The 229,806-nt window shown below is 68.4% G+C and carries 189 protein-coding genes, 4 tRNA genes and 3 pseudogenes (2 of these 196 running past the window's edge); 86 read left to right on the top strand and 110 right to left on the bottom strand.

All coding sequences use genetic code 11. From position 1 onward, the window contains the following. The 5 genes from AC1ROD_RS16460 to AC1ROD_RS16440 all read right to left on the bottom strand — a co-directional run. Positions 1–476: the 5' end (the start) of an acetyl/propionyl/methylcrotonyl-CoA carboxylase subunit alpha gene (locus AC1ROD_RS16460; protein WP_492949348.1), read on the bottom strand. 1,528 nt of this gene lie to the left of the window's left edge; the window shows 476 of its 2,004 coding nt (coding positions 1–476); it begins with the start codon at positions 474–476; its stop codon lies beyond the left edge, outside the window. A 6-nt stretch (positions 477–482) separates the two neighbouring features. Next, positions 483–869, bottom strand: a complete 387-nt coding sequence (locus AC1ROD_RS16455) for a hypothetical protein (RefSeq protein ID WP_492949347.1) — start codon at positions 867–869, stop codon at positions 483–485. Positions 870–949: 80 nt separating this feature from the next. Then, positions 950–2,557 (bottom strand): carboxyl transferase domain-containing protein, encoded by a 1,608-nt coding sequence (locus AC1ROD_RS16450; protein ID WP_492949346.1) that lies wholly within the window; start codon positions 2,555–2,557, stop codon positions 950–952. Further along, the gene (locus AC1ROD_RS16445) at positions 2,558–2,935 is read right to left on the bottom strand and encodes a hypothetical protein (protein ID WP_492949345.1); all 378 of its coding nucleotides are present in this window, start codon (positions 2,933–2,935) and stop codon (positions 2,558–2,560) included. It abuts the gene before it with no gap. Then, the gene (locus AC1ROD_RS16440) at positions 2,935–4,098 is read right to left on the bottom strand and encodes an isovaleryl-CoA dehydrogenase (RefSeq protein ID WP_492949344.1); all 1,164 of its coding nucleotides are present in this window, start codon (positions 4,096–4,098) and stop codon (positions 2,935–2,937) included. The genes AC1ROD_RS16445 and AC1ROD_RS16440 overlap by 1 nt, the downstream gene beginning before the upstream one ends. A gap of 119 nt (positions 4,099–4,217) precedes the next feature. Between AC1ROD_RS16440 and AC1ROD_RS16435 the strand changes: the two genes are divergently transcribed. Further along, positions 4,218–5,069, top strand: coding sequence for a LysR family transcriptional regulator (locus tag AC1ROD_RS16435; RefSeq protein WP_492949343.1), 852 nt, complete (start codon positions 4,218–4,220; stop codon positions 5,067–5,069). Positions 5,070–5,132: 63 nt separating this feature from the next. Further along, positions 5,133–5,453, top strand: a complete 321-nt coding sequence (locus AC1ROD_RS16430) for an energy transducer TonB (protein WP_492949342.1) — start codon at positions 5,133–5,135, stop codon at positions 5,451–5,453. A gap of 3 nt (positions 5,454–5,456) precedes the next feature. Here AC1ROD_RS16430 and AC1ROD_RS16425 read toward each other — a convergent pair whose 3' ends face one another. Further along, a complete protein-coding gene (locus AC1ROD_RS16425; protein ID WP_492949341.1) occupies positions 5,457–5,657 on the bottom strand; it encodes a hypothetical protein in 201 nt (66 codons plus the stop codon). Between the two features lie 60 nt (positions 5,658–5,717). Continuing rightward, a complete protein-coding gene (lspA, locus tag AC1ROD_RS16420; RefSeq protein WP_492949340.1) occupies positions 5,718–6,206 on the bottom strand; it encodes a signal peptidase II in 489 nt (162 codons plus the stop codon). 139 nt (positions 6,207–6,345) lie between these two features. On the opposite strand from lspA, the gene AC1ROD_RS16415 reads away from it, so the two are divergent. From AC1ROD_RS16415 to AC1ROD_RS16405, 3 genes are all read left to right on the top strand, one after another. Continuing rightward, entirely contained in the window at positions 6,346–7,743 is a 1,398-nt protein-coding gene (locus tag AC1ROD_RS16415) for a DUF1254 domain-containing protein (protein ID WP_492949339.1), read from the top strand. Between the two features lie 140 nt (positions 7,744–7,883). After that, on the top strand, positions 7,884–8,351 hold the full coding sequence (locus tag AC1ROD_RS16410) for a hypothetical protein (RefSeq protein ID WP_492949338.1): 468 nt from the start codon (positions 7,884–7,886) through the stop codon (positions 8,349–8,351). A gap of 60 nt (positions 8,352–8,411) precedes the next feature. Next, positions 8,412–8,717, top strand: a complete 306-nt coding sequence (locus AC1ROD_RS16405) for a hypothetical protein (RefSeq protein ID WP_492949337.1) — start codon at positions 8,412–8,414, stop codon at positions 8,715–8,717. 92 nt (positions 8,718–8,809) lie between these two features. Here AC1ROD_RS16405 and AC1ROD_RS16400 read toward each other — a convergent pair whose 3' ends face one another. Next, positions 8,810–11,650: a TonB-dependent receptor gene (locus AC1ROD_RS16400; protein ID WP_492949336.1), complete on the bottom strand. Its 2,841-nt coding sequence runs from the start codon at positions 11,648–11,650 to the stop codon at positions 8,810–8,812. 455 nt (positions 11,651–12,105) lie between these two features. On the opposite strand from AC1ROD_RS16400, the gene AC1ROD_RS16395 reads away from it, so the two are divergent. The 3 genes from AC1ROD_RS16395 to AC1ROD_RS16385 all read left to right on the top strand — a co-directional run bounded on the left by AC1ROD_RS16395 (position 12,106) and on the right by AC1ROD_RS16385 (position 16,663). Further along, positions 12,106–13,449, top strand: a complete 1,344-nt coding sequence (locus tag AC1ROD_RS16395) for an MFS transporter (RefSeq protein WP_492949335.1) — start codon at positions 12,106–12,108, stop codon at positions 13,447–13,449. Then, complete coding sequence (locus AC1ROD_RS16390) at positions 13,449–15,302, top strand: DUF8034 domain-containing protein (protein WP_492949334.1); 1,854 nt, start codon at positions 13,449–13,451, stop codon at positions 15,300–15,302. Before AC1ROD_RS16395 ends, AC1ROD_RS16390 begins: the two co-directional genes overlap by 1 nt. Before the next feature lie 161 nt (positions 15,303–15,463). After that, the gene (locus tag AC1ROD_RS16385) at positions 15,464–16,663 is read left to right on the top strand and encodes an SGNH/GDSL hydrolase family protein (protein ID WP_492949333.1); all 1,200 of its coding nucleotides are present in this window, start codon (positions 15,464–15,466) and stop codon (positions 16,661–16,663) included. Between the two features lie 437 nt (positions 16,664–17,100). On the opposite strand, the gene AC1ROD_RS16380 is transcribed toward AC1ROD_RS16385, so the two are convergent. The 3 genes from AC1ROD_RS16380 to kdgD all read right to left on the bottom strand — a co-directional run bounded on the left by AC1ROD_RS16380 (position 17,101) and on the right by kdgD (position 20,599). Continuing rightward, positions 17,101–18,681 (bottom strand): carboxylesterase/lipase family protein, encoded by a 1,581-nt coding sequence (locus tag AC1ROD_RS16380; protein WP_492949332.1) that lies wholly within the window; start codon positions 18,679–18,681, stop codon positions 17,101–17,103. A 10-nt stretch (positions 18,682–18,691) separates the two neighbouring features. Beyond that, complete coding sequence (locus AC1ROD_RS16375; protein WP_492949331.1) at positions 18,692–19,585, bottom strand: LysR substrate-binding domain-containing protein; 894 nt, start codon at positions 19,583–19,585, stop codon at positions 18,692–18,694. 69 nt (positions 19,586–19,654) lie between these two features. Next, the gene (gene kdgD / locus AC1ROD_RS16370; protein WP_492949330.1) at positions 19,655–20,599 is read right to left on the bottom strand and encodes a 5-dehydro-4-deoxyglucarate dehydratase; all 945 of its coding nucleotides are present in this window, start codon (positions 20,597–20,599) and stop codon (positions 19,655–19,657) included. A 260-nt stretch (positions 20,600–20,859) separates the two neighbouring features. Here kdgD and AC1ROD_RS16365 point away from each other — a divergent pair, with 260 nt between their 5' ends. After that, entirely contained in the window at positions 20,860–22,302 is a 1,443-nt protein-coding gene (locus AC1ROD_RS16365) for an aldehyde dehydrogenase family protein (RefSeq protein ID WP_492949329.1), read from the top strand. On the opposite strand, the gene AC1ROD_RS16360 is transcribed toward AC1ROD_RS16365, so the two are convergent. The 3 genes from AC1ROD_RS16360 to AC1ROD_RS16350 all read right to left on the bottom strand — a co-directional run bounded on the left by AC1ROD_RS16360 (position 22,299) and on the right by AC1ROD_RS16350 (position 28,308). Further along, positions 22,299–23,663 (bottom strand): hypothetical protein, encoded by a 1,365-nt coding sequence (locus tag AC1ROD_RS16360; protein WP_492949328.1) that lies wholly within the window; start codon positions 23,661–23,663, stop codon positions 22,299–22,301. The two genes, AC1ROD_RS16365 and AC1ROD_RS16360, sit on opposite strands and share 4 nt — an antisense overlap. 96 nt (positions 23,664–23,759) lie before the next feature. Next, entirely contained in the window at positions 23,760–26,906 is a 3,147-nt protein-coding gene (locus AC1ROD_RS16355; protein WP_492949327.1) for a TonB-dependent receptor plug domain-containing protein, read from the bottom strand. Between the two features lie 43 nt (positions 26,907–26,949). Beyond that, positions 26,950–28,308: a dicarboxylate/amino acid:cation symporter gene (locus AC1ROD_RS16350; RefSeq protein ID WP_492949326.1), complete on the bottom strand. Its 1,359-nt coding sequence runs from the start codon at positions 28,306–28,308 to the stop codon at positions 26,950–26,952. A 234-nt stretch (positions 28,309–28,542) separates the two neighbouring features. On the opposite strand from AC1ROD_RS16350, the gene AC1ROD_RS16345 reads away from it, so the two are divergent. The 3 genes from AC1ROD_RS16345 (at position 28,543) to leuA (ending at position 33,663) form a co-directional block, all read left to right on the top strand. Further along, positions 28,543–30,384, top strand: a complete 1,842-nt coding sequence (locus AC1ROD_RS16345; protein ID WP_492949325.1) for a sensor histidine kinase — start codon at positions 28,543–28,545, stop codon at positions 30,382–30,384. After that, positions 30,384–31,736 (top strand): sigma-54-dependent transcriptional regulator, encoded by a 1,353-nt coding sequence (locus AC1ROD_RS16340; RefSeq protein ID WP_492949324.1) that lies wholly within the window; start codon positions 30,384–30,386, stop codon positions 31,734–31,736. The genes AC1ROD_RS16345 and AC1ROD_RS16340 overlap by 1 nt, the downstream gene beginning before the upstream one ends. A gap of 217 nt (positions 31,737–31,953) precedes the next feature. Next, a complete protein-coding gene (gene leuA / locus AC1ROD_RS16335; RefSeq protein ID WP_492949323.1) occupies positions 31,954–33,663 on the top strand; it encodes a 2-isopropylmalate synthase in 1,710 nt (569 codons plus the stop codon). Here leuA and AC1ROD_RS16330 read toward each other — a convergent pair. The 10 genes from AC1ROD_RS16330 to AC1ROD_RS16285 form a co-directional block, all read right to left on the bottom strand. Beyond that, on the bottom strand, positions 33,654–34,919 hold the full coding sequence (locus tag AC1ROD_RS16330; RefSeq protein WP_492949322.1) for a D-amino acid dehydrogenase: 1,266 nt from the start codon (positions 34,917–34,919) through the stop codon (positions 33,654–33,656). The two genes, leuA and AC1ROD_RS16330, sit on opposite strands and share 10 nt — an antisense overlap. A gap of 95 nt (positions 34,920–35,014) precedes the next feature. Then, positions 35,015–35,416 carry a hypothetical protein gene (locus AC1ROD_RS16325; protein ID WP_492949321.1) on the bottom strand — a complete coding sequence of 134 codons (402 nt, stop codon included), beginning with the start codon at positions 35,414–35,416 and terminating at the stop codon, positions 35,015–35,017. Next, on the bottom strand, positions 35,416–38,142 hold the full coding sequence (locus AC1ROD_RS16320; protein WP_492949320.1) for a hypothetical protein: 2,727 nt from the start codon (positions 38,140–38,142) through the stop codon (positions 35,416–35,418). The genes AC1ROD_RS16325 and AC1ROD_RS16320 overlap by 1 nt, the downstream gene beginning before the upstream one ends. After that, entirely contained in the window at positions 38,142–40,874 is a 2,733-nt protein-coding gene (locus AC1ROD_RS16315; protein ID WP_492949319.1) for a hypothetical protein, read from the bottom strand. The genes AC1ROD_RS16320 and AC1ROD_RS16315 overlap by 1 nt, the downstream gene beginning before the upstream one ends. Beyond that, positions 40,871–41,515: a hypothetical protein gene (locus AC1ROD_RS16310; RefSeq protein WP_492949318.1), complete on the bottom strand. Its 645-nt coding sequence runs from the start codon at positions 41,513–41,515 to the stop codon at positions 40,871–40,873. The genes AC1ROD_RS16315 and AC1ROD_RS16310 overlap by 4 nt, the downstream gene beginning before the upstream one ends. Next, positions 41,512–43,056, bottom strand: coding sequence for a hypothetical protein (locus AC1ROD_RS16305; RefSeq protein ID WP_492949317.1), 1,545 nt, complete (start codon positions 43,054–43,056; stop codon positions 41,512–41,514). The genes AC1ROD_RS16310 and AC1ROD_RS16305 overlap by 4 nt, the downstream gene beginning before the upstream one ends. Then, on the bottom strand, positions 43,056–44,615 hold the full coding sequence (locus tag AC1ROD_RS16300) for a hypothetical protein (protein ID WP_492949316.1): 1,560 nt from the start codon (positions 44,613–44,615) through the stop codon (positions 43,056–43,058). Before AC1ROD_RS16300 ends, AC1ROD_RS16305 begins: the two co-directional genes overlap by 1 nt. Beyond that, positions 44,612–45,142, bottom strand: a complete 531-nt coding sequence (locus AC1ROD_RS16295; protein ID WP_492949315.1) for a hypothetical protein — start codon at positions 45,140–45,142, stop codon at positions 44,612–44,614. The genes AC1ROD_RS16300 and AC1ROD_RS16295 overlap by 4 nt, the downstream gene beginning before the upstream one ends. A 90-nt stretch (positions 45,143–45,232) precedes the next feature. Next, positions 45,233–46,570 (bottom strand): tetratricopeptide repeat protein, encoded by a 1,338-nt coding sequence (locus tag AC1ROD_RS16290; protein WP_492949314.1) that lies wholly within the window; start codon positions 46,568–46,570, stop codon positions 45,233–45,235. Then, the gene (locus AC1ROD_RS16285) at positions 46,555–48,492 is read right to left on the bottom strand and encodes a serine/threonine-protein kinase (protein ID WP_492949313.1); all 1,938 of its coding nucleotides are present in this window, start codon (positions 48,490–48,492) and stop codon (positions 46,555–46,557) included. Before AC1ROD_RS16285 ends, AC1ROD_RS16290 begins: the two co-directional genes overlap by 16 nt. Positions 48,493–48,814: 322 nt before the next feature. On the opposite strand from AC1ROD_RS16285, the gene acs reads away from it, so the two are divergent. From acs to AC1ROD_RS16270, 3 genes are all read left to right on the top strand, one after another. Next, a complete protein-coding gene (gene acs, locus AC1ROD_RS16280; RefSeq protein ID WP_492949312.1) occupies positions 48,815–50,764 on the top strand; it encodes an acetate--CoA ligase in 1,950 nt (649 codons plus the stop codon). A gap of 59 nt (positions 50,765–50,823) precedes the next feature. Further along, on the top strand, positions 50,824–51,030 hold the full coding sequence (locus AC1ROD_RS16275; RefSeq protein WP_492949311.1) for a hypothetical protein: 207 nt from the start codon (positions 50,824–50,826) through the stop codon (positions 51,028–51,030). Between the two features lie 1,206 nt (positions 51,031–52,236). Next, positions 52,237–52,776, top strand: a complete 540-nt coding sequence (locus tag AC1ROD_RS16270; protein ID WP_492949310.1) for a hemerythrin domain-containing protein — start codon at positions 52,237–52,239, stop codon at positions 52,774–52,776. A gap of 68 nt (positions 52,777–52,844) precedes the next feature. On the opposite strand, the gene AC1ROD_RS16265 is transcribed toward AC1ROD_RS16270, so the two are convergent. Beyond that, positions 52,845–52,934 (bottom strand) — tRNA-Ser (locus AC1ROD_RS16265). A gap of 194 nt (positions 52,935–53,128) precedes the next feature. Between AC1ROD_RS16265 and msrA the strand changes: the two genes are divergently transcribed. Then, on the top strand, positions 53,129–53,647 hold the full coding sequence (gene msrA / locus AC1ROD_RS16260; protein WP_492949309.1) for a peptide-methionine (S)-S-oxide reductase MsrA: 519 nt from the start codon (positions 53,129–53,131) through the stop codon (positions 53,645–53,647). Positions 53,648–54,003: 356 nt separating this feature from the next. Here the strand turns inward: msrA and hmgA are convergent, their stop codons facing one another. The 12 genes from hmgA to AC1ROD_RS16200 all read right to left on the bottom strand — a co-directional run bounded on the left by hmgA (position 54,004) and on the right by AC1ROD_RS16200 (position 76,336). After that, positions 54,004–55,299, bottom strand: coding sequence for a homogentisate 1,2-dioxygenase (gene hmgA / locus AC1ROD_RS16255; protein ID WP_492949308.1), 1,296 nt, complete (start codon positions 55,297–55,299; stop codon positions 54,004–54,006). A gap of 43 nt (positions 55,300–55,342) precedes the next feature. Then, positions 55,343–56,383: a LacI family DNA-binding transcriptional regulator gene (locus AC1ROD_RS16250; RefSeq protein ID WP_492949307.1), complete on the bottom strand. Its 1,041-nt coding sequence runs from the start codon at positions 56,381–56,383 to the stop codon at positions 55,343–55,345. 91 nt (positions 56,384–56,474) lie between these two features. Next, on the bottom strand, positions 56,475–58,004 hold the full coding sequence (locus AC1ROD_RS16245; RefSeq protein ID WP_492949306.1) for a tryptophan halogenase family protein: 1,530 nt from the start codon (positions 58,002–58,004) through the stop codon (positions 56,475–56,477). A gap of 11 nt (positions 58,005–58,015) precedes the next feature. Further along, the gene (locus tag AC1ROD_RS16240) at positions 58,016–59,554 is read right to left on the bottom strand and encodes a tryptophan halogenase family protein (RefSeq protein ID WP_492949305.1); all 1,539 of its coding nucleotides are present in this window, start codon (positions 59,552–59,554) and stop codon (positions 58,016–58,018) included. 107 nt (positions 59,555–59,661) lie between these two features. Then, entirely contained in the window at positions 59,662–62,757 is a 3,096-nt protein-coding gene (locus AC1ROD_RS16235) for a TonB-dependent receptor (protein WP_492949304.1), read from the bottom strand. A 62-nt stretch (positions 62,758–62,819) separates the two neighbouring features. Continuing rightward, positions 62,820–65,132, bottom strand: coding sequence for a beta-glucosidase family protein (locus tag AC1ROD_RS16230; protein ID WP_492949303.1), 2,313 nt, complete (start codon positions 65,130–65,132; stop codon positions 62,820–62,822). A gap of 416 nt (positions 65,133–65,548) precedes the next feature. After that, positions 65,549–66,790: an MFS transporter gene (locus AC1ROD_RS16225; RefSeq protein ID WP_492949302.1), complete on the bottom strand. Its 1,242-nt coding sequence runs from the start codon at positions 66,788–66,790 to the stop codon at positions 65,549–65,551. Positions 66,791–66,882: 92 nt separating this feature from the next. Next, positions 66,883–68,160 carry a cation:proton antiporter gene (locus AC1ROD_RS16220; RefSeq protein WP_492949301.1) on the bottom strand — a complete coding sequence of 426 codons (1,278 nt, stop codon included), beginning with the start codon at positions 68,158–68,160 and terminating at the stop codon, positions 66,883–66,885. 70 nt (positions 68,161–68,230) lie between these two features. Then, positions 68,231–70,777, bottom strand: a complete 2,547-nt coding sequence (locus AC1ROD_RS16215; protein ID WP_492949300.1) for a glycoside hydrolase family 3 protein — start codon at positions 70,775–70,777, stop codon at positions 68,231–68,233. Between the two features lie 126 nt (positions 70,778–70,903). Further along, positions 70,904–71,908 carry a cupin-like domain-containing protein gene (locus tag AC1ROD_RS16210; RefSeq protein WP_492949299.1) on the bottom strand — a complete coding sequence of 335 codons (1,005 nt, stop codon included), beginning with the start codon at positions 71,906–71,908 and terminating at the stop codon, positions 70,904–70,906. Continuing rightward, positions 71,905–73,419: a tryptophan halogenase family protein gene (locus AC1ROD_RS16205; RefSeq protein WP_492949298.1), complete on the bottom strand. Its 1,515-nt coding sequence runs from the start codon at positions 73,417–73,419 to the stop codon at positions 71,905–71,907. The genes AC1ROD_RS16210 and AC1ROD_RS16205 overlap by 4 nt, the downstream gene beginning before the upstream one ends. Before the next feature lie 130 nt (positions 73,420–73,549). Then, positions 73,550–76,336, bottom strand: coding sequence for a TonB-dependent receptor (locus tag AC1ROD_RS16200; protein WP_492949297.1), 2,787 nt, complete (start codon positions 76,334–76,336; stop codon positions 73,550–73,552). A 351-nt stretch (positions 76,337–76,687) separates the two neighbouring features. Between AC1ROD_RS16200 and AC1ROD_RS16195 the strand changes: the two genes are divergently transcribed. Together AC1ROD_RS16195 and AC1ROD_RS16190 are read left to right on the top strand one after the other, a co-directional pair. Continuing rightward, complete coding sequence (locus AC1ROD_RS16195) at positions 76,688–78,475, top strand: alpha-amylase family glycosyl hydrolase (RefSeq protein WP_492949296.1); 1,788 nt, start codon at positions 76,688–76,690, stop codon at positions 78,473–78,475. Beyond that, positions 78,472–80,103, top strand: coding sequence for an alpha-glucosidase (locus AC1ROD_RS16190; protein ID WP_492949295.1), 1,632 nt, complete (start codon positions 78,472–78,474; stop codon positions 80,101–80,103). Before AC1ROD_RS16195 ends, AC1ROD_RS16190 begins: the two co-directional genes overlap by 4 nt. A gap of 5 nt (positions 80,104–80,108) precedes the next feature. On the opposite strand, the gene AC1ROD_RS16185 is transcribed toward AC1ROD_RS16190, so the two are convergent. Beyond that, on the bottom strand, positions 80,109–81,122 hold the full coding sequence (locus AC1ROD_RS16185) for a LacI family DNA-binding transcriptional regulator (protein WP_492949294.1): 1,014 nt from the start codon (positions 81,120–81,122) through the stop codon (positions 80,109–80,111). 107 nt (positions 81,123–81,229) lie between these two features. On the opposite strand from AC1ROD_RS16185, the gene AC1ROD_RS16180 reads away from it, so the two are divergent. The 5 genes from AC1ROD_RS16180 to AC1ROD_RS16160 all read left to right on the top strand — a co-directional run bounded on the left by AC1ROD_RS16180 (position 81,230) and on the right by AC1ROD_RS16160 (position 89,987). After that, the gene (locus tag AC1ROD_RS16180) at positions 81,230–83,305 is read left to right on the top strand and encodes a glycoside hydrolase family 97 protein (protein WP_492949293.1); all 2,076 of its coding nucleotides are present in this window, start codon (positions 81,230–81,232) and stop codon (positions 83,303–83,305) included. Next, positions 83,302–84,819 carry an MFS transporter gene (locus tag AC1ROD_RS16175; protein WP_492949292.1) on the top strand — a complete coding sequence of 506 codons (1,518 nt, stop codon included), beginning with the start codon at positions 83,302–83,304 and terminating at the stop codon, positions 84,817–84,819. Before AC1ROD_RS16180 ends, AC1ROD_RS16175 begins: the two co-directional genes overlap by 4 nt. Beyond that, positions 84,819–85,775 carry an alpha/beta hydrolase gene (locus AC1ROD_RS16170; RefSeq protein ID WP_492949291.1) on the top strand — a complete coding sequence of 319 codons (957 nt, stop codon included), beginning with the start codon at positions 84,819–84,821 and terminating at the stop codon, positions 85,773–85,775. The genes AC1ROD_RS16175 and AC1ROD_RS16170 overlap by 1 nt, the downstream gene beginning before the upstream one ends. Before the next feature lie 11 nt (positions 85,776–85,786). Next, the gene (locus tag AC1ROD_RS16165) at positions 85,787–88,201 is read left to right on the top strand and encodes a glucan 1,4-alpha-glucosidase (protein ID WP_492949456.1); all 2,415 of its coding nucleotides are present in this window, start codon (positions 85,787–85,789) and stop codon (positions 88,199–88,201) included. A 115-nt stretch (positions 88,202–88,316) separates the two neighbouring features. Beyond that, a complete protein-coding gene (locus AC1ROD_RS16160; RefSeq protein WP_492949290.1) occupies positions 88,317–89,987 on the top strand; it encodes an MFS transporter in 1,671 nt (556 codons plus the stop codon). 6 nt (positions 89,988–89,993) lie between these two features. Here the strand turns inward: AC1ROD_RS16160 and AC1ROD_RS16155 are convergent, their stop codons facing one another. The 3 genes from AC1ROD_RS16155 to AC1ROD_RS16145 form a co-directional block, all read right to left on the bottom strand. Beyond that, positions 89,994–90,581: a class I SAM-dependent methyltransferase gene (locus AC1ROD_RS16155; RefSeq protein WP_492949289.1), complete on the bottom strand. Its 588-nt coding sequence runs from the start codon at positions 90,579–90,581 to the stop codon at positions 89,994–89,996. Positions 90,582–90,688: 107 nt separating this feature from the next. Next, positions 90,689–91,861, bottom strand: a complete 1,173-nt coding sequence (locus AC1ROD_RS16150) for a glycosyltransferase family 4 protein (RefSeq protein WP_492949288.1) — start codon at positions 91,859–91,861, stop codon at positions 90,689–90,691. Positions 91,862–91,863: 2 nt separating this feature from the next. After that, positions 91,864–92,850, bottom strand: coding sequence for a glucosamine inositolphosphorylceramide transferase family protein (locus tag AC1ROD_RS16145; RefSeq protein WP_492949287.1), 987 nt, complete (start codon positions 92,848–92,850; stop codon positions 91,864–91,866). Positions 92,851–93,104: 254 nt separating this feature from the next. On the opposite strand from AC1ROD_RS16145, the gene AC1ROD_RS16140 reads away from it, so the two are divergent. The 6 genes from AC1ROD_RS16140 (at position 93,105) to AC1ROD_RS16115 (ending at position 100,990) form a co-directional block, all read left to right on the top strand. Continuing rightward, positions 93,105–93,629: an RNA polymerase sigma factor gene (locus AC1ROD_RS16140; RefSeq protein WP_492949286.1), complete on the top strand. Its 525-nt coding sequence runs from the start codon at positions 93,105–93,107 to the stop codon at positions 93,627–93,629. A gap of 100 nt (positions 93,630–93,729) precedes the next feature. Then, positions 93,730–94,746, top strand: coding sequence for a FecR family protein (locus AC1ROD_RS16135; RefSeq protein WP_492949285.1), 1,017 nt, complete (start codon positions 93,730–93,732; stop codon positions 94,744–94,746). 46 nt (positions 94,747–94,792) lie between these two features. After that, the gene (locus AC1ROD_RS16130; protein ID WP_492949284.1) at positions 94,793–97,198 is read left to right on the top strand and encodes a TonB-dependent receptor; all 2,406 of its coding nucleotides are present in this window, start codon (positions 94,793–94,795) and stop codon (positions 97,196–97,198) included. 153 nt (positions 97,199–97,351) lie between these two features. Next, a complete protein-coding gene (locus AC1ROD_RS16125; RefSeq protein ID WP_492949283.1) occupies positions 97,352–100,345 on the top strand; it encodes an intermembrane phospholipid transport protein YdbH family protein in 2,994 nt (997 codons plus the stop codon). Positions 100,346–100,415: 70 nt separating this feature from the next. Beyond that, entirely contained in the window at positions 100,416–100,607 is a 192-nt protein-coding gene (locus AC1ROD_RS16120; RefSeq protein ID WP_492949282.1) for a YnbE family lipoprotein, read from the top strand. 17 nt (positions 100,608–100,624) lie between these two features. Next, entirely contained in the window at positions 100,625–100,990 is a 366-nt protein-coding gene (locus tag AC1ROD_RS16115) for a YdbL family probable chaperone protein (RefSeq protein WP_492949281.1), read from the top strand. 45 nt (positions 100,991–101,035) lie between these two features. On the opposite strand, the gene AC1ROD_RS16110 is transcribed toward AC1ROD_RS16115, so the two are convergent. Then, positions 101,036–104,311, bottom strand: coding sequence for a S41 family peptidase (locus AC1ROD_RS16110; RefSeq protein ID WP_492949280.1), 3,276 nt, complete (start codon positions 104,309–104,311; stop codon positions 101,036–101,038). Positions 104,312–104,447: 136 nt separating this feature from the next. Here AC1ROD_RS16110 and AC1ROD_RS16105 point away from each other — a divergent pair, with 136 nt between their 5' ends. The 3 genes from AC1ROD_RS16105 to AC1ROD_RS16095 are packed head-to-tail and all read left to right on the top strand — an operon-like array spanning position 104,448 to position 105,403. Further along, the gene (locus tag AC1ROD_RS16105; protein ID WP_492949279.1) at positions 104,448–104,774 is read left to right on the top strand and encodes an ArsR/SmtB family transcription factor; all 327 of its coding nucleotides are present in this window, start codon (positions 104,448–104,450) and stop codon (positions 104,772–104,774) included. After that, positions 104,771–105,193 (top strand): SRPBCC family protein, encoded by a 423-nt coding sequence (locus AC1ROD_RS16100; RefSeq protein ID WP_492949278.1) that lies wholly within the window; start codon positions 104,771–104,773, stop codon positions 105,191–105,193. Before AC1ROD_RS16105 ends, AC1ROD_RS16100 begins: the two co-directional genes overlap by 4 nt. 3 nt (positions 105,194–105,196) lie before the next feature. Beyond that, positions 105,197–105,403 (top strand): hypothetical protein, encoded by a 207-nt coding sequence (locus AC1ROD_RS16095; protein ID WP_492949277.1) that lies wholly within the window; start codon positions 105,197–105,199, stop codon positions 105,401–105,403. 292 nt (positions 105,404–105,695) lie between these two features. On the opposite strand, the gene AC1ROD_RS16090 is transcribed toward AC1ROD_RS16095, so the two are convergent. Together AC1ROD_RS16090 and AC1ROD_RS16085 are read right to left on the bottom strand one after the other, a co-directional pair. Continuing rightward, the gene (locus AC1ROD_RS16090) at positions 105,696–106,643 is read right to left on the bottom strand and encodes a formylglycine-generating enzyme family protein (protein WP_492949276.1); all 948 of its coding nucleotides are present in this window, start codon (positions 106,641–106,643) and stop codon (positions 105,696–105,698) included. A gap of 168 nt (positions 106,644–106,811) precedes the next feature. Beyond that, positions 106,812–107,447 (bottom strand): response regulator, encoded by a 636-nt coding sequence (locus AC1ROD_RS16085; RefSeq protein WP_492949275.1) that lies wholly within the window; start codon positions 107,445–107,447, stop codon positions 106,812–106,814. Positions 107,448–107,569: 122 nt separating this feature from the next. On the opposite strand from AC1ROD_RS16085, the gene AC1ROD_RS16080 reads away from it, so the two are divergent. Further along, positions 107,570–108,670 (top strand): sensor histidine kinase, encoded by a 1,101-nt coding sequence (locus AC1ROD_RS16080; RefSeq protein ID WP_492949274.1) that lies wholly within the window; start codon positions 107,570–107,572, stop codon positions 108,668–108,670. Between the two features lie 110 nt (positions 108,671–108,780). Next, entirely contained in the window at positions 108,781–109,698 is a 918-nt protein-coding gene (locus tag AC1ROD_RS16075; RefSeq protein ID WP_492949273.1) for an HAD family hydrolase, read from the top strand. A gap of 18 nt (positions 109,699–109,716) precedes the next feature. Here the strand turns inward: AC1ROD_RS16075 and AC1ROD_RS16070 are convergent, their stop codons facing one another. Continuing rightward, positions 109,717–110,592, bottom strand: coding sequence for a bestrophin-like domain (locus AC1ROD_RS16070; RefSeq protein WP_492949272.1), 876 nt, complete (start codon positions 110,590–110,592; stop codon positions 109,717–109,719). A 212-nt stretch (positions 110,593–110,804) separates the two neighbouring features. On the opposite strand from AC1ROD_RS16070, the gene AC1ROD_RS16065 reads away from it, so the two are divergent. Beyond that, entirely contained in the window at positions 110,805–111,047 is a 243-nt protein-coding gene (locus tag AC1ROD_RS16065; protein WP_492949271.1) for an SHOCT domain-containing protein, read from the top strand. A gap of 154 nt (positions 111,048–111,201) precedes the next feature. Here AC1ROD_RS16065 and AC1ROD_RS16060 read toward each other — a convergent pair whose 3' ends face one another. Beyond that, on the bottom strand, positions 111,202–111,675 hold the full coding sequence (locus AC1ROD_RS16060) for a DUF202 domain-containing protein (RefSeq protein WP_492949270.1): 474 nt from the start codon (positions 111,673–111,675) through the stop codon (positions 111,202–111,204). Positions 111,676–111,848: 173 nt separating this feature from the next. Between AC1ROD_RS16060 and AC1ROD_RS16055 the strand changes: the two genes are divergently transcribed. From AC1ROD_RS16055 to AC1ROD_RS16000, 12 genes are all read left to right on the top strand, one after another. Next, a complete protein-coding gene (locus AC1ROD_RS16055; protein ID WP_492949269.1) occupies positions 111,849–112,220 on the top strand; it encodes a DUF1622 domain-containing protein in 372 nt (123 codons plus the stop codon). Between the two features lie 421 nt (positions 112,221–112,641). Further along, a complete protein-coding gene (locus AC1ROD_RS16050) occupies positions 112,642–113,115 on the top strand; it encodes a Csu type fimbrial protein (protein ID WP_492949268.1) in 474 nt (157 codons plus the stop codon). 8 nt (positions 113,116–113,123) lie between these two features. Then, positions 113,124–113,840: a fimbrial biogenesis chaperone gene (locus AC1ROD_RS16045; RefSeq protein ID WP_492949267.1), complete on the top strand. Its 717-nt coding sequence runs from the start codon at positions 113,124–113,126 to the stop codon at positions 113,838–113,840. Next, positions 113,821–116,187: a fimbria/pilus outer membrane usher protein gene (locus tag AC1ROD_RS16040; RefSeq protein WP_492949266.1), complete on the top strand. Its 2,367-nt coding sequence runs from the start codon at positions 113,821–113,823 to the stop codon at positions 116,185–116,187. Before AC1ROD_RS16045 ends, AC1ROD_RS16040 begins: the two co-directional genes overlap by 20 nt. Then, on the top strand, positions 116,175–116,636 hold the full coding sequence (locus AC1ROD_RS16035; RefSeq protein WP_492949265.1) for a spore coat protein U domain-containing protein: 462 nt from the start codon (positions 116,175–116,177) through the stop codon (positions 116,634–116,636). The genes AC1ROD_RS16040 and AC1ROD_RS16035 overlap by 13 nt, the downstream gene beginning before the upstream one ends. Positions 116,637–116,651: 15 nt before the next feature. Continuing rightward, positions 116,652–116,846 (top strand): hypothetical protein, encoded by a 195-nt coding sequence (locus AC1ROD_RS16030; RefSeq protein WP_492949264.1) that lies wholly within the window; start codon positions 116,652–116,654, stop codon positions 116,844–116,846. A gap of 112 nt (positions 116,847–116,958) precedes the next feature. Further along, entirely contained in the window at positions 116,959–118,209 is a 1,251-nt protein-coding gene (locus tag AC1ROD_RS16025) for a hypothetical protein (protein ID WP_492949263.1), read from the top strand. Positions 118,210–118,546: 337 nt separating this feature from the next. Further along, positions 118,547–120,268, top strand: coding sequence for a circadian clock protein KaiC (gene kaiC / locus AC1ROD_RS16020; protein WP_492949262.1), 1,722 nt, complete (start codon positions 118,547–118,549; stop codon positions 120,266–120,268). Then, complete coding sequence (locus tag AC1ROD_RS16015; RefSeq protein WP_492949261.1) at positions 120,265–120,591, top strand: circadian clock KaiB family protein; 327 nt, start codon at positions 120,265–120,267, stop codon at positions 120,589–120,591. Before kaiC ends, AC1ROD_RS16015 begins: the two co-directional genes overlap by 4 nt. A 3-nt stretch (positions 120,592–120,594) precedes the next feature. Beyond that, positions 120,595–120,918, top strand: a complete 324-nt coding sequence (locus tag AC1ROD_RS16010) for a circadian clock KaiB family protein (RefSeq protein WP_492949260.1) — start codon at positions 120,595–120,597, stop codon at positions 120,916–120,918. Then, positions 120,915–122,570: an ATP-binding protein gene (locus tag AC1ROD_RS16005; protein WP_492949259.1), complete on the top strand. Its 1,656-nt coding sequence runs from the start codon at positions 120,915–120,917 to the stop codon at positions 122,568–122,570. Before AC1ROD_RS16010 ends, AC1ROD_RS16005 begins: the two co-directional genes overlap by 4 nt. Before the next feature lie 247 nt (positions 122,571–122,817). Next, entirely contained in the window at positions 122,818–123,081 is a 264-nt protein-coding gene (locus tag AC1ROD_RS16000; protein ID WP_492949258.1) for a hypothetical protein, read from the top strand. Between the two features lie 56 nt (positions 123,082–123,137). On the opposite strand, the pseudogene AC1ROD_RS15995 reads toward AC1ROD_RS16000, so the two are convergent. Continuing rightward, positions 123,138–123,407, bottom strand: a pseudogene (locus AC1ROD_RS15995) (tyrosine-type recombinase/integrase); the annotation flags it as partial. Positions 123,408–123,638: 231 nt separating this feature from the next. Here AC1ROD_RS15995 and AC1ROD_RS15990 point away from each other — a divergent pair. Beyond that, entirely contained in the window at positions 123,639–131,324 is a 7,686-nt protein-coding gene (locus AC1ROD_RS15990) for a hypothetical protein (RefSeq protein WP_492949257.1), read from the top strand. Between the two features lie 95 nt (positions 131,325–131,419). On the opposite strand, the gene guaA is transcribed toward AC1ROD_RS15990, so the two are convergent. From guaA to guaB, 5 genes are read right to left on the bottom strand one after another with little or no spacing between them, the layout of a single operon-like run. Next, positions 131,420–132,982 carry a glutamine-hydrolyzing GMP synthase gene (guaA, locus tag AC1ROD_RS15985; protein ID WP_492949256.1) on the bottom strand — a complete coding sequence of 521 codons (1,563 nt, stop codon included), beginning with the start codon at positions 132,980–132,982 and terminating at the stop codon, positions 131,420–131,422. Further along, on the bottom strand, positions 132,979–133,683 hold the full coding sequence (locus AC1ROD_RS15980; protein WP_492949255.1) for a 5'-methylthioadenosine/S-adenosylhomocysteine nucleosidase: 705 nt from the start codon (positions 133,681–133,683) through the stop codon (positions 132,979–132,981). The genes guaA and AC1ROD_RS15980 overlap by 4 nt, the downstream gene beginning before the upstream one ends. Further along, positions 133,680–135,089: an RsmB/NOP family class I SAM-dependent RNA methyltransferase gene (locus AC1ROD_RS15975; protein ID WP_492949254.1), complete on the bottom strand. Its 1,410-nt coding sequence runs from the start codon at positions 135,087–135,089 to the stop codon at positions 133,680–133,682. Before AC1ROD_RS15975 ends, AC1ROD_RS15980 begins: the two co-directional genes overlap by 4 nt. Positions 135,090–135,098: 9 nt before the next feature. Further along, complete coding sequence (locus AC1ROD_RS15970) at positions 135,099–135,500, bottom strand: MAPEG family protein (protein ID WP_492949253.1); 402 nt, start codon at positions 135,498–135,500, stop codon at positions 135,099–135,101. A 17-nt stretch (positions 135,501–135,517) separates the two neighbouring features. Next, positions 135,518–136,978 carry an IMP dehydrogenase gene (guaB, locus tag AC1ROD_RS15965; protein WP_492949252.1) on the bottom strand — a complete coding sequence of 487 codons (1,461 nt, stop codon included), beginning with the start codon at positions 136,976–136,978 and terminating at the stop codon, positions 135,518–135,520. A gap of 148 nt (positions 136,979–137,126) precedes the next feature. Between guaB and AC1ROD_RS15960 the strand changes: the two genes are divergently transcribed. Both AC1ROD_RS15960 and AC1ROD_RS15955 read left to right on the top strand, forming a co-directional pair. Next, the gene (locus AC1ROD_RS15960; RefSeq protein ID WP_492949251.1) at positions 137,127–137,672 is read left to right on the top strand and encodes a DUF2061 domain-containing protein; all 546 of its coding nucleotides are present in this window, start codon (positions 137,127–137,129) and stop codon (positions 137,670–137,672) included. A gap of 47 nt (positions 137,673–137,719) precedes the next feature. Beyond that, positions 137,720–139,267, top strand: a complete 1,548-nt coding sequence (locus AC1ROD_RS15955; RefSeq protein WP_492949250.1) for a cation:proton antiporter — start codon at positions 137,720–137,722, stop codon at positions 139,265–139,267. 9 nt (positions 139,268–139,276) lie between these two features. On the opposite strand, the gene AC1ROD_RS15950 is transcribed toward AC1ROD_RS15955, so the two are convergent. The 3 genes from AC1ROD_RS15950 to AC1ROD_RS15940 are packed head-to-tail and all read right to left on the bottom strand — an operon-like array spanning position 139,277 to position 142,100. Then, entirely contained in the window at positions 139,277–140,284 is a 1,008-nt protein-coding gene (locus AC1ROD_RS15950) for a hypothetical protein (protein WP_492949249.1), read from the bottom strand. Beyond that, positions 140,284–141,366, bottom strand: a complete 1,083-nt coding sequence (locus AC1ROD_RS15945; protein ID WP_492949248.1) for a DUF2332 domain-containing protein — start codon at positions 141,364–141,366, stop codon at positions 140,284–140,286. The genes AC1ROD_RS15950 and AC1ROD_RS15945 overlap by 1 nt, the downstream gene beginning before the upstream one ends. Then, positions 141,363–142,100: an RlmE family RNA methyltransferase gene (locus tag AC1ROD_RS15940; RefSeq protein ID WP_492949247.1), complete on the bottom strand. Its 738-nt coding sequence runs from the start codon at positions 142,098–142,100 to the stop codon at positions 141,363–141,365. Before AC1ROD_RS15940 ends, AC1ROD_RS15945 begins: the two co-directional genes overlap by 4 nt. Positions 142,101–142,185: 85 nt before the next feature. On the opposite strand from AC1ROD_RS15940, the gene AC1ROD_RS15935 reads away from it, so the two are divergent. After that, positions 142,186–142,635: a peptidylprolyl isomerase gene (locus AC1ROD_RS15935; protein WP_492949246.1), complete on the top strand. Its 450-nt coding sequence runs from the start codon at positions 142,186–142,188 to the stop codon at positions 142,633–142,635. Positions 142,636–142,674: 39 nt separating this feature from the next. Here AC1ROD_RS15935 and AC1ROD_RS15930 read toward each other — a convergent pair whose 3' ends face one another. The 3 genes from AC1ROD_RS15930 to AC1ROD_RS15920 all read right to left on the bottom strand — a co-directional run bounded on the left by AC1ROD_RS15930 (position 142,675) and on the right by AC1ROD_RS15920 (position 144,870). After that, positions 142,675–143,202, bottom strand: coding sequence for a hypothetical protein (locus tag AC1ROD_RS15930; protein ID WP_492949245.1), 528 nt, complete (start codon positions 143,200–143,202; stop codon positions 142,675–142,677). A gap of 5 nt (positions 143,203–143,207) precedes the next feature. Beyond that, on the bottom strand, positions 143,208–143,831 hold the full coding sequence (locus tag AC1ROD_RS15925; protein WP_492949244.1) for a methyltransferase family protein: 624 nt from the start codon (positions 143,829–143,831) through the stop codon (positions 143,208–143,210). Between the two features lie 82 nt (positions 143,832–143,913). Beyond that, positions 143,914–144,870 carry a M28 family peptidase gene (locus AC1ROD_RS15920; protein WP_492949243.1) on the bottom strand — a complete coding sequence of 319 codons (957 nt, stop codon included), beginning with the start codon at positions 144,868–144,870 and terminating at the stop codon, positions 143,914–143,916. 132 nt (positions 144,871–145,002) lie between these two features. Between AC1ROD_RS15920 and ligA the strand changes: the two genes are divergently transcribed. Both ligA and AC1ROD_RS15910 read left to right on the top strand, forming a co-directional pair. After that, on the top strand, positions 145,003–147,336 hold the full coding sequence (gene ligA / locus AC1ROD_RS15915; protein WP_492949242.1) for an NAD-dependent DNA ligase LigA: 2,334 nt from the start codon (positions 145,003–145,005) through the stop codon (positions 147,334–147,336). 132 nt (positions 147,337–147,468) lie between these two features. Continuing rightward, positions 147,469–147,903, top strand: coding sequence for a DUF2147 domain-containing protein (locus AC1ROD_RS15910; protein WP_492949241.1), 435 nt, complete (start codon positions 147,469–147,471; stop codon positions 147,901–147,903). A 135-nt stretch (positions 147,904–148,038) separates the two neighbouring features. Here AC1ROD_RS15910 and AC1ROD_RS15905 read toward each other — a convergent pair whose 3' ends face one another. The 5 genes from AC1ROD_RS15905 to AC1ROD_RS15885 form a co-directional block, all read right to left on the bottom strand. After that, positions 148,039–149,028: an aldo/keto reductase gene (locus tag AC1ROD_RS15905; protein ID WP_492949240.1), complete on the bottom strand. Its 990-nt coding sequence runs from the start codon at positions 149,026–149,028 to the stop codon at positions 148,039–148,041. Between the two features lie 62 nt (positions 149,029–149,090). Next, positions 149,091–150,902 carry an aminopeptidase P family protein gene (locus AC1ROD_RS15900; RefSeq protein ID WP_492949239.1) on the bottom strand — a complete coding sequence of 604 codons (1,812 nt, stop codon included), beginning with the start codon at positions 150,900–150,902 and terminating at the stop codon, positions 149,091–149,093. Positions 150,903–150,942: 40 nt separating this feature from the next. Beyond that, entirely contained in the window at positions 150,943–151,350 is a 408-nt protein-coding gene (locus tag AC1ROD_RS15895) for a hypothetical protein (protein WP_492949238.1), read from the bottom strand. A gap of 26 nt (positions 151,351–151,376) precedes the next feature. Beyond that, a complete protein-coding gene (locus AC1ROD_RS15890; protein WP_492949237.1) occupies positions 151,377–152,588 on the bottom strand; it encodes a DUF3667 domain-containing protein in 1,212 nt (403 codons plus the stop codon). A 22-nt stretch (positions 152,589–152,610) separates the two neighbouring features. Further along, positions 152,611–153,513 (bottom strand): enoyl-CoA hydratase-related protein, encoded by a 903-nt coding sequence (locus AC1ROD_RS15885; protein WP_492949236.1) that lies wholly within the window; start codon positions 153,511–153,513, stop codon positions 152,611–152,613. A gap of 144 nt (positions 153,514–153,657) precedes the next feature. Here AC1ROD_RS15885 and AC1ROD_RS15880 point away from each other — a divergent pair, with 144 nt between their 5' ends. Continuing rightward, positions 153,658–154,095: an HIT family protein gene (locus tag AC1ROD_RS15880; protein WP_492949235.1), complete on the top strand. Its 438-nt coding sequence runs from the start codon at positions 153,658–153,660 to the stop codon at positions 154,093–154,095. A gap of 6 nt (positions 154,096–154,101) precedes the next feature. Here the strand turns inward: AC1ROD_RS15880 and AC1ROD_RS15875 are convergent, their stop codons facing one another. From AC1ROD_RS15875 to AC1ROD_RS15860, 4 genes are all read right to left on the bottom strand, one after another. Beyond that, a complete protein-coding gene (locus AC1ROD_RS15875; protein WP_492949234.1) occupies positions 154,102–154,818 on the bottom strand; it encodes a CPBP family intramembrane glutamic endopeptidase, BDIM_20840 family in 717 nt (238 codons plus the stop codon). 107 nt (positions 154,819–154,925) lie between these two features. Then, positions 154,926–155,993 (bottom strand): AraC family transcriptional regulator, encoded by a 1,068-nt coding sequence (locus tag AC1ROD_RS15870; protein ID WP_492949233.1) that lies wholly within the window; start codon positions 155,991–155,993, stop codon positions 154,926–154,928. 27 nt (positions 155,994–156,020) lie between these two features. Continuing rightward, positions 156,021–156,320: a hypothetical protein gene (locus tag AC1ROD_RS15865; RefSeq protein WP_492949232.1), complete on the bottom strand. Its 300-nt coding sequence runs from the start codon at positions 156,318–156,320 to the stop codon at positions 156,021–156,023. A gap of 103 nt (positions 156,321–156,423) precedes the next feature. Continuing rightward, positions 156,424–156,816 (bottom strand): DMT family protein, encoded by a 393-nt coding sequence (locus AC1ROD_RS15860; protein WP_492949231.1) that lies wholly within the window; start codon positions 156,814–156,816, stop codon positions 156,424–156,426. A 45-nt stretch (positions 156,817–156,861) separates the two neighbouring features. Here AC1ROD_RS15860 and AC1ROD_RS15855 point away from each other — a divergent pair. Then, positions 156,862–156,937: transfer RNA gene (locus tag AC1ROD_RS15855), tRNA-Thr, on the top strand. Between the two features lie 510 nt (positions 156,938–157,447). Continuing rightward, complete coding sequence (locus tag AC1ROD_RS15850; RefSeq protein WP_492949230.1) at positions 157,448–157,972, top strand: hypothetical protein; 525 nt, start codon at positions 157,448–157,450, stop codon at positions 157,970–157,972. Positions 157,973–158,070: 98 nt separating this feature from the next. On the opposite strand, the gene AC1ROD_RS15845 is transcribed toward AC1ROD_RS15850, so the two are convergent. Further along, positions 158,071–160,605 (bottom strand): TonB-dependent receptor, encoded by a 2,535-nt coding sequence (locus AC1ROD_RS15845; protein WP_492949229.1) that lies wholly within the window; start codon positions 160,603–160,605, stop codon positions 158,071–158,073. Between the two features lie 327 nt (positions 160,606–160,932). Between AC1ROD_RS15845 and AC1ROD_RS15840 the strand changes: the two genes are divergently transcribed. Together AC1ROD_RS15840 and AC1ROD_RS15835 are read left to right on the top strand one after the other, a co-directional pair. Beyond that, positions 160,933–161,313 carry a BlaI/MecI/CopY family transcriptional regulator gene (locus AC1ROD_RS15840; RefSeq protein WP_492949228.1) on the top strand — a complete coding sequence of 127 codons (381 nt, stop codon included), beginning with the start codon at positions 160,933–160,935 and terminating at the stop codon, positions 161,311–161,313. Next, the gene (locus tag AC1ROD_RS15835; protein ID WP_492949227.1) at positions 161,313–163,148 is read left to right on the top strand and encodes a M56 family metallopeptidase; all 1,836 of its coding nucleotides are present in this window, start codon (positions 161,313–161,315) and stop codon (positions 163,146–163,148) included. Before AC1ROD_RS15840 ends, AC1ROD_RS15835 begins: the two co-directional genes overlap by 1 nt. Here the strand turns inward: AC1ROD_RS15835 and AC1ROD_RS15830 are convergent. Beyond that, entirely contained in the window at positions 163,145–163,339 is a 195-nt protein-coding gene (locus AC1ROD_RS15830; RefSeq protein ID WP_492949226.1) for a hypothetical protein, read from the bottom strand. The genes AC1ROD_RS15835 and AC1ROD_RS15830 overlap by 4 nt on opposite strands. A gap of 253 nt (positions 163,340–163,592) precedes the next feature. Between AC1ROD_RS15830 and AC1ROD_RS15825 the strand changes: the two genes are divergently transcribed. Next, positions 163,593–164,225 (top strand): TetR/AcrR family transcriptional regulator, encoded by a 633-nt coding sequence (locus AC1ROD_RS15825; RefSeq protein ID WP_492949225.1) that lies wholly within the window; start codon positions 163,593–163,595, stop codon positions 164,223–164,225. On the opposite strand, the gene AC1ROD_RS15820 is transcribed toward AC1ROD_RS15825, so the two are convergent. From AC1ROD_RS15820 to AC1ROD_RS15810, 3 genes are read right to left on the bottom strand one after another with little or no spacing between them, the layout of a single operon-like run. Beyond that, entirely contained in the window at positions 164,222–164,908 is a 687-nt protein-coding gene (locus AC1ROD_RS15820) for a prepilin peptidase (protein WP_492949224.1), read from the bottom strand. The two genes, AC1ROD_RS15825 and AC1ROD_RS15820, sit on opposite strands and share 4 nt — an antisense overlap. Positions 164,909–164,947: 39 nt before the next feature. Continuing rightward, complete coding sequence (gene feoB / locus AC1ROD_RS15815; protein ID WP_492949223.1) at positions 164,948–166,849, bottom strand: ferrous iron transporter B; 1,902 nt, start codon at positions 166,847–166,849, stop codon at positions 164,948–164,950. Next, a complete protein-coding gene (locus AC1ROD_RS15810; RefSeq protein WP_492949222.1) occupies positions 166,849–167,133 on the bottom strand; it encodes a FeoA family protein in 285 nt (94 codons plus the stop codon). The genes feoB and AC1ROD_RS15810 overlap by 1 nt, the downstream gene beginning before the upstream one ends. Before the next feature lie 156 nt (positions 167,134–167,289). On the opposite strand from AC1ROD_RS15810, the gene AC1ROD_RS15805 reads away from it, so the two are divergent. Beyond that, complete coding sequence (locus AC1ROD_RS15805) at positions 167,290–167,772, top strand: c-type cytochrome (protein WP_492949221.1); 483 nt, start codon at positions 167,290–167,292, stop codon at positions 167,770–167,772. Positions 167,773–167,785: 13 nt separating this feature from the next. On the opposite strand, the gene AC1ROD_RS15800 is transcribed toward AC1ROD_RS15805, so the two are convergent. The 4 genes from AC1ROD_RS15800 to AC1ROD_RS15785 form a co-directional block, all read right to left on the bottom strand. Then, positions 167,786–171,019, bottom strand: a complete 3,234-nt coding sequence (locus tag AC1ROD_RS15800) for an efflux RND transporter permease subunit (RefSeq protein ID WP_492949455.1) — start codon at positions 171,017–171,019, stop codon at positions 167,786–167,788. Continuing rightward, complete coding sequence (locus AC1ROD_RS15795) at positions 171,019–172,173, bottom strand: efflux RND transporter periplasmic adaptor subunit (protein WP_492949220.1); 1,155 nt, start codon at positions 172,171–172,173, stop codon at positions 171,019–171,021. Before AC1ROD_RS15795 ends, AC1ROD_RS15800 begins: the two co-directional genes overlap by 1 nt. Before the next feature lie 163 nt (positions 172,174–172,336). Next, positions 172,337–173,137 carry a hypothetical protein gene (locus AC1ROD_RS15790; protein WP_492949219.1) on the bottom strand — a complete coding sequence of 267 codons (801 nt, stop codon included), beginning with the start codon at positions 173,135–173,137 and terminating at the stop codon, positions 172,337–172,339. Then, entirely contained in the window at positions 173,134–173,901 is a 768-nt protein-coding gene (locus tag AC1ROD_RS15785; protein WP_492949218.1) for a class II aldolase/adducin family protein, read from the bottom strand. The genes AC1ROD_RS15790 and AC1ROD_RS15785 overlap by 4 nt, the downstream gene beginning before the upstream one ends. Positions 173,902–174,069: 168 nt before the next feature. On the opposite strand from AC1ROD_RS15785, the gene AC1ROD_RS15780 reads away from it, so the two are divergent. The 3 genes from AC1ROD_RS15780 (at position 174,070) to AC1ROD_RS15770 (ending at position 176,577) form a co-directional block, all read left to right on the top strand. Then, positions 174,070–175,197 carry a DUF2336 domain-containing protein gene (locus AC1ROD_RS15780; protein WP_492949217.1) on the top strand — a complete coding sequence of 376 codons (1,128 nt, stop codon included), beginning with the start codon at positions 174,070–174,072 and terminating at the stop codon, positions 175,195–175,197. Between the two features lie 78 nt (positions 175,198–175,275). Further along, a complete protein-coding gene (locus tag AC1ROD_RS15775) occupies positions 175,276–176,034 on the top strand; it encodes an NAD kinase (RefSeq protein WP_492949454.1) in 759 nt (252 codons plus the stop codon). Between the two features lie 66 nt (positions 176,035–176,100). Continuing rightward, the gene (locus AC1ROD_RS15770) at positions 176,101–176,577 is read left to right on the top strand and encodes an Hpt domain-containing protein (protein ID WP_492949216.1); all 477 of its coding nucleotides are present in this window, start codon (positions 176,101–176,103) and stop codon (positions 176,575–176,577) included. A gap of 98 nt (positions 176,578–176,675) precedes the next feature. Here AC1ROD_RS15770 and spbR read toward each other — a convergent pair whose 3' ends face one another. After that, positions 176,676–177,818: a SpbR family protein gene (gene spbR / locus AC1ROD_RS15765; protein ID WP_492949215.1), complete on the bottom strand. Its 1,143-nt coding sequence runs from the start codon at positions 177,816–177,818 to the stop codon at positions 176,676–176,678. 392 nt (positions 177,819–178,210) lie between these two features. Then, positions 178,211–179,005, bottom strand: a complete 795-nt coding sequence (locus AC1ROD_RS15760; protein ID WP_492949214.1) for a transglycosylase SLT domain-containing protein — start codon at positions 179,003–179,005, stop codon at positions 178,211–178,213. A 169-nt stretch (positions 179,006–179,174) separates the two neighbouring features. On the opposite strand from AC1ROD_RS15760, the gene AC1ROD_RS15755 reads away from it, so the two are divergent. Then, positions 179,175–179,897 carry a TonB family protein gene (locus AC1ROD_RS15755; protein ID WP_492949213.1) on the top strand — a complete coding sequence of 241 codons (723 nt, stop codon included), beginning with the start codon at positions 179,175–179,177 and terminating at the stop codon, positions 179,895–179,897. Here AC1ROD_RS15755 and AC1ROD_RS15750 read toward each other — a convergent pair. Together AC1ROD_RS15750 and AC1ROD_RS15745 are read right to left on the bottom strand one after the other, a co-directional pair. Then, positions 179,869–180,909 (bottom strand): NAD(P)/FAD-dependent oxidoreductase, encoded by a 1,041-nt coding sequence (locus AC1ROD_RS15750; RefSeq protein ID WP_492949212.1) that lies wholly within the window; start codon positions 180,907–180,909, stop codon positions 179,869–179,871. The genes AC1ROD_RS15755 and AC1ROD_RS15750 overlap by 29 nt on opposite strands. A 52-nt stretch (positions 180,910–180,961) precedes the next feature. Beyond that, the gene (locus AC1ROD_RS15745) at positions 180,962–182,824 is read right to left on the bottom strand and encodes a phosphoenolpyruvate carboxykinase (GTP) (RefSeq protein WP_492949211.1); all 1,863 of its coding nucleotides are present in this window, start codon (positions 182,822–182,824) and stop codon (positions 180,962–180,964) included. Positions 182,825–183,027: 203 nt separating this feature from the next. Here AC1ROD_RS15745 and AC1ROD_RS15740 point away from each other — a divergent pair, with 203 nt between their 5' ends. Genes AC1ROD_RS15740 through AC1ROD_RS15730 form a run of 3 tightly spaced genes read left to right on the top strand, consistent with a single transcriptional unit; the run spans position 183,028 to position 184,991 of the window. Beyond that, complete coding sequence (locus tag AC1ROD_RS15740) at positions 183,028–183,663, top strand: DUF938 domain-containing protein (RefSeq protein WP_492949210.1); 636 nt, start codon at positions 183,028–183,030, stop codon at positions 183,661–183,663. Positions 183,664–183,690: 27 nt separating this feature from the next. Next, positions 183,691–184,182 (top strand): GlcG/HbpS family heme-binding protein, encoded by a 492-nt coding sequence (locus AC1ROD_RS15735; RefSeq protein WP_492949209.1) that lies wholly within the window; start codon positions 183,691–183,693, stop codon positions 184,180–184,182. Between the two features lie 38 nt (positions 184,183–184,220). After that, the gene (locus AC1ROD_RS15730) at positions 184,221–184,991 is read left to right on the top strand and encodes a pseudouridine synthase (RefSeq protein WP_492949208.1); all 771 of its coding nucleotides are present in this window, start codon (positions 184,221–184,223) and stop codon (positions 184,989–184,991) included. Here AC1ROD_RS15730 and AC1ROD_RS15725 read toward each other — a convergent pair. Then, positions 184,981–186,225, bottom strand: coding sequence for a class I SAM-dependent RNA methyltransferase (locus tag AC1ROD_RS15725; RefSeq protein ID WP_492949207.1), 1,245 nt, complete (start codon positions 186,223–186,225; stop codon positions 184,981–184,983). The two genes, AC1ROD_RS15730 and AC1ROD_RS15725, sit on opposite strands and share 11 nt — an antisense overlap. Before the next feature lie 178 nt (positions 186,226–186,403). Between AC1ROD_RS15725 and AC1ROD_RS15720 the strand changes: the two genes are divergently transcribed. Then, entirely contained in the window at positions 186,404–187,087 is a 684-nt protein-coding gene (locus tag AC1ROD_RS15720) for a glycine zipper 2TM domain-containing protein (protein ID WP_492949206.1), read from the top strand. Positions 187,088–187,349: 262 nt separating this feature from the next. Here AC1ROD_RS15720 and AC1ROD_RS15715 read toward each other — a convergent pair whose 3' ends face one another. Then, positions 187,350–188,084: a TlyA family RNA methyltransferase gene (locus AC1ROD_RS15715; protein WP_492949205.1), complete on the bottom strand. Its 735-nt coding sequence runs from the start codon at positions 188,082–188,084 to the stop codon at positions 187,350–187,352. Between the two features lie 350 nt (positions 188,085–188,434). Between AC1ROD_RS15715 and AC1ROD_RS15710 the strand changes: the two genes are divergently transcribed. Further along, entirely contained in the window at positions 188,435–190,384 is a 1,950-nt protein-coding gene (locus AC1ROD_RS15710) for a CocE/NonD family hydrolase (RefSeq protein WP_492949204.1), read from the top strand. Positions 190,385–190,437: 53 nt separating this feature from the next. Here the strand turns inward: AC1ROD_RS15710 and AC1ROD_RS15705 are convergent, their stop codons facing one another. The 4 genes from AC1ROD_RS15705 to AC1ROD_RS15690 form a co-directional block, all read right to left on the bottom strand. Next, a complete protein-coding gene (locus AC1ROD_RS15705; protein ID WP_492949203.1) occupies positions 190,438–193,152 on the bottom strand; it encodes a valine--tRNA ligase in 2,715 nt (904 codons plus the stop codon). 126 nt (positions 193,153–193,278) lie between these two features. Then, positions 193,279–193,860, bottom strand: a complete 582-nt coding sequence (locus tag AC1ROD_RS15700; RefSeq protein ID WP_492949202.1) for a DUF2497 domain-containing protein — start codon at positions 193,858–193,860, stop codon at positions 193,279–193,281. A 174-nt stretch (positions 193,861–194,034) separates the two neighbouring features. Then, complete coding sequence (locus AC1ROD_RS15695) at positions 194,035–195,513, bottom strand: TolC family outer membrane protein (RefSeq protein ID WP_492949201.1); 1,479 nt, start codon at positions 195,511–195,513, stop codon at positions 194,035–194,037. Between the two features lie 135 nt (positions 195,514–195,648). Further along, positions 195,649–196,278 carry a protein-L-isoaspartate O-methyltransferase family protein gene (locus AC1ROD_RS15690; RefSeq protein ID WP_492949200.1) on the bottom strand — a complete coding sequence of 210 codons (630 nt, stop codon included), beginning with the start codon at positions 196,276–196,278 and terminating at the stop codon, positions 195,649–195,651. A 132-nt stretch (positions 196,279–196,410) separates the two neighbouring features. Here AC1ROD_RS15690 and AC1ROD_RS15685 point away from each other — a divergent pair. Further along, positions 196,411–196,484, top strand: a tRNA-Cys gene (locus AC1ROD_RS15685). A 48-nt stretch (positions 196,485–196,532) separates the two neighbouring features. On the opposite strand, the gene AC1ROD_RS15680 is transcribed toward AC1ROD_RS15685, so the two are convergent. The 3 genes from AC1ROD_RS15680 to AC1ROD_RS15670 form a co-directional block, all read right to left on the bottom strand. Beyond that, positions 196,533–199,385: a M16 family metallopeptidase gene (locus AC1ROD_RS15680; protein WP_492949199.1), complete on the bottom strand. Its 2,853-nt coding sequence runs from the start codon at positions 199,383–199,385 to the stop codon at positions 196,533–196,535. Between the two features lie 89 nt (positions 199,386–199,474). Then, positions 199,475–199,864, bottom strand: coding sequence for a hypothetical protein (locus AC1ROD_RS15675; RefSeq protein WP_492949198.1), 390 nt, complete (start codon positions 199,862–199,864; stop codon positions 199,475–199,477). A gap of 43 nt (positions 199,865–199,907) precedes the next feature. Beyond that, positions 199,908–200,840, bottom strand: a complete 933-nt coding sequence (locus tag AC1ROD_RS15670) for a LysR family transcriptional regulator (protein WP_492949197.1) — start codon at positions 200,838–200,840, stop codon at positions 199,908–199,910. A gap of 144 nt (positions 200,841–200,984) precedes the next feature. Between AC1ROD_RS15670 and AC1ROD_RS15665 the strand changes: the two genes are divergently transcribed. Together AC1ROD_RS15665 and AC1ROD_RS15660 are read left to right on the top strand one after the other, a co-directional pair. Next, positions 200,985–201,683, top strand: a complete 699-nt coding sequence (locus tag AC1ROD_RS15665; protein WP_492949196.1) for a pirin family protein — start codon at positions 200,985–200,987, stop codon at positions 201,681–201,683. A 77-nt stretch (positions 201,684–201,760) separates the two neighbouring features. Further along, a complete protein-coding gene (locus AC1ROD_RS15660; RefSeq protein ID WP_492949195.1) occupies positions 201,761–202,153 on the top strand; it encodes a DoxX family protein in 393 nt (130 codons plus the stop codon). A gap of 63 nt (positions 202,154–202,216) precedes the next feature. Here the strand turns inward: AC1ROD_RS15660 and AC1ROD_RS15655 are convergent, their stop codons facing one another. Together AC1ROD_RS15655 and AC1ROD_RS15650 are read right to left on the bottom strand one after the other, a co-directional pair. Next, complete coding sequence (locus tag AC1ROD_RS15655) at positions 202,217–203,866, bottom strand: M28 family metallopeptidase (RefSeq protein ID WP_492949194.1); 1,650 nt, start codon at positions 203,864–203,866, stop codon at positions 202,217–202,219. 353 nt (positions 203,867–204,219) lie between these two features. Next, positions 204,220–205,020, bottom strand: a complete 801-nt coding sequence (locus AC1ROD_RS15650) for a TrmH family RNA methyltransferase (protein ID WP_492949193.1) — start codon at positions 205,018–205,020, stop codon at positions 204,220–204,222. 66 nt (positions 205,021–205,086) lie between these two features. Here AC1ROD_RS15650 and AC1ROD_RS15645 point away from each other — a divergent pair. Beyond that, positions 205,087–205,161: transfer RNA gene (locus AC1ROD_RS15645), tRNA-Asn, on the top strand. Positions 205,162–205,211: 50 nt separating this feature from the next. Here AC1ROD_RS15645 and AC1ROD_RS15640 read toward each other — a convergent pair. The 9 genes and pseudogenes from AC1ROD_RS15640 to AC1ROD_RS15600 form a co-directional block, all read right to left on the bottom strand. Beyond that, the gene (locus tag AC1ROD_RS15640) at positions 205,212–206,099 is read right to left on the bottom strand and encodes an SDR family oxidoreductase (protein WP_492949192.1); all 888 of its coding nucleotides are present in this window, start codon (positions 206,097–206,099) and stop codon (positions 205,212–205,214) included. Between the two features lie 107 nt (positions 206,100–206,206). Continuing rightward, positions 206,207–206,824: pseudogene (gst, locus tag AC1ROD_RS15635) on the bottom strand (glutathione transferase, Atu5508 family); the annotation flags it as partial. A 132-nt stretch (positions 206,825–206,956) separates the two neighbouring features. Then, positions 206,957–207,364 carry a hypothetical protein gene (locus AC1ROD_RS15630; RefSeq protein ID WP_492949191.1) on the bottom strand — a complete coding sequence of 136 codons (408 nt, stop codon included), beginning with the start codon at positions 207,362–207,364 and terminating at the stop codon, positions 206,957–206,959. Between the two features lie 30 nt (positions 207,365–207,394). Further along, positions 207,395–207,763, bottom strand: coding sequence for a hypothetical protein (locus tag AC1ROD_RS15625; protein ID WP_492949190.1), 369 nt, complete (start codon positions 207,761–207,763; stop codon positions 207,395–207,397). 116 nt (positions 207,764–207,879) lie between these two features. Beyond that, positions 207,880–208,140, bottom strand: a complete 261-nt coding sequence (locus AC1ROD_RS15620; protein WP_492949461.1) for a hypothetical protein — start codon at positions 208,138–208,140, stop codon at positions 207,880–207,882. A 118-nt stretch (positions 208,141–208,258) separates the two neighbouring features. Continuing rightward, a pseudogene (locus tag AC1ROD_RS15615) lies at positions 208,259–208,426 on the bottom strand (response regulator transcription factor); the annotation flags it as partial. Between the two features lie 108 nt (positions 208,427–208,534). Then, on the bottom strand, positions 208,535–209,659 hold the full coding sequence (locus AC1ROD_RS15610; RefSeq protein ID WP_492949189.1) for a pectinesterase family protein: 1,125 nt from the start codon (positions 209,657–209,659) through the stop codon (positions 208,535–208,537). Positions 209,660–209,678: 19 nt separating this feature from the next. Continuing rightward, a complete protein-coding gene (locus AC1ROD_RS15605) occupies positions 209,679–210,791 on the bottom strand; it encodes an HlyD family secretion protein (protein ID WP_492949188.1) in 1,113 nt (370 codons plus the stop codon). Next, positions 210,788–211,438, bottom strand: coding sequence for a TetR/AcrR family transcriptional regulator (locus tag AC1ROD_RS15600; protein WP_492949187.1), 651 nt, complete (start codon positions 211,436–211,438; stop codon positions 210,788–210,790). Before AC1ROD_RS15600 ends, AC1ROD_RS15605 begins: the two co-directional genes overlap by 4 nt. Before the next feature lie 53 nt (positions 211,439–211,491). Between AC1ROD_RS15600 and AC1ROD_RS15595 the strand changes: the two genes are divergently transcribed. The 3 genes from AC1ROD_RS15595 (at position 211,492) to AC1ROD_RS15585 (ending at position 215,885) form a co-directional block, all read left to right on the top strand. After that, complete coding sequence (locus AC1ROD_RS15595; RefSeq protein WP_492949186.1) at positions 211,492–213,105, top strand: DHA2 family efflux MFS transporter permease subunit; 1,614 nt, start codon at positions 211,492–211,494, stop codon at positions 213,103–213,105. Between the two features lie 36 nt (positions 213,106–213,141). Further along, entirely contained in the window at positions 213,142–214,407 is a 1,266-nt protein-coding gene (locus AC1ROD_RS15590; RefSeq protein ID WP_492949185.1) for an acetyl-CoA C-acyltransferase, read from the top strand. A gap of 257 nt (positions 214,408–214,664) precedes the next feature. Then, complete coding sequence (locus tag AC1ROD_RS15585) at positions 214,665–215,885, top strand: NAD(P)/FAD-dependent oxidoreductase (RefSeq protein WP_492949184.1); 1,221 nt, start codon at positions 214,665–214,667, stop codon at positions 215,883–215,885. A 130-nt stretch (positions 215,886–216,015) separates the two neighbouring features. On the opposite strand, the gene AC1ROD_RS15580 is transcribed toward AC1ROD_RS15585, so the two are convergent. Next, positions 216,016–216,771, bottom strand: a complete 756-nt coding sequence (locus tag AC1ROD_RS15580) for a hypothetical protein (RefSeq protein WP_492949183.1) — start codon at positions 216,769–216,771, stop codon at positions 216,016–216,018. A 90-nt stretch (positions 216,772–216,861) separates the two neighbouring features. On the opposite strand from AC1ROD_RS15580, the gene AC1ROD_RS15575 reads away from it, so the two are divergent. Then, entirely contained in the window at positions 216,862–217,464 is a 603-nt protein-coding gene (locus tag AC1ROD_RS15575) for an LOG family protein (RefSeq protein ID WP_492949182.1), read from the top strand. Positions 217,465–217,590: 126 nt separating this feature from the next. Beyond that, positions 217,591–217,884 carry a DUF8200 family protein gene (locus AC1ROD_RS15570; protein ID WP_492949181.1) on the top strand — a complete coding sequence of 98 codons (294 nt, stop codon included), beginning with the start codon at positions 217,591–217,593 and terminating at the stop codon, positions 217,882–217,884. A 63-nt stretch (positions 217,885–217,947) separates the two neighbouring features. On the opposite strand, the gene gltX is transcribed toward AC1ROD_RS15570, so the two are convergent. Beyond that, positions 217,948–219,282 carry a glutamate--tRNA ligase gene (gene gltX / locus AC1ROD_RS15565; protein ID WP_492949180.1) on the bottom strand — a complete coding sequence of 445 codons (1,335 nt, stop codon included), beginning with the start codon at positions 219,280–219,282 and terminating at the stop codon, positions 217,948–217,950. 105 nt (positions 219,283–219,387) lie between these two features. On the opposite strand from gltX, the gene AC1ROD_RS15560 reads away from it, so the two are divergent. Further along, positions 219,388–219,651 (top strand): type II toxin-antitoxin system VapB family antitoxin, encoded by a 264-nt coding sequence (locus AC1ROD_RS15560; protein ID WP_492949179.1) that lies wholly within the window; start codon positions 219,388–219,390, stop codon positions 219,649–219,651. Continuing rightward, entirely contained in the window at positions 219,648–220,043 is a 396-nt protein-coding gene (locus tag AC1ROD_RS15555) for a type II toxin-antitoxin system VapC family toxin (protein ID WP_492949178.1), read from the top strand. Before AC1ROD_RS15560 ends, AC1ROD_RS15555 begins: the two co-directional genes overlap by 4 nt. A 12-nt stretch (positions 220,044–220,055) precedes the next feature. On the opposite strand, the gene dksA is transcribed toward AC1ROD_RS15555, so the two are convergent. Together dksA and AC1ROD_RS15545 are read right to left on the bottom strand one after the other, a co-directional pair. Continuing rightward, the gene (gene dksA / locus AC1ROD_RS15550; RefSeq protein ID WP_492949177.1) at positions 220,056–220,472 is read right to left on the bottom strand and encodes an RNA polymerase-binding protein DksA; all 417 of its coding nucleotides are present in this window, start codon (positions 220,470–220,472) and stop codon (positions 220,056–220,058) included. 201 nt (positions 220,473–220,673) lie between these two features. After that, positions 220,674–221,111, bottom strand: a complete 438-nt coding sequence (locus tag AC1ROD_RS15545) for a flagellar assembly protein FliX (RefSeq protein WP_492949176.1) — start codon at positions 221,109–221,111, stop codon at positions 220,674–220,676. Between the two features lie 180 nt (positions 221,112–221,291). Here AC1ROD_RS15545 and AC1ROD_RS15540 point away from each other — a divergent pair, with 180 nt between their 5' ends. The 4 genes from AC1ROD_RS15540 (at position 221,292) to AC1ROD_RS15525 (ending at position 224,862) form a co-directional block, all read left to right on the top strand. Beyond that, positions 221,292–222,407, top strand: coding sequence for a flagellar basal body P-ring protein FlgI (locus tag AC1ROD_RS15540; RefSeq protein ID WP_492949175.1), 1,116 nt, complete (start codon positions 221,292–221,294; stop codon positions 222,405–222,407). Positions 222,408–222,409: 2 nt separating this feature from the next. Next, the gene (locus AC1ROD_RS15535; protein WP_492949174.1) at positions 222,410–222,757 is read left to right on the top strand and encodes a rod-binding protein; all 348 of its coding nucleotides are present in this window, start codon (positions 222,410–222,412) and stop codon (positions 222,755–222,757) included. Next, entirely contained in the window at positions 222,754–223,191 is a 438-nt protein-coding gene (locus tag AC1ROD_RS15530) for a flagellar basal-body protein FlbY (RefSeq protein ID WP_492949173.1), read from the top strand. Before AC1ROD_RS15535 ends, AC1ROD_RS15530 begins: the two co-directional genes overlap by 4 nt. An 87-nt stretch (positions 223,192–223,278) precedes the next feature. Further along, entirely contained in the window at positions 223,279–224,862 is a 1,584-nt protein-coding gene (locus AC1ROD_RS15525) for an EAL domain-containing protein (RefSeq protein WP_492949172.1), read from the top strand. 281 nt (positions 224,863–225,143) lie between these two features. Here AC1ROD_RS15525 and AC1ROD_RS15520 read toward each other — a convergent pair whose 3' ends face one another. Both AC1ROD_RS15520 and AC1ROD_RS15515 read right to left on the bottom strand, forming a co-directional pair. Next, positions 225,144–226,664: an ABC-F family ATP-binding cassette domain-containing protein gene (locus tag AC1ROD_RS15520; protein WP_492949453.1), complete on the bottom strand. Its 1,521-nt coding sequence runs from the start codon at positions 226,662–226,664 to the stop codon at positions 225,144–225,146. 31 nt (positions 226,665–226,695) lie between these two features. Further along, on the bottom strand, positions 226,696–226,824 hold the full coding sequence (locus AC1ROD_RS15515; protein WP_492949460.1) for a hypothetical protein: 129 nt from the start codon (positions 226,822–226,824) through the stop codon (positions 226,696–226,698). A gap of 127 nt (positions 226,825–226,951) precedes the next feature. Here AC1ROD_RS15515 and AC1ROD_RS15510 point away from each other — a divergent pair, with 127 nt between their 5' ends. Continuing rightward, a complete protein-coding gene (locus AC1ROD_RS15510; RefSeq protein ID WP_492949171.1) occupies positions 226,952–227,401 on the top strand; it encodes a hypothetical protein in 450 nt (149 codons plus the stop codon). Here the strand turns inward: AC1ROD_RS15510 and AC1ROD_RS15505 are convergent, their stop codons facing one another. The 4 genes from AC1ROD_RS15505 to AC1ROD_RS15490 all read right to left on the bottom strand — a co-directional run bounded on the left by AC1ROD_RS15505 (position 227,402) and on the right by AC1ROD_RS15490 (position 229,202). Then, a complete protein-coding gene (locus tag AC1ROD_RS15505; protein ID WP_492949170.1) occupies positions 227,402–227,932 on the bottom strand; it encodes a hypothetical protein in 531 nt (176 codons plus the stop codon). A 68-nt stretch (positions 227,933–228,000) separates the two neighbouring features. Further along, positions 228,001–228,591 (bottom strand): hypothetical protein, encoded by a 591-nt coding sequence (locus AC1ROD_RS15500; RefSeq protein ID WP_492949169.1) that lies wholly within the window; start codon positions 228,589–228,591, stop codon positions 228,001–228,003. Positions 228,592–228,681: 90 nt separating this feature from the next. Continuing rightward, positions 228,682–228,963: a type II toxin-antitoxin system RelE/ParE family toxin gene (locus AC1ROD_RS15495; protein ID WP_492949168.1), complete on the bottom strand. Its 282-nt coding sequence runs from the start codon at positions 228,961–228,963 to the stop codon at positions 228,682–228,684. Then, positions 228,960–229,202, bottom strand: coding sequence for a hypothetical protein (locus tag AC1ROD_RS15490; protein WP_492949167.1), 243 nt, complete (start codon positions 229,200–229,202; stop codon positions 228,960–228,962). The genes AC1ROD_RS15495 and AC1ROD_RS15490 overlap by 4 nt, the downstream gene beginning before the upstream one ends. Positions 229,203–229,332: 130 nt before the next feature. Here AC1ROD_RS15490 and uvrA point away from each other — a divergent pair, with 130 nt between their 5' ends. After that, on the top strand, positions 229,333–229,806 hold the beginning of the coding sequence (uvrA, locus tag AC1ROD_RS15485; RefSeq protein ID WP_492949166.1) for an excinuclease ABC subunit UvrA. The gene runs 2,463 nt beyond the window's last position; the window shows 474 of its 2,937 coding nt (coding positions 1–474); it begins with the start codon at positions 229,333–229,335; the stop codon falls past the right edge of the window.

The raw sequence follows: 229,806 nt of genomic DNA, 5'->3' as shown, positions 1-229,806 counted from the left end.
GCCTTGATCAGGACCGGGTATCCAATGGCGTCCGCTTCCGATTTCAGCCGCTCGGGCGCCTGGTCCTCGCCCATATAGCCGGGCGTGACCGGCACCCCGGCCTCGACCATCAGCTTCTTGGCCGCATCCTTCAGCCCCATGGCCCGGATCGAGGCCGGCGGGGCGCCGATCCAGATCATCCCCGCCGCGACCACGGCCTCGGCGAACTCGGCGTTCTCCGACAGGAAGCCGTAGCCGGGGTGGATGGCCTCCGCCCCCATGGCCTTCGCCGCCGCCAGCACCCTGGCCTGATCCAGATAGCTCTCGCGCGCCGCCGCCGGCCCGATCAGCATCGCCTCATCGGCCTCGCGCACGTGCAGGGCCTTCGCGTCCGCCTCGGAATAGACGGCCAGGGCCTTGATTCCCATGCGTTTGGCGGTGCGGAACACCCGACAGGCGATCTCGCCGCGATTGGCGACCAGGACGGATTTGAACATGAGTACCTAGGCTCGATTTCCTGTGCAGCGCACATAGTTCTGGCGGTGGCCCTGAAGCGTCAGGATCAGACCCGCTCCGTGATCGGTCAGGACCAGTTCGCCGGACTGGCGCGTGTCCCGGGGGCGAACGCCCTCATAGTTGAAGTCGGCGCCGGTCATGTCGAAGGTCCCGCTGGCCCGCTCGCCCAAAGTCGTCACGGGGCCCGACAAAGCGCCCTGCCCCTCGTAGAAGCCCAGTCCGTTCGCCGAGACTGTCAGCCGCGACACCCCGTCGGCGTCATTGCACAGGGCCGCCGTCTGGTCCCACTGCCCCTGAAACTGCGCAGGCAGGCTCTCGACCTTCGCCCCGCAACCCGAAAGCGCCCCCGAAAGCGCCAGGCTGATTCCAGCCAAGGCGACTCCGCCCATCGTCATCCGCATCCTGATGTTTCCCAATTTTTTGGTTCTTGTCCGTCGGCCGGTTCGCCGCGGACCTACATCCTGAACACTCCGAACGTCGTGTCCAGCACCGGCGCGTTCAGAGACGCGGAAATGGCGAGGCCCAGCACGTCGCGGGTCTGGACCGGATCGATGATCCCGTCGTCCCAGAGGCGGGCGGTGGCGTAGTAGGGATTGCCCTCGTCCTCGTATTTCTGGCGCACCGGCGCCTTGAAGGCCTCGGCCTGATCGGGGGTCCAGCTGTCGGCGTCGCGGTGCACGGTGGCCAGAACGGACGCCGCCTGCTCCCCGCCCATGACGCTGATCCGGCTGTTGGGCCAGGTGAACAGGAAGCGCGGCGAATAGGCCCGGCCGCACATGCCGTAGTTGCCGGCGCCGAAGCTGCCGCCGATCAGGATGGTGAACTTCGGAACCTCGGCGCTGGCGACCGCCGTGACCATCTTCGCGCCGTGCTTGGCGATGCCCTCGGCCTCGTATTTGCCGCCGACCATGAAGCCCGAGATGTTCTGCAGAAACACCAGCGGAATCTTGCGCTTGCAGGCCAGTTCGATGAAGTGCGCCCCCTTCTGCGCGCTTTCGCTGAACAGCACTCCGTTGTTGCCCAGGATGGCGACCGGATAGCCCCAGATGCGGGCGAAGCCGCAGACCAGGCTCGATCCGTACAGCGGCTTGAACTCCTCGAACTCCGACCCGTCCACCATCCGGGCGATGACCTCGCGCACGTCATAGGGGGCGCGGACGTCCTCGGGGATGATGCCGTAAAGTTCCTCCGGATCGAGCGTCGGGGCCCTGGGCTCGCGCACGTCGATCTCGACCTTTTTGACGCTGTTAAGATGGCCGACGATGTCGCGCACGATCTCCAGCGCGTGCTCATCGTTCTCGGCGACATAGTCGACGACGCCCGACTTGCGCCCATGGGTCTCGGCCCCGCCCAGTTCCTCGGCGGAGATGACCTCCCCCGTCGCGGCCTTCACCAGCGGCGGGCCGGCCAGGAAGATGGTGCCCTGATTGCGCACGATCACCGTCTCGTCCGACATGGCGGGCACATAGGCGCCGCCGGCGGTGCAGCTGCCCATGACGCAGGCGATCTGCGGGATGTTCCGCGCTGACATCCGGGCCTGGTTGAAGAAGATGCGTCCGAAATGCTCGCGGTCGGGAAACACCTCGGCCTGGTGCGGCAGGTTGGCCCCGCCGCTGTCGACCAGATAGACGCACGGCAGGTTGTTCTGCTCGGCGATCTCCTGCGCCCGCAGATGCTTCTTCACCGTCAGGGGGAAGTAGGCGCCGCCCTTCACCGTCGGGTCGTTGGCGACGATCATCACCTCCCGGCCCGACACCCGGCCCACGCCGCAGATCATCCCCGCGCCCGGCGCGCCGTCCGGATCCTTGGCGTCGCCATACATGCCGTTGGCGGCCAGCTGCCCCACCTCAAGGAATGGCGAGCCGGGATCCAGCAGCCGCTCGACCCGGTCCCTCGGCAACAGCTTGCCCCGCGCCACATGCCGCTCACGCGACGCTTCCGAGCCGCCCAGCGCCGCCTTGGCGACCTTCGCCCGCAGCGCGTCGGCCAGGGCCCGGTTATGGGCATCCAGCGCCTTGAACGCCGCCCCGTGGGTGTCGATGGAGGAAGTCAGACGGGGCATTCAGTGATCCTGTACAGACAGGGTGACGGGCGGAGGCGTGCCGGGCCGATGTAGGGGAGCGGTTGACCCACCGCCCATTGATCCGATCGTGACCGCGGATGCGAACACCAGCAGAAGAGCGATGATCTGGGCGGCGCGATAGGCCAGCACCAGACGCCTCAACTGCGGCCGATCCGCCGGAATGGCGGTGAGCCAGAACAGGCCGAAGCCCCGCGAGCTGTTGGACCCGGCCCCCATCATCTGGACGGGCACCGGCTTGCGAAGGTCGCCGCGCCGCTCCAGCGCCTTGAACTTCGGCCAGGCGGCGCGCGCGATCAGCATCGACACGGCCACCATGGCCATGGCCATCAGCGCAAGGATCATGGCGACGAGCGGCATCAGCTCCCCAGCAGTTCGCGGCCGATCAGGAAGCGCCGGATCTCGTTCGTCCCCGCGCCGATGTCATAGAGTTTGGCGTCGCGGACCAGCCGCTCGACCGGCCACTCCTTCGTATAGCCCGCGCCGCCCAGGGCCTGCACCGCCTCCAGCGACACCTTCACCGCGTTCTCCGAGGCCAGCAGGATCGCGCCCGCCGCGTCATAGCGGGTGGTCTTGCCCGCGTCGCAGGCTCGCGCCACGGCATAGACATAGGCCCGGGCCGAGTTCAGGGCGACGTACATGTCCGCCACCTTGGCCTGCATCAGCTGGAACGAACCGATCGGCTTGCCGAACTGCTTGCGGTCGCGGACGTAGGGCAGGACCACGTCCAGCGCGGCCTGCATGATGCCCAGCGGCCCGCCCGACAGGACGGTGCGCTCATAATCGAGACCCGACATCAGCACCGCCGCGCCGCGCCCCTCGCCGCCCATGACGTTCTCGGCCGGAACCTCGCAGTCCTCGAACACCAGCTCCGCCGTGTCCGAGCCGCGCATGCCCATCTTGTCCAGCTTCTTGGAGACGCTGAACCCCTTCATCCCCTTCTCGATCAGGAAGGCGGTGACCCCGCCGTTGCCGTCGCCGGTGCGGGCATAGACCACCAGGGTGTCGGCGGTCGGGGAGTTGGTGATCCAGAATTTGGTGCCGTTCAGGACGTAGCGGTCGCCCTTGCCTTCCGCCCGGGTGCGCATCGACATGACGTCCGAGCCCGAGCCCGCCTCCGACATGGCCAGCGAACCCAGATGCTCGCCCGAGATCAGCTTCGGCAGATATTTCGCCTTCTGCTCGGCCGTACCCCAGCGCCTGATCTGGTTGACGCACAGGTTGGAGTGGGCCCCGTAGCTCAGGCCGATCGAGGCCGAGGCGCGTGACACCTCTTCCATCGCCACCACATGCTCGAGGTAGCCCATGCCGAGGCCGCCGTACTCTTCCTCGACCGTGATGCCGTGCAGGCCCAGCTCGCCCATCTCGGGCCACAGGTCGCGGGCGAATTTGTTGGTCTCGTCGATCTCGGCGGCGCGCGGCGCCAGCTTGTCGGCGGCCCAGCGGGCGGTCGTCTCGCGGATCGCGTCGGCGTTCTCGCCGAGGCCGAACTCCATGGACTGGGGGGCGAAGGGAATGCTCATGCGAAGTTTCCTCGGTCCTCTGACGGGAGTCTGACCGCCACCCTAGCGCGTCCATGACGTCGGGGAAATTTCAATTGGGCGAGGCTTCAGTATAGTCTGTCGCTATGCTCGACCGGACCTTGCTGCGATATTTTCTTGCCGTTGTGGACCGTGGGAACTTCTCCCGGGCCGCCGCCCACTGCCGCGTCTCCCAGCCCACGCTTTCCATCGGTGTGGCCCGGCTGGAGCGGACCCTGGGCGAGACCCTGTTCATCCGCAACAGCCGCCGGGTCGAACTGACCGCCGCCGGCGTCCGCCTCTCGGCCCAGGCCCGGCGCATCGAGGCCGCCTTCCTCGAGGCCGAAACCGCCGCCCCCGCCGAGGCGCCGCGCAAACTCATCCGGCTCGGCCTTCTGTCCACCCTTCCCTCCTCCTGGGTCGAACGAGCGTTGGCCGCCGTCCGCGACCACGCCCCCTCCGAACGGCTGGAGATCGTCGAGGGGCGTCAGTCCGACCTCCCCGCCCTGCTCGGTCGGGGCCGCGTCGATGCGGCCATCGGCGTGGTCGACGCCGCCGCCAGGGACCCGCTGTTCACCGAGGACTACGGCCTGGCCATGCCGCTGAACCACCCCCTCGCCCACCGCGCCAAGGTCTCGCCCGAGGAGGTCGCGGCCGAGACCATGATCGTGCGCCGCCACTGCGAGGCCCTGGCCGAGACCAGCCGCTACTTCACCGCCCGGGGCGTGCGCCCCTTCATGGCCGCCCGAACCACCCACGACGACCGGGCCCTGGCCTATGTCCGCGCGGGCCTCGGCGTCACCGTCCTGCCGCGCGGCTTTGCTGGCGAAGGGGTCGCCGTCGCCGGCCTGACCGGCTGGGGCCTCACCCGCCGCATCGGCCTGATGATCGAACCCGACAGCCGCGCCCGTCTGGCCGGGGCCGAGACCCTGCGTCTCTTCGGCGACAGTCTGAAGGCCTCCGCCGCCCGTTAAGACCTCGAACGGAACGGAAACGCGCCCCGGTCATTGATTTGGCAGAACCGGGATTTCCTTCCAATGCTCGCCCTCATCTTCGCCGCCGCCCTGCTGTCCGACACCGCCCCCAAGGTCGAGGTCGCCCTCAAGCCCGTGCAGCCGGCCGTCCAGATGCGCGAGACCGAAGCCCATGCCGCCAACGGCCCCGTCCTGACCGCCGTCGCCGTCACCCTGGAATGCACCGCCCGCGCCAATGGCAATGTCGAAGGCTGTCATGTGCTCGGTGAGACCCACCCGGGCCTCGGCTTCGGCGAGGCCGCCGTCGCCCTGATGCGCGGCGAACACGTCGCCCCGGGTCCCCGCGACATCCAGTTCGCCAAGACCATCCAGTTCGTGCCCTGAGGGCTAGGCCGCCCGGCCCAACGCCTCGCCGGCTTCCTCGACCGCCCCCTCGATCACCTCGGCCAGCTGGTCGTCGTCGAGGTCTTCGAGCGTATCGGCGCCCAGCTCCCAGCGCCTCCGTTCCATGGCGGCGCGGACGGTGTCCAGAAACAGGTCGGCGTGGTCGTCGGCCAGCGCGGGTATCGCGCGGACCTCTTTCGGCAAGTCACTCATCCTCAGGTTATGCGCCCGATCCGCGCCAGCCGCTGTTCCAGAGATGGAACGTCAGGCCTTCCCGGCCTCGCCCCTGGTCTCCGGCGTCGTGATGAAATGCCACGCCAGCAGCACGACCCCGATCCCGATGGCCCAGTCGGCCGGATTTCCGACCCAGGGGAAGCCCAGCCGCGAAAAGTCGAGGAAGTCGACCACCCAGCCGAAGCGGAACCGGTCGATCGCATTGCCCACCGCCCCGCCGATGACGAAGCCGATGGCCACCGACAGCAGGGTCGAGGTCGAATTGCGCGCCCAGCCCGCGAGGATCGCGACCACCACCACCGGAAAGACCAGCAGGAAACCCCTCGCCACCGCCCCGGCCCCGATCAGGCCGAAGCTCATGCTGTAGTTTCTGACCAGGGTCACGGCGAAGATCGAGGACAGCCGGTGCGACTGGCCCTCCTGCAGCCTCAACCCCTCCAGCACCCAGGCCTTGGCGCCCTGATCGACCGCCAGCACGGCCAGGGCCACGCCCAGGCAAATCCACATGTTCCGGGTCATCGGCGTCCTACGGGTTCGGCGCGCCATCATGCCGATTTCGCCCGCCACGGCCAGCGCTTCTCCCGAGCCCCGTCTACGGAGTTCGCCCGATGGGGTCGCCCCGGTCGCCGAGGCATGGTCGGGGCCTGAGGAGACGCAGATGGCTTCCACCGACACCGCTTCCACCCCGACTGCCGCGATCACCCAGCCCGCGCACAGCGTGGTCATGCACCCCGAATATGCCCGGACCCTGGCCTCCTTCGCCTATGTCTGGGGCTGGCCCCTGGCCAATATGGACAACCGCCGTGCATCCCTCGCCCTGGTCCCGGAGCCCGGCCGGCTGAACGGCGCCGTGCCCTGCGCCCCGCTCGGCCGGCTGTCGATGCTCAACGACTATGTGACCCCGAACCAGACGGTCATCGCCTGCCCCAACCAGGACGTCGTCTACGGCGCCGGCTTCTTCTCGGTGGACGAGACCCCGGTGGTGCTCCAGGTGCCGGACTTCGGCGACCGCTTCTGGGTCTACGCCCTCTATGACGGCCGCACCGAACAGTTCGGCCGGCTGGGCAAGGCCTATGGGTCGAAGCCGGGCTTCTACGCCCTGATCGGTCCCAACTGGGAAGGCGAGATTCCCGCCGGGATCACCGGTGTCTTCCGCTCGCCGACCGAGATGGCCAATGCGGTGCCCCGCGCCTTCATGGACGACACCGCCGAGGACCGCGCCGCGATCCAGCCGCTCATCAACCAGATCTCCGCCTATCCGCTCAGCGAGTTCGACGGCACGATGAAGATCGTCGACTGGAGCCGGTCGCCGGCCTTTCCCGCCCCCGTTCCGGACGGCGGCGGCGAGACGCAGTGGGTCGCCCCGGACACCTTTTTCGACCGGCTGCCGGACCTGCTGGACCGCATTCCGCCCCTGCCCGGCGAGGAGTCGCTCTACGCCCAGTTCCGCCTGATCCTCGCCGTCGCCGAACGCGACGAGAAGCTGAAGACGGCCATGGTCGAGTCCGCGCGCGAGGCCGAGGCGACCACCATCAAGCGGTTCCTCGAATGGCGGCATAACGGCCATCCCGCCGGCAACGGCTGGAACCGCTCGACCAACAACGCCCAGTGGGGGATCGACTATTTCAACCGCACCGGCACGGCGCGCTCGAACATGTTCGACAACCGGCCCGAGGAGACCCAGTATTTCTATACCGACTTCGACAGCGGCGGCGGGTCGCTGACCGGCGCGCGCAGCTATGCGGTGACCTTCGCCGCCGGGCAGGAGCCGCCGGTCAAGGGCTTCTGGTCGCTGACGCTCTACAACCAGCATCACTTCTTCCACCCCAACCCGCTGGCCCGCTATTCCCTGGGCACGAAGAACAAGACGCTGAAACGCAACGCCGACGGCTCCCTGACGCTCTACGTCGGCGCAGCCTCGCCGGGGCCGGAGCGCGAGAGCAACTGGCTCCCCGCCCCCGACGGCGCCTTCTCCCTCTATATCCGGGCCTATTGGGGCGACACGGCCATCCTCGACGAGAGCTGGCGGCCGCCCGCGGTGGAGCGGATCGGCTGAGGCCCCCGGTCGATCGCCCTGAATTTCTTTCACTCACGACGGAACCCATGGGGCGATGAGGCGTTGGAGATCGCCGGCGGTAATTCACCCCACCCTCGACGGTGTGCGGTCTGGCGCGATCCAGCCGCGACAGGACCCCAATGATCCGTCACGCTATGGCCGCCGCGACCGGCCTGCTCTGCCTCATGGCCGCCACCCGGGCCGCCGCCGAGGGCCTGCCCGCCAATATGGACCGCTACGACTGCCAGGGAACCTATGTCCAGGCGCCCCACCCCGGCGGCCCGAGGGTTCAGCCGTTTCACTTCGGCCTGATCTGGAACACCGAAACCCTGTCGATGGCCTTCATCGGCAGCGTGCCCATCCTCGACAGCACATATCTGATCCTGCCGGGACAATTCCCCTCGACCGTCGCCGCGGACGGAACCGTTCATGTCGCGACCAACGGCCTCGGCCCGCAGAAGACACAGGGCGACATGGTCCTGGATACCGAGGGCAAGACCCTGAGCCTGACCATGACCTGGCCCCGCGCCGGTCGGGTCGACGGCGGTCTGACCCTCGAAGGCGTCTGCGTCCAGAACCGGACCTACAGCAACCTCCAGCCGCTCTAGATCGGCCGGGCGACCGGCGGCGCCTTCCGCCGGCCCTCCCAGCGAACAGGACCGAACCTTATGATCGAAGAGAGCTATGTGCGGCTCTACGCGGGCGATTTCGCCCGTTTCGCCGCCCGTGCCGAACTCACCTCGCTGGACCCGACCATCGTCACGCGGCGGATGAAGGAGGCCCGGGTTCACGCCGGAGTCATGGACGCCCGCAAGGGCGACGGCCATCTCGAGGCCCTGGTGGCGCGGCTGCGGGACGAGGCGCGCCGCCCCCGTTCGCGCGGGATGATGGGATCCATCGACACGGCCACCGCCAACGCCCGTCACCACGCGTTTCTGACCACCGTCGCCGACGCACTCAGTCTCGCCGACTGAGCAAAAAAAGCGCCGGATCCAGGGGGGAATGGATCCGGCGCAGGGCCTAACGGTCGGGAGGAGAACCCGCGTCAGAAGGGTCGGCCAAAGGCCTAGAAGGTGTAGCGCAGCCCCGCGAAGAACTGCCGGCCCGTGTGGGAGTAGACGTTCAGGCGGTTGTCGGCGTCGACGTACTGGTCGTTGAACTCGTCGGTCAGGTTGATGCCTTCGATGCTGACCTTGAGCTGCGGCGTGATGTTGTACGAGGCCTGGGCGTCGAAGTTCAGGGTCTCGTTGGTGCCGGCGACCGAGTTGCCGTCCGAGGACGGAACCGCGGTCAGATAGCCCGAGCGATAGGCCACCGATCCCCGGATCGAGAACTTGTCGGTCTCGTAGTACAGGGTGAAGTTGGCCGCGTTCTTGGACAGGCCCGTCAGGGTGTTGTTCACCGACGACGCGATCGCGCCGGTCGCCGGGTCAAGCGCCGTGATGTAGGTGATGTCCGAGTCGACGAAGGTGTAGTTGGCCTGGACCCCGAAATTCTCGAGCCAGCCCGGCAGGAAGTCGAGACGCTTCTGGGCGTTGATTTCGATGCCCTTCAGGTCGCCGCCCTCGGTGTTGATCGGGCGGGACGTGCGGAACGGGGTGGTGTTGGGCAGGTTGCCGCCGCCCGGCTGGGCGCCGATCAGCAGGGAGTCCGGCAGGCCGAGCTGGTTGAACGGCACATCCTGGGCCAGGGTCTGAACGAAGGTGTTCAGCTTCTTGTAGAAGACGCCCACCGCAAACAGGCTGTCGCGGTCCGGGTAGTATTCCAGCGACAGGTCGATGTTGTCCGACTCGGTCGGCCTCACGTCCGGGTTGCCCGTCGAATAGGTGTAGTTCGAGCCCTGGATGCCGACGTCGCCGCCGGGGGTCAGGCTGGCGATCGAGGGCCGGGCCACAGTGCGGGCGGCCGAGAAGCGCGCCACCATCGTGTCGGTCAGATCGACCGCCAGGTTCATCGACGGCAGCCACATGTCATAGGTGCGTTCGGCGTCGACCAGGCTGGAGCCCGCCGAGGTCGTCTCATAGCCCTGCGACCATTGATCGGTGGAGACGTAACGCAGGCCCGCATCCCCGCGCCACGGCAGGCCGAAGGCGGTGAAGCGGTAGTCGGCCTGGACATAGGCGCCGGTGTCGGCTTCCTCGACATTGATGAACTGGCCGCGCGCCGAGGAGTTGTTGACCCCCGTCAGGGCGTAGATGCCGGTGTTGGAATAGATGTTGTAGGTGGCGATGAACTTCTCGAGGTCCGGCGCCAGCCAGCTGGTCGGGGCGCCCGCCGGCAGGTCGGCGTTGCGGCCGAAGCCCGAGAAGACGCGCGACACCGCGGCCAGCTCGGCGGGGGTCAGGGTCTGAACCACGGTCTCCGTCGTCCGGTACAGGCCCTCGGAGTGGAAGCCGAACTTGCGGTAGTCGATCCCGGCCTTAAGCGTGATGTTGTCGTTCAGGTCGTACTCGCCAAAGACCTTGGCGGTCGTGAAGGTGTTCTCGACCGAGTTCGGCCGGATCCGCACTTCCGAGGTGCCGTTGGTCATGGACCAGTTGGCCGGATTGGTGGTGTCGAAGCCGAAATTGATCTCCGGCATCCGGTTACGGAAGTCGTAGGAGAAGCCGTTGGTGTTGGCCCGGTCGAAGGTGACGATGGTCGAAACCGGATTGTCGAAGAACGACTTCGAATAGCCGCCGATGAAACCGGTGCGGAAACGGTCGCTCCAGTCGCGGTTGGCGGTCAGGGTGTATTGCTGGAACTTGGTCTCCAGCTCGTCATGAGCCGACTGGGTCCGCACATCGACCGCGTCCAGATTGGCCTGGACGATGTTGCGGCCCTCGACGATGCCCGAGCGGATGATGGTCTGCGGCTTGCCGGTGCCCGAACGGCTCAGGCCAATGGCCTGCAGCTGGGCCTCGTCACGCGTCGACTTCACGTCCGAATAGAGGATGTCCAGGGTGACCGTCGACTGGTCGTCCGGCCGCCATTGCAGCGAACCGGTCAGACCCAGGCGTTCGGTGTTGTGGTCATAGGAGACGTAGGACGGCAGGCGCGGGTGGAACAGGGCGGTCGAGGGGTTGCTGTCCCGGAGCTGGCCCGGGTCGGTGGTGAAGCTGTAGCCCGCCAGGGTCGAGGCGCTGTTGAAGCCGCCGTTGGCGCCCGCGGCGCTCCAGCGGGTGATGTTGGCGCCCTCTTCGAGGATGTGGCGCTCTTCATAGGCGGCCGAGAACAGGGCCCCGAACTTGCCGTCCATCCAGGTGTTGGAGGCCAGCAGGGTGAAGCGCGGCTTCACGTCGCGCGCCAGGTCGTTGTAGCTGCCCTGGACGCCCATCACGAGGGTCGGCTTGGTGTAGTCGAACGGGCGGGCGGTCTGCAGGTCGACGGTGGCGCCCAGCGACCCTTCCTCGACGTCGGCCGAGGCGGACTTGCGCACCGTCAGACTGTTGAACAGCTCGGACGCGAACATGTTGAAGTCGAAGCCGCGGCCACGGTTGGTGCCGCCCGAGTTGACCGTGCCGCCCGTGGTGGCGATGGCTTCCATGCCGTTGACGCGGACGCGGGTATAGTCCGAGCCCAGGCCGCGCACCGAAATCTGACGGCCTTCGCCGTTGGCGCGGCTGATGGTCACGCCCGGCACGCGCTGCAGCGATTCCGCCAGGTTCAGGTCGGGAAAGTCGGCGATGTCCTCGGCCTTGATGACGTCGACGATGCCGGTCTCGCGACGCTTGGCGCTGACGGCGCTCTGAAGGCTGGCGCGGAAGCCGGTGACCACGATCTCGTCGACCGTGGTGGCGCCGTCGTCAGTTTGCGGCTCGGCGGCGGGCGCCGTCTGTGCGGAGGCCGCGCCGGCGACCGCCAGCGTCAGGACCAGCGCCGAGACGCCGCTGCGAAGTGCGAATTGGAATCCATGCGAGGAACGCATCGTCGTCTTCCTTCCCCATTTGTCCGGGTGTCCCGGATCTTCTTGGCTGACGCTGTGGCGCCGGTTGTCTGCCAGGGTGCGAACACCGGTTGGCTTCGAGGGGACCATAGGATCGCCCCGTTATTCGAGGCCAATCCCAATCGGGCATGGACCGATGCAGGACTTGAACCGATGCCCGGCCTGAGCGCGACATCCTGTCATCGATCTTTCGTCGGTAGTGTTTCGGCGGGTTTCGCGGATCGATAGCGACCCTGCGACCGATCGCCCTGATCGATACCGGTTCTGTATCGGTCAATAGTCGGTTTGGCTTGGACCCCCGCCCCCGCCCCTCCTATCGTCCGGTCAGGCCAGACGCCCGTCAGAGGCGCCGGTTGGGAAGCGAAACACCTCAAGGCGTCGGGCTCCTCCGGCATCACGGTCTCTCGTTCCCCCGCATGTCGAGGAGCGTAACGACCATGACCGACGCAACAGCCGCCGTCCCTCCCGCCGGAGGCAAACGGACCCAGGTCCGCTTCCTGATCCTGCTGCTGATCTTCCTGATCACCACCATCAACTACGCCGACCGCTCGACCTTCTCGATCGCCGGCGACGCGGCATCCGAAGACCTCGGCCTCAGCCCGGTCCAGATGGGCTACATCCTCTCCGCCTTCGCCTGGGCCTACTGCCTCGGCCAGATCCCCGGCGGCGCCCTGCTCGACAAGTTCGGCACCAAGCTGATCTACGCCCTCGCCATCGCCACATGGTCGGCCTTCACCTTCTTCCAGGGCCTGTCCGGCTTCGTCACGGGCGGGGCGGTGTTCGCCACCCTGTTCGCCCTGCGCTTCGCCGTCGGCTTGGCCGAAAGCCCCTCCTTCCCCGGCAACGCCCGCCTCGTCGCCGCCTGGTTCCCGAGCTCGGAGCGCGGCTTCGCCTCGGCCGTCTTCAACTCGGCCCAGTATTTCTCCCTCGTCGCCTTCGCCCCCCTGATGGGCTGGCTGGTCCACACCTATGACTGGCACTCGGTCTTCTTCGTCATGGGCGCGCTCGGCGTCCTCGCCGCCGGGGTCTTCTGGTGGATGATCAAGGCGCCCGTCGACCACAAGGGCGTCAACCAGGCCGAGCTCGACTATATCGAGGCCGGCGGCGGCATGGTCCGCATGGAGACCAAACAGGCCGCCAAGTCCGCCGCCTTCAGCTGGGCCAATGTCTCCCAGGTGCTCAAGAACCGCATGCTGCTGGGCGTCTTCATCGGCCAGTACGGCATCAACGTCCTGACCTATTTCTTCGTCACCTGGTTCCCGATCTATCTGGTCAAGGAGCGCGGGCTGGACATCAAACAGGCCGGCTTCGCCGCCGCCGCCCCGGCCCTGATGGGCTTCTTCGGCGGCCTTCTGGGCGGCATCGTCTCCGACTGGCTGCTGAAGCGCACCGGCTCCCTGACCATCGCACGCAAGACGCCCCTGGCCATCGGCATGGTCCTGTCCATGGTCATCATCGCCTGCGCTTATACGGACTCGACCAGCCTCGTCATCGGCCTGATGGCCATCGCCTTCTTCGGCAAGGGCATCGCCTCCCTGGGCTGGGCGGTCATCTCCGACACCTCGCCGCGCGAGTTCGTCGGCGTCACCGGCGGCATCTTCAACACCTTCGGCAATGCGGCCGGCATCGTGACCCCCATCGTCATCGGCTATATCGTCCAGGCGACCGGGTCCTTCGACCTGGGCCTGTGGTTCGTGGGGCTGCACTGCCTGCTGGTCATCGCCGCCTACTTCCTGATCACCGGCAAGATCGAGCGCATCACCCTGAAGGCTGCCGCCTGATGCGGGCCTCGCGCAGGAGCTTCCTCGGCGGCACGGCCGTCGCCGCCCTCGCCGCTGCGGTCGCCCCGAAAGCCCGCGCCGCGACCACCGCTCTCACGGTCACGACGCCGATGCCCGCCCCCGGCTGGGCCCTGCTGCAGCGCCAGCTCCTGGCCGACAACGCCGAGGCCTGCGCCGCCTTCTACGCCCGCTATTTCGATGAGCGCGGCTACTTCCTCTGCTTCGAGCGCTGGGGCGCCAACGACGGCCCTGACGACGCCATCGAGAACGTCAACAACTGGCCCCTGCTCCACGCCCTCGGCGGCGCCGACCGGGTCAAGGCCATGTACACCCAGGCCTGGGAAGGCCACCTCAAACAATACACCGCCGCGAAGACGACCGAGGTCGCCATCGCCCGCGAGGGCATGTTCTTCAAGGAGTTCAACGTCCAGCTCGATTGGCAGCACCACGCCGAAGAGCTGACCATGTTCAACGTCCAGGGGCTGTCGGACCCGAACAATCCCCGCTTCGCCGACCGCGCCCGTCGCTTCAGCGCCCTGTATATGGGCGAGGACGCCGATGCCCCGAACTACGATCCCGAGCACAAGATCATCAAGAGCCTGATGAACGGCTCACGTGGCCCGATGCTGAGGAAGGCCACCGCGCTCGACTGGGCCGGCGACCCGTTCGAGGCCGGCTCCCGCTTCTTCATGGAGCATGGCGAAACCACCTACGAACAGACACTCCACCACTACGACGAATACACCGACGTGGTCGGCGACCACCCGCTGAACCTCTTCTCCACGACCCTCGCCCTCAACGCCTATATGCTGGCGCAGGAGCCCAAATATCGCGACTGGCTGCTCGGCTATGTCGACGCCTGGGTCGAGCGGGCCAGGGCCAACGACGACCTGCTGCCCTCCAACGTCGGCCTCGACGGCGTCATCGGCTCGGCGGCCGAAGGCAAGTGGTGGGGCGGGACCTATGGCTGGGGCTTCTCCCCGGTCAATCCGGTCACCGGCAAGCGCGAGGACCGCAGCCGCGTCCTGCGCACCATCCTCGGCTTCTTCAACGCCTATCTCCTGACCGGCGACGACAAATACCTCGACACCTGGCGCAAGCAGGCCGACCGGCTGAACCGCGAGAAGCGCACCGTCGACGGCAAGGTCCAGACCCCGACCATGTACGGCGCCGACGGCTGGTACGGCTGGAAAGACGGGCTGCACCAGCTGAACAGCCTCGACATCTGGTGGTTCTCGATGAAGCCCTCGGACCGCGCCCGCGCGCCGGACCATCCCTGGGTCGCCTTCCTCGAGGGCCGCAACCCCGACTTCCCCGAGACCGCCCTGCGCAAGGACCTCGCCCGCGTCGCCGAGATGGCCAAAGCCGAGCGCGACGACACCACCACGCCCGACACCCGCCTCGCCGACGCCCGGCTCGAGTTCAATCCGGCCAGCGTCAGCTCCCTGATGCAGACCATGATGGGCGCCCTGCACATCGGCCGCCCGCCCTGGGGCCCGACCACCGCCAACGCCGGCGGCTCGCCCCTCTACGCCCGCCTGCGCTACTTCGACGCCGAGGCCCGCCGCGCGGGCGTACCCGAGGACGTCGCGGCCCTGATCGACGCCATGACCGCCGACGAGACCGCCGTCACCCTCGTCAACCTGTCGCCGACGCAGTCGCGCGAGATCGTCATCCAGGGCGGCGGCTACGGCGAGCACCGGATCAGGTCCGCGACCTTTGACGGCAAGACGCAGACGGTCGACGCCGCGACCTTCACGTTGAAGCTGGCCCCCGGCGCCGGGACGCGAGTGGTCCTGGCCATGGACCGCTACGTCAATCAACCGACGCTGAAATTCCCGTGGGATCGGTGAGGTAACCTGCTCATCCACCAATCACCGCTCATCCCGGCGAAGGCCGGGATCCAGATGCAAATCGAGCGGCCTGATGGTCTTGCGCAGCCTGGCCAAACCCAAGCATTGAGTCTGGATCTGGATCCCGGCCTTCGCCGGGATGAGCGATAAGGGGGCATCTCATGCGCACCATCCTCACGGCCCTCGCCGCCGCCCTCCTCGTCTCGGCCGCCCAGGCCCAGGACCCGCACTGGATCGCCGCCTGGACCTTCCCCCCGACCTCCAACGTCGGGCCGGTCGTCCCGCCCTCCCCGCCCAATCCGAACGACGTCCGCGGCCCCCTCGGCCCCTCCACGGTCACCAACCAGACGGTCAGCCAGACCACCACCGTCTCCGCGACCGGCGACCGCCTTCGCATCCGCCTGTCCAATATCTACGGCTCAGCGCCCGTCCGCATCAGCGCGGTCAGCGTGGCAATCAGCGACGGCGCTCCCATCCCCGTCACCTTCGACGGCGCGAACGCCCTGACCCTGCCCGCCGGCGTCCCACGCCTCTCCGACCCGGTCGCCCTGCCGGTCAAGGCGCTGGACCGCGTCACCATCAGCGTCTTCTATCCGGCCCAGACCGCCCTCCCGAACCACCGCCTGCGTCAGGTCCTCACCGACGGCGACACGACCGCACAGGCCGTCCCCGCCGACGCCCCGCGTCAACGTATGGGCGCCCTCGCCACCGGCATCGCGGTCGAGACCACCGCTCCCACCCGCGTCATCGTGGCCTTCGGCGACTCGATCACAGAGGGCACGGGCTCCCTGCCCTCAGGTCCCGGCGGCTGGCCCGAACGCCTCGCCGAGCGGATGGTCGCGGCCGGTTCACAATGGGCCGTCGTCAACGCGGGCATCGGCGGCAACCGGCTGCTGCATCAGGGCTCCGGCCCCTCGGCCCTCGAACGCCTCGACGCCGACGCCTTCGCCGTCCCCGGCGCCAAATGCCTGATCCTGCTGGAAGGCATCAACGACATCGGCCGCCCCGCCCGCGCCGAATACGCCCACGAGGCCGTCACGGCCGCCGACATCATCGCCGGCTACCGTCAGGTCATCGCCCGCGCCCATGCGGCCGGGCTCAAGGTGGTCGTCTCGACCATCCCGCCCTTCGAGGACGCCAACTATTTCACCGAGACCGGCGAGGCTATCCGCCAGTCGGTCAATGCGTGGATCCGCAGTGCGCCCGACCTCGACGCCCGCCTCGACTATGACGCGGTGCTGCGTGACCCCGCCCACCCAACGAAGCTGCGCGCCGAATACCAGAGCGGCGACTGGCTGCATCCGTCAGACGCCGGCTATGCGGCCATGGCGGCGTCCATCCCGCTGGATGTGTGCGACTGACATTTCTGAACCCTCTCCCATAGGGAGAGGGCTTGAGGCTCGGAGAGCCGCAGGCGATCCTCCAGCCGAAAGGGTGAGGGGTTATGCCCTCACCGGTCCACCACAGAAACCCTCACCCTCCCACTTCGCTACGCTCGCGGCCCCCTCCCTCTCCCTCCGGGAGAGGGGTCGAGTGCGCATACCCTCCCGCCCAAGCCCGTTGATCCGTCATAGCTTCTCCGGCGCTCGCCCCATTCGGCCCAGCACACCCCAAACCCGGCGTACAATCCCTGCCTCCGGTCTTTGACATCCGCGCCACGCCTGCACGCCCTTGCACTCCGAGTGCAAAGCCGCCGCCCGCCATCAGCGCTTCAATTTCAAACCCTTGAAATCCATACCTTCCACCCGACCTTCAGAATTGCACCTTTTGCACCCACCTTTTTTCGAGTGCAAAACCCTCAGGTGCCCTGCTTCAGGAAGGGCGCCACCTGGAACAGTTTCCGCTCCTCGGCCCGGGGGTCATCGACCGACCGTGTGTCGACGTCGAACACCATCGTCGGCCGCCGCGTCAGGTCATAAGGCGCCCATTCGGGGATGGCCGCATTGTTCGGATTTCCGGTCCGGGCGAAGGCGATGAAGGTCTCGCTCATCTTCGCGGCCACGGCCCGCGCCTCCGGCCCCGTCCCGGTCTTGGAGGTCGGCTGGTGGCAGTTGTCGAAGGCCAGGGCGATGTCGAAGCTATGGTACGCCCCCAGCCTCGGATCGACCGGCGAGCCGAAGTCCAGCTGGTACATCCAGGTCCTGTCCCCCAGCCGCGCCCGCTCCTGCGCCTGGATCAGATGCCCGGGCCGCGACCGGCCGCAGGTGGCGGCGGCGAAGAAGACGTCGACGGGCGACATCTCCGGGAACTGTCTGCGATACCAGTCGACGACATATTGCGCGTTCAGATCGACCACGAACTCGGGCGCCAGCTTGGCCGCCACCGTGTCCCAGGTCAGGGCGTAGTTGCGCTCGTCCCCGCTGGTGAAGGCCCGCGCCTCGTCATGGGTGTTGCCGATGATCATCGGGATGTGGGCGCTCTCGGCGGGCGCATCGGGCACGAAGGGATGCCGCGGCAGGGTGTCGTGGTCCATCACCGACCAGAAGTAGATACCGCCCTTCTCGATCGGGTCGTCCATCGACAGGGCCTCGACCAGTTTCGCAGTCGGGACCTGGGCCAGCTCGGCGGCGCGGTCCGGCGTCAGGCCCAGATGGTCGAGGAAGACGCGCATCCTGAGCGCCGCATGCTGGGGTCCCATGGCGGTCACATGCTGGCCGCTCATGGTGATGACCTTGTGATAGAGGCCCGCCGCCGAGGGCATGGCCATCAGGGTCACCAGCTTGGCCCCGCCGCCCGACTGGCCGAAGACCATGACATTGCCCGGGTCGCCGCCGAACTCGGCGATATTGTCCCGCACCCAGCGCAGGGCCAGCAGCAGGTCGAGGTTGCCGACGCTGCCCGACGCCCCATAGGTCCCGCCGCCATGGGGCGACAGAAGTTGACCTAACCCATTGTATCCAAACACGTTCAGGCGATGGTTCAACGTCACCACCACCACGTCCCCGCGCCGGCACAGGGCCACCCCGTCATACAGCGGGCTCGACCCCGAGCCGTTGGCGTGGGCCCCGCCGTGGACATAGACCATGACCGGTCGCTTGCCCTGATCCCTCAGCTCCGGCGTCCAGACGTTCAGGAACAGGCAGTCCTCCGACTGGTTGGGCTCGTCCGACTTCTGCGGGCTGGCCGCGCCATACTCCAGCGCGTCCCGGATGCCCGTCCAGGCCTGCGGTTCCACCGCCGCCTGGAAGCGCCGCGTCGAGGTGTCGGCGCCGTAGCGGACGCCCTTGAACACCTTGATCCCCTGATCGAGATAACCCCGGACCCGCCCGTGCCTCGTCGTCGCGACCGGCGCCGCCCCTTCCGCCCACCCTGCCCTCGGCAGCCCGGCGACCAGAGCGGCGGTTCCGGCGGTCGCGATCACGCTGCGGCGGGTCGGCATGGAGTCTCTCCTAAGGGTGCTCCGCCTGCGCCTCGATGAGGGCCAGCAGGGGCTTCAGACTGGGGTTGTCGTTGTCGCGTCGCCAGGCCACGAACAGCTCCACCGGCCGCGCGGGCGAGGTCTCCAGAGGCCGGAACTCGACCCCCTCGAAGTGCAGCTTGGTCGCCGCCTCCGGCACCACCGCCGCCCCGATGCGGGCATGGACGAGGGCCAAGATCGAGTGGATCTGGGCCATGTGCTGGACGTACTGGGGCGACACCCCGGCCTCGTCGAACATGGCGCTGAGCATGCCGTGGAAGTAGCCCGCCCCCTCCGGCGCATACATGACCATGGGCTGGTCGCCGAAGTCCGACAGGCTGATGACGGCCTTCTCCAGCCGCGGGTCGCCGCTCGGCAGGGCCGCGACCAGGGGCTCGGTCAGGACGCGGACCTTGTCGAACTCGGGCCGGGTCAGAGGCGGCCGGACGAGGCCGAGGTCGATGCGTCCGGTCAGCAGCGCCTCGACCTGCTCGCCCGAGACCAGCTCCCTCAGGGTCAGATCGACGTTCGGCAGCTTGGTCCGCGCCAGGTCCACGAGGTTGGGCAGGAAGCTGTAGCCCGAGGCGGCGGTGAAGCCGACCGCCACCCGCCCGGCGTCTCCGCTGGCGATGCGGCGCGTGGCCAGGGCCGCGCTGTCGGCCAGCCTCAGGATCCGCTTGGCCTCGATCAGGAAGGCGCGTCCGGCCGGCGTCAGCCGCACCGACCGGCTGGTCCGGTCCAGCAGGACCACGCCGAGGATGCGCTCCAGCAGCTGGACCTGCCGGCTCAGGGGCGGCTGGGTCATGTTGAGACGCTGCGCCGCCCGCCCGAAGTGGAGTTCCTCGGCGACGGCGACGAAGCACCGCAACTGACTGAGTTCGAACATGTTCATGGCGCCCTACTGCGTAGGAGACCGGTCATAGGACTTCCGGCTCGCACCGGACAGACCCTGCGACTATCCGTTCGCCGCCAGCTTTGGCGCGGCCGGTTGAACGCGGGCGATCAGGGCCTTGAGCTGGTCCAGTTGCGCCGGAGTCAGGTCCACCAGCGGCGGCCGGACCGGACCGGCGGTGCGGCCGATGGCGGTCATGCCCGCTTTCACGATCGAGACCGCATAGCCCTTACCTTGGTCGCGCAGGGCGATGTAGGGCAGGACGAAGTCGCGCAGGCCGGCCATGATGGCGGCGTGGTCGCGGGCCCGGACGGCCTTGTAGAAGTCGAGGGCGAACTCCGGCACGAAGTTGAAGATGGCCGAGGAGTAGGTGGTGACGCCCATCTCCAGATAGGCCGGGGCGAAGGTCTCGGCGGTGGGCAGCCCCCCGACATAGGTCAGGCGATCGCCCATCCGGGCATAGACCTTCATCATCAGCTCGATGTCGCCCACGCCGTCCTTGAAGCCGACGAGGTTGGGGTTGCGGTCGCACAGCTTCTCCAGCGTCTCGGGCTGGAGCACGGCGTTGTCGCGGTTGTAGACGATGACGCCCAGCTTGGTCGCCTTGCAGACCGCCTCGACGTGGGCGGCGAGGCCCTCCTGGCCGGGAACCATGAGGTAGTTGGGCAGCAGCAGGAGGCCGTCGGCGCCGTTGGCCTCGGCCGACTTCGCCAGCTCCACGGCGATGGCCGTGCCATAGCCGCAGCCCGCGATGACCGGGGTCTTGCCGGCGGTCTCCTCGACCGCGGCCTTGACCACCGTGCCGACCTCTTCCGGGGTCAGGGAGAAGAACTCGCCCGTACCGCCGGCGGCGAACAGGCCGGCCAGCTCGTACTGGAGCATCCAGGCGCAGTGCTCGCGGTAGTCCTTCTCGACGAACTGGTGGGCGGCGTCGAAGTGGGTGACGGGGAAAGACAGCAGGCCGCCGCCGATCGTCGCGGCCATCTCCGCGGGGGTCATCCTGGACATAGAGTTCCTCACTGAAGCGGCCCTTGCCGCCCGGCGCTGTGATCGCGCCCTGATGAGAACGGTACTGGCCCCGTCGATGCGGGTCTAAGCCAAAGCGGCTATCGACCGATGCGGGTTTTGGCTTGATCGAGCCCGAACGCGGCTCCGCGAGCACGGATCGATGCGCCGCCGCTCTGGATCAATGCCCCATTCGGTGTCGGCGCGAGGGCGTCCGGGGACTACACCGCCGTCAGAACAGACAGCCTTGGGACGATAGCGCCATGACCGACACCCTCCAGCTCTCCCACCTGATCGACGGCGAACGCGTGGAGACGGCCCGGCCGGGCGAGAGCCACAACCCGTCCAACACCAACGACATCGTCGCCCGCACGCCCGACGGCGGTCAGGCCGAGGTCGACGCCGCCGTCGCTGCCGCCAAGGCCGCCTTCCCCGCCTGGTCCGAAGCCTCCCCCGAAGTCCGCGCCGATGTGCTGGACCGCGCGGGAACCCTGGTCATGGAGCGCCGCGAACAGCTTGGCCGCCTGCTCTCCCGCGAAGAGGGCAAGACCCTGCCCGAAGGCATCGGCGAGACCGTCCGCGCCGGCCGCATCCTGAAGTACTTCGCCGGCGAGGCCCTGCGCCGCCACGGCCAGAACCTCGACAGCGTCCGCCCGGGCGTGGAGATCCAGACCTATCGTCAGGCCGTCGGCGTATATGGCCTCATCACCCCCTGGAACTTCCCCATCGCCATCCCGGCGTGGAAGGCCGCCCCAGCGCTGGCCTTCGGCAACACCGTGGTGATGAAGCCCGCCGGCCCGACGCCCGCGACGGCTTCGGCCCTCGCTGACATCCTGGTCGAGGCCGGCCTGCCGAAGGGCGTGTTCAACCTGGTCATCGGCCGCGGCGGCGTGGGTCAGGCCATCGTCGATCACCCCGATGTCGACGGCGTCTCCTTCACCGGCTCGCAAGGCGTGGGCGCCGGCGTCGCGGCGGGCGCCGTCGCGCGTCAGGCCCGCGTCCAGCTGGAGATGGGCGGCAAGAACCCCCTGATCGTCCTCGACGACGCCGATCTGGAGCGTGCGGTCATGATCGCCCTGGACGGCTCCTACTACGCCACCGGCCAGCGCTGCACGGCCTCCAGCCGCCTGATCGTCACCGACGCCATCCACGACCGGTTCGTCGCCCTGCTGGCCGAGAAGGTCGCGGCCCTGCGCGTCGGCGATGCCCTGGACCCCAACACCCAGATGGGCCCGGCGGTCTCCGAGGCCCAGATGGAGACCTCCTACAAGTACATCGACATCGCCCGTCAGAACGGCGGCCGCATCGTCACCGGCGGCGAACGCCTGAGCCTCGAGACCCCGGGCTGGTACGTCCAGCCGACCCTGATCGCCGACACCGACCCGTCGATGCGCATCAACACCGAAGAGGTCTTCGGACCCGTCGCCTCGACCCTCCGCGTCAAGGACTATGAGGAAGCGCTGAACGTCGCCAACACGACCGAGTTCGGCCTCGCGGCGGGCATCGTGACCACCTCGCTGAAGCACGCCCGCGACTTCCAGCGCCGGGCGAAGGCGGGCATGACCATGGTCAATCTGCCGACCGCGGGCGTCGACTATCACGTCCCCTTCGGCGGCACGAAGTCGTCCAGCTACGGCGCCCGCGAACAGGGCTTCGCGGCGGTCGAGTTCTACACCCAGACCAAGACCAGCTACTGCTGGTCCTAGCGCGAGCTCACCGTCGGCGTGAACCCGACGTCGAACTTGCACGGCTCGCCATAGGCCGCCGCATGGGTCTCGCAGGCGGCGGCCACCGTCTGCGGCGTCGGCTTCTCGCCCTTGTCGATCCAGGCCATCAGGGCGTCCAGCATCCCGGCGTATTCGGGGGTGCTCAGCTTGGAGTGCTGGTCCTCGTCGGTGAAGGTCTGGACCAGCAGGTCCGACCGTCCGGCCGCGGCGACGATGTCGCGATAGACGGCGTCCACGCCCACGAAGACGGTCGGGTCGTTCTTGGCGTGGATGCTCAGGGTCGGCAGCATGATCTGGCCCGTCAGGTCGGCGTCATAGGCCAGACGCGCCACGCCCTCCGGATCGGCCGAGAACCGCTCGACCCCGGCGTTCAGGGCCGCGTCGTCGTCCGAGCCTGAATAGACCCGGCCCAGATTGGAGAAGGGGTTGTGGCCGTCCAGCCGCCGCCAGACCATGTCCTGGAACAGCCCCGTCGCCCAGTTCAGGTGGGACACCAGCTCGTCCTCGCGGATGCCGATGACCCTCAGGATGTTCCGCAGGTTGCGAGCCTGCTGCGGCGTGCGCTGGTTGGCGGGCTTCGAGATCCCTGTGCACTCATCGACCCGCTCGGTCAGCTGGGCGCGGGTCATGCGGCCGTCGCGCGGCAGGCCCTGCCAGACCGGATACTGGACCTCGTCCGGGCGCGGGTGGTTGCGGCAGTAGAACTGATAGACGGCCCTCAGGTCCGAGCGGAACACATAGCCGCGCGTGCCCCCGGCCACGAGCCCGGCCGACAGCAGGACGCCGTCGTAGTTGCGCTGGCCATTGCCGTCGACGGCGTAGAGCTCACTGACCTTGGCGGCGACATTGCCGCCCCAGGACTGACCGTGGACGATGGTCCGGCGCGGCTTGCCGAAGCGGTCCCAGAAGATGCGGCGCAGGATGTCGGTGTCCTCGGCCGCCATCCGCACGCCATAGCCGCCGCGGCGATAGGTCGAGCCGGCCCAGGCATAGCCCTCGCGGACCATGACCGAGAACCGCTGCAGGTCGTCGATCTCGTCGTCGATGTTAGGGGTCGTGGTGCGCGGCCCGCCGTGGCTGTGAACCACCAGGACGCCGTTCCAGTGGGCCGGGATGGCGATCCAGTAGAAGGCCCCCTCCTCCGACCGCCCGGTGTAGCATTTGGCGTCCGCCGGGATGCCCTGCGGACAGGTCGCATCGGCGGGGATGGGCGAGACCTCCGCCACAGGCGCCGACGCCGGCGGCGTCTGGGCCGCACCCGGCGTCGCACAGGCCGTCAGCGCGCCTCCCAGCGCCAGTGCGGCGAGGACGGAACGACCGGCGACGACCCAGGAACGCATGAGGGGCTCACTTCAGAAGACAAGGTCCGGGACGGCGCCTGAGCACCGTCCCGGCAGGAGAAGAACCCTCAACGAGGGCGCTTCGGGGGAGACGGATCAGAACGTCTTGGTGACGCTCATGTACCAGTAGCGGCCGTAGGGCTGGTAGACCGAACCCAGATAGCCGGACGAGGACAGCGGTGGCGCCTCATTGGTGATGTTGCGCACCCCGGCCCGCAGCCTGGTGTTGTTGGCGATGCCGAAGTGGTCCTCGAACTCGTACTGGCCGTACAGGTTGCCGGTCAGGCGGCTGTCGACCTCCCACGGCGTGCCCGAGGTTCCCAGCAGGGCGGTATCGTCGACCGCGCTGATGTACTGGGTGAAGACCCCGACCTGCCAGGGACCGTTGGCCCAGGTGACCGTCCCCGAGACCTTCCACTCCGGACGGCCGTTCTGGGCGATCAGGCTGGTGGAGTCGGGCAGAGGCGTGGCGGCGTTGATCGTTCCGGCGGCGCGGGCGGCGTACAGGGCGTCGATCTGCGGACCCGGCTCACGGCTGAACTTGGTCAGCTTGGCCGCATTGATGTTGACCCGGAAGTTGCCGACCGGGGTGTTGCGCAGACGCCAGACGATGCCGAAGTCGATGCCCTGGACGTCCTGCGGCAGCAGGTTCACGAACCGATCCGAGACCGAGATGATCTGGCCGACAGGGGCGATGCCGGTGCCGGCGAACAGGGCGATGTCGTCGGCGTTGGGCGCGGCGCGGACCACCAGCGGGTTGGAGCCGCCGTTGACCCGGTCCAGATAGTCCTGAACCGTGGCCGCGGAGCCGCCGAACAGGCCGACGATCTTCTCCTGCTGGATCCGCCACTTGTCGACCGTGAAGGTCCAGTCGCCCAGGCTCTCGGGCAGGAAGCGCGGCTGGAAGACGACGCCGTAGGACGAGTTGGTGCTCTCTTCCGGCTTCAGGTCCGGGTTGCCCGAGACCAGCAGGGAATAGCCGATCGAGCGGGCGCAGGCGCCGAAGGTGGCGATCCGGCCGGCGCGCAGGTCGGCCTCGCAGCGAATGAAGTCGTTGTTGGTCGCGAGGCGGCCGTAGGTGGTGGCGTTGGTCTGTTCCAGGTTCGGGGCGCGGAAGCCTTCCGAATAGGAGCCGCGCAGGCGCAGGCCGTCGAAGATGTCCCAGGCGGCAGCGATCTTCGGCTTGGCCACGATGCCGAAGTCCGAATAGTGCTCGGCCCGGCCGGCGATCTGCAGGTCCAGCTTGTGGACGAACGGGATGTTCATCTCGGGCGAGACGACCGGGACGGCGAACTCGATATAGGCGGCCGAGACCGTCCGTTCGCCGTGGGTGTCGGGGTTGGGGCTGACCGAGATGACGTTGGACAGGTTGGTCGCGCCGGTCACCGAGTCGACGAAGATGTTGGTGCCGTCGACATTGGGGTCGCGGTCGTCGTTCTGGGTCTCCTTGCGGGCCTCGACGCCGAAGGCCATGCCGACGTCGCCGGCCCACAGGCTGAACAGGTCCGACTTCGACACCTTGAAGTCGACCATGGCGAGGGTCGTCTTGGACACCCGCTTCAGGTCGAAGGTGATGGCGTCGATGGCCGCCTGGGAGCTGGACGTACAGTCGCCGACGCTGGTGTTGTCCAGGCAGCCGCCGTTGAACGGGTTGTAGGCGTCGGGCGTCGACAGGGCGAGTTGGGCCTGCAGCTTGGTGGCGTTGACGGCGGTCGAACTGTCAGTCGCCTCGGCCTCCGAATAGGTGATCGCCGTTTCCCAGTCGAAGCCGCGGAACTCGCCGCGCAGACCGGCCAGGGCGCGGGCCTGATAGTTGTCGACGCTGACCTTCTGCATGCCCGCATCGACGAAGCGGTACTGGTTCAGGGTGATCGCCAGCCCCTGAACCGGGACGTTGGTCAGGCCCGACAGACGGTTCGGATTGACCGAGCCGTCGGCGAAGGTCACCGGGCCGAACGGGTTCCAGTAGTTGGTCGTCGGGATGGTCAGGGTGTTCAGGTTGATCAGCGCCGGCTGCAGACGCTTGGTGTTGGCCTGATACCAGCCCAGTTCCCCGAAGGCCGTCACGTTGTCATTGATGTCGTAGTGGCCCGTGAAGAACAGGTTCAGGCGCTGGACCTCGGGCGTGATCGTCGTGCCCGTGGCGGTGTCGTAGCGCAGGTCGCGCTGGACGCCGTTGAAGCTGAGCGCCGCCTGGCCGATGCAGATCCCGGCCTGGGTCAGGTTGGCCTGGCAGCCGGTGATGCTGGTCGGCTGGATGTGGAACACGCCCGCCGCGCTGGTCAGGGGCGTCGTGCCGCGGCGGATGATGCCGGGGCCGTTGACGACGGCCAGGTTGGCCCAGGGACCGCGCGTGTTGCGGGCGTCCGGCGTCAGGCTGGAGGCGAAGTCCGGGTCGTTGGCGAACAGGAAGCGCAGGTTGTCCGAACGGGTGAACTGCTGGTCGTCGGCCTGGAGCGCGGTGCGGTCGGTGTAGTCGATGAAGGCCGAGACATTGCCGCGGTCGAAGTCCTTGCCCGCAAACAGGCCGAGGCTGAGCTCACGCAGGTGGGTGTTCTCGGCGCCGCCGTACTGGGTGGTGAACCTCAGGCCGTCGAAGTCGTCCTGGGTGACGGTGTTGACCACGCCCGCCACGGCGTCGGCGCCGTAGATGGCGGCCGCGCCGTCCAGCAGGACCTCCAGACGCTCCAGCCCCGAGACCGGGATGGCGTTGGAGTTGTAGCTGAGCACCGGCACGGTGCCGGTGTCGGACGTGCCCTGGCTGGTCGGGTGGGAGACGATGCGGCGGCCGTTCAGCAGCACCAGGGTGTTGCCGACGCCAAGCGAGCGCAGGTTGACCGAGTTGACGTCGCCGCGCGCCGCGTTCGAGGTCTGGGCGTTGTTGGCGGCGCTGAACAGGACGTCGCCCATCTGCGGAATGGTGCGCAGCAGGTCGTCGCCGGTGACGGCGCCGGTCGCGGCGATCTGGTCCTGACCCAGGACGGTGACCGGCAGGGCGGCAGTGACGTCCGCGCCGCGGATCTGGGAGCCGACGACGACGATGTCATCGACGCTGGCGGCGGGATCGCCCTCCTGCTGCGCCTCGTCGACGAGGGCCTGGGTCGCGGGCGAGGCGGCGGGCGCCGGCTGCGGCGTGGGCTGTTGCGGCGCGGCGGGCGCCGTCTGGGCCATCGACGCCCCGGCCAGGGCCAGCAGGGCCGTGGCGGCGGTGGTCGCCAGCATGGCGGTCTTGATCTTGATCATGATTGTCCTCCCTCGTGTCGTTTTTTGTTGTCTTGTCTGTGCGTTAGTCGGCGGTGATGAGCGCGTCGTCCCCGGGCCCGGCGGCGGGATCGGGTTGGGCGGCGAGTGGTTGGGGGTGTCCGTCCAGCGCCCGTTTCAGGGCGTCGCGGTCGAGCTGGTTCTCCCAGCGGGCCACGACCAGGGTGGCCACGGCGTTGCCGATGAAGTTGGTCAGGGCCCGGCATTCGCTCATGAACCGGTCCACGCCCAGGATCAGGGCCATGCCCGCGATCGGCACCGAGGGGACCACGGCCAGGGTGGCTGCGAGCGTGATGAAACCGGCCCCGGTGATGCCCGCGGCGCCCTTGGACGACAGCATGGCGACCAGCAGCAGCAGGATCTGCTGCTCGAGGCTGAGGTGGATGCCCAGGGCCTGGGCGATGAACAGGGCCGCCATCGTCATATAGATGTTGGTGCCGTCCAGATTGAACGAATAGCCCGTCGGCACGACCAGACCGACCACCGACTTGGCGGCCCCGGCCCGCTCCATCTTTTCCAGCAGGCTGGGAAGCGCGGCCTCGGACGAGGAGGTGCCCAGCACCAGCAGCAGCTCCTCCTTCAGATAGCGGATCAGCTTGAGGACGTTGAATCCATTGGCGATCCCGACGAGGCCGAGGATGCCGACAACGAACAGGATGGCGGTCAGATAGAAGGTCGCCACCAGGGCGGCGAGGTTGGCGATCGAGCCGATCCCGTAGGCCCCGATGGTGAAGGCGAAGGCCCCGAAGGCCCCCACGGGCGCCGCCTTCATCAGGATGGCCACCAGTTTGAAGAAGGCCGCCGAGATCGATTCCAGGAAGGTCAGCACCGGCTTGCCCACGTCGCCGATCAGGGCGAGCGCGATGCCGAACAGGATGGAGACGAACAGGACCTGCAGGATGTTGCCGGTCGAGAAGGCGCTGACCACGGTGTCGGGGATGATGCCCATCAGGAAGCCCTGGATGGTGGTCTCATGCGCGGCCGACGAATACTGGGCCACGGCGCCGGCGTTGAGGGTCGAGGGGTCGATGTTCAGCCCCCGGCCCGGCTGGACCACATTGGCCACGATCAGGCCGAGGATCAGCGCCAGCGTCGAGAAGACGAGGAAGTAGGCGAAGGCCTTGGCCGCCACCCGCCCGACCTTGCCCAGATCGCGCATGCCCGCGATCCCGGTCACAATGGTCAGGAAGATCACCGGGGCGATGACCATCTTCACCAGCTTGATGAAGGCGTCGCCCAGCGGCTTCAGCGACTTGCCGAACTCCGGCCAGAAATGACCGATCACCGCCCCCAGCACGATCGCCGTCAGCACCTGGAAGTACAGGTGGGCGTAGAAGGGCTTCTTCACAGCCGGAGCGGCCGCGGTCTGGGTGATCGGTTGCAACGCCTGTTCCTCATGGCGGACGCGGTCCGCGAAACTCCCGGGACACGATCTTCGAGTCGTGCTTCCTGCCTCATTCTGGCCTCAGGCACGGCGAACGTGAAACCGCATCGACAAAAATCTTAGGTGATTGATATTGCTTCATTAAGATGCACTTCGGGCCGAGAATCCGCGCCCGAAATGCGAAAATCCGCCACGACATCTAGGCAAAACGTGCGGAGAACCGCACACTAAGCCATGGCGTTTACCGACCTGCAGAGCCGATTATCGACAATCCTTCGACCGACAGCGCGGCCGTGGGTCGCGCTGGCCGCGGTCTGGCTGATCCTCGCCGTCGGGGCGGCCGTGGTCGCGGGCGAGCTGGCCCGGCGACAGGCCGAGGGAGATCTGGCGCGGCAGGCCCAGGCGGGCGCCGCCCTGCACGCAGCGGTCCTGCGCAGCGAGCTGGAGAAGCACCGGTCCCTGCCCCTCGTCCTGGCCCAGGACCCGGAGGCGATCGCCCTTCTGACCGAACCCGGCCCCGCCCGCACCGATCAGGTCGATCGCAAGCTGGAACGGCTGGCCGGCCAGACCCGGGCGGCGGTCATCTATCTACTGGACGCGAAGGGGGTGGCGCGGGCGGCCAGCAACTGGCGGCTACCGACCAGCTTCGTCGGCGAGGACTACAGCTTCCGCCCCTATTTCACCCGCGCCATGCAGACCGGCGACGCGGAGTTCTTCGCCCTGGGCACCGTCAGCGGACGGCCCGGCCTCTATCTGGCGCGCCGCATGGCCGACACAGGCGGACGCATCGTCGGGGTCGCGGTCGTCAAGGTCGAGTTCGATGCGCTGGAGGCCGACTGGCGCGGTTCGGGCGAACCCGCCTATGTCGCCGACCCGTCCGGCGTGATCCTGATCACCAGTGTGCCCGACTGGCGCTTCCGCACCGTCGCCCCGATGAGCGACGCCCAGAGGCGGCAGGTTCTGACCGGCCAGACCCTGGGCCACAACGCCCTCGCCCCCCTGCCCTTCCGCACGCCGGCGAACCGACCCACCCTCGTCAGCGCCGGCGTGGACGGCCCGCCCGAGAGCTGGATGGCGGCCTCGGCGGATACGGCGACGCCGGGCTGGACCCTGCATCTGCTGTCGCCCGCGGGTACGGCCATTCTGGTGGCGGTCTCCAACGCCCGGGCCGTCGCCCTGCTGGCCGTCACCCTGATGATGGGGGCCGTCGGCATCCTGCTGCGCCGCCGTCAGTTGGCCGAGGCCCAGATGCGCGCCGAGGAGGCCGCCCGCGCCGATCTGGAGCGCCGCATCGATGAGCGCACCGTCGAGCTGCGCGCCGCCAATGACGAGCTGAACCGCCAGATCGACGAACGCCGCGCCGCCGAGGCCGGCCGTGAAATGCTGCGCGAGGAGCTGGTCCAGGCCAATAAGCTGGCGACCCTGGGCCAGATCGCCGCCGGGGTGGCGCACGAGATCAACCAGCCGGTCGCCGCCATCCGCACCAGCGCCGAAACGGTGCTGGCCTATCTGAAACGTGACGACGGCGAGGGCGTGACGCGCACCGCCAACCGCATCGCCGAGCTCACCAGCCGGATCGGGTCGATCACCGACGAACTGCGCGCCTTCTCGCGGAAGACGACGTCACGCCCTTCGGCGGTCAGTCCGGACGAGGCCATCGACGGGGCTCTGGTCCTGCTGACCGGGCGGCTGCGGGCCAGCCGGATCGCGGTGACCCGGGTCAAGGCGCCGGCGCTGAAGGTGCTCGCCGACCGGGTGCGTCTGGAGCAGGTGATCCTGAACCTCGTCCAGAACGCGGTCGAGGCGCTGGATGAGGCCGGCGTCGCCGAGCCCCGGCTGAGCCTGTCGGTGGCGGCGGCTGACGGTGGCGTCGAGATCGTCATCGCCGACAACGGGCCGGGCCTGTCCGACGAGATCGCCGGCGCCCTGTTCACCCCCTTCGTCACGACCAAGGCGACGGGGCTGGGTCTCGGCCTCGTCATCTGCCGCGACATCGTCGCCAGCTTCGGCGGGGAGCTGAACACCCGCCCCTCGGAAGCCGGGGCCGTGTTCGTGATTTCGTTGAAGGCCGCCTGATGGATTTCGCCCAACCCAAGGCCGTCGCCCTGGTCGACGACGACGACGACTTCCGCGAAGCCCTGTCCGAACGGCTGGCGCTGGAGGGGTTCGAGGTCTCACCCTTCCCCTCCGCCGAGGCCGCGCTGAAGGCGGTGGACGCCGGGTTCGCTGGGGTGGTGGTCAGCGACCTGAGGATGCCCGGTCTGGACGGTCGCCAGCTGCTGGCCCGGCTGCAGGCGATCGACGAGGGCCTGCCGGTCCTGATGATCACCGGTCACGGCGACATCGCCGATGCGGTCGAGGCGCTGCGGCACGGCGCCTATGATTTCGTGGCCAAGCCCTTCGCCTTCGAACGGCTGCTGGACAGTCTGAACCGGGCGCTGGAGAAGCGGGCCCTGGTGCTGGACAACCGGCGGCTGGCGGCGGCCCAGAGCGAAGCCGGGCTGGAGCTGCCCCTGATCGGCGCCAGCGAGACCATGGCGCGGCTGCGGGCCACCATCGCCCAGCTGGCCGACGCCCGGCTGGACGTCCTGATCGAGGGCGAGACCGGGGTCGGCAAGGAGGTCGTCGCCCGGGCCCTGCACAACGGCGGACGGCGACGTATCCATCCGTTCGTGGCGGTCAACTGCGGCGCCCTGCCCGAAGGTCTGATCGAGAGCGAACTGTTCGGCCATGAGCCCGGCGCCTTCCCGGGCGCCACGCGGCGGCGCATCGGCCATATCGAACAGAGCCATCGCGGCACCCTGTTCCTCGACGAGATCGAGAGCATGCCCATGGCCGTTCAGGTCAAGCTGCTGCGGGTCATCGAGGAGCGGGAGGTGCAGCCGATCGGGGGCCCGGCCAAGACGCTGGACCTGCGCATCCTGGCCTCGTCCAAGATCGATCTGGAAGACGCCATCCGGGCCGGGGCCTTCCGCGAGGACCTCTACTACCGGCTGAACGTCGTGAAGCTGAGGGTCGCGCCCCTGCGCGAGCGGCGCGAGGACATGCCCCTGCTGTTCGCCCATTTCCTGCGCCGGGCGGCAGCGCGCGAGGACCGGTCCGCGCCCGGATTGACGGCGGCGGTGCGGCGGCATCTGCTGGAGCACGACTGGCCGGGCAATGTCCGCGAGCTGGTCCATTTCGCCGAGCGGGTGGCGGCGGGCCTGACCGATCCGGGCGGCGTCGGGACCGTGGAGGAAGAGGCCGGCGGCCTGACCGAACGCGTCGCCCGCTATGAGGCCGAGCTGATCCGCGAAACCCTAGAACGCTGTGACGGCGACGTCACCGCCGTCACCGAAGCCCTGCGCCTGCCGAGGAAGACGCTCTACGACAAGCTGCAGAAACACGGGCTGAAACCGGCGGACTTCCGCAGGCGGCGCGAAGGATAATTCCGCTCGGCACGCATTTTTTCACCCAAGGCACAAGCCAAGGCGATGATTCTTCGCTATAGGGACCGCATGGTCTGTCACTCGACGCAATTTCGCCGCCTGCCGCTTCGGCTTGACGCGCGACTTATCGGCAGCCGCCGCGCCTGATCTGCGCCCGGCGGCTCTACCCGCGCCGTAACCTGTCCAGACCACTTCCAATATGAGGAGACGCGCCCCGATGCTGCGCGATCCGTCCGTAAAATACCGCCCCTTCCCCCAGGTCGATATTCCTGACCGCACCTGGCCCTCGAAGACGATCACCAGGGCCCCGCGCTGGCTGTCGACCGACATGCGCGACGGCAACCAGGCCCTGATCGACCCGATGAACGCCGAGAAGAAGCAGCGCTTCTTCGACCTGCTGGTCAAGATCGGCATCAAGGAGATCGAGGTCGGCTTCCCCTCCGCGGGCGCCACCGAGTTCGACTTCATCCGGTCGCTGGTCGATCGCGGGGCCATTCCCGACGACGTCATGCCCCAGGTCCTGACCCAGGCGCGCGCCGACCTGATCGCGAAGACCTTCGACAGTCTGGACGGGGCCAGACAGGCCGTGGTCCACGTCTATAACGCCGTCTCGCCCGCCTGGCGGCGCATCGTCTTCGGTCTGGAGCGGCCCGAGATCAAGGGCATCGCCGAGACCGCGGCCAAGCTGCTGCGCGATCAGGCCGCACGGCGTCCGAACACCGACTGGCGCTTTGAATACAGCCCCGAGACCTTCTCCACCGCCGAGCTGGATTTCTCGGTCGAGTGCTGCGAGGCGGTGATGGACATCCTGCAGCCGACGCCGGATCGGCCGCTGATCCTGAACCTGCCGGCGACGGTCGAGGCGGCCAGCCCCAACGTCTATGCCGACCAGATCGAATGGTTCGGCCGCAACATCTCGCGCCGCGACAGCGTGATCATCTCGGTCCATCCGCACAACGACCGGGGCACGGGCGTGGCGGCGGCGGAGCTGTCGATCATGGCCGGCGCCGACCGGGTCGAGGGCTGCCTGTTCGGCAACGGCGAGCGCACCGGCAACGTCGATCTCGTGACCCTGGCGCTGAACATGTACACGCAAGGGGTCGATCCCGAGCTGGACTTCTCGGACATCAACGAGGTCGTCCAGACGGTCGAATACTGCAACCAGATCCCGGTCCATCCCCGCCACCCCTATGCCGGCGAACTGGTCTTCACCGCCTTCTCGGGCAGCCACCAGGACGCGATCAAGAAGGGCTTCGCCGCCCAGCAGACGCGTAACGACCAGATGTGGGACGTCCCCTATCTGCCCATCGATCCGGCCGATATCGGCTGTTCCTATGAGGCCGTGATCCGGGTCAACTCCCAGTCGGGCAAGGGCGGGGTCGCCTGGATCCTAGAGCAGGACAAGGGGCTGAAACTGCCCAAACGCTTGCAGGCCGACTTCAGCCGTCACGTGCAGGAGATGGCCGACCAGACCAGCCGAGAGCTGAACGCCGCCGACATCTGGAGCGCCTTCCAGACCGCCTATCATCTGAACAGCCCCCAGCCGCTGCGCCTGATCGACTATCAGGAGGGCGCCGTGACCGGCGGCTCGCGTCACTTCGTCGGCCGCATCAGCCTGGACGGTCAGGAGCACACCGTCAGCGGGCGCGGCAACGGCCTGATGTCCAGCGTGCTGGACGGCCTGCGCGAAGGCGTCGGCATCGATCTGGAGATCGCCGATTATCAGGAGCACGCCATCGGCCACGGGTCGGACGTGCAGGCGGCGGCCTATGTCGAGTGCAAGGGCGCGGACGGGGCGACCTGGTTCGGCGTGGGCATCGACGCCGACGTGGCCACGGCCTCGGTCAAGGCCCTGCTCTCGGCCGCAACATCGGCCCGGGCGGCGGCCCAGGCGCGCACCCGAACCCCCGAGCCCGTTCAGGCGTAGCGGGAAAGCGCCAGGTCGGCGGTCTCGATCTCGGGTTTCTTGCCGCTGATCTGGTCCGCCAGCACCCGCGCCGAACCGCAGGCCATGGTCCAGCCCAGGGTGCCGTGGCCGGTGTTGATGTGCAGGTTGGCGATGCGCGTCGGGCCGACCACCGGGGTGCCGTCCGGCGTCATCGGACGCAGGCCGGTCCAGAAGCGGGCGGCGTCGAGGTCGCCCGCACCGGGGAACAGGCTGGACACCGAATGCTTCAGCGTGCGCTCGCGCGGCGGCGGCAGGTCGTGGCTGAAGCCCGACAGCTCGGCCATGCCCCCGACCCGGATGCGGTCGCCGAGGCGGGTGATGGCGACCTTGTAGCTCTCGTCCATCACGGTCGAGACCGGGGCCCCGGCCTCGTCCACGATCGGCATGGTGATGGAGTAGCCCTTCACCGGATAGACCGGCAGGCGCAGGTCGATCGACCGGGCGATCGCCGTCGAATAGCTGCCGAGCGCCAGAACGTAGATGTCGGCGGCGAGTTCGCCCCCCTCGCTGGTTTTGTCGGTCGTGACCGAGGCGATGCGGCCCGCGTCCACGTGCACCTTCTGGATCGTCTCGTTGAAGCGGAACACGACACCGGCCTCGGCGGCCATCTCGGCCAGGCGGACCGTGAACAGGTTGCAGTCGCCGGTCTCGTCATGCGGCAGGCGCAGGCCGCCGACGAAGGGCACATCGGAGCGGGCCAGACCCGGCTCGGCGGCGATACAGCCCTTGGGATCGAGCACCTCGCACGGCACCCCCTCGGCGTTGAGCACCTTCACGTCCTTGCCGACGTCGTGGAGCTGTCTGTCGGTGCGGAACAGCTGCAGCGTGCCTTGCTGGCGGCCGTCGTAGGTGATGCCGGTCTCGCCGCGCAGGGCGTCGAGCTGGTCGCGGCTGTATTCGGCCAGACGGACCATCCGCTCCTTGTTCAGGGCGTAGCGGGTCGAGGTGCAGTTGCGCAGCATGGCCACGCCCCAGGTGATCATGTCCCAGTTTACGGCGGGGCGCAGGATCAGGGGCGCGTGCTTCATCATCAGCCAGCGCGGCGCCTTCCTCGGAATCGAGGGCGCGGCCCAGGGCGAGGAATAGCCCGGCGAGACCTGTCCGGCGTTGGCGAAACTGGTCTCCAGAGCCGGTCCCGGCTGGCGCTCGATGACCGTGACCTCATGGCCCTGCTTGGCGAGATACCAGGCCGTCGTCACCCCGATGACGCCGGCTCCGAGCACGATACACTTCAAGACAGACCCTCCAGAGGGAACATTCGACCCTTCTTAACGCGGGGTCGCGGAATCGGGTGCAGTCTGGAGAAGCGACGCCGCCTTGGCGAGCCCCCCTATTTCGGCGTCACCGGACAGACGACGGTCTCGGTCCTCAAGGCCGTCAGCCAGCCGGCCTCCGAGGCTGAAATCGCCTTGCCGTCGGCCTCCAGCGGGATGCGGACGCGGCTGGGCGGGCGGCCGGCGTCCTCGCCCGAGGCGTACTGCCGCATGACCGCGACCTTCACATAGGCGTCGGGCAGCGGATAGCAGGCGAAGAATTGGGCCCAGGTCTGGATGCCGGTCGCATCGACGGTGACGGCCGCCCCCTGTTTGCGGTCCTGCAGATCGACCGTCCGGCCCGCGCACCGGCCCATGCCGATCAACAGCAGGGCGAGGACGGCGATCACCGCCGGGACGCGCCACAGCGTCGAGCCGGTCTTCGGACGGGCGGAAGCGATGACGGACTTGCGCGCCATCAGCCGATCACCCGGTTCGGAGAGTCCTGCGCCAGCCAGTCGAGCACGGCGCGATCCTGAACCAGCAGGGCCGCGACCTTGGTGGCCGGGTTGTGGATGGCGTCGCTGCGTTGCTGGACGTTGATGGCCACGGTCAGGGCGCGCAGGGGCCGGTCGTCGGGGACCCCGACCTCATAGCGGGCGATGACCAGGGCGATGGCGTGGCCCTTCTCGGCATCGAAGCCCGCGTCGGGCGAGACGCCCAGCACACGGCCGGTGTCACGGTCGACCTGCAACGCCGAGGGCGCCGAGCCGCCCGCCCCCATGCGGTCGATGCGCTGGAAGGCCTGGGTCAGGGCCGCAACACCCACGGCGTCGATGACCGTGCGGCAGATCGGCTTGACCCGCTCATGGGCGCGGCGGAGCCCGGAGGTCGTGCCCGACTGGTCGGCCAGGGTCAGCTGGCGCTGGCGCGTGTCCCACTTGAGGCCGCAGTCGTAGGCGGCCAGCGCCATCATGGTCAGATCGACGGGGTTGAGGGCCTGCTGCCGGTCGACGTTGGGCGTGCCGGTCTTGGCGAAGATCCGGTATTCCTGCCCCTCGGGCGCGGTCGGCAGCGTGATCTCATGGCCGGTGCCGCCCGGGCCGACGACGGCGCGCAGGCCGGTCATCATCGGCTTCCAGGCCTCGTCACGGATCATCAGCGGCTGCAGCGACGGGCGTTCGGCGTCGATCAGGAACCGCGCCTCGACCTGACGTCGCAGCACCATGCGCGAGAAGACCTCGGCCAGCCTGAGCGTCGACCAGCGCGAGCGCCCGCCGCCCAGCGCACTCATCAGATAGTCGCCCTTGAGGTCATGGATGACGTTGAGGCCGAGCGATTCCCTCTCGAGGCCGAGCGCCTGCAGCGCCGGGCTGTCGAGATTCACCCCGCCGGCCTTCGCCTGCCAGACGGAGGTGTCGCGGCGCGGGGTCTCGCGGTCGAATTCCGCCTGGACGCCGAATAGCCGGGTCAGCTCCAGCGCCCAGGGCACGGCGCGCTGCTGGGCCATGTCGGGGACGATGCCGAACTCCCCGCGCGGCTGGCCCGACAGGATCGGGATGACCGGCGGCTGGCAGAACTGCGTACCGCCGAGGCGGTAGCAGTCGGTCGGCGCGGGCGGCAGGCTCTGGTCCGGCTTCGTCGGGTCGTCGCTCAGCGACAGCAGCATCAGGGCCGCCGCATATTTGTTGCTGGAGGCCTCGAGGAAGCGGGTGAAGTTCATCCACGCCGGGCCGGAGACGGTGTCGGAGAAGGCCATGCCGTCGGCGCGGCGGGTGCCCAGATCGACGCCCAGCAACTCGCGGAAGCCGGGCGCGCCGGGCCGGACCTCCAGCGTGGCCAGAGCCGGGAAGGTCTGGAGGATGGCCATGGACAGCGGCGCCTTGGCCACCGACCCCACGGGCATCAGATCGAAATTGTGGTTCGAGGTCGTGAAACGGTGGCGGCCGCGCGCATCGTCCTGCTGGTCGGCCGTCGCGACCGGCAGGCTGGCGATGGCCAGGACCTCGCCGGTCATCCCGTCCATCATGGTCACCGCCGAGCGGAAGGCGGGCGCGGCGGGCAGTTGATCGACGATGGCGTGCAGCTGGCTTTCGGCCTCGGACTGGAGCCGTTGATCAAGGGTGACGACGATGGGCCGGTCGTCGCGGCGGGTGACGGCGGGCTCCAGCGCGCGGGCGAAGCTTTCGAGGCCGGGCGCGCGCAGCCTCTGGCCGCTGACGGCCTCGAAGCGGGACACGGTCGGCGCCGCGACCTCATAGACGAACCGCTCGGCCCGCTCGGCCCGGGTGAAGACCAGATCGCGGTCGGCGGGCAGACGCAGATACTGGACCTCTCCCGGCCCGGCCGAGGCCTCGACGCCCGCCACGGTAACGACGACTGGCGAACCGCCGATGACGCGGACGAGGGCGTTCTGGTTGTCCAAGGCGATGACGTCGGCGACCTCCTTCTCGTCGACGAAGCGGTAGCGGCGCGGCCAGAGCGACTGCCCCTCCCCCTCCTCCGGCTTGAACAGGTTCAGGGTCGCGGTGGTCAGCCCGCCCTCGGAGGCGCCGCGCGCCGGGCGGAACAGAAAGGCCCGGGTCTCGCCCACGCGCCGCAGCGAGGCCCCGCCCGAGGAGCCGGTGCGGAACTGGATGTCGCCACGCCATTGCAGGGTCCCGGCATAGGGGCCGAGCACCTGATGGGCCGTCGGGTCGATCTCGGTCAGCCGGGCGCCGCGCCCGAGGTCGTCGTCGAACAGCCAGCGGCCCGGCTCGGTCATGTCGACGCGCAGATAGGAGCTACGCACGAAGGCCTTCCAGCCTTCGGCGTCGCTGGGCGCAAGGGCCGAGGGCTGGATACGGACTTCGCCGTCGGCTCTCTGTTTGATCTCCAGCCAGCCGCGCTTGAGCACCAGATCGTTGATCAGGGCGTTGTAGGCGTCGGCCTGACGCACGGCGTGGATGTCCGAGCGCGGATGGCCCATCAGCTCCCGGATCCACGGCGCGCCGACGATCAGCAGGACGAAGACGAAGCCGACGAACCAGCCGGGCGCGAGGCGCGGCGACGGCAGAGAAACGCGCGGGATCGACGGGCCGCGCGGGGCCTCCGGCGCGGAGCCTTGTTCCGGCGGCGGGGACGCTGCAGCCTTTGCTGCGGCTTGGGCGGCGGCCTCGGCGGCCTTCTTCTTGCCGGCGGCGATCAGGGACTTTCCACGGGCCATCAGACGGCCCCCGGCGTCGAATTGTCTTCAGGGTGGCGGGTCGCAGCCGTCTGGCCGAACCAGGCCATCAGGAACAGGGTCATCCCCTCCAGCAGGTCGCTGTCGGAGGCGGCGGCCAGCAGATAGACGTTGCGGCCCGTGAAGGGCGCGAGCTGCAGATTGGCCAGAACCACATAGGCGCCGACGCCGAACAGGATCCACAGCGCCATCAGGCCGAGGATCCGCCCCTGGCCCGGGTCGCCGGCGACTTCAGGCCGGGTCGCGCGCGCCGCCGCCGCCGCCAGCACGCCGAGGCAGAGCAGCAGGGCCGCCGCCCCGAACCGGCCGTAGGGGGCCATGATGTGGATGGTCGAGACATTGTCGTTCAGCTGGACCGGCTTGAGCACGCTGAGATTGACCGGCGCCAGCCAGCCCCGGCCGAACAGGGTGGCGGTGTAGTCGGACAGGTGCTGGGACCAGACGCGCAGGTTCTCGGCCTCCCACGAGCCGTAGCGTTCGACCTGATCGGGCGAGCCGAAGGCCCAGAGGCGTAGCTGGTTCTGGCTGTAGGCGCCGGCGCGCGACAGGATGTCGAGGGCGGGCTGGTCGGACGCGGAGACGGCGGCGCGGGCGAGGTCGTCGGGCGAGGCGGCGGCGGGCGCCTGGAAGACGACGAGCGCCGCGAATACCATCAGGACGGCGCCGCACAGGGGCGCGGCCCAGGCGGCGGCCGCGAGTCGGGCCTCGCCGTCGGTCGCCCGACGCCGTCGCTCCCACACGCCCCAGGCCGCCATGACCATGACCGGGATGCCGACGAGGGCGTAGCCGTTGTCCTTGACCCCGACCGGCAGCAGCACGAACAGCACCGCCAGCGACAGACAGAAGGCGATCCCGAGCTGGATCGCGCGCCGGCCCGTCGCCTTCGCGCCCTCGGCCATCAGGCCCGAGAAGCCGAGGATCAGGGCGGGCGTATAGAGGGCGCTGACGGCGAAACCGAGCACCGGCAACCGCTCCTTGATCGACATCAGACCCAGCAGACCGCGCACGATGCCGGTCGCCGGCAGGACGATCTTCCAGTCGGCGATGCGGTTCCTGAGGTGTTCAGTAACAAGGCCTTGAGCGCGGGATTGCAGGTTCTGGACGAGGTCGGCGCCCCGCTCCGTTGCGCCCCAGGCCTGAAGGCCGCTGAGGGCCAGAACGGCGGCCGTGGCCAGCAGCGACAGCCCGCCCGGGGTCGGGGTCCAGAACGGCCCGCCCATCCAGAGGTGCAGCGCCAGGCTGACGGCCAACATGAAGCCGAAGATCAGGGCCAGCCGCATCGCCCGCCTCTGGCTCGGCGGGCTCATGAGCAGGAAGACGCCAGCCATGGCGACATAGGCGAGGCCCGCCTCCCCCACGACCGAGATCCCGCCCGCCAGCTCCGGATCGGCGACGAGGCCGGCGAAGGCGGTCAGCATCCGCATGGCCAACAAGGCCTGAAGCGCGACGAACAGCATCCATTGCAGACGCCGCTTGCCGCCGGCTTCACCGCGCCAGTCCTCGCCCCAGACGGCCAGGACCACCACGGCCCAGGCAAGGCTCAGCCAGCCGAGGATCCACGGCCCGCCCAGCCGGTCCAGCCGCAGCTCCGCCGCCTTGCCCACCGCCACCGGGTCGGTCAGGCGGAAGGTGCCGGACACCAGTTCGGCGCAATGGGCGGGCTCGGGATAGGGAAGATCCTGGGTCAGGGCGTTGGACAGGTCGCCGCCCAGCACGGGGAAGTCGGGGGCCACCGGCGAGGGCGAGCCGTTCCTCGGACAGCGCCCCACCCGCTCCACCGCCGGGGTCGACAGGGCGGCCGTCAGCACCGTGCCGGACTGCCCCAGGGCGACCTCGCGCCGTTCCTGCAACCGCCCCAAAGGATCGCCCGGATCGACGGCGTTGTAGGTGCGGATATCCCAGATCGACAGGGCGCGGGCCTGATCGACGGGGATGGGCTCAGGCTTCGGCGCGGGAAGCGGAACCACCTGCCCGCCCTCGACCTTGCCGAGCCGCGCCTTCGGATCGAGCAGAACAATCTTCCAGCCGCCGAACAGCTTGCCGGTCTGGTAGACGAAGCCGTGGGTCGCGGGCGCGCCGGGCAGGACGCGGTTCAGCGGATGGATGGCCTGCGACGGCTTCCACGACACTGTGGGGGCGAGGCCGAAGGCGCGGCGCTGCGGCAGGGCCGGTCCGGCCTTACCGTCCTGTTCGAAATGGAAGGGTCCGCGTTCGAAGCGATACCAGACGGCGCCGGCGGCCTCGCAGCCCTTGAGGCAGATCGCCATCCCGGGGCCGAAGTCCTGGGCGCCGATGACCTCATAGCTTGCGCCGTGCCGCACCGCCGCGACCGACAGGGTCTCGCCGGAGGGATTCGGCGTGGGCGCCTCGGGGACCTCCATCAGGACCGCGCCCTTGCCCGGCGCCTGACGCGGGATGGTCACGACCGAGGGCGAGGCGCCGCGGATGAAGAGGTCGTCGTCGGGCCCGCCGCCGATGCTCAGCGAACCGCGCGTCACATCGACCGTCAGCCGGCTGAGCGACAGATGCATGTCCCCGAACCGGCCGTTCAGCGAACCGTCGATGAGGCTGACCCAGACGATGGCCGGGGCAATCGCGACGCCGAGCGCCACCGGCCAAGGCGTCATCGGCCGCGACCGGTCCGACGCCCGCCAGATCGCCCAGACGGCCGCCAGGAACAGGGCGGAAACGACGACCCCCAGCCAGCCGGTCATCGGCTCTCCGGATCCGGCCGGTGATGCGAGACATAGAGGCGGCGATAGGCGTCGCGGACCCGGGCGAAGGCATAGACCCCGACCGCCATTCCGCCCGCCAGCAGGATCAGGATGAAGCCGCCGAGCACCGCCCCGGCGCCCGCGCCGAAGCTCCGCGCCAGCCGCGCCTGATCAAGCGTCTTGTCAAAACCCCGGCACAGGCCATTGGATTCACTGATGCGATAGGCGACGGCGGCGCGACTGACGGGGTTCGACTGGGCCTTGGAGAAGGGGCCGCAGACGTGGCGGTCCAGCCAGTCCCGCTCCTGCCCCGGACCGGCCGGGAACGGCGGCAGGCCCTCGGGCGCCTCGCCGTCGCCGCGCAGGAATTCGGCCCACTGGAAGGCGGAGTTGCCAGCGGCGGCGCCCAGGCCCTCGTCGCTCTCGGCGCCCGCCGGAATGACCATGGCGCCGCGCTCCCCGCCCCAGGGCGAGGGGAAGCCGGTCAGCCAGATCGCGACGATCAGCCAGATCACCACGAAGGCCGCGGCCAGCACCTGCACCGGCCGCTGGTCCGCCTCCCCGAAGACGATGTCGATGCCGTCCATGCGCCAGCGGCGCAGGCGTTGGGTCAGGGTCAATGCGGGAGCGGCGTCGGTCACAGGCTGCGTCTCTTCACCGGGGTCAGTCGACCGTCATCACGGAAGCGGCGGATGGCGCGGGCGGCGGAGATGAAAGCCCAGTCGGCCTGGCTGGACAGCTGCTGCCCCCGCCCCGCCCACTGGATCCAGCGAATCACCGGAACCACGCCCCAGCTGCGCCGGCTGTAGTCGACGCGCAGCGGATCGCGCTTGCGCCGCGCGGGGTCCTCGGACTCGGCGAAGGCGGTGACGAAGTCGAGCTTGCACCAGCGGAAGCCCTCCATGCACTGGACCAGTCCGCGCCGGAACCGGCGCACCGTGGTCAGGGGATCGTCGTCGAACTTCTCCAGCGCCAGCAGGTCTTCCTCGGCGTCCTTGAACAGCAGATGCAGCAGATTGACCGGCTTGTCCGGCACCCCGTCGGCATAGGCGTCCTGGATCTCGCGGATATAGTCCTTGATGACGTCGGCCTTGGCCAGGCCGATGAAGACCGGCTTGGACGGGCGTTTGGCGGTGGCGGCATGGGCGATGACCCCGTCGCGACCCATGGCGATAACCTCGTCGACGTCGATGCCGGTCTCCAGCAGGGACAGAAGGTCCTGCAGCCGGCCCAGGGTCTTGATGAACCGCTCCAGCTGCGGATTGGACTTGGCCAGTTCGCGGGCCTGGGCCTCCAGCGTCTGCTGGGCGCGGGGCACTCGGCTGCGCCCGGGCACGGTCTCGTCGTCCCACAGGGCGTAGCGTTCGGCGGCGCGCTCGGCCAGCAGCACCTCGTCGGCGGGCAGGACGATAATCACCGACTTGCACACCTGCAGCGCCAGCAGCTCCTCGCGGCGGCCGAACAGGTCGATGCCCGCCACCCCCTCGAACCGCTCGCCGGGCATGTCGATGATGTGGAACAGGTCGTCGGCGTGCGCCCCCTCGGCCCCGCCGACCGGCAGGAAGCTGTGCGAGGATATGTTGTTCGAGCGACTGACCCGCGCCCCCTGATCGGCGAAGGCGGGCTCGGAGCGCAGCGGGAACCACGGGTCATGGAACAGCTTGTGCTTCAGCCGGGTCAGGAACCAGGACTTGCCCGCCGAGGCGAAGCCCAGCAGCACCACGACGTTCTGGTCGGCGGTCTTCCAGCTGTTGAGCAGGGTCTCGGAGACGGGTTGATCGTGTTCGGGCACGCCCGCCAGACCGCGCGCGGGACGGCGCGGCGCGGGGCGTACGGCGGCCTTGGCCGGGTCGGCGGCGTCGGCGACGGGGTCGGCGACCGTCTCGACGAGAACGGCTTCCAGCACCACGACCTCGCCGTCGGGAACGGTGGCGGGCGCGCTGTCGAAGGTCGGGACGACGACCGTTTCGGCCGCGGGTACGGCGAAGGTGGGGACGACCGGCGCGGCCTCGGCCAGGGCGTCGATGCCGGCCAGAAGCGCGGTCTGGTCCTCGCCGGAGGTCGGGGCTTCGGGCGGACGGGGCTTGGCCGCCTCCTCGCGCCGGACCTCGACGCAATAGGGACATTCGTCGAGCTGCTCGGGGTAGGAGATGAAGTGAATCGGACAGGTCTTGTCGGCCATCAGCGCCCGCCTCCGTTCACCGCGTGCAGCGCCGTTTTCAGCGCCGTAACATAGGCTTGTTCCGGCATCCGGATGTCATTCCTGAGGATCGGCGAGAGCACCCGACCGGCATAGGCCGAGCGCACGGCGGGGCCGCCGGCCTTGAGCAGATCATAGACGGCCGGGGTCGCGAGGGCCGCATCCTCGGCGCTCGCCGGGAGAGCCAGCAGGCTCGCGACCGCCTGGGCGCAGGCCTTTCCGGCGCCCGGTTCGGGCAGGCAAAGGCCGATCAGCCGCACCGTCAGACGGCGTCGCTCCGCAGCGCCGGCCGGCTGGATGGAGGCCTTGAGCAGGCGTAGGCGCGTCGCGGCGGGCAGGCTGTCCAGCGGATAGGCCGCCTCAGCCGCCAGCCGGTCGGCGAGACCCGCGAAGGCCAGCAGATCCAGCGACTGGGCCGACATCCACGGCAGGACGCCCTCGCGCAGGGCCAGGGCCGCGACCGGGGCGACGGCGGCGGGCCGGTCGGCGTTGGCCTCGACATAGTCGTTCAGATACCAGGCCGCGCCCTCGGCCTCGCCGGGCTGCTCCATCAGGCGGCCGAGGGCGATGGCGCAGCCCTTGAGCAGGTCGGGCCCGTCGGCGGTCCGGTCGGACTGATCGGCGACGGCGGCCAGCAGGGCCGCGCGCCCCACCGGATCGAGATCGAGACAGGCTTCCAGAATGGCGATGGCGGCCGCGGCCTCGGGTGCGTGGTCGGCGTAGCGCGGCGACCAGTCCAGACCCCGGCCGGCGCCGGTGGCGCGGGCGACGGCGTCGACCTCGGTCCAGACCCGCCAGGCGGGCGGCGGGGCGGCAGGCGTCGCAGCGGGCGTCATCGACGCGATCTGGCCCTGGGTCAGGCGCCCCGCCTGACGAGGCGATTTCGCGGGCGCCTCTCCCTCTCCTGCCCCACGCACGATCAGGCGGAAGGCGTCATCGGGGTCGAAGGCGCCCGAGCGGGTGAAGGCGCCGGAGGTGGCCCAGCCGGTGATCCGCGCGCGCTGCTCGGGCGGGTCCATGCCCTCGACCGCGCCGATCAGGACGGCCTCGGGGCTGGCGGCGCCGACCGCGATGTCCTGATCGACCCACTCAAGGCCGAAGGGGGCCAGACGCGGACCGGCGTCGGCGCGGGACAGGGCGTCGAGATCAAACCTCAGCGGCGCATCGGCGAAGGTCAGGTCATCCTCGGCCGTCGGCGCCGGAATCTGCGCCAGCAACCGGTGCGCCCGCCAGTCCAGGGCCCGCATGGCCGCCGCCGGGACGATCACCACATGGGCCATGGCCACCGTGCCCAGATCGGCGTCGCCGAGGAAGGCGACGCGAGCGACTGCGAACATCTCATGGGCAGCGTCCAGCGGGAACATGACGACGCAGTCGGAGGGCTGGCGGTCGGCCCAGCCCGCAAGGGCCAGGCTGAAGTGGCGCAGCATGCCCTCTGTCGCCACGACCTCGGGACGGTCCGATGACTGGGCCAGGATGGTGTAGCCCCGGCCGTTCTCGACCGGGCCGAGCACCGCCGTCGCCAGCGAGGTCTGGCTCACCGGGGCCGCTCCTGCAGCTGGGTCGCCATGCCGGTGGGCGCCGCGCCGGACGCCGGGGCCGTCGAGGGCGTCAGGCCGTCGGTGGTCGCGGGCGGCAGGGCGTTCGGATCGGTCAGCACGGTGGTCGGAGCCGCCGGCGCCGGCTGCAGCTTCTCAAGCCCTCCGCCGAGGGCAAAGCCGCCGAGGAAGATGGCCACGGCCAGCAGGGCCGCGACGCCGATCAGGATGATGTCCCGTGTACGGTTCGGGGCGGAGGGTGCGGAACCGGAACGGAAATCCGCTGCGCCGCGCGGATCGGTCCCGATGCGCCGGGCGATGGCCTCCGCCAGGGCTTCGCTGTCGATGACGGCGCCGCCGTGACGCAGCTCCTCGACCGCGCCGGCCATCTCGCGCCGGACGATCCCGGCCAGAAGCTGGGCGACCGGAGACTTCGGATCGGCCGCCACGCGCCCGCCCGCCTCACGCAAAACCAGATCGATCAGATCGCGCCGGACCTGATCGAGGCCGTCATCCTGGGCCGTCGCCATTCGCTGCTCCCGATCCTCCATGCCTATACGATTCCGGCCCGAACACACGTGAACGAGAAGACAGAAACAAGGCCAGTTTCCGTCACTCGTTCACCATCCCGCAATCGGGCGAATAACGGGGGTCGACAGCTGGTCCAGACGGACGCGGGCGTCGGGGTCGCCGGCCTCGGCCGCTCGAGAGTACCACCGCGTCGCCTCGCCCAGATCCCGGGCCACGCCCAGCCCGCGCTCATAGTTCTGTCCGGTCCCGAACATCGCCCGCGCATCTCCGGCCTGCGCCGCTATCAGCATAAGGGCCGCCGCGGCCGTCGGATCGGGTTTGAAGCCCGCCAGACCGTCCAGATGGAACAGGGCGAGATAGTATTGGACCCGGGGGTCGCCGCCGGCGCCGGCGCGCTCCAGCCAGACCCGGGCCTCGCGGTCGTCGCGCGGCGCGCCGCCCCAGCCCTGATAGAGATATTCGCCCAGACGCCCCATGGCGGGCACGATCCCGGCCTCGGCGGCGGCGCGGAACAGGGGATAGGCCTGGACCGGATCGGGCTCGACCGACCCCGGGACGCCCGCGTCATAGAGGAGCGCCAGATTGTACTGGGCCGCCGCCACGCCCTTGTCGGCCGCGCCGCGATACCAGCGGATGGCCTCGGCCCGGCTGCCGACCGGCGCGGGCTGGACTTCGTAGAAGTAGCCGAGATTGGCCATGGCCAGGGCGTCGCCGCGCGCGGCCGCGTCTACGGTGTCGGGCGTGATGTTGGCGCCTTCCACGACCCGCCAGCCTGCGCCCTCACCGCACTCCAGAACCGCATCGGGGACCGAGGCCCAGCGGCAGCCGGCGGGGGCGGAAGGCGGCGCGGCGGGGAGCGAGACCGGCTCCGGATCCGGCGGCGGAGCCGTGATCGGGTCGGCGATCGGGGCCTGAACCCGGGCCTGGATCGCGGCGGACAGGCTCTCCGAGGCGTCCACGGGGGCGAGGTTCAGCCCGACGGTCGGACTGACCGTGGTGTTCAGCCGGGGCGTCGAGGTCGGCGCGTTCAGCCGGGGCGTGATGGTCGAGGGCGCGGGCGGCGGACGCACCGGAACCGGAGCGGGCGCGGGCGCGGGCGTCGGCGCCGGGACGGTGCGCGGGATCGGCGGGGTCGGCGTGCGCGGCCGGACGCGGGGCGCCGGGGCGGCTCTCGCAGGCGCCGCCCTCGGCGCGGGCGCGGGTCTGGGCGCGACCGTGATCCGGGGCGGCGGAGGCGCGCAGCCGCCCAGGGCCTCGCGTTTGGCCGCGATCATGGCGCTGTCGAAGCCGGGATTGCGGGCCGTGAAGGTCGACAGCTGGGCGCAGGTCTCCACGCTCTCCAGCCGCAGCCCACCGGCCATCTGGGCGCTCGAAACGCCCGGAACCGCGGCCAGCAGCGCCAGTACGGGGATCAGTCGGCGGAACATGCGGTCCACCTTTCCGTCGAATTGGCCACGTCCAGACGCCGCTCGACCATCTCGGCGCCGTCGCGGGTCAGGAGGTAGCGCTGGCCGGTCATCAGCTTTGGCCCGTCGAGGATGACCGACAGCCGGTCGTCCTCGCGCGGCTCGGCGATCTGGCCCACGGCGGGCTCCCCGTCCCCCACGGCAAAGGAAAAGCGGTCGTCCTTGATGGTCAGCCGGGCCGTGACCTCGCCCGAGCGCCAGCAGCCGGCGAAGGCGCCGTCACGCGCCTGAACCAGCCGCGCCTCGATCCGCAGCGCGCCCTCGTCGGCGAGGCGGATCTGATCGGGGGACGGGATGCGGGCCGAAGCGCCCTCCGCCGCCGGCGCGTTGACCTTCCGATACCAGTCCAGGCTCTGGCGCAGGACGGCGGGGCTCCCATCGCCTTCGCCTGCGGACGCTTCATAGAAGTCGCCGAGGTCGAGGATGGCCGAGGTCTCGCCCGCCGAGGCCGCGCGGCGTAGCCATTCCAGCCCCGCCTGCTCGTCCCGCCCGGGCGTGTCCCGTAGATAGAAGGCGCCGAGCCGGGCCATGGCGGCGGACTTGCCCGCCGTGGCGTCGGCGACGTCGGTGGGTCGGAGGGTCCCGCGATCGACCGTCTGACCCTCGCCTGAGCCGCAGCGCAGGCTCAGGTCGCTTTCATCCTCGCCATAGGTCCACGAACAGCCGTCGGGCGCCTTCGGAGGCTCGGGCCGCGTCGAGGCCGCCTCGGCCTCGGCCGGGGCCGTATCGCGCGGGGCGCCGCCGAACCGCCCGCCCGCGAAGGCCACGACGGCGACCAGACCGGCCGCGGCGGCCATCACCCCGACGCCGATCGCCCTGCCCCGTCCGACCTTCTGCCCGGGCTTGGTCGCCGTCGGGATCGACCCGGTCTTGTAGGACAACATCTCCGGCGTCGGCGTGGGCCTCAGCGCGCCCAGATCCTCGACCACCGGCGGGACAGTCGGATCGGGCGCCACCGAAGGCGGGGCGAGAGCCAGATCATCGGGCGGAGTCGGCGGGACGTTCAGATCCTCCACCGCATCGAACCAGACGCGGCCCTCCACCGGCGGAGGCTCCGGCAGTCCGGCGACGGCGCGCCAGTCGGCGACCGTGGCGAACCGGTCCGCGGCGTTTCGCGACAACCCCGTCTCCACCGCGGCGATGAAGGCCACGGGATACTCCGCCGCCTCCGCACGGGCCGACAGCCGGGTCTCGTCGGTCCAGCCGAACCAGTCGGGCGCGTCCCGCCCCGTGATCACGCGATAGAGGACAGCGCTCAGGCCATAGAGATCGGTCGCGGGGACAAGGGGCGCGCTCGCGGTCGCATCCTGGGCCTCGAACGGCGACAGGCCGGGCCGGAACAGGCCGTCGAGCCGCCGCACAAGCGGAATGAAGGACCGCCGGTCCACGGAGGGGTCGTGCAGCACCGCCAGACCGGTCCCGACCCCGATGCTCTCGGGCGCGAGGTTCAGATGCAGTTGCCTCCGCCCGTGGATGGCCTCCAGCCCGGCGGCCAGATCGGCGGCCAGCGCCAGCACGGCCTCGGGACGCACCACCGCGCCCCCGCTCAGCCTTGCCGCCAGGCTGACGCCCATGGGCTCGGTCCGCACCACCGCCAGGTCGTCGAGGTCGGAGATGGTCCGGATCGTCCCGACGTTCGGATGGGACAGGCCGGCCAGAGCCGTCGCCTGGGCCAGGAAGGCGCGCCGCCCCGCCTCATAGGCCCCGGCCCACTCCGAATGGGCCACGACTGGCTCGCCGACTTCGCTGCGCACCAGAATCCCGGCGGGCCAGTACAGGCGCACCCGCTCCTCGGGCGTCTCGTGCGTCCAGACGTCTCCGACGGAGGGGGAGCGGTTCGCTGAAACCATCTTCAGCACGGTCTGGCGTCGATCCGACGTCATTACAGCTCCGCCGCGAACAGGCTGACCGCGGGACGAACCGTCGCCCCGCCCTGTCCGTGTTTACTGGCGCCCCCATGCCTGAACACACTCTAGGGTCACTCACGCCCCGCGAACAAGTCCGCACAAACCCGAAAGGCCGGTTGAAAACAAACTCCCCCGAACCGGGTCAGATTCGCGACACCGTCCGGGATGCAAATCGTCCCTGCCGCCCGGTGCGGGGCTGGACCCGGGGCTGGGCTTGATGTTCGGTGCGGGCGGCGGAATGAACCGTCCGGGACCGCTCCCACGGTCCACGCAGAAACCACGACCCGAGGCGACGCGCATGACCACTCCCCCGACCCACGATTCCGAAGTCTATCCCGTCCCCGCCGAATGGGCGGCGAAGGCGCATATGGATCGGGCGGGCTATGAGGCGGCTCGCAAGGCGGCGCATGACACGCCGGACGCCTTCTGGGCCGAGGCGGCGAAGCGTCTGGACTGGGTCAAGGCGCCGACGAAGATCAAGGACGTGTCGTTCAGGAAGGACGACTTCCACATCCACTGGTTCGCCGACGGCGTCCTGAACGTGGCGTACAACTGCGTCGACCGGCACCTGGCCGAGCGCGCCGATCAGACCGCCATCATTTTCGAGGGCGACGATCCGTCGGTCTCCGGCGCCATCACCTATGCGGAGCTGCACCGTCAGGTCTGCCGCATGGCCAATGTGCTCAAGGACCTGGGCGTCCAGAAGGGCGACCGCGTCACCATCTATCTGCCAATGATCCCCGCCGCCGCCGTGGCCATGCTGGCCTGCGCGCGCATCGGGGCCATCCACTCCGTCGTCTTCGGCGGCTTCAGCCCCGACAGCATCGCCGGCCGCATCGAGGACTGCGGCTCGACCGTGGTCATCACCGCCGACGAGGGCCTGCGCGCCGGCAAGCGGATCGCGCTCAAGGCCAATGTCGACGAGGCCCTGACCAAGGTCGCGGTGAACAAGGTGCTGGTCATCGCCCACACCGGCGCCGATGTGCCAATCGTCGAGGGCCGCGACGTGCGATTCGAGGAGGCGGTGAAGACCGTCGCCGACGACTGCCCCTGCGAGCCGATGGCCGCCGAGGATCCGCTGTTCATCCTCTACACCTCGGGCTCGACCGGTAAGCCCAAGGGGGTGATGCACACCACCGGCGGCTATCTGTTCTGGGCCAGCTACACCCACGAACTGGTCTTCGACTATCGCCCCGGCGAGGTCTTCTGGTGCACCGCCGATGTGGGCTGGGTCACGGGCCACAGCTACGTCGTCTATGGCGCCCTCGCCAACGCCGCCACGACCCTGATGTTCGAGGGCGTGCCCAGCTATCCCGACAACGGCCGCTTCTGGCAGGTCGTGGACAAGCATCAGGTCGAGATCTTCTACACCGCCCCCACGGCCCTCCGCGCCCTGATGCGCGACGGCGACGAACCGGTGAAACGCTCCAGCCGCAAGTCCCTGCGCCTGCTGGGCTCGGTCGGCGAGCCGATCAACCCGGAGGCCTGGCGCTGGTATCATGAGGTCGTCGGCGAGGGCCGTCTGCCGATCGTCGACACCTGGTGGCAGACCGAGACGGGCGGCATCCTCGTCTCCCCCCTGCCCGGCGCTACCGACCTCAAGCCCGGCTCGGCGACCAAACCCCTGCCGGGCGTGGAGCTGGAGCTGGTCGATGCGGACGGCAAGGTGCTGGACGGCCCGAACAGCGGCAATCTGGTCATCACCGACAGCTGGCCCGGCCAGATGCGCGGCGTCTGGGGCGACGACCAGCGCTTCTTCGACACCTATTTCTCCGCCTATCCGGGCAAGTATTTCACCGGCGACGGCTGCCGCCGCGACGACGACGGCTATTACTGGATCACCGGCCGGGTCGACGACGTCATCAACGTCTCGGGCCACCGGATGGGCACCGCCGAGGTCGAGAGCGCCCTGGTCCTGCACGACGACGTCGCCGAGGCCGCCGTGGTCGGCTTCCCCCACGACATCAAGGGCCAGGGCATCTACGCCTTCGTCACCCTGAACGCCGGCGTCACCCCCTCCGACGACCTGCGCAAGGCCCTCATCGCCCAGGTCCGCCACGAAATCGGCCCCATCGCCGCCCCCGACGCCATCCAATTCGCCCCCGGCCTGCCCAAGACCCGCTCCGGCAAGATCATGCGGCGCATCCTGCGCAAGATCGCCGAGAACGACCTGGGCTCGCTGGGGGACACGTCGACGCTGGCGGATCCGGGTGTGGTGGAGGATCTGGTGAAGAACCGGGTGGGGTGAGGCGGGACTTGATCTTCGCTTTGGATGCGTGCGCTATCGTTTACGGACTGGAGTGAACAATGGCCATTGAACTTTCGAAGCAGGATCACGCGGCCCTCGACGCCTACTTGGACAATGTGCTCGAAGCCTACAAGGCGGGCACGATCCCACTGGAGTTGGCCCGAAATGACTTGGCGCATGCCTTCGCCGCAGCCGCCATCGACAACGAAGGCGTGAAAGACTTCATCCGCATCACGTCCGTCGATCGATGGAACACCATCGACTGATCTTGATGCCGGAACGGTAACATGCGCGAAAGCCCATAGCGCAAGACGCGCCCCAGATCGGCCCCTCCCTCGCGGAGGGGCCGTTTTCGTTTCCGGCTCCGACCATGTTCTGACCTGCTGGATGGCTGGATTGGTCTCAGACGCGAGAGCCTGCGTATCTGGCAATCATCCAGTTGATCGTTGCGTCGTTCGACTTTCGAGCAGCCCAATCGGTTGGCTGCCCCAAGTTGACGATGAATAGGCCGTCGTCCTCGTCTGCGGTGCTTCTGAGCGCCTGAAGCAGGGATGGTGCTGTTCCAGCGTAATCGAGGAGCCAAACGGACTCTGCTGGCGAAACCGCGCCCATCCGGCGAAGCGTAGCCAGAAGGGTCGTATAGTTCCTGACGTTGTGTAGATCATAGGTCACAATGAAGCTGGCCACTCGGGCCTCCAAGGTTGCATCGGACGAATCGCCGACAACCAAGGCTGAACCGATATCGTCGGTTTGCCACGCTTGGACGTCCCTGCTTCCGTGGACAACCCAAGTCCCGCTGGGGACATGGCGCAGTGTTCCAAAGGCTTGGAGGCCTCATGGCCCGCCCCACCCTCTTCAACGAGAGCCTGACGGATGCCGCTTGCCTCGCCATAGCGGTGGTCAGAGGCTACGGTGGATGTAAGCGAGCAACGAATATCCTTAGCGGCTAAGTGCGTTAGATCGTTCAAAGGCGCGCGATAGTGCCGCTTCGTCAGCAAAATCTGGCCAAAAATTACGACACTCCCGACCCCAATCCTCTCGCCCCTTCGCGACCCTCGGCGGAGACACCCGCCCCTTCCGGCCGCTGCATTTCTCCGCCGCACAGGCCTTGAACCGGCGCTCATCGCCCCCTTGTAGACAGTGAGGCGCGCGGACTGTTCGCGGCCGCCCTCACGGTCTTTCACATCGTCATTCGACTGCGCGACCGACCCGATTCCAGGCGCGACAGCCCATGCCGGCGCGCGCCCGCCGGTCCCGCCGGAATCCGCCCGAGGGTCCAGTGTCTCCCTTTTCGATTTTTCGGGACACGGTGCCTTCCCGACCCTAACGCACGGCGTCCGCCGCCCAAACCGTACGGCACAGCTAACACATTGAATGATAACGGTTCCCATCTTCGCGGATACTCACCTGCGGCGGAACAACGCGGCGCCGGGGCGGTTCAGGGGGCGCATTCCGCACCGAAAGTTTCCCCCATGTCCGTTCTCGACAAGATCGTCGCCGCCGTCACCCCGCCTGAATCCGAACAGGCCCGCGCCGAAGCCAACGCCAAGGCCTGGGCCGCCGCCGAGCCCGGCGACTTCCTCACCGAGGCGCTGGGCCACCACAAGCTGCTGCTCGCCGCGTTCGCCGCCGCGAAAGCCGCGCCGGACGAAGCCTCGCGCATGGCCGCACAGAAGCATCTGGGCGTCATCCTGGTCGGTCACGCCGGCGCCGAGGAGACCGTCCTCTACCCCGCCCTCGCCGATGCGGGCGAAGCCGGTCACGCCGACCTGGCCTATGGCGAACAGGTTGCGGTGAAGTTGCAGATGGCCGCACTCGAGGCCCTGCCGCCGATGAGCCAGGACTGGATGGACAAGCTCGAACACATCGAGGGCGCCGTCCGCCACCACATGTTCGAGGAAGAAGGCACCTGGTTCCTCGAACTCAAGGAAAAGGGCAAGAACCCCGCCAAGACCGCCATGCGCTTCAACGAAGAATACGAGCGCTACGTCGGAAACGAAGCCAACGCCTGATCGCGTGCTCGCCGTCGGACCGTGTCGTCAGGGATGCGGGTTCGGCGGCTGGCTGTGGGCGGGGGCCGTGGCGGACAGAGAGGGATTCGAACCCTCGGTAGGCTTTCACCTACACACGCTTTCCAAGCGTGCGCGATCGACCACTCCGCCACCTGTCCGTTTCCACGATTCGCCCGAGGGTCTTCGCAGCGCCGGATGGTCTCTCCGGCGGGAGGCGAGGCTGATAGAACAGCCCGCGCGCATCGGCAAGCGCCGGATGGCCGTTGGCGGAGGATTTCCGACGGCGCCCGCCCTTTTTCAGGACGCGCGCGCGTCCTATCTAGGGTTCACACCTATTCGAGGAGCGACAGACATGGCCAAAACCGAAACCGCGATCCTGGCCGGAGGCTGCTTCTGGGGCGTGCAGGACCTGCTGCGCCGCTATCCGGGCGTGCTGGAGACCCGCGTCGGATATTCCGGCGGCGATGTGCCCAACGCCACCTATCGCAACCACGGGACCCACGCCGAGGCGATCGAGATCATCTTCGATCCCGAGGTCATCACCTATCGCAAGCTTCTGGAGTTCTTCTTCCAGATCCACGACCCGTCGACCCTGAACCGTCAGGGCAACGATCTGGGCACCAGCTATCGCTCGGCCATCTTCTACACTTCGGACGAGCAGAAGGCCGTGGCGCTCGACACCATCGCCGACGTCGACGCCTCGGGTCTCTGGCCCGGCAAGGTGGTGACCGAGGTGACCGCCGCCGGCCCCTTCTGGGAGGCCGAGCCCGAGCACCAGGATTATCTGGAGCGACTGCCCGACGGCTATACCTGCCACTTCATCCGCCCGAACTGGACGCTTCCTGTCCGGGCCGAGGCCGCCGCCTCCTGAGGCGCGTCGACCGCTGAAGACAGAAAAGGCCGGGGAGCCCCCTCCCCGGCCTTTTCCTTTTCGCCACGCCTTCGCCGCGCATCGCGCGATCCGAATGGGGCCGGTCCCGCGCTCCGATCCGCGGGTCCGAATGGGTTTTCCCTAGCCGAAACGGGAACAACGAAAGATTACCCGCTGGCCGTGTCTCTTTGAAATTGTTGGTAAATGTAACCAAAGTTAGGTGACAGCCGTCACATTGGTCTGCAAGATATCCGCAGGGCGCGGCCCGATGTTCCAAAGACCTTGTGCCCTGCCCTGCGGCGGCCGGTCCGGCGTATTCACCACCAGTCACCTCGCCGGGTCGGCCGTTTGCCGCCTCACCCGGTCGGTTTGCCCTTCTCGAAATCCGACCAGACGTCGTCGTAATCCAGCTGCATGGTCGGGGCCTCCATGGCGTGATCCGTCGGGCGGATGACCCAGCGGCTCTCGAACATGAAGGCCATGGTGTTCTCGATCTTCATCGGCTTGAGGTCGGCCTCGACCGCCTTGGCGTAGCTGGCCTGATCGGGCCCATGGCCGCTCATGCAGTTGTGCAGGGAGGCGCCGCCGGGCGCGAAGCCGCCCTCCTTGGCGTCATAGGTGCCGAGGATCAGGCCCATGAACTCGCTCATAACGTTGCGGTGGAACCACGGCGGCCGGAACGTCGCCTCGGCCACCATCCAGCGCGGCGGGAAGATGACGAAGTCGCAGTTGGCCGTCCCCGGGGTGTCCGACGGGCTGGTCAGGACCGTGAAGATCGACGGATCGGGATGGTCGTAGCTGACCGTGTTGATCGTGTTGAACCGCCGCAGGTCGTAGCGATAGGGCGCCAGATCGCCGTGCCAGGCGACCACGTCGAACGGCGAATGATCCAGGGTCGTGGACCACAGCCCGCCCTGGAATTTCTGCACCAGCTCGACCCCGCCCTCGACGTCCTCATAGGCGGCGACGGGCGTCTCGAAGTCGCGCGGATTGGCCAGGCCGTTGGAGCCGATGGGGCCGAGGTCCGGCAGGCGGAACAGGGCGCCGTAGTTCTCGCAGACGTATCCCCTCGCCTGCGCCCCGGTCAGGGCGACGCGAATGCGCACGCCGCGCGGGATGACCGCGATCTGCTGCGGCTCCAGGTCGATGATGCCGAACTCGGTGGTGATGGTGAGCCCGCCCTCCTGCGGCACGATCAACAGTTCGCCGTCGGCATCGAAGAAGACCCGCCCTTCCATGGAGCGGTTGCAGGCGTAGAGATGCACTCCGATGCCGGCGTTCTGGCCCACATCGCCGTTGCCGCCATAGGTGACCAGACCCTCGACGAAGTCCGTCGGCGCGCTCGGCATGGGCAGCGGGTCCCAACGCAGGCGGTTGGGCGTCGGCGGCCGCTCGAACGGGCCGGACTTGAGCAGGGCGCCGCCGGCCCAGGGCTGGAATGGCGGATGGTTGGCTGTGGGACGCAGGCGATAGAGCCAGCTGCGCCTGTTCTCGTGTCGCGGGGCGGTGAAGGCCGTGCCGGACAGCTGCTCGGCATAGAGGCCGAACGGCGCGCGCTGGGGCGAGTTCTGGCCCTCCGGCAAGGCGCCGGGCGTGGCTTCGCTAACGCCGTGATTGCCGAAGCCGGGCAGATAGGCTCGCGCATTCGCCATTGGGGGTCGCCTCCGAGTCTTGTTTTGACGTCGGTGTAGGGCCTCAGACGCGCCGAGTGGAGTCCCGGATCGCCAGACCGAAGGGCACCACCACGCTGGGCGGCAGATCGGCGTCCCCGGCCTTCGCCCGGATCAGCAGGCGCGAGGCCTCGGCCGTCATGGCCGCGATGGGCTGGACGATGGCCGTCAGGGGCGGATGGCTGAACTTGACGATCGGGGTGTCGTCGAAGCTGACGATGGCCAAGTCCCCGGGCGACTTCAGGCCCCGGCTGGTCGCGACGCGCAGGGCCGCCAGCCCCATCTGGTCGTTGGAGGCCACCAGGGCGGTCGGGGGTTCGGCCAGGGCGCAGAAGGCCTCCATGGCCGCCGTGCCGGATTCGAAGGAGAAGTCGCCGCGCCCGATCAGGGCCTCGTCGATGGCGAAGCCGCGCTCCGTCATCGCCTGTTTGTAGCCGTCCAGACGCGCGCCGCTGATGGCCCATTCGTCGCTGCCGGTGATGAAGCCGACGCGGGTATGGCCGAGGTCCAGCAGATGCTCGGTCGCCGCCTTGCCCGCCGCGCGGTCGTCCATGGTGATGGCGAAGCCGGGCCCGTCGGCGACCGAACCGATCCGCGCGAACGGCAGGCCCAGCTGGACCAGCAGGTCGATGATCAGCGGATTGTCGGAGTGCGGCGGGGTCAGGATGACGCCGTCGGGGTGCAGCGCCGAGATCGCCGCACGGACCTCGCGCTCCACATGGTTCGAATGGGTGTCGACCAGCTCGAAAATCATGCGGTAGCCGTGCTCGGCGCACTCCAGCATCCCGCCCATCAGCATCTTGTCGACCCAGTCCGTGCCCTCGCCCAGACGCCAGCCCTCGATGGTGCGGTCGCGGTCGTTCAGGGCCAGCAGCAGCCAGGAGCGCGAGCCCCCCATGCGCTGGGCCGCGATGCTGGGCACATAGCCGAGCTTGGCCACGGCGGCGTTGACCCGGTCGCGGACCTCGGGCCGCACATTGGGGCCGTTGTTGATGACCCGCGAGACGGTCTGCAGCGAGACACCGGCCTCGGCGGCGACGTGTTTGATCGTTACCGGGCGACGCACGCTGTTCCGTTCCCCGGCTGTCCGCTGAGTCCACTCATAAGGCCACGCTAGCCGATCCGACCGCGTCCGTCCCGCCAAACATCATACGATTTCAGGCCGCCATCTCCGGCGTCACCGCCGCGCAGTGTTTGGCGATGAAGTCTTCCTGGGTGGGCAGGTCGGCGACGACGCGCCGAAGCATCTCCCGCGCATGGTCCAGTTGCTCGGGCACGTTCTCGAACGGAATGCGGTCGACCAGGGGGTGATAGCCGCGCGGATGGACGCCCATGCCTTCCATCACCGACTGCCAGCTGACGGCGCGGAACAGTTCGTCCAGCCCCTCGGCGCGGGTCCCGTTGACACGGAACAGCTCGATCTTGCGCTTCAGCGACGCCGGCGGCTCCATCGCCTTGACCTCGCGCCAGAAGGGCGTGTCCTCCCGCTGGGTCGTGCAGTAGTGCAGGATGACGAAGTCGCGGATCTCCTCATAGTCGGCGATCATGCGGCGATTGTACTCGGCGGCCAGGGCCGGATCGCAATCGCGGTCGGGCAGGAAGCGGAAGAAGAAGTCCATGCCGCGGTAGATCAGGTGGATCGCGGTCGACTCCAGCGGCTCGATGAAGCCGCCCGCCAGGCCGATGCCCAGCACGTTCTTCTCCCACAGCTTCTCGCGCACGCCGGTCTTGAACGGCACGATCCATGGCTTGGTCACCGGCGCGCCCTCGCACTGGGCCAGCAGGGCCGCGGTCGCCTCGTCATCGCTCAGATGCTTGCTGGAGAAGACGTATCCGGTGCCGCTGCGGTGCTGTAGCGGGATCACCCAGCGCCAGCCGCAGTCCATGGCCTGGGCCCGGGTGACGGGCATGGGCGGCGTCTCGTTCTCGATCTGCAGGGCCACGGCGCGGTCGCACAGCAGCCAGTCCGACCAGTCATGGAAGCCGGTCTGCATCGCCTTGCCGATCAGCAGGCTGCGGAAGCCCGAGCAATCGATGAAGAAGTCGGCGTCGATGGTGCGGCCGTCCTTGAGGATCAGCTTCTCGACAAAGCCGTTCGGCAGCAGGGCGACGTCGTGGACCATGCCTTCGGTGCGCTTCACGCCGCGCGCCTCGGCATATTTGCGCAGGTAGCGGGCGACCAGCTTGGCGTCGAAATGCAGCGCATAGCTGGCGCTGGCGATCGGGGTGTTCGGGGCCTTGTACGGCAGCATGAATTTGCGTTCGCGCGCCATCACCGCCGCCGGGGCGAAGTCCTGCAGCGGACCCTGATAGCCGTTGGCCCTGGCCTTGAGCCACAGCTGGTAGAAGTCGGACAGATCGACCCGGGCGCCCAGTTCGCCGAAGGGGTGGAAATAGTTCTCGCCCTTCACCCGCCAGTCGCGGAAGTCGATGCCCAGCTTGAAGGTGCCCTGGGTCTCGCGGATGAACTCCTGTTCGTTGATGCCCAGTTTGGCGATCAGCTCCAGCAGGGGCGGAACGGTCGATTCCCCGACGCCGACGGTCGAGATGTCGTCGCTTTCGACAACCTCGATGGCGCCCATCGTCCCCTTGAAATGCTCGGACATGAGGGCGGCGGCCATCCACCCGGCGGTGCCGCCGCCGACGATGCAGATCTTGCGGATCGGGCGATGAGGGTTGTTGGCCATCGGGGTGTCTCTCAAGCGGCTACAGGTCGGTCGAGCCGTGCCAGGAAGGCGGCGTGGCTCGGGGTGCGGGCGACGGTCTCGGCGACCGAGGTCCGCATCTGTTGAAGGCTGTGGGCGAGTTGGCCGGGGTCCAGCCCCTCGACGGCGGGATCCAGCTGTTCGGGCAAGACGCCGAAGCCGTCGTAGATGGCCAGCCAGCTGGCCGGGTGGAACATCTCCCAGCGATAGCGGATGAACTGTCCCCTCGCCTTCCAGAGCTCGACCTTGCGGGCCAGGGTGTCGGGGATGGCGGCCTCGCGCCGCTCTTTCCAGAAGGGCTCGTCGCGGCCGTTCAGCCAGTAGTGCAGGATGATGAAGTCGCGGGTGCGCTCCATCTCGCGCGCCGACTGGTCGTTGAACTCGTCGATGATCGAGGGGGCGAAGGTCTTGTCCGGGAACAGGGACTTCAGCCGTTCGATGCCGTTCTCGATCAGGGCGATGCTGGTGCTTTCCAGCGGCTCGAGGAAGCCGGCGGACAGGCCGATGGAGACGCAGTTCTTGACCCAGGCCCGATCGCGGCGGCCGGGGCGGAAGCCGATGCGGCGCGGCTCCATGAGGGGCTTACCCATCAGGTTCGGCATCAGGGCGTCCAGCGCCTGCTGGTCGGTCATATGGGCGCTGGAGAAGACCAGGCCGTTGCCGGCGCGGTGGCGCAGCGGGATGCCCCACTGCCAGCCGGCCGCGTGCGCCGTGACCTGGGTGTAGGGATGGGGCTCCATGCCCGGCCCGTTCTCGCTCTGGACGGCGAAGGCGGCGTCGCAGGCCAGCCATTGGCCCCAGTCCTCATAAGCCGAGCCCAGGGCCTCGCCGATCAGGAGGCCGCGGAAGCCCGAGCAGTCGACGAACAGATCGCCCTCGACCTCACGCCCGTCGCCCAGGGTGATCGCCCGGACGAAACCGTCCTCGGGCCGGAGCTGGACGTCGGTGATGCGGGCGTCGATGCGCTGGACGCCCGACGCCTCGGCGTAGCGCCGCAGATGCTGGGCGAACAGGGAGGCGTCGAGATGCAGGGCCCAGTCGAAGACCGAAAGGGACGACGGCGGGGTCGGCGACGGCTCGATGAACTTGCCGCCGAACGCCAGCGAGGCGCCGAGCGAATAGGCGGCCAGAGGCGTCTGGTCACCGGTCTGGCGCTGCCTGGCCCAGTAGTTGTGGAAGCCCACCCCGCGCAGGTCCTGTCCGTACAGGCCGAAGGGGTGGATGAAGTCGGAGCCCGGTCCGCTCCAGCCGGTGAAGCGGATGCCCAGTTTGCAGCTGGCCTGGGTCGCCGTCATCACCTCGGCGTCGGTCATGCCGAGCTGGGCGTAGAAGCGACGGATGGTCGGGATGGTCGCCTCGCCGACGCCGATCGTGCCGATCTCGGAGGACTCGACCACGGTGATGCCGACGCCGGTGTGGCGCAGATGCTGGATCAGGGCCGCGGCCGTCATCCAGCCCGCGGTCCCGCCGCCGACGATCACCACCTGACGGATGGCGTTCGGGGGAAGTCTATCGCCGGACGCTGTGTCCATGGCCGTTTCCTCGCCTGTCTGACGCAAGCTGATCCTGGAGGATTACGCGAAAAAATCGGCCGACGACAACGCGAACGTCATCGTCGGCCAGGGTCCAGGGGTGGTGGTTAGAACTTGGCGCGCGCGCCGATCGACCAGCGAGGTTCGAACTCGTTGCGGGAGTGGAACTGTTCCGCCCCCTTCTCGAACTCGAGATAGTATTCCTCGATCTCGCCGAAGACGTTGGAGCCGTTGAGGTAGACGGTGACGTTGTCGGTCACGTTATAGGTGACGTTGACGTCCACATACTGGGCCGTGTCCTGGTAGATCGGGATGGCGCCGAGAGGCGTGCCGAAGGTGCTCGACAGACGCGGCGTGCGGTAGTTGTAGGCCACACGCGCCTGCAGCTTGTCATCCTGATACCAGATCGCGGCGTTGACCGAGTATTTGGAGTTGTCGATGAACGGCAGCTCGTCGCCCGAGAGGTTCCGGTCGGTCTGCGAGCTGTCCGAGTAGGTGAAGCTCCCGTCGAAGCCGAAGTTCCGGATGAAGCTGTCGGTCTCCCAGATGTCTCTGACGGCCAGCTTGGCCCCCAGTTCCACCCCTTGCAGCGAACCGCCCACGCCCTGGACCGGCATGTTGACCGGCACTTCGCGGCGGATGATGCCGTCACCGTCCGGGAACCGGCCGCCTGGCACCGTCGCCCGGGTCACGAAGCTTTCGATGTCCAGCTTGAACAGGGCGATGCTGAACATCGTCGCCCGGCCAGCATAGTACTCGAGCGTCAGGTCATAGTTGTTCGACCGCCAGGGGTTCAGGTCCGGGCTGCCCGCGAAGGTCGCCCCGGTGACCCGACGGATGCCGAGCGGCGGAGCGGTCGGATCGAGCGGCGTCGGGCCGGCCGAGTCCGCCGTGGAGATGGTGACGCCACCGCCGTAGTTGCCCAGATCCAGCGGGATCATGGTCTTGTTGTAGGCGGCGTGCAGCTTCAGCCGGTCGGTGAAGTCGTAGACCATGTTCACCGACGGCAGCCAGTCGGTGTAGCTGCGCTTGGAGATCGTGTCCCCGACGTCGAGGTTGGTGTCACCGTAGTTGCGGGTGTCGCCGGTCTGGTTCTGACGCACGTGCAGCTGGGTGCGGATGGCCCGGACACCGACATCGCCGTGCAGGTTTCCGAAGCCGATATTGGCGTTCAGATAGCCGCTGTCCTCGTACAGATCGACATCATAGGTGTTGCCCGGGATGATGACCTCATAGGCGCTGCCGAAGACGCGCTGCTGGAAGCCCACGACATCATCGAAGTCGCGCGGATCCACGACCCAGACCCCCGGCAGGCCCTTGGTGATCGAGCCGTAGTTTTCCAGGAAGTAGGTGTTGTTGTTCGTATTGAGCTTGGTCGGCCTGTTGACCGTATAGCCCTGGAACACCGTCGTCGGATTGGTGGCGCTGACCGGCAGGGCCGGGTTGAAGGCCGGGTTGGGCACCTGCTCACCGGCCGAGCACTGGTTCTGGTTCATGACGACGTCGATCGCCTTCCACTGAACCGAACAGCCGTTGACGTCCGAGAACAGGTGGAAGTTTTCGATCTGCACCTGGCGGTCCGAATGGCGCAGGCCGACGTCGATCTTGTTGATGAAGCCCAGCAGCGGCTCGGCCTGGAACTCATAGCCGCCGTCCATGCGGACGACCGTGAGCTCGGACTGGTTGCGCTGGTTGCCTTCCGACGAATAGGCCGCGACGGCGTAGCTATCCTGGTTGGCCATGTACTGGGACAGGGGAACATTGCCCAGGCCGCCGACGATCGGATTGTTGAAGTTGCTCCAGATCGTCTCACCCTTGTTGCCGATATTCAGGTGGATCTGCGGATCATTGCCGATGCCCAGGGGGTTCGGATTGATGTAGCGGCCGCCGTTCGAGCCGACGGTGGCGTTGGAGTATTGCGAGGCCGGATACTGGGCCGCGATCGCCGCCGAATAGAAGGGCCCGCGGGTGCGGTCGGCCGGGTCGCGGAACAGGGTGAAGGACCGATCCGGCGCATACTGCCAGTTGGACAGGTCGCCCTGGACCTGGCCGTTCATGCTGAGCAGTGACGCCTCGGCGTGAATGGCGCGGGCCTCGAAGGTGAAGGGCCCGCCCTTGTCGTACTTGAGCTCCAGGTTGAAGTTCTTCGACTCGTTGTTCTTGGTGCGGTTCACCGAGAAGGAGTTCATCCACCAGACGTCGAGGTCGTACTCCGTCACGTCCAGCCACGGATTGCCGTTGTTGCCGTTTACGCCCGTGGTCGTCGAAGCGGTCGGCGTCGTCCAGGTCAGGCCGTTCCAGCGGTTGGAGATGTTCAGGCCGGCTGCGCGGTCATGCTCTTCCAGCTTGGTGTAGAAGAACTCGCCGGTCAGTTCGAAGCCGTCGTCGATCTGCCAGGTGAAGGCGCCGTTGACGCCGGTCCGCTTGCGCTCGACCTCGCGGTGGAAGGTGTCGTAACCGTGCGGCGAAATCCAGTTGTTGGCCGTGCCGCCCCAGTCGTTGTTGCCGAACACGCCCTGGGAGATGCCGGAGTAGTTGTTGCCCAGGTTGGCTTCCTGCTGGACCGCGGCGAGCATCACGCCGAAGCGGTCGTTGCGCCAGTTGAGCAGGGCGTTGAACAGATAGTCGTCCTGACGCGTCTGCTCGCCGGTGGCGTATTCCGTCGCCAGGGCGGTGGTCAGGCCTTCCTTGAAGTTGAAGGGCCGCTGGGTGCGCAGGTCGATCGTGCCCGAGATACCCGACAGGGCGTTGCGGACGTCCATCGACTTGTAGACGACCAGCGCGTTCATCAGCTGGGCGGGAATGTCGTTCAGATCGGGTTGGGCGGTGCCGAGGTTGCCCGGCGTCAGATACTGCTCGCCGTTCATCAGGGTCACGACCTGGGGCAGACCGCGGATGTTGACGGTGGCGCCTTCGCCGGCGGTGCGTCGGATCTGGACGCCGCCGATGCGTTGAAGGGCGTCGGCGACGGTGACGTCGGGCAGCTTGCCGATGTCTTCCGCCGAGATCGCGTCGACCACGGCGGTGGTGTCGCGCTTGATGCTGATCGCCTGCTCCTGCGAGGCGCGAATGCCGGTGACGACAATCTCGTCGACGGTCGTCGTTTCCGGATCTGTTTGGCCAGCCGTCTGGGCGAAGGCCGGCGAGGCCAGGGCCGTACTGGCCAGCAAGGCCGTCAGGATGGATCGTTTTTGCAGTCTCATGGTCGTCTCCTCCTCCGTGTGCGCCGCCTCTCTGTGCGGCTTGGTCCGTGTTGTTTCCGGCGTCAGGGCTTCAGTGTCTGTGAAGACAGCGTCGCCTCTCCTCCGAGTTCGTTATCCAGGGCGTCGTGTCCGACGTGGACGCGATAGGGTCCCGCCGCGATCCGCCAGCCGGGCGTCGAGGTGTCGTACTCGGCCAGGATGCGGGGTTCGGCGGTGATGGTGACGCGGTGGCTCTCACCGGGCTTCAGGGTCACCCGCGACCAGCCGGCCAGACGGCGCGCGTGTCCGGGGGCATCCGCCGCGACATAGAGCTGGGGCACGTCCGTCCCCTCGCGATCCCCGGTGTTGGTCACGTCGAAACTGACCGTCAGACCGGCTCCGCCCTCGATGCGAAGATCGCCGTACTGGAAGCTCGTGTAGCTGAGGCCATGGCCGAACGGGAACAGCGGCGCCCTGCCCTCGCGTTCGTACCAGCGGTAACCGACGTCGGAACCCTCGGGGTATTCCACCGGGAAGGGCGCGAAGACGACCGACGAGCCCGAACCGGCGTTCGAGGCCTCATCATGGGCCTTCATGGCTTCCAGACCCGGAACGGCCGGGCGCGGCGGCTGATCGGCGCTGCGCGGGAAGGTGATGGGCAGGCGGCCGGACGGATTGACCTGGCCGAACAGAATGCGGGCAATGGCCTCGCCGCCGCGCTGTCCCGGATACCAGGCCTGGACCACGGCTGGAACCGCATCGATCCAGGGCATCAGCACCGGGCCACCCGTTTCCAGCACCACGGTGGTGTGCGGGTTGGCGGCGGCGACAGCCGCGATCAGGGCGTCCTGATCGTCGGGGAGAGACAGGGTTTCGACGTCCTGGGCCTCGGTCGTCCACTGGGTGGCGAAGACCACGACCGCGTCGGCCCCGCGCGCGGCGCGAGCGGCGGCGGCATGATCGGTCCCGGAGACGAAGACCACCTCGGCGTCCGGCGCCGTGGCCTTGATCGCATTCAGCGGCGAGGAGGCGTGCCAGGTGACCCGGGCGAACGAGGACGCCGCACCCGAGGTCAGGGGAATCTCGACCGGCGCGCCGCCGACCGAGCGGACCTGGGACGAACCGCCGCCCGACAGGACGCCGACATCGGCATGGCCGCCGATCAGCACGATCTTCTTCGCCGTCGCCAGCAGAGGCAGGGCGCCGGCGTCGTTCTTGAGCAGGACGATCCCGGCCTCGGCGGCGCGCTGGGCGACCTCGGCATGGGCGGCGTAGTCGGGCGTCGCGGCCGTCGTCGACACCGGATGGTCCATGGCGCCGGTCTCGATCATTCCGACCAGGATGCGCGCGACCATGTCGTCCAGACGCGCCTCGGACACCCGCCCGGCGGCGACCGCCTCGGTCAGGGGGGCGCCGAAGTAGATCTGGCGGTCCAGCTCCTGACCGGATTCCTGATCCAGCCCGTTGATCGCGGCCTTTTCGGTCGAATGCACCGCGCCCCAGTCGGACATGACCCAGCCCGGATAGCCCCAGTCGCGCTTGAGCACCTGATTGAGCAGGAAGTCGTTCTCGCAGGCGTAGTCGCCGTTGATACGGTTGTAGGCGCACATCACCGAGCCCGGGTGGCCGCGCTCGATGGCGATCTGGAAGGCCAGAAGGTCGCTTTCACGCAGGGACGCCTCGTCGAGACGGGCGTCCATGATCATCCGGCCGGTTTCCTGGCTGTTGAAGGCGTAGTGTTTGATCGTCGAGACGATGTTGTTCGACTGGACGCCCTGGATGTGCGCCCCGGCGAGGGTCCCGGCCAGCAGCGGGTCCTCGCCCAGATATTCGAAATTGCGGCCGTTCCACGGGTCGCGGGTCAGGTTGACCCCGCCGGCCAGCAGGACGTTGAAGGTCTTGGACCGGGCTTCCGAGCCGATCATCACCCCGCCCGCGTGCGCGATCTCGGGGTCGAAGGTGGCGGCGGTGGCCAGGCTGGACGGCAGGGCGGTGGCGACGTCGCCCTTGCGCTGTTCGACCTGGTTGGCGACGCCCAGGCTGGCGTCGCTTTCACGCAGGGCGGGAATGCCCAGACGCGCAATGCCGGGCACATAGCCGGCGGAAGGGATCATCTCGGCGACCGGAGCGCCCGGCGTGCGGTCGGCCCAGGGCGGGAAATAGCCGTGCACCAGCGACAGCTTCTCCTCGCGGGTCATCTGCGCGACCAGACCGGCGGCGCGCGCCTGTGCGGGTGTTTGGGCAGGCGTCCGGGCAGAGGCGGGAGCGACGGCCGCAGCAGGCGCGGAGGCACTGTCGGCGGCCCATGCAGGCGCGCCGAACACCTGCGCGGCGACCAGCGCGAGAACGCTGATCGACACACTGTGACGCAAACGACGCTGACCGATACTCTGCATTCGCCCTCCAGGTTCATTGGAGACTGGATGGCAGGGAGTTCAGATCAGACACAGTTGATCGAAGGCCGCAAAGCAGCCTGTGAGCGTTCGCTCACCTCATCCGAACCGATTTGACCCCTTCGGGGCCGATCTGGCGGCTGACGATCCTCGAAAACCGGCCTTCCCACGGATCCGAAACCTTTCGGCCATCCGCATGTCGGGAAAGACGTCTTCCGATTTCGTGTGTCTGCTGCTCCTCTGTTTCCGTCCCTGGAGGGTCTTCGCCCCCTCATGCTCAAGGTAGAACACGGGTTGAGAGCGTTCACAACCCCAAAGAAGCCACAAATGGTTACAGCTCCGCCAACCAGCGGTACTCCGTTGATTTCAGACGCGAAACAATCGACGAACCGTCGAGTTTCCGGGTCACGGAACCCCGCTCAGGCTTCATCACGGACCTGAAGACACAGGATCAGGGCGACGCCGGTGAGTCCCGCCAGCACCAGAAGCAGCAGGGTGAAGTCCCCCTCCCCGGCCATCAGATAGGCCATCGACGGGGCGATCAGGGCCGGGATGGTGTTGGTCAGATTGAGCACCCCCATGTCCCGCCCGCGATGCTCGGGCGTGATCAGGAGTTGCATGGCGTAGGCGCTCTGCAGCGCCAGAAACAGGCCGCAGCCGCAGGCGAACAGCACATAGCCCAGCGCCGCCGGGGCCCACTGCGGCAACAGCGCCATGGTGAGGAGGCCCACGGTGACCATGGCGGCAGTGACCACGAGGAAGGGCTTCCTCGACCGCACCGCGTCGGACAGCCGCCCGGTCGCGATCGACAAGGGCGCGAGCACCACCGTCACCGATCCCGCCAGCCAGGCGACCTGGCTGGTGATGTCGCCCGAGGCGAACGACAGCCCCGACCGGTCCACCGTCTCGAAATAGAAGAGCAGATAGGCGAAGAAGATGCTGCCTGCGATCTGGACCAGCAGCCGGGCGATCCAGATGCGGATCAGGTTGCGCTTGCGACGGCTCCCGGCCCGTATCATCGGGGCCGAGGCGGGAACGATGGGACCGCGCTTGCGGCTCAGCAGCAGGAACGGCAGGACGCCGGCCGAGACCAGCACGCCCGCGATGGTCAGCTGCATCCGCTCCGAGAACCAGGGCGAGGCGGTGACCACCATCCCGGCCAGGGCGCCGAAGGTATAGACCGCCCCCATCAGCCCGCCGACCAGCCCCTTCTGGGCGTCCGGGATCTCGTCGGCCGGCACGGCGCTGAGCGGGGCCAGCATCAGGTTGAGCGCCGCCTGGAACAGCATGACGCCGATCACGAGCGACACGGGCGTCGTCGCGGCGTGCAGCACGGCGTAGGAGACCAGGGTCAGGACCAGCCCCATGGCCACCCAGGGACGGCGCCCGCGCTCACGCATCACCGTATGGTCGCTGACCATGCCGATCAGGACGTTCATGGCGCTGGCCACGACGGCGCCCAGCAGGGTCGTCAGGCTGAGCAGGGCCACCTTGTCGTCCGGCGCGATGGTCTCGATCTTGACCGGCAAGATCAGGGTCAGAAGCGGCACATAGGCGATCACCCCACCGCCCCAGGCCAGGGCGTAGAGCAGCAGGAAGCCGAGACCGCGAGGCGCGACGGGCGTCCCGGGTGGCGTCCCGGTGGGGGCGCTATCGGACATCAGGGTCTGCTCCGGCGGTCCGATACATTCGCCAATGTGTCAGGCAGTCGCGCGGCTTTCGCAAGCGGTTCGAGACGCCCCCACGATCCAGGCTAGGCCTCGACGTGGCGCGGCGCGACGTGGCCCGTCTTGGGCAGCAGCCATTTGAGCAGCGGCCCGGTCATCACCGTGGTCACCACGGCCATCACGACCAGCATGGTGAAGACCTTCTGCGGCAGGAAGCCCATGTCATAGCCGATGTTGAGCACGATCAGCTCCATCAGGGCCCGGGTGTTCATCAGCGTGCCCAGCACCATCGAGCGCGGATGGTCGAAGCCCGCGATCCGCGCGCCGAAATAGACCGGGATGATCTTGCCCAGAATCGCCGCCGCCAGGATCACCCCCAGCCAGCCCAGATCGCCGAGGCCCAGACCCAGCAGATTGGTCCGCAGCCCCGTGAAGGTGAAGAAGATCGGCAGGAAGAAGACCAGCACGAACTGGCCCACCTGCTGACGCCAGGCGACGACGAAATCCTCGTGCCGGTGGAACAGCAGACCCGCAGCGAAACCTCCGAAGATGGCGAATATGTTCAGCTTGTAGGTCGTGATCCCGAGGGCGAAGGTCAGGGCGATGACGATGGCCATCAGGGTCGGCGGCACCTGACCGTCCACGATCGGGAAGCGCTTCAACAGCCAGTCCACGGCGGGGCGCAGCAGGAACCACAGCACCAGCCCCAGCACGACCAGCCCGCCCAGCTGGAATCCGACATGGGACGCCGAAAGCTGGGACGCCGCATAGGCGGAAATCACCGCCAGCAGGATCCAGCCGACCACGTCGTTGACCGCGGCGGAGGAGATGGCGACGACGCCCATCTCATCCCGGGTCAGGCCGAACTCGCGCAGGATCCGCCCCAGGATCGGCACGGCGGTGATGGCCAGGGCCACGCCGCAGAACAGGCTGTAGACCAGGGCGTTGATCCCCGGCGCCAGCACCGGCTGGGACAGCTGCCCGATGGCGAAGCCCAGGCCGAAGGGCACGGTGATCGAGAGGAAGGAGACCCAGACCATGGCGCGCCGGTTCTTCGGCGTCTTCAGGTGCCCGAACTCGAACTCCGACCCGATCTGGAACATCAGCAGGATCAGGCCGATCTGGCTCAGGATCACGATAGGCTGGGCCGCCTTGGCGCCGAACAGGCTGACCGACAGTTCGGGGAAGAAATGCCCGAACAGCGACGGCCCCAGCAGCAGGCCGGCGACGATCTCGCCGATCACCCCGGGCTGGCCCATCTTGCGGAAGGCCAGGTTCAGCAGCCGGGCCGCGCCGATCATGATGATCAGCTGGACCAGAATCGAGAACAGCAAAAGCTCTGTCGCGTGGACGGATGCGGTCATGGTCTTCTCCCCCTCCGGCGATCCCGTCTGATGCGGGATTCGCCGGTATTCAGCCTACAGTCGCGCCGCCCTATTGTCTCGCGGGACAGACGGTGTCGTTGGCGTTCGGCGCCAGTTCGATTTCCGACACCGACACCGTGAAGGCGGCGTCCGTTTCGAGGCGGAACGGCACATCGACATGGGCGACGTCAGCGCCCGCTTCGCGCAGGCAGGACAGCCGCACCTTCAGCGTCCGCCACTCGCGAACGGGCGCCGCGCGGAACAGGTCGGTGACGTCCACCCTGCCCTGCCCGACCGACAGACCGACCGACCCTTGCGGGGCCGCGTCGATGCGATAGCGGAAGCTGAGCGCCAGTTCGCCGTTGGCCTGACGGGTCAGGTCGACCGGCGTGCCCTCGATGAAGGCCTGGGCCGGACCGTTGCCGGAGAAGGCGAACTGCTGGCCGCTTTCCTGGGCCAGGTCGTCGATGGGACGCACCGAGACGCCGCCGCGCGGGCTGGAGGCGTCCTTGACGGTGCCCGGCTTGTTCTGACCGCCCGCGTCGCGGAGCATCAGGCCCCAGGGCGCGACATAACGGCCATCGACGAAATAGTGGTCGACATTGGAGGTCGCGGCCTCGACGCCGCTCTCCTCCGACAGGGTCCCGACCGGGGCGCCGTGCGCATAGGTCAGGCCATAGCCATAGGCGAACTGCGGATCATAGCCGGGCTGGCCGTGGTTCAGCGGCTCGCCCCTGGCGTTCTTGGGCCAGCTGAACGACAGGGTCCCGTGGAAGTCGTTGCGCGGTTTGCCCGCCGCATCGCCGATCAGGACGTCGGCGACGCCGCCGCCCTCGGTGCCCGGCAGCCAGGCGGCGACGAAGGCGTCCGAGGCGTTGATCTCGGGATTGGTCCACATCGGCCGGCCGGACAGGAAGACCGAGACGGTCGGGATGCCCGCCGCCTTCAGTTTCTTCAGCGTCTCCAGCGGACCGGTCGGGATGAAGTCGAGGGTGTCGACGTCGCCCTGGAACTCGGCATAGGGGGTCTCGCCGAAGACGACGATGGCGACATCAGGCTTCTCGGCCGGGCTCTGGGAGAACGCCCCATCAGCGGACAGGGTCGCGGTCCCGCCCGAGGCCTTCACGGCTTCGTCGATGCCGGCCCAGATCGACTGGCCTTGCGGGAAGTCGGCGTTGGTGTTGCCCGTGCCCTGCCAGGCCAGGGTCCAGCCGCCCGCCGCCTGGCCGATGTCGTCGGCGGCGCTTCCCGCCACCAGCACCCGCGCCCCGGCCCGGATGGGCAGGACCGAGCCTTCGTTCTTGAGCAGGACCAGCGACTCGCGCACGGCCTCGCGCGCCAGGGCCCGGTGCGCCGGAGACGCCAGTTGCGACAGGTCGCCCTCGACCGGACGGTCCGGACGGAAGACGCCCGCCTTGACCTTGGCGCGCAGGATGCGGCGCACGGCCTCCTCCAGACGCGCCGCCGGGATCACCCCGGTGCGCGCGGCCTCCAGCGTGCTGGCGTAGAGCGGCTTCCAGGTGTCGGGGGCCATCAGCATGTCGATGCCGGCATTGATGGCCAGCGGGCAGCTGTCGTTGGTGCAGCCCGGCAGCTGGCCGTGGGCGTTCCAGTCGGAGACCACGAAGCCGTCGAAGCCCAGAGGCCCGCGCAGGACGTCGGTCAGCAGGCTGTGGTTGCCCGAATGCTTGACCCCGTTCCAGCCCGAGAAGCTGGCCATGACCGACAGGACGCCCGCGTCGATCGCCGCCGGATAGCCGCCCAGATGGACGTCGATCAGCTCCTGCTCGGTCCCGCGGAAATCGCCCTGATCCTCGCCCTCGAAGGTGCCGCCGTCGGCGAGGAAATGCTTGGCCGAGCCGGCGATATGGCCGGGCGCCAGCGGATGGTCAGCCGACAGCTCGCCCTGCAGCCCGAGCGTCATCGGCCCGGCGTAGGACCGCTGCACCTCGGGATCCTCGGAATAGCCTTCGTAGGAACGGCCCCAGCGGTCGTCGCGGGGCACGGCCAGCGTCGGGCCGAAAGTCCAGTCGGCGCCGGTCACCGCCACCTCCATCGCCGTCGCCTCGCCGATGCGGCGGATCAGGTCGGGATCGCGCGCGGCGCCCAGGCCGATGTTGTGGGGGAAGATGGTCGCGCCCGGCACGTTGTTGTGCCCGTGCACGGCGTCGATGCCGTAGATCAGCGGAACCTTCGCGCCCGGACGGGCCGCGGCGGCGGCGCGGAAGGCGCGGGACAGGTCGACCCACTTCTGGGCCGGCGCCTTGTCGTCGCCCCACGGGCCGGAGCTGCCGCCGGCCAGGATCGACCCCAGCGGATAGGTAGCGAGGTCCTCGGGGGTGATGGTGCTGATGTCGGCCTGGATGGTCTGGCCAACCTTCTCCTCCAGCGTCATCCGGCTCATCAGTTCGGTGACGAAGGCCTCGGTCGCGGCGTCGCTCATCGCCGCCGGAGAGGCCGCGTGGGGCCACAGCGCGGGATGCGCCGTCGAGTCGGGGCGGGCGCTGGAAATCTGCGCCGGGGTCGGGCCCGTCTGCGCGAAGGCGGACGTCAGCGGCGCGAGGCCCAGCAGCGGAATCGCGGCCGCGAGGGCCAGTCTGGAGACGGCGGACTTCATGGATTCTTCCTCGACCAACGCCCCCTGCCCCGATCGCTCATTGAGCGGCGACCGTCCCGGCGAGGGAGCCTCGAGCGCACTGATGGCCCATTCAGCGACCCTTGTCATCAAAAATTGAGAACGCTCTCAACGTTGCAGGCTGCGACCGATCAGCGCCCTGATCCGGCCCAGCAGATCGTGGGTCATCGGGGCCAGAACGCCTCTCGCCGCGACCGGAATATGGGCCACGGGGTCGTCGCCGGTCTGGAAGACATAGTGGTCGAAGAAGGCCCGCCAGCGCATCCGCTCGTCCGCGGGCAGGTCCCGGATCGTGGTCAGGCCGTGGAACAGGGTCAGCAGGGGCGTGGTCATCCAGGTCGGCCCGTCGCGCCACCACAGATTGACCATGGCCCCGAAATCTTCTGGCGTTTCAACGTGATGCCACCAGAGGCTGGGCAGGTAGAGGGCGTCGCCCGGCTCCAGCTCCGCGACCTCGGCATGCTCCAGCGCCTCGCGGAATTTCGGATGCGCCTCAAAGTCGGGATCGACGATGTCGACCAGGCTGATCGGCTGACCGGCCAGGGTGAAGTCCAGCGGCCCGACGTAGAGGTTGCCGATCTGCTCGGGCGGAAACAGGGTGAAGCGCCGCCTCCCCCGCACCACACAGGCCAGATTCTGGGGCAGGTCCCAGTGGGCCGCCGTGCGCGACCGGTTGCCGATCCACAGCGAGGTCAGCCGCTCCATGCCGGGATCGAGCAGCGGCATCGAATTCGCCTCAGCCAGCCCAGGGAGTACGTCCGGCGCGGGCACGCCCCCTGCATAGACATGGGGCATGCGCGGATCGCCGCGCCCGGCCAGCAACCGCCTCAGCAGCTCGGCCAGCGGGGCCGTCATCTGTTCGTGGTTGAAGCCCTTCAGGTCCGGCGAATAGCCGAAGCGGCCACCCATCTCCGGCGCCCCGACAAAGGTCCGCACCGGCCTGCCGTTGTCGAAGCCGCGCAGATAGTCCGCCAGGGCTTCATCCGACGTCGCCGCCTTCACGATCGGCCAGTCGGCGACCAGCCCCTTGAGCACGGCCGGGCGCCCCGCCGGAACGATCTCGGCCTCGAACCGGGCGCGGTCGACGCCCTGGAAGACCGGGACCGGCGTCATTCAGCCCCCGCCCACATGCCGCGCGCCTTCAGGAAGTCGTCGTGCATCGGCATGCGCGCGGTGACCTCTCGCCAGCGTTCCGCGATCTGGCCGAACCCAGCCTGGACCTGATCCAGATTCTGGAAGCCGTACAGCGGGTTGAATCCCGTCGGCTTGATCCCCTGCCCGTACATCACTGCCATCCACGAGCCCTGGCTGAAGTATTCGTCCGCGCCCGACTGATAGAGCAGCCCACGGTCGCGGAAGGCCTCGACCCGCTGGCTCAGCGTATCGGGCACCGGCATGGCCGCGACGTGCCGCCAGAACGGCGTGTCGCCCCTCTGGGTCGCGTGATAGTGCAGGATGACGAAGTCGCGGATCAGCTCGACCTCGGCGCCGATGCGGCGGTTGTAGGTCTCGATGTTCACTTCGCTGAACCGGCTGTCGGGGAAATGCTGCAGCAGGCGGTAGATGCCCGACTGGACCATATGGATGCTGGTCGATTCCAGCGGCTCGATGAAGCCGCTCGACAGGCCCAGAGCCACGACGTTCTTCTCCCAGAACCGCTTGCGTCGCCCGGTGGTGAAGCGCAGCGGGCGCGGCTCGGCCTGGGCCGGGCCGTCGAGGTTGTCGAGCAGCACCTGCCGCGCCTCGTCATCGCCCATGAAGTCATTGCAGTAGACGTGGCCGTTGCCGGTCCGGTGCTGCAGGGCGATGCGCCATTGCCAGCCGGCGTCGCGGGCCGTCGAGCGGGTGAAGGGCGTCGTCGGGGCGACGCGGTCGCAGGGCACGGCCCAGGCGCGGTTCATCGGCAGCCAGTGGGACCAGTCCTCGAACCCGGCCTTGAGCGCCCCCTCGATCAGCAAACCCCGGAAGCCGGTGCAGTCGATGAACAGGTCGGCGGTCAGTTCGCGCCCGTCCTTCAGCCTCACCCGGTCGACGAAGCCATCCTCGGCCCGCAGCGCCACATCGACGATTTCGCCCTCGATCCGGGTCACGCCCCGGCCCTCGCAGACCTTCCTGAGATAGCGGGCATAGAGGCCGGCGTCGAAGTGATAGGCGGTGAACAGGGCGTTCAGCGGCGAGCGCGGATCGGGATCGCGGAACGCCGCCTTGCCCGCCTTGATGGCCTGGCTGCACAGCGAATAGGCCTCGACGTCGTCGGCGATCCGATCCGCCGCCCTCAGCGCCAGAAACGACTGCTGGAACTCGCCCAGCGTCGGTCCGGGTCCGAAAGTGCCGAAGGGGTGAAGGTAGGTGTTGCCCTTCGTCCCCCAGTCGACGAACTCGATGCCCAGTTTCAGCGTCGCCTGGGTCTCGCGCATGAACTCGGCCTCGTCGAGGTCGATCAGGGCGTTGAAGTCGCGGATAGGCGGCACGGTCGCCTCCCCCACCCCGACGATGCCGATGTCGTCGCTTTCGACCAGCGAGACCTGGCAGTTCGGGCCGAGCGAGCGGTTGAGCGCCGCCGCGGCCATCCAGCCAGCGGTGCCGCCGCCGACGATGAGAACGGATTTGATGGGTTCGGCCATGGCCTTGGAATTCCCGTATCTGCGCCGACCCTAGAGGACGCGCGCGGCAAACAAAACGCCGCCCGTCAGGGGGACGGGCGGCGCAAGTTTCAGTGTCGGGTCAGGGAGGAAACGCCCGACGCTGTGTGGTTCAGTACTTGTAGCTCACACCGAACAGGTAGGTGCGGCCATAGCGCTGGAAGTCGATGGTCTGGCGCTCGTCGCCGTTCTGGAAGGTCTTGAACGGCTCGTCGGTCAGGTTGTTGACCTGGGCCTGGACGCCGAGATTCCTGAGCGGGCCCGACTGGAAGGTATAGCCGATCTGGGCGTCGACGACGTTTTCGGCGGCGACCGAACGCAGGGTGCGGCCGTTGCCGAAGCCGGCGACCTCGCCGAGGAAGTCCGAACGGTAGCGGTTCGAGATCCGCGCCTGGAAGCCGTCACGCTCGTAGTAGACGGTGACGTTGGCGACGGTTTCCGACAGGCCCGGCAGGGTCGTCGGGGGGCTGGCCGGATCGGGCTTGATCTCGCTGGAGGTCTGCGAGGCGCTGATCTGCGCGCCGAAGCCTTCCAGCATCGGGTGGAACATCTCGAACGGCATGGACAGGGCGAACTCGATGCCCGAGACATAGCCGCCTTCGCCGTTGGCCGGAGCCGAAACGACGCCCTGGTTGATCACCGGAACGACGCCGCCGGTCGGATAGCCGGTGAAGTCGAAGACCTGGTTCTTGGTGTAAACGTAGGTCTCGAGGTTCTTGTAGTAGGCGGCCAGCGAGACGTAACCGCGGCGGTTGGCGAAATACTTCTCGATCGAGATGTCAGCCACGTCGGCGATCGTCGGCATCAGCTCCGGGTTGCCGCCGCCACCGCCCCAGGGCGAGTTGACGTCGGGAAGGGCGGCAGGCGTATTCTTCGAAACGTCGAAGCTGTAGTTCCGCGAGGCGCGCATATCATCCATCCGCGGCCGCGCCAGGGTGCGGGCGACGGCGAAGCGGACGAACACGTTGTCGCCGGCCTCAATGATGAAGTTCGAGCTGGGCAGCAGCTCCAGATACTCGGCGCCGCCGGTGACCGGCGTCGACAGGGTCGAGGCGCCGGAGCCGCTGGCGGAGAAGCCGCTGGAAGCCTGTTCCGTATAGACCGCCTGCATGCCGACGTTGCCGGTCAGGGGCAGACCGAACAGGGTGTGGTCGATGTTGGCCTTCACATAGGTCGTCGAGACCTTCTCGGACACGACCCAGTTGCCCGACAGAACATCGGCGTTCGGGTTTCGGACCTTGTTGTAGAAGCCGCTGTTGACCAGACCGATCGAGTCGTAGCTGAGCACCGCCGGAATGCCGAGGTAGCCCAGCTCGGTCGGGGCCAGCAGGAACTGGCTCGGAACCACCGCCGAGGCGCCGCCGGGGACGCCCAGGAAGTACTGGTCGTTGACGAAGTCCTTGTTGCGTTCGGTGTAGTTGAAACCGAAGTCGATCGAGCTGAACGGGCTCTGGTGCAGTTCGCGACGCGCGGTCAGGCGAACGGCCTTGATCTCGTCGGTGATGGTCGGCGTGTTCAGATAGCCGTCCTGGCCGCCCGGAATGATGTCGCCGCCCCAGCCTTGCGGGCTGGTCAGACGGATCAGGTTCGGATCGGCGTAGTTGATGTTGCTGGTCAGGCGGGTGACGCCGTCACCGTCCAGGGTGAAGCCCAGGCTGTCCAGCTGGCCGGCGATGTTGCGGCCGGTGCCCGAATAGGATTCCAGGATCTGGTCGGTACGGTCGACCTTCGAATAGTTCAGATCCAGGGCGAAGCCCCAGTCGTCGGTGGCCTGGAATTTGGTGTTCCAGCCGATCGAGGTGATCTCGCTGTCACGGCCGTTGAAGTCGTTACGGACGACGCCCTTGACGTTGTCGTAGACGCCGGAGGTGACCAGACCGTCCTGCACCGTATAGCCGGCGCGCAGCGCGGGGCCCGGTCGGCAGATGGCGCTCTGGACGTTGACCGTACAGTCACCGGCCGAACCGCCCCAGGCGAGCGGGAACTCGATGCCGCGCAGGACCTGGGAGTTTTCAAACTTCGAATAGAAGGCGTCGATGGTCGAGGAGAAGCGGTCGTTCGGCTTCCACTCCAGGGTGCCCATATAGCCGTCGCGCTTGAGTTCGCTCGACATGACGTAGGGCTTGATGCCGCCTTCGACCAGGGTCGTGGCGTTCAGGTTGGCGTAGCCCCAGCTATTGAAGCGCTCGGACTGATAGGGGCTTTCCATGTGGGCATAGCCCAGGGCCACGCCCAGGGTGCCGTCCAGGAACTGGTCGATGTAGGAGATCGAATAGCGGTTGCCGTGGTCGGTCGTGCCCGAGTTCAGCGCGCCGATGTCGTTCAACTCATAGCGGGCGTTCACCGCGATCGTGCGGCGGCCATAGGCCAACGGGCGGATCGACTGCATGTCAACGGTGCCGGCCAGGCCCTGACCGATCAGGGCGGAGTCCGGGGTCTTGTAGACGGTCACGCCGCTGAGCAGTTCCGACGGATACTGGTCGAACTCGACGCCGCGGTTGTCTCCGGTGGTGACCTGTTCACGGCCGTTCAGCAGGGCGGTGGCGAAGTCCGGGCCGAGACCGCGGATCGAAAGCTGTTGCGAGCGCCCATCAAGGCGCTGCGTGCTCAGGCCGGGCAGACGGCCCAGCGATTCGGCGATGGAGACGTCCGGCAGCTTGCCGATGTCCTCGGCCGAGATGACCTCGACGATGGAGGTGTTGCGGGCCTTGGCGGCGACCGAGTTGGCGATCGAGGCGCGGATGCCGGTGACGACGATCTCGTCGACCTGGGTCGCGTCAGGATCGGTCTGGGCAGGCGTCGTCTGGGCGCTGGCTGCGCCGGCGAAGGCCATCATGGCCACAGCGCCGATCGCGCCTCCGGTCATCAGACGTGCGCGAATGTTGAAACGATTGATCATCATCTACCTCCCTGGTGGCCGCCCGCGTTTCTGACGCTGCGATCTGGCCTGTCGCAAAAATATGCAAAAGATTGTCGACCTTGCAAGTCCGTAATGATTGAGCGCGCAAAAACCACCGGTATGGCGCGGCCAAAACACAGCTAGAATCGAGATGTTGCAGCGCAACATGCGCTTTTGCCGCAGGACAAGGCGGGAAAATCAGGCGATTGACAGGCCGAACCCGTTTTGCAAAATCTTGCAAACACGTCAGGCGAACGATGCATTCGCCCGCAAACTGGACAGGAACGTATGGGACAGCAAAGCACCCAAAGCCGGATGATCCGTGCGTCTGTGGCCGTTGCGACCGGTGTCATGGGCATGATCGTGTGCGGCGCGGCGATGGCCCAGGCGGCCGCTTCCGCTCCCTCCCCCGCTGTCCAGGCCGCGCCGGCCGACTTCCGCGCCCGCCTGCCTCAGGATGAGGTCATCTATTTCCTGCTGCCGGACCGCTTCGAGAACGGGAATCGCGCCAACGACACGGGCGGCATTCCGGGCGGAAAGCTTCAGAACGGCTTCGATCCGACCGACGAGGGCTTCTATCACGGCGGCGACCTCGCCGGCCTGACGCAGCGACTCGATTACATCCAGGGCCTCGGCGCCACCGCCGTCTGGGTTGCGCCTGTCTTCAGGAACAAGCCGGTCCAGGGCGAGCCGGGCCACGAGTTCTCGGGCGCCCACGGCTACTGGATCACCGACTTCACCTCCGTCGATCCGCATTTCGGGACCAATGAGGACTTCGCAGCCCTCGTTCAGGCCGCCCATGCGCGCGGGATGAAGGTCTATATGGACATCATCGCCAACCACACGGCCGATGTGATCCGTTATCGCGAGTGCCCGAAGAACGACTGCGCCTACCGCAGCCGCGCCGACTATCCGTATTCGCGTCAGGGCGGCGTCGACGGCGCCCCGATCAACGACGGTTTCGACGGCTCGAACTTCGACCGGCTGACGAGCCCGAACTACGCCTACACCCCCTACCTGCCCGCGGGTGAGGAGACGGTGAAGGTCCCGGCCTGGCTGAACGACCCGATCTACTATCACAACCGCGGCGACTCGACCTTCGCGGGCGAGAGCTCGACCGAGGGCGACTTCGCCGGTCTGGACGACCTGTTCACCGAGAACCCGCGCGTGGTTCAGGGGATGATCGAGATCTACGGCGACTGGATCGACCGCTATGGCGTCGACGGCTTCCGCATCGACACGGCCCGCCATGTGAACCCCGAGTTCTGGCAGGCCTTCGTCCCGGCCATGCTGGAGCGCGCCCGGGCCAAAGGCATTCCCAACTTCCACATCTTCGGCGAGGTCTATGACCATGACCCGGCGATGCTGGCCCGCTTTACCCAGGTGGATCGCTATCCGGCGGTGCTGGACTTCGCCTTCCAGACCACGGCGACCGACGTCGCCAATGGGGTCAAGGGCACGGACGCCCTCGCCCGCCTGTTCATGGCCGACGCCCTCTATGCTGGCGGCGAACAGGGCGCGATGCAGCTGCCGACCTTCCTCGGCAACCACGACATGGGCCGCATCGGCGGCTTCATCGCCAAGGCCCATCCTGAGGCCTCGGACGACGAACTGCTGGCCCGCGATACCCTGGCCCACGCCCTGATGATGTTCTCGCGCGGCGCACCGGTCATCTATTACGGCGACGAACAGGGCTTCGGCGGTCAGGGCGGCTACGGCGCCGCGCGCGCCGACATGTTCGAAAGCCAGGTCGCCGACTACGCCCGCCACAAGCGCATCGGCGGCGACCACGCCCCGTTCGACACCACCGCCCCCCTCTATCAGCGTATCGCCGAGATGGCCCGCATCCGCGCCGCCGATCCGGCCCTGCGCCGCGGCCGCCAGATCGTACGCTTCGCCGGCGACAAGCCCGGCCTGTTCGCCGTCAGCCGCGTGCTCGAAGGCCAGCCCGGCGAGACGCTGATTCTCTACAACACCTCGACTGAAGCCCTGACCGCCAATGTGGAAGTCGCGGCCGCGTCGCAAAAGTGGAACAGCCTGCGCGGGGCCTGCCCGGCCACGGCATCGGCGCCCGGAACGATCCGGGTTAGCGTCCCTCCCCTCGACTACATGATCTGCGTTTCGGAAGGCCAAGAGTGAACGTCCAGACCCTGAGCCATCCTCTGACGTCCGCCGACGCCGCGACCGAATGGTGGCGCGGCGCGGTCCTGTATCAGGTCTATCCGCGCAGCTTCGCCGACACGAACGACGACGGCATCGGCGACCTGCCCGGCATCACCGCCCATCTGGATCACATCGCCTCGCTGGGCGTCGACGGCGTCTGGCTGTCGCCCTTCTTCACCTCGCCGATGAAGGACTTCGGCTACGACGTCTCGGACTATACCGACGTGGACCCGATCTTCGGGACCCTGACCGACTTCGACGCCATGGTGACCCGCGCCCACGAACTGGGCCTGAAGGTCATCATCGATCAGGTCTATTCCCACACCTCGGACGAGCATCCCTGGTTCACCGAAAGCCGCCAGAACCGGACCAACCCCAGGGCCGACTGGTACGTCTGGGCCGACGCCAAGCCCGAGGGTTCGCCCCCGTCGAACTGGCAGTCGGTGTTCGGCGGTCCCGCCTGGACCTGGGACGCGCGCCGCCGCCAGTACTACATGCACAACTTCCTCAAGGAGCAGCCGCAGCTGAACGTGGCCAATCCCGAGGTGCAGGACGCCCTGATCGACGCCATGCGGTTCTGGCTGGACCGCGGCGTGGACGGCTTCCGTCTGGACGCCATCAACTTCGCCATCCACGACCCGAAGCTGACCGACAACCCGGCCTTCACCTCGAACGGCAAGCGGACCCGGCCCTTCGACTTCCAGGACAAGATCCACAACCAGTCCCAGCCGGAGATCCCGGTCTTCCTCAGCCGCCTGCGCGCCCTGGCCGAGACCTATCCCGGCGACCGCTTCCTGGTGGCAGAGGTCGGCGGCGACCGCGCCAATGAGGAGATGAAACAGTACACCCAGGGGACCGACCGGCTGCATTCGGCCTACGGCTTCCTCTATCTGTACTCCGACCACCTCAGCGCCGAACTGGTCGAACAGGGCCCGGCGATGTGGCCCGGCGTCGACGGCGAGGGCTGGCCCTCCTGGACCTTCTCCAACCACGACGCGCCGCGCGCTATCTCGCGCTGGGCCGAGGGCCGCGACGAGAAGGCCTTCGCCGAGATGGCGATGCTGCTGCTCATGTCCCTGCGCGGCAATGTCTTCGTCTATCAGGGCGAGGAGCTGGGTCTGCCCCAGGCGCACGTCCCGTTTGAACGCCTCGTCGATCCCGAGGCCATCGCCAACTGGCCCGAGACCCTCGGCCGCGACGGCGCCCGCACCCCGATCCCGTGGAAGGCCGACGCCGTTCAGGCCGGCTTCTCGACCGTCGAGCCCTGGCTGCCGATTGATCCGCGCCACTATCCGCTGGCGGTGGACGTTCAGGACGCCGACCCGGCCTCGATCCTGAACCTGTCGCGCGAGCTGATCGGCCTGCGTCACCGCTATCCGGCCCTGCGCACCGGCGGCATGCACATGTATCCGGTCGCCGGACCCGTGCTGTCGTTCGAGCGGGGCGAGGGCGACAACGCCCTGCTCTGCGTCTTCAACCTGGGCCACTCGCCCGAGGCGTGGACCCTGCCCGAGGGCTGGCGAGTGGTTGAGGCGGTCAATACGCCCGACCCGGCCGCCGGAACCCTGCCCTCGCTGGCCGGTCTGCTGCTGGCGCGGGCCTGATGCGATCAGCCGCCGCAGGTCTCGCGCACGATCAGATCGGTCGGAATGCGTTCGGACCGACCGGCGCGGTCGCCCGTGGAATCGAGCAGTTTGGAGACCATCAGCCGGCCCGCCTTCATGGTGTCCTGGGCGATGGTCGACAGGGCCGGACGGCTGTACCGGCTGAAGGGCACATTATCGAAGCCGATGACGGAGACGTCGCCGGGCACCGTCTTGCCGTGATGCAGCAGCGAGCGCACGGCGCCCAGCGCGATCAGGTCGGACGCCGCGACGATGCCGTCAAACTCCAGCCCGCGCGCCAGCAGGGAATCGACCGAGGCCTCGGCGCTCTCGACCTCGAAATGGGCGGGCACGACCAGATCGGGATCGACGCCCAGACCCGCGGCCTCCATGGCCTCGGCATAGCCGCGCTGACGCTGCATGGCCTCGGGCGGATCGAGATCGCCGAGGAAGACGATGCGCTTGCGGCCCAGACGCGCCAAGTGCGCCGTCGCCCGGCGTCCGCCGTTGATGTTGTCCGACCCGATCGAGCAATAGTTCTGGTCCGGCAGTTCGGCGCCCCAGACCACGAACCGGCTCTCGGTCTCGGCCATGCGGTTGAAGGCCGCGTGCAGGGTGCTCTGGCCCAGGAAGATGACGCCGTCGGCGCGGCTGGTGGTCATGGCGACCGACAGATCGTCCAGATTGGCCGGCGAGACGTGGCTCATCACCAGATCGCAGCCGCGCTCGCGCGCCGCCTCGCCGACCCCGGCCAGCAGTTCCAGGAAGAAGGGATCGCTCAGCCGCCCTTCCCGCCCCTGCGGACGCGGCGTCACCAGGGCAATCGTGCCCTGGGCCCCGATCGGGCCCGCCGGCATGTAGCGGCGGAACGGATAGTCGTGCTCGCGCGCCAGCTTCCAGATGGCCTGTTTGGTGCGGTCGTTGACGGCGGGACTGTCGTTCAGCGCGCGCGACGCCGTCGCGATCGACACCCCGGCCATACGCGCCAGGTCTTCCAGTCGGGTGGTCTTGCGGCTCAAGGTCGCGGGCTCCAGGCAGGCCGTCTGCAAAATTTTCTGCAAAACTTGCTTATTCATGCGGCGCCACAACGCCGTCTGGCAAGTCCTCGTAACAAGGAAGCTTCGTCATGATGCAACGCCGTTCGTTTCTGGCCCTTTCCGCAGCCGCGGCGGGCGTCACGGCCCTGACGTCGCGCCCCGCCCGCGCCCAGACCTCGGCCAATGTCGCGCGCGCCTCCTCGCCCGGCGGCATGCTGACGGTCGAGGTCACCACCGACAACGACGGCCGCCCGATGTATTCGGTGATCCGTCAGGGCCGCCCGGTCGTGACGGCCTCGAAGCTCGGCTTCCTCCTGACCGACGCCCCCGCCATCGAGCGCGGCCTGAAGCTGACGGCGTCCCAGCCGGTGACCATGGACGACACCTGGGAGCAGCCCTGGGGCGAGCGCCGCTTCATCCGCAATCACTACAACGAATTCCGCACCACCTTCACCGAGACGGGCGCTCTCGCCCGCCGCGTCGACGTGGTCTTCCGCCTGTACGACGACGGTCTGGGCTTCCGCTATGAGGTGCCGGAACAGTCGGGCCTGAAGACCGTCCGCATCGGTTCGGAACTGACCGAGTTCAACCTCGCCGAAAACGGCACGGCCTGGTGGATCCCGGCCTGGGAGTGGAACCGCGAGGAATATCTCTACGACCGCACCGCCATCGACGAGGTCGGCTCCTGCCAGACCCCGATCACGGTCAAGGGCCAGTCCGGCCTGCATGTCTCGATCCACGAGGCCGCCTGCGTCGACTATGCCGGGATGAACCTGCGCCGTTCCGAGGCGACGAAGTTCCGCGCCCAGCTCACTCCCGGTCTGACCAACGCCGCCGTCGTACGCGAGGCCCCGTTCAACACCCCGTGGCGGACGCTGCAGATCTCGGACACCGCCGCCGGCCTGGTCGAGTCCAGCCTGATCCTGAACCTCAACGAACCCAACAAGCTGGGCGACGTCAGCTGGTTCAAGCCGATGAAATACGTCGGCGTCTGGTGGGAAATGCACTTGGAGCTCAAGAGCTGGAACGCCGGTCCCAAGCACGGCGCGACCACCGAGAACACGATCAAACACATCGACTTCGCCGCCAAACACGGCCTCGGCGGCGTGCTGGTCGAGGGCTGGAACAAGGGCTGGGACGGCCAGTGGTTCGCCAACGGCTCGGACTTCAGCTTCACCGAAGCCTATCCCGACTTCGACATCGAGGCCGTCTGCGCCCACGCCCGGTCGAAGGGCGTCCAGCTGATCGGTCACCACGAGACCGGCGGCAACGCCTTCCACTATGAACAGCAACTCGAACCGGCCATGGCCCTGTACGAGCGGCTGGGCGTCCATTCGGTCAAGACCGGCTATGTCGCCGATGCGCAAGGCGCCCGCGTCGCCGCGCCGGACGGCTCCATGGTCATGGCCTGGCACGAGAGTCAGGCGATGGCCCAGCACCATCTGCGCGTCGTCGAGACCGGCGCCCGCCACAAGGTCGCGGTCAACGCCCACGAGCCGTTCAAGGACACCGGCCTGCGCCGCACCTACCCCAACATGATCAGCCGCGAAGGCGCGCGGGGCATGGAATACGCGGCCTGGGGCAACCCGGGCAATCCGCCCGAACACGAGCCCAATCTGGTCTTCACCCGCCTGCTGGCCGGGCCGATGGACTACACTCCCGGCATCTTCGGCATGGAGACGCGTAGCCCCGGCGGCGTCCAGACGACCTGGGCCAAGCAGCTGGCCCTCTATGTCGTCATCTACAGCCCGATCCAGATGGCCGCCGACCTGCTGGTCAACTACGAGGCCAACCCCGGCCCGTTCCAGTTCATCAAGGACGTGCCCTGCGACTGGCATGAGACGCGGGTTCTGAACGGCGAGGTCGGCGACTTCGTCACCATCGCCCGCAAGGACCGCAACTCCGACGTCTGGGCCCTGGGCGCGATCACCGACGAGAATCCGCGCGTCCTGACCGCCGCCCTCGACTTCCTCGACGACGGCCGCCGCTACCGCGCCGAAATCTATCGCGACGGCCCGAACGCGGACTACAAGGGCAAGCGCGAGGACATCATCATCGAACAGCGCGAAGTCACCTCGGCCGACACCCTGACCCTGGCTCTCGCGCCCGGTGGCGGTCAGGCGATCCGCTTCGTGCCGCTCGGCCGCTCGGGACGCCGCGCATGACCAACGCCACCACAGGCCTGCTCTCGATGCGCCCACGGCTGACGCCGCTGGCCATCGTCAACATGTGCGTCGGCTTCTTCGGCATCCAGATCGGTTTCGGGCTGCAGAACGTCAACACCAGCCGGATCTTCCAGACCCTGGGCGCCGAGGTCGACAGCCTCGCCATCCTGTGGATCGCCGCGCCGATGACCGGCCTGCTGATCCAGCCCCTGATCGGTCACCTCAGCGACCGGACCTGGAACCGCTTCGGACGGCGTCGGCCCTACTTCCTCGCCGGCGCCCTGCTGACGACCCTGGCGCTGGTCGCCATGCCGAACTCGCCCAGCCTGTGGTTCGCCGCCGTGATGCTCTGGGTCATGGACGCCTCGATCAACATCACCATGGAGCCCTTCCGGGCCTTCGTCGGCGACAATCTGAACGAGGACCAGCGGACCGCCGGCTACGCGATGCAGAGCGTCTTCATCGGCGCCGGCGCCGTCTTCGCCTCGGTCCTGCCCTGGGTCCTGTCGCACGTCTTCCACGTCGCCTCGGTCGCGCCCGAAGGCGTGGTGCCCGACAGCGTCCGCATCGCCTTCTACGTCGGCGCCGCCTCGCTGCTGGCCGCCGTCCTCTGGACCGTGATCAGCACCCGCGAATACAGCCCCGAACAGATCGCCGCCTTCGAGGCGCCCGCCTCGGCCGAGGCCGCCGCCGCCGAGCCCGCCGCCCCTTCGGTGCGCTTCTATCTGATCGGCGGCCTGATCTGGCTGCTGGTCGGCGCTGCCGGTTTCGCGGGCGTCGCGGCGGTCGGGATCGAGAAGGAACTCTATGTCCTGTTCGGCGGCCTCGCCGTCTTCGGCCTGCTGCAGCTCGCCGTTGGCCTGATGCACCGTGCGAAGGCCTCAAACGGCCTGTCGGAGATCCTCGACGACATCTTCCGCATGCCCGCCACCATGCGCGACCTGGCCGTGGTCCAGTTCTTCAGCTGGTTCGCCCTGTTCGCCATGTGGATCTACACCACCCCGGCCGTCACCGCCGTCCACTTCGGCGCCGCCTCCCCGACCTCCCCGGCCTATGGCGAGGGCGCGGACTGGGTCGGCGTCCTGATGGGCGTCTACAACGGGGTGGCGGCTCTGGCGGCCTTCCTGATCCCGGTGCTGGCCAAGAAGATCGGCCGTCGCGGCGCCCACGCCCTGAACCTCGCGCTCGGCGGCTTCGGCCTGATCGGCATCTTCCTGATCCGCGATCCGAGCCTTCTGTGGCTGCCGATGATCGGCGTCGGCTTCGCCTGGGCCTCGATCGTCTCCATGCCCTACGCCATCCTCTCGGGGGCGGTGCCGGGCCGGAAAATGGGCGTCTATATGGGCATCTTCAACATCTTCATCGTCGTGCCCCAGCTGGTCGCCGCGACCCTTCTGGGCCTGATCCTGAGGAACGTCTTCGGCGGTCAGGCCATCTGGGCCCTGGTCATCGGCGGCGTGTCCTTCTTCATCGCGGCCGCGGCTGCGCTGCGGGTCAAGGAGACGAAAGCCTGATGGACCGCCGCACACTCCTGACCCTGATGGCCGCCCTGCCCTTTGCTGGCCGCGCCATGGCCGACATCCCGACATTGGGCCGTCTGGTCGAGCATCCGGACATGGCCTCGGCCCATGCGGCGACGCGCAATGTCACCGTCTGGCTCCCGCCCGGCTATGATGCCTCCGACGCCCGCTACCCCGTCCTCTACATGCATGACGGCCAGAACCTGTTCGACGCGTCCAAGGCTTATTCCGGCGAATGGGGCGTGGACGAGCATCTGGGCCGGCTGATCGCCGCCGGTCAGGTTCGGGCGCCCATCGTGGTCGGGGTCTGGAACACGCCGCTGCGACTGCGCGAATATGTCCCCGCCGATCTGATCGCGGCCCTGCCCGAGGACATGCGCGGCGACATCCAGAACATCTATGGCGGCCCGTCCCTGTCGGACGGCTATCTCGCCTTCCTGACCGATGAGCTGAAGCCCTTCATCGACCGGACCTACCGCACCCTGACCGGCCCCGCCGACACCACCATGTCCGGCTCCAGCATGGGCGGGCTGATGTCCGTCTATTCAGTGATGAAACGCCCCGACGTCTTCGGCGCCTGCGCCTGCCTGTCGACCCATTGGCCGCTAAAGGTCGTCGGTCTGGAGGAAGGCGCGCCTCTGGCCACCTGGCGCGAGCGGCTGGTCGCGGCCTGGACGGGTGTCATCTCCGCAGGCCTGCCCGACCCGGCCATGGACCGCCGCTTCTACTTCGACCACGGCGACGAGACCCTCGACGCCTTCTACGCCGCCTTCCAGGTCAAGGTCGACGAGACCTTCCGCGCGCGCGGCTATGCCCCGAACCAGTTCGAGACCCTCGTCTTCCCCGGCGCCCAGCACAATGAGACGTCCTGGAACGCGCGCCTCGACGTCCCCCTGAAATTCCTTCTGTCGCCGGCCCCCGCGGCGACCGCCCCCTCGACTGCATCGTGAGTATCCCGACCATGACCCTGATCCAGAAACTCGCCGCCTCCGCCGGCGTCGCCGCCCTGCTGGCCACCGGCGCCTGCGCCTCCGTGCCGACCGCCCCGGCCGAACCGACCGTCGCCCCCCTCGCCCAGCCCGAAGGCGTCGCCCCCGGCGCGCCCGGCGCGGCGACCACCTGGTCCAGCGCCGCCAAGACCGGCGTTGGCGCATCCTATGAGGCCTATGTCGACGGCCAGTACAAGAACGGCGGCCCGACCGGCGCGGTGTCGCGCGTCTGGTTCTCCATCGCCGACGGCGTCCTGACCGAGACCATGTACGGCCTGATCCACGAAGCCCAGATCAAATCGCTGCGCTTCGCCGTCGCCTCCGACGCCGGCCTGTCGCTGGAAGGGACCGACACCACCGAACACACCGAATATCTCGACGTCGATGCCGATGGCCGCCCCCTGTCGCCCGCCTATCGCGTGGTCACCACCGACAAGGCCGGACGCTACGAGATCGAGAAGCGCATCTTCACGGACCCGGACCGCAACGCCCTCGTCCTGCGCGTGACGATCAAGGCGACCGGCGGCGCCGTCACCCCCCACGCCATCCTCGAACCGCATATGGCCAACACCGGCGGCGGCGACTTCGCGGAAGCCTCGGCCAACGGCCTCTATGCCCATGAGGGCGACGTCCATCTGGCCCTGCGCCCCAGCGCCCCGTTCGAGACGGCCAGCGCGGGCTTCCTCGGCTCGTCCGACGGCCTGACCGACCTCAAGGCCAACGGTCGCCTGACCCAGATCTGGGCCTCCACCGGCGATACGGCCGGCGCCGTCGTCCTGACCGGCGCCCTGCCGACCATCGCGGCAGGCCAGAGCCTGACCCGCGACTTCGTCATCGGCTTCGGCGCCTCCAAGGCCGCCGCCGAACAAGCCGCCGACGGCAGCTTCTCCACCGGCCTCGACGAGGTCCTCGCCCGCTTCAACGGCACGGGCGACCGGGTGGGCTGGGAGGACTGGATCGGCTCCCTGACCGACCTGCCGCGCATCGCGCAACAGTCGGAAGACGGCGGCAAGCTGGCCTATGCCTCGGCCCTGATGCTGAAGGTGCAGGAGGACCGCACCCACGCCGGCGCCCTGATCGCCTCCCTGTCCAACCCCTGGGGCGACACGGTCGACGCGACCAACAGCTCGACCGGCTACAAGGCCGTCTGGCCGCGCGACTTCTATCAGGTGGCCATGGCCCTGCTGGCGCTCGGCGATACCCAGACGCCCGTCGCCGCCTTCCGCTACCTGCCCCAGGTCCAGGTCAAGGCCGACACTCCCGGCAATACGGGCGCGACCGGCTGGTTCCTGCAGAAGACCCACGTCGACGGCGAGGTCGAATGGGTCGGCGTCCAGCTGGACCAGACCGCCATGCCGATCATGCTGGGCTGGCGTCTGTGGAAGGCCGGCCTCGTCTCCGATGCCGAGCTCCAGACCATGTACGGCCGGATGATCAAGCCCGCCGCCGACTTCCTCGTCACCGGCGGCAAGATCGGTATCCTGTGGAACGACCGCACCGTCACCCCGCCCTATACCCAGCAAGAGCGCTGGGAGGAGCAGGACGGCTTCTCGCCCTCGACCACCGCCGCCGTCATCGCCGGGCTAACGGTGGCCGCCGACATCGCGAAAGCCTCGAACGACACGGCCTCGGCGACCCGCTACCTCGCCGCCGCCGACGACTATTCGAAAAAGGCCGACGCGCGGATGTTCACGACGAACGGCGCCTTCGGCGACGGGAGCTACTTCCTGCGCCTGTCAAAGACCGAGAGCCCGAACAGCCACGCCCTGATGGGCGACAACAACGGCCAGCCCGGCCAGCCCCAGGACCACGTCGTCGACGGCGGCTTCCTGGAGCTGGTCCGCTACGGCGTCCGTTCGGCCAGTGATCCTCACATCCTCGCCACCCTGCCCGAATACGATGACCAGACCCGCGCGGACCTGACCCGCGTCCGCTATGACTTCGGTCCGGCCGGAGACACGACCCCCGGCTGGCGGCGCTACGGCATCGACGGCTATGGCGAGGACACGACCAACGGGAACAACTACGGCATCGGCGGCGTCATGGCCCCCGGCCAGCGCGGCCGGGTCTGGCCGATCTTCACCGGCGAACGCGGCCACTATGAACTGGCCCGCGCGCTTCAGTCGGGCGCCAACCCCGACCTGACCGCCATCAGCCAGACCTATGTCCGGGGCATGGAGCGGTTCGCGAACGACGGCCTGCTGCTGGCCGAACAGGTCTGGGACGGTGTCGGGGTGAAGCCCGCCGGCTACGAGACCGGCGTCGGCACCGACTCGGCCACGCCCCTGGCCTGGTCCCACGCCGAATACATCAAACTGCTGCGCTCGCTGGCCGACCGCGCCGTCTGGGACCGCTACGCCCCCGTCGCCGACCGCTACGGCAAATAAGCTGCGAGGCGGTCCACCAGTCCCGGCTCTTCAGAATCGGACTGACGGACCGCCGTTCGCGTGCCATCCTGCCCCGAACGACGCCGCGCAGACGGTGTGACGAGGGGCAGGAACGATGACGACTGACACCGGTGGAACCGCGAGCGGCGCGGACCATACCGTCGACCGCAACGACAGGCTGGTCATCCTCGCCTCATCGGTCGGTACCGTGATCGAGTGGTACGACTTCTACCTCTACGGTTCGCTGGCCACGATCATCACCAGCCAGTTCTTCTCGGGCGTGAACGAGACGACGGGCTATATCTTCGCCTTGCTGGCCTTCGCGGCCGGGTTCGCGGTCAGGCCGTTCGGGGCCATCGTCTTCGGGCGGCTGGGCGATCTGTGGGGGCGCAAGAACACCTTCCTCGTGACCATGCTGCTGATGGGGCTGTCGACCTTCGTGGTTGGCCTGCTGCCCTCGTTCGCGGCCATCGGCATCGCCGCGCCGCTGATCCTCGTGGCCATGCGGCTGGTGCAGGGGCTGGCGCTCGGCGGCGAGTACGGCGGCGCGGCCACCTATGTCGCCGAGCATGCGCCGAACGGGAAGCGCGGCTTCTACACCTCCTTCATCCAGATCACCGCGACGGCGGGCCTGATGATCAGCCTGGTCGTCATCCTCGGTGTGCGTCTGTCGATCGGCGAGGAGGCCTTCGCCGACTGGGGCTGGCGCATCCCCTTCCTCGTCTCGATCCTGATGCTGGGCGTGTCCCTGTGGATCCGGCTGAAGCTGTCGGAGAGCCCGGCCTTCAAGCGCATGAAGGCCGAGGGCAAGGGTTCGACCACTCCGCTGAAGGAGTCCTTCGGCAAATGGCCGAACCTCAAGCTGGTGATCCTGGCCCTGTTCGGCCTCGCCGCCGGTCAGGCCGTGGTCTGGTACACGGGCCAGTTCTACGCCCTGCTGTTCCTTGAGAAGACGCTCAAGGTCGACGGCGCCCTGACCAACACCCTCGTCGCCATTGCGCTGCTGCTCGCCACACCCTTCTTCGTCTTCTGGGGCTGGGTGTCGGACAAGATCGGCCGCAAGCCGGTCATTCTGGCCGGATGCCTCATCGCCGCCCTGACCTATTTCCCGCTGTTCCACGCCCTGACGGCGGCGGCCAATCCGCGTCTGGCGGCGGCGGCGGCCTCGTCTCCGGTGACCGTCTACGCCGACCCGGCCGACTGTTCGTTCCAGTTCGATCCCATCGGCAAGACCACCTTCTCCAAATCCTGCGATCTGGCGAAGTCGTACCTGGCCAAGGCCGGGGTCGCCTATGCCAATGAAGCCGCGCCTGCCGGGACCGTGGCTCAGGTCCGCATCGGCTCAACAAGCGTCGAAAGCTTCCGCGGCGACCAGATGCCCGCCGCAGAGTTCAAGGCCACGAAGAAGACCTGGGAAACCGGCCTCGGCCACCATCTGAAGGCCGCCGGCTATCCCGCCAAGGCCGACAGCGCCCTGGTCAACAAGCCGCTGACCGTCGCCATCCTGTTCGCCCTCGTCTTCTATGTGACCATGGTCTACGGGCCGATCGCGGCGGCGCTGGTGGAGATGTTCCCGACCAACATCCGCTACACCTCCATGTCCCTGCCCTATCACATCGGCAACGGCTGGTTCGGCGGCTTCCTGCCGACCACGGCCTTCGCCATGGTCGCGGCCTCAGGCAATATCTACCACGGCCTCTGGTACCCGATCGTCATCGCCGTGATCACGGCGGTGGTCGGCTTCCTGTTCGTCAAGGAAGGCAAGGACGTCGACATCCACACCTGACGGCGGTCAGGTCCGGATCAGCGCGTCATAGACGTGGGTGACCTCGTCGAAGCGCACCCGGCTGTCCTGCCCGGCGTAAGGGGTCGGCGCATACTCGGGTGAGGTCAGACCGGCCGCGACAGGATCCTCGATCTTGTCGGTGTTCCAGCCCAGCAGCAGCCGTCCGCCGGGACGCAGGATGGCGGCCATGGCTGTCAGCGCCTGCCGCTGCTGCTCCGGCGTATCGACGCCATAGCCCAGCACGCCGTTGCAACTGATGGCGTCGAAGGTCATGTCCGGAAAGATCTTGTCGATGATGCAGACGTCACCGGTCCGGTGGCGACCCAGCACGCCCCAGCGCGCCGCCTCGGGATCGATGTCTGTGGTCCAGACTTCACCCCCGCCCGCCTCCAGCACCGCATAGTCGTCGGCCGTATAGGCGCGGCAGCCGACCCAGAGGATACGCCCGCCTTCGGCGGCCATGGCCGGCAGATAGGCCTCGGCGAGCAGCTTGCGATCCGGCAGTTGCAGGATGCGCTGCGCCCCCGCAGTCTTGCGTCGGGTGACCCCGGCCTCGCCGAAGAACAGGCGGGTGAAGAAGGTTCCTGCGCCCACGTCGGACTCCATGCGTCAGGCGCACACGACGCGCCTCGATCAACGGGTTGAGGGTCCGGCCGCGCCGGGTCAAGCCTGAGATGAGGCCAGCCCGGCGGCCAATAGCCTCAGTTGGCGGGCTGGACCGTCCACGGACGGCCGCGCAGGGCCCCGGACACGCGGCGGCGGATCGAGGACGGCGCCCAGACCGGACGACGCGACCGGGCCTGCTCGACCAGCCAGCGCTCGCGCAGATCGTCCAGCTGGGCCGAGCGGACGACGGGGGCGTGGACAGAGGCGACGAATTCCTGACCGGCGCGGGCCATGGCGATCCGCTCGTCATCATTGGCGACCAGGGCGGCCAGGGCGCGGGTCAGGTCGGGGGCCTGCGGCGGGTCGACATAGACAGCGTGGTCGCCGCTGGCCTCGCGCAGGCCGCCACGGCCCGACGAGATCAGGGCGGCGCCGGCGGCATGGGCTTCCAGCGCCGACAGGCCGAGCGCTTCGGCGACGAAGGACGGGGTCACGGCGATGGCGGCGCGGCGGGTCACGGCCTGGACCTGCGGCAGGGAGGCCGACTTGTGGATCTCGACGCGATCGCCGAACCGGGCCAGGGCCTCGATGCGCGGCGTCGCCCATTCGGCGTGCTTGTCCCAGTCGCCCAGCATCAGGGCGCCGCGCCAGTCGGCGTTCTTGTCGAGGACGGCGGCCAAAGCGTCGCAGAACGGCTCCAGCCCCTTCTCTTCCATGGCCCGGCCCGAGAACAGGATCAGCTTCTCACGGTTTTCCGGACAGGCCTTCCAGGCGTCCATCTCGATCGGGTTGCAGACCGAGGCGACACGGTTCGCCAGGGCGGGATAGTCGCCTATGAACTCGCGCCCCGCGGCCTCGGACACGAAGATCAGCTTGTCAAACGCCTTAAGCCGCGCGCCGTAGCGCAGGCGGTCGAGCGCGTTCTTCGGCTCCTTGATCCGGGTGTGGCGGTACAGGACGTTGATCTTGTGCGGGAAGCGACGCGCCAGGCTGGCCGAGGACTCCAGCTGCTGGTGATACTCGATGTAGTCCGGATCGAAACCGGCCAGCAGTTCGGCGACGGCGTCGGCGCGCTTGGACTTGCTCAGGCCGGCGGGCACGGTCAGCAGGTCCGGCAGCGCCGGAACCTCGGCGCCGGCGTCGCAGATCACGCGGACGGAGCCTTTCAGACGGCTGTTCTCCAGCAGGGTCCGGGCGACCGTCTCCATGGAGTTGGCCTTGTCCCGGCCCATCACACTGCCTCGCGGCATGACCACGGCGATACGCATACTCAACCCCTCACTCGGGCTTCAGGGAGGTTAACGGCCGCCAAGCGGCTGATGTTCCCGGCTTTTTGGTCGCGACCGGCGCGACGACGGGGCCGCGGCCTGTTGAGACCCAGCAACCGGCGCAGCTTGAACTGGGCCTTGATCCAGCCTTCGGACGAGGACTGAAGGATGCGCTTCACGTCCACGAAGGTGACGTCGCCCAGCCCCGACAGGGTGTGGAATCCGTCCTCGTAATCGGCCAGCAGACCGGTCGGTTCGAAGCGCTTGACCGGCCGGGTCTCGAAGGCTTCAGGCGTCAGGACGTCGATGCGCAGCAGGTTGATCGCGGCGCCATAAGTGGTCGAGCAGTCCTGCACCGGCAGATGCAGGGCGCCGTCATGGACGAAGGCCGTGCCGCCCGGGCGCGAGGCCTCGAAGCCGGTCCGCACCGGATTGGCCGCATGCGGCGTCCAGGGGCCCATCAGGCTGTCGGCATGGGCGACGTGCAGCTCGCGCATGGCCCGGTCATCCGGACCCGGCAGGGCGTAGAAGGCCCACCAGCGATCGCCGTGCTTCACGACGGTCGCGTCGATGGCCGGGACGTCCATGATCTGCTGGACCGGCTCCCACTGGTCGGGGAAGCGCACGCAGCGGTACAGGGTCAGCCCGCCGGCCTTGTAGCCTTCGGGCAGCATATAGAGCTCGCCGCCGTCCTCGATCAGCGAGGGATAGGACAGGTGGACCGGCTCGATCAGCGCCACGCCCTGCCCGATCAGGGCGTCATCCGCCCCGTACTGGTAGAAATGGATCTCGCCGCGACGAACGCGGTAGTCGAAGGCCTCGACGAAGACGGTCAGGACGCCGTCGCGCTCGATCCCGAACGGGTCGGCGACATACTGGAACGGCCCCGAGTCCGGCAGCCACGTGATTTCCGAAGCGTCCACGCCGCCGGCCGCCGCCACGCTGGACAGCGAACGCCTGACAAATCCGGAACGCCAGATATCGTACATCACGGCCCCAACCCGACCGCTCTGTGTCGGTCTCAGGGGTAGGACGGCGCCGCATCCGGCCGACCTCAAAAAACACAGTGAAAAGATTGTTAATTCGCGCCCGCCCGCCCGGGCGCACGCCGTGCGCGTTTGTTCGCGGACGACATGCCCTGCGCCTTGCCTCAGGAAAATCCGCGCGGCATGAAGCCTGCACAGACCGGCCTCGACGGCGCCGCCGCGCCGGAACGGGGCAAAACGGGAAGGAAATCAGCTTTTTGACCGCGCCCGCCGCGCAACCTCTGATCGCAGCCTATTTCGAGCAGCGCGAAGCCCTGGGGCGGTTCCTTCAGGCGCGCCTCGGCGCGTCCGGCGACGTGGAAGACCTGCTGCAGGACCTGTATCTGAAGGTGGCGGGCCTGGATCCGGCGACCGAGGTGCGCGACGCCCGCGCCTTCCTCTACCGCCTGACCTCGAACATGATGATGGACCGCTGGCGTTCGGGCCAGAGATCGGTCGCGCGCGACGCCGCCTGGCGACTGGCCACCCATTCCGTCGGCGTGTCCGAAGACATGGACGACGCCCCCTCCGCCGAGGCCGTGGTCGCGGGCCGCCAGAGGCTGGCCAGCCTGACCGCCGCCGTCGCGCACCTGCCGGAGAAGACCCGCACGGTGTTCAACCTGCACAAGTTCGAAGGCCTCAGCTACGCCGAGGTAGCGACCCATCTGGGCATCTCACGCAGCTCGGTCGAGAAACACATGATGGACGCCCTGCGCACGCTTTCGGCCAAGGTGAAGTCGTGAATTTTACGGCAAAGCTAAATTATAACGAAGGTGATAGGCTGTCGGTGACGTCTAGGGATCAGACGGCCTTTCAGACGACCCGGATTCAACCTTTCCGCTCATGATCACGACGCAACCGCAAATCGAAGACCAGGCGCTGGAGTGGTTCGTCCGCTTGAGCGACGTCGATGCGCCCGCGTCCGCCTGGATGGATTTCCAGGACTGGCTGGAGGCGGACGACGCCCATCGCCTCGCCTATGACGACGTCGAACGGACCTGGGTCGAGCTGGACAGCGTTCCGGTCGGCGCTGTGGTCGCCGCCCCTGCCGACGTGACCGTCCTGCCGATCGCCGCCAACGACGAAGACGTCAGCCCCGCCGCTCGCCGGGCCGCGCGTCGCCGTCCGGCCTGGTTGCTGCCTGCCTTCGCCGCCGCGGCCTCCGTGGCGGTCGTGGTCGGCGTCTGGCCCCAGATCACCGACTTCGCGCCCACCCAGAGCTACCATACCGACGCCGCGCCCCGGACCGTGACGCTGTCCGACGGCACGCGGATCGACATGAACCGCCACTCCGACCTCAGCGTACGCATGGGCCGCAAGGCCCGGACCGTCACCCTGACCGACGGCGAGGCCGCCTTCGACGTCGCGCACAACGCCAGCCGCCCGTTCACGATCGCGGCGGGCGACCACAGCGTGCGGGTGCTGGGCACCGCCTTCAACGTCGTCAGCCATGGCGATCATTTCTCGGTCAGCGTCGAGCGCGGCGTCGTCGCCGTGACGCCCGCCGTCACAGCCGCCGCCCCCAGGCCGGCCGCCGTCCGACTGGTCGCCGGACAGAAGATCGCCCAATCGGGAACGCAGACGCCGACACTCTCACAGGTTGCGGCAGACCAGACCTCGATGTGGCGCCAGGGCATGCTGGTCTATCGCGACGCCCGACTGGCCGACGTCGCCGATGACCTGTCGCGTTATTTCGACAAGCCGGTTACAGTGGATCCGTCCGCGGGGGCACTGCACTTTACTGGTGCTTTGCAGGTGGGCGATGAGGCCACGATGTTGAAGCAACTCCAGGATTTCGTTCCCGTCCGCGCGACCCGGTCCTCGACCGATGTCCGCCTGTCCGGACGTGACGCTCGCTGATCACCGGCGTCGACCCGGGGTAGAACGTCACCGGGCCTTCGGGTCGATGCTGGCCATCGCGTTCGCGACCTCGCTTCTGGCGGTCCCCGCAGAGGCGCAGCAGACGCGCGTCAGCACCTTCAACATCGCACCGCAACGGGTTCGCGACGCCCTGCTCGATCTCGCCCTGCAGAGCCGACGCTCGCTGGGTGGGGAGATCGGCGCCTGTCGCGGGACCAGTCCGGCCGTTCACGGCGTCATGCCCGTCGAAACCGCCCTCGGCCGGGTTCTGGCCGGCAGCGGCTGCACCTGGGCCATCGGATCGAACGGCGCGGTCATCATTCGCCGCGTCGCGCCCCCGGCCCCGCCTGCCCCGACGCCCCGCGCGGCGCCGCCCCCGGTCGACTATCCCGACGAAGCCTCCGAACTCAGCGACATCGTCGTCACCGCCGAGCGCCGCCCGGACACCGCCCAGCAGGCGCCGACGGCCCTGACCGCCCTGTCCGGCGACCGCATCGGCCTGGCCGACGTCACCGACCTGACCGACGTCAGCTCCCTGGTCGCGGGAATGACGGTGACCAACCTCGGCTCCGGCCGGAACAAGATCCTTCTGCGCGGTATGTCGGACGGCGCCTTCACCGGTCTGACCCAGTCGACGGTGGCCATCTATCTCGACCTCGCCCCGATCACCTACAGCGCACCCGATCCGGATCTGAAGCTGATCGACGTCGACCGGGTCGAGGTCCTGCGCGGTCCCCAGGGCACCCTCTACGGCACCGGCCCGATCGGCGGGGTGGTGCGCATCGTCACCCATCGTCCGGACCCGGACGATTCGAAGCTTGAGCTGTCGGCGACCAACTCCTGGACCCACTCCGGCGGCCAGAACACCGACTATTCCGCGACCGGCAATCTGCCCCTCATCGACGGGCGGCTGGCGATCCGGGGCTCGATCTATGAAGAGTCCTTCGGCGGCTATATCAACGACGTGAACCTGAACCTGCACCGGGTGAACGACGGCTCGCGCCACGGCGGACGCGTCGGGGTCAGCGCCTGGCTCAATCCCGACTGGAGCCTGACCGCCGGCTATGTGCGCCAGGCGATCAAGACCGAAGACACCCACTACGTTTATCGGGTCCTCGGCGGGCTGACACGCGCCAATCTGGTGCGCGAGCCGCACGAGAACCAGTTCGAGGAAACCTATCTCACCCTCAACGGTCAGGGCGACTGGGGGCGGCTGGACGCCTCGGTGGCCTCGATCGACCATGACTTCACAAGCCGCTACGACGCCTCCAGCGCCCTGATCACCTTCGGGTCGTTCGGGCGGATCGGAGCTCTGGACGAGGTCAAGAACATCCATCTGTTGGTCGGCGAGGCGACCCTGCACTCGCCGGACGCCGGGCCCTTCCGATGGCTGGCCGGCGGCTTCTTCTCGACCAGCCGGACACCGTCGGTAACGACCCTGTCGGCCCTGCGCCCCCTGCCGCTGGAGCTGATCTACACCGAGAACCGGCTCGACAAGCTGGACGAGATCGCCGCCTATGGAGAGCTGTCGCTGGACCTCAGGCCCGACCTGACCGCGACGGTCGGCGCGCGCTGGTATCGCGTCGACTACAGTGCGGTCTCCGACGTGAACCACTACGGCTTCCACCGCCCGTTCGCCGGCGATGGCGGCGACGCGGGCCTGTCTCCGAAATTCGGCCTGGACTACCGGTACAGCCCCGATCTGAATTTCTACGCCCTGATCAGCCAGGGGCACCGAACCGGCGGGTTCAACACCGCCGGGCCGATCTGGCAGCAATTCAACGGCCGGGTGGGCCAGCCCGCGCGCGAATATGCGCCCGACACCCTGTGGAACTACGAGGTCGGGGCCAAGGCGCGGCTCTGGGACGGCAAGGTCCAGGCCCGGATCGCGGCCTTCGTCTCGCGCTGGAAGGATATTCAGAGCGACCAGTTCCTGCCCAGCGGCCTGGCCTATGCGGTCAACGTCGGCGACGGGGCAAACCAGGGGCTGGAGATCGAGACCAACTGGCGCCCCAGTGACGACCTCACCCTGCGGTTCAACACCCTGCTGGCCGATCCGGAGATCACCCGCCCCAGCCCGGCCTTCAACTCCAGGGGCGATGCGGGCCTGCCCGGGGTGCCCGCGATCTCGGCCAATCTCAACGCCAGCTATCGCCGCCCGCTCTGGCGGGGCCTGTCCTTCACCTCCGACGCGGTGATCGCCTATGTCGGGGCCTCGCGCCTGACCTTCGACGCCTCGCGCCGCTACCGGATGGGCGACTATGTCACCGGCCGCCTGTCGGCGGGCATCGAGGGCGATCACTGGACAGCGACGGCCTTCGTGGACAATCCCGCCGACACCGAGGCCAACACCTTCTCCTTTGGCGACCCTTTCCGCCTGCCCGAGGCGCTGGCCACCACCCCGCTCAGACCCCGGACCATCGGCCTGACCCTGACCTGGTCGCCCTGGTAGTCTGAATTTCCTCATGGCGATCCGGGGTTTGATTTGCTCTAAGTCGCGGTGATGCGTTCCCCCACCGCCTCAGAGACGCCGACGTCCGAGACCCCGCCCCCGGAATCCCGGAAGAGGCCAGGGAAGCGACGCCGGGCGGGCCGGATCGCCCTGGTGTCCGGCGGCGCGACGCTCGTCGTCGTCGTGGTCCTGGCCGGCGGCCTCTATCTGAACCGCAGGGCGGCGGCCCAGCACATCCTGACCGGCTGGCTGGAACAGCAGGGCGTCCACGCCCAGGTTCAGGTCCAGCGCATCGAACTGAACGGCTTCACCGGCCGCATTCTCATCGGCGATCCCGCCCGTCCCGACTTCGTCGTCGATCGCGCCGAGGTCGACTACGCCATCGGCGCGCCGTGGTCGCGCACGGGCTTCGGCGTGACCCCCGGGCGCATCCGCCTGGTCCGGCCGGTGCTTTCCGCGACCTGGCATGACCGGAAATTCTCGCTCGGGTCGCTGGACCCCCTGGTCAAGAAATTCACGGGCCAGCCGCCCAGGCCCGACAGTCACGGCCCGCTGATCCTGGTGGAGGGCGGACAACTGCGCCTTCAGAGCGACTACGGCGCCGTCACCGTCCTGGCCGACGCCACCGTCAACGACGGCAAGCTGATGCGGCTGCTCGCGCGGATGCCGGCGGCGTCGCTGAAGAGCGGCCCGACGACCGTAACGAAGCTTCAGGCCGACGTCGAGCTGACCACCACGGGCGACCGGGTGGCGGTGACGGTCCATTCGGCGGCCGAGGCCGTGTCCGGTCCGGCGGGTCAGGGCCGCGACCTGCGTCTGACCCTGACCGGCGCCCTGCCCTATCCCGACCTCAAGACCCGCCGCGGCGATGGACAGGCCCGCATCGAAGCGGCCCTGACGGCCGGCTCGGCGGCGACGGGCGAGAACCGCCTGACCGACGCCGCCCTGCATCTGACCTTCGACGGCCAGACGCAAGGCTGGATCGAGGCTTTCCGCATCACCGGCGCGACCGACCTGGCCCTGACCGCGCGCGAGGCCGCCACCGAAACCCTGACGCTCAACGGCCTGCGCGCTACGGCGAACGGCGCCCGCACCGAGGTCGCGCGCGGGAGCACCGGCTTCCGCACCGCCCTCTCCGGCCCGGTCGCGGCGACCGCCGACCGGTTCCGCTTCGGTGAGCTCGACCTCAGGACGGTGCGGACCACGACCGCCCTCCAGCTGGTCGCCGACGACGCGCTCAGGATCGACGCCGACATCGCCGTGACCGCCGCTCACGGCGCTTGGCCCCTGTTCGGCCCCGTCGCCTCCGACGACATCCCCGAACTGGCCGAGATGAAGCGGGCGCTGGGCGACTTCGCCGTCTCCGCCCCCGCCGTGCATCTGACGGTCGACCCGACCGGGACCGAGGCCCGCCTCACCCGTCCCATCCGCCTGACCCCGGCCAACGGCGGCGTCATGACCCTGACGGCGGCCTCCACGCCCGTCTTCGCCGCCGCCCCGGGTCAGCTGGGCGGCGGCGCCCTGTCGGTCACGGCGACGCGCGGCAAGGGCCTGCCCGAGGCCACGGTCGCCGTCCCGCGCTGGAGCCTGACACCGACCGGCTTCTTCGCCGATCTCGACGCCCGCGCCGCCCTCGACTTCGGCCTGGCCCAGGGCCTGACGGTGCGCACCACGGGCCGTCTGACCTCGGCCAACACCCGCCTGACCTATGCGCCCCGGGGCTGCAGCGCCTTCACCGCCCGTCTGCTGGAGCTGGGCGAGAACGACGTGTCCGACGTCGCGGGTCAGCTCTGCCCGCCTGCCGGGCCGCTGGTCACCGTCGCCGACGACGGCTGGCATGTGCGCGGCCGCTTCGCCGGGGTCTCCGCCGCCGCTCCCTTCCTCGAAGCCCGCATCACCGACGCCGAAGGCGGCCTGAGCGTCGACGGCTCAAAAGGCGGCGACCTGACCCTGTCGGCCCGCATCGAGCAGGCCACGGTCCGCGACGCCGCCGCCACGCGCCGCTTCAATCCGCTCCGCCTGACCGGGACCGCCGGTCTGGCGAAGGAGCAGTGGACGGGGGCCTTGGATGTCGCGTCCGGCGAGCACCCGCTGGGCCATATCGTCCTGAACAACAACGGGATCAACGAAAGCGGCGGCCTGACGATCGACACCGGCATGCTGACCTTCGCGCAGGGCGGCTTGCAGCCGCTGGACCTCAGCCCGCTCGTCGCCGGCTTCGTCGAGCCGCCCGTGACCGGTCAGGCGCGTTTCACCGGCCGCTTCGACTGGTCGCCCGAGACCCAGACCAGCTCCGGCGTCATCACCATCCCGGGCCTCGACTTCGTCAGCCCCGTCGGCGAAGCCAAAGGCCTCAAGGGCGAGGTCGTCCTGACCAGCCTCGTCCCCCTGACCACGGCGCCCAACCAGACCCTGACGCTCGACAGCCTGGCCTCCGTCACCCCCCTGACCGATCTGAAGGTCGAGTTCGGCCTCGACCTGACCCGCTTCACGCTCGGCGGGGCGGATCTGAAGGTCGGCGGCGGGGTCGTTCGGATCGAGCCCCTGTCCGTGCCCTTCGACCGGACCCAGACGATCACCGGCGCCCTGGTCCTCGACAAGGTCCAGATCGGCAACATCTTCTCGGGCGCGGGTCTGGACGACAAGGTCAAGCTGGACGCCATCGTCTCGGGCCGCCTGCCCTTCACCTCGGGCCCCGAGGGCGTGCGCGTCCAGGGCGGGGTGCTGAACGCCGTCCAGCCGGGCCGCCTGTCCCTGCAGCGCGAGGCCCTGACCGGCATGGAGGCCTCCAACGCCGACGCCGAGGTCCCGCCCAATATGATGACCGACCTGGCCTATCAGGCGCTGGAGAACCTGGCCTTCGACGACATGACCGTGGTGGTCAACAGCCTGGACGCCGGTCGCCTGAACCTGCGCTTCGCCATCCACGGCCGCCACGATCCGCCGCAGAAGCAGGAAATCCGCCTGACCTGGCTGCAGGTGATCCAGCGGCGGTTCATGGACAAGCCCCTTCCCCTGCCCTCGGGCACCGGGGTCAATCTGAACCTGGACACGACCCTGAACGCCAACCAGCTGATCGGCGATCTGCTTGAGCTCAACCGCGTCCGTCAGGGCCAGGCCTCAGCCGCAAGCCCGCCCACACCCTGAAAATGTTCAGGGGCCATTCACCCGCCACCGCGTTATGGTGTGGGACGTCATCGATTCCGGAGTTGCGACCATGATCACAAAGCGGACCCTCGCCGCACTGGCCCTCGGCGGCCTCGCCGCGGCCGGCGCCTCGGCCTGCACCCCGACCGTGCGTCTGGAAGTGGCCCCGATCACCATCAACGCCACGCTCAGCGCCGACGTTCGCATCCGTCTCGACAAGGAGCTGCAGACGCTCCTTCAAGAGAACCCCAACCTGTTCTGATGGGAAAGATTCAGCAGATGACCTTCCGCAAGATTCTCGTCGCCGCCTCCGCCGTCGCCCTTCTGGCCGTCGGCGCTGTCGCCACCACGGCCATGGCCCAGACCTCCGAGCAGAAGGCGATGATCGACGCCGCCAAGGCGCAAGGGACCGTGGGCGAACAGGCCGACGGCTATGTCGGCGTGCGCACCACCGCCAGCGCCGACCTGCGCGCCGCCATCGAGGCCACGAACAGCGGCCGCCGCCGCGTCTATGCCAGCAGCGCCGCCGAGGCCGGCACGACGACCGAAGTCGCCGCCGCCCGGATGTTCGAGACCCAGCTGTTCGGCCGGGTCAGCTCCGGCCAGTGGTACAAGAACGCCGCCGGCCAATGGGTTCAGCGCTAGGGGGTCCAGCGCTGAACCCCCGGCCCTGACCGGGGGCGGCGGGGATCACCCCGCCGGTTTCAGCAACTGGGCGATGGCCGCGTCCAGCTGGGCGTCGCGGCCCGACAAGGTCTCGCCCAGCGGCCGTTCCACGGCCTGATCCACCGCGCGCGGGTGCATCTCCATATCGTCGCCCGCCGAGCCCTGGATCCGCGATCCGGGCAGGCGCACGGTCGAGCCGTCGATCAGCCGCTCGCTGCCGGTGAAGATGATCCAGCCCGCCGTCGGCTGCCCCACCACCTTGCCCAGACCCAGGGTGCGATAACCCTCGGTGAAATCCTCGGCGTCCGACAGGGAGGACTCGTTGGTCACCAGCACCGTCGGCTTGTCCAGCGCCCTCTGCCCCAGGGCCTGACGGCTCGGCAGGGTGAACAGGTCGCGCGGCGTCATGTGCAGGAAGTTGCGGCGTGAGAAGACGTCCAGCGCATAGCCGTTCACGAACCCGCCGTTGTTGTTGCGGATGTCGATGACGATGCCGTCCTTGCCCTGGTTCTGGCTGTCGAGATCCAGATAGAGCTGGTTCAGGCTGTCCGCCGACATGTCGGCCATGTGGACGTAGCCCAGCCGCCCGCCGGACGCCCTCTCGACATAGGCCCGGCGGCTCGCCACCCACTGACGATAGGCCAGACCCGAGGCCGTCCCCGCCCCCACCGGCCGCACGATCGCCTCATGGCGGCCCGAGGCGTTGGTAAAGCCCAGCACCACCCGGTCGCCGACCTGGTTCTGCATCAGGGCGTCCAGATTGGTGTTCGCCTCGATCGCCTGGCCGTTCACGCTGACGATCCGGTCGCCGACCTTGATCGATCCGGCGATGAAGGTCGGGCCCAGATTGACCACCTCGCGCACGATCAGGCCGCGCCCGGCCTCATAGGCCTCGCGGTCGAAGCGCAGGCCCAGGTCGCCGATCCGGTCGGTCGGAACCGAGCCGCGCGGCGCCCCCATGCCCGAGTGGGACGCGTTCAGCTCCCCGATCATCAGGTTCAGCGTCCGCCGAAGCTCGTCACTGGTCCGGGCGCCCGCCACATAGGGCTGGAACCGCGCACGCAGGGCGGTCCAGTTCTGGCCGTTGAAATTGGGGTCGAAGAAGTTGCGGTTCAGGGTGCTCCAGGTCTGGTCGAACACCACCTGCTTCTCGCGCGCGAAGTCGACGTCCATCTGGGCCTGGATGCCGATGGTCTTGGCGCGCGGGCTTTCCAGCGGCGTGGTCACCACCGAGCCGCCGTCCAGATAGAACAGGGTCTTGCCGTCGCCGGTCAGGTAGAAGTCGGGCTTGGGCTTGGGGGTGGAGCTGATCTGCTGGGCCACCGGCGGCTCGGTCGCCAGCTCGTCCAGCGACCAGGAATAGAGGCTCTCCTGCCCCCGTTCGCTGGCCCGGAAGACCAGGGTCTTGCCGTCGTTGCTGATCACCGGCCCGTCGGCGTTGAGGCCCAGCGGCAGCAGTGTCGCCCGTTCGCGGATGCCTTCGAAGACGATGGAGACGCTGACCGGCGGGGTGCGCGGCGGGGTGGCGGGCGGGGCCGCGCGTCGGCTGCCGGTCGCAGCGGAGCCCGAAGCCGGCCCGGATGCCGGCGCCGTCGCGGGCGGCGTGGTGGACGGCGCGTCCGGCGTCTCGGTCTTGGGCGCGTCCGGATTGAACAGGTCGCGGAAGGCGTCTTCCCGGTACTTGGGCACATGCGGCAGGAGGTCGATGCGGACGATCCGCGAGTCCTCGGTCCGCTGCGAGGTGTCGAACAGGATGAACTTGCCGTCCGCCGACCAGACGATCTTGCCCATCTGACCATTGGCCAGGAAGCTGATCGGACGCGCCTCACCGCCCGCCGCCGGCACGACGTGGACATTGGTGAAGGACCGGCGGTCGACCACCGGGAAGGCGATCCATTTGCTGTCCGGCGACCAGACCGGCGTCGGCCCGCGCTCGTCCGTGGCCAGGGCGCCGGTGAACAGGACCCGGTCGGCCGCCGCTGAACCGGCCGTCGGCAGGGTCATGACGTGCAGTTCCTTCGCATCGGTCACATAGGTGATCGACTTGCCGTCCGGCGCATAGGCCAGGGCCGAAGCCATGCCCGAGGTGGTCAGAAGCGTCTCGGTCGAGGTCTCGAAATCGTACTGGGCGATCACATGGTCCAGACCGCGCTCGGTGACATAGAGCAGCTTCCTCGAATCCGGCGACCAGACCATCTCCCGCTCGGCGGCCAGGCTGGTGGTCACGCGCTGGGCCGGGCCGCCGTCCTTGGCCGAGACGGCGAACAGCTCGCCGTGGGCCAGCACGGCCACCTTGCGGCCGTCCGGCGACAGGGCCATGCGCTCGAAATTCGTGAGGGTGACGTGGCGCTGGCTCTCGGCCGCCGAGGCGCCGCGCAGGGTGATCGGCACCTGCGCCGCCTGCCCCGTCGCCGGATCCACCTTCCAGACGCCGAAGTCGCGTTCGAACACCACCGCCGAGCCGTTGGCCGCCATGTTCGGATAGAGGAACCGTCCGCTGGTGAAGCGGGTCACCTGCGCGGCCTCCCCGCCCCCGGCGGGCATCCGCCACAGGTTCTCGGCGCCCGACTTGTCGCTCATGAAGTAGAGTGTGCGGCCGTCCGGGCTCCACATCGGCCAGGCGTGCTTGGCCTCGTCGGCCAGCAGCTTGCGATAGGCGCCGTCCCCGGCGACGGGCTTCACCCAGATCTCCGTCTCGTCGATGTGGGAATGGCCGTTGCGCCACCACTGGCCGTTGCTGAGCCCTCGCGCCATCAGGGCGATGGACGATCCGTCCGGCGAGGGCCCGGCCTGGAACTCCGACAGATACTGCTCGCGGCTGACTTCCAGCGGCGTGCCGCCCGTCGCGGCGACGCGGAAGATGTCCGGCTGGCGGCCCACGTCATTGATGCCCGAGGCGAAGTAGAGCCACTTGCCGTCCGCCGACCAGGCGTCCAGCTCCTCATTGGACTCGGCATAGGTCAGGCGCGTGGTCGCGCCGCTGGCCAGATCGAGGATGTAGATGTTGGCGTTGCCGCCGCGCGTGGAGGTGAAGGCCAGCTTCGTCCCGTCCGGCGAATACAGCGGCCGCCCCTCGGTCGCCGCATCGGTCACCAGCAGATGCGCCACCCCGCCCGAGGCCGAAACCTCCCAGATGTCTCCGCCCGAAACGAAGGCGATCTGACTACCGTCCGCCGACAGGCTGGGCTCGGCCAGGGACGGCTTCGCCTCCGGGATCGTGGTCTGCGCAAACGCCTGGCCCTGGACGAAAAGCTGCGTCAGGGCGACCGCGATCAGGGTCGCCGCCTTGTTGGTTTTCATGTGGTTTTCGCCCCGGGGGAAGTCATCTGGATCGGACGCCCATCGCGCGGCCAATGGTCGCGCTTGTCAAGTGACTTGACGGAAACATAACCGGCCAGTTATGAGATATTTCATAACCACGAAGTTATCGATCTTCATGACCCCCGCCGACCCCGACGTTCTGTTCCGCACTCTCGGCGACCCGACCCGCAGGGCCCTGTTCGAGCGCCTGTGCCGCGAGGGCGAACAGACCGTCGGCGCCCTGACCGCGCGCGCCGGGGTGTCCCAGCCGGCGGTGTCCAAACATCTGGGCGTCCTGCGGCAGGCCGGGCTGGTCAGCGACCGGCACGAGGGACGCCAGACCCACTATTCCGCCCGCCCCGGCGCCCTGTCGGCCCTGACCGACTGGACCCGCGACATGACCGACTTCTGGGAGGCCCGTCTCGACGGCCTCGGAGACCTTCTGAACAGGATGGACCAATGACCGCCAGCACCGAATCCGTCATCGTCGAGCGGGAATACCCGCATGCGCCCGAGAAACTCTGGCGCGCCCTGACCCAGCCGCACCTGATCGAGGAATGGCTGATGAAGAACGACTTCGTCCCCGAGGTCGGCCACGGCTTCAAACTGCGCGGCGACTGGGGCGGGGTGCTGGACTGCCAGGTCCTGACGGTCGAGCCCAACCGCACCCTGGCCTACAGCTGGGACTTCGACAGCGAGGATCCCGCCTTCGCCCTGAAGAGCGTGGTCACCTTCACCCTGACCCCCACCGACGGCGGGACGCATCTGCGCATGGAACAGGCCGGCTTCCGGCCCGAGCAGAAGCAGGCCTCGGGCGGCGCGAAGTTCGGCTGGGCCAAGTTCCTCGACAACCTCGACCAACTGCTGACGCGGGAGGGCTGAGCCATGAACGCCCTGATCCGTCAGACCCATCGCTGGCTCTCGATCGCCTTCACCGTGGCGGTCGTGATCAATATCGTCGCCCTAATGATGAAGTCGCAGGCCGTCTGGATCGGTCTGCTGGCGCTGTTTCCACTGATCCTTTTGCTGATCTCGGGCCTCTATCTGTTCGCCCTGCCCTATGTGGCGAGGTTCAGACGCACGGCGGGCTGAACCCGGCGCCGCCTGCGGCCTTAACCGGCTGAAAACATGCGGCCTTCCGACCACGCCGTCCGATCGGCTCAGCAGGCCCCGGCGCGGTGTTAGACTGCTGTCGGGTCTTTGACAGTACGAGCCATCCGCGCCCTCGGCACGCCACGCCGATTGCACTCGCGTCGCTGCGGAGTGCAATCTCTTATCGCGATACCGGCCCTTGGAAATCAGAAGCTTGGCGAATCAACTTCAGGTCTGACTTTCAAAATTGCACCTTTTGCACTCGCCTTTTTTCGAGTGCACTCCCGCCCCCTCAGCGACTGCGGACGATGCAGCGGAAGCCGACGTGGGAGGTCGAGGTGTCCACCGGCTGGGCGTGGCGCGCCGCCGGCCGATAGCGCCGGCAATAGGACGGGGCGCACAGGTGCGAGCCGCCCTTCAGCACCTTGCGCGGGATGCGGATGCTGGGCTGGGCCGGATCGAAACTGGCCTCCAGCGCACCGCCGCGCGGGTTCTTCGGCGCACAGCAGGCCCGGGTGACGACGGCCTCGGTCGACCACCAGTCCTGGGTCCACTCCCAGGTGTTGCCAATCATGTCGTACAGGCCAAAGCCGTTCGGATCGAACGACCCCACCGGGCTGGTGTAGCGCTGGTCCATGGGCTTGCGGTTGTCCCACGGGAACTGCCCCTGCCAGGTGTTGGCCATGGTCCGGCCGCCGGGCTCGAACTCCTCACCCCAGGCATAGGCGGTGTCGGCGCCGCCCCGGGCGGCGTACTCCCACTCCGCCTCGGTCGGGATCTCGGCTCCGGCCCAGCGCGCATAGGCCGCCACATCGGCCCAGGCGACATGGACCACCGGATGGTCCCACAGCCGGTCCAGGGTGGTGCCCGGCCCGCGCGGATTGCGCCCGTTCGCCCCGTTCAGATAGGTCCACCAGGCGCGGATGTCGTTCAGCGGAACCGGCCCCGGCGGCGGGGTGAAGACCAGCGACGCCGGCTGCAGCATCTCGGGCGGTGCGCCCGGATAGTCCTTCGGGTCCGGCGGGATCTCGGCGAAGGTGGTCCAGCCGGTGTCCTCAATGAACTCGGCGAAGTCGCGGTTGGTCACCGGATGGATGTCGATGGCGAAGGAGTCGACCATCACCGCATGGACCGGCGCCTCCTCGGCGTAGTGGTCATCGGATCCCATCATGAACAGGCCGGCCGGCAACTCGATACGGGCCGGACGGCGCGGGTCGGCCCTGCGCGCCCGCGCCGTCATTTCAGCCGTTCCGGGACACGGGTTTCGACGGCGTGCGGCATGGATTGATCCCCCTTCAGACTGGCCGAAAAGGTGCCCCGCCGTCGCCGTCCGGACGATCAGGTCAAACCCCGAAGTCCGCCCGGAAGCAGCGCCTTACGGGCGCCGTTTGGCGGCCTGGGCACGCGGTCAGGGGGTGATCAGATGCTGTTTGATGGCGAAGCGGACGAACTCGCCCGCGGTCCTGACCCCGGCCTTGCGCATGGCCGAGGCCCGGTGGGTCTCGACCGTCTTGACGCTGATGCTCAGGTCGCGGGCGATGGCCTTGTTGGACTGGCCTTCGGCGATCAGCTGCGCCACCTCGAGTTCGCGCACCGTGAAGGTCTTCAGCCGCGATCGCTTGCGGTCCTGGACCAGGCCGTCGAGCAGCAGCTCCGAGACCCACGGCGAGAAATAGGGCCGCCGGGCCCCGATGGCGGAGATCGCCGCGCTCAGGTGCTGCTGGGTGTCGGTCTTGAGAATGTAGCCCTTGGCGCCGGCCGCCAGCCCCTCGTTCACCGTCTCGTCGTCGTCCCGCATCGTGAACAGCAGCACCGAGATCTCCGGCGCCTCCTGCTTGAGGCGGCGGGTCAGGGTAACCCCGTTCATATGCGGCAAGGAGACATCCAGGACCGCGATATCCGGCCGAAGATTCAAGGCCATTTCAAAGGCCGTATCCCCGTCTGCGGCTTCCCCGACAACTTCCCACGCGGGATTGGAAGAAATGATCTCGCTCACCCCGCGGCGAACAACCTCATGGTCGTCCGCCAATAGTATCCTCAACACAGCGCCCTCCCCGACAGCCCAGTTCAGGTGAAACCATTAGGGGCTGAATAAATGCAGTATATCAGAAAAAACCCTTAGGAGTTGTGTTATGGTGCTTGCGTAGGGCTTTTCAGGAGGCGGCTTTGTCAGGGGCCGATACCCGAACCCGCGCGACCCTTTCGCCGTCTTACGACGTCGAGGAAACGCGCCCGCCGCCGGTCGTGGATCACCACCACGGTCCCGGCCTGTCGCCGGGCATGGCCTATATCCTGGACCTGGAGAGCGGTCGGCCGAAGTATATCGACGCCTTCCTGGAGCGGCTGCTGGTTCCCACCGGCGGGGCCTTCCGGTTCGGCGGGCTGCGGCGTCGGTTGACCCCGTCGGACGTCACCATCCTCAATGCCCATCTGAAGAAGCTGCACGAGCTGCCGCCGGGCGAGATGGCCGACATGGTCATCTCCATCGCCCAGGACGACGACAGGCTCTGCTGGCTGCATTTCCGGTCCCGTCTGCTCGCGCGGCCGGGCGAAGCCCGCGCCCGACAGATCATCGGCGCGGCCGTCGAGGTCACGGCGGACTACGCGCCTGCCCTGATCAAGGACCTGGAACGGCGGATCATCCACGCCGAGGAGGCCGAGCGCCGCCGCATCGGGCGCGAGCTCCACGATTCGACCATCCAGCATCTGGTCGCGCTCGACATGTTGCTGGGATCCCTGGAGGGCAAACCCGAAGGGCCCAATGAGGCGATCGTGCGGGAGATGCGCGAAACCCTGAGCTCGGTGCAGAACGAGATGCGCACCTTCGCCTTCCTGCTGCATCCGCCCAGCATCGAGGAACAGGGACTGGAGCAGACGCTGCGGCGATTCGCGCAGGGCTTCGCACGCCGCACCGGCCTGGCCATCGACATGGATATTCGCCTGAACGGCGCCTTCCTGCCGTTTGACACCGAGGTCGCCCTGTTCCGCATCGCGCAGGAGGCCTTGATGAACGTCCATCGGCACGCCCAGGCGACGGTGGTCAATGTCGCGCTGGTCGCCGAACCGACCGAGGTCAGCCTCGTGATCACCGATGACGGACGGGGCATGAACAGCGCCCAGCTGGCTCTCGCAATGAAGGGCGGCGGCGTGGGCATCGCCAGCATGCGGTCGCGCATCACCTCCCTGGGCGGGGCGATGCGCATGGACTCCAACGGCCGGGGCGTCAGTGTCTCCGTGACGGCTCCGCGGCGGTCGCGCCGGGCCTGACCCACCGGGCATCCAGGAGCCGGGCATCCGGGAGCCGGGCGCTAGGGTCTGACCTGATGCCCCGGGCGTCGGTCCTGTGGTGTGGTCGCTCAAATTGTCTGGAAGCCGCCATGCCCGCAGTTCTCCCCTCCTGGAGAGATGACGCCGCCCGAAGCGCCATCCTGAACTTCGTCGCGTTGACGACCGATCCGTCGAGCGCCCACTTCGTCGCCCAGGAGGACCGGATCGCGGTCTTCGGCCACGACGGCGCGCTGTGGTGCGAACAGCCGACCACGGTTCAGACCCTGTTCGCCCGCGAAAGCCTGGAGAAGCTGGCCGAGAGCGCGCCCTCGCTGCGCGATCGGGAGCCGTTTCGGACCCTGCTGGAGCGGGATCCCGCCGCCGCCCACCGCCTCGGCAAGCGTGCGATCTTCGAGGCCATGGCCCTGATCGACGCCGGCCTGACCCTGCCGGAGTTCGAGACCCGGGTCCGGGCTTGGCTGGAGGTCACGCCGAACCCCGCCCTGGTCCGGCTGTGCGCCAATCTGGTCTACCAGCCCCAGCTCGAACTCCTGCACTATCTGCGCGCCAACGGCTTCAGGTCGTGGATCGTCTCGGCCGGCGGCGTCGACTTCATCCGCACCTTCTCCCAGCGCCTCTACGGCGTCCCGCCGGAGCAGGTCATCGGCAGTTCAAACGGGATCGAGCAACGCTTCGACGCTTTCGGCGGCTCGGTGCTGTGCAAACTGCCGACTGTGCGGCTGTTCAACGACGCCGAGGCCAAGGTCGAGACCATCGCCGACCATATCGGGCGCCGGCCGATCCTGGCCTTCGGCAGTTCGGACAGCGACCTTCCCATGCTGCGCTACACCATGGGCGGCCTGACGCCGGGGCTGGCGCTGCTGCTGCATCACGACGACGCCTTTCGCGAGGCGGCCTATGACCGCGAGAACCAGCTCAGCCCCCTCATCGAAGGGCTGGACCACGCGCGGGAACTGGGGCTGACCGTCGTGTCCATGGCCCGGGACTGGAAGAACGTCTTCGCCTGAGGCCGCCGGGCGTCCTGCTCAGAAGGCGGCCGGATCGGCCAGCTGCGGCGGCGCCGCCCCTTCGACGGTGCGATTGAAGACCGCGGGCGGCTGGCTGGCGAGTGAGTCCTTCAACAGCAACATCGGCTTCTGCGACTCCCGCACCCCGCCCGAGGTCGGACGATCGACGTCCATGATCAACAGCAGCGACAGGGTGAAGAGCAGGCACAGCATGGTGGCCAGGGCGATGCCGTGACGCCCGTAAAGGACGAAGCCCAGCACCCCGGCGCTGACGATCTGGTAGACCAGCAGCAGCAGGAAGACCTCGGACGGCACATGCAGCCCCCGCGCGACCTTGCGGGCGGTATCCATGTCGATGACCGCGTTCACGGACTCGATGAACGGTCCCGAGAACTCGGCGTCGCGGATGCTCGGGATGACCGCGACCGTCTCCGCCCAGAGGTCGGTCAGCAACCTGTCGTTCTGCTGGACGAGGGCGTCGCGCTTGGTCCCCGCCCCCTGCGCCTCGGCCAGGGCGATCCGGTTGTTGGTGTAGACGACCAGGACATTGCTGACCCGCTCGCGGTGCGGCGACGGCAGGATCTGGGCGCGCAGATAGGCGGTGCCGATGTCGTTGGCCTCTTCCAGCACCAGGGCGCGGCGACCTTCATAGCGTTCGATCGCCAGCGAGAAGGTGAAGCCCAGCAGCAGGGCCAGAAGGCCGAGCACGCCGGAGACGATATAGCCCTCCTGTCCTGAGCCTTCCCCGGCGTCTTCGTCATCGCCCGAGGCCGCGACGAGACGTTGCCGGATGACCCAGCCGACCGCCGCTGAAGCCGCCATGGACAGAAGCAGGCCGATCCCGATGACCCACAGCGGGGTCGCGTCCAGCACGCCGGTCAAGGTGTTGGTCATGTGTCGGGCCCTCCGTCACCGCTATGGTGGCGGTTGGGGGCGGCAGGCGCCTATCGGTTGGATTCCCTAGAGAACCCGCATCACGCCCTTCCCTCGCCGCCCTTCCCCACTGCCCTGGAGCGGATCGCCTCCCCGACAAGCGTTGCGGGTTAGACCTGAGTGCCGTTCAGGGCCGATGGACGCAGTCTGAGCCTCCGCTTGGAGAGACCATCATGCCCCGACTGACTCCTTCCCTGATCTCGGCGCCCGTCGTCATCGCCCCCCTCGCCATCGCCCTGGCCGTGGGCGCCCTGTCGCTCAGCCTCGCGGCCTGCGGCGGCGGCGGCGCCACCACCGCCATCGAGACCCAGACCACCGGTCAGCAACTGATCGACCTGAAGGCCGCCCTCGACGCCGGCGTCATCAGCCAGCACGAATACGACGCCAAGCGCCGCGAAATCCTGCGCCACAACTAGGCGTGGACACGAAACCTGACCGGATGCGCCGACGGCGTCGCATGAGCCTTCACCGCCTCGGCCTCTGCGCGGTCTCGATCCTGTCCCTGTCCTTCTGCGGGGCCCCGGCCTTCGCCCATCGCGAGCCGGCGATCCGCGAAAGCCGGGAACCCGGTCAGTGCCCGCCGATCAAGGGTCGGGCCGCCATGAAGATCCCGGACACCACCCCCACCGCCAGCAGCAGGAAGGCGATGATGAAGGTCGGCGTCGCCGAATAGTGAATGTCGCTGTGGAGCAGCTTCTCGCCGTAGAGCCGCTCGCGCCGCCCGTTCAGCTCCCGCCCGAAATGCATGTGGGAAACGATGCCCATGACCAGCAGCAGGACGCCGAGCGCCACCAGGGCCAGACCCAGGTTGCGGGGTGCCGAGCTGATGCTCGGCACGGCGCCGGACTTCTGCAACTGCCGGAACGCCTCGAAGATGGTGAAGCCGAAGCTGATCAGTGACAGAGACGTGCGCACGATCGACATCAGGGTCCGGTCCGCGCTCATCCGCGTCCGCTCGAACGACAGGCTGGTGCGGTTGGAGGACAGCTCCACCGAGGGCGAGCCGGCGATGAATTGGCTGTCGTCTACGGGTTTGTCGGACATGGAGGCCTCGCGGGTTGAGCGGTTGACGCCCCGCCATCCAATCCTCCCCACCCTGCCCTGACGATCAGGTCTTTTGCCCAGTTGGCTTCCGTCCACGCAGACGCCTTGCCGGGTTTGACCCGATCCCCACCGGACCGAAACGCTGGTGTCCTTCGCCTCGCCGGAGGTGACGGATGGAAAGCTACTTCAAGGAAATCGCGGGCTTCGTGTCCTTGGGATGCGAGTTTCTCGCCGTCCTCTGCGTGGCGATCGGGGCGATCAAGGCCGGGATCCTGTGCGTCACGCCCCTGATCAAGGGCAGTCCCGGCATCGCCTTCAAACAGCCGTGGATCGCCCTTGCCGTCTGGCTGATGCTGGCGCTGGAGTTCGCCCTGGCGGCCGACATCGCCGACACGGCCGTCGCGCCGAACTGGACCGATATCGGTCAGCTGGCCGCCATCGCCGCCATCCGGACCCTGCTCAACTTCTTCCTGGAGCGGGATCTGGACGCCATGCGCGAAACGACCGCGGCTCCCGAGATCGGAGCGCCGGCTATCCAGAATTGAGATCGACACCGCGCCGCCGACGAACGGCCCCGCGTCTTCCAGCGCGGGGCCGTTTTGCGTCTGACCTGCGGATTGCGAACCGCGGGAGCATGGCCAAAAGAAAACGACCCCGCGTCGGAGAACGCGGGGCCGAGTGCGCCCGGGAGTTGGGGCGTTCCGGGACCCGACGTCATCCGGCGGTTGGGGGGCTACCGGGCTGTCGGGCAAGATCAGAAGACACCCATTTCGCGCCCAAACCCATCCGGTCGAACCCTGATATTCGGCGCCGCGAACCCCGAGATTTCCGATGGCCCCGGCGCCCGGAAGCGACGCGGCCGCTTCACAGCCCCTCCCCGACACCTTCTCGCCGGTCAGGGTTTGTGCCGATAGGCCCCCGACGGGTCATGGCTAACATCCGGACTTCCAACGTCGGGAGGCTGCGATGCGATTGATTTGGCTGCCTGTTCTTCTTGCGGCGACCATCGCCCCCGGCATGGCCCTGGCCCAGACCAAGACGGCCCAGTTCGCGGTCCGCGCCCAGGTGGTGGCCGACTGCCAGGTGACCGCCCAGGATCTCAATTTCGGCGTCTACAGCTCCGCCGCGGCGTCGACGGCGACGACCGTGGTGACGGTGCGCTGCACACCCGGATCGGCGGCGACGGTCAGCCTGGACGGCGGCGGCTCGGGCAATCCCCAGGCCCGGCGCATGAGCGGCCCGGCCAACCTCAACTATCAGGTCTTCCGCGACGCGGCCCTTCAGGATCCGATCAACACCGCCGGCGCGGCCTGGCAGCTGTCCGGGCAGGAAAACACCGGCCAGACGGTGACCTACACCGTCTACGGCCAGACCCCTGCGGGACAGGTCGTTCCGGCAGGCAACTATGTCGACATGGTCCGGGTGACCGTCCAGTTCTAGGAGCTCCCATGACACGCGCCCCGATCCTTGCCCCTCTGGTCATCGGAGCCCTCGCGGCGCTGCTGGCGTCCTCCTCCGCCTTGGCGGACTCGATCGAGATCGGGCCGACGCGCCTGCAGATGATCGGGTCCGAGCGGACGACGACCCTGACCATCCGCAACTCCAACGACACGCCCGCCAACATCCAGATCCGGGCGATGGACTGGAGCCAGTCGGACGGGACCGATCAATACGCCCCCTCCACCGTCCTGCTGGCCAGCCCGCCGCAGGCCTCCCTGGCGCCCGGCGAGTCCCAGGTGATCCGGCTGGTGATCGAGAACCTGCCGGCCGCCGACCGCGAGCGGGCCTTCCGGCTGGTGATCGACCAGATCCCCAGCGATCAATCCCCCAGCGGCGCGGGCGTGCGCACCGCGGTTCGCGCCCTGGTCCCCGTCTTCGTCACCACCGCCATCACCGACCGGCCGAGGCTTCAGTGGACCGCGGTCCGAAGCGGAAGCACGGTGACCCTGACCGCGGTCAACGACGGCGCGGCTCACGAACGGCTGGTCGGCGCCGCCCTCAGCGCCGGAGGTCAGCCCATGGGCGACGCCATCGAAGGCTATGTTCTGGCCGGGGCGCAGCGGGTCTGGACGATCGAGGGCGTGCCCGGCGAAACGCAATCGCTGACGATCACGGGCGAAGGCGAGTTCGGCGAGGTCCGCGCCGATGTTCCGCTCGCGCCATGAGACGGCCCTGCTCTCGCTTCTGCTGACCACCCTGTCCGCCGCGCCGACCGCGCGGGCGCAGCAGCCCGATCTCACGCCGTCCACCCAGCAAGACGTGCGACAGGCATCAGGGGCGACCTATCTGCTCGACGTCAGCGTCAACCACTGGCCGCTGGGTCTGGTGGCGCGCTTCGTTGTTGAAGAGGGCCGCCTGCGCATCCCGGCCGAACAGTTCGACGGCCTCGGCTTCGTGCTCGATCCTGCCCTGACCGCCCCCATCGGCGCCGAGCGCTGGGTCTGGCTGGACGGAGTCCGGGGGCTCAGCTGGACCATCGATCAGTCCGCCCAGACGATCGACCTTCTCGCCGAGCCGCGCCTGCTGAAGACCACCGAGCTGCGTGTGGCGCCCGGCATCGCCCCGGTCGAAGCCCGCGCCAACTGGGGGGCGATGCTGGCCTGGGACGCCTTCGGCCAGTGGTCCCCGCGTGAGGACGATCCCCTGTTCGGGCGCAATTTCTCGGTCAATCTGGACGCCCGCCTCTTCTCCCCGCGGTTCACGGCCTTCAGCGGTGGCGTCGTCTACGGCGCCCCGAACGAGGAGACCCGGTTCGTGCGGCTGGAGACCCACCTCGACTTTGACGATCCCGCCCACAGTCGGCGGCTGCGGCTGGGCGACTCCTTCACTGTTGGGCCGCAATGGACCCGCACCCTGCGCTTCGGCGGTCTGCAGTGGGGCAGCGACTTCAGCCTGCGGCCGGACATCATCACCTCCCCCGTACCGACCCTGACGCAGGAGGTGTCGGTCCCCTCGACCGTCGATGTCTTCGTCAACGGGGTGCAGCGCTATTCGAACGCCGTGGTCCCCGGCCCCGTGCGGCTCAGCGACCTGCCGATCGTCAGCGGCGCCAATACGATCAGCGCCGTCATCATCGACCGGTCCGGACGTCGCATAGAGGTCGACCTGCCCTTCTACGCGGGCGCCGATCTGCTGGCGAAGGGCCGCAGCGCGTTCTCCATCGAGGCCGGCTTCCCGCGCCAGAATTACAATCTGTTCAGCAACGACTACGGCCCCGGCTTCGCCTCGGGCAGCGGCGCCTATGGCGTCAACGACGCGGTCACCCTGAGAGGCTATGCCACGGCGGCTGAGGGCTATTGGGCCGGGAGCCTGGGAGCGGCCGCGGCGCTCGGCCGCTTCATCACCGTCGAAGGCGCCCTGATGGGAGGGCAGGCCGGCGCGGAGGAAGGCTGGGCCTATTATGTCGGCGCCTCGCGCCAGACCGCCCGCTTCAACGCCTCGGCGACCTATGTCTACAACTATGGCTTCACCGACCTGGCCGCCTGGTTCGGCTATTCGCGCATTCAGGAGCGGGCGACGGCGTCGGCGGGCTACAATCTGGGCCCTTGGGGGCAGGTCAATCTGGTCTATGCGCGCGAGCGGACCGGCGATCACGCCCTGACCAGCGTCGTCTCGGGAACCTGGGGCGCGGATCTCGGGCGGCGGCGAACGGTCCGTCTCTCGGCCTCGGCCTATAGCGACACCGAAACAGGGGCTTGGGGCGCCATGCTGTCGCTGAGCCTGCCGCTGGGTCAGCACGCCCAGGGCTTCGCCGAGCAAAGCTGGCGCGACGGCGCACCCGAGAGCGAGGTCCAGCTTCAGGGCCAGGGGTTCGACAACCGCCTCTCCTGGCAGATGGCCGCCGTCTCAGGTCAGGACGAGGCCACAATGGCGGACGCCAACGCCAGCTGGCGCGGCGCCCGGGCCGAGCTGTTCGTACGGGCGACGCGGCTCGACGACTCGACCGGCTTTCAGGGCGGCCTCGCCCAGTCGCTGGTGCTGATGGGCGGCCAGGCCTTCCTCGCCGGCCGGATCAGCGACGGCTTCGCGGTGGTCGACACCGCAGGGACGCCGGGCGTCCGCGTTGCGCTGGAGAACCGGCCCGTGGGCCGCACGGGGCGGTCGGGACGACTGCTGGTGCCCGACCTGCAGTCCTGGCTGCCCAACGCCCTCTCTCTGGACGCGACCGACCTGCCCATCGACGCCGCCCTGACCGACAGCACCCAGCGGGTCGCGCCCCGCAGCGGCGCGGGCGTCGTGGCCAACTTCGTCGTGACCCGCGCGCGGTCGGCCATCATTGTGCTGATCGGCCCCGACGGAACGCCACCGCCGGCGGGCGCGACCGTCCGGCTGGCGGGACAGGATTTCGAGGCCCCCATGGGCTTCGGCGGCGAGATCTATGTGCGCGGTCTGACCGTCGGCGAGAACCGGCTCGAAGTGCGCTGGCGCGACGGCGGCTGCGACGCCCGTTTCACCGTTCCGGAAGCGCAAGGTTCGCAACCCCGGATGGGACCCTATCCATGCGTGTCCTGACCGTCCTTCTGGCCGCCGGAGTCGCCCTGACGCCCCTGCCCGCGTTGGCCCAGACCGCGATCTGCCGGATCAATGTGACCGGCCTGGTCTTCGCCCCCTATCGCAGCCTGGACCGCAGCCCTGTGACCAGCATCGGGCGGATCGACGTCATCTGTCCGGGCGGCGGCGCGGGCGGCGTTCCCCGGGTCACCCTCAGCGCCGGAGGATCCGGGAACTATATCGACCGCACTATGACCTCGGGTTCGGCCGAGTTGCACTACAACCTCTATGTCGACTCCGCCCGACGCCGCGTGCTGGGCGACGGGACCGCGGGCACGACGCCCCTGCCGCCGCCGCGCACCCGCGCCTTCGGCATCGGGACCTGGGCCATCTTCGGAGCGATCGCGCCGGGACAGCGGGTTCCGGCGGGCGACTACTCCGATACCCTCTTGATCGAGGTCGCGTTCTAGGTTTGGTCGGGGGAGATGGTTTCGATCCTGCTCCTCGCCGCGCTCCAGACCGCGCACGCCGCTCCGCTCGCCCACACCGGCACGATGCTGGTGCGGGTGCGGGTCGCGCAGACCTGCGTCCTGTCGGCCTCCGGCGCCGCCTGCCGCGGCTCGCGCGACGCCCCGCCCCGGCTCGTTCGCGAAGCCGGGCGCGTGACCTACAGCTTCTAGTTCGCCGTTCCCTTCCCACCGGCAATCCCCTGCCCGGAGCCGGGGGTTTTCCCGGATGCCGCCCTGAGGGTCGCCGCCCCAGAGTGGCGCCGGACAGGAAGGGACCGCGATCGTGCGCCGCAGACAGACCCGGACCCGATGGATCGCCCTCGCCGTCTTCGGCGGCGCCGTCTTCGTCGCCCTCGCGGCCCAACCGAATTCCGCCCGGGCCTCCGATCCTCTCGCGCCTTCGGTCGCCGCCCCGTCAGTGGAGGCCGCGTCGGACCCGGCCCCGCAGGCCGCCCCACCCGCTCCCCAGCCCGTCAAACCCGGCTTCTTCGGTCAGTTCATCGACCCGGAAGACCACTATCTCGACTTCTCGGCCTTCCTGTCGAAGGGCGGCTTCATCCCCGTGCCGATCATCATCACCGAACCGGCGGTGGACGGCGGCGGCGGCGTGGCCCTGGCCTTCTTCAAGGTCAATCCGGAACACCCGCGCCAGGTCACCCGGCACGTGATCGCCGCCTTCAAGACCGGCAACGGCTCCAACGGCGTCGGCTATTTCCAGAGCGGCTATGCCTTCGACGGGCGGTTGAACTACCGTTTCGGCGTCGGACATGGCGAGATCACCCTCGACACCTATCCCGCCTTCGCGCCGGGCGGCGTCGAATACACCAGCCAGTACGACTACGGGATCGTCGGCTCGGCGCTCTGGCATTTGCGCGACGACCGCTTCTCGTTCGGTCCGACCTTCGACTTCCGCAAGCTGACGTCCTCGATCAACACCAGCTTCCTGCCGGAGGACCTCGCGGACGACTTCGGCCAAACCCTGCAAACTGGCGCGCTTGGCCTGGGCTTTCACTTCGACAGCCGCGACAACCCCATCACCCCGACGCGCGGCGTCAATGCCTCTCTTGAGGGCAAGTTCAACCGCGAGGTCTTCGGCAGCGACCGCGACTATGAGGTTTACGGCGCCCATCTGTACGTCTTCGGCAAGGGCCGCGGCCCTGTCCGCTACGGCGCCAAGGTCGAGGTCGATGCGATCCGCGACGACTTCCCCTTCTTCTACGCCCCGGCCGTCAGCCTGCGCGGCGTTCAGGCCGCCGAATATCAGGGCATGACGGCCGTCAGCACCGAGGTCGAGACGACGTGGCAGGTCTCGCCGCGCTGGTCATTGCTGGCCTTCGCCGGATACGGCGCCGCCGACAGCGGCGACCGGCATGTCTTCTCGGACTCAGGCGACATCTGGGCCGGCGGCGTCGGCTTCCGCTATCGCCTCGCCCGCAGGCTGGGCATGGACGCCGGCGCCGACTTCGCCTGGGGCCCGGACGGCTTCATCTGGTACCTGCAGTTCGGCCACGCCTGGTCGTTCGGCATGGACTGACGGGGATTGAGGCCCGGGGCCGTGCGTCTCAGACGAAGCCGGCCTGTGAAGCGGCGTTGATCGAAGGCTTCCCATCGTGGGGCTAGCCTCTCGATGGGAAGTCTGAAGGTCAGGTTTGCGCCATAGGCGGACATTGGCGATCCCCCCCAAGACTGCGCAATGTGCGATCGAAGCGGTCGCGGCACGATCACCTGCCAGGACGGTGAACAAGCCTGGCGCCTAAAGCCTTGCCCTTGATCAAACTCGGCCTTCAGGCCCTTGATTGTGTTGCACATGTCCGGGCAGTCGCCCATGGTCCGCTCGCGCCCTTTGCGCTGTGAACCCGTGAAGCGACCCGATGAACGACGTGACCCGCGGCCCATCGCCTCTGAACCCCGGAAGCGGGTCAATCAATCAGATCAGCAAGGCTGCGACCGGTATCGCCGGATTCGATGAGATTACCTTCGGCGGCCTTCCCGCCGGTCGCCCGACACTGATTTGCGGCGGCCCGGGCTGCGGCAAGACGCTGCTGGCCATGACCGTGCTCGTGAACGGCGCCACGCTCTACGATGAGCCGGGCGTATTCATGAGCTTCGAAGAGACCAGCGCCGACATCGTCGAGAACGTCGCCTCCCTGGGCTACGATCTCGACCAGCTTGTCTCCGACAAGCGCATCGCCATGGACTATGTCCGGGTCGAGAAGAGCGAAATCGAGGAGTCCGGCGAGTATGACCTCGAAGGCCTGTTTGTCCGCCTTGGCCATGCGATCAAGACCGTCGGCGCCAAGCGTGTCGTGCTGGACACCCTGGAAGTGCTGTTTGCAGGCCTCGGTGACAGCGCGCTGCTTCGCGCCGAACTGCGCCGTCTGTTCGGCTGGTTGAAGGATCAGGGCGTCACCGCCGTCATCACCGCCGAACGGGGCGAAGGCGCCCTGACCCGGTACGGTCTGGAAGAGTACGTCTCGGACTGCGTCGTCCTCCTGGACAACCGGGTCGATCACCAGATTTCGACGCGCCGTGTCCGGATCGTCAAATACCGGGGTTCCGCCCATGGGACGAACGAATATCCGTTCCTGATCGACGCCGACGGCATTTCCGTGCTGCCGATCACCTCGGCGGGTCTGGCTCATGAGACCTCGGACGAGACGGTCTCGACGGGCGTCACAGGACTTGACGCCATGCTTGGCGCCGGCGGCTTCTATCGCGGCTCCAGCATCCTGATCTCCGGCACGGCGGGCACCGGCAAGACCAGTCTCGCCGCTCATTTCGTCGAAGCGGCCTGCCGGCGTGGCGAGCGGTGCCTGTATTTCGCTTTTGAAGAATCCCCCGCCCAGATCATCCGCAACATGCGCTCCGTCGGCCTGAACCTTCAGCCCTGGGTCGATCAGGGCCTCCTCAGGTTTGAGGCCGCGCGCCCCAGCCTGTTCGGCCTGGAGATGCATCTGGCGCGCATGTATCGCGACATCGAGACCTTCCAACCATCAGCCGTGGTGCTGGACCCGATCTCCTCGCTGAAAGGCGAACAGGGCGAAGTCCATTCCGCCCTGCTGCGGGTTATCGACCTGCTGAAGAGCCGCGGCATCACCGCCCTGCTGACCAATCTGGTCTCGGGCGGTCAGATCGCGGATGCGACGGATGTGGGCATGTCCTCGCTGATGGACACCTGGCTGTCGCTGGTTCAGTTGGAAACCAACGGCGAACGCAACCGCGGCCTCTATGTCCTGAAATCGCGGGGCATGAGCCATTCCAACCAGGTGCGCGAATACCAGCTGACCGACCACGGCATCGACCTGATCGACGCCTACCTCGGCAGCGCCGGGGTCCTGACCGGTTCGGCCCGCGTGCAGCAGGAAGCGGCCGACCGCGAGGATACCGTCCGTCGCGCTCTGGAAACCCGGCGCCGGCTCCGTTCGATCGAACGCAAGCGCAAGGCCGCCGAGCGGCGGATCGCGGAAATACAGGCCGAACTCGAGGCGGAGGAAGAAGCCGCGCGCGAAGCCGTGGAACAGGATGAGGCGCGAGAGCGCTCAATCACAGATGATCGGGCGACGATGGCGCTCGGTCGCGGGGCCCCGGAATGACGCATACGAACTACAGCGGCGAAGACGACGAACTCACCGTCGACGACGGCCACTATAATCTGCGCCTCTATGTCGCTGGCCAGACTCCCAAATCCACCGCCGCGCTCGCCAACCTCAAGTCCATCTGCGAGGAACATCTCGCCGGGCGTTACCGGATCGAGGTGGTGGACCTGCTGGAGCACCCGCAGCTCGCCGCCGGCGATCAGATTCTGGCGGTGCCGACCCTGGTGCGCCGGCTTCCCCCGCCCCTGAAGCGGATCATTGGCAATCTTTCGGACAGCGAACGGGTGTTGGTCGGCCTCGATCTGCGTCCCGCCGACTAGCCGATGGCCATTCTCCCGCCCCATGACGCGCCGGCCGCGGAATACGCCCTGCGCCTTTATGTGACGGGAACCACTACGCGGTCGGCCAAGGCCATCGCCAACCTTCGCCGGATCTGCGACGAGCAACTGCCGGGCCGATACGACCTCGAAGTTGTAGACATCTACAAGGATCCCGAGGCTGCCCGAGAGCACCAGATTCTGGCGGCCCCCACCCTGATCAAACTCGCTCCCGCCCCCGTCAGACGCATCATTGGCGACCTGTCGGATCGTGGCCGCCTGTTGTCGGGCCTCGGCCTGCCGCCGCTTCCGAAGGAAGGCGGCCGATGAGCCAGGAACCCCACAGCTCCAGAACCGATCTCGAGGCCGAGAACGCGGATCTGCGCGACCGCCTGCGCGAAGCCGAAGAGACCCTGGAGGCGATCCGCTCCGGCGACGTCGACGCCGTCGTTATCGGCGGCGAGGATGGCCAGCCGCAGATCTACACGCTCGAGACCGCCGACCAATCCTATCGCATCCTCGTCGAGGAGATGCAGGAAGGCGCCCTGACGCTGACCGCCGACGGGATGGTGCTTTACTGCAACCGTCGCCTGGCCGGACTGATCGGCGTGGAGGCCGCGCGGATTGTCGGCTCGTCGCTCACCCAGTTCGTGATGGAAGAGGATCGCGACCTTCTTGCCGGTCTGATCGCCGCCGGAACAGCGCGCGGCGAGATCGCCGTGCTGGGCGGCGACGGCGTTGTGCGACCGGCCCAATTCACCTTCTCTCGCCTCGGCGACCAGTCGCCCGGCAGCCCTCCCGGCGCCCTGTGCTGCGTGGTCACCGACCTGACCGAACAGCGCCGGACCGAGGGACTGCTGCGCCAAAGCCAGAAGATGGAGGCCGTAGGTCAACTGACGGGCGGCGTCGCCCATGACTTCAACAATCTGCTGATGGTGATCTCCGGCGGCCTGGACATGCTGGCGCGTGACCCCGACGCCGAGAAGCAGCAACGTCTTGTCGCCGGCATGCGCAATGCCGTGCAACGTGGAGCCGGTCTGACCCGGCAGTTGCTGGCCTTCTCACGGCGTCATGCGCTTCACCCGGAGCCCATCGACGCCGCCCGTCAGGTCGGGGACATGCGCGAGTTGCTGGATCGCTCTTTGAGCGGCGCGGTTCAGGTCACGACAGATTTCGAGGATGGGCTTTGGCCCGTCTTCGCCGACCCGACCGAACTGGAGCTGGTCGTCCTGAACCTCGCGGTCAACGCCCGCGACGCGATGGCGGACGGCGGCGTCATCACCATCGGCGGACACAACCGCGTCTTTGCCCAGGATGGGGACGCGCTGTCGGGCGAGTTCGTGTGCATCACGGTTTCTGACACAGGGTCCGGCATGTCCGAGGCCGTCATCGCCCGCGCATTCGAGCCCTTCTTCACGACAAAGGAGGTCGGCAAGGGCTCGGGACTCGGCCTGGCCCAGGCCTATGGTTTCGCCCGCGAGTCCGGGGGGGAGCTGACCATCGACAGCGAAGTCGGGGTGGGCACGACCATCACCATCTGTCTGCCTCGCTCCTTCAAGGAGCCCTTGGCCCGGGCCAGTCTGGCAGATCATGGCTCTGCGCTGGTGGAAGGTCCCCCTCGCGCACGTGGCACGGCCCTTCTCGTCGAGGATGACCCTGAAGTCGCCGACCTGGTCGAGGGGATGCTGGTTCAACTGGGTTATGACGTGCTGCGCGTGTCACATGCGGCTGCAGCCCTCGGGGCCTTGGCCGATGGCCGGAGCATCGATCTGGTCTTCTCCGATGTGATGATGCCAGGCGGTATGAACGGCGTGGAGCTAGCGCGTGAACTTCGATCGCGGCGGCCGGATCTGCCCGTTCTCCTGACCAGCGGGTTCGCCGAGGTGGTCAGGGCGGAGATCGAATCCGCTCGCATGGCGCTCCTGCCCAAGCCCTACCGTCTCCAGGACCTTGCCGAGGCGATCGCGCTTCTGGAGAATTAAAACTGATCGCAGGAGGGCGTCCGATCTCCGGTCGCGCGCCGCCGCACTCGGCGCTTCAAACAGCAGATCGACGAACGGATTCTCGTCCAGGCGCGCCCGTGCGGCCATTACGGACTACTGGGCGCCAAGAGCAGTCATTGGCTTGCGTCCGCAAAACGGACGCGGTGCGCCGACTGCTTCCGACCCGTTGCGGGCGTTCGGCTTCCTCCGCTTGTGGCGAACCTACGGGTCTGGGAATAATGGCTCCATGACCAAAGAGCACTATCCTGACGCGATCCCTGCCGATGACATCGTCGATGAGATCGGGAAGCGAAGGGTCGCCAATCCAGTGTTTCGCTATGGCTACGAGTGCCTGTTCATCGCAGAGAAATCGACCAGACCTTCAATGGAGTTCTCGCTTCTTCCGGCAGACCTCAACTCCCCCGATTGGAGATCATACGTCGTCCAGCAGATTGGACGCGCAAAGGCAGACGCCCGCATCGGCGAAACCATCTACTTTGATGCTGACTGACTAGTCCGCTTCCCACCCTTCTCGGCCTCAGCCAACATCCGGTTAGGCGTCTGACGTCAGAGGTCGATCTGCTCAGAAATCTCGAGTGCATCATCCACTTCGATGCCCAAGTACCGCACGGTGCTCTCGAGTTTGCCGTGCCCGAGCAGCAACTGACATGCGCGCAGGTTCCCGGTCTTTTTGTAGATCAGGGCAACCTTGGTACGGCGCAGGCTGTGAGTTCCGTATCCTGCGGGGTCCAACGATATGGCCTGGACCCATTGATCAACCAGACGCGCGTATTGTCGTGTCCCGATGTGGCTCCCGTCCCGGCTCCGGCTCGGGAATGAAGCCCCTTTAGTCCGGCTTGGGCCGGGCGTCGTCGGCAAGCCTGAACTCAAGCATCACCTCCGCCTGGTGCTGGCAGACCGCCATATTGTCGCGTAGCCGTCGACAGACACACGTCCCAATTCTGGAACGATAAGAAAATCAACCATTTATTTCGACGTCGATAGCGTAAGCCATCAATGTTTCGCGCCGGAAATGTTCCAGGCGCCAGGGATTTTTCCAAAGTGATCATGTCCAAGACGCGCCGTTCTGCGGCGATGATGACCAGTGCGTCCGTGCTGGTGCTCGCCGCCATTGCGCCCGTCGCCCATGCCCAGCAGACCGAGGTCGGCGCACCCGGACAGGCCCTGACCGCAGGCGCGATCACCACCCTGACCGGCTCCATCTCGGACGGCGGCGCGAACTCGGGCGTCGCGGTCTATGGCGCCAACGGCGACATCGTCACCCTGACCGGGACGGTCATCGACAGCCGCCTCTCGGCGAACCAGACCAGCTTCACCGCCAATCTCCAGAACGGCGCGACCAACCCGCTGATCGTCAACATCCTGTCCGGATCCAGCATCCAGTCGGCCGCCACCGCCGTCAGCCTGTACGGCCAGGCGTATGACGTCACGATCGACGCCAGCACTGGCGGTTCGACCTTCGCGGCAGCAGGCAATGGCGCGGCCCTGTCGGTCAACAGCAACGCCGCCAACGTCAGCCTGCTGAACGGCGCCAACGCCATCACCGCCAACACCATCGCCCTGTTCGCGGGCAGCTTCGGCGCGACCGGTACGGTGCTGGTCAACTCGACCGGCGGCACGATCACCGCCGGCGGCTACGGTATCTCGACCCAGAGCAACGGCGGGACGATCACCATCGGCCAGGGCGCTGGCGTGACCACCGCGATCAGCCTGACCCAGAGCAACGCCACCGGCATCAGCGCCTTCGCCAACGGCGCCACGCCCGGCGCGATCAGCATCACCACGGGCGCCGGCGGCACGATCGACGGCGGCCAGATCGGCATCAACGCCTTCTCGAACGGCGCGGGTTCGGTCGACGTCAACGTCGGCGGCGTCATCGGCGGGACCACCGCCCCGACGGTGCGCGGCGTCAATGCGACCTCGCAGGGCGGCAATGTCGCCGTCGACGCGACCGCCGCGATCACGGGCGGCCAGAACGGCGTCTATGCCTCGACCACGAGCGCGGGCACGGTCACCGTCGGCACCACTGCGGTCACCTCGACCAGCTTCGACGCCGTCTATCTGTCGGGCCAGGCCGGCAACGTCGACTACACCCTGAACGGCGCCAACACGGTGCGCGGCGCCACGGGCGTCACCGCCAACGCGACGTCGGGCGCCATCGCCATCCGGGCGCTGGACGCCGGTTCGGCCATCATCGGCAATACGCGCGCCGTCGATGCGCGCACCTCGGCCGGCGGCGCGATCGACATCAATCTGGCGGGAACGACCACGGGCGGCGTCGTCGGCATCGTGGCGGGCGGCGCCGGTTCGGTGACGATCAACACCGCCGCCGTCAACGCTCCGAACGACCGGGCGATCAACGCCACGACCACGACCGGCGCGATCAACATCGCCACGACCGGCGCGATCTCGGGCGCCCAGGGCGGCATCTACGCCGTCAGCGCCGGAGCGGGCGCGACCACCATCAGCGCGACCGGCCCCGTCAGCGGCGGAACCCTGAGCGGCATCGACAGCCGCAACGTCGGCCTCGGCTCGGCGACCGTCGGCACGGCCAACCAACGCGTGGGGACCGTCACCGGCGGCTCCAACGGCATCTTCGTGGCCTCGGGCGGCGACATCTCGATCTATGCCGGAACCGTCACCGGCGCGGGCCGTGGCGTCCTCGCCTCCAACCAGGACTCGGGTGGCGGCTTCCAGGTCAACGGTGCAGTCCTGATCGACGTCAACGGCACAGTGACCGCAGGCAACGGCCAGGGCGTCACCATCATCAACAACGGCGCGCTCGCCGCCAACACCGTGACCGTTCGCGCAGCGGACGTGAACTCGACCGGCGGATCGGCGATCTACAGCCACGCGAATGGCGGCGCGACCTCGATCATCGCCGGGAACATCACGGCGGCCTACGGCAACAACAACGGCTGGACCGGCGTCTTCGCCGAGTCCAACGACGGCGCCATCTCGGTGTCGACCGGGACGATCAATGCCTCGTATCGCGGCGTGGACATCCAGAGCTACGATGCGGGCGTCGGCGGCGCCCTGACCGTCAACACCGGCGCCGTCACCGGCTATGAAGGTATCCGGGCCGTCAGCGCCGGAACCGGCGGCATCAATCTCGGCTCGTCCACGACCCGCCTGGGTTCGGTGGTCGGCACGAACGGCGTGGGGATCACGACCCAGGGCGCCGGCGATGTGAATGTCTACGCCAACGCCGTCAGCGGCGCGACGCGCGGCATCGTCGCCAACAGCATGACCAACGGCGCTGTCGTCATCGATGCGGCCGGCACGGTCACCTCGCTCGCCGGCAACGGCATCAACACCAACAATTTCGGAACTCTCGCCGGCAACACCATCACCGTGCGGGCGGCGAACGTCGTCGCGACGGGCGGCACGGGCATCCTGACCTCGGCCAACGGCGGCGCGACCACGGTCACCACCGGCGCGGTCACGGCCAACTCGGTCGGCGGCTCCGACTACAACGGCATCAGCGCCCTGTCGGCGAACGGCGGCGCGATCAGTGTGACCTCGACCGGACCGGTCACGGGCGGGCTGCGCGGCGTCTTCCTGCAGGCCTCCAACGCCGGAACGGGCGGCGCTCTCAGCTTCGACAGCGCCTCGACCGTCACCGGCAAACAGGGCGTCTACGCCACCACCGACGGTTCGGGCGCAATCAACATCGGCCAGACGACCCGTCTCGGCGCGGTCACGGCCACCAACGGCGCGGGCGTCTTCGCCAGCGGCGCGGGCGCGGTGAATGTGACCACCGGGGCTGTGACCTCCTCGGGCGGCACGGGCGCGACCATCACCAACAACATCGTCACCGACGCCACGATCGACTCCGGCTTCGGGATCGCCGCCGTTTCCACCGGCGGGCCGATCAACGTCAACGCCAATGGTCTGGTGACCGGCGGCGCGGCGGGCGGCGTCCTGGGCCAGACCTCGGCCTCGGGCAGCGGCGTGACCATCACCACAGCGGGCGTCACCGCCGCGGCCGGACGCGGCATCGGCGCCAATGCGCTCGACGGATCCATCGCCATCACCGCCAACGGCGCGGTCTCGGCCGCCTCCTTCGGCATCCAGGCCACCACCGCGGGCGCCGGGACCATCTCGGTCCTCGCCTCGGGTCCGGTGACCAGCACCAGCGCCAACGGCATCGCCGTGGCCACCACCGGCCTCGGCGCCGTCACCGTCGGCTCGGCGACGAACCGCATCGGCGCGGTCACCGCCAACGGCGCGACCGGCACCGGCATCACCGCCTTCGGCGCCGGCGACGTCACCGTCTACGCCTCCTCGGTCTCGGGCGGCACGCGCGGCATCGTGGCGGCCAACCAGTACGCCAACCCGAACGGCAAGGTGCTGATCGACGTCACCGGTCCGGTCGTGGGCCTCAACTCCTGGGGCATCATCGGCGTCAACAACGGTTCGCTGAACGCCAACAGCCTGACCATCAACACCGGCGCCGTCACCGGCACGGGTCGCACCGCCATCAGCGCCCAGACGGTCGGCGGCGACATCAACATCACCACCAGCGGCGCTGTTCTGTCGACGGCGTCCCAGACCCTGTCGTCCAACAGCGCGATCTTCGCCGAGTCGGACACCAACGGCCTGATCAGCATCAATGCGCTGGGAACCGTCCGTGGCTGGGATGGCATCTACGCCCTCTCGGACGGCGCGACGGGCGGGATCAACATCGCCTCGGCGGCGGCCGTCACCGGCACGAACCAGTACGGTATCTACGGCCACACCAACGGCGGCGGCATCCTGATCGATGCGCGCGGCCAGGTGTCGGGCGGCATCGGCGGCGTGGTCGGCACGGTCGCCGGTAACGGCGCGGTCGACCTGCGCACCGCGGGCGTCACCTCGTCGAACGGTCCGGCGGTCTTCGGCCAGTCGGGCGGCGCCGTCACCATTTCCACCGGCGCGGTCACTGCTGCAGGCGGCACGGGCGTCACCTACCAGACGGGTGGCTCGCGCAATGTCCTGGACGCTTCGGCGACCAGCGGCTTCGGCGTGCTGGGCCTGTCCTCGGGCGGTAACGTCAGCCTGACCTCGACGGGCCTGGTCACCGGCGGCGCCGCGGGCGGCGTCTATGGTCAGACTACGGGCGCGGGCAATATCGCCATCAACACGGCCGGCGTCACCGCCGCCGCCGGACGCGGCGTCGAAGCCTATGCCGCGGGCGGCGCGATCACCATCAACGGAACCGGCGCGATCAACGCCCTGGGCGTCGGCATCGCCGCCAACAACTCCGGCGCCGGCAGCATCAGCATCAACAACGTCGCCAACATCATTTCGGGCGCGGGCGCCAACGGCGTGGATGCGGCCAATATCGGCACGGGCGCGACCCGGATCGGCAGCGCCAACCAGCGCCTCGGCGCCGTCTCGGCGGGCGCGACGGGGATTTTCGCCACCAGCCAGGGCGACGTCTCGGTCTACGCCAACGGCGTCAACGCCGGAACGCGCGGCATCGTCGCCGCCAGCCAGGGCGCGAACCCCAACGGCGCGGTCGTCGTGAACGTCGCCGCCCCGATCAATGCGGCCTCGGGCTTCGGCATCGTCGCCGTCAACAACGGCGCCCTGGCGGCCAACACGATCTCGATCACCAGCACGGACTCGATCACCTCGACCGGCGGATCGGGCATCAGCGCCCAGACGGTCGGCGGGGACATCACGATCAACGCCCGCAACGTCACCACCTTCTCGGGGACGAACGGAACCTGGGACGCCATCTTCGCCGACGGACGCGGTGACTCGCTCGTGACCGTCAACACGGCGGCGGGCGGCATCAGCGGCACCTATCGTGGCATCGACGTGTCCAGCGCCGGCACGACGGCCCGTTCGGGCATCGCGATCACGACCAACGCGGGCGTCGTCTCCGGCGGCGCCGGCCAGATCGCGATCAACGCCAACCTGAACGGCCTGGGCTCGACCACGATCAACACGGCCGCGCTGGGAACCCTCAGCGCCATCGGCGGCGCCGGCATCTTCGCCAACGCCACGGCCGCGACCGGCGCCAACAACATCACGATCAACAACCTGGCCCAGATCGGCGGCGCCGGCGCCAACCGGGTCGCCAACGGCATCGTCGCCTCTGTGAGCGGCGCGTCGAACAGCGGCAATATCGCCATCACCTCCGGGGGCGCGATCAACGCCTCCAACGTCGGCATCAGCGCCACCACCACCTCGGGAACGGTGACGATCAATACGGCGGCGGGCGGCACGATCGCTCCGGGCGCTGCGGTCGGTATCCAGGCGGTCACCCAGACCGGAGCCATCACCATCAACCAGGCCGGTTCGATCGGCTCGGCGGGCGCCGGCAACACCGTCGGCACCGGCATCTACGCCAGCATCGCCTCGGGCTCCGGTGCGCTGAACATCAACTCGACGGGCGGCATCTACATCTCGGCGGGTACGGGTCTGCAGAGCGCTGGCATCTACGCCGTCAACAGCGGGACCGGCGCGGTGAACGTGACCTCCAGCGGCGTCATCGACCCCGGCGCCTACGGCGTTGTGGTCCAGGGGGCGGGCCCGGTCTCCTACACGGCGACGGGCGGCCTCGTTGAAGGCGGTCAGGGCGTCTACGTCGCCTCGACCGGCAACGGCGCGGTCACCGTCACCTCGGCGCCCGGCACGACCATCACCGGCCTCAGCGGCATCGGCCTCCAGGCCGTCAGCGGGAATGGCCCGGTCGTCGTCACGGCGGGCGGCGCGGTCTCCGGCGCCACCTCGGGCATCGTGGCCACCTCGACCGGCTCGGGCTCGACCGCCGTCACCAATACGGGCGCGGTCACCTCGGGCAGCGGCCCGGCGATCGACGTTTCGTCCGGCACGGGCGGCCTGAACCTGAACGTTCGTGGCAACGTCGTTTCGGCGGGCGGCCCGGCCATCCTGGCGAACTCGGCCGGCGGCGGGACGATCACCATCGCCTCCGGCGCCGTCGTCGCCGGTCGCGTCAACAGCGCGACGGACTCGGTCATCCAGCTGAACACCGCCTCGGGCACCAGCTCGACGATCAATGTGGCGCAAGGCGCGACGGTCCAGGCGGTCAGCGGCTCGCCGTTCACCACCGCCATCCGCGCCACCGGCGGCTCGGTCGTCGTCAACAACTCCGGTGTCATCTCCGGTCAGATCGACTTCTCGGCCCTGACCGGCGCCAATACCGGCCAGATCGCGGGCGGAGCCGGCACGACCTTCCAGACCGGCGGCCTCTCGGTCTTCAGCGCCGGCAATGACACCTTCACCAACGCCGGCCAGCTGGTGACCGTGGGAACCGTCACCAACTTCGATTTCCGCGGCGGAACCAACGTCTTCAACAACAACGGCCAGATCTTCGTCGGCTTCAGCCCGGTCACGGCCAGCGGCTCAAGCTTCTTCCTGACCAGCCTGACGACGTTCAACAACGCCGGCTCGCTGAACCTGATGAACGGCGTCCTCGGCGATGCGATCGTCGCCACGGGCGCGAACTATGTCGCCACCACGGGCGCGCGCCTGCTGATCGACACGGCCATCGTTCCCGGCGGCCGTTCCGACGTCCTGACCGTGGGCGCGACCTCGGGCGTCACCTCTGTGGCGATCCGCGATACGACGACCGGCTTCGGCGCCTACAACCCGACCGGCATCGTGGTGGTCAACGGCGCCACCCACGCCGGTGATTTCGTCATCGACAGCGCCTCCAGCTTCTACGCCGCCGGAACCTTCGGCGGCGCGATCGAGAAGCCGGGCCTGTTCTTCAGCCAGCTGGGCGTCAACGCTGCGGGCCAGACGGTCCTCGTCAGCCTGCCCAAGGTCCAGGCCTACCAGTTCTCGACCCTGGCCTCACAGGCCCAGGCCGCCTGGTACGAGACGGCGCCGCGCGCGGCCCGTCAGGCCGAGGTCCGCGACCAACTGGCGGCCGGCGAACGCGCCGGCGGCTTCTGGGTCGATGTCCAGGGCACGCACACCGCCCGCGAGGTCGACCGCTACGAACCGACCCTGGTCGGCGTGAAGCACTATGACGCCTCCTACGGCCAGGACCTGACCTCGGCGACGATCGGCATCGATGCGGTGCGCCCGATGATGGACGGCGACGTCGTCTTCGGCGCCTCGGTCGGTTACGTGAACTCCAGCGCCGACTTCGACAAACAGTCGACATCCATCGACATGGACGGGTGGTCGGCCGGCGCCTACGCCACCTTCGTTCGCGGCGGCTGGTTCGTCGCGGGCACGGTCGGCGCCAATCAGCTGAACGCCGAGATCAAGGCCCCTCGCCTGTCCGGCTTCACCCATGCGGACACGGACATCACGTCTGTGGGCGCCACGGTCGAGGCGGGCTTCCGGGCCCCCTTCATCATGGGCACGGTCATCGAGCCGACGGCGGCTCTCGCCTACGTCAACACTTCGGTGGACGACTTCGTCGCGGCGGGTTCGACCTTCCGCTTCGAGGACGGCGAAAGCCTGCGTCCCTCGCTGGGCGCGCGCGTCTCGGGCGATACGTCGATCGGCGGAAGCTGGACGACCCGCTACAACGTCTCGGTCCGCGCCGTCGGCGAGGCCCTGTCGGAGAACGTGGCCACGGTCGGCAGCGCCGGTCCGGACCTGCGGGTCCCCGATCAGTTCGACAACGCCTACGGCGAGGTCAAGGCCGGCCTGACCAGCCAGTCGGTCAACGGCTGGACAGTCTTCGGCGATGTCACCGGCCGCTACAGCGACGAGACCCGCGCCATCGGCGCTTCGGTCGGCATGCGCCTGCGCTACTGATCCCGACGCATAACGGGCGGAAGGGTCGCGTCTCTTGCGAGACGCGGCCTTTTTCTTGTTGATCGGCAGGGCTCCGTGAGCGCCCTGCGGTCCCTTCACTCCCACTCGATGGTGCCGGGGGGCTTGGAGGTCACATCATAGACCACGCGGTTGACGCCCCGGACCTCATTGACGATGCGGGTCGCGCACTTGCCCAGCACGTCCCACGGGAACTCGAAGAAGTCGGCGGTCATGCCGTCGGTCGAGCTCACCGCGCGCAGGGCCAGCACCTTCTCATAGGTGCGGGCGTCGCCCATGACGCCGACGGTCTTGACCGGCAGCAGAACGGCGAAGGCCTGCCAGATCTTGTCGTAGAGGCCAGCCTTGCGGATTTCCTCGAGGTAGATGGCGTCGGCTTCCTGAAGGGTCGCCACGGCCTCGGGCGTGATCTCGCCGGGGATGCGGATGGCCAGGCCCGGCCCCGGGAAGGGGTGGCGGCCCACGAAGGCGTCGGTCAGGCCCAGCTCGCGGCCGAGCGCCCGGACCTCGTCCTTGAACAGCTCGCGCAGCGGCTCGACCAGCTTCAGCTTCATATAGTCCGGCAGGCCGCCGACGTTGTGGTGGCTCTTGATGACGTGGGCCTTGCCCGACGACGAGGACACGCTCTCGATCACGTCCGGATAGAGGGTGCCCTGGGCCAGGAACTCGGCGCCTTCGATCCTGGCGGCCTCGCGGTCGAACACCTCGATGAAGACCCGGCCGATGGTCTTGCGCTTGGTCTCCGGGTCCGACTGACCGGCCAGCTCGCCGAGGAATTCCTTCGACGCATCAACGTGGATCAGGGGGATGTTGTAGTGCTCTCTGAACAGGGTCGTGACCTGGCTGGCCTCGTCCTTGCGCAGCAGGCCGGTGTCGACGAAGACGCAGGTCAGCTGGTCGCCGATGGCCTCGTGGATCAGCACCGCCGCGACCGAGGAGTCGACGCCCCCCGACAGGCCGCAGATGACCTTGGCCGAGCCGACCTGTTCGCGGATCTGGGCGATCTTCTCGTCGCGATAGGCGGCCATGGTCCAGTCGCCCTTCAGCCCGGCGATGCCGTGGGTGAAGTTCTTGAGCATCTGATGGCCGCGCGGGGTGTGCATCACCTCGGGGTGGAACTGGACGCCGTAGAACCGGCGGGTCTCGTCGGCGATCACCGCATAGGGCGAGCCGGCCGAGGAGGCGACGACGTCGAAGCCCTGCGGGATGGCGACGATCTTGTCGCCGTGGCTCATCCAGACGGTCTCTTCCTCGCCCACCGGGGCCAGGTCGGCCAGCAGGGGCGAGGCCTTCTCGACGGTGATCTCGGCGCGGCCGAACTCGCGGGTGTGGCCGCCCTCGACCTTGCCGCCCAGCTGTTCGCACATGGTCATCTCGCCGTAGCAGATGCCCAGCACCGGTACGCCCGCCTCGAACACGCCCTGCGGCGCGCGGGGGCTGCCCTCTTCATGGACGCTCTCGGGACCGCCCGACAGGATGATCGCCGCCGGCTTCATCGCCTCCAGCGCGGCTTGCGCCTTCTGGAACGGATGGATCTCGCAATAGACGCTGGCCTCGCGCAGGCGCCGCGCGATCAGCTGGGTCACCTGGCTGCCGAAGTCGACGATGAGGACCTTCTGGTGGTCGGTAGTCTGGGTCATGGCGAATCCGGGGAGAGCGAATGGGTGGGGACTTGGCTGGCTGAGCCAGCAATATCAAGCGCGGAGAGGCCGCGTTCGGTCAGAACCGCGATCAGGGCGTCGAGCGCCGCCGCCAGGTTCTCGTCGACATGGTGCAGGGTCGAGGTCCAGTCCTCCAGCGCCTTCAGCTCGGCCTTGCCGTCCGAGACGCCGCGCAGGGCGACAAGGGGCACGCCGAAGGTCTGGGCCGAACGCAGCAGGGCGAAGGTCTCCATGTCCACCATCTGCGCCTCGATCAGGTCATAGGCGGCGCCGGAAATCACCCCTCCCCCGGTCGACAGGGTCGCCGTCGGCACGCTGGGGATCGGGCACGGCAGCGGCAGGATGGCCGGCAGATCCAGCAGCGGCGTGATCCCTTTAGGGAAGCCCAGAGGACTGGCGTCCATGTCGCGATAGCTGACCGAAGAGGCCTGATAGACCGCCGCATGCTCCAGTTCGCGCGAACCGCAGGAGCCCAGAGACACGATCAGGTCCGGCAGGCCGTCGGCCGCCTCCAGCCGGGCGAGCGCGGCGGTCAGGACCACGGCTCCCTCGACAGGACCGATGCCGGTCATCAGCGGCTGGATCCGCGCCTGCAGATGCACGCCGTACTCCGCCGGCGCCGCCATGACGTAGAGGACCGAGACGTCGCCGTACCGCTCCAGTCGCCAAGGCTGGCTCATTCGGCCTTCTCGTAGATGGCGGCGAAGAAGCCGTCGGTGCCGGCGGTGGCGGGCGACAGGCGCAGGCGGTGACCGCCGGCGGCCAGTTCGGCCAGCTTTTCGCGGCCCGCCTGGGTCAGGTCAGCGCTGTCCAGGACGTCGGCGATGGCCACCGGATGGAAGTTCGGATGATCCTCCTCGAAGGCGGCGACGCTCATCTCGTTCTCGGCCGTCAGCATCGAGCAGGTGACATAGACCAGACGCCCGCCGGGCTTCACCAGCTTGGCCGCCCGGGCGACGATGGCCGTCTGCAGGCTGTGCATCCGGTCGACGTCCTCGGGCGTCAGCCGCCAGGCGTCCTCGGGACGGCGGCGCCAGGTGCCCGAGCCGGTGCAGGGCGCGTCGACCAGGACCACATCGGCCTGACCGACCATGGCCTCGACCCCGCCGCCGTTCGGACCGAGATGGAGCAATTCCGCCGCGACGCCCGCGCGTTGCAGGCGGGGCTTGATGTTGTCGAGGCGCTTCTGGACCACGTCACAGGCGACCAGCCTGCCCTCGGTCTGGACGACCGTGGCGGCCTTGCTCTTGGGCGCCTCGACCCAGCCGGCCGGGGTCCAGACCTTGGCGGCCTCTTCCGGCGCGGCCGGTTGCGACCCGGTGGCGGCGCGCATCTGCATGGCCAGGCCCAGGGTCTTGCCGCCACCGCCGGCGCAATAGTCGACGACGGTCATGCCGGGCTTCACGCCGGCCAGCCAGCAGACGACCTGGCTGCCCTCGTCCTGGATCTCGATGCGGCCGTCCTTGAAGGCTTCCAGCGCCTGGACGTTCGGCGGTGGCTCGGCCGACAGGCGCAGGCCCCAGGCGGACCAGGGGGTGCGCTGCGGTTCCAGACCGGCGGCGCGCAGTTCGGCCTCGACGTCGGCGACGGTCGCCTTGGCCGCATTGACGCGCAGGTCGATCGGCGCGCGCGGGACCATCAGGGCCTCGGCCTCGACCGCCCAGCCGTCGCCATAGGTGGATTTGAAGTCCTCCATCACGAACTCGGGCAGGCCCGCCGCGACCCAGCCGGGCAGTTCGTCTTCGGTGGCGGTGAGGCGCGACCGCTCCTGCTTGGACAGCGGCTTGGGCCCGTAGGCATCGCCCGAGTGCAGGGCCTCGATCTCTTCCAGCGACAGGCCGTCGATCAGGCTGAGCGAGCCGATGACCAGGGCCCGGCCGTCCTCGCGTCCGCCCATGGCCCAGACCAGACGGCCGCGGGCGCGCAGCACGCGATAGACGCGGTCGGCGACGGCGCGGCGGTCCTTGGAGCCGGCGTAACGGTTCTCGGTCCCCCAGGTCTTGAGCACGGCCTCGGCCGGTTGGCGGCCCTGGGCGATGGAGTCCAGGACGGAGGCGGCGGCGGCGAGACGGGCGGCTGGGGTCAACTCAGACTTTCAGAGGAACAGGGCCCAGATGACCATGATCAATCCGGCCAGCGAGACGATGAAGGCCAGCGAGCGCAGGCCGGTCACGCCGAAGGCGTAGAGCGGCACGTACACGACGCGGGCGAGGAGGTAGAGGTGCGTGCCCCACAGGGTAAGCGCGCCGCCGTCCTTACCGACCACATGGGCCATGATTACGGCGGCCGCGAACAGCGGCAGGGTTTCGAACAGATTGGACTGGGCCCGCATCAGACGCCCGGCCAGCTTGCCGGGCGGCGGAACGGCCTCGTCGCGCGGCCCCGCGTTCCACCTGGTCCCCAGTTCCGCCGTCCGCGCGATGGCGGCGGCGGCGATCTGGAGAATGGCCAGGATCAGAACGAAGGCCAGTGCGACGAACTCGGGCGTCATGTCCATGGTCGTGTCCCCCGGGGTCAGCCCTGCCGGTAGTTCGGCGCTTCCCGCGTGATCATCACGTCATGGACGTGGCTCTCACGCAATCCCGCCCCGGTGATGCGCACGAAGCGGGCGCGTTCCTGGAACTCGGCGATGCTCGGGGCGCCCACATAGCCCATGGCGGCGCGAAGCCCCCCGACCATCTGGTGCAGCACCGGCGAGATCGGACCCTTGTAGGGGGTCTGGCCCTCGATGCCTTCGGGCACCAGCTTCTGGGTGTCCTGGACGTCCTTCTGGAAGTAGCGGTCGGCCGAGCCGGCGCCCATGGCCCCGACCGAGCCCATGCCGCGGTACGACTTGTAGCTGCGCCCCTGGTACAGGAAGACCTCGCCCGGGCTTTCGTCCGTACCGGCGAACATCGAACCCATCATGGCGACCGAGGCGCCCGCGGCGATGGCCTTGGCCAGGTCGCCCGAGTATTTGATCCCGCCGTCGGCGATGACCGGAGTGCCGCTGTCCTTCGCGGCGCGAACCGCGTCGATGATGGCGGTCAGCTGGGGCACGCCCACGCCCGCGACGATGCGGGTGGTGCAGATGCTGCCCGGGCCGATGCCGACCTTCACGGCGTCGGCGCCGGCGTCGATCAGGGCGCGCGCGGCGTCATAGGTGGCGATATTGCCGGCGATGATCTGCAGCCGGTTGTTCTCGCGCTTGATGCGCTCGACCACGCGCGAGACCTGGGCCGAGTGGCCGTGGGCGGTGTCGATCACCACCACGTCGCAGCCCGCGTCGGCCAGGGCCATGGCCCGCTCATAGCCAGCGTCGCCCACGGTCGAGGCGGCGCCGACCAGCAGCCGGCCCTGATCGTCCTTGGCGGCGTTCGGGTGAGCCTGGGCCTTCTCGATGTCCTTCATCGTGATCAGGCCGGTGGCGCGATAGGCCTCGTCGACGACGATGACGCGTTCGATCTTGCGGTCCCGCAGCAGGGCCCGGGCCTCGTCGCGGCCGGCGCCTTCGCGCACCGTGACCAGGTCGCCCTGGGTCATCAGCTCGGCGGCCTTGCGGGTCGGATCGGTGTCGAACCGCATGTCGCGATTGGTCAGGATGCCGACCAGCTTGCCCGAGCCGGGCTCGACCACCGGGAAGCCCGAGATCTTGCGTTCGGCGACGATGGCGCGGATCTCGCCCAGCGTCGTGTCGGGATTGATGGTCACCGGATTGATGACCATGCCGCTTTCGTAGCGCTTCACCTGGCGGACCTGATCGGCCTGTTCGGCGATGGTCATGTTGCGGTGAAGCACCCCCAGGCCGCCGGCCTGGGCCATGGCGATCGCCAGACGGCTCTCGGTCACGGTGTCCATCGCCGAGGAGGCGAGCGGGATGTTCAGTCGGATGTCGCGGGTCAGCCGTGTCGAGACATCCGCGTCTGCGGGCATGGTCTCGGACGGGCCGGGTTCAAGCAAAACATCGTCGAAGGTAAGGCCTTCGCGAATCTCCATGGGAGTCTCCGTTTTGCGGGCCGCCTATCCTCTTTCGCGGTTGCGAAGTCAACCGTTCTGAACCCGCTGACGAGGTTCGTCACAAAGGTTTATCGCGAACACCGGCCCGGCCCTTGCGATTTCTGCGAACGATTATCATGTTCAACGCATGGTTCAGGTCATCGTCCAGTCCGTTCGCCGCCTCGCCCTCAAGATCGCCAGCTATGGGGCCATGCACCTGATCGTCGCCATCCTGGTGGCGTTCGCCATCACCCGCGACTGGCGGCTGGCCCTCGCGGTCGGGGTGGTCGAACCCCTGTTCCAGACGGTCGCCTACTCCATCCACGACCGCGTCTGGCACCGGATCGAGCGGCGCCAGACCCTGCCCCTGCCCGAGGAGACGGTCGAGGCCGTCGGCGCCCGGCTCGACCTCATGGACCCCCAGGAGCAGTCCCGCAGCCACGGCCATCATGGGCATAGCCACGCCCTGCCCCGCTCGCTCGGTCGTGTCGCGCTCAAGACCGTCACCTATGGCGTCATGCATTTCACCGTGGCGGTCAGCGTCGCCTTCGCCCTGACGCGCGACATCCGCATCGCCCTGACCATCGGCACGCTGGAGCCCTTCGTCCAGACCGGCTTCTTCGCCATCCACGACCGCATCTGGAGCCGCATCGAGGCCGGTCGGGCCCGCCGCCAGGCCGCGCTCGCCGCCTAGGGTAACAACGCGCTGCCAAACGGCGTCTGCGGCGTTAAGCTGCGACCATGCACGCCTTCGAGACGATTCTGGCGGTTCTGCTCGGCGCCGTCCTGCTGTCGCTGGTCGCGCGCAAGCTGAAGGCGCCCTTCCCGCCCTTCCTCGCGCTGGGCGGGGCGGCGGTCGCCTTCCTGCCCTTCGCACCCGAGATGACCCTGGACCCCGAGCTGGTTCTGGCCCTGTTCGTGGCCCCGGTCCTGCTCGACTCCTCGTTCGATTCCTCGCCGCGCGACCTGAAGCGCAACGTCGTGCCGATCACCTTCATGACCCTGGCCGCGGTCGGGATCACCGTCGTCGCCGTCGCCTTCACCGCCCGACAGCTCGAGCCCGAGATGGGCTGGGCGGTCGCCATCGCGCTCGGCGCCATCGTCGCCCCGCCGGATGCGGCGGCGGCCACCGCCGTCCTGCGCGCCGTACCCGTGCCCTATCGCATCCGCACCATCCTCGAGGGCGAGAGCCTGTTCAACGACGCCAGTTCGCTGCTGATCTACCGGCTGGCGGTCACCGCCGCGCTCGGCGGGATGGCGGTCGGCTGGGGGCTGGCGGCGACCATCGTCTGGGCCCTCGTCGGCAGCGTCGGCTTCGCCATGGCCGCGGCCTGGTTGAGCACCCGACTGACGCGCGGCATCACCGACGCCCCCAGCGCCATCCTGATCCAGTTCATCGCCACCTTCGGTCTGTGGATCGCGGCCGAAAAGCTCGGCCTGTCGGCCATCGTCACCGTGGTCGTGTACGGCCTGACCATCGCCCGGCTGGCGGCGCGCAATCCCGCCTCGGTCCGCGCCCCGGCCTATACGGTGTGGGAGACGGTGGTCTTCGCCCTGAACGCCACCGCCTTCGCCCTCGTCGGCCTGCAGATCGGCCCGATCTGGCGCGGCCTGGACCCGGCCCAGCGCGGCGAATACGCCCTGTTCGCCGTCGCCGTTCTGATCGTCGCCGTCCTCGCCCGCCTCGGTTGGGTCATGGGCTACAACAGCTTCCTCAGGCTCAAGAACCACTGGTTCGGCGCCGACCTGCCGCAGGGGCTGAGTGCGCCGACCGCCGCCAGCGGCCTGATCATCGGCTGGGCCGGGATGCGCGGGGTGGTCAGTCTCGCCGCCGCCTACGCCCTGCCGATCAGCTTCCCGCACCGCGACCTGCTGCTGCTGGCCACCTTCGCCGTGGTGATGGGTACCCTGGTGGTCCAGGGCCTGACCCTCGGTCCGCTCATCCGTCTGCTGCGCGTCCACGACGACGGCCAGCTGGAGCGGGAGATCAAACTGGCCCGTCAGGTGGTGACCCAGGCCGCCGTCGATCACCTGAAGCACTGCAAGGGCCGCGTCGCCGACCGCCTCAAGGACGAATACGGCGAACGCCTCGACGCCGTCATGAGCGACGAGGCCGACGACGGCCGGGTCGAGCTGGAGTCCGACCAGATCAAGGCCGACCTCCTGACCACCAAGCGCGACGCCCTGATGGCCATGCGCACCTCCGGCGAGATCGGCGAGGCCGCCTATTACCAGATCGAGGAAGAGCTGGACCGCTACGAACTCAGCTGGACGCCGGTCGTCCGTTAAGGCCCCGTCTCACGGACTGTAGACACCAAACCCGGTGCAGCCGGAGCGGTAGGCCACGCTGCGTCGGCGGACGTCGATACAAAGGGCGCTGACCAGACCGAGCCCGCCGGCCGCATCGCCGTCGGCGAGCCAGACCACCCGCCCGTCGCGAACCCCGATCAGGGCCGCCCGGTTTTGCCGAGACAGGTTGTTGCTGGGCTCATCCCCCAGATTGATAGCCAGAACCTCATAGCCCGGATCGACCGCATCGGCGTAGCGGCGCACGCCCCGGTTCGCCCGCGCGAACCCCTGCCCTCCGCCGGGCAGGATCTGCCCCAGCTGCATTTGGGCGTACAGGGCCGGGCCGGCGACCAGCGCCTCGCGCCGTTCGGCGTTTAGGCCGGGCAGTTTCCAGGCCAGGGGCAGCAGAAACAGGCCCTGGATCAGGCCGGCGTGGTCGACGCCAGCCGGCTCCCTGCGTCCGGTGAACGCCGGCACGGACGGCAGGGGCTGGCAGGCGTACGTCAGAACGGCGTCCGCCGGGACCCTGAGATCCGGCCGACGGCTCAGGAAGCCGTCCGCGTCGGAGAGCGGCAGGCGGCCCGGCGTGACCGAAAGAACGGGATCGTGCCCTTCGACGATGGTGGCGCGGAGGTGGTCGCTGAAGCTCTCGCCGGGCGCGCGGGGGCGGTCCTGGATGCGCCGCGGATTGACCCAGGCTGTGACTTGCCCGTTCAGCACCACGGCATAGGCGGAGGCGATGGCCCAGGAGGCGTCCGGGCTGGTCAGCCGAACCCCGCAGGAATGACGCTCAGGCGTCGGCGGCATCAGGTCTTCAACGCGGTAGAGATCCATCCGCCCCTCGGCGGCCTGGAGCGTGATCGCTGGAACGGGATCGCGGGGCGCGCCGAGCCGGGTCAGCACCTCGCCCAGCGGCCGCCCCTGCACGGCGCCGATGGGCGTCACCGTGGGATCAGCAGCCGCCGCCTGCAGCGGGACGCCGGCGACGGCGAGGACAACGGCGAGCATCCGCTTCATCACGCACCCCTTTCCACCCAATCATAGCGTGCACCATGGGGCTGGCCTCGTGCGAGCGCAACCGCTTCGTCCGGCCCCGGCCAGCTGCGCAGCCGCAGCATCGGACGGCGCTCGAACCCGTCCTCCTCGGCCTCGAAAGTCAGCCAGGCCAGCGGCGCCTCGGTCGTCGCCCGCGCCCCGACGGCGGCCATATGGGCGCGGATGCGGTCCTGAACCTGCGGCGGGAAATACTGGAAGGCGATGGTGTGCATCACCACGCGGCAGACGCCCGGTTGAGGCTCGACCGACAGCCGGGCCTCCAGCCAGTCGGCGGCGTCGGCGGTAGCGATCTCCGGCGGGCTCTCAATGGCGAGGTCCAGCGCCGCGTTCAGCCGCGCCAGCCGGTCGCGCTGGTCGGTCCAGACATAGGCCGACAGGGTCCGCCGGGTCGCGGGATCGGTGACGTCCAGCGGGTGACGATCCACGGCCTGCCGCGAGACGACCCGCACTTCGGCCGAGGGCGGCGCCGGCCCGTCCCAAACCGGTCTCAACTGCACCGGCGAGGCCGGATCGCCGGCCTTCACCCCGCCGAGGTCGAAGCCGTAGCGGTCCAACAGGCTGTTCAGCCCGGCGCTGGCGCCCAGCTCATAGAGTTCGAACGGCAGGCCGAACCGGTCGGCCAGCACCAGAAGCCCGGCCATCAGCCCCGCCGAGCGGCCCACCTCATTGGTCTGGGGCGGCCCGTCCAGCCAGGGATCCAGCGCCTCAGCATGGACGGCGATGGCCTCGGCCAACACGGCCCAGACCGCATCATCATCATCGGGCGCGAGGTTCGGCGGGTAGATCGCGCTCAGGGCCGGGTCGACGCCCGACCGCGCCAGATCGTGCAGGCCGCCACAGAACCGCAGCGGCAAGGCGTCGCCCTCGTGCGAGGGATTGCCGGGCCAGTCCAGCACCCGCTTGCCGATGGCGCCCGATCTATCCAGCCGCTTCCCGACCAGCCCGCAGACCCGTCCCGTGAACGGCGCCCCGGCGGCGCTGCAGATCGCCGCCTGTTTGGCGAAGGCCTCGCGAACCCTGGCCTCACCGGCGGCGTCGCTCATCGTTTGAGCTTGTTCAGCGCCACCAGATAGACCTCGGATGAACCCTTCCGGCTGGCCTCGGGCTTGACGTACTTCACGTCCTGGAAGTGGGCGCGCAGGTCGGCCAGCACGTGACCGGCGTCGCCGCCCTGGAAATTCTTGGTCACGAAGGCCCCGCCGGGACGCAGGGTCCGGATGGCGAAGTCGGCCGCGATCTCGATCAGGGCGATGATCTTCAGATGGTCCGTCTGGCGGTGGCCGACGGTGTTGTGGGCCATGTCGGAGATGACCAGATCGGGTGGACCACCCAGGGCGTCGATCAGCTGCTGGTCGACGCCGGGATCGGTGAAGTCGGCCTGGATCAGGGTCGAGCCCGGGATCGGCTCGATCGGCAGCAGGTCGACCCCGACCACCGAGGCCGCGCCCCGGTTGACGCAGACCTGGACCCAGCCGCCCGGCGCGGCGCCCAGGTCGATGACCCGCGAGCCCCGCTTCACCAGGTTGAAGCGGTCGTCGATCTCCGCGAATTTGAAGGCGGCGCGGCTGCGCCAGCCCTCGGCGCGCGCCTTCTCGGACCAGGGATCGGCCAGCTGGCGCTTGATCCACTGGATGGAGGACATCGACTTCTTGTCCGCCGTCTTGATCTGGGTCCCCATGCCGCGGCCCTGGGCCGTGCCGCCGGTCGGCGGGCGCACCATCTTGCGGCGGGCGGGCGGCGTTTCAGCGCTTGGGGGGGTCTTTTCGTCCTTACTCATGCTTCCCACATAGCCCCGACGGACTTCCCGGGCTATGACCCCCGACCGGATTAGAAGAACCGGACCAGAATAAAGGAGCGCGCCCATGGCCGACGAAACCCTGACCCTTTCCCTCGACACCGGCGATGTCGTCATCAAGCTGCGGCCCGATCTGGCGCCCGGCCATGTCGCCCGCATCACCGAACTGGCCAAGGAAGGCTTCTACGACGGCGTCGTCTTCCACCGCGTAATCCCGGGCTTCATGGCCCAGGGCGGCGACCCGACCGGCACCGGCACCTCGGGCTCCAAGAAGCCGAATCTGAAGCAGGAGTTCTCGTCCGAGCCCCACGTCCGCGGCGTCTGCTCGATGGCCCGCACCTCGGATCCGAACAGCGCCAATTCGCAGTTCTTCATCTGCTTCGACGACGCAACCTTCCTGGATCGCCAGTACACGGTCTGGGGTCAGGTGATCGAAGGCATGGAAAACGTCGATGCCCTGCCCAAGGGCGAGCCGCCGCGCGAGCCGGGCAAGATCATCAAGGCCACCGTGGCCTGATACGGAAAGGGCGGGTCGCAGGACCCGCCCTTTTTTGATTCAGTCGCCCCCGTACCAGCGGAACTTCTGGCCGCCGAAGGCCGAGCCGCCGGCGCGGACCGTGCCGGTCAGGACCGGAGCCTCCTCGCCCAGATTGCGGCGGGCGGTGGCCAGGGCGCCCTGATCAAGGGTCCCGTTGAAGGCGACATTCCCCAGACGCGGATCGGTCCCCTCGAAGCGCACCCGGCCGTCGGTGACCTCATAGGTCTTCGGCAGGACACGGATGGTCTCGGCGCCGTCCTTCTCGAACTCGATCATCACGGGGGCGAAGGTTCCGGATTTCGCCCCGCCCTCCCAGGCCGCGAAGTCGGCGGACTGGCCGAGGAACAGGGCTTTCACGCGATAACCGTCGACCGAAATCGGCGCGGCGGGGATGTAGTAGCCCGACAGGTCGCCGCTGATCTCATGCTTGAAGTCCGTCGCGGCCGGCGCCGGGGCCGGCCCCTTCGCCGCCGGGGCGGGCTTGAAGTCGTCGCAGGCGGCCAGCGCCAGGACCGTCAGCAGGATCGCGCCGGATCGTCTCATCATATGTCTCACGGCAGACGCAGCAGCGGGGCGAGCCAGCCGATGTCCTGCAGATGCTCGATCCCCTCGAAGATCGGAATCGCCAGCAGGAAGACCAGGCCGTCGCGCAGGGTGGTCAGGAAGAACTGGGGCCGCACCTCCAGCGAGGGGGCATCGCACCACAGCGAGAAGTCGGGCCCGTTGCGCGGCACGCGGTGCATATAGTCGGCATAGGGGGCGCCGAACTCGTTCAGAAGCCAGGCCTCTTCCCGCTGAACCGTGAAGTGGAACACCACCACCGAGATAGCGACGAACAGCAGGGCCAGGATCAGGCTGCCGGTCTGGGCGCCGATGCCGAAGGCGCCGAGGTGGCTGAAGAGGTAGAGCGGGTTGCGGCTGATCGAATAGGGGCCGGTGTCGACGATCTCGGCCTTCTTGCGCCCGCCGATATAGAGCGAACACCAGGCGCGGCCGACGATGGCCACAACGATGGCGCCAAGACCCGCGCTCTCCATCCCCTCATGGACAGCGCCGTCGCCCCATTCCGTGACCGTGACCATGGACAGGCCGACCGCCGCCAGCAGGCAGCCGCCGATCGCCCACTTCCGCAGCCGCTGGATATGCTGGAGATCAAACCCCGTCGTAACCGTCATGCCCGTTCCTCCCGTGTTTTTTGCGAGGTGAACGCTTGTGGCCGTCCGGGCGCAAGCAGGAATGTTCGTTCACGGTCGAAAGTTAGCGGTCCAGCGACTGGTCCAGGGCCCGGAAGGCGGCGATGGCCAGCTCGGTCGAGGAGATGAAGGCCGACGGGGTGATCTTGTCGAAATCGTCCGACGGGCGGTGATAGTCGGGGTGATCGACCACGCCCATGTAGATGAAGGGCAGGCCCGCCTTGAAGAAGGGGCCGTGGTCCGAAGCATCGGTCCAGTTGTCCGAACCCGTGTCCTGGGGCGTGTCGTGACCGAAGGCCAGCGAGATCGCGCCGTTGGGGGCGACGGTGTCGAGGATCGGACGGAAGCTCGGGTTCTGATAGGTCCCCGACACCCACAGATGACCGTCGGTCTCGGCGCGTGAGGTCATGTCGAAGTTGAGGTTCAGGGCGATGGAGGACAGGGGCACCGGCGGCGCCTGGACGAAATGCTTGGCCCCGATCAGCCCCCGCTCCTCCCCGTCGAAGGCGACGATCAGGACGGAATGCTCGGGCGCCTGGGCCTTCAGCCGACGCGCCAGCTCCAGCATGGTGGCCACGCCCGAGGCGTTGTCGTCGGCGCCGTTGTAGATCAGGCCGTTGGCCACCCCGACGTGGTCATAGTGGGCGGTGACCACGATGTAGCGATCCGTCACCCGTGTGCCGGGGATGAGGCCGATGATGTTGGTCCCCTTGTAGCGGACCAGACCCGACCGGCTGGGGACCTCGGCCTCGAACGGCTGCAGCCGGCCGACCGGCGGGGCCTCGATGCCCATCGCCTCAAGGCGTCCGACGATATAGGCCCGCGCCCGCTCGCCGCCGGGCGAACCGGTGTCGCGCCCCTCCATGTCGTCGGCCGACAGGATACGCACGTCATCCAGCAACTGCTGCGAGGCGGCAGCGATGGCGACCGATGTCGGCGCGGTCGGCGTCGGCGCCGTGGTCTGGCAACCGGCGAGCATGGCCGAGACGGCGAGAACAAGCGGGACGGCGCGACGGATCATGGAGCATTCCTGTTACTGGACCCGACCCTAGCGAGGGTCGTTGCGTCGGTCAGCATACGGTTCTGTCATCAGCCGCAAAAAACCGACGCCGGGAGTCCAATCCTCTCCCTCGCGAATGGTATGGAGCGTGGGATGGCCCAGACGAATCCGAACGCATCCCTTCCAGTCGACGACCTGAGCGAAGATCAGGCCACCGCCGAACTGGCCCGGCTGGCGGTCGAGATGCGCCGCGCCGACTTCCTCTACAATGAAGCCGCGCCCGAGCTGACCGACGCCGAATACGATGCGCTCAAGGCCCGCAACCTGGCCATCGAGAGCCGCTTCCCCGCCCTGATCCGCGCGGATTCGCCGTCGCTGAAGGTCGGCTCGCCCGCCTCCAGCCAGTTCTCGGAGGTGCGCCACGGCGTTCCCATGCTGTCGCTGGACAACGCCTTCGATCAGGGCGACGTCGCCGACTTCGTGGCCCGCATCCAGCGCTTCCTGAAGCTGCCGCACGCCGACCCGGTGGCCTTCGTCGCCGAACCCAAGATCGACGGCCTCTCCGCCAACATCCGTTATGAAAAGGGCGTGCTGGTTCAAGGCGCCACGCGCGGCGACGGCCGCACCGGCGAGGACATCACCGCCAATCTGAAGACCATCGCCGACATCCCGGTGAAGCTTTCGGGCTCCGGCTGGCCCGACCTGATCGAGGTCCGCGGCGAGGTCTATGCGCCGAACGACGCCTTCGCGGCCTTCAATGCGGCCGCGGAGGCCGAAGGCAAACGCACCTACGCCAACCCCCGCAATTTCGCCGCCGGATCGCTGCGCCAGATCGACCCCAAGGTGACGGCGGCCCGCCCCCTCGCCTTCTTCGCCTATGCCTGGGGCGAGACCTCGGCCCCGTTCGCGGAGACGCAGGAAGGGGCGCTGGCCGCGCTCAAGGCCTGGGGCTTCAAGGTCAATCCGCGCTCGGTCCGGGTCGAGGGCGTCGACGGACTGATGGAGGTCTATCGCGGGCTGGAGACCGACCGCGCGGGCCTCGGCTATGACATCGACGGCGTTGTCTACAAGGTCGACCGGCTGGACTGGCAGGAGCGACTGGGCTTCGTCTCGCGCAGCCCGCGCTGGGCGATCGCCCACAAATTCCCGGCCCAGCAGGCCACCACGGTGCTGGAAGGCATCGACATCCAGGTCGGCCGCACCGGCTCCCTGACCCCCGTGGCGCGGCTGCATCCGGTGACCGTCGGCGGGGTCGTTGTGCGCAACGCCACCCTTCACAATGAGGACGAGATCGCGAGGAAGGACGTGCGCATCGGCGACACTGTCGTCCTGCAGCGCGCCGGCGACGTCATCCCCCAGATCGTCGAGGTGGTGATCGAGCGCCGCCCGGCCGACGCCGTCCCTTACGTCTTCCCCACCCACTGCCCTGTCTGCGGATCGGAGGCGGTGCGGCCCGAGGGCGAGGTGCGCCGGCGCTGCACCGGCGGCCTGATCTGCAACGCCCAGCTGGTCGAGCGGCTCAAGCATTTCGTCTCGCGCCGCGCCTTCGACATCGAGGGTCTGGGCGAGAAGCAGCTGATCGCCTTCCACGAGCGCGGCTGGATCCATGAGCCCGCCGACATCTTCCGCCTGGCGCGTGACGCCGAGAAGCTGGACCTGCTGCGCGCCGAGGACGGCTATGGCGACACCAGCGTGAAGAATCTCGTCGCGGGCATCGACGCGCGCCGGACCATCGCGCTGGAGCGGCTGATCTTCGGCCTGGGCATCCGCGACATCGGCGACCAGACCTCCCTGCTGCTGGCCCGGCATTTCGGCGGATGGGCCGAGTTCTACGCCGCCGGGCTGGAGGCCGCTTCGGGCATTCCCACGCCGGAATGGACCCGGCTGGCCGAGGGGCATGGCGTGTCCCAGCGGACCCTGTCGGTGATGGCGGCGGCCCAACTGTCGCCTGCCGATCCCTGGCCCGAGGCCCCGATCGACCAGAAGCTGGCTCTCGCCTTCCCCGGCGTCGCCACCCCTGCCCGCCGCGCCCTGGCCGAACTGGCCCCCGACTGGCCCGCAGTGATCGAACTGGCCCGGATCGCGCGCGAGGACGGGCCGTCGGAGACACTGGGACAGATCGCCGGAATCGCCGGGGTCGGCCCCGTCGCGGCCCGCGCCGTCGCCGAGTTCTTCCACGAGGCTCACAACCGCACGGTCGTCGACGCCCTGATCACCGAACTGACCGAGGTCGTCGACGCCGAAAAGCCGAAGACCGACAGCCCCGTCGCGGGCAAGACCGTGGTCTTCACCGGCTCGCTGGAGAAGTTCACCCGCGACGAGGCCAAGGCCCGGGCCGAAAGCCTCGGCGCCAAGGTCAGTGGGTCGGTGTCGAAGAAGACCGACTATGTCGTCGCCGGTCCGGGCGCCGGCTCCAAGCTGAAAGACGCGGAAAAGCATGGGGTTGAGGTTCTGAGCGAAGACGACTGGCTCAAGCTGATCGGCTGAAAACTTGACCTAAGGTCCGGTTTTTTATCGACAATCAAGGAACCGTGATCGGCGGATCGGCCTTGTTTCCAACGGAAACGCGGGTCAGTCTGACCTCAACGGGCCGACACGGTCCGAACCAAGGAAACGACCATGAATGCCTCCCTGTTCGCCGCCGCCGCGCTGGCGGTCTCCGCCCTCGCCGCCTCCGCCGTCGCTGCCCCGCCTCCGGGCGATCCGACCGGCCTGTGGCAGACCCCGACCAACGGCGGTCAGGTTCGTATCAACCGCTGTGGCCAGGCCCTGTGCGGCGTGCTGGTGACCTCGGACCACATCCGCACCAATCCGAACATGACCGACGACCACAACCGCGACCGGGCCCAGCGCGGCCGGACGCTGCGCAACCTGCCGATGCTGAACGGCTTCACCGGCGGCCCGACCGAATGGCGCAACGGCTCGGTCTACAACCCCGACGACGGCGGCACCTATCGCGGCACCATCACCCTGGTGAACCCCAACACCCTGCGCCTGCGCGGGTGCATCGTTGCGCCGCTGTGCAAGACGCAAACCTGGACGCGGATTCAGTAGTTAAATCCTCCCCCATTGGGGGAGGTGGCTCCGAGTTCTTGCGAGGAGACGGAGGGGGCTGATCCAAACGCGGTGTGCGTGGTTGGCCCCCTCCACCCCTTCGGGCCCCCCTCCTTCAAAGGGGAGGATTTCAGATCATCTGTTCAAGGCCGCCTGCCCCGCCGGGGCATAGCGGTCGCCCGAGGCCGCATCCTTGGGGAAGACCGCCTCGATGGCGGCGAGGTCTTCGGCGCTCAGGACCACATCGGCGGCGGCCGTATTGTCCTCCAGCGTCGCGATGCGGCGGGTGCCCGGAATCGGGACCAGATCGTCGCCCTGCGCCAGCACCCAGGCCAGGGCCAGTTGCGCCGCCGTCAGTCCCTTGGTCGCCGCCAGCGCCTTCACCGCCTCGACCAGATCGAGGTTCTTCTGGAAATTGTCGCCGAGGAAGCGCGGGTTGGAGCGGCGGAAGTCGTCGGGCGCCAGGTCATCGATCGACTTGATCTCACCCGACAGGAAGCCCCGGCCGAGCGGGCTGTAGGGCACGAAGCCGATGCCCAGCTCGCGCACCGTCGGCAGGATCTCCGCCTCGGGCTCGCGGCTCCACAGGGAGTATTCGGTCTGCAGCGCCGTGATCGGATGGGTGGCGTGGGCCTTGCGGATGGTCGCCGGCGCGGCTTCCGACAGACCAAGGAAGCGGACCTTGCCCTCCTTGACCAGCTCCGCCATCGCCCCGACCGTCTCCTCGATCGGCGTGTCCGGATCGACCCGGTGCAGATAGTAGAGGTCGACGTGGTCCATGTTCAGCCGCTTCAGGCTGCCCTCGATGGCGCGGCGGACATTAACGGGCGAGCCGTCGATCTTGAGCGCCGTGCGATCCGCGTTCCAGTTAATGCCGAACTTGGTGGCGACGAAGGCCTGATCGCGTTTGCCCGCCAGCGCCTTGCCGACCTGGATTTCGTTGGTGTGCGGGCCGTACATCTCGGCCGTGTCGAACAGGGTGACGCCGAGTTCGAGCGCGCGATGGATCACCGCCGTCGCCTGCGCCTCGTCGGACGCCTGACCGTAGAAGGCGGCCATCCCCATGCAGCCGAGGCCGACGGCGCCGACCTCCGGGCCGGATTGTCCAAGCGTACGGGTCTTCATGGGGCGCTCCTTTTCGGTGGGAGCCTCAATTCGTCACGCCGCCGCCGAACCGCAAGGCTGGATCAGAGCGGCGCCGCCTGAATTTTCAGCCACTCCAGCGCCTCGCCATCCAGCAGCGGCCCGACCTTGGCCAGGGTCTCGGCGTGATAGGCGTCGACATAGGCGCGCTCGGCCTCGGTCAGCATGGTCACGTCGATCAGGCGGCGATCCAGCGGCGCGAAGGTCAGCTGTTCGAAGCCGTGCATCGGCCGCTCGCCGCCCGGAATGGGCTCGGGCGCGGTGACGACCTGCAGGGTCTCGATGCGGATGCCCCAGTGGCCCTCGCGATAGTAGCCGGGCTCGTTGGACAGGATCATGCCCATCAGCAGCGGCTGGGTGTTGACCGCCTTGGCGATGCGCTGCGGGCCCTCGTGGACGCCGAGATAGCTGCCGACGCCATGGCCCGTCCCGTGATCATAGTCGAGGCCGGCCATCCACATGGGCGCGCGGGCGACCGCGTCCAGCTGGTGCCCCGTGGTGCCGACCGGGAAGCGGATCACGGCCATGGCGATATGGGCCTTGAGCACCAGGGTGAACATGCGGATCTGGTCGGTCGTCGGCTCGCCGATGGCCATGGTCCGGGTCACGTCGGTGGTGCCGTCCAGATACTGGCCGCCGCCGTCGACCAACAGCAGGGAGCCCTTCTCGATGCGGCGGATCTTGTCGCCGACGGGCTTGTAGTGCGGCAGGGCGCCGTTGGGACCGGCCCCGGCGATGGTGTCGAAGGACAGGTCCTTGAGCGCGCCGGTGGCTTCACGGAAGCCTTCCAGCACGCCGGCGATCTCGCGCTCATCCGGCAGGGTGTCCTGGGCCGTGGTGCCGACCCAGTGCAGGAAGCGGGTCAGGGCCGCGCCGTCGCGGATATGGGCCTGACGCGTGCCCTCGATCTCGACCGGGTTCTTGGCGGCGCGCGGCAGGGCGCAGGGGTCCATGGCGCGCACGATCGTCGCCCCAGCCCCTTCCAGCCGGTCGAAATACCAGGCCGAGGACTGCGCCGGGTCGATCAGCACCTTGCGGCCCGACAGGTCGCCGAGCGCTTCGTCGAGGTGGGCGGTGGGCTTGAGCGCAACCGCGTCGCCCAGCCAGCCGGGCAGTTCGTTGGTGACCTTGGCCGGGTCGAGGAACAGCTGGGCCGTGCCGTCGGCGGCGACGATGGCCTGTCCGAGCGGCAGGGGCGAGCGGATCACGTCCCCGCCCCGCACATTGAACAGCCAGGCGATGGAGGACGGGGCGGTCAGGACCGTGACATCGGCGCCGGCGTCGGCGACGGCCCGGCCGATGCGGGCGCGCTTGGAAGCGCTGCTCTCGCCGGAATAGCGGTCTTCGTGCGGAACGACAGGCGCCTGCGGCTGGTCCGGACGGGCGTCGCCCCAGGCCTGATCCAGCGGATTGACGTCAACGGGCTTGAGTTCGGCCCCGGCCTTGGCGGCGGCGCGGTTCAGGGTCGCCAGGGCGTCGGGGCTGTGCAGCCGGGCGTCATAGCCGATGACGGCGCCCTTCGGCGCCCCGGCCAGATAGGCGGGCACCCCGCCCTCGACGAGGTCGAGGATCTCGAACTGGCCCGGATCGACCTGGGCGCGGACCTGCACCGTATAGCGGCCGTCGGCGAAGACGGCGGCTCGGTCCGTGAGCACCACCGCAGCGCCCGCCGATCCGGTGAAGCCGGTCAGCCACGCCAGACGGTCGTTGGCCTCGGGCAGATATTCGTTCTGGTGCTCGTCCTCGTGCGGGACCAGCAGGCCGTCGAGGCCCTGTTCTGCCAGACGGGCGCGAACGAGCGGAAGGTGCTTGGCCCCGAAGGACGGATCGGTGGTTTCATCGAAGGACTGGCGCATGACGCAGACCTAGGCCCGGACGGGCGTCGGCTCAAGGCTGTTACGGCCGGGAGCGCCCCTGCTTTCCGGTGGGATGCTTGTCCGCGAACGCCTGCAACCGTTCACCCCAGCCCGTCAGACGGCCTCCGAAGGATTCCATCTCGGCGCCGCAGCGCTCGGCCTGGACCTTGGCCTCGTCTTCCAGATCGCCGGTGAGGTACTCCGTGAACTGGTCCAGCCAGTCCACCGTGGGCGCCCGGCCCTCAAGCCGGCCCAGATAATAGGCCATTCCCACGGCCAGGCCCAACTGCTCGACCGAGCCTTCTTCCGTCGTGCCGGCGCCGATGGCCATGATCGCCATACACTGCAGATCCGCCCGATTCCGGGGATCGCGCAGCTCGCCTGCCGATTGGGCGCTCGCCGCAGAGGCGATCGCGAAAGAGAGCGTCAGACCGCCGACCCCGGCCATCATTCTTTTCAAGACCGACATCCCGCTCAGTGCCCCGCCATCTCGTTGAAAGCCAGGTACAGCCATAGCAGAGCCAGCATGCTGAAGGTGAAGGTGGTCATGATGAACAGGGCGGTCATCCGCATGATCGTGCCGAAGCCGCTGCGCTGATAGGCGCCCTTCATGTGCAGATACAGATGCACCGGCATGAGCAGGATCAGCCACCAGGCCCAGCCGCCGATAACCATCGACAGCAGCAGGATCACCGTCACCAGCAGCATCTGGAACGACAGGGAGTGCATCGAGAAAACCAGGTGATCAAAGACGTAGAAGCGCCGGTTGAAGATGAACAGCAGGGTCAGCATCAGGGCCGAGACCGGCAGGGCCAGGATGGCGACCCGGTGCAGCCAGATCTCCATGATCAGGGCGAAACGTTCCGGGTCCTCGCGAATGGCTTTCACCCGAACGTCGGCCCAGTGCTTGAACGCCTTCATCCGGGCGCTGTCGCCCTCGCCGACATCGATCAGGTGGTCTTCGCCGTCCTTGCCTTGGGCCGCCTTCTGCTCGGCGACCGCCTGACCGAATTTGGCCCAGTCGCCGTTCACCGCCAGAAGCGCCGTCCGCTTTTCTTCCGCCGTCATGGTCGGATCCATCGCGATCTCGGCCCGCGCCTCATCGAGCGCGGCCCGGGTGTGCGGCGTGTTCGGAAGCGGAAGAAGCCCCGTCGGCTTGTTTTTGGCGCCGTCGGTGGTTCCGTGAGCGCTGTCTGCGGCCTCGGAGCCATTCGTCAGGGGGATGACGGTGGGCGGCTGTCCGTGCTCGCCGGGGACGGTGAGGTTGGTGTGAACGTTGTTATGGCCCGCGTCTTCGCCATGCTCGGCCTTCTTCGTGGCCAGGTGGCTGACGAACAGCACGACCAGCAGGATGACCAGGAACATCCGGAACGGCTGCACCTGCGAGGCGCGCTTGCCGTCCAGGAAGTCGCGGGTCAGCTGCCCGGGGCGACGCAGCAGGTTAGGCAGGGTCTTGAACAGCCGGCCGTCGAGGTGAAGCAGGCTCTCGACCGCCTCGACCAGCAGGTGCCAGGAATTGCGGTGGAAGTCCTCGGCCAGCTGGCCGCAGTTATGGCAGTACGTCCCTTGCAGAGGCGTCTCGCAGTTGGCGCAGGGCGTGCCGACCGGAATATCGGCGTGTTTGCGCTTCCAGCGCAGCCAACCGCCGGTCGAGGCCAGCGCCGCAACTTCGAGTTCCCCTGACATCACGCGCCCCCGCGTCTAGAATCTACACAGCCCAGACGGGTTTACGTTTTTCGAGGAAGGCGCGCACCCCCTCCTGGCCTTCTTGTGAAACACGAGCGCGTGCGATGCGCCTGGCCGTGTCTTCCATGAGACTGTTGTCCAGCTTGTGAGACGCCACATGGTGCACCAGGGCCTTGGCGTCGCCCATGGCGCCGGGCGCGCTGCCGGACAGGCTGTCGGTCAGCATGCTGACGAAGGCGTCGATCGAGGCCGTGTCCGGCAGGACCATGTCGATCAACCCCAGATGGGCGGCATAGTCGGCGTCGAAGGTGTTTCCGGTGAGGAACAGGGCTCGGGCCCGGCGCGCGCCGACCGCCTCGACCACATAGGGGGCGATGGTCGCGGGGATCAGGCCCAGCTTGACCTCGGAGAAGGCGAACTTGGCGCCGTCCACGCCCACGGCCATGTCGCAGGCGGCGACGATGCCCGCCCCGCCGCCCATGGCCGCGCCCTCGACGATGGCGACCGTCAGGGCCGGAACGTCGTGCAGGGCCTTGAGCATCTTCGCCAGGCCCATGGCGTCGTCGCGGTTGTCGCTCTCGGACCAGTCGGCGGCCGAACGCATCCACGACAGGTCGGCGCCCGCGCTGAACGTCCCGCCCGCGCCGCGGATGAAGACCACCCGCACCGTGTCGGCGCCGTGCAGGGTCAGGAAGGCCTCGTGCAGGGCGGCGATGGTCTCGGCGTTGAAGGCGTTCTTCTTCGCGGGCCGGTTGATGGTCAGAAAGACCACGCCGTCGGTCGTCGACTCGATCAGGACCAGATCATTGTCCGCATCGGGTGCGGGATCGATGACCAGCGGCTGGGCGATGGGGTTGGAGTCGGCGACGGCGTTGGCGGCATCGCTGGCGTTGAGGTCGGTCTGGGGGGAGTTGGCGTCGGTCATGTCGGGTCCTCGTTCTCCCGGTCTGAACGCCCGGGCGCGGCTTTGGTCCGCCTTAGGCCGAAAGAAGGCGACGGCAAAGCTCCTCAGGCGCCGCACCCGTCTGCTATCACGGGCGGCACACAGAATCCGCCGACGGAGACGACCATGAGCCTGACGGGCGCCTATGACCCCGAGAACATCTTCGCCAAGATCCTGTCGGGCGGCATCCCTTCGGTGAAGGTGTGGGAGGACGAAGACGTCCTCGCCTTCATGGACGTCTTCCCCCAGTCCGAGGGCCATGTGCTGGTGATCTCGAAAACCTCGCAGGCGCGCAACCTGCTTGAGGTCGAGCCCGAGGTGCTGTCGAAACTGACCGCCGCCGTCCAGCGCACCGCCAGGGCCGTGACCAAGGCGCTTGAACCCGAAGGCTTCTCCATCATGCAGTTCAACGGCGAGGCCGGCGGCCAGACCGTCTACCACCTGCATTTCCACATCATCCCCCGCTGGGCGGACCGGCAGCTGAAGGGCCACGGCCATGCGCCCATGGCCGATGCGGCGGTGCTGAAGGGTCTGGCGGACCGGATCGCGGCTGCGCTGGACTGAGCCCCCTCAGACCAGCAGCATGATTGCATTGCCGAAATTGTGCATCAGCACGGGCAGCAGCAGGCTCCGCGTCTTCAGAACCAGCCACACCCCGATCAGGGACGGCAGGCCGGTCAGGGCCATGGTCATCGGATCGAACGAGAACTGACCGTCCGAAAAGCCGAAGGCGTGGGCCAGTCCGAACAGGGCGCAGGACAGGACGGCGCCGAGGCTCCAGTCGACGCCGAACAGTCTCAGCCGTCCCGAGAAGGCCTGGCCCAGCGCCACGAGCAGGACCCCGCGATAGAAGGGCTCCTCCTCGAACCCGGGCATGGTCAGCTGGAAGGCGATCGTCTCCTTGGACGCGCTCTCGTTGGAAAAGATCAGGGCCATGACCAGAAACAGGCCCGCATAGGCCGCCGTCACCGGCAGGGCCGTCTTCCAGCTTCCGGGCGCCTGAACCAGCGTCAGGCCCGACTTGCGCCAGCCGAACATCGGCAGCGCGGCAACCGCCAGCGTCACGGCCAGCGCCATCACCTTGCCCTGCCAGTTCCAGTCGCTGTGGGGGATCAGGTCCGGCATCAGGCCCCAGACCCGCGTCAGCATGGCGTCGTTGACAACCACCAGCCCCGCCGCCGCCAGCAGCCAGAACCACGACGTCTTGCCCGGAAGCAGCAGGCCGAGCGAGCCGCCGACCACGAGCAGAAGAGCGACCACGCCCAGAATGCCGATAAGTCCGTCCACGCCGTTCCACTCCACTGGCCGAAAGAGGGCGACGGATAGGATGGAAAGCGGCGACCGGGCTTCTCAGAACCCGGCGGACCGCATCTCAAAACCTTGCAGCGGCGTTTTTACGCTGCGGGCGCCGTGTGACGAATATCAGCGCCGGTTGGGCCGAGGCGCGCCTGCCGCCACGCCCCGGGACTGACGCCCTCAGCCTGCTGGAACACGCGGTTGAACGACGGCAGGGAGGCGAAGCCGCTGTCCATGGCGATGACGATCAGCTTGTCCCCGTGTCGCGCGGGATCGGCGAGCAGCCGCCGGGCCTCGGCCATGCGCGCGGCGTTGAGGAAGGTGCGGAAGTGGTCATAGCCCAGCCGGTGGATGATCAGCCGCCGCACCGCCCGCTCCGACGCACTCATCATGCGCACGACGGCCGGAAGGTCGAGGTCAGGATCCAGCCAGACCTTGTCGACCTCCATCAGACGCCGAAGCCGGGCCTCCAGCACGGTATCCTCGCCTGAGAGATCAACCCGCGTCCGGCTTTTGCCCGGCGACGGGACTGCGGCCCGCTCTCCGCCGAGGAGCAGCAGCCAGCCGGTGAAGGCCAGCACCGCCGCGTTCTGGGCGATGGAGAAGAGCTGCGGTTGCCAGTCCAGACCGAAGGCCAGATCCGCGCCCATGTCGGCCAGAAGCTGGGCGGCGGGCAGGATCGCGACCCACAGGCGCGAGCGGCGGCGACCGTCGATCAGATCGCCTTCACGGTCGCGGATCAGCCGCCAGGCCAGCCAGGCCATCATCCCCAGCCCCATGGCGATCAGGAGGAAGGACAGGCCGCGCTGGGCGAGGACCTTACCGAACACGCCGCGGTCGGCGCAGGCCACGACCATCCAGCTCAGGCCGACGACCAGCACCGACCCGCGCGGCCTGAAGGTCCAGTCGAACACCGACAGGCAGAACCACCAGAGGAAGGCGACCGTCAGACCGCTGAGCAGAACCGCCAGATGACCGATGGGACCGCCGAGCTGCAGCGCAGACACCGGCGTATTGCCCGCCAGAAAGCCGCACAGGCACAGGGCCAGGGGCGCGAACCAGCGGTCGTCCGCCCGATCCCTGCGCCGCCATTTGCCGATCGCGGCGACCACCAGAAGGGTCGCTCCGGCGACACGGACGATGACGTCGAGCTGATCCAGCGGCATGGCTGGACCCTATAGGCCGGCTCGGGATCAGAAAATCCCCACCGCCCCCTGGGCCCAGACGAACAGGACGACGGCCAGGATGCCGAGGCCCAGGGCCAGCCGCAGCTGAAGCCCCCTGGCGCGCCAGAACACCAGCTCAAAGGCCAGACCCGCGCCGCCCAGCAGGACGGCGGCGAAGATGAAGTCGAAGGCGGTCCAGTTGACCTCGTGGGTGAAGCGCATGGCGATCGCCGGCGTAGCCAGCAGCACCGCGATCAAACCCCAGCCGATCACCCGGACCGGATTGAGGAAGGGCTTGCCGGCGGTGTGTGAAGAGATGTGGGTCATGGGTTCGTCCCTGCGCTCGTGTCCCCTTCCCCTATGCCGCGCCGCCGCCGGAAAGGCGTGTGGAGGTTCAGAGGATTTTCCCTGCACGGAAAATCCTTATCCCTCAGAACGGCCCGCGGAAGATGAACCAGGCGCCACCGAAGATCATGGCGAAGCCCACCGCATGGTTCAGCGTCAGCTTCTCGCCCAGCACCGTCACCGAGAAGACGGCGAAGACCAGCAGCGTGATGACCTCCTGCATCGTCTTCAGCTCGGCCGCCGAATAGACCGTATGGCCGATCCGGTTGGCGGGCACGGCCAGGCAGTATTCGAAGAAGGCGATGGCCCAGCTGACACCGACCACGATCCACAGCGGTTTCGAGCCGAACTTCAGGTGTCCGTACCAGGCGAAGGTCATGAAGACGTTCGACGCCACGAGCATCAGAATCGGGGCGATGTAGGGAAACGACAGGCGCATCAGCGCAAGATGCTTGCCCGCGACGCTTTCCGCCAGCATAACCCGCGCCGGACGCGGCCCGACCGCGTCCTCCTTCGCTAGAGGGCCGGCTTAGCTCAGTTGGTAGAGCGCCAGTTTTGTAAACTGGATGTCGCGGGTTCGATTCCTGCAGCCGGCACCAGCCGTTGCCGGGAAAGCCCGCCACATCCCCCAGATCCACAAGTATCCACTCGCGCGGCCCGCTGTGGAGAAGTTGGAGACTTGTTCACAGGCCCGACTCGCCCGCCCTGTTAGCAGGCACGCAAGATTTGGGGAGCATGATGTTGCGGGACACTAGCCGTAGTCGGACCCCGCCCATGAACTTCCGCGCGCCGCCGCCGAGCCCCGTCCCGCGTCCGGGCGGATCGGTTGACAGCCCGGAGCGTTAGAATATCTATGCGACGCTCGATCTTTGAAACCGTGGGCCATCCCGTGACGACGAAATCCTTGAGCCGTCCGGATGTCGAAGGCCTCCAAGAAACGGCGTTCAACAAACGCAGTTCCCCCCCTTCCTCGGCTCCTTCCCGTACCGTAAAGCTGAACAACGGAATGGTTTTCAGCATGGTTCGGGGAGATATCTACCATCGTGCGGTCCGCGGGAAAAAATAAGACGAGGACGGACGCATCAGCGGCTGGTCCACCCCCGAAAAGCGTGCCGCTCGCCTTGGAAGCGGACTCGGCCTTCAGCAGGGCCTTCGACAATTTCGTAGGCGGCGACCCCGACGACGTGGAGGGTCTGCTCGCCTATGCCTTGTACAAGCGCACCATTCGGGATCAGTGCAAATTCGGCGGAAGCACCAGCACCGGCGCCGACCGCAATCCCCCCGACAGCGAGGTTCAGACCTACAAGAATTCCGCCCGCCAGATGTTAGAGGGCGTGATGCAGGCCTATGAGGACCAGGTGAAGGACGTCTGGCAGCAGTCTTATTTCGAAGCCCGGCTTTCCGAATGGAAGGGGGAAATCAAGGGACTGATCCGCAACCGGACCTCCACCGCCAGCCAGATCATTGTCAATCTGGTCGCTTGGATCATCACGATTTTTCTGACCGTGGTCATCTATTTCGCGACGAAAGCCGACACGATGGACAATGTCGCCAAGGACGGTGTCGAACGGACCATTACCCAGCCTGCGGAGACCCCGAACCCGGTCACCTCACCGCAAGCGCCTACGGGCTGACCCTCGCCCCCTCCCAGGAGCAGATTCGCGGCCAAACGAAAACGGCCGGTGCGTCGCCGCACCGGCCGTCGTGGTTTCGAGCCTTGCGGCTTCGGGTCTTAGAAGCTGACGGTGGCTTCCAGGCCGAAGGTGCGCGGGGCGTTGAAGTTGCCGTAGTCGCCCATGACGTTGCCGATGCTGCCCGTGGTCAGGCTGGTGGTCGGCGCGGCCGGCAGGCTGTTCGACGGGTCGCGGCGGAAGACGTACTGTTCGTCGAACAGGTTACGACCCCAGAGGCTGACCGTCAGGTCCTGGGTGTCGCCGACGCGGATGTCGGCGAGCGAGATGCGGCCGTTGAAGATCAGCGACGAGTCGTTCTTCGTTTCGAACTGGTCGAACGCCTGGGTGGCGTCGGCGTAGTTGCCGTCGAAGTGGAAGCGCAGGTTGGCCGCGCCGCCGAACACGGCGTGCTCATAGTCGATCGAGGCGCTGACAGCGTTCTTCGGGGTGAAGACGATGTAGAAGCGCTGGTCGACCGGGGCGGCGCAGGTGGTCACCGGCGGCGTGCCCGTGGTCACGCAGTTGGTGATCTTGACCAGCGGGATTTCCGTGTCCGTGTAGGCGTAGGACGCGTTCAGGGTCAGGCCTTCGATCGGGCGCAGGGTGAACTCGGCCTCGAAACCACGGATTTTCGTGGTGCCGGGGGCGTTGATCGTGACCAGGTTGTTGAAGCTGGTGGCCGAACCGCCGGAAGAGGCGAACTGGATCGACGAGATGTCGACCTGGCTGTCGTCACGGTCCATGGCGTAGGCCGCCAGGTTCACCCGGGCGCGGTGATCCATGAAGTCGCCCTTGAAGCCGGCTTCATACGAACGGACATCTTCCGGACCGAAGGCCTGGTAGTTGGCCGTCCGCGAGCTGGCGCCGCCCGAGCGGTAACCCGTGGCGTATTTGGCGTAGACGTGGACATCGTCCGAGACGTCATAGGCGACGGTCGCGGTCGGGTTGAAGCGTTCCCAAGTCTCGTTCAGCGGCGAGTAACCGTTGGCGGCGGCGATCGTCGGGTTGGTGGCGTAGTTGACGTTGCGCGAGAACGTCAGGGCGCCGTCCTTGTGGTCGCGGGTGTAGCGGCCGCCGGCGGTCAGGTGCAGGCGGTCGCTCACGTTCCAGGTCACCTGGCCGTAGGCGGCGTAGCTGGTCGATTCCACTTCCGAGGCGCGGTCGATCGAGCGGCAGCCCGGTTGCGAGCCGAAGCCGCCCGAACCCGTGCAGGGGTCGATGACGACGTAGGAGTAGCCCGTGGTCTGACCGGCGGTGGTGTAGCCCTGGATGGCCATCGAGGCCGGGGTCGCGGCGTCGTCCTCGACGTTTTCCTTGAAGTAGAACAGGCCGGCGACGAAGTCGAACGAACCGGCCGAACCGACGGCCTGGAACTCCTGGCTGAACTGGGTCTGGTGCAGGTCGGCCAGCGAGTAGCGGCTGAAGTTACAGGCCGTGCCGGTGCAGCCCGGAACCACGACCGGCGGACGGTGGGCGCCGCCCGAGTTGTCCCACTGGGTCGCATCCACGCCGCGGTAGGCGGTGATCGAACGCAGCTGGATGTCGTCGGTGATGTCGTAGCGCAGGGTGTTGGTATAGCCGAAGGTCTCGTCGACGCTGGGCTGTTGCGGCACGCCGATGTCGGCGACCTTCATGCGGCTGTCGCCGTTGACGACCACGCCGGGGAGCAGCGGACGGACCGTGCCGGTCAGCGAGGTGTAGGAGGTGCCCGGCAGGGTACAGGCCGGGACGGCGGACTGGGCGCCGGCGACGCAGCCGTTCGGGTTGTAGTTCAGCAGCTGGCTGTAGAACGGCGTGTTCTCATCCGTCGCCGTGTCGTAGGCGAAGATGTTGGTCAGCTTCGCGGTCGGGGTCCAGCGCAGGGCCGCGCGGATGCCCTGGCGGTCGTAGTAGTTCCAGCCCGTCTGACCGGCGAGCGGGTTCTCGGTGGTGGCGTCCTGGTGCTGGATCACGCCGTCGATCTTGAAGGCGAAGTTGTTGTATTCCGGCAGGTCCAGGTGGATTTCCTGGCTGTAGGAACCGTAGTTGCCGACGCCGCCGCCGATGCGGCCGCCGAACACGCCGGTGGGCTCGCGGGTGACGATGTTGAGGGCGCCGCCCTCGGTGTTGCGGCCGAACAGGGTGCCTTGCGGACCGCGCAGGACTTCGATGCGCTGGGTGTCGAACAGGGCGGCGTTCAGGCCGTGCTGGCGGGCCAGATAGACGCCGTCGACGTAGATGCCGACGCCCTGCTCACGGGCGGGCTGGTTGGCGTCCAGCGGCACGATGCCGCGGATGCCGACGGTCAGGGCGCTCTGGCGGGCTTCGAAGGTCGCGACGCGCAGCGAGGGGACGGCGCCGTCGGCCAGGTCGTACAGGCTCTGGACGTGACGGTCCTTGAGGATTTCCGCACTGACCACCGAGACGGCGATCGGGGTGTCCTGCAGGTTGGTTTCGCGGCGCGTGGCGGTGACGACGATGTCGTCCAGGCCGGTCACCTGCTCTTCCGCGGCGGCGGGAGCGGCGGTCTGGGCCTGGGCGAAGGCCGGGATAGCAGCAGCCATGAGAGCGCTGCCCAGCAGAAGCTGGACGCGCAGTTTGTTTTGGCGGTTCATTATTGTCCCCTGAGTGAGGACCCGGAACCTAGGACCGAATTGTATTGGTCAGTTCACAGCATTGATACGGCCAAATGTATTCTGCGTGACGCCAGAGTGTAGGCTGGGTGACGTCCATATGTCCCGATCGTGTCGGTTTTGATACATGGCGCGAGGCCTGCCGCCGGATGACCGGCCAGCTTCCCCGACGGCGCCTGCGAGCGGAAATCCAGACCCGGCCGGGCTTTCACCCACCCTACGGCGAGTTCATCTCGCCGCCTCATTCCCGACCCAATTCGCTACGCATGTAGCGCTACAGATGTAGCGACACATCGCGAAGGAACTGTCATGATCGAGGCTCTCCCCCGCCGGGAACGCGAGGTGTTCGAGACACTGTGCCGACTCGAAACGGCGGCGGTCGCCGATGTGCGCGACGCCCTGGCTGATCCCATCAGCGATTCCGCCGTCCGCACCCTGCTGGCCCGGCTGGAGGCCAAGGGGCTTGTGGCCCGTGCGCCGGGTCCGTCCGGCGTCGTCTACCGCCCCGTGCCGCGCACCGACGCCGTCGCCGCCGGAGCCTTGCAGAAGATGATCGACACCTTCTTCGCCGGATCGGCGGCCAGCGCCGCCACCGCCCTGCTGGGTCTGGGCCAGAGGCTGACGCCCGAAGAGGCCGCCACGCTCGAGCGCGCCATCGACGACGCCACCGAAAGGAAAGGAAGCCGGTGATGACCCTCGCCCTGTTTCTCTCCCTGCTGATCAAGTCCAGCCTCGTGGCCGGCGCCGGTCTCGCCGCCGCCCACTGGATCGGCCGCCGCCCCGCCGACCGGGTCGACATCCTGCGCGCCACGGTCTGCGTGCTGCTCGCGCTGCCCGTGATCGCGGCCTTGCTGCCCTCGCTGCAACTGGCGATCCTGCCGCCCCCGCCCGTCCCTGCCGTCGCCGTCGATCCCCTGTGGGCCGGCGAGATCGGCCCTGTCGCCGGGATGGAGGTCTCGGGCGTCCTGCCCCCGCCCTCCCCCGCCCTGATCGCCGCCCTCGTCTGGATCCTGGGCGCCGTGGCCATCGTCGGCCGGTTCGTCGTCGGACTGGTCACCCTGGACCGCTGGACGCGCGAGGGCCGCGTCGTCACCGCCCCCGCCTGGCTCGCCCCCCTGGCCCGGCTGTCGCCCGCCCCGCGCCCCCGGCTGGTCAGCAGCGACCGCCTGTCCAGCCCGCTGAGTTGGGGGGTCTCGCCCGGCGTCATCGTCGTCGATCCCGCCAGCCTGACCGCCATCGAGACCGCCCTCGCCGTCCTCGCTCACGAACTGGCCCATCTGAAGCGGCGCGACTGGATCTTCCTGATCCTGTCGCGGCTGGCGGTGGCCCTGTTCTGGTTCAACCCCCTGGTCTGGCGGCTGCACGCCGTCCTCGCCGCCCGCTCGGAAGAAGCCGCCGACGCCGAAGCCCTGCGCACCGTCGACGCCCCGACCTACGCCCGCGCCCTGGTTCGCCTCGCCGCCTGCCCGCCCACTCTCTCGCACGCCGCCACCCCCATGGCCGCGAACACCCACACTCTCAAAAGAAGGATCGCCTGCATCATGAGCGCCTCTCCCAACCGCCGCCGCCCTCTGACCGTCGCCCTGACCGTCGCCGCCCTCGCCGCCGTCGCCACTCCCCTGGCCGCGCTGGAGCTCAGCGAACAGGGCCTGGAAGTTCCGCCCCTGCCGCCGATCCCGGCGATGCCCGCCCTGCCTGCGATGAGCGCCGTCGTCGCGCCTCTCGCCCCGCTCGCGCCTCTGGCCTCATGGTCGGATCAGGACGGCGATCTGGCCGCCCCGCCCGCGCCCCCGGCTCCTCCGACGCCGCCTCCCGCCCCTGCTGCGGCCGATGACTGGTCGATGAGCGCGCCTCCGGCTCCGCCGGCTCCGCCCGCACCCGCCGCGCCTCTGGCCCTCCCGACGCCGCCGGCCCCTCCGGCGCCCCCCGCGCCGCCGGCCGCCCGGACCACCTACAGCTACGGCTACGGCTATACGGTCACGCGGGACGCCACGCCCGAGGAGCGCCGCGCCGCGGAAGCCGCCCGCGCTCAGGCCACAGAGGCCCGCCAGCAGGCCGATGTCGCGCGTCAGGCCGCCGCCGCCGCCCGCGCCCAGGCCGCCCAGGCCCGCTCTCGCGCCATGGCGGACGCCCGCGCCAATGCCGCGCCGCGTGCAAACGCCGACGCCCGCGTCCAGGCGGAGGCGGCCCGCGCCCAGGCTCGCGCCGCTATGGCCGCCTCCGAACAGGCGCGCGCCAACGCCGACGTGGCCCGCCAGCAGGCCACCCGCGCCCGCGCCGACGCCCGCGTCCAGATGGGTAACGGCGCCCGCCAGATGCACAATGGCGCTGATCAGATGCGTGAAGAGGCGGCTCGCCTGCGCGATCCCGCCTATCGCGCCCGTCAGATCGCCGAGGCCCGGGAACAGGGCCGGACGCTCACCGACGAACAGCTTCTGGAAGTGTCGCGGACCCTGCCCGCTCGGGCCGATGAACTGGACCGTCGCGCCGACGAGCTTCAGCGTCGGGCCTCTGACCCGGTCTAGGGTTGGGGTGAGCGGTCGCTGATTGCGTTGCGGGCCTGGGTCTGGGCCAGGTCCTGGTTGGGCGCCAGGCCCGTGACGATCTTGCGGCCGTCCTCGTCGATTACCGTCCAGACCCAGGGCCCGGCGCCGGGCGAACCGGCGTCCTCGGGCTGGATAGAATAGGACAGGGCGGTATCGACGGGCAGATCCATCGCTCAGCCTCTTTCGAGCGCAAACGGCGAAGTCGCCGCCGGAGACAGCCGACACGATAGCGCCGGTCCACAGCCGTTACCAAGTCGTAAATATCCGCAGACCCGCGTTGGGCGAATGCAACCAACCGGCACGCTGCGCGTTGACGCGCCGCACCAAATCTGGCGAAACAAATGGATGGTCCGGAAACGGCCCATTTCCTCCCTTCTCGCCTCAGGTCGAGAGCGAACGCGCCCCGCCGGACGACACTTCCCCATGGCCCCGACCAATATCAACAAGCTGGGACACCGGATCGGCGCCCGCGGCGGTCGCACCCGCGCCTCCATCTTGGCCGCCACGCGCCGCCTGCTCGACAGCCGCCATCTCGGCGAGATCCGCGTCGCCGACGTCGCCGCCGAGGCCGATCTGTCGCCGTCGAACTTCTACACCTACTTCAAGACCGTCGAAGAACCCGTTCTGGCGCTTTGCGAAGACTGCGCCACCGACTTTCAGGTCCTGGCCCGTCATCTGGACGGCGACTGGTCGGGCGAACAGGCCTTCAACGCCGCCCGCGCCTATGTCGTCGACGTCCTTGCCTTCTGGCAGGAGCACGGCCCGGTGCTGCGCATCGAACATATGCTGGCCGACAAGGGCGAGGCCGGTTTCATCGAGAGCCGGGTCAAGCGCCTGCGCCGCGTCCACCTGGCCTTCGAACGCCGCATCGCCCAGGCCCACGCCACCGGCTATCACGCCAAGGGTCTGGACCCGCGCCTGACCTCCTATCAGGTCGCCAATCTGGTCGAGGCCATGGCCGACGGCTTCGAACTGCTGCGGCGCGGCGACACGGCGCCCGAGACCATCATCGACACGACCGCCCATATCGTCGTGAAGATCGTAACGGGCCGCTAGAGGCCCAGCGGGCCGTACAGCCAGGTCAGCCAGACCCCGAGCGCCAGCAGGGTCCCGAACGGCATCCGGTCCGCGCCGCGCACCGAACGCCGCCGCAACAGCCGCCACAGAACGACGCAGAGTCCGGTCGCGCAGGCCCACAGCATCACGCTGGGCAGGCCTGTCCAGCCGACCCAGGCCCCCGCCCCCGCGAACAGGATGGGATCGCCGCCGCCCAGTCCGTCGTGTCCGCGCACACGCCGGTACAGCCACGACAGCAGCCACAGCAGGCCAAAGCCCAGAGCCGCTCCGGCGATCTGTGCGATCGGCACGCCTCGCGTCAGCAGACCCATGGCGATCAGGCCCGAGACGATCAGCGGCAGGGTGAGCACGTCCGGCAGCCAGAAATGTTCGGCGTCCACCACCGCGATCAGCAGCAGCAGCCAGCCCAGCAGCGCGCCCGCGACGGCGAAGCCCCAGCCATGCCCGCCCAGGGGAGTGGCGAGCACCGCCCAGACCCCGATCCCGGCTGAAGCCAGACTGAAAAGGATATGCCGCCGCGACACCGCCCTTCGGACCCACGGCCCGGCCTCGACGGCGACGCCTTCCTCGCGCGGCAGCCTCACGCTGATCACGGCCAGCGCCTGCCCGACGGCCAGCCCCAAAAGACCCAGCAGAACGGCCGTGACGACGGGAAGCGGCATGGACGAATCCGGCGCCGCGCCCTGTGCGGCCCTCCGGGCTTAGCCCCCGACCGTCCCGCCGCCAAGGGCGACGGCCACGTGGTAGGTGATGAACGACGCCAGATAGGCCAGGCCGAACATGTAGGCGACCATCACCCACATCCAGCCCCAGCTGTTGGTCTCGCGCTTCACGACGCCGAGCGTCGCCACGCACTGGGGTGCGAAGATGTACCAGGCCAGGAAGCTGAGGCCGGTGGCCAGCGACCACTGGGCCGCGAGCGTCGCGCCCAACAGGCTGCCGGCGCTGTCGGCGTCGGCGATGGCGTAGACGGTGCCGAGCGCCGCCACGGCGACCTCGCGCGCGGCCATGCCGGGCACCAGGGCGATGACCATCTGCCAGTTGAAGCCGATGGGCCGGAAGATCGGCTCCAGCGCATGCCCCACCATCCCGGCGAAGGAATAGTCGATGGCCGGGCCCGTCGCGCCCTCGGGCGGATAGGGGAAGGTCCCCAGGACCCAGATCAGGATCATCAAGGGCAGGATGATCCGCGCCGCCCGCTCCATGAAGATCCGCGCCCGGACCCACAGATTGAACAGGACGCTCTTCAGATCGGGCATCTTGTAGGTCGGCAGCTCCATCATGAAGGGCTCGACCGCGCCCCTCCAGAACACCTTGCGGATGACGAAGGAGACGATCAGGGCCGAGAGGATGCCCGCGGCGTAGAGACCGAACATCACCAGCCCCTGCAGGTTCACGAAGCCCCAGACGGTCTCCTGCGGAATGAAGGCGCCGATGATCAGGGTGTAGACCGGGATGCGGGCCGAACAGGTCATCAGGGGGGCGACCAGGATGGTGGTCATCCGGTCGCGTTTGGCGTCGATCACCCGCGCGGCCATGACGCCGGGGATGGCGCAGGCGAAGCTGGACAGCAGGGGAATGAAAGCCCGCCCGTGCAGCCCGGCGCCGCCCATGATCCTGTCCATCAGGAAGGCCGCCCGGGCCATATAGCCGAAGTCTTCCAGCAGGATGATGAAGGCGAACAGGATCACGATCTGCGGCAGGAAGACCATTACGGCGCCGACCCCGGCGATGACGCCGTCGACCAGCAGGCTCTGGAGCAGGCCCCACGATCCCTCGTCGGGAATGACCGCCCCGACCAGACCGCCCAATGCCGCGAAGCCTGCGTCGATGCCGTCCATCAGCGGGGTGGCCCAGCTGAACACGGCCTGGAACATCACGAACAGGATGGCCAGCAGGATGACCAGACCGGCGACGGGGTTCAGCAGCACGGCGTCGATCTTGCCCGTCAGGGTGTCGGGGCGCTCGGGCGGACGCACACAGTCGCGCATGATCTGTTCGGCGCGGCGATGGGCCTCGCGAATCTCGGCGGCGTTCGGCGCATGCCAACCCCCTTCGCCCGTCTCACCGCGCGCGGCGGTCAGGGTCAGGTTCTCGACCTGCGAAATCAGCTCCTCGATCCCGCGCTTGCGCGTCGCGACCGTGGTCACGATCGGCAGGCCCAGCTCGGCCTGCAGCTTCTCCAGATCGATGCGCAGCCCCTGACGCTGGGCGATGTCGTACATGTTGAGGGCCAGCACCATCGGCCGCCCGACCTGCTTCAGCTCCAGCACCAGACGCAGCACGAGGCGCAGATTGGTGGCGTCGGCGACGCAGATGATGGCGTCCGGCTCGGCCTCTCCGGCCAGCTTGCCGAGGACGGCGTCACGCGTGACCTCCTCGTCCGGGCTGCGGGCGCGCAGGGAGTAGGTGCCCGGCAGGTCCAGCACCGACAGGCTGCGGCCCGAGGCGGAGCGGATGATCCCCTCCTTCCGCTCGACGGTGACGCCGGCGTAGTTGGCGACCTTCTGATGGGCGCCGGTCAGGGCGTTGAACAGGGCGGTCTTGCCCGAGTTGGGATTGCCGACCAGGGCGACCCGGGCGGGACGAACGGCGATGTCCATTATTCGGCGGCTTCCGCAATGTCGTCGCCGAGGCGAAGGGTCAGGCTGGCGGCTTCTTTCCGACGCAGGGCCACGCGCATGTCGTCGACCTTGACCGCGATCGGGTCGCGACCGAACAGGCCCTCGTGGATCAACTCGATCCGCGCGCCCTCGACCAGACCCAGCTCCAGCAGGCGCCGCTCCAGCTCGGTCTCCGCCGCCTCGTGATGGCAGTGCGTCCCCACGGAGGTGATGACGCCGCGATCGCCCACCCGGGCCTCGCTGAGCTTGATGACATTGGACATTCTGGACACTCGGACGCGAAGATCGGCGACGGGCTAAAGGTCGCCGTACCTGTGACTGATTATCAGGTGCGATATGGTCGCGTCCATAGGTCAAGCTGACCGATTGCACCCGTCCGCGCTTGGGCTATCAGGGAAGTCGACAGGCGGGAGACGACCATGGCGCGCGCGATACTGGCGGGAACGATGCTGGCAGCGGCGACGCTTCTGACCGGCTGCGGATCGGGCGAGCAGACGCCGGCGGCTCCGCCCGTGCCCGTTCCGCCGCCCCTGACCGACGCCCAGCGCGCGACCATGCTGGCCGCCCTGCCCGCCCCCTACAACACCGCCGATCTGGAACACGGAGCCAGGGTCTTCGCCCGCTGCAAGGCCTGCCACACCGCGACCGCCAACGGTCCGAACATGACGGGGCCGAACCTCTACGGCGTCATCGGCCGGGTCGCCGGGACCCATCCGGGCTACAACTATTCGAAAGCGGTGAAGGGCGCCGGCTTCGCCTGGGACGACGACCACATCGACCACTGGCTGGCCAATCCGCGCAGCTTCCTGCCCGGCAACAAGATGACCTTCCCCGGCCTCCCCGACGCCGAGGACCGCCGCGACGTCATCGCCTGGCTGAGCGTCGAGGCGGCGAAGAGATAAACCGGGCCTGACCCTATTCCGCCGCGTGCGGAACGGGGTCGTTGGCCGTGGCTTCCTGGGCTTCCCACTGTTCGATCTTGCGGGCCGTCCATTCGGGCGACTTGGTGAAGCGCGCCAGCGCGCCGTAGATCACCGGCACCACGAACAGGGTCAGCAGGGTCGAGAACATCGCGCCGGTGAAGATCACCACCCCGATGGTCTGGCGGCTGCCCGCCCCCGCCCCGTGCCACAGCACCAGCGGCAGGGCGCCGAAGGCCGTGGCGATCGAGGTCATGATGATCGGGCGCAGACGCAGGGTCGAGCTCTCGATGATCGCCTCGCGGATCGACCGGCCCTGGTCGCGCAGCTGGTTGGCGAACTCGACGATCAGGATGCCGTTCTTGGCCGCGACCCCGATCAGGATGATCAGGCCGATCTGCGAATAGATGTTCAGGCTGGACCCGGCCATCAGCAGGCCGAACAGACCGCCCGCCGCCGCCAGAGGCACCGTCAGCATGATCACCGCCGGAGTGATCCAGCTCTCGAACTGGGCCGCCAGCACCAGGAAGACCAGCAGCAGGGCCAGGCCGAACGCCGCGCCGACCGCGCCGCCCGCTTCCGCCTGATCGCGCGCCGCCCCGCCCCACTGGATGGCCACCACGCCCTGCGGCTGTTTGGCGGCTTCCGCGTTCAGGAAGGCCACGGCGTCGGCGATGGTCTCGCCGGGGTTCAGGTCGGCCTGCAGGCTGATCGAGCGCTGACGGTCCAGACGGCGACGGTCCGGGGTGTCGCCCGAGGTCTTGGTGTCGACCACCGAGGACAGAGGCACCAGCGTCCCCGATCCGGTCGAGACATACAGCCCCTCCAGATCGCCGACGCCCGAACGGTTGACCCGGTCCGTCTGCAGGATGACGTCATATTCCTGACCGCCCCGGATATAGGTCGTGGCGCGGCGGGAGCCGAACATGGTCTCCAGCGTCCGGCCAATCTCCTGCGAGGAGACGCCCAGCGCCGCCGCCTTCTCCGGATCCACATCGACCAGCAGACGGGGGGCGTTGGGCTCATAGTTCAGGCGCGGGCGCGAGAAGCCGGGGTTCTCCAGCGCGGCCGCCAGCACCGGCTGCAGCCAGCGATAAATGTCCTCGTATTCCGGCCCGGTGACGATCATCTCGACCGAGTTGGAGTTACCGCCGCCCCCGCCGCCGCCGCGCTGGAAGGCTCCGGGGATGGAGGCGTTGACCTGGGCGCCCGTCTGGCCGCGCAGCTTGCCGTTCAGCTCCTGCGCGATCTGGTCGGCGGCGCGGTCGCGCTCGGACCAGTCCTTGAGGATCAGGGTGGCGTTGCCGGAGTTGTAGCTGCCGCCGCCGAAGCCGGGCGAGGAGATCAGATAGCTCTCGACCTCGCCGTTCTCCTTGTACTGGGCCAGGATCGGCTCGAGGCCGAGCATGATCTTCTTCGTATAGTCGAAGCCGGCGCCTTCCGGCCCCTGCACCCGCACCTGCACCCGGCCCCGGTCTTCCTGGGGCACCAGTTCGTTGGGCAGGACGAAGAACATCCCGACCGCCCCGCCCCCGACCACCAGGATCAGGGCGATCACGCCGATGACGGCGATGCGGCTGCCGACCAGCAGGTCCAGCGAGGCGCCGTAGCTGTTCTTGAGCACGTCCATCGCCTTGTCGACGCGCTGAGCCACCCAGCCCGAACCGGACGCGGGTTTGAGAATCTTGGACGCCAGCATCGGCGACAGGCTGAGCGCCAGGAAGGCCGAGAAGGCCACGGCGGCCGCGATCGCCGCCGCCAGTTCGACGAACAGCCGCCCGACGTATCCGGGCAGGAACAGCAGCGGCGCGAACACCGCCAGCAGGACGATGGTCGTGGCCACGACGGCGAAGAAGACCTGACGCGCCCCGCGCTCGGCGGCGACCAGCGGCGGCTCGCCATGGTCCAGACGGCGCTGGATGTTCTCGGTCACCACGATGGCGTCGTCGACCACCAGACCGATGGCCAGCACCAGCGCCAGCAGGGTCAGAAGGTTCAGCGAGAAGCCCAGCGGCGCCAGGACGATGAAGGTCGCCAGCAGACAGATCGGGGCCACGATCGAGGGGATCAGCGCCGCCCGGAGGCTGCCGAGGAAGATGAAGTTCACCAGCGCCACCAGGGCCAGCGAGATGCCGATGGTGATCCAGACTTCGGAAATGGCGTGGGAGGTGAAGACCGAGTTGTCGGAGCCGACGACCAGTTCAGTGCCCGGCGGCAGGCTGGCCTGCATCTCGACCAGGGCCTTGCGCACACCGTCCGAGATGGCGAGGTCGTTCGACTGGGCCTGACGGGTCACGCCCAGACCGATCTGGTCCAGACCGTTGCCGCGGAACAGACGGCGTGCCTCGGCGGGGGCCTCTTCCACCCGGGCGATGTCGCCCAGACGGGTTACATAGCGGTTGGCGCCGATGATCGCCCCGGTCGTGCCCGAGGTCGAAGGCTGGGTGGTGTTGGTATTGGTCGTGGTCGCCGCCGTCGGGGCCGAACCCGCCGTGCCGATCGGCAGCAGGGCGAAGTCCTCGGCCCGGGCATAGGTGCGGGCCACGCGGACCGTATAGTCCTTGTCGGTCGATTCCAGCGCCCCGGCCGGAAGCTCGACGTTCTGGGCGTTCAGGGCGTTCTCGACCTGGGTCACGGTGATGCCGCGCGCGGCCATGGCTCCGGCGTTCAGCCAGATGCGCATGGCGTAGCGCTGCTCGCCGAAGATCTGGGCCTGGGCCACGCCGGGCACCGTCGCCAGACGGTCCAGCAGATAGCGGTCGGCGTAGTCGGTCAGCTCCAGCCGGTTCATCGTCGTCGACCGCAGGAACAGGATCATGATCGGCGAGGAATCGCTGTCCGCCTTGGACACTTCCGGCGGATCGGCCTGTTCGGGCAGGCGGCCGACGACACGGGCGACACGGTCGCGCACGTCGTTGGCGGCGTCGTCGATATTGCGGTCCAGCGAGAACTCGATGGTCACGCTGGATCGGCCGTCGCGGCTGGACGAGGTGATCCGCTCCACGCCCTGGATACCGGCGATCTGCTGCTCTACCGGCTCGGTGATGCGGTTCTCGATGACCTCGGCCGAAGCCCCGGCGTAGCTGGTGTTGATCGAGACGACCGGCGGATCGACGTCCGGCAGTTCGCGCACCGGCAGGAAGAAGAAGGCCGCCGCGCCGATGACGCACAGCACGATGGCGGCCACCGCCGCGAAGACGGGCCGCCGGACCGCGACGTCGGAGAGCATCATCGTGCGGCGCCCTGACCAGCGGCCTGGGCCGGGGCTTGGCCGCCCTGACCGCGACCACCGCCGCCACGTCCGCCGCCCACGGTGACCGGGGCGTTGGGCTGGATGCGGTTCAGACCGCCGCCGACGACCTTGTCGCCGATGCTCAGGCCCGAAACGATCTCGACGAAGCCGCCCTCGACGGCGCCGGTCTCGACCTCGACGCGCTGGGCGGTCGAGCCCTTCTCGCCCCTGGCGATGCGATAGACGAAGGCGCCCTGGCCTTCATACTGGATGGCGGCCTCGGGCACGGCGGCGCTCTGGCGCTGACCCTGGGCCACGGCGACGCGCATCAGCATGCCGGGGCGGATGCGGCCGCCGGGGTTGGGGAACTCGGCCCGGGCGGTGACCGCGCGGGTCGCCTCATTGATGCGGGTGTCGATCAGGGCGATGCGGCCCTGGAAGGCCTCACCACCGAAGGCGTCGGCGGTGGCGGTCAGGGGAAGGCCGGGACGCAGCACGCCCAGATACCGTTCCGGCACCGGGAAATCGACGCGGATGACATCGGTATTGTCCAGGGTCGCGATCACCGCGCCCGGGTTGATCAGGGTGCCCGCCGTGACCGTGGTCAGGCCCAGGACGCCGGCGAAGGGCGCGCGGATCATCCGGTCGCCGCGACGCGCCTCGGCCGCCGCCAGCGAGGCGCGCGCCGTCGCCAGCGCGGTCTCGGACTGTTCGGCGGTCACGCGCGGGGCGATGCCCTTCTCGGCCAGGGCGCGATAGCGTTCGTATTCGCGCTCGGCCTGGGTCACCTGGGCGCGGGCCTCGATGATGCCGGCGTCTTCCTCGCGCGCCTGCAGCTGCACCAGAGGCGCGCCGGCGGCGACACGCTGGCCGTCGCGGAACAGGACGGCGGTGATCAGCTCGGTCGAGTTGGAGGTGATGTTCACCGACTTCAGCCCGCGGGCCACGCCCAGCACCCGGATGGTGTCGCTGAAGGATCGCGAGGCCACCGTCGCTTCCGACACCTGCTGCCCCCGTCCGCCGCGACCGCCGCCCGGCGCAGCCTTGGCCGCCCCTTCGTCCTTGGCGAAGGCGATGTGCAGCACCGCGGCGACGACCATGAGGCCGAGCATGACGCCGGCGGCGACAAGGAAGAAGTGGCGTTTGATCACGCGGGTACTCTCGGGAGCCGTGGGGGACGGACGTCTGAAGACTTCTCAGGCGGGGTCGGACATAGCCGGTCCTGCCGTCGAGGCAACTAAAGTCTGTGTAACGCGCGCGGTTCGTAACTCCGTCGGTCGCGAATGTCGCAGTCGGGGCTTTTTCCGGGCGATTTCAGAACCGGCGCCAGACCGCCAGAACCGGCCCGCCCGAGATCGGCGTCTCGCGCCCCGCCGCCGTCTGTCGCCAGCCTGCCTGCAGGCTCCAGTCGCCAAATCGACGCACCACCGAGGTTTCGACCGACAGCCAGCGCGCGCCGTTGACGCCCCCATCGTCGTCCGCCGTTCCGCCGAAGGCCTGGGCCAGCACCATCCAGTCTTCGCCGAAATGGCCGCCGAGGGTGAAATCCACCCGCGTCTCGTCCGGCAGGCCGTCCCGCATCCGCCGCGCCGCCTGAAGCTCGACGAACGACCGGTCCGGGCCCCAACGCGCCGGAAGGCCGCCGAACGACCGCCCGACCGAGACCCGCGCCTCGAAATCATGGTCGCCGACGCCCGGGGCGGCGTATCCGGCGTTGCGCCCCTCCCCCGCCGAGGCGTAGCCGCCGTAGACGCTGACGGCCGTCTTGTCGTCGCGCCAGACCTGCCAGGTCAGGCCAATCTCCAGCGGACCGCGCCCCTCGTAGTCGACGAACTGGTCCTCGCCGTCCTGCCAGTCGCCCTTGAACTGAACCGTCAGCCGGTCGGTCACGCCGTACTCTGCAAACACGCCTACCGAGGTGTCACGGCGATTCTCAGGCAGGTCGACGCGGTCGCCGTCGGGGTCGAAGCCCTCATCGGCGCGCATGTCCTCATATTTGACGATGATCTGGCCCTTGCCCTTGGGCTGGGTCCAGGCGCCGGCCCAGACCGGACCAACGGCCACGGAGGGCAGAAGGACCGCGACGCCTGCGAGAAGCGCCGCGGCCGCCTTCAAGCGTCGTAGCCCGGGGATTTGCGGTCCAGCATGCGCAGGGCGCCCGGCCAGGCCAGGGCCGCGACGAAGGGCAGCCCCCCGCCCTGCTGTTTGGTCTCTTCCTGCGCTGCGTCCGGGGCGATCAGGACGTGCTCGCGGCCACCGGACAGGGCCGCCACCTGCTGGGCGCAGGCCCGCTCCAGGAAGAACATGCCGATCCACGCCGCCGCCGCCGTCTGACCGACCGCCAGCGTTCCGTGATTGCGAAGCAGCATCAGCGGCTTGTCGCCCAGATCCGCCACCAGCCGCTCGCGCTCGTCATGGTTCAGGGCCAGGCCCTCATAGCCGTGATAGGCGACCTGATGCTGCAGCAGACAGGCGTTCTGGCCGATCGGCAGCAGCCCCTCCTGCTGCGCCGCCACGCCCACCCCTGCCGTGGTGTGCAGGTGAATGACGAAATGGGCGTCCTCGCGCGCCGCATGGACGGCCGAGTGGATGGTGAAGCCCGCCGGATTGATGAAGCTCTGGGTCTCCTGAACGATGTTGCCGTCCAGATCGACCTTCACCAGCGCCGACGCAGTCATCTCCTCGAAGTACCAGCCGTAGGGGTTGATCAGGAAATGATGCTCAGGGCCGGGCACCCGGGCCGAGATATGGGTGAAGATCATGTCGTCCCAGCCGTGCAGGGCGACCAGCCGGTACAGGGCGGCCAGATCCACCCGGGCCTGCCATTCGGCCTCGGAAACGCGGGACTTCAGACTTTGCGGGGCGGCGCCGTCGGCCATGGGGGTATCCTTCCTGTCGCCTCTCCGGGCGTAGAGGTCACCGTCTTCCTCTGCCCCGTGCGCGTCAAGCGTGACCCAAGGTAAGGTTGATGGACCATTAACCCAGTTTTCATGACCGGTACCGCACTCTGCGATCCAGAATCGGACCTGATCCGACCGGAGTTCGCCGTGACCGCAGTCGCCTCGTTGCAAACCTTCGCACCCACGCGGCCCGCGAGCTTCTCGCCCGCAGACCTGCTGACTCTCGCGAAGAGCCGCACCACAGACGATCGGCAACGGCTGCTGCTGGGTATCGCGGCCCTGTGCGACTCGACCCCGGCCGGCGCCGAGGTCTCGCCGGTCCTGACCGAGATCTTCCTCACCCTGGCCCGTCAGGCCGAGCACGACATCCGCAAATCCCTGGCCGAGAGCCTGGCCGGCGCCGAATGGGCGCCTCTGGCCCTGGTCAATATGCTGGCCCTCGACGAGATCGAGATCGCCCGCCCGATCATCGCCAACAGCCCACTGCTCAAGGATCATGACCTGATCCGCATCCTGGTCGAGGCCACGGTCGAGCATCATATCGAGGTCGCCCGTCGCCCGATGCTGAGCGGCGCCGTCGCCGACGCCATCATCGACGCCGCCGAGCCCGCGACCATGACGGCGCTCGCCTCCAACCGCACCGCCGAGATCAGCGAGGGGGGTCTCAGCCGACTGGTCGAGCAGTCGCGCCGCGTCGCCGCCCTGCGCGCGCCCCTGACCCGCCACCCGCGCCTCAACGACGTCCTGGCCCGCGAGCTCTACGGCCTCGTCGGTCAGGCCCTGCGTCAGGCCATCGGCGAGCGCTTCCGCGTCGACGACGCCTGTCTGGCCAAGGCGATCGAGACGGCCGTGATCAGCGTCGGCCCCGGCCGCGCGCCGGTCCCCTCAGCGCCCCAGCCCAGCCACTCCGAGCGCGAGGAGATGGAGCGCCGTCTGGTCGCCAAGCTGCAGAGCGCGGGCCAGCTGCGCGCCGGCTTCCTGATCCGCGCGATCCGCGAGAAGCGTCTGAGCCTGTTCGAACACTCGCTGGCGGCGCTGGGCGGCTTCAGCATCGCCCAGGTCCGCGCCGCGGTCAGCCGCCCCTCGCCCCAGGCCCTGTTCCTCGCCTGCAGCGCCGTCGGCATCGACCGCGCCGTCTTCCCGGCCGTGCTGGACGAGATCCGCAAACTGACCAACGGCCTGCCCGGCTGGGGCGGAGATTGGGGCATGGCCGGCGCCTCCCAGACTGACGCGGCGCGGGAATTCCGCCTCATGGTCGCTGACGTCGCGGCCTGACGTCACACTTCGGTATTTGACTTCGCGACCGGCCTCGGCTTGCGTGCCGCCGTGACCGAAACCGCCCCCTCCCCCCAGATGGCTCTCGCCTTCACCGCCAGCGAGCGTCCCGAGGCGCAGTTCGCGCGCGCGCTGCTGGCCAAGCGCTACGGCTCGGTCCCGATCGAGGAGGCCGACATCATCGTGGCCCTGGGCGGCGACGGCTTCATGCTGGAGACCCTGCACAGCGACCTGACCCGCCGCACGCCCGTCTACGGCATGAACCGCGGCTCCGTCGGCTTCCTGATGAACGACTACGAGGAAGACGACCTCCCGGCCCGCATCGCCGCCGCCGGCCGCGCCGTCATCCACCCGCTGCAGATGGACGCCTGGAACGAGGCCGGAGAGGTCTCCAGCGGCCTGGCCATCAACGAGGTCTCCCTGCTGCGCCAGACGCGCCAGAGCGCCAAGCTGCGCATCACCATCGACGGCAAGGTGCGGCTGGACGAGCTGACCTGCGACGGCTGCATGGTCGCCACGCCCGCGGGTTCGACCGCCTACAACCTCTCGGCCCACGGCCCGATCATCCCCCTGGACGCCCGGATGCTGGCCCTGACCCCGATCAGCGCCTTCCGGCCCCGTCGCTGGCGCGGCGCCCTGCTCTCGCACGAGGCCAGGGTGACCTTCGAGGTGCTGGAGCACGACAAGCGCCCCGTCAGCGCCGTCGCCGACAATCTGGAAATCCGCCGCGTGGCCCGGGTCGATGTGCGCGAGCGCCGCGACATCAGCCTGACCATGCTGTTCGAGGCCGGCCGCTCCTTCGAGGAACGGGTGCTGCTGGAACAATTCACAGGCTAAGCGGAACGGTCACCGTTCCTTAAGGCCAATCGTTCAGTCTGTGGCTGCACGTCCCGAGGAGTCACCGTGAGCAACCCGGCCCAGGTCATTCGCCCGCCCAACACCCTGCGCCTCAAGGTCGGCGGCGGGTTCGGCGGTATCGACGCCAACGCCATCGCCAAGGCCGAAGAGGCCCTGAAGGCGATGTCGGCCCAGTTCGGCCAGTGGCTGCAGGACGAAATCAACAAGCTGGACGCCGCCCAAGCCGCCATCCGCGCCGAGGGTCTGAACGCCCAGACCGCCGAGGGCCTGTATTTCCGCGCCCACGACCTCAAGGGTCTCGGCACCACCTATCAATATCCGCTGGTCACCCGCCTGGCCGGTTCGCTGTGCAAGCTGCTGGACGATCCGACCAAGCGCGCCTCGGCTCCGGTCCGCCTGCTGGACGCCCACATCGACGCCATCAAGGCCGTGGTCCGTGACCAGATCCAGACCGACGACCACCCGGTCGGCCGCGCCCTGGCCGAGACCCTCGAAGCCGAGGTCGCCGCGCACAAGGCGTAAGCCGCGCTCAAGTCGCGAGGCCCCGCGGGCCGAGCATAGCGCCCAGAAAAGAAAACGCCCGCTCGGTCCGAGCGGGCGTTGTTCGTTTGCGGAAAGCCTCAGGCCGCCGAGGCGTTACGGCCCGCGCTCGGCAGCGGCGGCTGGTCCAGCCGCTCCATCAGATAGGCCAGGTCGTCGCGCGGAGTGTTGGGGCGCTGGGTCAGGAACCGCTCCAGCATGCGCTGGCGGAACTCCTCGCCCGAGGTGTCGACGCCCTCGGCCTGAAGCGCGCGCCAGGTGTCGACCCCGGCGCGGAAGGCCTGGAACAGGCGCGGCGGCAGGCCCGCCCTGTCATAGATGGCCTTCAGCCCCAGGGGCCCGGCGTCGTGCACCATCAGCCAGGCGCGCGAATGCGGCGTCGAGGCCAGTTCGGCGACGGCGTGCTCGAACAGCACCATCTGCCCCCGCGCCAGGGCGCGCAGCAGCAGGGAGGCGGTCAAGGCCTTGCGGGTGTTCAGTTGGGCCACGAAGCGCGGCAGGTCGGCGCTGGCCGCCGCCTGATCGACCAGATCGATGGTCGAGCGCTCGCGGGCGAAGGTCGCCAGACGGATGGCGGTCTCGGGGGCCACGGCGTGGCGGCTGATCAGGTGCTCGCGCACGGCGTCGCTGGCCAGGGCGATCAGCTTCTCGGTCACGTCCAGCGGCAGGACCTGACGATAGGACAGGGCCGCGACCACCTCCGGCGTGTCGCCGAACCGGTCGATGGAGCGCAGCATGGCCTGTTCGGACAGGTCGGCGTTGTCGTTCGAGGCGAGGGTGCGCACGGCCATCTCGCAGCCGTCGATGCTCAGGGCGTCGGCGACGTCGCGCGACACCTTGGGGCGACCGGCGATGGCCACCTGACGCACGGCCGATCCGGCGCGGACGATCTCGATCAGGTCATCATCGGTGAACACCGGCGACGAACCGATGATGGGCAGGGCCACGCTGTCGACGTCCGCCGCCAGCCGGCGCGCCACGTCGTGCGGCAGCAGATCCGAGGACTTCAGCGTCACCGCCAGCGACCGGCGCACCAGTTCGGCGGCGTCATTGGCCAGGACGCGCAGGATCTTCTGCGCCGCCTCGCGGTCGGCCTCGTCCAGCTCGGCCCGGTCCATGCTGCGGCACAGTTTGTGCGCCGCCGAGGCGCGCTCATCCTCGTCGGACGCCTTGATCAGGCGGCGGATATCGAACTCGGTCAGGCGGGCGCGGAAGGCGGTCATGCGGCGGCTCTTGATAAGGGCGGACAGAGAATCGGCCCCCGGTTCATCCTCAGCTTGCCATGCTTAACGTCTGGTTTACCAACCCTGTCGTCGCCCCGCTCGGGCTCGCATTCCAGCCGCGCCTTGCGCTTTGAAATCACGCGCCCTTCCGTCCGGGATCGGCGCCCGACCCGGCAGGCCCCGGCGCGGATGTAGAATGGCCTCGGGTCTTTGACATCGCAGGCGACGAACGCCATGCCGCGGCTCCGGGTCTGCACCCGATTGCACGCGTGAGTGCAAAGGCGGGTCGCGACATCCAGACTGTTAAATCAATGGCCTGGCTGCCGCATCTTCATCCAGTGCATTCAGGATTGCACTTTTTGCACCCGCTTTTTTTCGAGTGCACGCGGCCCTCAGACGCTGTCGGGTTCCGGCCCGTAGGCGCCGCCGAAGCCGCTGCTGGCGCCCTTGCCGTCCTGGCCCAGCAGCAGGGCCAGCAGGGTCTCGTTCTGCTTCAGCCGGTCCAGCCGCGCGGCCATCATGATGTCCCGCTCCTGATCGGTCGGCGGCGCCGTCGGTGTGCGACTGATCGAGGCCGGCGAGCCCTCCCCGGCCGTCTTCTGCAGATTGGCGTGGACCTCTGCGACCGTGGCCGGACGGCCGTCGCGGTAGAAGATCGAGCGGTTGGCCTGGGCCGCGTCGGGGAACATGGCCGCCGCGCTGGCGCCCGGGTGCGAGACCATGGCCTCCATCAGCCGGGCCGCCCCCGCCGGCCCCAGGAAGTGGGCGGCGTACAGGTCGCCGGCGCCCGGCTCCTGCCCCGTGCGGCCGCGCAGATAGGCGGCGTTCGACGCCGTCAGCTCCGCTGCCATGCTCGAGGCCGCCTGCGGATCGAACCTCAGGTCCATGACCACATTGCGGGCCGAGCCCTCGACCTGCCAGCGCCCGTCGCGTCCCCGATGGATCAGGTCGGCGTACTGGCCATAGCCGTGCTTGGCGCCCGACTGTTTGACCGTCGACAGCCAGGTCTGTTCGATGAACTGGAACAGCCCCGCCGCCGACGAGGTCCGGGCCTGGGCCGAGGGGTTGAAGGCGCTCTCCCGACGGGCGGTCTTCATCAGGAAGTCGAAGTCCACGCCGGTCGCCGTCGAGGCGCGCCGGATGGCCGCCTCCACGCCGCCAGATGAGGGAATCGATCCAACCGTCATAACGTCCGGGACGCTGGCGGATCGTGGTTAACGAAAGGTAAATCCGCCACCTTCGCGCGTGTCACCGCCAGGTGAGCATTGATAAGCTTGGCCTTGCCCCAAAGCCGACACAAGCCTGGCGCGAACTTCACTTGTGGGCGGCTGGGGAGCGGCCACGGGAGTGACTGCCATGATGATGAAGACAGCCGGCGGACCGGGTCTGGTCAGCCCTCTGGACTACGGCGAACGCAAGAAGCCTTTGCCGCGCGCCACCTGGATCGCCGTGGGGGTGGTGGTCCTGGCCCACGTCGGGGTCGGCGCGGCCCTCTATTATCAGAAGTTCGAACTGACGCCGACCGAGACCACGCCCGAAGATCGGAGGATCATCCTGACGATGGAACGGCCGATCATCCCGCCCGAGCCGCAGAAGCCTCAGCCGCAAGAGCCGCGGCCGACGAACAACATCCACGACACTCCGGCGCCGACCCTGCCGACGCCGACGATCTTCGCGGACACCTCGCCGGTCCCGGCGGCGAATCCGGGCCCGGTCATCGCGTTCGAGGACCCGGCGCCTGCCGTTCATCCGGTCGTCGCGGAGCCGCCGCGCACCCCGCCGGTGATCACCCGACCGCAGTGGGCCAGCCAGCCCTCGGCGGCGCAGATGAGCCGGGCCTACCCCGAGCGGGCCCTGCAGGACGGGATTTCGGGCTCGGCGTCCCTGATCTGCACGGTCAGTGCAGCGGGCGCCCTGAGCAACTGCGCGGTGACGTCGGAGAACCCGTCCAACCGCCGCTTCGGCTCGGCGGCCCTGGGGCTGACCCGGTACTTCCGCATGCAGCCCGGCGCGGTCGACGGTCAGGCCATCGACGGCGCGCGCGTGAGCTTCAGCGTTCGCTTCGCGGCGCCGGAGTAAACCTCAGCGGGTTCAGGGCGGCGGCGTGCTCGATCATGTCGCCGCCCTCGACTGCATCCGCCACGACCCGCCCGACCAGAGGCCCCAGCAGCCAGCCGTTGCGACGCGGGGCCAGGGCCAGATACAGCCCCGCTTCGCCGCTGAAGCCCGCCATCGGCAGGCCGTCCGGCGTCGCCCCGCGCACGCCCACCCGCCAATAGACCCCGTCCTCGATCTCGCACTCGATCAGGGCCGCCGCCATGGCCGCCAGCTGGGCGCCGACATCGGCGTCGGGCTCCAGATCGCGCCGCCCGGGCTCCATCGTCGCCCCGATCAGGGTCCCGCCCTCGGTCGGCGCCACATAGCCCCCTGCCCCGCGCGTCACCGTCTCCGCCAGGGTCTGGGCGGTGAAGCCGATCTGGCCCCGGATCGGAGAGATCTGGCGGACCCGTCCCGCGACCGCCTCCGGCAGGCCCGGCAGGGGCTCGGCGACGCCGGTGGCCAGCACCACGGTCTTCGCCTCGATCGGCCCCGCCTCCGTCTCGACGCGCCAGCCCGTCGCCGTCCGGTCGATGCGGAGGGCCGAGGCCTCGACCGGCGGGGGCTTCAGCAGCGCCTTCAGGGCCGCCAGAGCCGACACAGGGTCCACCTGAACGTCATCCGCGACATGGACCTGCCCCTGATCATCCAGCGAGGCCTCAAAGCCCAGGGCCTCAAGCGCCGCGACCGTCCGTTCGCCATCCTTGCCGCGCCAGACGGCGGGCGCGGGCTTCAGCCTGACCTCGGGAATGTCCGCCCACAGCCGTCCGGCCTCGCGCAGCAGCCGCGCATGCTCAGGGCTGGCCCCGTCGACGAAGGCCTCGATCCCCGGGGCGATCATCCCCGCCGCCACGGACGAGGCGTTGCCGCCGCCCGGGTCCAGCACCACCACCGCCCGCCCGCGCCGGGTCAGCGCCACGGCGGTGCAGAGGCCCAGCACGCCGGCGCCGATGACGAGAGTGTCGGTAGTCAGGGGAGGAAACGAAGAAGGCACGGACCGTCCTTCGACCGCCCGCGCCTCCTTTTCAAGTCGTCAGAGGGCTGACTTACGCCGAAACCGCCAGCCCGCCCTCGGCGTTCAGCCGCTCGACCAGCGCCTCGTGCTGGGCCCACAGGGCCTTGGGCAGGCGGTCGCCGAACCTGTCGTAGAAGGCCGGGATCAGCGAGGCTTCCTCGCTCCAGACCTGGGTGTCGACGTCCAGCAGCAGCTGCAGGTCGGCGTCCGACAGGTCGAGGCCTTCGAGGTCCAGCGCCGAGGCCGGGGGCACGCGGCCGACCGGGGTCTCGGTCGCCGTCGCCTTGCCGTCCAGACGCTCGGAGATCCACTTCAGGACGCGGGCGTTCTCGCCGAAGCCCGGCCAGACGAACTGGCCGTCCTCGTTCTTGCGGAACCAGTTGACGAAGTAGATGCGCGGCAGCTTCGAGGCGTCCTGCGCCTTCTCGCCCAAGCCCAGCCAGTGCTTGAAGTAGTCGCCCATGTTGTAGCCGCAGAAGGGCAGCATGGCGAAGGGATCGCGGCGCAGCTCGCCGATGGCGTTCTCGGCGGCGGCGGTGCCCTCCGAGGCGACGGTCGAGCCCAGGAACACCCCGTGTTCCCAGTCGAAGGCCTCGGTCACCAGCGGCACGGCAGAGGCGCGGCGGCCGCCGAACAGGATGGCCGAGATCGGCACGCCCTTGGGGTCTTCCCACTCGGGCGCGATGGTCGGGCACTGCGACGCCGGAGAGGCGAAGCGGGCGTTCGGGTGGGCCGCGGGCTCGCCCGAGGCGGCGTCATAGGCGGCGCCCTTCCAGGTCGTCATCCCCTCCGGCGCGTCCTTCGACATCCCTTCCCACCAGACGTCGCCATCGGCGGTCAGGGCGGTGTTGGTGAAGACGGTGTTGGTGGCCAGGGTCGCCATGGCGTTGGTGTTCGACGCATGGCTGGTGCCCGGCGCGACGCCGAAGAAGCCCGCTTCCGGGTTCACGGCGTACAGGCGGCCGTCGTCGCCGAAGCGCATCCAGGCGATGTCGTCGCCGATGGTCTCGGCCTTCCAGCCCGGCAGCGTCGGCTGCAGCATGGCCAGGTTGGTCTTGCCGCAGGCGCTCGGGAAGGCGGCGGCGATGTACTTCGCCTGCCCTTCCGGGTTGGTCAGCTTGAGGATCAGCATATGCTCGGCCAGCCAGCCCTCGTCGCGGGCCATGACCGAGGCGATGCGCAGGGCGTAGCACTTCTTGCCCAGCAGGGCGTTGCCGCCGTAGCCCGAGCCGTAGGACCAGATCTCGCGCGTCTCGGGGAAGTGGACGATCCACTTGTCGGCGTTGCAGGGCCAGGCCACGTCCGACTGGCCGGGGGCCAGCGGCGCGCCCAGCGTATGGACCGCTGGCACGAAGACGCCGTCGTCGCCCAGCACGTCCAGCGCAGGCTTGCCCATCCGGGTCATGATGCCCATCGACACGGCGACATAGCCGCTGTCGGTGATCTCGACGCCCAGGGCGGAGATCTTGGAGCCCAGCGGCCCCATCGAGAAGGGCACGACATACATGGTCCGGCCGACCATGCAGCCGTCGAACAGGCCGTCCAGCCGCTCGCGCATCTCGATCGGATCGGACCAGTTGTTGGTCGGGCCGGCGTCGGCCTCGTCCTCGGAGCAGATGAAGGTGCGGCTCTCGACCCGGGCCACGTCGCGCGGATCGGAGGCGGCGTAGTAGCTGCCGGGGCGTTTGACCGGGTCCAGCGCCTTCAGCGTGCCCTTGTCGATCAGGTCGGCGACGATGGCGGCCTTCTCGGCCTCCGACCCATCGCACCAGTGCACCCGGTCCGGCCGCGTCAGCGCCGCGATCTGCTCCACCCAGGCGACCAGCCGGGCGTGACGCGTTGGCGCAGGGTGAAGGCCCGGTACGGATACCGGTTCGATCTCGAGGGCGGACATGGCATAGCTCCTGAACCGTCGGTCGCGGCGCTCATTTCGAAGCGGCGTCGCTGACCCATGCAAGTAACATGACGTGATGTTTCAGTTACAAAGACAGCCTGCGGACCCTGCGTCAACTGTGGCAAGTTTCCACCTCGCAGACCCGCTATGTTGTTCATCATGAAGTGATTTTTGACCTCTGCGATGACACCGGTATCATTCGAATGAAGACGATGGATAGGCTTGAAAACCTGCCGTCCGGAGCGATTTCCTCACCGGCGGCGAGACGCAACATCGAACCTATCCGACAGGTTCTTTTCGCGCACTTTCCGACCCGTGGGCGGGTGCTCGAGGTTGCCGCGGGCTCGGGCGAGCACGCCGTGGCCTTCGCCGAGTCGTTCCCGGGTCTCGAGTGGACGCCCGCCGACCCCAGCGAGGAGGCGCGGATCAGCATCGGCGCCTGGACCGGCCTCCATGGCCCGCCGAACCTGCGCCCGCCCCTCGATCTGGACGCTTCCAACCCCGAGAGCTGGCCTGAAGGCCCGTTCGACGCGGTCGTCTGCATCAACATGATCCACATCAGCCCCTGGGCCGCGACGGAGGGACTGATGGCCGGCGCCGGGCGGGTTCTGGCCAATCCTGGCGGCCTGCTGGCCCTGTACGGCCCCTATCGCGAGGCGGACGTCGCGCTGGCCCCGTCCAACGCCGCCTTCGACGACAGCCTGACGTCGCGCGACCCGGCCTGGGGCCTGCGCGACCGCGACGCCGTCGCCGCCGAGGCCCGCAAGCACGGCCTGCACCTGACCCGGCGCATCGCCATGCCGGCCAACAACCTGATGCTACTGTTCCGCCGCGCCTGACCCACAACCAAGACCAAGGAAACGCCCATGAAGACCGCCCTCATCGCCGCCGCCCTGCTCGCCCTCGCCGCGCCGGCCTTCGCCCAGACGGCGGCCCCTGCCCCCGCGCCGTCGCCGCAAGCCCCCGCCTATGGCGCGCCGATCAGCATGGAGGCGGCACAGGCCCTGATCGCCCGGGCGGTGGCCGCCGCCGAGGCGCGTCACTTCCGCATGGCCGTGGCTATCGTCGAGCCCTCGGGCGAGCTGGTCGCCTTCGTGCGCATGGACGACACCCAGTACGGCTCGATCTTCGTGGCCCAGAAGAAGGCCACGACGGCCGCCCGCTACCGGATGCCGACCTCGACGATGGAAGAGCGCACCCTGGCCGGCCGCACCGTCACCCTCGCCAACGAGGACAGCCTGCCCATCGCCGGCGGCATCCCCATCGTCGTGGACGGCAGGATCGTCGGGGCCATCGGCGTCTCGGGCGCCGCGGCGTCGGAGGACAATGAGATCGCGAAGGCCGCGCTCGGTCAGTAAGCCTTTGCGCTCCGGGAGCCATGGCCTAGAGGAGCGCCATGGCTTTCACCCGCACTTATGACGGCGACGAACCGATCCGGCTGAACAAGTGGATGGGCCAGACCGGCGTCTGTTCCCGGCGCGAGGCCGACGCCCTGATCGCCCAGGGTCTGGTCTCCATCGACGGGGCCGTGGTCACCGACGCCGGGCGCAAGATCGAGACCGGCCAGACCCTCACCCTCGCCGATCAGGCGACCGAGGCGCTGGCGGCCGGCGTCACCATCCTGATCCACAAGCCCGTCGGCTATGTCTCGGGCCAGCCTGAGCCCGACAAGCGGCCCGCCGTGCGCCTGATCACCGAGGGCAACCGCATTGGTGAGGGCGAGGTCCCGGCCGACGACGTCTCCCTGCCCCCGATCGGACGGCTCGACGAGGACTCGCGCGGCCTGCTGATCCTGTCGTCCGACGGCGTCGTGGCCAAGGCGGTGATCGGGCCCGACAGCGACCTCGACAAGGAGTACCTCGTCCGGGTCGTCGGCGACGTGACCGAGAAGAAGCTCAAGATCCTGCGCCACGGCCTGATGCTGGACGGGCGTCAGCTGCGGCCCGCCTACGTCAGCCGGATGGAGTCCTTCCGGCTGAAGTTCATCCTGCGCGAGGGCCGCAATCGCCAGATCCGGCGGATGTGCGAGATGGTGGACCTGGAGGTCGTCGACCTGATCCGCGTCCGCATCGGCCCGATCCGGCTGGACGGCATCCCCGAGGGCAAGTGGCGGATGGCCACGGCCGAAGAGCGCGCCGCCCTGCTGGGGCAAGCCCCTAGCGCCTGAACACCCCGACCAGTTCGACGTGGGCCGACCAGAGGAACTGGTCGACGGGGGTCACCGTCTCCAGCCGGAAGCCGGCGTCGATCAGCACCCTGGCGTCGCGGGCGAAGGTGGTGGGGTTGCAGGACACGCCCACCACGACCGAGGCCTTGGTACCGGCGATCTGCTGCGTCTGGTCAATGGCGCCGGCGCGGGGCGGGTCGAAGACGATGGCGTCGCAGCCCTTGAGGTCGAACGGCGACAGGGGGCGGCGGAACAGGTCGCGCGCCTCGGCCGTGATCTGGCGCAGGCCCGAGGTCGAGCTGACCCCCGCCTTCAGGGCCGCGATCCCGGGCGCAGAGGCGTCGGCGGCCAGCACCGGGGCCACGGTCGCCAGGGGGAAGGTGAAGCTGCCCGAGCCGCAGAACAGGTCGGCGACCTTCTTTGCCCCCTTCACGGCGGCGACGGCGCGGCTGGTCATGGCCAGCTCGGCTTCGGGCACGGCCTGAAGGAAGCCGCCGGGCGGCACGGGCACGCTGGCCGGGCCGAACATGACGCGGGGCTGGCGGGCCATGACGAGAGTCTCGCCGGCCATGCTCAAACGGGCCAGATCGGCCTCGCCGGCGGCGCGGATGGCCTGCATCTGCCGGTCGCGCGACAGGCCGCCCGACTTGCGCTCCACCCCCGTCACATCGACGTCGAGGCCAGCCTCGGTCCAGGTCACATGAAGCGTGGGCGCCGACTTGGGATGTTCGAGGAAGGCGCCCGCGACCTTGGCCAGCGAGGGGAAGGCGCGGACCAGACGCGGATCGGCGACCGGGCATTCGGCGATCTCGACCAGCCGCCAGCTCTTCCTCGCCTTGAAGCCGAGGACGACCTTGCCGTTCTCGAGGCGGCGGGCGTGCAGGGCCACGCGGCGGCGCGAGGCCATGGGTACGGCGACGGTGGCCTCGATCTCGGTCTCGATGCCTTCGCGGGCCAGGGCCAGCCGGACCTGCTCGCGCTTCCACTCCAGATAGGGGCCGGTCGCCCAGTGCTGCAGCGAACAGCCGCCGCAGTCGCCGTACTGGGGCGAGACGGGGGCGATCCGGTCGGGGCTGGGGGTCAGGATCTCCACGCCCTCGACGCGGCCGTCCTTGATCGTCTCGGCGCGGATGGTCTCGCCGGGCAGGGTCAGGGGCGCGAACACCAGGCCCGCAGGCGTCTGGGCGATCCCATCGCCCTGTCCGCCGACGCGGGCGATCGTCAATGTTTCCATCAGCGGGTCTCTATCCCCTCCCCCTCCAGCGCTCAAGCAGCGCGCTCTTCCCAAACCTGAACGAAGATGAACGGCGCGCTCAAAGGCCGTTCAGCTTCGGGGTCGTAAACCCTGATGCAACAGACGGGGAGCTGATCCGTTCAGCGGCCAGATCTGCAACAGGGACAAGGTACACACGATGTTCGCCGCCTTCTCAAAACCCGTTCTGGCCGCCGTCGCCGTCGCGACCGCCGCCGCTTCGCTGCCCGCCGCAGCCAGCGCCCAGACCTACGTCCAGGGCTATGGCGGCGCGACCTATGGCCAGCCGCAGTACGACTACGGCCAGCAACGCTACTACGACCCGTGCGACCGTGAGCGTCAGGGCCGCACCGGGGCCGGCGCCGTGATCGGCGCGGGCGCGGGCGCCGTCGTCGGCTCCCAGCTGGCCGCGCGCGGCCGCCGCACCGAGGGCTCGATCCTGGGCGGCGTGCTCGGCGCCGTCATCGGCGGCAGCGTCGGTCGCGGCTCCAGCGACCGCTGCTATGAAAACCAGGGCTACGGCCAGCCGGCTTATAGCTCGGGCTATGGTCAACCGGTCTACCAAGGCTACGACCAGCGCGGTTACGACAATCGCGGATACTCGCAGTCGTCGTCGGTCTATTACGACGAGAACGGCTATGGCCCGTACAGCACCGCCCCCTCCTACTCGGGCCCGTCCAGCAGCTACGGCTCCTATAACCAGGGCTACACGGACGGTCGTCAGGACGCCCGCCGCGACCGCCGGGACGGCTATGACCGTCGCGACGCCTACAGCGGCCAGGTTCAGTACAGCGCCGACGGCCGGTACTGGTACGACCCCCAATACGGCTGGCGCCCGCGCTAAGCCCCAACAAGATCGCGGCGTCGATTCTTTTCAGCCCCCCTGTCGGTCGACGACGTGACGGGAGCCCCCGGTGGAGCAATCCATCGGGGGCTTTCTTTTTTGGTGTCGCTAACGCTCGCCGCGCGGCGGCTCGCTGCTTGAGCGACATCGTTGAGTGTCGCTACCGCTCGCCGCGCGGCGGCTCGCTGTTTGAGCGACATCGTTGAGTGTCGCTAACGCTCGCCGCGCGGCGGCTCGCTGCTTGAGCGAGGTGGTTGGTTTATCAGCCTCCCTTCGTGGCCCAGAGCAGGAACTCGATGTTGCCGTCACCGCCGGTGATGGGGCTTTCGGTTGTAGCGTTCACGGTCCAGCCGATGCCTTCCAGCCAGTCGCGGACGCCGGTGACGGCGGCGGCGTGGGCCTCGGGGTCCTTGACCACGCCTTTCTTGCCGGCGCTGGAAGGGCCCGAGCCTTCGAACTGGGGTTTGACGAGGGCGATCAGGTCGGCGCCCGGCGCGGCCAGATCGAGAGCGGCGGGCAAAACCTTGGCGAGGCCGATGAAGCTGGCGTCGCAGACGACCAGTTCGGGGGCGTCAGGGATCAGGGTCGCGTCGAGCGTGCGGGCGTCGGTCTTTTCCAGATTGATCACCCGGGGATCGGTGGCGATCCGCTCATGCATCTGGCCCGAGCCGACGTCGACGGCGAAAACCCTGCTCGCACCGCGCTCCAGACAGACCTCGGTGAAGCCGCCGGTCGAGGCGCCGACGTCCAGAGCCACCCTCCCCTCCACCGCGACGGGCCACAGGGTCAGGGCGTGGTCCAGCTTCAGCGCGCCGCGCCCAACGAAACGGTGGGCGTCCACGGCGGTGACCTCGGCGTCGCGATCGACCTTCTGCGAGGCCGACTTCGCGGGCTGGCCGTTGACGGTGACCCCGCCCGCCTCGATGGCCGCGCGCGCTCTGGAGCGGCTCTCGGACAGGCCGCGGTCGACGAGCAGTTGGTCCAGTCGGTCTCTCATCACGATCCTTGCCGTTCCTGTTCTGGCGGTCTGAAAACACACTGACAGACTGCCAAATCCTGCCAAACGTCCCCGTGGAACCCGGCGCGGCGCCGCAAAAAAGAGCGCCAAACCGTGCCAAACCGCGCCACTTCGGACGGGGCCGTCGGGGGAGAATCCGCCGGGGAAGTATCCTAGCACGCGCACGGGCGCGGCGGGTTTAAGGAAGTCGATGGCGCCGTGGGCCAGCCGTGGCCGGATTTCCGTACGCTGACCCGAATGTCTCCACCGTCTGCCGGCGGGGGTGCGACAGCTTGTCCATTGCGACGGTGCATGATCTTGTCCGGCGTCCAGCCCGGAGGAGACCGTCCATGTCCCGCACTCGCACCCGCCTGTCCGTCATCCTCGCCGCCGTCGCTGCGACCGTCGCCTCCGCCGCCCTGGCGCAAACGGTCCCGCCCGCTCAGGACGACGCCCTGACCGCCTCGAAGACCGAGATCCCTGCCGCCTTCCAGCCGGGCGTGCCCGCCGACAACTATGTCCGGCGCGAGGTGATGATCCCCATGCGCGACGGGGTCCGGCTGCACACCGTCATCATCATCCCCAAGGGGCTGACGGATGCGCCGATGATCCTGGATCGCACCCCCTACAACGCCAACCGCCTGACCAACGGCACGGGCAGCACCCATGCCGAGATGCTGGTGCGTCAGGGCTACGGCACCCTCCTCCAGAACGGATATATCCTCGTCGCCCAGGACGTGCGCGGGAAGTACGGGTCGGAGGGCGACTATGTGATGAACCGGCCCGTCGTGGGGCCGCTGAACTCGACCGGCGTCGACCACGCCACCGACGCCTATGACACCATCGACTGGCTGTCGAAGAACGTGCCCGAGTCCAACGGCCGGGTCGGGACCATGGGCAACTCCTACGACGGCTTCACCGTCACCCAGAGCCTGATCAACCCTCACCCGGCGCTCAAGGCCGCCGTGCCGATGATGGCCATGGTGGACGGCTGGATGGGCGACGACTGGTTCCACAACGGCGCCTTCCGCTGGCTGGGCGCCATCGACTATGCGCTGGGGCAGGAAGGCGCGCGCTCGGGCGGCCCGGCCTGGCCCGCCGCCTGTTTCGACGACTATGAATGCGCCCTGGCCGCGGGTTCGGCGGCCCAGCTGGGCGAGACCAAGGGGGTTCAGCAGACCGGCTTCTGGAACCAGTTGCTGCGCCACCCGTCCTATGACGCCTGGTGGCAGGCCCAGGCCGTGGACAAGATCCTGGCCCAGCAGCCGCTCAAGGTGCCGACCCTCTGGGTCCAGGGCCTGTGGGATCAGGAGGACATCTACGGGACGCTGGCGGCCTGGCGCGCGGTCGAGCCCAAGGACGTCAACAACGACATGAACTTCCTGGTCGCCGGCCCGTGGATGCACGGCGGCGCCTATCGCGACAGCGGCTCCAGCATCGGCGACGTCCAGTTCGACAGCGCCACCGCCTTCTACTTCCAGCGCCACGTCCTGCTGCCCTTCCTCGACGCCCATCTGAAGACCCACGGGGCGCCGGCGGACATCGCGCCCGTGACCCTGTTCGAGTCAGGCCGCAACGAGTGGCGTCACCTGCAGTCCTGGCCGACCGACGTGCCCTCGCGCCGCCTGTATCTTCAGGCCGGCAACGGTCTGGGCTTCACCGCCCCTGCGGAAGGCGGTCAGGCGTTTGACGAATACATCTCTGACCCGGCCCATCCGGTGCCCTATATCCAGCGGCCGGTGCGCGGCGACGCCTGGCGGACCTGGCTGGCGACCGACCAGCGCCCCTACAGCGACCGCGCCGACGTGGTGACCTATGTCTCCGAGCCCCTGACCGAGGCGGTGCGCATCTCGGGCAATCCGCAGGTGCATCTGTTCGCCGCGACGACCGGCACGGACTCCGACTGGGTGGTCAAGCTGATCGACGTCTATCCGTCCGAATACTGGCTCCAGCCCGAGATGGGCGGCTATCAGCTGGCGGTGTCGATGGACATCTTCCGCGGCCGCTATCGCGAGAGCCTCAGCGATCCGAAGGCGATCGCGCCCAACCGGCCGCTGGAATACAAATGGGCCCTGCCCGCGGCCAGCCACACCTTCCTGCCGGGTCACCGGATCATGGTGCAGGTCCAGTCCAGCTGGTTCCCGCTCTACGACCGCAATCCCCAGACCTTCGTGCCGAACATCATGTTCGCCAGGCCCGAGGATTATCGCCGCGCGACCCAGCGGGTCTATCACTCCGGGGCCAACGCCACCTTCATCGACCTGCCCATCGCGGTGGATCAGGCGGGCGAGGCGCACTGACCGCCTCTCACCGCTCATCCCGGCGAAGGCCAGGATGAGCGGCAGGGGTAGCGTCAGCCCATCGCCTCGATACGCTCCAGCGCCGCGACCAGCTTGGCGTGAGCCTCCTCGGCCTCGGCCAGTTTGGCGCGCTGTTCGTCGATGACGGCGGGGGCCGCCTTGGCGACGAAGTTGGGGTTGCCCAGCTTCTTGTTGATGTGGGCGACGTCGTCGACGGCGGCCTTGATGGCCTTGGCCAGACGCGCCTTCTCGGCGGCTACATCGATGGTCCCGGCGAGCGAGATCGCGGCCGTGGCCCCGCCGATGACGAAGCTGACGGCGCCGGCGGGCGCGGCCTCGGCAGTCGCGACCTCGGACACCCGGGCCAGCGTCAGGATCAGCGGCCGGTGCAGATCGATACGGCCGGCCGTGACAGCGTCGGGGCTGACGAAGGCCAGGGGCGGCTTGGCGCCGGGTGGGACGTTCATCTCGGCGCGCAGCTGACGCACCTCGGTGACCAGATCGACCAGCCAGCCGATCTCGGCCTCGGCCTCGGCGTCCACGAAGGCGTCGGGCAGGACCGGCCATGTCGAGCCGATCAGCATGGGTTCGTCGCGCGCGGGGCCTTCCTTGCCCAGCTCGTCCCACAGCTCCTCGGTGATGAAGGGCATGACGGGGTGCAGCAGCTTCAGCGTCTGGTCGAGGGTCCAGGCCGTCATGGCGCGGGTCTCGGCCTTGGCCGCCTCATCCGAACCTTGCAGCACCGGCTTGGACAGTTCGACGTACCAGTCGCAGAAGACGTTCCAGACGAAGCGGTACAGGGCCGAGGCGGCGTCGTCGAAACGGCCGCCCTCGATGGCCTCGGAGACCTGACGCTCGGCCTTGGTCAGCTCGCCCCGGATCCAGCGGTTGATGGTCTGGGTCACGGTCGCGGGGTCGAAGCCCTCGACGCGGACGGCCTCGTTCATCTGGCTGAAGCGCGCGGCGTTCCACAGCTTGGTGCCGAAATTGCGATAACCTTCAATGCGCTCCTTCGACAACTTGATGTCGCGCGTGCCCGACAAAATGGCCATGGTGAAACGCAGCGGGTCGGCGCCCAGCTCGTCGATGATGACCAGGGGGTCGATGACGTTCCCCTTGGACTTCGACATCTTCTGCCCCTTCTCGTCGCGGACGAGGCCGTTGATGATGACACGCTTGAACGGGACCTCGTCCATGAAATGCAGGCCCATCATCATCATCCGGGCGACCCAGAAGAAGATGATGTCGGCCGCCGTGACCAAGTCCGAGGTCGGGTAGAATTTCTCCAGATCCGCCGTCTTCTCGGGCCAGCCCATGGTCGAGAAGGGCCAGAGCGCCGAGGAGAACCAGGTGTCGAGGACGTCCTCGTCCTGGGTGATCGGCTTGTTCCCCGCCAGTTCGCGCGCCTCGGCCTCGGTCTCGGCGACATAGATCTGGCCGTCGGCGTCATACCAGGCCGGGATCCGGTGGCCCCACCAGAGCTGGCGCGAGATGCACCAGGGCTCGATGTTGCGCAGCCATTCGAAATAGATCTTGGAGTAGCTGGCCGGCTCGAAGACGGTCGCGCCGGTCTCGACCGCCTTGATGGCCGGTTGCGCGAGCGTATGGGCGTCGACGTACCACTGGTCCGTCAGCCAGGGCTCGATGACGACGCCCGAACGGTCGCCGTGCGGGACCATATGCTTCGTCTTCTCGATCTCCTTCAGCCAGCCTTCGGCTTCGGCGCGGGCGACGATGGCCTTGCGCGCGGCGAAGCGGTCTTGACCAGCGTATTCGGCCGGGACGTCGGGGGTGTCGACGTCGGTGATGCGGGCGAAGGCGTCGAGGATGTTGAGCGACGGCAGGCCGGCGCGCTTGCCGACCTGGAAGTCGTTGAAGTCGTGGGCCGGGGTGATCTTGACCGCGCCCGAGCCCTTGGTCGGGTCGGCGTAGTCATCGGCGACGATGGGGATACGGCGGCCGGTGATCGGCAGGATGACCGACTTTCCGACGATGGACGCGTAACGCTCGTCGGTCGGGTGCACAGCGACGCCGGTGTCGCCGAGCATGGTCTCGGGCCGGGTGGTGGCGACGACGATATAGTCGCGGGTCTCGTATTCGGTCGCCTTGCCGTCCTCGTCGAAGGCGACGGGGTATTCGAAGGTGACGCCGTCAGCCAGCGGATAGGCGAAATGCCAATAGGCGCCGTCGACTTCCTTTTGCTCGACCTCGAGGTCCGAGATGGCCGTCTGGAACTGCGGGTCCCAGTTGACCAGCCGCTTGTCGCGATAGATCAGGCCTTCCCTGTGCAGCTGGACGAAGACCTTGCGGACGGCGGCGTTCAGCCCCTCGTCGAGGGTAAAGCGTTCGCGCGACCAGTCGCAGGAGGCGCCCAGACGGCGCAGCTGCTGGACGATGGCGCCGCCGCTCTCGGCCTTCCATTCCCAGACCTTCTCGACGAAGGCGTCGCGGCCCATGTCGCGGCGACCGACATTGCCGGCGGCGGCCAACTGGCGCTCGACGACCATCTGGGTGGCGATGCCGGCGTGGTCGGTCCCGGGCAGCCACAGGGCGGCCTTGCCCTTCATCCGGTGATAGCGGGTCAGGATGTCCTGAAGCGTGTTGTTCAGCGCATGGCCGATGTGCAGCGACCCCGTCACGTTCGGCGGCGGGATGACGATCGAATAGGCTTCCGTCGCACCCTCGGTCGGGGCGAAGGCGCCGGACTGCTCCCACTGGGCGTACAGGCGGGGTTCGGAGGCCTTGGGGTCGAAGGTCTTGTCGAGCATCGGAAGTCTCTTTGGTTCCCTATCGCTCCGCGCGCGGCGCGTCGCTGCATGAGGGTAGTCAAAAGCAGAAGAGGCGGCTCCTGCCGGAGCCGCCCCTGTTGATCTAGTCGCGGGATGCGCGAAGGGCTAGCCGGCGGTGCGGGAGATCCGCTCTACTTCGGCCTTGACCGCGCGTTCGACGATGCCCGGCAGGTTGGCGTCGAGCCAGCCCTTGAGCATGGGCTTGAGCATCTCGGCGACCATGCCCTCGACGGTCGAGCCCGAGATGAAGTTGAGGTCGCCGGTCGGGGCCGGAGCGGCCGAGGCCGGCTTCAGGCTGGCGTGCAGGCCGGCGAAGGCCGAGGCGGCGCTGGCGGCGGCGCTTTCGCCGACCAGGCTGTCGTAGTCGGGCGTCGGCGCCGGGGCGGTCCAGGCGGTCGGAGCCTCGGGCTCGGGCGAGGAGACGTCCAGATCGCCGATGCTCTCGACGGCCGGGGCCTCATAGGTGTCGGTCAGTTCGAGGATGTCTTCCTCGACGGCCTCGGGCTCCTGGAACGCGGGCTCCGACGCGGCCTCAACCGGGAAGGGCTCGGGCTCGGGCGCCGGGGCGGGAGCCGGCTCAGGCGCGGCCGCCGCCGTCTCGGCCGGAGCGTCGTCTTCGGAGATGATCCGGCGAATAGACGCCAGAATCTCTTCCATCGTCGGTTCCTGGGCGGTCGGGTCGGACATGCGTAAACCTCGGCGGCACTTGAAAGCGCACGTGGACGACGTGCGTGGACGGCTCAGGGCCTCAGGCGATCAGATCGCCCTGCCCCACAATCCTGTCGTCGCATCAACGCCCGCCGGAATCAACGGGCGTTTTGCACCTGCACGGTTAACCCGACCGGGCTTTACCGTCCCCTGTCAGGATTGAGGCGCAGTCTTGACGATGTCGGACTTCAACTGGGTGTCGATGGGAGCCTGGGCGCCCTGCGGGGTGGGGGTGACCAGCGGGGCGGCGATGCGGTCGATCGTCTCCAGAACACCGTCCCACGGCAGAGCCCCGCGACCGCGCACCGCGTCGGTGTTGGCGGCGGCGTCATAGGCTTCGAGCGACGGCACCAGGTTCGGGCCTTCGAGGCGGCCCATGGCGGCCAGCAGCGAAGACTGGGCGATGTAGGCGTTGGCCACGGCGCTGACCAGCTGGACCTGGGCGGCGCGCAGCTCCAGTTCCTGGTTCAGCACGTCCAGGGTGGTGCGCAGGCCGACCTGGGCCTCCTGACGCACGCCCTCGGCGGCGACGGTGGCGGCGCGGACGGCTTCATTGCCGGCGGTGACGGTGGCCTTGGTCGAGATGACCTGGGCATAGGCGGACGAAACGTCCTGCAGCACGCCGCGACGCTCGCCGTCGATGGCGATCTTGGCGGCGTTGGCGGTTTCCAGCGCCTGCGCCACGCGCGACGCGTTCAGGCCGCCGGTGAACAGGGGCACCGAGATCTGGGCGCCGACGGTCAGGCTGGAGCGGTCGGCCAGGTCGAACTGGCTGAGGTCGCCGGAGCCACCGTAGGAGGCGGTCAGGCCGGCCTGGGGCAGATAGGCCGAGCGGGCGGCGGCGACGCGGGCCTCGGCGGCCTGCAGGGTGTAGTCGGCGGCGACGATGGAGGGGTTCTCGACCAGGCCGACGTCCAGCGCCTGTTCGAAGTCGGTCGGGACGCCGGGCAGCTCGGGCGGGGTCACCAGATTGGTCGGGGCCTGGCCGACGACGGCGGCATAGGCGGCGCGCGACACCGACAGCTGGGCCTGGGCGTTGGCCAGGTCGGCTTCCGAGGAGGCCAGACGGGATTCGGACTGGGCCACGTCGGTGCGGGTGATCTCGCCCACTTCGAAGCGGGCGTTGGATTCGTCGAGCTGGCGGCGCAGGACGGTCAGATTGTCCTGGCGGATCTGCAGGATCTGCATGTCGCGCTGAACGCCGACATAGGCCTGAATGACCGAGGCCAGGACCTGTTGTTCCACGGCGCGCAGGTTTTCACGGCCGGCCAGGACATTGGCTTCGGCGGCGCTGACGGCGTGACCGATGCGGCCGCCGCTGTACAGGGTCTGCGACAGGCTGACTTCAAGGCTGGCGTTGTCGACGTCGGTGATCGGCGCGCCCTTGACGTCGGTGCGGGTGTAGCTGGCGCCGATGCCGACATCGATGGTCGGGCGGTAGGAAGCGCGGGCCTGCGGAATGCTCTCGTCCAGGGCCCGCTGGTTGGCGCGTTGCGCCAGCAGGGTCGGGTTGGTCTGGTAAGCCAGGGCCAGGGCTTCCTGCAGCGTCTCGGCGGACGCCGATCCGGCGGACACGGCCAGCCAGGACACAGAGGCAAGGGCGACCGCGATGACGGACGAACGTTTCAGCATGTCTAATTCCCGATGGGTTCGCGGAGGAGCGCGCCCTGAACTCTTCTATTCTCGCGTAGAGCGCATTCCGCCTACGCCACGCCAGTTAAGTTTTTTTCACGCGCCCGCCACCCCCGTCCGGCGGAAAAATGGACACTACAGTGCGAAAATCACCGGGGGCGACATTTCCGCCATAACCTGGGGGTTGGAATCAAACAGCTCGCGGCGCGACAGACCCTCGCGGCCACGGACATAGAGCACCGCCTTGCCGGCCGCGCCGGGGCGTTCGACGACGACCAGACGGCCGCCGACCTTGAGCGCCTTGATCCAGGCCTCGGGACGGACCGGCGTCGCCATTTCCGAGACGATGATGTCGTAGTCGCCGCCCGAGGGCTCGGTCACCGGCGCCACCACGGTCGTCACGCTGGCCTCGGCCAGGGCCTCGCCCGCGATCTCGAACACCGCCGCATCGGCCTCCTGGGCCGTGACGGTCAGGCCCAGATGGGCCAGCAGGGCCGCGGCATAGGGGCCGTTGACGGCCAGGGCCGTCTCGCCCGCGCGGGCGTCGGTCGCCTGCAGCAGCTTGGCCACGTCGCGGGCCATCATCAGCTTGCGGGTCGGGGTGATCTCGGTCTCGACCTCGGCATAGGCGGCGAAGGTGCGGTCGGGCGCGCAGAAGCGCTCGCGCGGCACGCTGTTCAGCGCGGCCTGCAGGCTGCGATCGGTGACGTCATTCACCCGGACTTGCGAGTCCACCATGACCTTGCGCGCGGCGGCGTAATCCATCGGCGGCGAATCCTTGTGCGTTCAGAGAGGAAAATCTGGCGTGCTTATAGGTCCGTGCGTTGCAGCGGACAATCCGATCTGATAGCGAACGCCTCCCGATGACGACGGGACCTCTTTCGAGAGGTTCCCGACGGCCTGATGGCGGAGTGGTTACGCAGAGGACTGCAAATCCTTGCACCCCGGTTCGATTCCGGGTCAGGCCTCCATCGCGGGATGAGGGGGGAGCGGCGAGAGCCCTCCCCCCTTTCTCTTTTCTACTTCAGGGCGCCGGTATCCAGATTCAGGCTGGAGACCGGGATGACCTCGACGTTCGGGTGTTTGGCGCGCAGGGCGTCGATGAACTTGGAGGCGTCGCCGACGATGACCAGGCTGGCGTTCGAGACCGGGAGGGCGCGGGCGAAAGCGGCCTGGACCGAGGGACCGTCGACGGCGGCGACATTGCCCGCATAGGCGGCCAGATCGCTCATCGGCAGGTCGTAGAGGGCCAGATTGGCCACCAGCGAGCCCAGACCGTCCACCGTCTCCAACTGCGAGCCGAAGGCGCCGGTCAGGATGGCGCGGCGGGTGGTCAGTTCGCTCTCGGTCGGCTGGGTGGTGTCCAGACGCTCGATCTCGGCCAGAATCAGATCCGACACTTCGACGGCGGTCTCGTTCTTGGTCTGGGCCGAGGCGGTGAACAGGCCAGGGCCCTCACGCAGGCCCAGCGACGAGCGGGTGCCGTAGCTGAGGCCGCGCTTGATGCGGATTTCCTGATTGAGGCGCGAGGTGAAGCTGCCGCCCAGCAGGGTGTTGCCCAGCGTCAGGGGGAAGTAGTCGGCGTTGACGCGGGGCACGCCGCGCAGGGCCGCGACCACCGCCGCCTGCCCTGCGCCCGGCTGGTCGATGACCACCACGCGCGGCGACAGGGCCTGGCCGGCCGGAGCCGTGGCCGCCGCGACCGCCGAACCCGAGGGGCGCCAGTCGCCGAAGGCCGACTGGGCCAGGGCCCGGGCCGCTTCCGGAGTGATGTCGCCGCTGAACACCAGGGTGGCGTCCGACGGCTGGTAGCGGGCGGCGTGGAAGGCGACCACGTCATCGCGGGTCAGGGCCGGAACCGTGGTGACCGTGCCGACGCCCGGCGAACCATAGGGGGCGTCGCCATAGACGACCCGGCCCGAGACCATGGAGGCCACCTGCCCCGGCGAGGCCAGCGACACCTTCAGGCCGTCGAGGGTCTGGGTGCGCTGACGGTCCAGCTCTTCCTCGGCGAAGGTCGGGTTGCGGACCAGATCGGCCATCAGGGCCACGGCCTGCGGGAAGACGTCCGCCGGGGCGTTGGCATAGACGCTGGTGAAGTCGGTCCCGGCGCCGGCGCCGATCGAGGCGCCCAGCTGTTCGATCTGGGTGGCGATCTGGGGCGCGTCGCGCGTCGTGGTGCCCTGGGTCAGGAGGTTGGCGGTCATGGCCGCGACGCCCGACTTGCCGGCGCCGTCATCGGCCGAACCGGCGTCGAAGCTCAGGCGGGCCGAGACCAGAGGCAGACCCGGCTTGTTGACGACCAGGATGCGCATGCCGTTGTCCAGACGCGCCTCGGCGACCGCAGGGGTCGTGGGCGAGACGGCGGCGGTCGGCTCGGGCAGTTTGGCGCGCTGGGCCTCGGGCAGCAGGGTCAGGGCTTCGCCGGCGGGGGCCAGATCGGCGATCTGGACCGGGGCGGTGACCCGGGTGTTCTGCTGGGTCACCGGATGCTGATCATCGGCGTTCAGATAGCGGATGGTGATGCTGCGCTCGGGCGTCAGATAGCGGCGGGCGACGCGCTGGATGTCGGCGGCGGTCACGGCCTGGATGGCCGCGATCTCGCGGTCGGCGACCGAGGCGTCATTGGTGTTGATCAGGGCGAAGCCGAGGACGTTGGCGCGGTCGTCGACCGTCTCGCGGTTCCTCAGGGCGTCGGCGACCAGTTCGTTCTTGGCCTCGGTCAGTTCGGCGTCGGTGACGGGGGCGTCGCGGAACTTCGCCACCTCGGCGTTCAGGGCGGCGATCCCCTCCTCCGGCGTATGGCCGCCGGCCATGATGGCATAGACCTGAAGATTGCCGGCCTGTTGCGACGAATCCGGGCTGGAGCCGATCTGGGCGGCGATCTGCTGATCATAGACCAGCGAGCGATAGAGCCTGGAGCTCTCGCCGGTCGACAGGATGCCGTCCAGCACCGTCAGCGGAATGCGGTCCGCCTCGTCCTTGTAGGCCACGGTCGGATAGGCCACCACCACCGCCGGAAGCGGCACATTGGGGGCGTAGAAGGTCGCCTCGCGCGGGCCGGTCGGCTCGCGTTCCTTGACGTCATTGACCGGCAGCGGCCGGTCCGGATTGGCGATGGGGCCGAAATACTGGTCGATCCAGCCGTTCAGCTGGGCCTCATCAAAGTTCCCCGCCACGATCAGGATGGCGTTGTCCGGCCGGTAGTAGGTGGCGTGGAAGCGGCGCACGTCGTCGATGGTCGCGGCGTCCAGATCCTCGATCGAGCCGATGGTCGAGCGGCGGTAGGGGCTGTCCTGATAGATGGTCGCCGGGGCGAACAGGCCGAACAGGCGGCCATAGGGGCTGGAGAGGACGCTCTGGCGGTACTCTTCCTTCACGACGTCGCGCTCGGACTTGAACACGTCCTCATTGACGACCAGCGAGCCCAGACGGGTGGCCTCGGCGAAGATCAGCCGCTGCAGATGATTGGCCGGGATGGTCTCGTGATAGGCGGTGACGTCGTCGGAGGTGAAGGCGTTGTTGTTGCCGCCCACATCCTCGGTCAGGCGGTCGAAGGTCTCGTCCGGGAAGTCCTTGGTGGCCTTGAACATCAGGTGTTCGAACAGGTGGGCGAAACCCGAGCGCTGCTGCGGATCGTCCTTGGAGCCGACGCGGTACCAGACCTGGACCGTGACGTTGGAAGTGCTGGTGTCGCGCGCCGTATAGACGTCCAGACCGTTGGCCAGGGTGCGTTTGGTGAAGCCCAGGGGCGGCACCTCGATACCGGCGGTGGCGGTCGCGGGCGGCGGCGATGCGGCCCCTTCGGCGAAAGCCGGCGCGGCGGCCAGGAGGGCGGCGGCGGAAGCGGCGGCCAACAGACGGAACTTCATGCGATTTCACTTTCCGGACAGGTCTGGTCCCAAGACCTAGGCCCGCGCGTGCGGCGGGGAAAGTGACCGATCTGTAATCTGGCGGCCTGTCAGGCGGCCGGCGCCGTCTGCGGGGCGACTTCCTCGATCTTGGTCCGGCAGAAGTCCGCGGCCGCGACCAGGGTCGGCTCGGGCGTCGTGGCCAGGGCCTGACGGTTCAGCGTTACCATCTGGGCGCCCAGATCGGGCTGCACGTTCTTTTCGAACCAGGTCCGCCAGCGGCGCTGGAGCGCCTGGTTCTCCGGCTTGTCCGCGTTCGGCGGCAGGTCCAGCACGGCCATGCATTTGCCGGCGATCAGATCCCAGGAGCTGGAATCGAACAGGGCCAGGGCCGAGGCCGCCGGATCGTCGTCCGCGCGCGGGGCCTGGGGCGCCGGGGCGGGCGAGCCGCAGGCCGCGAGGGCCAGAGCGAGAGACAGGATGCCGAGCGCTGTTTTCATGGGGCCAGAATAGGCGACGAAACCCGTCTGGCAATGCGCAAGATCAGCGTTTGCCGCCGGTGTCGCCGGGCCACAGCGGTCCCGCGAACCGGCCGGCCAGATAGTCCATCAGAGCCGTGACCCGCGCCGGCCTCGGCCCGCCGCCGGGCGCCACCAGATGAAGGTCGATGCGCGGCAGCTCCCAGTCGGGCAGCAGGATCTCCAGACGCCCCCTGGCGATGTCGTCCCAGTGGAAGAAGTCGGGCTGTTCGGCGATGCCCAGCCCGGCCAGCAGCGAGGCGGTCAGGGCGTCGGCGTTGTTGGCGCGCAAGGGGCCGTGCGGCCGGACCATGACCTCACGCCCGTCGGTCCTGTGCCGGAACTTCCAGGTGTTGGGCGTCGGCAGATAGGCATAGCCGAAGCAGGAGTGGCGCGAGAGCTCCTCTGGGTCCTGGGGCCGGCCGCGCTGGGCGATGTATTCGGGCGAGGCGACCAGATGGCGTTTGATGGTGCGGAGCTTGCGGGCCGTCAGGGAGGAGTCCGGCAGGGCCGCGATGCGCAGGGCGCAGTCGAAGCCGCCGCCGACCAGATCGATCACCTCGTCCGACAGATGCAGGTCGATGGAGACGTCCGGATGGCGGGCCAGGAACTCCGGCAGGGCCGGCGCGACATAGGAGATGCCGAACGACATCGGCGCGGCCAGCCGCACCAGGCCGCGCGGATTCATTGACTGGTCCAGGGCCTGGGCCTCGGCGGCCTCGCCCTCCGCGACCATCTGGGCGGCGCGGGCGGCCAGCCCCCTGCCCTGCTCGGTCAGCGCGAAGCGGCGCGAGGTCCGGTGCAGCAGAGTCGTGCCCAGACGCACCTCCAGCCGGCTGACCGCCTTGGACACGGTCGCCTTGGACAGGTTCAGCGCCTCGGCCGCGCCCGAGAAGGACTGGGTCTCGGCCACCTTGGCGAAGATGGCGAGGGCTTCGAGATCGGGCAGTTTCGACATGATCCTCAGAGCCCCCGTGGAAACGATGTGTTTCAGTTGTTTCTATTTCTGATCGTTAGCGGATCGCTATCTTGCCCTCAAGCCAGAGCGGCGGTGAGCGCGGCGGGGATGTCCCCGCCCCCATCGGACCGCGGAGACGAGACGATGATCGAGCGCAGACCTTTTGAAACCCTGGGCGGCGCCAACCACGGTTGGCTGAACGCCAAGCACCACTTCTCCTTCGCCAACTATTACGACCCCAAGCGGATGAGCTGGGGCAGCCTGCGGGTCTGGAACGACGATGAGATCGCCGCCGGCTCGGGCTTCCCGCCCCACCCGCACGCCGACATGGAGATCATCACCTATGTCCGCGACGGGGCCATCACCCACGAGGACAGCCTGGGCAACAAGGGCCGCACCGTCGCCGGCGACGTTCAGGTGATGAGCGCCGGCACCGGCATCCGCCACGCCGAATACAACGCCGAGCCGGACCTGACCCGGATCTTCCAGATCTGGATCGAGCCGACCCGTCGTGGCGAAAAGCCCGCCTGGGGCGCCAAGCCCTTCCCCAAGGGCGACCGCGCCGGTCAGTTCGTGGTCCTGGCCTCGGGCTTCGAGGACGACACGGATGCTCTGCCGATCCGCACCGACGCCCGCGTGGTGGGCGCGACGCTGAAGGCCGGTGAGACGGCGACCTATCCCCTGGGCGCGAGCCGTCGCGGCTACCTGGTCCCCGCCATCGGCGAGGTCGAGGTCAATGGCGTCCTGCTCAACGCCCGTGACGGCGTCGCCATCACCGACGAAGAAACCTTGACCGTGACAGCGCTCAAGGATGCTGAGATTGTTCTGGTTGACGCTGCCTGATAACTGGAACTAACACTGTTTCAATAAGACCCGGTCGGCTCACACCGGCCGGGCCTCTCTTCAGAGAAAGAAAGACAATGGCTTCCTTCAATACCGCTCCCTGGGCGCCGCGCGCCCTCGCCGCCCTCCGCATCGTCGCGGGCCTGCTGTTCCTCGCCCACGGCGTGATCAAGCTCTGGGGCTTCCCGGACGGCGCCGAGCCCGGCGTGGTCCCCATGTTCAGCCTGTTCTGGATTGGCGCCGTCCTCGAAGTTGTCGGCGGGGCCCTGATCATCCTGGGCCTGTTCACCCGCCCGGCCGCCTTCGTCCTGGCCGGCGAAATGGCCGTCGCCTACTGGATGTTCCACTTCCCCAAGAGCCCGTATCCGGCCGTGAACGGCGGCGACGCGGCCATCCTGTTCTGTTTCATCTTCCTGTACCTGGCCTGCGCCGGCACGGGCGCCTGGAGCCTGGACGGCCGTCGGAAGTAAGCCGACCCGTCAGCGTCAATGACAGACGGCCCGGAGGAAACTCCGGGCCGTTTTCGTATCTGCCTATTTGCGGGCCGCCGCGCTGGCTTCGCGGACGCCCTCGAACTCATTGCCGGGGGTCCATCTGGGCCAGTCGGTCCCCGTCGCCAGATCGCGGCCGACGTCATAGAGCAGCTGCACGTCAGCGGCCGCGCCGGTCATGTCCCAGCCCGGCTCCCAGGCGTCGGTCGGCTGGTGATAGCGGTCGCGGACATAGATGCGGCTGGCCTCGGAGGCGCCGGTGAAGCCCGCGGCCGCGAACAGGGCCGGCACCCCCATCTTGGCCAGGGGGAAGTGATCCGAGCGATAGAAGGCCCCGACCTGGGGCGCCGGGTCGGCGATCAGGGTCCGCCCCTCCTTCGCCGCATCGCGCGCCAGCCGGTCCTGCAGATCGGTCTTGCCGTAGCCGATGACCACGATCTCAGGCGACGGCCCGCCGGGCAGAAGCGAATCCATGTTGATGTTGGCGACCGTGGTCTCCAGCGGCACCAGCGGGTGGGCGGCATAGTAGTAGGCCCCCAGCAGACCCGCCTCCTCGGCCGCCCAGGAGACGAAGATCTCGGACCGTTCGGTGCGCGGGGCGGCGGCGAACAGCCGGGCCAATTCCAGCACCCCGGCCACGCCCGAAGCGTTGTCGACCGCGCCGTTATAGATGTCGTCGCCCTGTGCGTTCGGCGTGGCGTGGCCGAAGGCGTCCCAGTGGGCGCCGAACATCACCGTCTCGTTCGGCCGCGTCGTGCCGGTCAGCTTGCCGGCGACGTTGCGGGTGGTCAGCCGCTCGTACTTGAGGCCGAAATCCATCGACAGGGTGACGCCGTTCAGGGCGACGGGATGGAAGTCCGCCGTCTGGGCCTGGGCCTTGAGCGTCGCATAGTCGAGACCGGCGGCGGCCATCAGCCTGGCGGCGATCGGCTGCTGGATCCAGCCCTGGGCCTGGACCCGCTCGGCCTCCACATTCTCGCGCACGATGTCGAAGCCGGCGGCGGTGGAGGAGTTCTGCAGCGTGGTCCAGGGATAGCCGGCGCCGGCGGTCTCATGGATGACCAGCACGCCCGCCGCCCCGCGCCGCGCCGCCTCCTCGAACTTGTAGACCCAGCGGCCGTAGTAGGTCATGCCCTTGCCGTCGAACTTGCCCGCCACGGGGCTGTCGGCGGGGACCTCGAAGTCCGGGTCGTTGACCAGCATCAGCACGATCTTGCCGCGCACATCGACGCCCTTGAAGTCGTCCCAGCCGCGCTCGGGCGCCGTGACGCCATAGCCGACGAAGACCACGGGCACGTCGGTCAGGGTGATGCGGGAGACCGGACGATGGCTGCCGACGATGATGTCGGTTCCACGCTGGAAGGTCAGGGCCTCGCCCCCGGCCCTGGCGGTCAGGACAGCGGGGCCGTCCTGCAGGAAGCGGTTGATCGGCACAGTCTGGAACCAGCCGCCGTCATCGCCCGCGGGCTCCAGCCCCATGGCCTTGAACTGATCGGCGACATAGTTCACCGCCGCCTCTTCGCCCGGGGTCGTCGGTCCGCGCCCGCCCATGGCGTCGTCGGCCAGGGCCGCGATATGGGCGTTCAGCCGCGCCGGATCGATGTGTTGCGCGTCCTGCGCGCTCGCCATGGAGGCGGCGCTCGCCAGCAGCAGGGCCACGGCGGAGACGGTGATGGATCTATGGAAGGGCATCGGGCGGACTCGGCGAGAGGTCGGGGGACGCCGACCCTGCCCCCCGGCAGCCGTCGTGTCGACCTCCAAAGCCCGAAAACGGCTAGACCGGCGCGGTCATCCAGCCGATCGCCCCGGCGGTGCTGACGGCGAAGAAGACGACGCCCAGCGCGGTCGCCACGCGGGCGTTGCGGTGAACGAAATACAGAATACTGGCCATGACAATCTCCCCGCACGCATGGCGACACGGAAAGCGCGGTTCGGCAAGGTCAACAAAGCGTTAACGCCCTGATTTCGTGCGATTGTCACCGGATGGGCGCAATTGCTTCACCGCCCCTCACCCACGCGGCGAATTCGCTATCGGTTCGCAGCCGTCAGGCCCGGGTCAACTGATGCAGGGCGATGGCGGAGGTCGCCGCGACATTGAGGGAATCGAAGCCTCCGGCCATGGCGATCCCCACCGCCCGGCAGCGGGCGATGACCGCCTGCGGCAGGCCCGGCCCCTCCGAGCCCAGCAGCAGGGCCCGCCGACCGCCGGGTCTCAGCGTCGCCAGGGGCTCGGTCGCCGAAGGGGTCAGGGCGATGACCTCGAACCGCGCGGCCTTCAGGGTCTCGACCAACTCTTCCAGCGGCAACGGGCGCGGCGAGGGCGTGCGCAGCACCGCCCCGACCGAGACCCGGATCGACTTGCGATAGAAGGGATCGCCGCAGCGGTCGTCCAGCAGCACGGCCCCGGCCCCGAAGGCCGCCGCATTCCTGAACAGGCCGCCGATATTGTCGTGGTTGCCGATGCCCTCGGCCGCGACGACCACCGCATCCTCACCCAGCCGGTCCAGCACGGCGGACGCCTCTTCCGGCGCGGGCTTTTCGCCGAGCGCCAGTATGCCGCGATGCAGGGGGAAGCCGGCGATGGAATCGAGCACCGCCTGGCTGGCCGCATAGACCGGCATATCGTCCGGCGCGGCGGCGATGATGGGTTCCAGCGACGCGACTCGCTTCTCGGCCAGCAGCATCGAGCGTGGCCGGCACAGGCCGGCGGGCGAGACCAGATTGCGCAGCACCACCTCGCCTTCGGCGATGAACAGCCCTTCCCGCCCGGTCAGGTCCCGCTCCCGGATGTCGCGATAGGCGGCGATCCGGGGATCGTCCGGAGCCTCGATGGAAATGATGCGCATGGCCCCACATTAGCCGTTGCAAGACGCGCGAAGCCACTGCTATACGCCCGCCTCCCGAGCAGATGTTCCGCAGTAGCTCAGTGGTAGAGCAGCCGACTGTTAATCGGCTGGTCGTAGGTTCGAATCCTACCTGCGGAGCCATCTCGGACCCGGCGTCCCGCCGGGACCTCTTCCCTCTCAGGACAATCTGATCAGGCCGGCTGGCGGTTGCCGCCCGTCGCCGCGAAGATCTGGCCCGTCGAATAGCTGAGCGCCGGATCAGCGGCGGCGACATAGAGCCCGGCGATCTCGGCGGGCTGGCCGGGCCGTCCGAAGGGGCTGGAAGCGCCGAAATTCCTGAGCTTCTCGGGCGTCGCGCCGCCGCTGACCTGCAGCGGGGTCCAGAAGGGGCCGGGCGCCACGGCGTTCACCCGGATGCCGCGCGGCGCCAGCTGGGTCGCCAGCCCCTTTGTGAAGTTCAGAACCGCCGCCCGGGTCATGGCGTAGTCCATGATGTCCTCCGACGGATCGCCTGCCTGTTCGGACGCGGTGTTCACGATCACCGCCCCCTCCCCCATGACTTCCAGCGCCGCCTTGGACAGCCAGAAGGGCGCATAGACATTGGTCTTGAAGGTCGCGTCGAAGTCCTCGGCGCTGATGTCGGCGATTGAGGGGCGCGTCTGCTGGCGGGCGGCGTTGTTGACCAGGATGTCCAGCCCGCCGAGCGCCTCTACGGCCTCCGAGACCAGCCGTCGGCAGAAGCCTTCGTCGCGCAGGTCGCCCGCGATCGACACCCCCTTGCGGCCCTCGGCGAGGATCAGGTCGATGACCTCGCGCGCGTCAGGCTCCTCCTCGGGCAGGTGGTTGATGACCACATCGGCGCCCTCGCGCGCGAAGGCGATGGCGGCCGCCCGGCCGATGCCGCTGTCGCCGCCCGTGATCAGGGCCCGCTTGCCGGTCAGTTTCCCGGACCCCCTGTAGCTGGTCTCGCCATGGTCCGGGCGCGGGTCCATCTGCGAGGCCAACCCCGGCCAGGGCTGCTTCTGATCCGGGAACGGCGGGGTCGGATAATGGGGCGTAGGGTTGGAGGCGTCGGCCATGGGATTACTCCGGTCTGGTTCGCTTCAACCGCCCCCGCCCGCGGGGGTTCCACCCAGCGCCGGAAGCGCGCCTGAACCCGCCCCCGTCGCCGCGCGGGCCCGCGATTTCAGGCGCCCAGAACCTTTCTGAGCGACGCCTCGATCTGTCCTCCGCTCCAGCTATCGCCGTAGTCAGCGCGCGCCTGCTCCGCGACCGCGACCAGAAGCGGAAGATCCGAAACCCGGCGGGCCAGAGCCGCCGTATGCGGCGCGGTCTCCGTCAGGATCGCGCCGATCTTCGGAAAGCGGTCGGCAATCGTGGTCCACAAGGTCGCCGTCACAACGTCGGCCAGGCCCGGCGCATCCCCGCCCAGAAGGAATCCGGATTTGGCCTTCAGACCATGGCGCCGGCCGATCTCCTCCCAGAACGACATCCACTTTTTCAGACGCGGCTCGAACTCCGCCCAGCGATCAGGGGTCCACATCGACTTGCCGCCGTCGCGGGTGAGCTCGTCGATGACGTCGTTGGCGTCGCACACCACCTTCAGCGCCAGGGCGCGCCCGGCCGGATCTTCCGGCAGCAGATCGAGACTTTCGCCGAGGTAGAGCAGAATGGCCGGCATCTGGGAGACGGCGAAACCGCTCTGCTCATCGACGAGAACCGGCGGCCCCATGAAGGGGATCGGCATCGCCTTGACCGGGCCCTCCATCAGCCTGCCGATCTGCTTGTCGCCCGCCTCCACCCATGTCTTCCCGGCCTAGGCCAAAACGGCGCGCACGAACTGGCCCCGAAATGGCGCGGACCAGTAGTAGAGGGTGTAGTCGGACATGGGCGCTCCTGAACACGGCTCCCACCAACGTCGCCGCAGGTGCGAAGTTCACGGTCGAGCCGCCTCGCGCCCTCGCCAAACGACGCCGAAGGCCAGGGCCGCGATGACCCCCAGGTTCCAGACGTAATAGGCCGAGACATAGGCCCACTGCTCAAGCGACCGGTCGCGCGCGAAGACGAAGTGGGTGCACAGGATCAGGAACTGGAATCCCGCGGCCGCCGCCGTCCAGCTGCGCCGCGCATAGAGGGCCGCATAGAGGAAGAACAGGAAGACGGCGACGTCGAGGCCGATGGCGATCCAGGGCGGATCGACGCGATTGAATGGGGTCAGCGCCGACCCGATCCAGGCCACCGCCAGCACGGCGACGGTGGCGCGCTCCCAACGGCGGCCGCGCAACAGGGCGGCAAGACCGACGAGCGCGAAGACGACGAGCGTGAACAGATAGATTGGCGACACGGCGGTTCCCCCGCCGTGTCGTAACCCTGATCAGGCGGCTTTCTCAACCAGACTTAAGGTCGGTGCGAAGCCCGTTTCGCGGGGCGTCGGCTCATCTTCCTTGTCCAGGCCGCCCATCTGCAGACCGCGGAAGCGGGTGCGGCCCTTCACGACCGACAGGGCTTCATGCAGTTCGACCATGGCGCGCTGGGACTCGATCTGGGCCGCCATGGCCCGTGACAGGGCGTCGAACACCGGCTGACCGACGGTCGGCGACAGGCCGGCGTCGCGGCGCGACCGGGTCAGGGTCTGGGCCAGACGGCCCAGGCGGGCGATGGATTGATCCTGGCCGGCTTCGGCGTGGGTCAGGGCTTTCTGCACGCGAGCGGCGATGCTCGCGGCCTTTTCGGCGCGTTTCATGTGGGGCTTTCGGAGATGAACCCGGGAGCTTCAGCCGCCGTAGCGGAACTTCTGAAGAAGAAAGGCGAAGCTTTCGGCCCCCGCGAGGCTGAGGAGGATCAACGCTGCGACGGCGGCTACGCCGAAGACGACGAGGATGCGTCCGAGGAGTTCGTTCCCGTGAAGGACGGATTGAAGTCCTGATCGAGCAAGGCCGTCGCCAGATAGAAGAGCTCGGCCATCACTCCCTCGGGAGTCAGGAAGGGCGCCTGCTTGCGCGTGCCCTCCACCAGATGCCGGACCATCAGACGTTTGTCGGGCGTATGGGCCATCCCCAGAAGAATGGCTTCCACCCCTGCCCAGCTGACGGCCGGTATCGGATCCTTGTTCGCGGTCATGGTAGTCCTCGTTTGCCCCTTCAGAAGGCGCTGAGGACGGCCGTTGGGCCATTGGGAATGGATCGGATTGGGAACCGGTCCCAAGGGTTTCCCAGGCCGCCAGACGCAGGGCCGCGTCGACCCGATTGCCGGCCTGAAGCTTGCGGACCGCGTTTTCGCAATGCCGGTCCACGGTCCCCGGCTTGATGCCCAGTTCGCGGGCGATCTGCTTGGAATTCAGGTGCGCGTGAACAAGGCGCAGGCATTCGCGCTCGCGTTCCGTCAGCTTGTCCTGGGTTCCCGACATCAACCTGCATCCGCGGCTTCTCCGCCGTTTCATCGTTGCCGTCAGACGCACGGCGACGCAAGGCGTCATACTCTCAGGCTTTTCTGCAGGAGATCGCGGCCCGGACCGTCAGGTCGTGAAGCCGATCACGGCGGCGCGGGTGACGGCGGCGGCCTCGGTGGCGGTCAGCGTCTTCCCCCGTCCGAACGCCGCCGCGCCCGGCCCCCAGCACCCATGCGTGGAGAAGCGCACCTCTTCCGGCTGAAGCATGGTGCGCGGATTGCCGTCGCGGCCCGTGTACCACATCTCGGTCCAGCCCTCGGGCGCGATATGGTCGTCCATCCAGCAGTCGAGATAGCTCGCCGCCGCCACGAAGCGCGGATCGCCGTAGCGGCCGTCGGGGAAGGTTGTCGTCGGCCGCCAAGGCCGTCCCAGGAAGACCGAGCCTTTCGCCGTCCCCGCCTCCTTCGTCAGGCGGCAGCGATGGAAGACGAAGCCGAACGGCTGATCGATCGGGGTGCTGGGCGCGGCGATATAGCCTTGATCGAGCTTGTCAGTCGTCTCGCCGGGACGCGGCCGCGAGCGGATCTCGCAGCCCTCGAACCAGACCCTCCCCGCGCCGAAGATGAAGTCGTAGCTGCCGGCGATCACGCAGCGCTCGAACAGGGCCGTCCCGACATTGGCGAACAGGGTGTCCTGATAGCCGAGGATGTCGCAGTCGCGGATCACGGAGCGTTCGGCGCCCCGGTCCAGCATCAGAGCCACAGCCTGCGGCCCCGCCCCGTCGTGCGACCGCAAGCCCTCAGGCTTCGTCATCTCGGCCAGTCCGTCGAAGGCGTTGTTGATGGTCAGGTTTTCGGCCCGGAAGTCGGGCGCCCGCACGAACAGGGTCGCGCTGCGGGTCGTGCCCCAGTTGCGCCCGTCCGGCCCTTGCAGCCCCGAGGCCGCCAGATGGTTGATCACAGACCCTGTCCGGCTCGCCCCGACCAGATGGACGAACGGCTTGTCGACCACGACCTGCCCCTCATGGATCCCAGTCCCGATCAGGATGCGGAACGGCCGCGTCCCGTCGGCGGGCGCCGCCGCGATGGCTGAGGTCAGGTCGGGATAGACGGGCACGCCCGCCGGCGCCCTGCCCTGCCCCGGCTTCATCACCGCCGCGTCAAAGGTCGCGGATGCGGCCCGGGCGGCCGACGCCAGCCCGCTTGCGGCCAGCGCTCCAAGGATCAGACGGCGGGAAACGACGGAGGTCATCCGCCCCTTCTACCAGACCCTATTTCAGCGTCACCTTGACCGTGGTCGAGAGCCCCGATCGCAGCTGGTCCAGCGCCGGCTGGCCGGGGTCGAGGCGGATGCGGACCGGGACCCGCTGGACCACCTTGGTGAAATTGCCCGTCCCCGGCTCGAACGGCAGCAGGGAAAAGGTCGAGCCCGAGCCCGGGGCGAAGCTGTCGACCACGCCGTGCAGACGCGCGCCCGGCAGGGCGTCGATCTCGATGTCGGCGCGCTGGCCGACGCGCATCCTCCCCGTCTGGGTCTCCTTGAAGTTGGCGGTGACATAGAGGCCCGTCGCCGGGACCACGGTCAGCAGCCGCGTGCCCGCCTGGACATAGTCGCCGGGCTCGGCCTGACGGTCGCCGACGATGCCGTCGATCGGGGCGCGGACGATGGTGTTGGCCTGATCTTGACGCGCCAGATCGAGCGCGGCCTGCGCTCTCGCTACCGAGGCTTCGGCGCGGGCCACGGCGGCGGTCAGGACCTCGCGGCGGGCGGTGACGACCCCGGCCTGATTGCGGGTCACCTCCAGATCGGCGCGGGTCTTGTCGGCGGCGGACTGGGCCGAAACGGCGGCGGCGCGGCGTTCCTCGGCGTCACGGCGCGCGACCGTGCCCGAGGCCAGCAGGTCGTCGAACCGTTGGCGGTCGGCCTGGGCGCGCGCGTTCTGGGCGTCGGCCGAGGCGATGGAGGTCCGCGCCGAGCGGATGTTGGCGGCGGCCAGGGCCTCGTCGGCGCCGAGCGAGGTCAGGGCGGCGTGGGCGGCCAGAAGCGCGGCCTCGGCGTCAGCCAGATCGGCCTCGGCGGCGGCGACCCGGGCGTCGAACTCCTCGGGATCGATGCGCACCAGCGGATCGCCCTTCCTGACCGCCTGATTGTGGGCGACCAGCACCTCGGCGATCAGGCCGCGCACCCGGGGCGCCACCGACGAGCTGTCGGCCTGCACATAGGCCGCCTCGGTCTCGACCGTGTTCCTCGGCATCAGGATCAGCGTCGCCCCGCCGACCGCGATGACCACCGCCGCCGAGACCATGATCAGGGTCCGCTTCGAGAACGGCAGGCCCGCCTTCCTCGCGGGAACGGCGACGGCGTCGGGGGTGGTGGCGGTCATTGGACGGCTCCGATCGTCCCGGCGGGGAGGCCGAGGCGGCGTTTCAGGGCGGTGCGCGAGGCCAGCAGAATGGCGTCGGACTGTTCGGTCGGGCCGATGGCGCGGGCCAGGGACAGGGCCCCTACCGCCTCCGACACCACCGAGCGCGAGACCAGCACGGCCTCGTCAGGATCGAGCGACGGATCGGCCGCCTCGATCATCGGCCGCATCAGCGAGGCCAGCCGGTCGGCGGTGACGGCATAGGCCGCCCGCTGCGCCGGCTCCAGCCGCGTCATGTCTGTCGACAGGATCGGCAGCGGACAGAGGAAGGTCCCGGAATCGCGATGCCCGGCCGACAGATACATGTCGAGATAGGTCGCCAGCGCCACCGGCAACGGCAGGCCGTCGGTGATCCGCTGGAACCGCGCCTTCGCCCCCTCCAGCATCTCCTCCAGCGCCGCATCGATCAGGGCGTCGCGCGAGGGGAAGTGGGCATAGAAGCCGCCGTGAGTGAGCCCTGCGTCCTTCATCACCGCCGCCACGCCCAGATTGGCGATGCCGTTCTGGCGGATGGCCTGTTTGGCGACGGTCAGGACCTTCTGCCGGGTCCGGGCCTTGTGTTCGGCGTCATAGCGCATGGCCTTGCGGGCCTCCTTTATATGACGCATGTAATATAAAGGCCGGCGCTTCCGCAAGGGGCGGCGTCGGCAGGACCGCTCCGATGACCGACGCCACCGCCGACAGCCTCCCCCAACCGGCCCGCCCAAAGGCCGCCCCGCCGAACCCGCTGGCCCTGCCGACGCCGGTGAAGTTCCTGATCTTCGGGGTCATGGCCTTCGGCCAGTTCATGGCCCTGATCGACATCCAGATCGTCGCCGCCTCGCTGAACGACGTGCAGGCGGGGCTGTCGGCGGGGCCGGACGAGATCAGCTGGATCCAGACCGGCTATCTGATCGCCGAGCTGATCATGATCCCCTTCGCGGCCTTCCTCGCCCAGTCCCTGTCGACCCGATACCTGTTCGCCCTCTCGGCGGGGCTGTTCACCCTGTCCAGCGCCCTGTGCGGCATGGCCTGGGACATCGAGTCGATGATCGTCTTCCGGGTCATTCAGGGCTTCGTCGGCGGGGCCATGGTGCCGACCGTCTTCGCCACCGGCTTCGCCATGTTCGAGGGCAAGCAGCGCGCCATGATCCCGGCCATCCTCGGCATGGTCTCGGTGCTGGCCCCGACGCTCGGCCCCACCGTCGGCGGCTGGATCACCGACGCGGCCGGCTGGCGCTGGATCTTCTACGTCAACATCGTGCCGGGGGCCTTGGTGACCGTCTTCGCCCTGCGCCTGATCAAGGTCGACCTGCCGAATTTCGCCATGCTGAAGCGGATCGACTACTCCCACCTGGCGGCCATGGCCGTCTTCCTCGGCGGGCTGGAGTACGTGCTCGAGGAAGGGCCGAAGAACGACTGGTTCCAGGACCCGTACATCGCCATCGCCGCCTGGGCCTCCTTCGTGGCCTTCGTCCTGTTCCTCGAGCGCTCCTTCAACTCCGGCGGGCCGATCGTGCGCCTGACCCCGTTCAAAAAGCCGACCTTCGTCTTCGCCTGCGTCTTCAACCTGACCATTGGCTTCGGCATCTATGCCTCGACCTATCTGATCCCGGTCTTCCTCGGCCGTGTGCGGGGCTACAACTCGCTCGAGATCGGCACGACGGTCGTGGTCACCGGCTGCGCCCAGCTGTTCAGCGTCATCGTCGCGGCCCGCGCGTCGCAGAGCGTGGACCAGAGGATCATCATCGCCGTGGGCCTCAGCCTGTTCGCCTTCTCCCTGTTCCTGACCTCGCACCTGACGCCCGACTGGGGGTTCGCCAGCTTCTTCTGGCCCCAGGTCCTGCGCGGCTTCTCGATCATGCTGTGCATCGTGCCGAGCGTGCAGTTCGCCCTGGCCGGCTTCGCGGGCCCGGACCTGCGCTACGCCTCGGGCCTGTTCAACCTGATGCGCAATCTCGGCGGCGCCGTGGGCATCGCCATGGTCAACACCTGGCTCGGCGACAACGCCCGCCTGCACGTCCAGCGCCTCGGCGAGGCCATGGGCCAGCCCCACAGCCATGCCGCCGAACTGGTCACCGGCCTCGCCGCCCAAATCGGCCGCGTGACCTCAGACAGCACACAGGCCCTGCTGATGGCCCAGGGCGAACTGGCCAAGGTGGTGGCCCGCCAGTCCCTGACCCTCGCCTTCAACGACGTCTTCCGCCTGATGGCCTGGATCTTCCTCTTCGCCCTGATCATGGTTCCCTTCTGCCGCCCGCCGAAAAACGCGGCGCCGGCCACGGATGGGCACTAAGGTGAAGCTTCTCCCGCTCCCAATCGCGAGGCTCTCATGAGCACGACCAAATGGCTCGCCGCCGGCGTCCGCACCCCCTTCGCCAAGGTCGACGGCCCGCTCTCGAGCTATGACGCCATCGCCCTGTCGGTCCCGGTGGCCCAGGCGATGGTCGCGAAGCTGAACGGCGCCAAGCCCGACTTCGCCGTCTGGGGCACGGTCATTCCCAACCTGACCTGGAGCAATATCGCCCGCGAGGTCCTGCTCGACGCCGGGCTGGATCCGACCATCCCGGCCTTCTCGACCGTCATGGCCTGTTCGACCTCCATGGTCGGAGTGTTCGAGGCGGCGGGGATGATCGACGGACGCGGCCGGGATCTGGCCCTCGTCGGCGGTGTCGAGGCCATGAGCCGGGTCCAGATCGGCCTGAGCCAGGGCCTGTCCGACGGCCTGCGGAAATTCCTGCAGGCGAAGACGCTCAGCCAGCGCATCAGCCTGCTGTCGCAGCTCAAGCCCCTGTCCCTGTTCATCCCCAAGGTCGTCAATCGCACCACCGGCATGAGCATGGGTGAGCACACTGAGATCACCGCCAAGGACTGGCAAATCGCCCGTGAAGATCAGGACCGCGTGGCTCTCGCCAGCCATCAGACCGCCGTCGCCGCCTGGAACCGGGGCTTCTTCGACGACCTCGTCATCCCGGTCGGCGAGTTCAAAAAGGACAACCTGCCCCGCCCCGACACCTCCATGGAGCGGTTGGCCAAACTCAAGCCCGCCTTCGACAAGGTCAGCGGTCAGGGCACGCTGACGGCCGGCAACTCCTCACCCCTGACCGACGGCGCCGCCGCCATCTGGGTCGCCTCCGACGCGGGGCTGAAGCGCCTGCCAGCCGAGACGCCCCGGGTGAAGCTGATCGACTATGAGGTCACCTCCATCGACCTGAAGCACGAAGGTCTGCTGATGGCCCCGGCCTATGGCGTACCGCGCATGCTGGTCCGCAACGGGCTGACCTATGCCGACATCGATCTGTGGGAGATCCACGAGGCCTTCGCCGCCCAGGTCCTGTTCCACATCAAGGCCTGGCAGGACCGCGACTTCCTGCGCGACAAGGCCGGCGTAACCGCCGACCTCGGCGCCTTCCCGACCGACCGGGTCAATCCTAACGGCGGCTCGACCGCCCTGGGCCATCCCTTCGGCGCGACCGGCGCCCGCATCCTCTCGCAGGCGGTGAAGGAACTGGCCGGCCGCCCCGCGGGCACGCGCGCCATCGTCAGCATCTGCGCCGACGGCGGTCTCGGCACGATGGCTCTGCTCGAAGCCGCCTGATCGGGCAGAAAAAAAGGCCGCGTCCGAGGACGCGGCCATAAAAAGTTTATTTGGGAGGAAACGCCCAGGAAAGGGCATGACGCCGAAGCGTCGAGAGCAATCTATGTTGCGACGCACAATTTCGCAAGCGCGACATGCGGTTTTGAAACACTCAGTGTCCTAAAGTTACAAACAGAGCCGCCCGTGGCGCCCGACCGCGAACCGCCTTACATAGGACCGAACCTCCGCAGCCGCTCACGAGAAGGCCCTGTTTCCACGTGGAAATTTCTGACGATACCCAGGTCCTGATCATCGGCGCGGGCCATGCCGGCGGCTCGGCGGCGGCCCTGCTGCGCCAGTATGGCTTTGCCGGGAAAATCGTCCTCGCCGGGACGGAAACCGCCCCACCCTATCAGCGCCCGCCCCTTTCGAAGGCCTGGCTGAAGGGCGAGGCCGACCTCGACGCCCTCCTGCTGCGCCCCGAGAGCTTCTACGCCGAACAGTCGATCGACCTGCGCACCGGCGTCACCGCGACCGCCATCGACCCGGCGGCCAAGACCGTGACCTTCGAAGGCGGCGCGGTCGAGCCTTACGACATCCTCATCCTCGCCACCGGCTCGGTGGCCCGCAAACTGCCCATCCCCGGCGCCGACCGGCCCGATCTGGTCGAACTGCGCACGCTGGAAGACGCCGAACGGCTGAAAAGCGCACTCGGCCCCGGCAAGCGGATGGCCGTGGTCGGCGGCGGCTATGTCGGTCTCGAGGCCGCCGCCTCGGCCCGCAAACTGGGCGCCGAGGTCGTGGTGCTGGAGCGAATGGACCGGGTGCTGCAGCGGGTGGCGTCCGAGACCCTTTCGACCTTCTTCACCGACCATCACCGCTCCCACGGCGTCGAGATCCGCACCGGCGCCGAGGTCTCGGGCTTCGAGGACGGCGGTGTGCGCCTGGCCGACGGCGAGCTGATCGCCGCCGACGTGATCCTGGTCGGCGTCGGCGCCCTCGCCTGCGACGCCCTGGCCCGCACCGCCGGTCTGACTTGCGACAATGGCGTGGTGGTCGACGAGGCCGCACGCACCTCCGACCCGTCCATCTTTGCGCTGGGCGACATGACCCACCGGCCGATCCCGGTCATGGGCGGTCGGGTCATGCGGCTGGAAAGCGTGCCCAACGCCCTGGAACAGGCCAAACAGGCGGCCAGCGCCATCACCGGCCGGCCGGCCCCGGCGCCCGAGGTCCCGTGGTTCTGGTCCGACCAGTATGAGATCAAGCTTCAGATCGCCGGCCTGCCCTTCGACGCCGACCGCCAGATCCTGCGCGGCGACCTCTCCGAAGGCCGCTTCGCCGTCTTCCATCTGGCGGGCGACAAGGTCGTCTGCGTCGAGGCCGTCAACGCCCCGCCCGAGTTCATGGCCGGCCGCCTGCTGATCGGTCGCGCCACGCCTGTCGATCCCGTCAAACTCGCCGACCCGACGGTCTCGATGAAGGAGGTCGCGGCCTGATCGGCCCGGCTCCGGACAAGAAAAAAGCCCGACGCGGGCGCCGGGCTGAAGAAGTTCGGTGATGGTGGTGTCCCCAAAAAAGAAGACGAGTCCTCCATCGGCCGTTTTGCTTAACGAGAGGTAAACGGCGTCAACCGGCCGGGAACCAGCTGCCCTGACGCGAACGCGGCTCCACTGGCCAGGACACCGACCAGCCCTGCGGATTGGACACCATCGCCAGACCGCCGCCCGCCCCGCCATTGCCCAGCGCCGGACCCGGATAGGCGTAGCGCCGCCCGGCGACCACGATCTCCGCCGCCCCGGCGCCTTCGCTGGTCAGGGTCAGGCTCCAGCGTCCGTCCGGGCCGACATGGGCCTGCACCGGTTCGCGCCCGGCGACCGAGACCGCGACGCTCGAACCCGGCTGCGCCCGACCCGAGGCCAGCAGCGAATGACCGTCGCTGTCGACCACGTCCAGCGGCCCGGCGGGATCCAGCCTTTTGGTCGGGGCGCCGGGCCCTAGCAGGGCCGTGGGCCCGGCCGGGTCGCGCGACACCAGCATCTGATAGGGGGCCGGCGAGGCGTCCTGACCGTCCTGGGTCTCGACCAGGAACAGGGTGTCATTGTCCGGCGAGCGCACCTGGAGATCGAACCGCCCGTTGGCGTCGGCGCCCACCGCATAGGCCGTGCCCCCGGCGGCGCGCAGCACAACCCGTCCCTGCGGCGCCGCCCGGCCGTGCACCGTCAGCCCTGATGCGGTGCGTTCGACGCTCTCGATCTGCGGCGGCGTCACCCAACCCGAGCCGGACTGCGCCTCGGGCGCGCGGCCTTCCGGCGCGGGCGAACAGGCGGCTCCGCCGAGAACAGCGAGGGCTGTCATACCGATGACGAAGATACGCCGTTTCATCCTGCTCGCCGTGTCTGTAGGACTGTCGGCCCAGATAGCCCGGCGCGACCCGAATTGTCTCTGCCGGATGTCCGTTTTGTTCGAGGATTCATGTCCCTGCCCGCCACCGCCATCGCCCCCTTCGACGGCAAGTCCGTCTGCCTGTTCTGCGGCTCGGCCCCCGGCAACGACCCCGCCTATATCGAGGCCGCCACGGCCTTCGGCGCGGCGACGGCCCAGGCGGGCTGGCGGCTGGTCTATGGCGGCGGCGGCGTGGGCCTGATGGGCGCCTCGGCCAAGGCGGCCCATGACGCCGGCGGTCGCGTCGTCGGCATCATGCCGGCCTTCCTGCGCAGCCGCGAACGGCTGTTCGACGACGTCGAGACCATCGTCGTCACCTCCATGCACGAGCGCAAGACGCTGATGTACGACCAGTCGGACGCCTTCGTCGTCGCCCCCGGCGGCGTCGGCACCCTGGAAGAGGTCATCGAACTGCTGTCGTGGAAGCGGCTGGACCTGCACCACAAGCCGATCCTCTTCTTGAACATCGACGGCTTCTGGGCCCCTCTGCTGGCCGTGCTTGAGGACAGTGTCGCCCGCGGCTTCAGCCCGCCCTCCTTCCTCCAGGCCTACAGCGTCGCCGACAGCGTCGATGAGGCGATCGAGATGATGGTCCGGGGCGATGCGCCCGTCGTGCAACATGATCAGAGATAACTGATCACCGATCATAAAAAGTGCATCGCGCCACGATTTCGCCCTTGACAGTTTTCTAATGAAACTGACATTGGCGTCTCAGGAGCGCATTTCCTGACGCTCCGACCCGTTCTTCGGAGACAATCCATGCGCGCTCTCGTGCTCGCGGCCGCCCTGTTCGCCGCCGCTCCCGCCCTGGCCGACACCCCGGCCACCAGCCTGACCCTCGCCGACGCCTCCAAGGCCCCGGCCGCGACCCTGATCATCGACGGCGCCTCGTGGCGCTGCACCGGCGCGTCCTGCACCGCCACGGGCGGCGCCAGCCAGCCCGCTCCGCGCGCCTGCCGCCGGGTCGTCGCCCGCGTCGGTCAGGTCAGCGCCTTCTCGTACAAGGGCGTGACGCTCAGCGCTGAACAGCTGGCGACCTGCAACGCCGCCTGAGGCGTCGCTACAACCTGACGGTCATTTGACCGCCTGAAGCCCTGCTTCAGGCGGTCTTTTGTTTCAGGCGGTTTCGCCGTTGAGGCGCCGGATCATGCGCTCGCGCCCGATCAGGGGAACGATCGCCGCCATGTCCGGCCCGTGCGGCTGGCCGGTCAGGATCAGGCGCAGCGGCATGAACAGCCCCTTGCCCTTGGCGCCGGTCTTGTCCTTGATCGCCGTCGTCCAGGCCGACCAGGCGGTCTCGTCGATGGTCTCGGGCAGCAGCTCCAGAGCCGCGGCGGCGAAGCCCGCGTCCTCGACCACCGGCGTCACCGGGCCCTGAACGATCTTGGCCAGCTCCGTCACATCGGCGAATTTCTGCAGGTTCGGCCGGACCACGGCCCAGAAGGCCTCGCCCAGATCGACGCCCAGAGCGGCCAGACGCGGCTGCGCCGTCACATAGTCCATGGCGTGCAGGGCCTGGGCGTTCAGACGGTCCAGATCGGCTGTGTCGTAACGCGCCGGCGAGCGGCCCATCTTGGTGAAGGCGAAGCTTTCGCCCAGCGCGTCCACCGAAGCGCCGACTTCCAGCGGGTCCGAGGTGCCGATCCGGCCCAGATGGCTGGTGATGGCGATCGGCTCATAGCCCAGGTCGCGCATCTCACTGATCGACAGCGAACCCAGACGCTTGGACAGGGCCGAGCCGTCCTCACCGACCAGCAGCGGCATGTGGGCGAAGCCGGGGACCGTAGCGCCGAGCGCCTCGAATATCTCGATCTGGGCGCCCGTGTTCGTGACGTGGTCCTCGCCCCGGATGATGTGGGTGATGCCCATGTCGATGTCGTCGACGACCGACGGCAGGGTGTAGAGGAACAGGCCGTCCTCGCGGATCAGCACCGGGTCCGACATCGAGGCCGTGTCGACCTCGGCATGGCCGCGCGCCAGGTCTTCCCAGGCGACGCGCTTGCCGTCCAGCTTGAAGCGCCAGTGGGGTTTGCGCCCCTCGGCCTCGAAGGCGGCCTTCTCCTCGTCGGTCAGGCTCAGGGCCGCGCGGTCGTAGATCGGCGGCAGGCCGCGCGCCAGTTGCACCTTGCGCCGACGATCCAGCTCCTCGCCGGTCTCGTAGGCGGGATAGAGGCGGCCCGAGGCCTTCAGCCGCGCCGCGGCCTCCTCATAGCGATCGAAGCGCTTGGACTGGTTGTAGCGCTCGTCCCAGACCAGGCCCAGCCAGGTCAGGTCGTCCTCGATCCCCTGTTCAAACTCGGCCGTCGAGCGCGCCAGGTCGGTGTCGTCGATGCGCAGCACGAACGAACCGCCCTGCCCTTTCGCGAACATCCAGTTGACCAGAGCCGTGCGGACATTGCCGACGTGCAGCTTGCCGGTGGGCGACGGAGCGAAACGGACCTTGACGGACATGGGATGGGCGACCTTGAAAACGAGGCGCGTAGGTCGGTCACGGCGGTGGCGAAGTCAAGGCGTGGCTTGGGAGCAGAGCCCCGTCATGATAGATTGCCCATCGTCATGAACGCGCCCGTCCAGATCCGGAAGCCCGAAGTCGCGGAACGCCTGCGCGAACTCGCGCGCCTGGAAGGCAAGTCCATCACCGACCTGGTCGAGGAGATGGTGCGCGAGCGGGACGAGCGTCTGACCGCCCGGCGCGAGGCGGAGATCGAGGCCAAACTGGCGGCCGTGGAGGAAATCGTCGCTCACTTCCAGAGCCTGCCCATCGTCGGACCGCTGCTTACGGACGACGATCTCTACGACGAATACGGCCTGCCGAAGTGATCGTGGTCGATGCTTCAGCCCTTGTGGCGGTTCTGCTGAGGGAACCGGAGACCATGGCGTTTCGTAGGGCCATGGCGGGCGAGACCGACCTGCTCCTGTCCCCTGTCGGCTATTGGGAAGCCGCGACCCGATTGCGCAGCCTGCGCGGCGAAGCCGGGGTCGTCGATCTGGATCGGATGATCGCGCAGTTTGGAATACAGATCGCCCCCGCCACCGCACGCACGGCGACACTGGCCTCAAGCGCGGAGCGCGACTTCGGCAAGCGCACTCCGGCCAGGCTGAATCTCGGCGACTGCTTCGCCTACGCCTTGGCCACGGAATATGCCGCGCCCCTGTTGTTCAAGGGCGACGACTTCATCCAAACCGATCTTACGTCCGTCCTGCCGGCCTGAGCAGGCAGGCGATCAGTCGTCGCGGTGGACGCGTTCGCGGCGTTCGTGACGTTCCTGGGCCTCGACCGACAGGGTCGCCGTCGGGCGGGCTTCCAGTCGGCCCAGGCCGATCGGTTCGCCGGTGTCCTCGCAATAGCCGTACGAGCCGTCCTCGATCCGACGCAGGGCGTCTTCGATCTTGGAGATCAGCTTGCGCTGGCGATCGCGGGTCCGAAGCTCCAGCGCCCGGTCGGATTCGGACGACGCCCGATCCACCAGATCCGGATGGTTCTCGGTCTCGGCCTTCAGATTGATGACCGTGCCCTTGGACTCGCGCAGGATGTCATCCCGCCACGCCATCAGCTTGTGTTTGAAATAGGCCAGCTGCCGTTCATTCATGAACGGTTCGTCGTCTGAGGGCCGGTACGCGACCGGCTCTGCTGCAGTCATGGACGCAACTGCGTTCATCGCACTCACGCTCTTCAACTAAAACGCCCCCCTGTGGCGCAACCTGCCTTTAGGCGTCGGCGAGAGTCGGAGCAACGCGGTTCGCGCGTCCGTGATCAGGGAAAACCCGCTCGACGTGAGCAGCGTGACATTTTGTCATCACACTGCTCAGCGGACAGGGGAAAAGTTCAAGGATTCGGTGGTTTATGGTGCGCTGCGGCGAACTTCGGCCTTGGCCAGCTCAACCGCCGCGCGCAGATCGATCTGATCCAGCAGACCCCTGAGACCATCGTTTTGCGCCTCAGGTGCATCCTCGGGCCGCTCTTCGCGCAGGGAGCGGCTCAGGCGCTCCAGGGCTTCGGTGTCGTTTTCGCCGCCCAACATCGCCATTTTGAGTTCGTCGAGCCGGTCCAGCAGGCCGCGTCCGCGCCGAATCGAGCGGCGGCGGCGTTCGGTGGCGCTCTCCACGCCTTGCAGCGCCATGAGGGCCGAGAGCCCCGCCACACCGCTCGCGCTGGAGGCCGAGGCCGTCGCCGCGGCGGGCGCAGAGCCCCCCGTCTGGCCAAGGCTGAAGCCGCCCGCGGCCTTCGTCGGACGCGCGCTGGAGGCAGATGTCGGACCTGAGGGGCCGGTGACCTTCATGGACAAACGCTCCGGGACATGGCTGATCCTCGCCGGATCACGGTGACTGTTTGGTTAACGGGCGGGCAGAATCTGCCGCCCTGAACGGCAAGCTTCAGCTTTCCATCGTTGAAAATATTGAACTTTCAATTCGGCATGATCCTCGCATTCCGTTTCGGGTCACAGTCAGGATTACCCTCGATGTCGAAACGTCTTGCCGCCCTCTTCGCTCCCGTCCTGATCGGACTGGCCGCGCTGACGGGCGCGACCGCCGCCGACGCCCAGTCGCGGATCAAGGACATCGCCTCCATCGAGGGCGTCCGTTCCAACCAGCTGGTGGGCTACGGCCTCGTCGTCGGCCTGAACGGCACGGGCGACAGCCTTCGCAACTGCCCCTTCACCCGCCAGTCGCTGGAAGGGATGACCGAGCGTCTCGGCGTCAACATCCGCGGCGCCAACGCCAACTCCAAGAACATGGCCGCCATCATGGTGACGGCCGAGCTGCCGCCCTTCTCCACCCCCGGCTCGCGCATCGACGTGGCCGTCTCCAGCATGTGCGACGCCAAGAGCCTGCTGGGTGGCACCCTGCTGGTCACCAGCCTCCAGGGCGCGGACGGCGAGGTCTATGCGGTGGCGCAAGGGTCGGTTCAGACGGGTTCGGTCTCGGGCGGCGGCGCCTCGGGCTCCTCGGTGACGCGCGGCGTCCCGACCGCCGGTCGCATCGCCTCGGGCGCCACGGTCGAGCGCGAGACCGGCTTCAACCTCGATTCGATGCCCGAGGTTCGGCTGACCCTGCGCAATCCGGACTTCACCACGGCCCAGCGCATCGCTGCCGCCATCAACCAGTCCTTCCCCCAGTCGGCCCTGGCCGAGAACGGCTCGGTCGTCGCCCTCCGCGCCCCGGCCCAGCTGGGCATGGCGGGCTTCATCAGCCGGGTCGAGAACATCCCGGTCGCCGTCGACGCCCCGGCCAAGGTCATCATCGACGAGGTCAACGGCGTCATCGTCATGGGCGAGGCGGTCCGCATCTCCACCGTCGCGATCGCGCAAGGCAATCTGACCATCTCGGTGCAGGAGAACCCCCAGGTCAGCCAGCCGGCGCCCTTCAGCCAGGGCCAGACCGCCGTCGTCCCCTCCTCCACCGTCAATGTGGAAGAGGAGCTCGGCCGCGAGATGCGCATCATCAACGGCTCGACCTCACTCTCGACCCTGGTCAACGGCCTGAATGCTTTGGGCGTCTCGCCGCGCGACATGATCTCCATCCTCCAGGCCATCAAATCGGCCGGCGCCCTCCAGGCCGAAATCGAGGTGATGTGAGCATGAGCGACCTGTCCCCCACCTCCTCCCTCGTCTCGGCTCCCGCCGGCTTCCTGACCCCGGCTCCGACCGCGCCCGCCGCCGGAACCGGCTCCACCATCAGCGACGCCCGCCGGGCCCAGATCAAGAAGACCGCCCAGGACTTCGAGGCCTCCTTCCTGTCGGAAATGCTCAAGCCCATGTTCGAGGGCCTGTCGACCGACGGCCCCTTCGGCGGCGGCGAGGCCGAGGGCACCTGGCGCAGCTTCATGATCGACGCCATGGCCAAACAGACGGTCAAGGCCGGCGGCATCGGCCTGTCGAACGTCGTCATGTCCGAAATGATCAAGATGCAGGAGGCCCGGCAATGACCGACGCCCACACCGCCACCGCTGCCGCCCGGCACCTGACCGAACTGACCGAGACCCTGACGAAGCGGCTGGAGACCGAGACCCGGGCCTTCTCGGAGCGCCGCCCGCAGGACGTCGTCGAAAGCCTGCCCGTGACCCAGGAACTGGCCAACCAGTATCGCCGCGAGTCGGCCCAGGTGAAGGCCAACCCGACCATCCTCGCCGCCGCCCCGTCCAGTGAGCGGATGCGGCTGGTCAAGGCGACCGAGCGCTTCAACACGATCCTCGCCAAACATTCGGTCGCGGTCGAGGCCGCCCGCATCATCTCCGAGGGCCTCGTCCAGACCATCGCCGGAGAGGTCGCCGCCTCGCGCGCCATGGGCACCGGCTACGGCGCCTCGGGCCGCGCCACCTCCGGCGACGGCCGCGCCATCACCCTGAACCGCAGCGCCTGATCAAGACGCTCAAAGACCAGCGATTTTCGATCCATTAACCCTGCCAATGCGGCGAAGCTTTAAGGCCTCGTCGGCTAGGGTCGAGGCATGGAAATCCGCAAACGCCTTCTGGGATTCGCCTTCGCCTCGGCCGACCTGCTGGTCGAGCTGATGCCGGACGGCCGCGTCGGCATGGTCCTGGGCGTCGGCCCGGCGGCCGGCATCGGCCCCGAAGTCTTTCAGAACCAGCCCCTGGCCGACCGCCTGGCGCCCGGCGGCGGCAAGCTTCTGACCAAGGCCCTGACGGCCCTGCAGCCCGGCGCCCGCACCAGTGCGGTGCCCCTGCTGATGACCTGTGGCGAGGGCAAGGTCCGCCGCGCCACCCTGCGCGCCTTCATGCTGCCTGAGCTGGCGCCGGCCATCTCCTGTTCGATCAGCTACGACGGTCCGGTCTTCTCGACCGTTCCGGACGAATGCCCGCCGATCCTCGACGCCACCGGCTTCCTGGACAGCGCGCGCGGTGTCCTGAACGACCCCGACGCCGGTCCCTCCTCCATTTCCTTCATCGACATCGGCGGCCTGACCGCCATCGGCGCGGACATCGAGCGCGCCACCGCCCGGGTCGAGGCCACCCTGCAGTCCGCCTCCATCGACGGCGCCTCGGCGGCCCGCCTGACCCCGGAACGCTATGCCCTGCTGCGCGACAAGGACGACAAGCGCGATCTGATCGGCGAGGTCCAGGAGGTGGTCCGCAACGAGGGCCTGAACCTGTCGATCTCCGGCACGAACACGCCCATGCCGAATTGCCCGCCTGTCAACGCCCTGCGCGCCCTGCGCTTCACCGTCGAAGGCTGTCTGGCCGAGGGCGGGCTGGACAATCCCGACGCGGCCTTCAACACCGCCATGGCCCGCACCATGCAGGAGGCCGAGGGCTTCCGGAACGTGGTCAAGGCGCGGACCTTCAATCTGCACTACCAGCCCATCGTCGATCTGAAGACCGGCGCCGTGCACCATTTCGAGGCCCTGTCGCGCTTCAGCGGCGACATCAGCCCGGCCAACACCATCCGCATGGCCGAGGAGCTGGCCCTGATCGAGGGCTTCGACCTCGCCGTCGCCGAAAAGGCCCTGCAGCGGCTGCGCAAGCCGGGATCGGGTCTGCTCAAGATCGCCATCAACGTTTCGGGCGCCTCGCTGGCCACCGACGCCTATGTCGAGGCCCTGCTCAAGATGACGGCCGCCGCGCCGGACGAGCGTCGCCGTCTGATCGTCGAGATCACCGAGTCCGCCGCCCTGGCCGATGTCGCCGCCGCCAACCGCCGTCTCGGCGCCCTGCGCGACGCGGGGATCAAGCTGTGCATCGACGACTTCGGCGCCGGCGCCGCCTCGCTCGAATACATCCACGGCCTGTCGGTCGACACGGTCAAGATCGACGGCAAATTCATCCAGGGGATGGCCAGCGACCTCAAGACGCGCACCGTCGTCGCCCATCTGGTGGAGCTGTGCGGTTCGTTGAACCTGACCACCATCGCCGAGTTCGTCGAGACCGAAGCCACGGCCGACATGTTGCGTGGTCTGGGCGTCGACTACGCCCAGGGCTGGCTCTACGGCAAGGCCGAGGCCGAGCCGCGCACCATCCTGCAAACCACCTCGGCACCCGTCCGCCGCAAGGGCGCCGTCGCCAGCTGGGGCTGACCGACCTCGCAGAGGCCGGCGCACGAACCCTCGCGTCATCAAGGCCGTGAGCGCTTCCGGACGCATTCGGCCCAGCATCATCCGTAGCGGGTGTAGACTGCCCGCTCTGGTCTTTGACATCGCCGCACCGAAAGAACGGGCCTGCACGCCGTTGCACGCGAGCGCAAAGCCCGCCTGAAGATTCCAGATCAAGGAAATCGAGATAAATCAAATCAGTATGATAAACATCTGAGGTATAACATTCTTTTTTGCACTCGGGTGCAAAACTTTTTTCCGGCTCCCTAACGGGCCGCGAGATGCACCGTCTCCTCCACCCCGATCGCCTCCAGGAAGGCCGGGTCGTGGCTGACGACCAGCAGGGCGCCGTCCCAGGCCGCGAGCGCCGCCTCCACCGCCGTGACCGCGTCGAGGTCCAGATGGTTGGTCGGCTCGTCGAGAATCAACAGTTGACTGGGCTGCTCGCCACCCATCACACAGGCCAGCCCCGCCCTCAGCCGTTCCCCGCCCGACAGGGTCCCGACCACGCGGTCGCCCGCCGTGTTGCGGAACAGGAACCGCGCCAGGGCCGCCCGCGCGACATTCGGCGTCGCCCCGGGGTTGAGCCTCAGGAAGGCCTCGACCACCGTCTCGTCGGGCCGCAGCAGACTGGTCTCCTGATCCAGCAGGGCCGCGCGGACCGGCCGCTCGACCGTCCCCACTGTCGGCTTGAGCAGGCCCGCCGCCAGCTTCAGCAGGGTGGTCTTGCCCGCCCCGTTCGGCCCGGTGATCGCCACCCGGCGCGGCCCGATCAGGCTCAAATCCACCGGCCCGACGATGCGTCCTCCGTCCGGCGTGTCCCACGTCGCCCCGGTCATCGCCAGCACCGTCCGGCCCGCCGCCAGTCCGGTCGGCGGCAGGGGGATGGACAGCTCACGCACTCGCTCGACCCGCGCCCGGGCTTCGTCCCGGGCCGTCTCCGCCGCCTCGGCCCGGCGTTCGGCCAACTGCCCTTCACGCGCCCCGGAGACCTCGGCCCGCTCGGCCATCATGCCCAGAACGATCTTCGGCGCCGAGCCGCTGGCGGCATAGGCTCGCCCCGCCCGGTCGCGTCGCGCCTTCTTCTCCGCCGCCTTCTGCCCCTCGCGCGCGGCCCGGTCGACGTCGCGCTCGGCCGAGGCCAGGTCCCGCGCCGCCGCCGCCCGCTCCGCTGCCTTCCGCTCGGCGTAGAGGTCGTAGTTCCCGCCGTAGACGGCCGCGCCGAGGCTCGAAAGCTCCACGATCCTGTCCATGCGGCGCAGCAGATCGCGGTCGTGGCTGACGACCACCGCCCCGCCCTTCCAGCGCCCCAGCACCTCGGCGACGATCCTGCGGGCGTCCGCATCCAGATGGTTGGTCGGCTCGTCGAGCAGCAGCAGGTCCGGCCGGGCGATCAGCAGCCCCGCCAGCCTCAGCCGCGTCAGCTCCCCGCCGCTCACGCCCGCCGACAGCCGATCCAGCGCCAACCCGGTCAGACCCACATCGGCCAGGGCGTCCTCGATCCGCTCGCTCAAGGTCCAGTCGGCCTCGGCCAGATCCGCTTCGGTCCCCTTTCCCGCCAGAACCCGCTCCAGCACGGCCACGCCTTCGCCGACGCCCAGCGTCTCCGCCACGCGCTCCTCCGGCCCCGGCTCATGTCGCTGGTCCAACATCCCGACCGTACCGGCGCGCGCCAGCGTCCCGCCGGACGGCGGCTGCTCGCCGGCGAGGATGCGCAACAGGGTGGACTTGCCCACGCCGTTGCGGCCCACCAGACCGGTGCGCTCACGCCCGAAGGTGAGGCTCAGATTGTCGAAGAGACGGCGGCCGTCAGGCGTATCAGCGCTGATGCGGTCCGCGGTTGCGAACCCGGACGGGCACGCGCTTGGGCTTGGGGAGGTTCGAGACATAGACCGCGATCATGGCGACGAGGGAAAGGGCGGTGCCGATTTCCAAAGCGATGATCATGACGGTCGGGCCTCCTGAACGAACTCAGACAGGAAGGATGGCGCGTCCCGGGCCTTTGCGCAAGTGCGGCGCCCGGCTGGCGGCGAACACGGCTCTGTGACAGGCTGGGCCGTAAGGAGACTTCGCCATGCGCCTGATGACCCTCACCGCCTGCCTCGCCGTCGGTCTGACCACGAGCGGCTGCATCACGATCGGCGGCGAAGACGATGCGCCCGCAGGCCCGCCGACGGTGATCCGCACGCCGGGCGAGCCGGCCCCGCCCCAGGCGAAACTGTACGCCGACTGCCTCGCCGCCTCGGCCGCCGCCGGGACCTATGAGAAGGAGCCGGGCGTCGATCTGTTGCGCCTGACCTGCACGGGCGCCCCGGCCCGGGCCTTCTACGACGGCCTGGCGGCTTGGGCCTCGACCGGCGGCGGCTCGGAGGTCGTCGCCGAGGGCCGCACCTGGCGCTACACCCAGAAGATCGAGCGCAACCCCTACGGCCTGGACGACTGCTCCACCGACGGCGCCGGCGACTACCGCTGCACCATCACCCTGAACGTCGGGACCTTCCTGTCGGCGACCGCGCCGACCTGATCAGGCGGCGTGGCCTTGGGCCGCGGGACGCGGTTCGGGCTCGACGGGGATGATCACCGGCTCGCCCTCCTTGCCGGGGGCTCCCTCGGACGGCTTGGCGACGGGAGCGACCGTATCGCCCTTGAGGCTCACATTGAGGTTGAACCTCAGCACCTTCCAGGCCTCGTCCTGCTTCTTGAAGATGACGTCCATGGTCAAGGTCCGGTCCGGATACTCATAGACACGGCTCACCTCATAGGTCGAACCGGCTGTGCCGCTGTTGGCGCGCCAGCCGTTGGTCGTCCCGGCGGGCACGGGCCCCTCGGGCACCAGGGTCTTGAGGAAAGGCAGTTGGGCGCGAACCTGGGCGGGCGAGTTCTCCTTCGACATCTTGCCCATGATGACGTCGGCCCGCTCGGCGCCGATATCGGCCAGCAGGGCGTCGGTCTCGGCGTCCCGCTCGGGGTTGCCCTTCATGGCCGTGGCCACGCCACAGGCTGAAAGCGCCATGGCGGCGCAGACGGCGACGGCCGCCGATCGGAACATGGACATGCTGCATTCCCCCTTGAGGCTCCAGCTTGGCAGAAGCCTCGCCGCTCGCCAATCGGCCGCGCACGCCCTCAGCGTCGCCAGGCTCCACGCGGGGGCCGACCGGCCGCCACATCGGCCGCGTCCGACGACCGCCCGCGCGCCCGTTCGGTCATGCAGGACAGGGCCTCGGCCAGGAAGGCCTGTTCCTGTTCCGGCGAGGCGAAGAACCGTCGCGGCACGAACAGCCCCGTCCCGTCGCAGACGAAGGTCCAGTAGGCCTCGATCAGCATCAGCTCGGACACCGAGCCCCAGGCGCCGAAGTAGCTCTGGCGTTCGCCCTTCAGGGTCAGGCCCTCGGGCGACAGGATGGCGCGAAACGCGTTCTCACGCGGCGTCCCACCCGCATCCAGCACGCGGTTGTAGGTCGCGGCCGACAGAGTCTGGCACAGGCGCAGGCCGATCATCCAGCCGATCAGGCCGCCGGCCAGCAGGGAGAAGCCGAAGTTCTCGCCGGCCCACACCGCGCCCGCCAGCCGGAAGGCCACAATCGGGATGGCGATCCCGACCACCGGTCCCAGCCAGGGCAGCAGGCCGCAGAACCGGCAGCCGCCCATCCGGTGATACATGATCCTGCCGTATCGCGCGGTCTCCAGCCGCACGAAGGCCCCACTGACTTCCAAGCCGACTCTCCCCCTCGTTCGCGCAACCCTAGGCGGCGGAATGGCCGGGCGGCAATGCGCTCCGCTCTCCCGCGGATACGTGTGGGGCGGTCAGCGATCTTCGCGGGTGTGGAAGATGCGGAGGATGACCACGGCGTCTTCATACGGTCGGTAGCGGATGGCATATCCGGCCTGCCCGAACCGCAAGACATAGACCCGGGTCCCCCGTGGCGCCGGCGCGCCGCTCAGCGGGAAGTCCGCCAGATGGTCGAAGGCCTTGTCCAGAACCTCGATCATTCGGAGCGCCGCCGCCGGGCTATGGATCGCGATGAACCGGGCCAGTCGCCTCTGATCCGCCAGCGACGCCGGCGTGAACGAGACGGACAGACTCACTTGCGCTGGAACTCCGCCACGGCCTCGCGCAGCCCGGCCATCCACTCGTCTTTCGAGATCGACACCCCGGTCCGCTCATATTCGTCCAGCCGTCTGAAATCCTCGGCCCAGTCGTCGTCTGCAACCTGATCCAGAACCTGCAACGCCAGTTGCTCGACCGACAAACCCGAGCGGTCAGCGACAGCCTCCAGCCGCTTCGCCAGGTCAGCGCTCAAATGAATATCGACACCGTCGGCCATGCCGGACGATACCCCGGCTTGTCAGGAGCCGCAATGTTCCCATATTGTTCTTGCTGAAACCCCCGGATCAGTCCCCATATACTCCCGTTGCACCGGACCTTGTCCGGCCCTCCCGCGTTTCCCCGGACACATGACCGAAAAGCACAACTTCATCCGCGTGCGTGGCGCCCGCGAGCACAATCTCAAGGGCGTGGATGTCGACATCCCGCGCGAGAAGCTGGTCGTGATGACCGGCCTGTCGGGGTCGGGCAAATCCTCGCTCGCCTTCGACACCATCTATGCCGAGGGCCAGCGCCGCTATGTCGAGAGCCTCAGCGCCTACGCCCGCCAGTTCCTGGAGCTGATGGGCAAGCCGGACGTCGACCTGATCGAGGGCCTGTCGCCGGCGATTTCCATCGAACAGAAGACGACGTCCAAGAACCCGCGCTCGACCGTCGGCACGGTGACCGAGATTCACGACTATATGCGTCTGCTCTGGGCGCGCGTCGGCGTGCCCTATTCGCCCGCCACCGGCCTGCCGATCGAGAGCCAGACCGTCTCCCAGATGGTCGACAAGCTGACGGCCCTGCCGGACGGCGAGCGCCTGCTGCTGCTGGCCCCGGTC

The sequence above is a fragment of the Brevundimonas sp. GW821-FHT12E07 genome, assembly GCF_058807035.1.
This window is presented reverse-complemented; position numbering and strand designations above follow the sequence as displayed.

Bases quoted from the DNA above. Each gene is read 5' to 3' on its own strand.
- AC1ROD_RS16450 (WP_492949346.1), bottom strand. From the start codon at position 2,557: ATGCCCCGTCTGACTTCCTCCATCGACACCCACGGGGCGGCGTTCAAG.
- AC1ROD_RS16445 (WP_492949345.1), bottom strand. From the start codon at position 2,935: ATGCCGCTCGTCGCCATGATCCTTGCGCTGATGGCCATGGCCATGGTG.
- AC1ROD_RS16440 (WP_492949344.1), bottom strand. From the start codon at position 4,098: ATGAGCATTCCCTTCGCCCCCCAGTCCATGGAGTTCGGCCTCGGCGAG.
- AC1ROD_RS16430 (WP_492949342.1), top strand. From the start codon at position 5,133: ATGCTCGCCCTCATCTTCGCCGCCGCCCTGCTGTCCGACACCGCCCCC.
- lspA (WP_492949340.1), bottom strand. From the start codon at position 6,206: ATGACCCGGAACATGTGGATTTGCCTGGGCGTGGCCCTGGCCGTGCTG.
- AC1ROD_RS16415 (WP_492949339.1), top strand. From the start codon at position 6,346: ATGGCTTCCACCGACACCGCTTCCACCCCGACTGCCGCGATCACCCAG.
- AC1ROD_RS16410 (WP_492949338.1), top strand. From the start codon at position 7,884: ATGATCCGTCACGCTATGGCCGCCGCGACCGGCCTGCTCTGCCTCATG.
- AC1ROD_RS16405 (WP_492949337.1), top strand. From the start codon at position 8,412: ATGATCGAAGAGAGCTATGTGCGGCTCTACGCGGGCGATTTCGCCCGT.
- AC1ROD_RS16400 (WP_492949336.1), bottom strand. From the start codon at position 11,650: ATGCGTTCCTCGCATGGATTCCAATTCGCACTTCGCAGCGGCGTCTCG.
- AC1ROD_RS16395 (WP_492949335.1), top strand. From the start codon at position 12,106: ATGACCGACGCAACAGCCGCCGTCCCTCCCGCCGGAGGCAAACGGACC.
- AC1ROD_RS16390 (WP_492949334.1), top strand. From the start codon at position 13,449: ATGCGGGCCTCGCGCAGGAGCTTCCTCGGCGGCACGGCCGTCGCCGCC.
- AC1ROD_RS16385 (WP_492949333.1), top strand. From the start codon at position 15,464: ATGCGCACCATCCTCACGGCCCTCGCCGCCGCCCTCCTCGTCTCGGCC.
- AC1ROD_RS16380 (WP_492949332.1), bottom strand. From the start codon at position 18,681: ATGCCGACCCGCCGCAGCGTGATCGCGACCGCCGGAACCGCCGCTCTG.
- AC1ROD_RS16375 (WP_492949331.1), bottom strand. From the start codon at position 19,585: ATGTTCGAACTCAGTCAGTTGCGGTGCTTCGTCGCCGTCGCCGAGGAA.
- kdgD (WP_492949330.1), bottom strand. From the start codon at position 20,599: ATGTCCAGGATGACCCCCGCGGAGATGGCCGCGACGATCGGCGGCGGC.
- AC1ROD_RS16365 (WP_492949329.1), top strand. From the start codon at position 20,860: ATGACCGACACCCTCCAGCTCTCCCACCTGATCGACGGCGAACGCGTG.
- AC1ROD_RS16360 (WP_492949328.1), bottom strand. From the start codon at position 23,663: ATGCGTTCCTGGGTCGTCGCCGGTCGTTCCGTCCTCGCCGCACTGGCG.
- AC1ROD_RS16355 (WP_492949327.1), bottom strand. From the start codon at position 26,906: ATGATCAAGATCAAGACCGCCATGCTGGCGACCACCGCCGCCACGGCC.
- AC1ROD_RS16345 (WP_492949325.1), top strand. From the start codon at position 28,543: ATGGCGTTTACCGACCTGCAGAGCCGATTATCGACAATCCTTCGACCG.
- AC1ROD_RS16340 (WP_492949324.1), top strand. From the start codon at position 30,384: ATGGATTTCGCCCAACCCAAGGCCGTCGCCCTGGTCGACGACGACGAC.
- leuA (WP_492949323.1), top strand. From the start codon at position 31,954: ATGCTGCGCGATCCGTCCGTAAAATACCGCCCCTTCCCCCAGGTCGAT.
- AC1ROD_RS16325 (WP_492949321.1), bottom strand. From the start codon at position 35,416: ATGGCGCGCAAGTCCGTCATCGCTTCCGCCCGTCCGAAGACCGGCTCG.
- AC1ROD_RS16320 (WP_492949320.1), bottom strand. From the start codon at position 38,142: ATGGCCCGTGGAAAGTCCCTGATCGCCGCCGGCAAGAAGAAGGCCGCC.
- AC1ROD_RS16315 (WP_492949319.1), bottom strand. From the start codon at position 40,874: ATGACCGGCTGGCTGGGGGTCGTCGTTTCCGCCCTGTTCCTGGCGGCC.
- AC1ROD_RS16305 (WP_492949317.1), bottom strand. From the start codon at position 43,056: ATGGCCGACAAGACCTGTCCGATTCACTTCATCTCCTACCCCGAGCAG.
- AC1ROD_RS16295 (WP_492949315.1), bottom strand. From the start codon at position 45,142: ATGGCGACGGCCCAGGATGACGGCCTCGATCAGGTCCGGCGCGATCTG.
- AC1ROD_RS16290 (WP_492949314.1), bottom strand. From the start codon at position 46,570: ATGTTCCGCCGACTGATCCCCGTACTGGCGCTGCTGGCCGCGGTTCCG.
- AC1ROD_RS16285 (WP_492949313.1), bottom strand. From the start codon at position 48,492: ATGACGTCGGATCGACGCCAGACCGTGCTGAAGATGGTTTCAGCGAAC.
- acs (WP_492949312.1), top strand. From the start codon at position 48,815: ATGACCACTCCCCCGACCCACGATTCCGAAGTCTATCCCGTCCCCGCC.
- AC1ROD_RS16275 (WP_492949311.1), top strand. From the start codon at position 50,824: ATGGCCATTGAACTTTCGAAGCAGGATCACGCGGCCCTCGACGCCTAC.
- AC1ROD_RS16270 (WP_492949310.1), top strand. From the start codon at position 52,237: ATGTCCGTTCTCGACAAGATCGTCGCCGCCGTCACCCCGCCTGAATCC.
- msrA (WP_492949309.1), top strand. From the start codon at position 53,129: ATGGCCAAAACCGAAACCGCGATCCTGGCCGGAGGCTGCTTCTGGGGC.
- hmgA (WP_492949308.1), bottom strand. From the start codon at position 55,299: ATGGCGAATGCGCGAGCCTATCTGCCCGGCTTCGGCAATCACGGCGTT.
- AC1ROD_RS16245 (WP_492949306.1), bottom strand. From the start codon at position 58,004: ATGGCCAACAACCCTCATCGCCCGATCCGCAAGATCTGCATCGTCGGC.
- AC1ROD_RS16240 (WP_492949305.1), bottom strand. From the start codon at position 59,554: ATGGACACAGCGTCCGGCGATAGACTTCCCCCGAACGCCATCCGTCAG.
- AC1ROD_RS16235 (WP_492949304.1), bottom strand. From the start codon at position 62,757: ATGAGACTGCAAAAACGATCCATCCTGACGGCCTTGCTGGCCAGTACG.
- AC1ROD_RS16230 (WP_492949303.1), bottom strand. From the start codon at position 65,132: ATGCAGAGTATCGGTCAGCGTCGTTTGCGTCACAGTGTGTCGATCAGC.
- AC1ROD_RS16225 (WP_492949302.1), bottom strand. From the start codon at position 66,790: ATGTCCGATAGCGCCCCCACCGGGACGCCACCCGGGACGCCCGTCGCG.
- AC1ROD_RS16220 (WP_492949301.1), bottom strand. From the start codon at position 68,160: ATGACCGCATCCGTCCACGCGACAGAGCTTTTGCTGTTCTCGATTCTG.
- AC1ROD_RS16215 (WP_492949300.1), bottom strand. From the start codon at position 70,777: ATGAAGTCCGCCGTCTCCAGACTGGCCCTCGCGGCCGCGATTCCGCTG.
- AC1ROD_RS16210 (WP_492949299.1), bottom strand. From the start codon at position 71,908: ATGACGCCGGTCCCGGTCTTCCAGGGCGTCGACCGCGCCCGGTTCGAG.
- AC1ROD_RS16205 (WP_492949298.1), bottom strand. From the start codon at position 73,419: ATGGCCGAACCCATCAAATCCGTTCTCATCGTCGGCGGCGGCACCGCT.
- AC1ROD_RS16200 (WP_492949297.1), bottom strand. From the start codon at position 76,336: ATGATCAATCGTTTCAACATTCGCGCACGTCTGATGACCGGAGGCGCG.
- AC1ROD_RS16195 (WP_492949296.1), top strand. From the start codon at position 76,688: ATGGGCATGATCGTGTGCGGCGCGGCGATGGCCCAGGCGGCCGCTTCC.
- AC1ROD_RS16180 (WP_492949293.1), top strand. From the start codon at position 81,230: ATGATGCAACGCCGTTCGTTTCTGGCCCTTTCCGCAGCCGCGGCGGGC.
- AC1ROD_RS16175 (WP_492949292.1), top strand. From the start codon at position 83,302: ATGACCAACGCCACCACAGGCCTGCTCTCGATGCGCCCACGGCTGACG.
- AC1ROD_RS16170 (WP_492949291.1), top strand. From the start codon at position 84,819: ATGGACCGCCGCACACTCCTGACCCTGATGGCCGCCCTGCCCTTTGCT.
- AC1ROD_RS16165 (WP_492949456.1), top strand. From the start codon at position 85,787: ATGACCCTGATCCAGAAACTCGCCGCCTCCGCCGGCGTCGCCGCCCTG.
- AC1ROD_RS16160 (WP_492949290.1), top strand. From the start codon at position 88,317: ATGACGACTGACACCGGTGGAACCGCGAGCGGCGCGGACCATACCGTC.
- AC1ROD_RS16150 (WP_492949288.1), bottom strand. From the start codon at position 91,861: ATGCGTATCGCCGTGGTCATGCCGCGAGGCAGTGTGATGGGCCGGGAC.
- AC1ROD_RS16145 (WP_492949287.1), bottom strand. From the start codon at position 92,850: ATGTACGATATCTGGCGTTCCGGATTTGTCAGGCGTTCGCTGTCCAGC.
- AC1ROD_RS16135 (WP_492949285.1), top strand. From the start codon at position 93,730: ATGATCACGACGCAACCGCAAATCGAAGACCAGGCGCTGGAGTGGTTC.
- AC1ROD_RS16130 (WP_492949284.1), top strand. From the start codon at position 94,793: ATGCTGGCCATCGCGTTCGCGACCTCGCTTCTGGCGGTCCCCGCAGAG.
- AC1ROD_RS16120 (WP_492949282.1), top strand. From the start codon at position 100,416: ATGATCACAAAGCGGACCCTCGCCGCACTGGCCCTCGGCGGCCTCGCC.
- AC1ROD_RS16115 (WP_492949281.1), top strand. From the start codon at position 100,625: ATGACCTTCCGCAAGATTCTCGTCGCCGCCTCCGCCGTCGCCCTTCTG.
- AC1ROD_RS16110 (WP_492949280.1), bottom strand. From the start codon at position 104,311: ATGAAAACCAACAAGGCGGCGACCCTGATCGCGGTCGCCCTGACGCAG.
- AC1ROD_RS16105 (WP_492949279.1), top strand. From the start codon at position 104,448: ATGACCCCCGCCGACCCCGACGTTCTGTTCCGCACTCTCGGCGACCCG.
- AC1ROD_RS16100 (WP_492949278.1), top strand. From the start codon at position 104,771: ATGACCGCCAGCACCGAATCCGTCATCGTCGAGCGGGAATACCCGCAT.
- AC1ROD_RS16095 (WP_492949277.1), top strand. From the start codon at position 105,197: ATGAACGCCCTGATCCGTCAGACCCATCGCTGGCTCTCGATCGCCTTC.
- AC1ROD_RS16090 (WP_492949276.1), bottom strand. From the start codon at position 106,643: ATGACGGCGCGGGCGCGCAGGGCCGACCCGCGCCGTCCGGCCCGTATC.
- AC1ROD_RS16075 (WP_492949273.1), top strand. From the start codon at position 108,781: ATGCCCGCAGTTCTCCCCTCCTGGAGAGATGACGCCGCCCGAAGCGCC.
- AC1ROD_RS16070 (WP_492949272.1), bottom strand. From the start codon at position 110,592: ATGACCAACACCTTGACCGGCGTGCTGGACGCGACCCCGCTGTGGGTC.
- AC1ROD_RS16065 (WP_492949271.1), top strand. From the start codon at position 110,805: ATGCCCCGACTGACTCCTTCCCTGATCTCGGCGCCCGTCGTCATCGCC.
- AC1ROD_RS16060 (WP_492949270.1), bottom strand. From the start codon at position 111,675: ATGTCCGACAAACCCGTAGACGACAGCCAATTCATCGCCGGCTCGCCC.
- AC1ROD_RS16055 (WP_492949269.1), top strand. From the start codon at position 111,849: ATGGAAAGCTACTTCAAGGAAATCGCGGGCTTCGTGTCCTTGGGATGC.
- AC1ROD_RS16050 (WP_492949268.1), top strand. From the start codon at position 112,642: ATGCGATTGATTTGGCTGCCTGTTCTTCTTGCGGCGACCATCGCCCCC.
- AC1ROD_RS16045 (WP_492949267.1), top strand. From the start codon at position 113,124: ATGACACGCGCCCCGATCCTTGCCCCTCTGGTCATCGGAGCCCTCGCG.
- AC1ROD_RS16040 (WP_492949266.1), top strand. From the start codon at position 113,821: ATGTTCCGCTCGCGCCATGAGACGGCCCTGCTCTCGCTTCTGCTGACC.
- AC1ROD_RS16035 (WP_492949265.1), top strand. From the start codon at position 116,175: ATGCGTGTCCTGACCGTCCTTCTGGCCGCCGGAGTCGCCCTGACGCCC.
- AC1ROD_RS16030 (WP_492949264.1), top strand. From the start codon at position 116,652: ATGGTTTCGATCCTGCTCCTCGCCGCGCTCCAGACCGCGCACGCCGCT.
- kaiC (WP_492949262.1), top strand. From the start codon at position 118,547: ATGAACGACGTGACCCGCGGCCCATCGCCTCTGAACCCCGGAAGCGGG.
- AC1ROD_RS16015 (WP_492949261.1), top strand. From the start codon at position 120,265: ATGACGCATACGAACTACAGCGGCGAAGACGACGAACTCACCGTCGAC.
- AC1ROD_RS16010 (WP_492949260.1), top strand. From the start codon at position 120,595: ATGGCCATTCTCCCGCCCCATGACGCGCCGGCCGCGGAATACGCCCTG.
- AC1ROD_RS16005 (WP_492949259.1), top strand. From the start codon at position 120,915: ATGAGCCAGGAACCCCACAGCTCCAGAACCGATCTCGAGGCCGAGAAC.
- AC1ROD_RS16000 (WP_492949258.1), top strand. From the start codon at position 122,818: ATGACCAAAGAGCACTATCCTGACGCGATCCCTGCCGATGACATCGTC.
- AC1ROD_RS15990 (WP_492949257.1), top strand. From the start codon at position 123,639: ATGTCCAAGACGCGCCGTTCTGCGGCGATGATGACCAGTGCGTCCGTG.
- guaA (WP_492949256.1), bottom strand. From the start codon at position 132,982: ATGACCCAGACTACCGACCACCAGAAGGTCCTCATCGTCGACTTCGGC.
- AC1ROD_RS15980 (WP_492949255.1), bottom strand. From the start codon at position 133,683: ATGAGCCAGCCTTGGCGACTGGAGCGGTACGGCGACGTCTCGGTCCTC.
- AC1ROD_RS15970 (WP_492949253.1), bottom strand. From the start codon at position 135,500: ATGGACATGACGCCCGAGTTCGTCGCACTGGCCTTCGTTCTGATCCTG.
- guaB (WP_492949252.1), bottom strand. From the start codon at position 136,978: ATGGAGATTCGCGAAGGCCTTACCTTCGACGATGTTTTGCTTGAACCC.
- AC1ROD_RS15960 (WP_492949251.1), top strand. From the start codon at position 137,127: ATGGTTCAGGTCATCGTCCAGTCCGTTCGCCGCCTCGCCCTCAAGATC.
- AC1ROD_RS15955 (WP_492949250.1), top strand. From the start codon at position 137,720: ATGCACGCCTTCGAGACGATTCTGGCGGTTCTGCTCGGCGCCGTCCTG.
- AC1ROD_RS15950 (WP_492949249.1), bottom strand. From the start codon at position 140,284: ATGAAGCGGATGCTCGCCGTTGTCCTCGCCGTCGCCGGCGTCCCGCTG.
- AC1ROD_RS15945 (WP_492949248.1), bottom strand. From the start codon at position 141,366: ATGAGCGACGCCGCCGGTGAGGCCAGGGTTCGCGAGGCCTTCGCCAAA.
- AC1ROD_RS15940 (WP_492949247.1), bottom strand. From the start codon at position 142,100: ATGAGTAAGGACGAAAAGACCCCCCCAAGCGCTGAAACGCCGCCCGCC.
- AC1ROD_RS15935 (WP_492949246.1), top strand. From the start codon at position 142,186: ATGGCCGACGAAACCCTGACCCTTTCCCTCGACACCGGCGATGTCGTC.
- AC1ROD_RS15930 (WP_492949245.1), bottom strand. From the start codon at position 143,202: ATGATGAGACGATCCGGCGCGATCCTGCTGACGGTCCTGGCGCTGGCC.
- AC1ROD_RS15925 (WP_492949244.1), bottom strand. From the start codon at position 143,831: ATGACGGTTACGACGGGGTTTGATCTCCAGCATATCCAGCGGCTGCGG.
- AC1ROD_RS15920 (WP_492949243.1), bottom strand. From the start codon at position 144,870: ATGATCCGTCGCGCCGTCCCGCTTGTTCTCGCCGTCTCGGCCATGCTC.
- ligA (WP_492949242.1), top strand. From the start codon at position 145,003: ATGGCCCAGACGAATCCGAACGCATCCCTTCCAGTCGACGACCTGAGC.
- AC1ROD_RS15910 (WP_492949241.1), top strand. From the start codon at position 147,469: ATGAATGCCTCCCTGTTCGCCGCCGCCGCGCTGGCGGTCTCCGCCCTC.
- AC1ROD_RS15905 (WP_492949240.1), bottom strand. From the start codon at position 149,028: ATGAAGACCCGTACGCTTGGACAATCCGGCCCGGAGGTCGGCGCCGTC.
- AC1ROD_RS15900 (WP_492949239.1), bottom strand. From the start codon at position 150,902: ATGCGCCAGTCCTTCGATGAAACCACCGATCCGTCCTTCGGGGCCAAG.
- AC1ROD_RS15895 (WP_492949238.1), bottom strand. From the start codon at position 151,350: ATGGCCGGGGTCGGCGGTCTGACGCTCTCTTTCGCGATCGCCTCTGCG.
- AC1ROD_RS15890 (WP_492949237.1), bottom strand. From the start codon at position 152,588: ATGTCAGGGGAACTCGAAGTTGCGGCGCTGGCCTCGACCGGCGGTTGG.
- AC1ROD_RS15885 (WP_492949236.1), bottom strand. From the start codon at position 153,513: ATGACCGACGCCAACTCCCCCCAGACCGACCTCAACGCCAGCGATGCC.
- AC1ROD_RS15880 (WP_492949235.1), top strand. From the start codon at position 153,658: ATGAGCCTGACGGGCGCCTATGACCCCGAGAACATCTTCGCCAAGATC.
- AC1ROD_RS15870 (WP_492949233.1), bottom strand. From the start codon at position 155,993: ATGCCGCTGGATCAGCTCGACGTCATCGTCCGTGTCGCCGGAGCGACC.
- AC1ROD_RS15865 (WP_492949232.1), bottom strand. From the start codon at position 156,320: ATGACCCACATCTCTTCACACACCGCCGGCAAGCCCTTCCTCAATCCG.
- AC1ROD_RS15860 (WP_492949231.1), bottom strand. From the start codon at position 156,816: ATGCTGGCGGAAAGCGTCGCGGGCAAGCATCTTGCGCTGATGCGCCTG.
- AC1ROD_RS15845 (WP_492949229.1), bottom strand. From the start codon at position 160,605: ATGAACCGCCAAAACAAACTGCGCGTCCAGCTTCTGCTGGGCAGCGCT.
- AC1ROD_RS15840 (WP_492949228.1), top strand. From the start codon at position 160,933: ATGATCGAGGCTCTCCCCCGCCGGGAACGCGAGGTGTTCGAGACACTG.
- AC1ROD_RS15835 (WP_492949227.1), top strand. From the start codon at position 161,313: ATGACCCTCGCCCTGTTTCTCTCCCTGCTGATCAAGTCCAGCCTCGTG.
- AC1ROD_RS15830 (WP_492949226.1), bottom strand. From the start codon at position 163,339: ATGGATCTGCCCGTCGATACCGCCCTGTCCTATTCTATCCAGCCCGAG.
- AC1ROD_RS15825 (WP_492949225.1), top strand. From the start codon at position 163,593: ATGGCCCCGACCAATATCAACAAGCTGGGACACCGGATCGGCGCCCGC.
- AC1ROD_RS15820 (WP_492949224.1), bottom strand. From the start codon at position 164,908: ATGCCGCTTCCCGTCGTCACGGCCGTTCTGCTGGGTCTTTTGGGGCTG.
- feoB (WP_492949223.1), bottom strand. From the start codon at position 166,849: ATGGACATCGCCGTTCGTCCCGCCCGGGTCGCCCTGGTCGGCAATCCC.
- AC1ROD_RS15810 (WP_492949222.1), bottom strand. From the start codon at position 167,133: ATGTCCAATGTCATCAAGCTCAGCGAGGCCCGGGTGGGCGATCGCGGC.
- AC1ROD_RS15805 (WP_492949221.1), top strand. From the start codon at position 167,290: ATGGCGCGCGCGATACTGGCGGGAACGATGCTGGCAGCGGCGACGCTT.
- AC1ROD_RS15800 (WP_492949455.1), bottom strand. From the start codon at position 171,019: ATGCTCTCCGACGTCGCGGTCCGGCGGCCCGTCTTCGCGGCGGTGGCC.
- AC1ROD_RS15785 (WP_492949218.1), bottom strand. From the start codon at position 173,901: ATGGCCGACGGCGCCGCCCCGCAAAGTCTGAAGTCCCGCGTTTCCGAG.
- AC1ROD_RS15775 (WP_492949454.1), top strand. From the start codon at position 175,276: ATGGCTCTCGCCTTCACCGCCAGCGAGCGTCCCGAGGCGCAGTTCGCG.
- spbR (WP_492949215.1), bottom strand. From the start codon at position 177,818: ATGACCGCCTTCCGCGCCCGCCTGACCGAGTTCGATATCCGCCGCCTG.
- AC1ROD_RS15760 (WP_492949214.1), bottom strand. From the start codon at position 179,005: ATGACGGTTGGATCGATTCCCTCATCTGGCGGCGTGGAGGCGGCCATC.
- AC1ROD_RS15755 (WP_492949213.1), top strand. From the start codon at position 179,175: ATGATGATGAAGACAGCCGGCGGACCGGGTCTGGTCAGCCCTCTGGAC.
- AC1ROD_RS15745 (WP_492949211.1), bottom strand. From the start codon at position 182,824: ATGTCCGCCCTCGAGATCGAACCGGTATCCGTACCGGGCCTTCACCCT.
- AC1ROD_RS15740 (WP_492949210.1), top strand. From the start codon at position 183,028: ATGAAGACGATGGATAGGCTTGAAAACCTGCCGTCCGGAGCGATTTCC.
- AC1ROD_RS15735 (WP_492949209.1), top strand. From the start codon at position 183,691: ATGAAGACCGCCCTCATCGCCGCCGCCCTGCTCGCCCTCGCCGCGCCG.
- AC1ROD_RS15730 (WP_492949208.1), top strand. From the start codon at position 184,221: ATGGCTTTCACCCGCACTTATGACGGCGACGAACCGATCCGGCTGAAC.
- AC1ROD_RS15725 (WP_492949207.1), bottom strand. From the start codon at position 186,225: ATGGAAACATTGACGATCGCCCGCGTCGGCGGACAGGGCGATGGGATC.
- AC1ROD_RS15720 (WP_492949206.1), top strand. From the start codon at position 186,404: ATGTTCGCCGCCTTCTCAAAACCCGTTCTGGCCGCCGTCGCCGTCGCG.
- AC1ROD_RS15715 (WP_492949205.1), bottom strand. From the start codon at position 188,084: ATGAGAGACCGACTGGACCAACTGCTCGTCGACCGCGGCCTGTCCGAG.
- AC1ROD_RS15710 (WP_492949204.1), top strand. From the start codon at position 188,435: ATGTCCCGCACTCGCACCCGCCTGTCCGTCATCCTCGCCGCCGTCGCT.
- AC1ROD_RS15705 (WP_492949203.1), bottom strand. From the start codon at position 193,152: ATGCTCGACAAGACCTTCGACCCCAAGGCCTCCGAACCCCGCCTGTAC.
- AC1ROD_RS15700 (WP_492949202.1), bottom strand. From the start codon at position 193,860: ATGTCCGACCCGACCGCCCAGGAACCGACGATGGAAGAGATTCTGGCG.
- AC1ROD_RS15695 (WP_492949201.1), bottom strand. From the start codon at position 195,513: ATGCTGAAACGTTCGTCCGTCATCGCGGTCGCCCTTGCCTCTGTGTCC.
- AC1ROD_RS15690 (WP_492949200.1), bottom strand. From the start codon at position 196,278: ATGGATTACGCCGCCGCGCGCAAGGTCATGGTGGACTCGCAAGTCCGG.
- AC1ROD_RS15680 (WP_492949199.1), bottom strand. From the start codon at position 199,385: ATGAAGTTCCGTCTGTTGGCCGCCGCTTCCGCCGCCGCCCTCCTGGCC.
- AC1ROD_RS15675 (WP_492949198.1), bottom strand. From the start codon at position 199,864: ATGAAAACAGCGCTCGGCATCCTGTCTCTCGCTCTGGCCCTCGCGGCC.
- AC1ROD_RS15670 (WP_492949197.1), bottom strand. From the start codon at position 200,840: ATGTCGAAACTGCCCGATCTCGAAGCCCTCGCCATCTTCGCCAAGGTG.
- AC1ROD_RS15665 (WP_492949196.1), top strand. From the start codon at position 200,985: ATGATCGAGCGCAGACCTTTTGAAACCCTGGGCGGCGCCAACCACGGT.
- AC1ROD_RS15660 (WP_492949195.1), top strand. From the start codon at position 201,761: ATGGCTTCCTTCAATACCGCTCCCTGGGCGCCGCGCGCCCTCGCCGCC.
- AC1ROD_RS15655 (WP_492949194.1), bottom strand. From the start codon at position 203,866: ATGCCCTTCCATAGATCCATCACCGTCTCCGCCGTGGCCCTGCTGCTG.
- AC1ROD_RS15650 (WP_492949193.1), bottom strand. From the start codon at position 205,020: ATGCGCATCATTTCCATCGAGGCTCCGGACGATCCCCGGATCGCCGCC.
- AC1ROD_RS15640 (WP_492949192.1), bottom strand. From the start codon at position 206,099: ATGGCCGACGCCTCCAACCCTACGCCCCATTATCCGACCCCGCCGTTC.
- AC1ROD_RS15625 (WP_492949190.1), bottom strand. From the start codon at position 207,763: ATGAAACGCGCCGAAAAGGCCGCGAGCATCGCCGCTCGCGTGCAGAAA.
- AC1ROD_RS15620 (WP_492949461.1), bottom strand. From the start codon at position 208,140: ATGACCGCGAACAAGGATCCGATACCGGCCGTCAGCTGGGCAGGGGTG.
- AC1ROD_RS15610 (WP_492949189.1), bottom strand. From the start codon at position 209,659: ATGACCTCCGTCGTTTCCCGCCGTCTGATCCTTGGAGCGCTGGCCGCA.
- AC1ROD_RS15605 (WP_492949188.1), bottom strand. From the start codon at position 210,791: ATGACCGCCACCACCCCCGACGCCGTCGCCGTTCCCGCGAGGAAGGCG.
- AC1ROD_RS15600 (WP_492949187.1), bottom strand. From the start codon at position 211,438: ATGCGTCATATAAAGGAGGCCCGCAAGGCCATGCGCTATGACGCCGAA.
- AC1ROD_RS15595 (WP_492949186.1), top strand. From the start codon at position 211,492: ATGACCGACGCCACCGCCGACAGCCTCCCCCAACCGGCCCGCCCAAAG.
- AC1ROD_RS15590 (WP_492949185.1), top strand. From the start codon at position 213,142: ATGAGCACGACCAAATGGCTCGCCGCCGGCGTCCGCACCCCCTTCGCC.
- AC1ROD_RS15580 (WP_492949183.1), bottom strand. From the start codon at position 216,771: ATGAAACGGCGTATCTTCGTCATCGGTATGACAGCCCTCGCTGTTCTC.
- AC1ROD_RS15575 (WP_492949182.1), top strand. From the start codon at position 216,862: ATGTCCCTGCCCGCCACCGCCATCGCCCCCTTCGACGGCAAGTCCGTC.
- AC1ROD_RS15570 (WP_492949181.1), top strand. From the start codon at position 217,591: ATGCGCGCTCTCGTGCTCGCGGCCGCCCTGTTCGCCGCCGCTCCCGCC.
- gltX (WP_492949180.1), bottom strand. From the start codon at position 219,282: ATGTCCGTCAAGGTCCGTTTCGCTCCGTCGCCCACCGGCAAGCTGCAC.
- AC1ROD_RS15560 (WP_492949179.1), top strand. From the start codon at position 219,388: ATGAACGCGCCCGTCCAGATCCGGAAGCCCGAAGTCGCGGAACGCCTG.
- dksA (WP_492949177.1), bottom strand. From the start codon at position 220,472: ATGACTGCAGCAGAGCCGGTCGCGTACCGGCCCTCAGACGACGAACCG.
- AC1ROD_RS15545 (WP_492949176.1), bottom strand. From the start codon at position 221,111: ATGAAGGTCACCGGCCCCTCAGGTCCGACATCTGCCTCCAGCGCGCGT.
- AC1ROD_RS15540 (WP_492949175.1), top strand. From the start codon at position 221,292: ATGTCGAAACGTCTTGCCGCCCTCTTCGCTCCCGTCCTGATCGGACTG.
- AC1ROD_RS15535 (WP_492949174.1), top strand. From the start codon at position 222,410: ATGAGCGACCTGTCCCCCACCTCCTCCCTCGTCTCGGCTCCCGCCGGC.
- AC1ROD_RS15530 (WP_492949173.1), top strand. From the start codon at position 222,754: ATGACCGACGCCCACACCGCCACCGCTGCCGCCCGGCACCTGACCGAA.
- AC1ROD_RS15525 (WP_492949172.1), top strand. From the start codon at position 223,279: ATGGAAATCCGCAAACGCCTTCTGGGATTCGCCTTCGCCTCGGCCGAC.
- AC1ROD_RS15515 (WP_492949460.1), bottom strand. From the start codon at position 226,824: ATGATCATCGCTTTGGAAATCGGCACCGCCCTTTCCCTCGTCGCCATG.
- AC1ROD_RS15510 (WP_492949171.1), top strand. From the start codon at position 226,952: ATGCGCCTGATGACCCTCACCGCCTGCCTCGCCGTCGGTCTGACCACG.
- AC1ROD_RS15505 (WP_492949170.1), bottom strand. From the start codon at position 227,932: ATGTCCATGTTCCGATCGGCGGCCGTCGCCGTCTGCGCCGCCATGGCG.
- AC1ROD_RS15490 (WP_492949167.1), bottom strand. From the start codon at position 229,202: ATGGCCGACGGTGTCGATATTCATTTGAGCGCTGACCTGGCGAAGCGG.